A 230686-nucleotide genomic window follows, 5' to 3' on the forward strand; every position below is an offset into this window, starting at 1 on the left:
CAGGGTGTCATTCAAAATCGTGTACTGACGCGAGACCTGCTCATGCACCAGCTCAGAAATACGCGCCAATGCCTGGTGCGGCTGCAAACCATCTGCCGCCGCTTGTTCGCGAGCAAAGGTGATCTGTTTTTTCAGGCCGGCGACACGAATTTCGAAGAATTCATCCAGATTGCTGGAGAAGATCAGCAAGAACTTCAGACGTTCCAACAACGGATAAGACTCATCCAGCGCCTGCTCAAGCACGCGGATGTTGAATTGCAGCTGAGACAGCTCGCGGTGAATATAAAGGCTGCTGTCATCCAGGCTTGGCACCACCATCGGCGGCGCAGGATGCACCTCGGCGGCCACGGGTGCAGCAGGAGCGGGCTCAACAACCTCAACCAGCGCCTCGACAGCAGCCGGCTCTTCAGTTTGCAATTCGGTCAATCCTTCGGTGTTCATTCGCGGGGTTCCTGGGGGCTATTGCCCTTGTTTTAACAGTTCGGCCGCACGCACGGCAAAGTAAGTCAGAATACCGTCAGCACCTGCTCGTTTAAAGCCAGTCAGCGATTCAAGAATCACCGCCTCGCTGAGCCAGCCATTCTGAATCGCCGCCATGTGCATGGCGTACTCTCCGCTGACTTGATAGACAAAGGTAGGCACCTTGAATTCCTGCTTAACGCGCCAGAGGATGTCGATATAGGGCATGCCGGGTTTGACCATGACCATGTCCGCACCTTCAGCCAGATCAGCTGCCACTTCGTGCAGCGCTTCGTCACCGTTGGCCGGGTCCATCTGATAAGTATTCTTGCTGCCCTTGCCCAGGTTTGCCGCTGAGCCCACGGCATCACGGAATGGCCCGTAGTAGGCACTGGCGTATTTGGCGGAGTAAGCCATGATCCGCACATTGGTATGGTCAGCCAGTTCCAATGCTTCACGGATAGCCTGAATACGCCCGTCCATCATGTCCGACGGGGCAACAACCTGAGCGCCAGCATCGGCATGGGACAGCGCTTGCTTGACCAATGCATCAACGGTGATGTCGTTCTGCACATAGCCGTCGGCATCGAGAATGCCGTCCTGACCATGGGTGGTGAACGGGTCCAGCGCCACGTCGCTGATTACACCCAGCTCGGGGAAGCGCGCACGCAATGCACGAATGGCACGCTGAGCAATGCCTTCGGGGTTCCATGCCTCGCTGCCATCCAGGGATTTTTTCTCAAGTGGCGTAACCGGAAATAAAGCCAAGGCCGGAATACCCAGCTCAACCCACTGTTCAGCCGCTTGCAGCAACAAGTCGATACTCAGGCGCTCGACCCCTGGCATCGACGGGATTTGCTCACGGCGATTGTCTCCATCGAGCACGAAAACCGGCAGAATCAGGTCATCAACACTCAGTCGGTTCTCACGCACCAGACGTCTGGAAAAATCATCACGACGGTTACGGCGCAGGCGTGTGGCGGGAAACAGACGGTTGGCAGGGGTAAAACTCACGACAGACTCCATAGCCCGTAATCACGGGCGAGTGTGACAGTTATAAACGAACATTATGACCAATTAATGACAGTCCTCCGCTGGCTGCGACTGCAGGTCGCAGCTGAGCCATTCAGCTACAAGACAGCGGCGTCAAGCCAGCAGACCGGGGCTTGGGTCGGGATATTGTGACCATCCAGTCCCGCGCCGTCGAGCACAGCCGAGTACTTCCCGCGCACCGGAAGGAGTAATCTAGCCGCCTTCACGGTTGAGACACCTTAATGCTGGAAAATTTCCTTCATCAGTTCGGTTATGTAGCGCTGGTTCTGGGCACTTTTATCGAAGGCGAGGCCTCGGTACTGCTCGGCGCGTACCTAGCCCTGCAAGGCTACTTAAAGATCGAGTGGGTGGCGTTTTTTGCGTTCTGCGGCACCCTCGCGACGGATCAATGGTGGTACTTCCTGGGCCGCCGACATGGTCGCAGGTTGCTCGCGAAAAACCCTAAATGGCAAAAGGCAGGTGACAAGGCACTGCGTCACCTGCGGCGCAATACCGATTTATGGGTTCTGAGCTTTAGATTTATTTACGGCATGCGCATGGTCATGCCGATTGCAATTGGCTTATCCGGCTACTCGTGGCGCCGCTACCTGCTGCTCGACAGCATTGCCGTTGCGATATGGTCGATTGGCATTAGCTACGCGGCTTATCACCTCGGCAGCGCCTTGCAGTCAGTACTCGGCGACCTGCGGCGCTATGAGTTCTACCTGCTGGGCAGCATCGCGGTGATTGGCTTAAGCCTGTGGCTATACAAGCTGCGAGCGGCTCGCAAGCGGCGTGAGGTGCTTAGCGAGCCGCAGGCAGCCGATGGCCACGACCATTCAGCTAGCTAGGGTAAGCCGCATGCAAAGCATTACTCAGGCGGCAACCGGCTGATCACCACGGCGCTCAGCCAACAGCGCAACACAACTCAAGGCGCTGTAAACCGCCAGCAGCAACCACGCCGAACCACTCATACTGAGCACGGCTTGCTGGTCGGCCAACCACAGCAAGGGCACATTAAGCGCAAGCCGCAGCAATTCAAGGCGCGTCGCCCAATCGCGGTTTTCCAGCCACATGCCAATGCAGTACAAGCCAAAGCCTACCCAGATGCAGCCCGCCAATAGCACCGGCACACTGAGCTGCCCAGCGTTGGCCATTAGATAACTGCCGCCAAGCACATAAACGCTAAATTGTAGCGTTGCGTAAACCTTGCGATAGAGACGCAGCGGCACATCAAATTTCACAAACTGGCTCAGGTCGGGCTTGGCCTGCGGATAGGCCGCGGCAACATCTGCCGGGCGCCACCCCGTGCGCATAAACCAGATGCGCAGCTTGTCCCAAGTGGATGAGGTGCGTTTAGCGTCCTGCCACAGCGCCGCATAGACCTGCAAATTGGCCCAGAGGGGATTCCAACTGGCCAAGGGCGTGGTCACACCAAACACCACAGGGTGCTCGTCGAGCTCTTCCTGGAACGAGCCAAACAATCGATCCCAGAGGATAAATACACCGCCGTAGTTACGGTCCATATAAATCTGGTTTTGCGCATGATGCACCCGATGGTTCGACGGTGTGATAAACACCCACTCAAACCAACCCAGCTTGGGAATGTGCCGCGTGTGCACCCAGAACTGATAAAGCAGGTTCAACGACGCCACCGCCAGAAACACCAATGGCGGTACGCCGATCAGAGCCATCGGCAGGTAAAATATCCAACCAAAGAGAAACCCCGTGCTGGTCTGGCGCAAGGCCGTGGTGAGGTTGTATTCCTCACTCTGGTGGTGCACCGAATGTGCCGCCCAAAGCACGCTGCGCTCATGACCCAAACGGTGGTTCCAGTAGTAGCATAAGTCGTAGAGCACAAAGGCAAACAGCCACACCCAAACGCTGTTCGCCGCTAGCTCAAGCTGGCCAAAATGCTCCCAGACGATGGTGTAGGTGAGCAAACCAATCACTTTAGTCACCAGTCCAACCGTGGTCGACAGCACGCCCGCACTCATGCTGTTGATCGAGTCAGAAAGGTTGTAGGTGCTGACACCACGCCAGCGATCTGCCAACAGTTCAAGGGCGATCAGTAAAAAGAAAAATGGCACTGCATAGAGGATGTAATTCATAGTTCAGCCGTATCGTTAGCAACTAGCTATTATTGTTCTGACGCTATCAGCATAGTTCAGGGATGCCGCTCGTTCGCGGCTGAACAAGCCAAATACAGTGGCAGATGACGACAAGTTGCCGCCAAGATGACTTGGCGCGACCTCCTGCTCAGATGCAACAATCCGGATGAATAACAGTCGAAGGTTTATGGCGCGCATGCTTGGCGCCGCAGCACCAGCTACATAATCCTTGGGGCGCCGGCGCACAGTGAGACATCCCGTCCATAGTGCCTACCGGCCTAATGCAATTAGGGGTGACCGATTATGAATAAAAAAGTAGCTGTAATTCTGTCCGGTTGTGGCGTGTATGACGGCGCCGAGGTCCAGGAAAGCGTAATCACCTTACTGCGCTTGGACCAACGCGGTGCACAGGTGCAGTGCTTCGCCCCCGATATTGCGCAACTGCATGTGGTCGACCACCTCAGCGGCGATGAAACCAACGAGACCCGCAATGTACTGGTCGAGTCTGCTCGCATCGCCCGTGGCGAAGTCAAAAATGTCACAGAGCTCAACGCGGAGAACTTTGATGCGCTGATTATTCCGGGCGGTTTTGGTGCGGCGAAGAACCTCTCTGACTTCGCCGTCACGGGTGCCAACTGCACGGTGCAACCGGACGTACTAAAAGCAGTGCAAAGCTTTGTTGCCATGAACAAACCCATTGGCTTGATGTGCATCGCACCGGCTATGGCTGGCCGCTTCTTCGGTGAGGGTGTCAATTGCACCATCGGCAACGACCCCGATACCGCGAGTGCACTGAGTGCAATGGGCGTTGTGCATCACGACTGTGAAGTTAGCGAGATTTTTGTGGATGAGAGCCGAAAATTGGTGACAACCCCTGCGTATATGCTGGCTCAATCAATCAGCGAAGCCGCATCAGGCATCTACAAGCTGGTCGACCGCGTATTGGAAATGGCGCACAAAGAACCTGCCAAGTGAGCTGACACTGGGCCCGAAACTTGGGGTTCCAGGTTTTTTGGCAGGCTATCCGGCCAATGAGCGCGGCACTCATGCCGCGCCTCTAGTCAGCGCCGGGAGAGTGCGGCAGCGTAAGGGATACTCTGCTTAGGTGAGCCGCCAATGTCTTTACCCCCCTTCGAATTGACCGATGAGCTTCAGCAAGCGGTCAGCAGCTTTTTCCAGCGCATTCCTTTCAACAACGTGATTGGCATCGAGATCGACGGCCTCTCGTCAGAGCAGGTGCTGATGAGCTTTGCCATGAGGGATGAGCTGATCGGCAACTTTATCCAGGGCATTCTGCATGGCGGGGTCATTTCTTCGGTCTTGGATGTCGCCGGCGGTGCAATGGCGCTAATTGGCGCATTTGAACGCCATCAACACCTCTCAAGCACTGAGCGGATGGCGCGTCTTTCCAAGCTGGGAACCATCGACCTGCGGGTCGATTATTTACGCCCCGGCCGTGGCCAGCGCTTTATTGCCAGTGCGGTTTTATTGCGCTCCGGCAATAAAGTCGCGGTGGTGCGCAGCGAGCTGCACAGCGACGACGGCACGCTGGTGGCTGTGGGGACCGGCACCTATCTGTGCGGCTGATTTAAAAGCGCCATCGCTGATTCAGTTTCGGCTTAAACGGGTAAGAATGCGGTCAAGGCTGTTGGCAAATTGCTGGCGGTCTTTGTCTGAGTATGCGCCCTGCCCGCCGCCCACCTGGCCTTGCTCGCGCAGGTCCGTGAATAAATTACGCACAGCGAGGCGCTCGCCCATATTGCGCTCATCAAACTCTTTACCACGCGGATCAAGGGCTGAAACGCCCTTCTTCACCAAACGGTCCGCCAAAGGCACATCACTGCATATCACCAACTCGCCGGGCACTGCATGCTCAACCAGATAGTCGTCGGCGGCATCCGGCCCGCTCGGCACCACAATCAGGCGCACACAGGCAAAATTCGGTCGCGGCTGGGCTTGTCCAGCAACCAGCACCACCTCAAAACCACGCTTTAAGGCGAACTTCACCACTTGATCTCGCGCTGCTCGCGGGCAGGCGTCTGCATCTATCCATACCCGGGTCATGCAGGGCTTCCTGTTGAATTCTCTCGCGCATTAAAAAACCCGGCGAGCACAATGGCAAGCCGGGTTTAGTTTTTCGGTTGTCGAATTAGCCGGCGCGCGTCTGCAAACGCTGGCGCTCCTTTGACCAACTGCGGCCATAAAGCAATGCAATTGCGATCAACGCCACCGCCTGGGCACTCAGGCTATAGGCGTCCGCATGGACACCCAACCAGTCGAACTCGAAGAAGTTGACCGGGCGCGTACTCAGCACCCCGGCTTCCTGCAAGGCCGCGATACCGTGGCCGGCAAAGACCACCGAGAGCACGCACAGCAGTATCGCATTGACGGTAAAGAAGGTTGCCAATGGCAGCTTGCGCGAACCACGCAGGATCACCCAAGCAACGCCCAGCAACAGGACCAAGGCCACACCAGCGCCGGCAAATACCATGTTGTGACCCGCAGGGCCAGCTTGCAGCCACAGGGTTTCGTAGAACAGGATCACCTCGAACAGCTCGCGGTAAACCGAGAAGAACGCCAGCAGGGCAAAACCAAAACGACCACCGCCGCCAACCAAGCTACTGTTGATATAACTCTGCCAAGCTGCCGCATGCCGACGGTCATGCATCCACACGCCCAGCCACAGCACCATCACACTGGCAAACAACGCCGTTGCGCCCTCCAGCAACTCGCGCTGGGCACCACTGACATCAATCAAGTAGGCAGCCAATGCCCAAGTGCCGAAACCGGCCAGCAGGGCTACGCCCCAACCCAGGTGCACACTGCGCACAGCTTGTTCCTGACCCGTATTGCGCAGGAATGCCAGGATCGCGGCAAGCACCAGAATGGCTTCAAGGCCTTCACGCAACAGAATCAGCAGACTGGAGATAAAGGTCAGTGAGGCTGACATGCCAGCACCACTGTCGAGCAATGCGGCTGACTTATCCAGCTCGGTCTTGGCATGGGCAAGGCGCTGCGCGGCTTCATCGACCGGGAGGTTGTCCTGCAATGCCTGACGATATGCCATCAGCGATTTTTCAGTGGTCTTGCGCTGCACTGAGTCAATATTGTCTAAAGCGCTCTCAACCAGCTCGAAACCTTCAAGGTAAGCCCCAACTGAAAGATCGTAAGCCTGTTCTTTGTCGCCATCGCGATAGGCTTTGAGGCTTTTAGTCAGGGTCAGCTCAGTGTGACCAATCAACTGCGCGGCCCCGCGCTTCTCAAGCGGTGGCGCTGCACGCTGCGCACGAAACAAGGCCGCGGCCGCTTTACCTTGCGCGGCCTCAACTTCAGCAGGGGTTTGTCCAGCCAGGCTGGCAATGCCGAAGGGGTTGCCATTACGCGATGAGTCGGCGGTGAAGCTGGCAATGTAGCTGGCCAGGTCCCAGCGCTGACGCTCATCAAGCTGGTCAGCAAAGGCGGCCATCTCGGTGCCTTCAACCCCTAAACCTATGGTGTTGTAGATGTCATACAGACTCAGGTGATCGAGCCGCGCGGCATTACGCAAGTTTGCTGGTGGCGGCTCAAGCCCCACACCCGCCGGACCATCACCCGCCCCTGTCGCGCCATGACACACCGCGCAGTTTTGAGCGAACAATGGCGCACCGCGTGCAGGGTCCGGGGTGATGGAGGGTGCCTGACTCACTTCATAACTCGATACCAGCAACGCTGCCAGTTGCCGCGCTTGTAGCGATACTGCCGCGCCTTCAGCACGCTGCTCAACCTGCTTGCGCAAGCGGGCAACACCCGCCTGTAACTGGTCATGGTGCTCATTGGCGGGCAACGCCAGCACTAAACCTTGAAGCACACCCAAAAATTCCAGTTGCTCGTGGTATTCACCTGGATCGACCACTTCACCACGGGCAACTGTTGCAGGGTAATCAGCGCCCAGATACCCCAGCAAGTGTAATGCCTGAGCCGTTCCTTCGGCAGGTTCGGCCATAGCCGTCAAGCTACAAAGTGCCAGTAGCGGCACCAGTAGCCACTTAAAATTAAGGCGTCGCGATTGCATACGGGACTCAATGTCAAATACGAATGTGTGTCGTTATATTGTTAGTCCCATAGCAACTTTCCTCAACCTATGAATGCATGCAGGCGAGTGACTATTTGTCGCAAAGCATCCGCAGGCTTTGCTGGCTATAGATTGAAACCCAGAAATGACCACGCCCCTAGAGGAAGGGAACTCGACTATGCAGTGTTACGCGGTTTAGGGGGTTAATCGCCGCTATAAAAGGGCTTGCAGGATTGGCGCAGCGAATTGGAAAAGGCGTCGTCTGATAGCTCTATCAGGTCCAGTTCCATGTCTTCCGGCAGCATCTCCGAAACAGCCGCCGCTAAACGGCGCTGCACGGCAATGCCACAAGGGCTGATCGCCAGCATCAATCGCGGCGCCTGAGTATTCCCAGGCCTACGCAATGCCACGAAGTAGGCTTGGGCAATCCGCAACTCAGCACAGGTAGGCGTCAGGGCTTTTTCTAAAGGCGGCAAGCTTAATGTAACAACAGTGGAGCGCGGCTTTTCTTCCGTGAGATCAGGCGTAATCAATGTCGACGACATGCTGTTACTCAGTCAAATAAATGCAGACCAAAGTCCTTCACGAGCGGTGATGCTCATACCTTTGAGCACGATCGTACCACATCAAACAGCCGCGCGACGAACCGTTGCCAACAAGCTTGCAGCACCGACAAAAAGCACCGCAAAACTGCGGTTCATAAGCCGCTGCTGACGAGGTGTACGCAGCATACGCAAGACCCGTGACGCGAGGCCTGTATAACCCGCCATAACAATCAGATCGACACAAATCATGGTCACTCCCATCACCGCATATTGCCCAAGCAGGGGCTCATGTGGGTTCAGAAACTGCGGCAACACTGCGAGCATGAAGACAATCGCCTTGGGGTTGCTGAAGTTGACCAGAAAGCCGCGCAAGACCAAGGTGACCGGGCGTCCAATTGGACGCTCTGAAGCCTCGGCATTAAGGTCGCTGGGCAGCGCCCGCCATTGCCGGTAAGCCAGGTAAACCAAATAGACCACCCCGAACCATTTGATCAGGCTGAACGCCAAGGCTGACGTCGCGAGAATAGCGCCGACCCCGGCCGCGACAATGATGATCTGCAGGAGCAAGCCAATCTGCAAGCCCAAGGCATTCCAGTAACCACGCCAAAAGCCATATTGCAGGCCCGCCGACATTGAGGCGATAGCACCAGCACCCGGCGAAAGGCTGATAATCCAGCACGCAACAAAAAATGCCAGCCAGGTTTCCAGCGCCATTAGCATGTCTCCAACACATAAAAAAAGGGGTCGCCAATAGCCTACCCCTTTCCTGCTAAACCGCCCAGTCCGGGCGATAGTCGTATGGGCTTGAGAGCAGCGCTTAGCTGGCTTCCTCCAGCTGCTTTTGCAGAGACTCCAGCATTTCCAGAGCCTCCATCCAGCGCTCTTCCAGATCCGCCTCAAGGCTCTTCAGCCTGGCTTGTTCGGCGAGCAGCTCGCGCAGCTCATCCTTGCGCGCAGCTTCATAGATCGCCCCATCACCGAGCTTGCCTTCAACCAGCGCCAGCTTTTCGTGCAACTGACCGAGTTGCTTCTCCAGCGCATCGGACTCGCGCTTGTGCGGCGCTAACTGTTGACGCAGCGCAGCAGCGGCCTGACGTTGCGCACGCTTATCGACAGCAACATCAGTACGCGTAGAGGGTGAAGCAGACGCAGGCGCTTGGCGAGCCCGGTAATCGACCAGCCAGCGGGTGTAGTCTTCAAGGTCACCATCGAATACGCGCATACCGCCATCAGCCACCAACAAAAACTCATCAGTGGTGCTTTTCAGCAAGTGACGGTCGTGCGAAACCACAACCACGGCGCCGGAAAACTCCTGCAGGGCCATGGTCAGGGCCAGACGCATTTCCAAGTCAAGGTGGTTAGTTGGCTCATCGAGCAGCAACAAGTTCGGCTTGCCCCAAGCAATCAGCGCCAAGGCCAAGCGGGCCTTTTCGCCACCAGAGAAGTTCTTCACCGGCTCGTCGCAACGTGGACCTCTGAAATCAAAACCGCCGAGAAAATCGCGTAGAACTTGTTCGCGCTCGGTGGGCGCCAGTCGCTGGAAATGCAAAAGCGGGCTGGCCTTATCGTCCAGTGCATCCAACTGGTGTTGCGCAAAATAGCCAACAACCAGATTCTCGCCACGCTGCAGGTGACCCGAAATCGGCTGTAATTCGTTGGCCAGGTTTTTTATCAGGGTCGACTTACCCGCACCATTAGGTCCCAACAAACCAATACGCGCACCGGGAGCGAGATTGAGTTTGACCTTTTCCAGGATCACCGTTTCGCCATAGCCGAGACGTGCGTCATCAAGATCCAGTAGCGGGCTTGAAATCTTGTCGGCTTCACGGAAACTAAAGTCAAAGGGTGAGTCAACGTGGGCCGGGGCCAACTCCTCAAGACGCTCAAGGGCCTTGATCCGGCTCTGCGCCTGACGTGCCTTGGTGGCTTGTGCTTTAAAGCGCGCGATGTACTTTTCCATGTGCGCACGCTGCGCTTGTTGCTTCTCGAAGGCTTGCTGCTGTTGAGCCAGACGTTCGGCACGGGTGCGCTCGAATGCCGAGTAGCCCCCGCGATAAAGCGTGAGCTTTTGTTGATCAAGATGAGCCACGTGATCCACAACTGCATCGAGAAAATCACGGTCGTGGGAAATCAACAACATGGTTCCCGGATAACTTTTCAGCCAGCCTTCGAGCCAAAGGATCGCATCGAGGTCAAGGTGGTTGGTTGGTTCATCGAGCAGCAACAGGTCGGATGGGCACATCAACGCCTGCGCCAAGTTCAGGCGCATCCGCCAGCCACCCGAAAAGTCGCCGACTTGGCGATCCATCTGAGCGTTGTCAAAACCTAGACCAGCGAGCAACTTCCGCGCACGCGCCTCAGCGGTGTAACCGTCTAGGCTGTCGAGCGCGGTGTGCAGACGCGCAACCGCTGCACCGTCGTGGTCGGCCTCGGCCCTGGCCAATTCGGCTTGCACCTGACGCAGTTCTACGTCACCGTCGAGTACATAGTCGACCGCGATGCGTTCGAGCACATCAACCTCTTGACGCATATGGGCGATACGCCAGTCGGCAGGCAACAAACAGTCACCTGCGTCGGCGCTTAGCTCGCCACGCAGCAAGGCAAACAGGCTGGATTTACCGGCGCCATTTGCACCGATCAGACCGGCTTTGTGGCCGGCGTGCAGGGTCATCTCAGCGTCTTCTAGGAGACGTTGAGGGCCACGCTGCAATGTAAGGTTCAAGAGTCGAATCATAATGGCGGCGGAGTCTATCAGAGTCCTTCGCGACAATCCCGGAAAGCACTATGTCCTCTGATCTGTGGCGATTCGCCGAACGCTTTTATCAACGCCCCGACGTGGAGCAAGCCTGTCTGACGCTGCAAGGCTTGGGCAGCGACGTGTGCTTACTGCTTTGCGCGGCATGGCTGGGCAAGCGCGGGGTTAGCTACGACCCGGAACTGGCTGAAAAAATGCGTCTGTTCGCGCGCCCTTGGCAACATGGAGTGGTCACTGCCCTGCGTCAAGTCAGACAAGACTGGCGTGCAGCCGCTAACCACGACAGCGAGTTGGCGCTATTACGGGAACAGGTTAAACGCCTTGAGATTGAGGCAGAACGGATACAGCTTCAGCGTTTAGCCGCATTGACGGTGGGCTGTCAGGATGGCCCAGAAGAAACCCTGATGACTTGGCTGCAGGGCATGGCGCCCGTGCTCAACGAAACAGGCCGCGATGCGCTAGAACAGCTGCACATCGCGGCCCAATACCGCTAACCGCTTAGGACTCGTTAGACGTCGAGCTGTTTGCGGGCGTTGCAGTTGGTGCGTTTGTCGGAGCGACACCGTTTGATGATGCGGCTGCACCATTAGCTGATGGCGTGGCAGGCTTAGCGGCTGGCTTGCGCGCCGCTGATGGCATACGGGCGATCGGCTTTGCTGCTGGAATATCAGTAACCGGGTGTGCTGCTGGAGCCTTGGCTGCAGGTTTCGCGACAGGCGCTTTTGCCGCCGTTGGTTTAGCGGCAGGCTTCGCTGCCGGCTTGGCTGCAGATTTAGCTGCTGGCTTTACGGCGGCTTTAGCTGCTGGCTTCGCTGCAGGTTTTGCTGCGGCCTTAGCCACAGGTTTAGCAGCCGCTTTAACCGCAGGTTTGGCGGCAGGCTTAGCGGCTGCCTTGGGCGCCGGCTTCACCGCTGGCTTAGCTGCAGGTTTGGCTGCTGCCTTAGCCACAGGTTTTGCGGCCGGTTTAGCGGCTGCTTTAGTCGCAGGTTTGGCTGCTGATTTAGCCGCCGGCTTGGCTGCAGCCGCGCGAGCAGGAGCAGCTTTTGCGGCAGCTGGCGTCCGGGCTGCCGGCGTCCGGGCAGCAGGTTTACGCGCAGCAGGTTTGGCAGCGACGGCTTTAGTTGCTGGTGCCTTGGCGCCGGTTTTTGCGGCGGCTGACTTAGCTGCAACTGGCTTCTTCGCTGCAGGTTTGGCTGCAGTACTTTTAGCCGCTGGTTTGGCCGCGGCGCGGGCAGGCGCAGGCTTGGCGGCGACAGGCGTACGAGCAGCAGGTTTGCGTGCTACCGGCTTACGAGCCGCGGGTTTGGCAGTTGCCGACTTAACGACGACAGGCTTAGCGTCGCGGCTGGCAATGGCTTTACTGGCAGCCTCTTTAACTTTACCAACACCTTGGGCCAACTTCAGACTTTCCTGGGCGTCACGCTTAAGCTTTACGATGTAGCCACGGGTTTCAGTCTGGCGCTCTTTGACGGCGTCCAACAGATCTTCAAGTTCGGCGACACTGGATTTCGCTTTCTTCTGCGCTTTGCTTTTACCAGCGCTGGCAGCACTTTCTAATTTGCCACGCGCTTTGTGCAGTTTTTCTTGAGCATTGCCGCGCTGCGTCTCCAGCTTGGCGAGCAGTTTCTCTGCGTCAACCAATGCTTTGCTGCATGCATCTTCCAGGAGCTCCATTAAGCTACCGGAGAGTTGCTGGAGTAAGTGCAACGGGGTCGATACCGATTTTTTGTTTGCGCTCTTTTTCGCCGACATGGCTCGCCTCCTGGCGGTTATTGATGAGCCCATACTAGACGCCTGACTCATCAGTCGCTAGTTCTCCGCTCATTTGTTGAATTATTGGCGAAAATATTTGCACAGCCGCTCATCAATTTTGAGCACTCACGCCGCCAATAACAGTACCTAAATTTATCTGACCTGCAATTTGGCAGAATGTGCCGCATCGCGATTCAAGTCGCTGCAAACTGATGTCTCAGACAGCAAAAAGCCCAGCACGGTGAACCCATGCTGGGCCTGCAAAGCATCTGTTAAAGCGCTTGAAACTGTAGCGTGGCACGGCACAAAATGCCGGGCTTTAAAAGTGCCTCAAACCTAACGAAGTGCTCGCGTGGAACAGCCCAAACCATTGGTTAGCCACACCACTTAAACAGCAGCCGTCGATTGCTCTTGATGTGAGTTGTGCAACACTTCGATCAGGCAGTCCTCAAGTTCAAACCGTTCGTGAAGTAATTCACCGAGGCGATTCAACTCTGCAACCAATGAAGCGTTATCACGGCAGTCACCATTGTCACAACGATCGTTGAATGACAGCGCGACCTCAGTGATGGAGTCAATGCGTGGATAAATTTGCTTGGCTAACTCGAGACCGCGCTCATCACCAAAAGCCTTGGCTTCGCTGGTGAGTTGTTCATAGACCTCAAAGTGGCCCGCAGAAACGTAATCGACCAACACCTCGCAGAACTTTTGAACAGCAGGTTCATTGGTACTCACAGCAGTGGTTGGCGCGCTGGCGGCAGAATAGGCCAGAACCAACTCCTCGCGTTCCTTGAGCCAACGATCAATCAGTAGGTGAACCCCACCCCATCGTTCCTGAGCGTTCTGACAACTATCGAGCATGATGACCTCACTCCCCTTATCGGTTTCACTGTTATACGCCCGATTCGAGACATTTTTCTAACAATCGGCTTATTCAATTCGCGACTGGAACCCTAAATTACGGGTGCCAACTGTTCTTGTAAAAGCCAGAGTATGCTCCCCGCCAATTGCCAGCAAGGCACTCTGTCGAGAAAATTTCATACGAGCGTTTAATCTCTGTCCCAAGCAGAATAGGGCTTGCAGTTGCACACTGTTGATTTAACGGCCGCAAAGCCATCAAATCGCCCAGCAAACGGATCGGGGCAGATAGCGAAAAATTCAGTGGCGGCGGAATAGTTGCAGCAAGGTAAAAATGATCATGCCGATAAACGCCAGCAGGCTCCACTCCGGAATGCTCATGCCAAACAATGTCCAGTTAACCTCGGCGCAGTCGGCAGAGCCGTGTAATACCACGCGGATAATTTCCTGGAACGGCAATGCGTCCATCATGTACTCAAGGCTTGGCAAGCACGCTGGCAACTGGTCAGCCGGAACGCTTTGCAACCAGATTTGACGGGCCGCTGTGCCCGCACCGATCAAGGCACTGAGCAGGGCTAGAAATGCATATACCCGCTGCCCTGTGCGCCCTGGACCGTGGATGGCCGCAATCAGGCAAAACACACCGAAAGCAATCACCGCGATACGCTGCAAGATGCAAAGCGGACAAGGTTCCAAGCCAACAACATGCTCAAGATAAAGCGCACCGCCCATCAAGGCGACACAACCAAGAAAGGCAAACAAAAACAGGCTACGTGGGCTAGCCAAGGACATGGTGGCTCCGAAGGATCATGACAAAGGCGCCTACGGTAGTAGAAAGCACCTGAACGTTTCAAGATAAATGCGCGCTGTAGCGCAACTGGCTGTCCCTAAACTGCAACCGCACGTCGGCCTGGAGGCAGAATCTCAGTGGATTCATCACCGCCCGCACGCGCCGACGTGACAGCGCACAATCATCAATCGCAAAAGATAAGAGCCTCGCTCCCCGCTGTGTAACAACGCGAAGCTTGTCCACCGGGGCTCTCAGCAAAATGCTTGAAGATGACTCAGCCGCCCGAACCGTCACACTCAGCAAGGGCGGATGTAAAAGCGTCGTCCGTTCTACGGCAATGCGCTGAGCCGTTGATCGAGCAGACCCAAACCTTCCTGGAACAGTTGATTGCTACGCTCGACATCGCCCAATTGAGCCAGCAAGCGCGCCAGTTCGGCGCAGGTCTCTGGATGGCGCTGAAAGCGCAGGCTGGCATCAAAATACTCTTTAGCCTTACCCCATAGCTGATTGTGCTCGCAGATACGCCCCAAGGTGAGGAGCAGATCAGCATCCGTCGGATGATCCTTCAGCCAGCCCTCAGCCGTCTGTAACTGACGCGCACCGTCATTGCTTCGCAGCAAACCATAAAGACGAACTAAACGGCTGTCATAGTTGCGCTTGAGCGCCGAACGCAAGAGCGTTTCTGCGTCATCCTCACAGCCCCGGCGACGCAATTGTTCAGCATAGGTCGCCACCAGCATCGGCTCTTGCTGTTGGGCCGAAGACAGTTGCTTCCATGCGTTATTCAGATTAGCCAGCGCGGCCTCTCGGTTGTCCTCGTCACTGACCGCAGCAGCAGCCAAACGGCCACGCCAGGCTTTCAGCTCAAGCTCGGCAAGGGCCTCGCCACTGAGCAATTTCTCTTTACGCACAGACGACAGAATGCCCAGCAACGCCGACCAGTCTTGGTTGCGAACATACAGTTGCTGCAATTGCTTAAGTACCTGCTGATTGCCCGGGTGCCGCTCATGCATAACTCGCAACGTTTCCAGTGCAGAATCGACTTCGCCCCGTTCCTGCTGAAATTCAGCATGGCTCAGTGCGACAGCCAGTTCCGCTTGCGGTTGCCGCTCAAGCGCGCGCTCAAGCAGTGCATCGCACTCTTCCTTTTGGCCCAGCTCGTGCGCTGCACGGGCGGCGCCAAGGTAATACATCAGGGGCAATGGTTCAGCCTCAGCGGCTTTACGTAAATGGCGCAGCGCAGCGGACCAACGCCCCTCGACCAAGTCAACAAAGCCTTGTTCGGAAGCCAGGCGGACGCGACGCTTATGGTGCAGACCCGACCATGGGTTGACCAGGCGCCCGGAGGTAACAAGCAACCGTAACAGCAGGCGTACCAGATAGACGATCAACCAGAGCGCAACAATCAGCGCCAGGAAAATCCATAGACTGGATTCGTAACGGAAGCTCTTGTAGGCCAGTAGAACATAGCCTTTGTGCTCGGCAATCGAATAGCCGAGCAGCGCTAAAGCGCCAGCAACCAGCAGGATAAATATCAGCACAGAAGCGCGTTTCATTGAGCCGCCTCCTCCGTTGCTGGTTTGCCTTCGGCAGGTGCATTTTTCAGGCGTTCACGGGCCGACTGCTTTTGTTCGATATAGGCCTGCATGGCGTTGATCGACTGAGTCAGATCGGGCGCTTTAACTTCGATGGTCTGATCAATCAACTCAGCTACCCGAGCGCGCAACGCCCGGCTGCTTGGGTTGTCTTTATTGAAGTTACCGTCGAGGACATCGACCGCCTGGGTCAACGCCTGCTTATACACCGCCGTCTGACCATGCAAGGCTGCCCACTGCGCTTGTTCAAGGGCAAGACTCAAAGCAAGACGAACCTGCGTCAGGCTCTGACCCGCCAGTAACGGACGAATATTTTGATCGGCATTGAAATCCAGACGCACATACTGCCCTGCCGTTTCGAGGAGGCCGGACCACCAGCCTTGCCCATAATTTTCCTCAGCCAGTTGACCCAGCGCGCCGCCATCACCTTTGAAAGATGGATTCAGGGCATTGAGTTGCATGCCTTGGTCACGCAACGCACCCAACTGCAAAAACAAGCCAGTTCGGTCTGGATTAGGCGTAGTCAGCAGCGCTTCGAGGCTTTTCGCCAACTGCTCGCGAACCGCGTAGGCGGCTGGGTCATCCTGATCGCGGACGATTTCATCTGCAGTGCGGACCAAAGCCGTCGCACTGTTGATATCTTGCAAGGCAGACAGGCGCAGGCTTGCCAGGCGTAATAAATGCTCGGCCTCAGCCAAGCGCCACTCCTGACGACTCGCGCCCAGCACGGTTTCAAGACGCTTGTTAAGCAACTGCTGATCACCCTGCAACTGCAGAACCAAGCGCCGCCGCTCGTCCAGTTCCTGCGGCGGTGGCAACGACTGCAAACGGCTGTCGAGGCTCTTCGCCTGCTGAGAAAGGGCTGCAGCCTGGGCTTGAGTCTGTTCAAGCTGGCTCACTTGCTGCTGCTCATTGGCTTGCAACATGCGCAACTGCCAGACACTCCAGCCACCGACAGCGATGCCGGCTGCGCCGAGCAATATGGCGATCAACGCGAGGCCATTCGCGCTAGACGATTTGGCCTGCGTGGGGGCTTTAGGCGCTGGCTTAGGTGCATCCAGCACGGGCTGCTCTTTCGGGGAAGTCGCTTCGCTCACGTATCCATCCTTTGTATAAGAGGGCGGGGCAGACTCAGCCTGCAATGCCACCAACAGCGCCGCGGCATTCGCACCGCGACAGTTCACTACAATTTCCGCACCGGCTGCGCGCGCTTGCTCAGCGACCCGCAGGCTCGGTACAAACAAGGTTAGCTTGCTTAATGCGGGCCAGTGCTCTCCGGCCATGTGTAGCAAGTGTTTAAACCCTTGACCGCTGCTGACCACTACGCCGTTAAGCTGATTTGAGCTCAGTGTTGCGTGCAGGGTTCCCGCAGAATATTCCGGCAAATCGCGGCGGTACAACTCCAGATAATCCACCACTACACCCTGATCACGCAAACTGTCGGCGAGCAATTCACGCCCGTCTTTGCCACGAATGATCAATACACGAGGAGCAGAGGCTGTGCTCAAGGCCTGTTTAAGCCGAGGCAAGGCCAGCAGTGCTTCACTGTCATCGCCCTGCTCTGGCCAGTGCGCATCCATACCCGATTCACTCAGAACCTCGCCGGTCGCCGCACCCACACTGAACCAGGGTTGCGCAGGCGAAACCTGAACCTGATTGCGCTCAAGCAGCTTCAAGGCTAGGCGAGCAGCGGGTTTGCTCACAACAATCACCGCACTGTAGTGATCAAGCTGTGCCAACGTCTCGCGCTGACCGACAGTTTCCTCCAGGGCGGTGATGTTCAGCAGTGGCAGGCTACTGGAGTAAACCCCGTGCTCCGCCAAGGTCGCCGCCAGCGCAACGCACTCATCCTGGGGGCGAGTCAGCAGCAGGCGCCATTGACTCACTCGTGGCCAGCCTCGCCATACACCGCATTGAGAATGGCTTGAGCGCCTTGCTCGAGCAAATCTTCGGCAACGGCGACTCCCAATGCTTGCGCTGCGGCCAAGGGCGCCCGACGCTCTGCGTGCAAGAGCAAACCACCATCCGGTTGGCCAACCATGCCGCGCAGCCATAACTGCTCATTCTCAATAATTGCATAACAGGCGATGGGCACCTGACAACCACCGTTGAGACGCTTGTTCAACGCTCGCTCGGCTGTCACTCGCACCGCCGTTTCAGGGTGATTCAATGGTTCAAGCAGCGCATGAATTTCTGCATCAGCCGTGCGGCACTCGATACCGACTGCGCCCTGCCCGCCTGCAGGTAAGCTGTCTTCAACTGTAATTGAGCTGCGAATACGCTGAGCAAAGCCGAGGCGGATCAAACCGGCAGCCGCCAGAATAATTGCGTCGTATTCGCCTGCATCGAGCTTGGCCAGACGGGTGTTGACGTTACCCCGCAGAAAATTGATCGTCAGATCAGGACGGCGCGCCAGCAACTGGGCCTGACGGCGCAGGCTCGAGGTACCGACAATGCTGCCAGCCGGCAAGGCATCGAGGCTGTCAAAGGTGTTGGAAACGAACGCATCCCGCGGATCTTCTCGCTCACAGATGCAATACAGGCCGAGTCCCTCTGGAAAATCCATAGGCACGTCTTTCATTGAGTGAACCGCGATATCCGCTTGATGCTCCAGCAAGGCGGTTTCGAGCTCTTTGACGAACAAGCCCTTGCCGCCAATTTTAGCCAGCGGTGCATCCAGCAGCTTATCGCCACGACTAACCATAGGAACCAGGCTGACAAGCAGACCTGGGTGGGCCTGTTCAAGCCGAGCTTTGACGTGTTCGGCTTGCCACAAGGCAAGGGCACTTTTACGGGTCGCGATGCGAATTTCACGGGACATGGGCAATTCCAAAATACGAACTGCCCCAGATAATAACAGGCTACGGCGTTGTGAGCCTCCCGGCGCTACGGCAGCACGACTTATGACAGGGCGAAGACAAACTCCAGCCTACAGGCTGTTCATTAGCTTGCGCACACCTGCAACATGCCGGCGACTGACGACCAGTGCATCCCCATCAAGCCCCTTGAGGAACAGTTGAAAGTGGCCCAATGGCGTACGTTGCAGACGCTCTATACGATCCCGTGCAACTAACGCATTGCGATGTATCCGCACGAAGCGGTCGCCGAACTCATCCTCAAGCGCCTTTAGCGGCTCATCCAGCAATACTTCCCCTTGCTCGTGGCGCAGCGTCACGTACTTGTGGTCAGCAATGAAATAAACCACTTGTTCCAGGGGAATCAATTCAATGCCTTTTCGCGTACGCGCACTGATGTGGCTGCGCGGACCACCTCCGGTTTCACCTGCTGGACGGGTTAGCGCGGCAAGCTGCACACGGTTGGGCCGCTCAGCCTTTTTCAAGGCTTGGGCAAGGTGCTCGCTTCGCACCGGTTTGACCAAATAGCCCACCGCGCTGACTTGAAATGCCTCGATAGCAAATTCATCGTGGGCGGTGCAGAAAATCACCGCGGGCGGTGCTTCACGTTCGCACAATTTGGCTGCGACCTGGAGACCATCCATGCCAGGCATGCGGATATCCAGCAGCACAACATCAGGCTTCAGGCTTTCAATCAGGCTCAGCGCCTCCTCACCGTTGCTAGCAGCGGGTTCAAGGACACGGTAACCATCGAGTTCGCCGACCATTCGGCTTAGGCGCTCTCGAGCTAAGGGTTCGTCATCGACGATAAGAACATTCATATTGCTCTGGCTTCCTGCGTGAGTCTCGCACAAGGATAGCGTAGACGGGTGTAATGGCGGCCGTCACGGCGCTCCACGCTGAGACTGGCTTTAGACCCAAAAAGTGCCGCAAGACGTGCATCGATATTTTCCAAGGCGAGGTGCGTCCCTCGCGAAGGCGGCATGTCTTGCTCAACATAAGGATTGCTCACAGTCAGTTGAAACACTCCTTCGAGGTAATGTGCCTCGACGCAAACCAAGCCGCCCTGTACCAATGGCTGGATACCGTAAATCAGGGCGTTCTCCAAAAGTGGCTGCAGGGTCAGTTGAGGAATGGGTAAATCCTCAGGGACATCTGCAACCTCCCACTGCAACTGTAGACGCTCGCCAAGGCGATAGTGTTCAATCGATAAATATCGTTGTGCCAGCTCTAACTCATCACGCCATGCCACCAGGCTGCCAGGCTTGGCCAAACTGGCCCTGAACAAATCCGATAAATCCAGCACCGCTTGTTCGGCCTTGTGTGGGTCAATGACCACCAAACTGGCGATGCTGTTCAAGCTGTTGAACAAAAAGTGTGGCCGGATTCGCGCCTGCAAGGATTCAATACGCGCCCGCAACTCGGCCTGCTCTTGTTTGCGCCATTGGCTCTGCAGATAAAAATAGCGTAGCAGCAGTGCCGACATAATCATGCTGATTAATGCATGTCGCAGATAAAGATTTACTTCCCCTGCACGTGGCAGTTGCCCCCCAAGGTCATAAAAATCGGCGACGCCGGTGCAAATCATGGTCAGTGCCACCACAATAGTGCAGCAAAACAGCCCGGCCAGCTCAGCCCGCCAGCGCGCCATCAATGGCCGCAAACGGCACAGCAGCGCGGCCGAAAGCAAGACAATCCACTGCACGAATAGTGACGTAAGCGCCAACCGCACCCAGTTAAAACCGGGCAGCATGGGTTCAGCCAAGACCAAGACCAGCACCAACAACTCGGCGAGCAGGACAATGCTCAGCAGCGCTTCGGGCTGACAGAGCTCGGGGACGAAGAAATCATCGACCGGCGCCCGCTTATCTTTTGTGTTAAAGGGTTTATTCCGCATCAGCGCAGTTTCCGTGTGGCGCCAAGACTCAGCAAGTAGGCAAGCTCTATATGGTTGAAATAGTGCCGCGAATAACCGGGCAACCCTGCAAACTGTGACCCGCACGACATTGTCTGGCCCGACCCGACAAGGGCATCGCCCGAGCCCGACAACACCCGCACCGGCGATTTTGCGTCTAAGCCCTGTTATTATCGACCCAAGTATTCCGTCACGCCGGTCGCGACCCGCTGTTTCAAGCTGCTTGCAGAGGTTTCAAGCCGTCTGCAAATATCTTAGAGCATGCGTGGCTGTGATCTGGCCGAACCAGCGCACCAGCCGAGCGAACTCATGAGCACTGAACAGACCAACCAATCCTGGGGCGGCCGCTTCAGCGAGCCAGTCGACGCCTTCGTCGCCCGTTTCACCGCCTCTGTCGAATTCGACAAGCGCCTTTACCGTCACGACATTATGGGCTCGATTGCTCATGCGACCATGCTCGCCAAAGTCGGTGTGCTCAGTGAAGCAGAGCGCGACACCATTATCGAGGGCTTGGCCAAGGTCAAAGGTGAAATCGAAGCAGGCCAGTTCAACTGGAGCATCGAGCGCGAAGACGTGCACATGAACATTGAGGCGCGCCTGACCGACCTCATCGGCATCACCGGCAAAAAACTGCACACCGGGCGTAGCCGTAATGACCAAGTCGCGACCGACATTCGCCTGTGGCTGCGTGATGAGATCGACCTCATCCTCAGTGAGATAACCCGTTTGCAGCAAGGTTTGCTGGAGCAGGCAGAACGCGAAGCCGAGACGATCATGCCGGGCTTCACTCACTTGCAAACGGCGCAGCCAGTCACTTTTGGCCACCACTTGCTGGCCTGGTTTGAAATGCTCTCACGTGACCATGAGCGCTTGGTTGATTGCCGCAAACGCACCAACCGGATGCCGTTGGGCTCGGCTGCATTGGCCGGCACCACCTACCCAATTCAGCGCGAAGTAACGGCCGAGTTGCTAGGTTTTGACAGCGTCGGCGGCAATTCGCTGGACGGCGTTTCCGATCGCGACTTCGCCATCGAATTCTGCGCCGCAGCCAGCATTGCGATGATGCACCTGTCGCGCTTCTCGGAAGAGCTGGTGCTGTGGACCAGTGCGCAGTTTCAATTTATCGAATTGCCAGACCGCTTCTGCACCGGCAGCTCGATCATGCCGCAAAAGAAAAACCCCGACGTGCCTGAACTGGTACGGGGCAAGACCGGTCGCGTATTTGGCGCCCTGACTGGCCTGCTGACCTTGATGAAGGGCCAGCCGCTGGCTTACAACAAGGACAATCAGGAAGACAAGGAGCCCTTGTTCGACGCCGCCGATACCCTGCGAGACAGCCTGCGTGCGTTTGCCGATATGATCCCGGCGATCAAGCCCAAGCACGCGATCATGCGTGAAGCGGCCTTGCGCGGCTTCTCGACCGCGACCGACCTGGCCGATTACCTGGTACGCAAAGGCCTACCCTTCCGCGACTGCCACGAGATTGTGGGGCATGCAGTGAAGTTCGGGGTTGATAGCGGCAAGGATCTCGCCGAAATGACCCTCGAAGAGCTGCGCGGCTTCAGCGATCAAATCGATGCTGATGTGTTTGACGTGCTGACACTCGAGGGCTCAGTCAATGCTCGCGACCACATTGGCGGCACAGCACCGACGCAGGTCAGAGCAGCCGTCAAGCGTGGTGAGGCATTGCTGAGCAGCCGATAACCTGCTGCGCACTCAGGCGACTCGATAATCGCTGTCGCCTGAGCCTAGCCCGCGTTGGTCAGGCGCCCGCCTGAGCCCGCGCCTTGATCATCGCCATAAACGCAGGCATGTTGGCTTCCTTGTCCGCCGCAATCTGCTGCACATGCGCCAGCGTGCCCAACTGAGCAAGCAGCTTGCCCGCCGCTGGAAAATCAGCCAACAGATCGATCTCAAATAATTTGGCTGCCACTGCGCAGGCCAAGTCGAAGCTGTAGAGGAAATACACATCTGCCAAGGTAAGGCTGTCACCCGCCACATAGGGGGCAAACTTGCCGTGACGTTTTAGCGTGGCAACCCCTGCCAACAACTCAACTCTGCATTTCTCTTTCAGTTCCGGCGAGATCTGCATACCGAAAAAGGCCTGTGAATAGCCCAGACGCGCGGGCAGTTCGATGTACAACTCTATCTCACGCATCAGTGCACGGACTTGTGCCCGGGCAAAGGGGTCACTGGGCAGCAATGACTTGCCGCTGCCGGTCTCTTCGAGGTATTCGAGAATCACGCTGGTTTCACTCATGTAGCCCTGTTCAGTGCCCAGCGCCGGGACTTTGCCCCGCGGGCTGATCGTCAGGCTCTTCTCACTCTGATCAGGATGAAATGAAACTTCCTCGAATGCCATGCCCTTCTCCAGCAGGGCGAACTTGACCATGTTGTAATAATTACTTACGGCGAATCCATAAAGCTTCAGCATCAGGGCAGGCTCCTAGGTTTTCCAAGCCAAAGGTATAGCGTTCTCCAGCACAAGCTGCCAGCCTTATTAAAGCAGTGAATGGCGAAAGCCCCAGCAGACTGGCACACTGCAAACTCTACCGATTTAGGAGGGCAGCATGAGCGATACAGATGACAGCCAGGACGAGGTCTTTGCCGAACAACTGCTGATTGAAACAATCGAAAACCAGCTGGCGGCCGGCGAGCCGGCCGCTACCCAAGCAACCCTGAACAAACTGACCTTGGTGGGCTACGAGCGCGATGAAGCGTTACAGTTGATGGCTCGGGTGCTGGCATTTGAAATCAACAATATTCTAGAAACCCAACAGCCGTTCAATCTGCAGCGCTATGAATCGGCTTTGCGCGCACTACCCGATCTGCCTGAATAGGGCCTACCCGGCATGGTTGTTGCTGCTCCCAATGGAGCAATTCAACGGTCTTGGCCGATGGCGCTGACAAATACGCTAGATGGAGGTCGCAACGAGTGAGCTATAGGTTGCCCATTGCCACATTGTGCTTCCTGCTTTCCCTGGCCACATACAGCGCCCAGGCGCAATCCTTCCGTATAGGCGCCGAAGACGACTGGTTCCCCTATACCGCGCTGCGCGACGGTAAAATTCAGGGCATGTCGGTGGATATCGTCCGCGCCGCCTTTGCGGCCAGTAAAACCGATATTGAGTTAGTGCCCTACCCTTACTCGCGCTGCATGGAAACCGCCCAGCGCGGCGAAATAATGGCTTGCTTCAACACCTTGCCCAATAAGCGGATTGCCAACGATTACCTATTGCCGAGGTACCCGTTGTTCAAGGATGACATCCTGTTATGGGCCAACAGTGGCACAGCGAAACCCTTACTTGATCTCGCCGAACTGGCCGAGCATTCTGTTGCCGTTACCCTCGGCTATGAGTACGGCCCTGAATTCGATGGCTTAGCAGACCTGAAGCACGTGCCCGTCAGGCGTGACCTTAATGGGTTCCTGATGCTCAAGCGCGGTCGTGTTGACTATGCCGCCGCCTATCGCGGAACCGCTGCAGCATTGTTTGCCGAACGCGCTGAGCTTGCAGGTGCATTCACCCCTGTGGCCACACTGATCCACGCCAGCCTGTTCATGAGCTTTACCCGTAAAGACCCGCGTGCGTCCGAACTCATCAAGCGCTTTGATCAGGGCATGCAAATCATTCATACCAACGGCACCTATCAACAGATACTCGACCACTGGCATCATCAGACCACAGCAGACTGACCAAGCCTTGGCTACACTGGACTCACACTGACCAAGCAGTCTCTGTCACAGTAACCAACGCAAGCAGTGCAATCTTCATAGATGCGTAGGTTGCACATCTGCCGTACGCCGTAACCGCGGCCTCGAAATGTTCACGCAGTAGTTTTCAGCAGTTCCCTAAAATAATAGCTGGAGTACTTATGGCCTTTACCCCCGATCTTATTGCCGAACTCGAAATCCTCTCTATGTACAACCTGAGCAACACCAAAGAAGGGCTCAAAGTGCACCACACTGCAGCGCCAGCTGCGATAGCGGCCGCTCAACGTCTGCATGCCAAAGGCCTGATCTCACTTGATGACGGCGGTTACCTGACCAGCCTTGGGCTGGACGCGGTCGAACACACGCAAGTCCTGCTGGGGATTCTCTCCGAGCCACAGCCTGCTTAGATAACGGCGCCCCATGGGGGATGAAAACGTCATCCCCTACCCGCGCCGGGATTTAAAGCCGCCAATTTAGTGCGCCAGCAGCCTCAAAACATCCAGCATTGGACCTGAGATGCTTGTATTGCCGGTGCGTGTTTTGCCATGCGTGCGCTAGGCCGGGAGGTTTTTCAGTGCTTGGCCGAACGGCTCTGTGGCCACATTATGAGCTATCGGAAGTATGGGTTAGACTGCAAACCTGCTCCGAGACATGGCTAAATAATAACAATGTCATACTTACGCAAGCCGCTAGGTAGCAGCTTTCTGGTCTCAATTAGAGAATCGTTTATCGCACTCTTGCCATTCATTCTGGCAAAGTCGCTCATCTCATTGATGCTTGCGTTAACTGACACCCTTGACGTTACATACCCGCTGATAAACCACGCCACTCAATGGCTGTCGGTATTCAGCTATCAACTTGCGCAACTCTTTCCCCTCCTCGCACTGATTTCACTGTCTTTCCACTTTGCCAAACACCTGCACCTCTCCGCGATGGTGGTCTGTGCATTGGCCTTCAGCTGTTTACTGGCTCTGCACATACCGAGCCTAACCGCGGGGCCGGATGCAAACTATGTGGCGACCGTTCTGGGTGATCCCCGCGCCGTGATCCTGCCCATTTTGACGGCCTACTTACTGCGCTCATTAAGTGCGATAAGAGCCTGGCAACTGGTAAGGGGCAAACTCTTAAGCAGTTACCTGAAAGAGCACCTCAACAGTTTTATACCCACACTCGTTTGCTTTGTTTTGCTGTTTGCAGCGGGCACCTTGATGACACTGGCTGCGCACTCGCTGATAGGCCCACTGCTCGAGATCTTCGACGGGGCTGGTGCGGGTCTGCAATTGTTTATGCGCACCCTCTTAACGCATCTGCTCTGGGCCATCGGTGTGCATGGTGACAATACTTACTTATTGTTGACCGGCGCCAATAGCGACACCCGCCTTATCGCACCCGCCCTCACCACGGGCCAGTTCGTCAACTTGTTTGTGATCTTCGGCGGCAGTGGCGCCACGCTGTCGCTGATCATCGCAATTTTTATGGGTACGCAAGACCCTACGTCACGCCGACTTGCAAAAATTGCCACGCCCTTTGCCGTCTTCAATATTAATGAAATGCTGATTTATGGCTTGCCCATCGTTTTTAATCCGCGCCTGTTGCTGCCATTTGTTGCCGTACCGCTGATCAACGCATTCATTGCTTACGCGGCGCTTTCAACGGGTTACTTTAGCTTCAACGGCCACTCATTTCCGTGGATTACACCCCCTCTGCTCAATGCCTATCTGGCCAGCGGCAACATCGCCAGTGCATTGCTTCAGTTTGTCCTGATTGCGCTTGGCACCTGTATCTATTTACCCTTCGTCAAGCGTATTTCTCTTAGTTCCGAGCGTCACGACGTCGACAAAGGGCTGGTCAAGCGCGTGCAGCTTAATGACGACATTGGCCGTAGCATTGAACAAAGCTATACGCAAAAACAGTCTGAGTCCTTGCGCGCTGAAATAGATTTAGAAAAGACCATCAAAGATGTGCTCGCGGGTGATCTGCAACTGCACTATCAGCCCAAGCTATCGCTCGATACTGATCAAGTCGTCGGCTTCGAAGCTCTGCTGCGCATCATTGATGAAAATGGCACGCTCAAGGGACCCTACTTCGTCGATGCCTTCCAACGTGCAGGCTATTCGCACATCATCGACCGATTCGTCATCGACACTGTGGCTGAAGATATCGCCAACTGGGAGCTGGAAGGGTTTACCCCAAAAGTCAGCATCAATCTTGATCCCAACAACATGACCGACCCGCAATTGCTAAGCACACTGATTGATCGCCTCGGCAGTTATGGTCCACGTATTGAGATTGAACTGCTCGAATCTGCGTTTATGCTCGAGCTAAGCCGAATTGAAGGTTGTATGAGTAAATTGAAAACCCTTGGCTTTAGTTTTTTGCTGGACGATTTCGGCACCGGATTTTCCAGCCTGAGCTTATTAAGTCGCGTTAGTGTTGACGGCATTAAACTCGACCGCAGCATTCTGGAGAACGCCAACGAGCATAAAGGCCGTATCCTCTACCGACAGACCTGCTATCTCTGTCGCAGCCTGGGCTTTAGCCTGATTGCCGAAGGTGTAGAAACGCCGGAGCAGGCCGAGTTTGTCAAAGCGGCAGGGGTGCAATATGTCCAAGGCTGGCTGTACGCCAAGGCATTACCCGGCCCAGAAGCAAAGGCATTTGCACTAAGCCGCGCAGAATATCCGTAATTTAGAACAATCAAGGTTCCAGCCCCTTCAGAAAGGTTCAGCGCAGCCGATACCGTTCAACATACTGCTTGCGAGCTTTTGCCTGTGATCGCAACCCTAAGCGCAGATTGACAACATGCCCGCAAACCAAGAAATCCGCCCCGACCTTGACGACGGCATTGATCGCAAGGCGCTCACGCAGTTGCGCAAACGCTTTATTCGGGTCAACCAGGGCCGCTTGCTGCGCGCCAATCAAGCGCTTTCAAGCCGGCAACAGTTCGTCCTGAAGCTGCTGCCACTGCTGCTCCATGTCAATCACCCGTTGCTTCCCGGTTTTGTTTCGAGCATGACTCCGGCCGGTCTTTGCGGCTTCGAACCCGCAGATGATGTGCTGGCTGAGGCGCAGCGCCTGACTCGATCCTTCACCTACAAAGCATTGCGCGGTAAACAACAATTACCGCTTCACGGCCTGTTCTTGATGGGCAGCCTTGGCACTCTGGCTCAAGCCGATCAAAGCGACATGGATTTGTGGCTGTGCCACGCCCCTGATCTCAGCGAGCAGGCGCTGGGCGAATTGCGCAAGAAATGCACGCTATTAGAAAGCTGGGCAGCTACCCAAGGCAGCGAAGTGCATTTTTTTGTGATCAACCCCGCGCGCTTTCGCTTGGGTGAGCGCGACTCGCAACTAACCTCCGATGACTGCGGCACCACTCAGCATTTCTTGTTACTCGATGAATTTTATCGCACTGCCATCTGGCTCGGCGGGCGTACGCCCATGTGGTGGTTGGTGCCGGCGTTCGAAGAGTCACGGTACCAGAGCTACGCTCAGACCATGCTCGACAAGCGATTTGTGCGCAGCGAAGACGTGCTGGACCTTGGCAGCCTTGCCCATATTCCGCCTGGGGAATTCATTGGCGCCGGCATGTGGCAGTTATTCAAGGGCATCAAGTCACCGTACAAATCGGTTCTTAAACTGCTGCTCACTGAAATCTACGCCAGCGAACACCCCAAAGTTGAATGCTTGTCGCTACGTTTCAAGCAGTCGGTGTTCACCAACAAACTGGAACTTGATGACCTCGACCCCTACATCGTGGTCTACCGGCGAATTGAGGAGTACCTGCTGGAGCGTGGCGAGCATCAACGCCTTGAGCTGATCCGTCGTTGCGTGTATCTCAAAGCCAACAAGAAGCTCAGTCGGCCACCGCGCAACGGCGTTAAAAGCTGGCAACGGGTGCTGCTCGAGCGCTTGACGGGTGAGTGGCAGTGGGACCGACGCAAACTAGCGCTACTCGACAGTCGCAGCCAATGGAAGGTGCGTCAGGTTAAAAGCGAGCGGCACATGCTGGTCAACGAACTGACTTACAGTTACCGCTTCCTTGGACAGTTCAGCCGCAACCTGCAGGGCGCAAGCACGGTGAGCCAGCAGGACCTGGCCATTCTTGGTCGCCGTTTGTATGCCGCATTTGAGCGCAAGGCAGGCAAGGTTGAATTTATCAATCCTGGCATCGCTCCCGACCTCGGGGAAGACACCATCACCCTGGTTCATTCGCCAAGCCCTGAAGCGCCCGAGGAACAACAATGGGCGCTGTTCAGCGGCAGCCTGAATGCGCAACATTGGTCCAACTTTGCCCCGCTTAAACGCACTCGCGAATTAATCGAGCTGCTGGCGTGGAGTCATTTCAACGGAATAATCGACAGCGGCACACGGATCTCCCTGCACCCCGGCAGCAGTGACCTCACTGAGTTCGAACTGTCTAACTTGCTGCTCTGCTTGCGCCAGTCTGTGGTCCTGCCACTGGCGCCAGTGGGTGAAGCCGCACTGCGTAAAAACATGCATCCAAGCAGTGTTTTGCTGCTGATTAATGTTGGCCTCGATCCGCTCAAACACCACAGCCAAATGAACGTGCATATGACCACAGAGCGCGTTGATGCACTGGGTTACTCAGGCGTGCGGGAAAACTTGGTACAGAGCATCGATCAAGTCAGCCTCAATAGCTGGAACGAGCTGAGCGTGCAGCGCTACAGCGGGTCAAGCGCCTTGATCGATTGCCTACGCGACTATCTCAATTGTTTAACCAAGGATACACCCGCACCAGAGCTGCAAATACGTTGCTATTGCCGCAACCGGGCGATGACCATTGCCGAGCGCGTAGAGGAGTTGTTCAATCAGGTGCAACGTAGCCACGCCGCGCCGCTGCAACAGCGTTACATCCTGCAGACCAAGCAGCTCTACCACGTGCTTGAGCTGGGTCAGACCCCGGTTAGCTACAGCACGCTGGATGGCATTAGCCAACTCATTGAGCATCTGGGTACCGCGCAGGGCCAGGCCGGGGCACTGCAGGTTGACCGCAGCGCCTTGGAGCATGATGACCTCAGCCTGATTCTGCCTGCGGCAGTGGCCGACTGCATTCAGGTGTTTTACCGCATTGTTGGCAATGGCACCGAGGCCGAACTCAGCGTACTGGACGAGCGCAATGCCCTATGGCGTCAGCGCACGCCATTTACCGACGAGCACTGCCTGCTGAATCCCATGCAACGCTTTATGCAGTCGTTGCTGTATCGGCGTAATGCGCAATTGGCCATGGCTACGCAACTGCACACCTTGCGTTATTACCAATTGCTTCCAGACGCGCCGGGCAGTGCTAAATCCCTGATCGCCTGCGAGGCGCCGCAGTCGCCGATCAACCATCCGTTTTATGACGTCCAAGCGATTATCACCCCGGCCGGGGGTAAGCGCGTGCATGTCACGCTTTACTGCAATCATCAGGAGTTTTCGCAGCTTCAATATGCTGGCGATTTATACGCAGCCGTGGCGCAGCACATCCTCGCTCATCGCCGCGACGGCGAGCGCTACCCTTGCTACATCACGGATGTCGATTTGTCGGCGATTGTCGCCGAAGATAAGGTGCAGACGCTGCACTATCTGCGCTACAAGACCACCTTGGAAGCGGCATTGAACATGGCCCTGCAAAACGCCTGAAGCGCAATGCTCGCCGAGACCCTAGACATCAGCCTCGGCGCTTGTCTGACGCCTCAAGGTCAAGCCTGGCGAGTGTATTCGCCAGCGGCTTCTGGTTGATATTCAACAGCCAACAGCGTCAGCTTAAGCACTTTGCCGTTCGGACTGGTCCAGTCAATGTGCTGGCCAACGCTCAGCCCCAGCAAGGCACTGCCAACAGGTGCAAGAATCGATACCTTGCCTTCGCCGCCTGCATCTTGCGGGTACACCAAGGTCAGGTGGTAGTCCTTGCCACTGCTTTCTTCACGGCAATGCACACGTGAATTCATGGTAACCAAGCCGGCAGGCACTTCGTCGTGACCGATAACATCTGCACGGTCAAGTTCAGCCTGCAACGCAACAGCACCTGGGCCAAAGTCGTCGAGGTCGTCGAGCAAACGTTCAAGACGCTGCATGTCGAGGCGGGTAATGGTGATTGTCGGTGCGCTGCTCATGGTGAACGCAGTTCTCCTTGAAATACGGATAATGATTAATCGTTTGAGACCAAGCCTAAAAAAGCAAAAACCCCGCCAGAAAGACGGGGTTTTTAACAAGAGCTGAAGCTGAACGTAACACAGCCATTTAAATAAACAAGACCAGCAACAGACGACAGCCCGAGTTCAGCTATTTCTTTGCAGCATGCGTTGACTGGCACCCTGACAAATTAGCAAACGCTGCGACGAATCCGCCTCATTCCAGGCAAGAATCTCATCAAGCGTACGGCCACAGCCTACGCAGACATCGGCAGTGTCCAGACAGCAGCGACGCTGACAGGGCGATTCAACGCGCACCTGTGTTGGGACGACTGGCGTCTCAGAGTTCATCGAACTCGAGATCAGCGCCCGATTGCTCTTGGGTAATGCGTACGAGCATCTCGCCGAGCAGCTCATCACTGGTGTCGCAAATCCAACGCTCGCTTGGCTGGTCGTAATCGAAGTGGAATCCCCCCGATTTAGCCGCGACCCACAACTGACGGATAGGCTCCTGACGACTAAGAATCAGCTGACTACCATTCTCAAAGCGCACGGTCAGCACGCCGGCTGAGTTTTCCAGATCAATATCCAGATCGCTGTCGTCAAAAATATCTTCCACCGCTTGCTGCGTAGCGTCCACCAAGTCGTGAAAGCGGGCTTCGGTCAAACTCATTGCAAATTACCTCAGAAAATTCGGAGCGTGCAGAACGGATGAGGAAGACTACGGTGGTGAATTCGACGTTAAAACATGCGTCCTGCATGTCGAACCGGCTTCGCTGAGTCTGGCGCTGCAATCAATTAAGACATCCAAGTGTACGGTGTGTTGATGCAGTTTTGTACGCCTGTTGCTAATCCGGGTCGTTTAACCGAGAGACGCCCGGTACTCATGGGGACTCTGCCCGGTCCAGCGACGAAAGGCCCGGGCCAGCGAACCCGCTTCACTAAAACCGACCAGATAGGCTATTTCGCTCAACTCCAACGCAGGGTCGGCCAGATACTGCAGCACCATATGCTTGCGGGTCTGTTCCAGTAATTGATTGAACGAGAGCCCTGCATCACTCAGCCGACGCTGCAAGGTGCGCGGGCTCATGGCCAACTGATCGGCAATCTGCGCCAACTCGGGCGTGCCCTGGGACAACTGCTTGACCAATTGCAGGCGTGTTTGATCCAGCACGCTATTGCCCTGTTTGATTTCTGTCAGCAAGCGATCCGCGTAGGCATCAAACATGCTGCGTACCTGAACATCAGCCTGGCTCAATGGCGAGCTGAGTAAGCGTTTGGGAAATACCAGCGCGTTATCCGCCTGATCAAACAAGACCGGGCATCGGAAAATTCGCTGATGCTCCCGGGTATCAGCTGGCGCACGGTGCTGAAACCGCACCTCGGTCGGCGGAATCTGCAACCCGCTTATCCAGTGGCCAAAGGTCATCCATCCCGCCAGGGTTTCCTCACTCAACTGGCGCGACTGCTGCGCCAGCAAGGGCTGCCAGCTATGAGCAACTTGCGCCTCAATCCCGGCACGCGGCGGTTCATCGGCGAGATCAACCTGGCCCAGGTTACCCACCAGCGTGGCATAACGGGCTTGCCGGTGCAGCGCATCAGCCAAGGTCGCGCAGCTCATGATCAAATAGCCCAGGACCCCGTAGTAACCGGGCCGCACCGACTCACCGAGGTGCAAGCCAAGGCAGGTATCGCCGGTAGCTTTGACCCCGAACTCAAGTAGCTGGAGGTACAGCTGCGCATCGATCCGCTGGTCGCGTTGAGCCAGTATCTGCGCGCTCAGGCCCATCTGCTCGATCAACTTATCCACAGGCTGACCTTGGCGCTCAAGGTAGTCGAGCAGCCCTTGCAAGTAGGCGACTGAGACAGAGCTGGTAAGCGCGGCAAGGGTATCCATTACGACTCCTGTGGCTGAACGATTGACAGTCTAGGCCCAATTGCCAGGGCTTAGCGGACGCCGACAAGGCTCAGCATCCACAGTTGGCACCCTGTTCTGATGGCATTTTTAGCGCATAGGCAAGCCGCCGGGGGGTCGGTATACTCCTGTGCATTAGTGTTTTTTTACAAGGATTTCCACATGAAGCGGCTGCTTACTGCCCTTATCGCGATCGTCGCTGTCAGTTCTGTGCTCTCGGGGTGCGGCCAAAAAGGCCCTCTTTACCTGCCGGACGACACCGAAGCACCTTCAGCGCAAACTGAATAAGGACGCTCTATGAACGTCTTCAACTACCGCGACGGCGAGCTGTTTGCGGAAGGCGTGGCGCTGTCCGCCATTGCCGAACGGTTCGGCACGCCGACCTACGTTTACTCACGTGCGCACATCGAAGCCCAGTACAAGGCCTACGCCGATGCCCTGCAAGGCATGGCGCATCTGGTCTGCTTCGCAGTCAAAGCCAACTCCAACTTAGCGGTGCTGAATGTATTGGCACGCCTTGGCTCCGGCTTCGATATTGTTTCACGTGGTGAACTGGAGCGTGTTCTCGCAGCGGGCGGCAGCCCCGACAAAATCGTTTTCTCCGGCGTTGGCAAGACCCGTGACGACATGCACCGCGCCTTAAGCGTTGGCGTGCATTGCTTCAACGTTGAGTCCACCGACGAATTAGAGCGCCTGCAAGAAGTCGCTGCGCAAATGAATGTAAGCGCTCCGGTGTCCTTGCGCGTCAATCCAGACGTTGATGCGGGCACCCACCCGTACATCTCTACCGGCCTCAAGGAAAACAAGTTTGGTATCGCCATCGCTGACGCCGAGGCCGTTTACGCCCGCGCAGCCGAGCTGCCAAACCTGCAGATTATCGGTGTCGACTGCCACATCGGCTCACAGCTGACCAGCCTTCCGCCGTTCCTCGACGCGCTGGATCGCCTGCTGGTACTGGTTGATCGCCTGGCTGAGCGCGGCATCAGCCTTCAGCACCTGGATCTCGGTGGCGGCCTCGGCGTGCAATACCGTGACGAACAACCGCCACTGGCGGGCGATTACATCAAAGCTGTGCGTGAGCGCATTGCCGGCCGTGACCTGGCGCTGGTGTTTGAACCGGGCCGCTCGATTGTTGCCAACGCAGGCGTATTGCTGACCCAGGTTGAATACCTCAAGCATACTGAGCACAAAGATTTCGCCATCGTCGATGCGGCAATGAATGACCTGATCCGCCCGGCGCTTTACCAAGCCTGGATGGATGTTGTCGCGGTTAAACCCCGTGAAGGTCAAGGCCGCAACTACGACATCGTCGGGCCAATCTGCGAGACCGGTGACTTTCTCGCCAAGGATCGCCAACTGGACCTGGCTGAGGGTGATTTGCTCGCCGTTTGCTCTGCTGGCGCCTATGGCTTCGTGATGAGTTCCAACTACAACACCCGCGGCCGCGCCGCCGAGGTGATGGTGGATCATCAGCGTGCCGTTGAAGTCCGTGCCCGGGAAACGTACAGCGAACTCTATGCGGGCGAAAGCCGTCTGCCGGAGTAACCCCATGTTATTGCGCTTTACCAAAATGCACGGCCTCGGCAATGACTTCATGGTCCTCGACCTGGTCAGCCAGCACGCGCACATTCAGCCTAAAAACGCCAAGCAGTGGGGCGACCGCTTCACGGGCGTCGGTTTTGACCAGTTGCTATTGGTTGAGCCGCCGAGCAACCCTGATGTTGATTTCCGCTACCGCATCTTCAACTCGGACGGCAGCGAAGTTGAACAATGCGGCAATGGCGCACGCTGCTTTGCGCGGTTTGTGCTGGATAAACGCCTGACTGCGAAAAAGCAGATTCGGGTCGAGACTAAAGGCGGCATCATTGAGCTTAACGTGCGCAACGATGGCCAAATCACTGTCGACATGGGCCCACCGCGCTTAATCCCGGAGCAAATTCCGTTTCAGGCCGACGCGCAGGCACTTAGCTACCCCGTCGACGTTGATGGCGAAACAGTCGAACTCGCGGCCATCTCCATGGGTAACCCCCATGCAGTGCTGCGCGTGGACGACGTCGAAACCGCGCCTGTTCATGGCTTAGGCCCTAAACTTGAACATCACCCGCGCTTTCCACAACGGGTGAACGTAGGATTCCTTCAGGTCATTGACCGCCAGCGCGGTAAGTTGCGCGTGTGGGAACGTGGCGCAGGCGAAACCCAGGCTTGCGGTACAGGCGCTTGCGCAGCTGCGGTAGCGGCTATCAGCCAGGGCTGGATGGATTCGCCGGTGCAACTGGAACTTCTAGGCGGCAAGCTATTAATAGAATGGGCAGGCCCAGGCCAGCCCGTTATGATGACCGGGCCCGCTGTACGTGTATACGAAGGACAAGTTCGCTTATGAGTGACCAGCAGGATTCACCGAAAACCCTCGACTCAGCCACCGTGGCTGCTTATCTGCGCCTGCACCCGGAGTTCTTCATCGACCACGATGACTTAATTCCCGAGCTGCGCATTCCGCACCAACGTGGCGACACCGTGTCATTGGTCGAGCGTCAGGTAAATCTGCTGCGTGAGCGCAATATCGACATGCGCCATCGCCTGTCCCAGCTGATGGATGTGGCGCGAGATAACGACCGCTTGTTCGAAAAGACCCGCCGCCTGGTCCTCGACATGCTCGACGCGGCCAGCCTTGAGGAGCTTGTCAGCTGTGTTGAAGACAGCTTGCGCAGTGAGTTTCAGGTGCCTTTTGTCAGTCTGATCCTGTTCAGCGATAACCCGCTGCCGGTGGGCCGCTCGATGAGCAGCAGTGAAGCCCATCAAGCCATCGGCGGTCTGCTGGCGGGGGGCAAAACCATTTGTGGCGTATTGCGTGAGCATGAGCTGACATTTTTGTTTGGTAAAAGCGAAGCCGGAAATGTCGGCTCCGCCGCTGTGGTTTCAATCACCCATCAAGGCACCCACGGCGTTTTGGCTATTGGCAGTGCCGATCCTCAGCATTACAAAAGCTCACTGGGCACCTTGTTCCTCGGCTACATCGCCGAAGTGCTGGCGCGCGTGCTGCCACGCTTTGCCACCCCGCTACGCTCGGTTCGCTAAGGCAAACTCGGCGGCTGCACCAGCAGCTGCCTCAGGGCATGCGGCGCATCAGGAGTCACCATGCAAGTGCGCATCGACGCCTACCTCGAACACCTTCGCAGTGAGCGCCAGGTTTCAGCGCATACGCTGGACGGCTATAGCCGCGATTTGCGCAAACTGCTGACATTTTGTGAACGCGAACAACTGAGTGACTGGGGCCAACTCGACACCTCGCGCTTACGCAGACTGGTGGCGCATTTGCATATGCAGGGTCAGTCAAGTCGCAGCCTCGCCCGCCTGCTATCAGCAACCCGCGGTCTGTATCGCTACCTGATTCGCGAAGGCCATTGCCAGCATGATCCCGCCAGCGGTCTGATGCCGCCCAAAGGTGAGCGGCGCTTACCGAAAACCTTGGATGCCGACCGCACCGGACAATTGCTCGACGGCGCAGTTGAAGACGACTTTATCGCCCTGCGTGACCAAGCCATGCTCGAGCTTTTCTACTCTTCGGGCCTGCGCTTGTCCGAGCTGGTCAGCCTTGATATGGACGGCCTCGACCTGGCTGCAGGTTTGGTTCGGGTGCGGGGTAAAGGCAACAAGACCCGCGAATTGCCAGTTGGACGCATGGCCCGCCAGGCGCTGGAAAGCTGGCTGCCAATGCGCGCCTTAAGCGCGCCAGCCGATGGCGCGGTGTTTGTCAGCCAGAAGGGCAAGCGCATCGGCGCCCGCGCCGTGCAATTGCGCGTGCGTCAGGCGGGGGTCCGTGAGCTCGGCCAGAACCTGCACCCGCACATGCTCAGGCACTCGTTTGCCAGCCATATGCTGGAGTCATCGCAAGATCTGCGTGCCGTGCAAGAACTGCTTGGCCACGCCGATATCGCCACCACTCAAATCTATACCCACCTGGACTTTCAACACTTGGCCACGGTGTATGACAACGCCCATCCACGGGCCAAACGCAAAGGCGGCAGTGAATGACCATCAAGCTGATCACGTTTGACCTCGATGACACCCTTTGGGATGTCACCCCGGTGATGCAAGACGCTGAAGCCGCCCTGCGCAATTGGCTGACCATGTATGCACCAAAGTTAGGCGCAGTTCCCGTTGAACACCTGTGGGAAATCCGCAATCAGCTGTTGCAACAAGAGCCTGCGCTTAAACATCGCCTGAGCGAGCTTCGGCGGCGCATTCTGCTAAACGCCTTGCAAGGTGCTGGCTATATCGAGAAAGAAGCTTCAGCGCTGGCTGAGGCAGGATTTCAGGTATTTTTGGCCGCACGCCATCAGGTTGAATTATTTGCCGAGGTTCACCCGACCCTTGAAGCGCTGGCCACTCAGTTCCAGCTCGGTGTGATTACCAACGGCAATGCTGATGTACGGCGCCTGGGCCTTGCTGATTATTTTCAGTTCGCCCTGTGCGCCGAAGACCTGGGGATTGGCAAGCCCGACCCCAAACCCTTCCAGGAAGCACTCAGGCACGCGAATGTCAGCGCCGAGTGCGCAGTGCACATTGGCGACCACCCGAGTGACGACATCGCCGGCGCTCAAGCCGCGGGTATGCGCGCCATCTGGTTTAATCCGCTGAACCGGACATGGCCAGACCAAGCACCGCCAGATGGCGAGGTCAGTAGCTTGGCGCAATTACCCACGCTGCTGAGGAGCTGGTTAGCTGATTGAATAGGACGGGCCGATAGCCATGCAAAAAAAACCTGCACTGAAGCAGGTTTTTTTGTGTCAGCGCTCGGTCAAATAGGGCGGCTGCCGTATTTGCTGTCCGGTTTTTTCGGCGGATCAGAAACCACGTTAGGCTCGACTTCTTGCACCTTACCGCCACGCGCCAAGAAGGCTTCCATAGCTTCGGCTAGCGAGTCACGGTCCTTTTGCTTGGCTTCAACGCTCGGCAACTCTTCCGGGTCTACTGCCGCCTTGGCTTTTTTGCTTTTACTCTTGCTGGAAGGCGTGGAGATATCGTCATCGCTGTCGTCATCAACACTTGGGTCACCATCGTCAGACGCAGCAATATCATCACCATCGTCCTCGTCAGCGCCATCCAACTCTTCTTGATCGAGATCTTCGTCGCTCATGTTCAGCCTCATGAAATGCGAAAGCAGATTAGTTATAGCCTAGCTGCGTAAATTTCCTACACCGCCAGCAAAAATTCAAATGCCCTTGCCTACCCACTCGCTCGGGCCGAGCACAGTCACTGCAAAAAATACTGTGCCCAACGGCGCGCATTCTAGCGTGACTTGAGAAAAAACAAAGTAAAAGTAGCAGTTATCGCTGATTTAACAATGCAGATAAACAACTGCAATTGCGCCCACAAAAAAAAGCCCCGCTGCGCTATTTACTCAAGGTAAATCCGCTGACGGGGCTTGATTGTTAGAGGTGCAGCAAGCGCCGTTATTGTTTAATCGGCAATGGCGCTCAAATTTTCAGAGCATTAAGACTTGGTGAATTCCGGATAGGCTTCCATACCGCATTCAGCAATATCCACACCCTCGTACTCTTCTTCTTCGCTAACACGCAGGCCCATCACAGCTTTAATAATGGCCCACACGATCAGGCTGGCGATGAAGACCCAAGCGAAGATCGAAGCGATACCCAGCAGCTGAGCACCCAGAGTTGCATCAGGGTTGGTCAGGCAAACCGCCAACAACCCCCAGATGCCACACACACCGTGTACTGAGATGGCACCCACCGGATCATCAAGCTTGAGCTTGTCGAGACTGATGATGGCAAACACTACCAGCACGCCGCCAACAGCACCGATCATGGTGGCTTGCATCGCACCAGGGGTCAGCGGCTCTGCGGTGATAGCCACCAGACCCGCCAAGGCACCGTTAAGGGCCATGGTCAGGTCAGCCTTACCGAACAGGATGCGCGCAACCAATAAGGCTGCAATCAAGCCACCGGCAGCCGCCATGTTGGTGTTCACAAATACCTGGGCTACAGCGTTGGCATCTTCAATGGTGCTCATCTTCAACTGTGAGCCACCGTTGAAACCAAACCAGCCCATCCACAGGATGAATGTGCCCAGGGTTGCCATTGGCAGGTTAGCGCCAGGAATCGGGTTGATCTGGCCGTTAGCGCCATACTTGCCTTTACGTGCACCCAACAGCAGAACACCGGCCAGAGCTGCAGCAGCGCCTGCCATGTGAACCACACCCGAACCTGCGAAATCGAGGAAACCGGCCGAGTTCAGGAAGCCTGCGCCCCACTTCCAGAAACCTTGTACCGGGTAGATGAAACCGGTCATCACCACGGCGAATGCCAGGAATGCCCAGAGCTTCATGCGTTCAGCAACGGCACCGGAAACAATCGACATACAGGTTGCGGCGAACACAACCTGGAAGAAGAAGTCCGAACGCAGTGAATAGTAAGGCGCGTCATCACCACCGGCCAGAACAGCTTCTGCGGTGTGCTCGCTACCAATCAGGAAGCCAAAGCTTGGCAGGATGCCGCCTTCCGGGCTGGAATACATGATGTGGTAACCGATCACCAGATACATCACGCTTGCAACCGCGTACAAGGCGATATTCTTGGTCAGAATTTCGGTGGTGTTCTTCGCACGTACCAGACCGGATTCGAGCATGGCAAAACCCGCTGCCATCCACATTACCAGTGCGCCACATATCAAGAAGTAGAAGGTATCAAACCCGTAGGTCAATGCTGTCAATGCTGTGTTGTCCATATGTCACCTCGTGCCGTGCGCTTTATCAATAGCGCTATTCGGTTAAGGCGCCCGGGTGTTGGTTCCGGGCGCACTCTGTGTGCTTACAGGTTGTAGCCACGCTCGTTGTGCAGAGCGAGATCGAGACCCACAGCCTCTTCTTCCTCGCTGACCCGCAGGCCCATTACCAGCTCGATCACTTTGAGAATCACAAAGGTCACAACCGCGGTGTAGATCACGGTGAAGATCACGCCTTCAAACTGGATCCAGAGTTGAGCGCCGATGTTTTCCACTTCACCAAAGCCGCCCAGTGCCGGAGCAGCGAACACGCCCGTGAGCAATGCACCGACGATCCCGCCAATGCCGTGCACGCCAAAAGCGTCCAGTGAATCGTCGTAACCGAGTTTGCGTTTCAAGCTAGTGGCGCAGAAGAAACAGATCACACCTGCAGCCAGGCCAATAATTAACCCGCCCATTGGTCCTGCGGTGCCTGCTGCTGGGGTAATCGCAACCAAACCGGCAACCACACCAGAGGCAATCCCAAGTGCGCTTGGCTTGCCGTGTGTCATCCATTCGGCAAACATCCAGCCCAGAGCAGCAGCGGCGGTGGCAATTTGCGTAACCAGCATGGCCATACCCGCAGTACCGTTTGCCGCCAGGGCAGAGCCTGCGTTAAAACCAAACCAGCCGACCCAGAGCATTGCCGCACCGATCAAGGTGTAACCCAGGTTGTGCGGTGCCATTGGCGTGGTTGGGTAGCCCTTGCGCTTGCCCAGTACCAGACACGCCACCAAACCCGCCACACCCGCGTTGATGTGAACGACAGTACCGCCAGCGAAGTCGAGTACACCCCAATCCCACAGCAAGCCGCCCACACCGCCCCAGACCATGTGCGCCATAGGTGCATAGACCAAGGTGAACCAGGCAGTGATGAAGACCAGCATTGAGGAGAACTTCATACGTTCGGCGAAAGCGCCGACGATGAGTGCAGGAGTGATGATGGCAAAGGTCATTTGAAAGGTGACAAACACGCTTTCAGGAACCGCGGCTACCAGGCTGTCAGTCCCCAAGCCGCTGAGGAATGCTCTCGACAAGCCGCCCACAAAGGAATTGAAGTTAACCACTCCTTCTTCCATGCCTGTGGTGTCAAACGCCATGCTGTAGCCATAAATAACCCACAACAGACTGACCAAACAGGTGACAGCAAAGCACTGCATCATCACAGATAGCACGTTCTTGGAACGCACCATGCCGCCATAAAACAGTGCCAAGCCAGGAATGGTCATAAACAGCACGAATGCGGTGGCAACAATCATCCACGCGGTATCGCCGCTGTTCAGTACAACCTCATCCGCCATAGCGACGCTAGGCAAAACAAGGGACAAAAGGGCTCCTAGCCCTGCGATCTTTCGCAGAGTCATGGTTTAACTCCTGGGGCGGGGTTTGGTTTTTTTGGGGCTTAAATCGCGTCGGTATCGGTTTCGCCGGTACGGATACGAATAGCCTGTTCGAGATTGACTACGAAAATTTTGCCGTCACCGATCTTGCCGGTGTTGGCGGCTTTAGTGATGGCCTCGATGACGCGATCCAGTTGATCGTCAGCGATGGCCACGTCGATTTTCACTTTTGGCAAAAAGTCGACTACGTATTCAGCACCGCGGTACAACTCGGTGTGGCCCTTCTGGCGACCGAAGCCTTTGACTTCGGTAACAGTGATGCCCTGCACGCCGATCTCCGACAGTGACTCACGGACGTCATCCAACTTGAACGGCTTGATGATGGCAGTAACTAGCTTCATGTAACTCTCTCCCGTGTAAGGTGGACTTGCCCCAGGAATTGCAAACCCGGCTCAAGTCTAAGCGCAGTGTCTGGCTTTTGTAATGCATTGACTGCTCTAACTCGGCAATACCAATACCCACCAACCGCTCCTGACGAAACACTCCAGTGCTCCGACTACCGCATCAGTGCATGTCTCATCAGGAGCTAAGCAGAAAGCTTGCCAAACATGCTAAAGCCGCTTTATTTCAGGTACTTAGGTCCTAGAACGGGCCAAAAGGCTGAATTTGCATCGATTTAACGCCCAATAATGGTGCGCTGCCATGGACCATGGCGCGCAATAATCGTGCAGACCTCGGAGACAGTGCCTGCGACGCTGCGTGTTACACTTTCGGCCTACCGCTATTGGAAGCTCGTCATGTTGCCACCAAAAATTCTGCTCGACGCCCTCACCGCTGGCGCTTCACGCCTGTTCAATGGCGATACGCCGTTGCCACGCGCTGAATTCGAAGCGCAATTCAAAGCACTGATGCAAAGCGGATTCAGCAAGTTGGATTTGGTGAGTCGTGAAGAATTCGACAGCCAGATGGTGGTTTTGGCTCGTACCCGTGCACGATTAGAGGCACTCGAAGCCAAAGTGCTCGAACTCGAAGCCAGCAGTCCTTCAGCAACACCTGTCGCACCAGAGTCCGGGCAAGAATAAGCCAGAGCGGCCACCTACCTGGTCGCACAGCTGGCCGTGCTGCGCTAAGCAATCCTCTCCTGCCCACTCAATCGATGGCCAACAGCCACTCGACGCGGGTCTTTGCGTGCCTGCCATTCAATCAATAGCCCGCGGCTAAGTAGCCGGGGTACGCCCCTCTCATGAAGGCTCAAGAATCTAAACAATTCTTGCTAGCCCCCGTTGAGCATTGGTGCCCCGGATAAGATCAACCCTCAACATCAGGCCTTCCATGCAGATAGATTTCTGCGGCCCTGATGCGCCTCGAAGGTTACGACAAAGGAAGTCGATCATGAAGCGGACCACCCGAAGCAGCTTGTCTATTCCGTCATTTATCTTGCGTGCGGGGCGGCAACGCTGGCCTCTGCAAAGCGCTTCTTTCAGCGCCCTGTTAGTTCTATCGGTCAGCGGTACCAACAGTGCCCATGCAGCCTGTATTACCCGCAACGGGGTTGGCGCCACCGAAGGCTCGATCTGCACCAGTGCAGACAGCCGTTTCGCCTCCAACACTGACAATGTGCCCATTCGCAGCAGCGCCAACAGCTCGCAGATACTCACCGCGTCAGATGTCACTGCCGAAGTGTTGCCGAGCACGCCCAATGGCAATCGCGCAGTGGTGTATGCCCGTAATGCGACCTTGAGTATCGAGGGTAATCTCACCAGCATCCTGAACGGCGCAGACGGCACCGAAACCGGGCAACTTCTACGTTCAGTCAGTACCGAGCCTGAACGGATGGGCTCAATAACTGTGGGCGGAAATACCCGCCTGATCACCACCCAGGCTGACGCCCTCGGACTTGACGCCAATCGCGGTAGCATTTTGCTTAACGGTAACCTCGACGCCGCCTCGGGCAATGCTGCTGGCGCGCGAGCACTCAAACCAGCAGTGCCACTTGAGCGGGGTCTACGCGCAGCCAATGGCGCAACGATAAAGGTACAAGGCGACACCTTGCTTGAGGTGGTCCGCCGGGCGATAGAAGTCAGCGGCACGCCAGGCTCGCGCATCGAGCTGAACAACCTCAGCAGCCGATCGGAAGGCTTTGGCATTGTGGCCAACCGCGAAGGTAACGCGGTGGTTATTACCGGGGAACAGGTCGACATCAGGGTCAGCGGCGACAACAGCGAGGGCATTTATGTTGGCAATGGCGCCAATGTAATCATCGACGTCGCCGGCGGCGATACCGACAACGGTCAAAACTCGGCAATTGTATTCAATACGCCCGGCGCCTCCCTCACCACGGCGGGAGACCGGTCCGATGCCCTGCGCGTGCAAAACAACCGCGGTGACGCCTTGATCAAAATCGGCAACGGCAGTATTACCACCGGCACAGCTGACAGCGGCTATGACTCCGAAGGTGCATTTGCCCTGGTTCGCGGCGGCTCAGGTGTGGCCCAAGTCGATATGAGTGGCGGCAGCATCACCACCTTCGGCGAAGAGGCAGAAGGGATCGCGGTTCAAGCCAATAACGATGCCTCCAGCCGGATCGATAACGACAGCATCATCAATCTCAGCGGTGGTAGCGTCACCACTCAAGGTAATAGCGCCGTCGGCTTGCTCGCGCAAAGCGATCCGTTGAGCAAGGGTAATGTCACCATCAACCAGTCTGGCGGCACTGTCACCACCAGCGGCACCGGTGATTTCCAGCAGTTAAGCCACGGCATTCTGGCTGAAGCGACCGGGTCAGGGAACAGCAGCATCAACCAGACTGGCGGTACGGTCAGCACCTCCGGCAATGGTAGCCACGGCCTGTATGGCTACTCGATTAGTGGTGATGTAAGCGTTAACCAAGGACCAATGGCCAGTGTTCAGGCCAGCGGGGACGATGCATCGGCGCTGGTGGCGCAAGCCGTTTCAGCCGATCAGCGTTACACCGTTGATGTCGCAGGTGAGTTGCTGGGCGGCAGTGGCAAAGGCGCTGGCATCAAAACCAGCACCGAAGCCAGTGGCAGCGTTGACTTAGCCGCCACTGCCAAGGTGAGCGCGGCCTCCGGGGTCGCCATTTTAGACGGCAGCGGCGCAAGCACCATCACCAGCGCCGGCACGGTCAATGGCGACATCCTCACCCACGACGGCGCTGACCAAATACGGCTGCTATCCGGCAGTGTCACCCGCGGCCAGATCCTTCTGGGCATGGGCGCCGACCGCGCAAACATTGATGCCAGTGCAGATATTGCAGGCGTAAGCAGCCTCGATGGCGGCGGTGGGGTTTACGACAATCTGAAAGGTGGCGGTGACATCCTGACCTTTGCCGGTGGCGATCAACGTGTCGCGGCAAACAGCCTGCAAAACTGGGAAAAGGTGGTTCTCGACCCGGGCACTCAGATCACCTTCAGCAGCTCAGGCCTCACCGTTGGCGGGAGTGATGATGCAATGGAGCGCGGCTTGGTCATTAATCAGGGCGCCACTGTACGCACCGCTGAACCGACCTTCGTAGTCACGGGCGACCTCAACAACCACGGCCGCATTGACCTGCAAAACAACAGCGCGGGGAATCGCTTTGTTGTTGCTAGCAACCCCGATGGTGCGTCAGGCGATTACCACGGACAAAACGCCAGCCTGAAAATCGACAGCGTCCTTGGCGATGACAATTCACCCAGCGACAGCTTGGTGGTTGACGGCAACGCAACGGGCAACACCACTATCAGTATCAATAACCTTGGTGGCACGGGCTCACTGACCCGCACCGGCATCGACGTGGTGCAGGTGAACGGCAACTCTGCAGGAGCCTTCTCCCTCAATGGAGATATTCAAACCAAAGACAATCGCCAAGCGATTGTTGGCGGCGCCTACGCCTATACCCTGAACCAGGCAGCAGACGGCGACTGGTACCTCAATTCGACAATTGAGGACGCACCCCCAAGCCAACCCACGGCGCCCACAGTTCCGTCGTCGCCGCGCTACAGTCCTGCTGCTCCGCTCTACCAGCAATATGGTCAAGCCCTGCTCGACATGAACGGTTTACCAACCCTGCAGCAAAGGGTCGGTAACCGATACTGGAATGCCGCCAGCGGTGTAGCTCAAAGCAACACCACTGCAACAGTTGATGGCGAACAAAGCTACATTGAGAACGGCGCATCCTGGGCTCGCGTTGAGGGCACCTATCAACGTAGCCGTCCCAATGCGGGGACCATCGATACTGACTCGGTAACCAATCGCTGGAAAATGCAGGCCGGGCTCGATGCTCTGCTTAACGAGGATCAATACGGCAACAAGCTGATTGGCGGCGTGAATGCACACTACGGCACATCGGCATCGCAGGTTGAGTCATTCTTCGGTGACGGCACTCTCGACAGCCGCGGTTATGGCGTCGGTTTAACCCTCACCTGGCTGCAGGACAATGGCTTTTATCTTGACTCGCAAGCCTCGGCGACTTGGTACAAAACCGACATCGATTCCGATGAAACTGATCGCCAGTTAGCGGCGGACAACAAAGGCTTTGGCTACGCCTTCTCGGTGGAGAGCGGCAAGCAAGTCGAACTCAACGAAAATCTGACCCTGACGCCCCAAGCGCAGTTGATCTACTCCCATGTGGATTTCGACAGCTTTACCGATGCCTTCAACACCCAAGCCTCCCTCGACGATGCCGACAGCCTGCGCTCACGCATCGGCCTTTCCCTTGATCACGACAGCCGCTGGCTGGATGACACCAACCAAATCCGCCGCAGCCATGTCTACGCAATCAGCAACCTCTACTACGAGTTCCTCGATGGCACGCAAGTGGATGTTGCCGACGTGAAGTTCAACAATCGTCCAGAACGACTCTGGACCGGCCTCGGTGTTGGCGGCAGCTATAACTGGAACCAAGACCATATGTCGCTGTACGGCGAACTCTCGGTCGATTCAACCGTGAATAACTTCGGCGACAGCACCGCGGTAAATGGCACGGTCGGGGTGCGCGTGAAGTTTTGATTCGAACTCGGCAATAAAAAACGGAGCCTTTGGGCTCCGTTTTTTATCGTTCTCAACTCAGGAAAACCCAACTAGCCGCCTGCGTGTCGCGTCGGCCGAACCTGTTACTCTCGCTCTATCGCAGGAAGCGATGCATCGAGTTTCAAGGAGTGAAGCATGTCGCTGGCCATAGTCCACAGCCGTGCCCAAGTCGGGGTAGATGCACCCGCCGTCACCGTCGAGGCGCACTTGGCTAACGGCTTGCCCTCACTGGCCTTGGTCGGTTTACCGGAAACCGCAGTAAAAGAAAGCAAAGACCGGGTCCGCAGCGCCATCCTCAACTGTGCATTTGAATTCCCTGCGCGGCGCATCACCCTCAATCTGGCGCCGGCCGATTTACCCAAGGACGGCGGTCGCTTTGATCTGGCCATTGCCTTGGGCATCCTGGCAGCTAGCGGGCAAATCCCGGCGCCGGCATTGGATAACATCGAGTGCCTGGGAGAGCTGGCATTATCTGGAGAAATCCGCTCGGTACAGGGCGTATTGCCTGCGGCGCTGGCGGCAAGAGCCACAGGCCGAGCGCTTGTAGTACCCCACGCCAATGCTGAAGAAGCCAGCCTTGCCTCTGGTTTAAAGGTGATCGCGGTCAGCCATTTACTGCAACTGGCCGCGCACTTCAATGGCTTGGAGGTGATTGAGCCCTACCAATCACAAGGCCTGCTGCGCCAAACCTTGCCCTATCCAGACTTGTCTGAAGTCCAAGGCCAACTGGCGGCAAAACGTGCATTGATCGTCGCGGCGGCGGGCTCGCATAATTTACTCTTTAGCGGACCACCCGGCACTGGCAAGACCTTGCTTGCCAGTCGCCTGCCCGGCCTTTTACCTGCTCTGGATGAACAGGAGGCACTGGAAGTTGCCGCCATTCATTCGGTCGCCAGCCATACCCCGCTAACGGCATGGCCGCAACGACCATTTCGCACCCCGCACCATAGTGCATCTGGCCCGGCGCTGGTCGGTGGTGGCAGCCGTCCTCAACCCGGAGAAATTACGCTCGCCCATCACGGCGTGCTATTTCTTGATGAATTACCGGAATTTGACCGAAAAGTGCTCGAAGTTCTTCGCGAGCCCCTGGAAAGCGGCCATATTGTGATTGCTCGCGCCCGCGACAAGGTGCGCTTTCCGGCTCGCTTCCAACTGGTTGCAGCCATGAACCCATGCCCCTGCGGTTTTCTTGGAGACCCCAGCGGCCGCTGTCGTTGCAGCAGCGAGCAGATTCAACGCTACCGGGCAAAGCTCTCAGGGCCATTGCTCGACCGCATTGATTTACAGGTCACAGTGGCCCGCGAAGCCACGGCTTTACATGTGCCTGAAAGCACAGGGGGTGAAACCGCAATCAGCGCCACCCAGGTCGCCCGCGCGCGCAAACACCAGATGCAGCGCCAGGGCTGCGCCAATGCATTTCTTGATCTGGCGGGCCTGCGCCAGCACTGCCCGCTGCAGGCGGATGATCAACGCTGGCTGGAAAATGCCTGCGAACGCTTGGCCTTATCCCTACGCGCCGCTCACCGGGTGCTGAAAGTCGCCCGAACCCTGGCTGACCTAGAGGGCGAGCGTGGGATCAGCCGCCAGCATCTGGCCGAGGCGATGCAATACCGCGGCCATGGGCAGAGTTGAAGCCGTTACTGAAAGCGGCCCACTTCATCGCGTAACTCGCCAGCCAAACCATCGAGTTCGCGGGCGGTCTCTGCCAGGTTGGCGATCACTTGATGCTGCTCACTGTTGGCCAAGGCAATACTCTGCAGGTTGCTGCTCAGCGCCGTTGCGGTGCTGCTTTGCTCGGTGGTTGCAGTGGTGATCGAGGCGAATTGATCACCCGCCAGGCGGGTTTGTTCGGCAATCTGCGCCAGCGCGTCAACCACCCGTGTATTGAGTTGAAGGCCTGCGCTCATCAAGGATTGGCCTTGCTCCATGGTGCTGATGGCGCTGGCGGTTTCGGTTTGAATGCTGCCAATCATGCTGGAAATCTGCGTCGTTGCATCGCGGGTCCGGCCGGCCAGACTGCGAACTTCGTCGGCGACCACGGCAAAGCCACGGCCCTGTTCACCGGCGCGGGCAGCTTCAATCGCCGCATTCAATGCCAACAGATTGGTTTGTTCGGCAATCGAGGTGATCACGCTGACAATCCCGCCTATCTCCTGCGAACGTTGGCCCAAGCTGTTGATAACTGTCGAGGTGCCGTCCAGCGAGCGTGCAATCTGCTCAAGCGCCTTTGAGGCTTCATCCATCGAGCTACTGCCGATATCTGTCTGCTTGGCGTTGTCGTTGGCGAGGCGCTCGGTATGGCGCATGTTATCGGCGATATCCAAGGACGTCGCACTGAACTCCTCAACGGCACCGGCCATGCTGCTGATCTCGCCCGATTGCTGCTCGATACCTTCATAGGCACCACTGGAAAGCCCAGATAAGGCCTGAGCACGACTGCTCACAGCCTGTGCTGAACTGCGAATGCGCGCGACCATGCTTGCCAGCGCCTCACCCATATTATTGAAGCTCGCGGCGAGGTCACTGATTTCATCATTGCCCTTGATCGTCGAGCGCGCACTCAAATCACCGGCGCCCAACGCCTGCGCTTGTTTAACAAGCTGGCCAAGTGGCTGCAGTTTACGACGCAGCAGCCAGATCACCGCGGCAACTGCCAACACCAGCGCGATCAGGCTACCAATCGCCAACTGCCAGCCAAGCGACCAGGTCACGGCCTGAATCTCAGCCATTGGCATGCTTGCAACCACTTGCCAGCCGCCAGCGGTAAAAGGTGCAGTCACGCTGTAAAAGTCTTGCTGGCCGTCATTCCAGATCATGCCTTGGCTAGGCGTTGCCGCGTGTTCGATCAGTTTCGCCGGCGCTGAATCCGCGCTTTGTGCAGCGAAGGGGGCAACCAGCCACTTACCGCTCGTGTCGAAGATCGCCAAAGAACCCGCCTTGCCGATGCGGAAATCCTTAAGCGCAGAAAACTGGCTGTTTTGCGTATCGGTGTAATCAAAGCCGACAAACAACACGGCAATCACCTGACCCTGGCCATCGGTGACGGGGGTGTATTGGGTCATATAAGCGCGATCAAACAGCAATGCGCGGCCTACGTAACTTTGGTTCTGCAACAGGCGCTGGTAAGCAGGATGGTTGTGGTCAAGTACGGTGCCAATGGCCCGACTGCCATCTTGCTTGGTGAGTGAGGTGGTCACGCGCACAAACTCTGTGCCGTCACGGACGAATACCGTGGCCACCCCAGCGGTGAGGTTTTTAAACTCATCAACCCGTTCAAAGGCATTGTTCAGTCGTTCGTCGTCAGCATAAAGCGCTGGCGTTTGCATACCCACTACATCGACGCGCTCGTCGGGCTTGATGGTCATCCCCGAACTGAAGCGTTTTTCAAATAAACCCGCCAGCCGCTGGGTACTCTCCAGCAAACTGGTATTAAAGGTCGTCAGTTGATCGGCCATCAAGCGAGATTCGCTGGCCAAATGCTCCTCACGGATCGCCACATTGGCGTCACTCAGAGAGCGCAAAGCGAATACTGTGCTGAGGCTAATCAACACGGTCAGAATAATCGCCAAGGCCAACGCAAGTTGCCGAGTGATGGAGGAACGGGATGGATTCATAAAAAGCTCCGAAGCAAACCAATGCTGCCGCGCCCTCAAATCACTAAAGGCAACGCCGCGATATCGGCTTAGTCGGCGTGCAGCCGCAGAACTTAAGTACTGTTTATCCGTTTATTTAATCCACGCGACCTGCGGCAAACACATGGCCGCCACTTCGCTGACCAGATAGTCACGCAGACGCTTAAAACGCTCTTGGTTGCGCCGAGCCTTGGGCCATACCAGATAGTAGCTACAACCGCTTGGCACCGCTGCCGGCCAAGGCAAGCCGAGACGCCCTTGCTCAACGTCTTCGGCGACCATTACCAGATCGCCGATCGACACACCGTAACCGCGTGCGGCGGCCACCATGCCCAGCTCCAAGGTGTCGAACACTTGTCCACCGCGTAACGGCACTTGCTCAGCGAGGTTCATTGCTTGCAACCACTGACGCCAATCGCGCCGGTCCGGCGTGGGATGAAGCAACTCGGCATGTTGCAGTTGCGCCAGATCCCAGGCACCTTTGGCCGCCGCATCCGGTGCACAGACCGGAATGAGCCACTCGGCAAACAGCAATTCACTCTCCCAGTCGTCGGCAAAGTTGCCCGTGCTCAACAGTACGGCGCAATCAAAGGGCTCATGCAGGAAATCGACTTTGTCGACATCCATCCATGCGCTGGTCAACTGCACCTCAATGTCATCATTGTGCGCGCGAAACCGGGACAGCCGGGCCAACAGCCAACGCATGGTCAGGGTCGACGGCGCTTTTAGACGCAATATTCCATCATCCGCCTGCAAAGGTGCACATGAGCGCTCCAGTGCATCAAAGCCTTCACGCAAGCCGGGAAGTAATGTACGACCGGGCTCAGTCAGTTTGAGACTGCGCCCGTTACGCTCAAACAAGCGGCAATCGAAATACTCCTCCAGGGTGCGCACATGCCGGCTCACCGCGCTTTGGGTGATGGCCAATTCCTCACCCGCCTGAGTGAACGAACAATGACGGGCAGCGGCTTCAAAGGCACGCAGTGCATACAAGGGCGCTAGCTTACGGCTCATGGATGACTAAAACTCATACTAGGCAGAGGTATTTTCATTTTGCAGTAAGCCGCCGCCATTTCCCATACTGCATGCCTAATTACTCAGCCGGGCGCCCTTTTATGTCACATGGCAGCTACCCGCTTCATCCCGCTATCAGCCGAGCAGCGGCGTTGCCAAGCGAAGTCGATATCGTCATTGCGGGCTCAGGCATCATGGGCTGCGCGAGTGCCTATTACCTGCGCCAGCAGGGTCTGTCGGTGCTGGTCTGTGATAAAGCCGGGCTGGCCAGCCAGCAATCGACGCGGGCTTGGGGCTTTGTGCGTCAACAAGCGCGCGATCCTAGCGAGGTGCCGCTGATGATGGCATCCATTGAGCTTTGGAAGCAGCTTGAGCATGAGTTGCAGTTACCTTTGGAGTGGCGCCAGGGCGGCTGCATGTACCTCGCCGAAAATGAAGAGCACCTCCGCCAATACCATGACTGGCTGGATGTCGCCGCCAGTCATGGTCTCGACACCCAGCTACTCAGCAGCCGTGAAGTTGCCGCTAAACTGCCGGCGCTGGCCAATCCGGCCAAAGGTGGATTATTCACCGCCAGTGACGGCCAGGCAGAACCCCGCCGCGTCGCACCGGGCTATGCATTACGCGCCGCCGAGGCTGGTGTTGTATTTGCCGAAGGCTGCGGCGTCACCGCCGTGGAGCGCGCGGCCGGCGCCATAAGTGGCGTGCAAACCGAGCGCGGCTATGTAAAAACCTCACGGGTACTGATTGCTGCAGGCGCCAGCAGTTGGCGCTTGCTGGCCCCACTTGGGCTGGACATTCCCCAGCAAGCACTGCGCAGCACAGTGTCGCGCACCAGCCCGGTACCGGATATAGGCGGTTGCAGCTTTATCGGCCATGGGATTGGCATTCGCCAGCGCGCTGACGGCAGCCTCAACTTGGCGGATGAAGCGCAGGCTGACATCGACCTGAACCTCGACTTTATGCGTGGAGCCTCTTGGTACTTGCCCCTTTTGCCCGAGCACCACCGCAGTTTCCGTTTCCACCTCAATGGCGCGCTGCTGCACGACCTCAAACTCCGCCTGCGCGGCGAAAACAAGGTGCTGGGCGAGCGTGCCCCCCATGCCAGACCCGAAGCAAGCCGCGTGCTAGCCGCAGAGAAAGCCTTGGCCAGAGCTTTTCCAGCGCTGCATGAGGTTCGTGTAATTGAGAGCTGGGCCGGATTTATCGACGTCTTACCCGATGGTATTCCCATCCTCGATGCACCCAGCCAGATTCCGGGCCTGCTGATCGCAACTGGTTTTTGTGGGCATGGCTTTGCCATGGGTCCAATCGTTGGGCAATTGATCATGCAATGGGTCACGCAGGGCCAAACTTCACTGGATCTGAGCGCATTTCGCAGCAGTCGCTTTGCAGATGGCACCGCTGGCAAACCCTATTCACTTTTCTAAAGAACCCGAGAATGTCGAGCCCTAATCGTATTGAACTGCTGGCTATACTGCGCCTGTCTGGCCCGCTGATCGCGGCCCAGTTGGCGCATGTTGTGATGGTATTCACCGACACCGTGATGATGGGCTTGCTTGGCCCGGAAGAGCTGGCAGGCGGCGGGCTCGGCGCAGCATGCTACTCATTTGTTTCGATTTTCTGCGTCGGTGCCATTGGGGCGGTCGGGAACTTGGTGGCCATTCGTCACGGTTCGGCCGATGCAGCAGGTGTCACTCGCCTGACCCAGAACGGCTTATGGATGGGCTGGGGCCTGGCCTTGCTCGCAGGCCTGATACTGTGGAACCTTGAGCCAGCCTTGCAGCATGCTCAACAAACACCTGAAAACGTTGAACGTGCCATGCACTTTCTCTCGACCGTGGTATTCGCCCTGCCCGGCTATATGACGTTTATGGCGCTGCGTGGCTTTACCAGTGCGATTGGCCGCCCTGGGCCGGTCATGGCCATCAGCATTGGCGGCGCGCTGGCCAACTTCATTCTTAACTACGCGCTTATCAAGGGCTGGTTGGGTCTGCCACCGATGGGATTGGCTGGCATCGGTCTGGTCACTGCTATTGTAATGAGCGCCATGGCCATGCTCTTGGCCAGGCATGTGATGCATCACAGCGCCTACGGTGCCTATCCCTTGCAACGCGGCTTATGGCAACCCGACTGGCAAGCACTCAAAGAACTCATTCGCCTGGGCTTGCCCATTGGCGGCACTTACGCGGTTGAGTCGGGATTATTTGCCTTTGCCGCACTGTGCATGGGTGCGCTTGGCAGCACGCAGATGGCCGCGCATCAAATTGCCCTGCAATCGGTGTATGTCGCCTTTATGGTGCCGGTCGGTATTTCTTATGCGGTGACCTTTCGCATTGGCCAGCATTATGGTGCTGGCCGCCTGCTCGAAGCGCGGCGCAGTGGCCGGCTGGGGATCATGTTCGGCGCAACCTGCATGCTCGGCTTTGCCTTGTTGTTCTGGCTGGCACCGCAATGGGTGATCGGCTTGTTTCTCGACCGCGACGACCCAGCGTTTCAATCGATTATCGCACTCGCCATTAGCCTGTTGGCCATTGCCGCTTGGTTCGAACTGTTCGACGGGATTCAAACCATCGCCATGGGCGCGATTCGCGGACTCAAGGACGCCAAAACCACCTTTTACACCGGTCTCGTCTGCTATTGGCTGATTGGCGCCCCCATGGCCTGGACCCTGACATTTGTCTTCAATTGGGGAGCGGCCGGCGTATGGTGGGGCTTAGCCGGCGGCCTGGCCTGTGCAGCGATCAGCCTGAGCCTGGGTTTTGAGTGGAAGACCGCACGAATGCTTGAAAAAGACAACCTGCAAGCCTGCCGCACAGCCCCTTAGTTTTTCTGGCCAATACTCGGCAGGATATTCCGCACGCCGTAAACCAGAAACTTTGCCAGCTCGCTGAGTGGAATCGCCTTGCTGATTAGGTAGCCTTGCGCCTGATCGCAACCAAATTGACGCAACATGGCCAGCTGCTCAGTGTTTTCAACACCCTCGGCGACCACTTGCAAGTTGAGATTGTGCGCCAGGTTGATCATCGCCCGCACCAGCAAGCGATTCTCCGAGCGATCACACATGCCGCCAACAAAGCTTTTATCGATCTTAAGCAGGGTGATTGGCAGGCTATTGAGGTGAACGAACGACGAAAACCCGGTTCCGAAGTCATCCAGTGAGAAGCGCACGCCCAACTCCCCCAGCGCCAACATGGTCTGTCGCACCTGATCGCTACGGCGCATGATGGCCGTTTCGGTCAGCTCAAACTCCAGCCACTGCGCATCAATCCCGCGCTCATCGATCAAGCGCTTAAGCGTTGGCAGCAGCTGACTGTCCTGAAATTGGCGAAACGACAGGTTGACCGCCATATGCAGCGGCGCTAATCCCCGACCACGTAGCCATTGCATATCACGCAGTGCGCGGGAAATAACCCAATAACCAAGCGGCACGATAAGTCCACTTTCTTCGGCCAACGGAACAAACTCATTGGGCGCAAGCAGGCCACGGGTTGCATGACGCCAGCGCACCAACGCCTCAATTCCGACAATAGCGCCGGTCTTCAAGCATAAACGCGGCTGGTAATGCAGCTCCAGCTCATCACGGCGTAGTGCCCGACGCAGCTCACTTTCGAGGTCTGCCTGACTACGCGCATTGTGGTTGATCCGCTCATCATAGATATAGGAGGTACAGCCTTGATGATTCTTGGCCTGTTGCATTGCAATGTGCGCATGCCACATCAATGGGTCAGGCCCGGCATTGGCGCGAGCATGGGCGATCCCCAGACTACAGCCAAGCATCAAGCTCTCACCATCCACCCAATAAGGTTCTGCCAGGACTTCGGTCAGGCGCTCGGCGAAACGCTCGGCACGCTGCGCATCACGCCGGGTGTCCAGCAGCAAAGCAAATTCATCACTGCCCAGGCGCGCCAGTTGATCGCCCGACTGCAGGATCGACTTGAGCCGCGCAACCACTTGCAGGATCAAGTTATCCCCAGCCTGAAAGCCCAGGGCGTCGTTTACGTGGCGAAAGTTATCCAAATCAAGGTGGCCCAGCGCCAGCCCGCGACTCTCGGCAGCCGCCAAACGTGCGGAAAGCAAGGTCTGAAAGCCTTGGCGATTGGCAATACCGGTCAAGGCATCTTGCTCAGCCAAACGATTAAGGGTGTGTTTGAGCGAGCCCTGCTCACGCACATAACGCAGGCAACGGCGCAGCACATGCGGGGTGAGTTGAGAGCGGACCAGCCAGTCGTTGATGCCTTGCGGCTCATCGCCAGGCTCTTGCTCAAGCAACAAGATAATCGGCAGCGGACAACTGCCAATTGCTGGCTGATGACTGAGTGTGGTCAGCAAAACAGTGTTGGCGTGGTTGCCGAGCAGGCTCCGCGCAATGTCCCACGAGGGTGCGGATATAAGCGAGTATGCCCCATCCATTGGCTGAAGGCATTCATGCAACAACGCAGGCCAGGCGGAATCCTCGGCAAGCAGGATCAGCGTTAAGGGCTCGACGAACGCAGACAAACAACCTCCCCAAAAACAAAAATAATGCAGCGGTTCCTCCGCTAAATGCGCCTTTGTTGGCGTCTAGTCCGCACATCCCTGCTGCGCTGTCGCATCCTGCTCTAAAGTCGAGCTGTCGACAAGTGTCTACCCATGAGGTAGACCGGTTAAGGCGGAGCTCGATTGATTTTGATCAATTCATCCGACCGATGATGTCGTTTTGACATCAATGTACTGGCAAAACTGTGTACAACCGCGCGTCCGCAGATTACTGCAAATAGCAAAATAACCAAGCCCGCCTGCGCTAACTCCGTGCACTAACACACACTTCCAGATGGTCAAGGCATAAAGCGCTGAGCCTGCTAAAATGCGCGCCCACTCTCCACGTGATAACTGTAATGTCCCGACTGAACCCCCGGCAGCAGGAAGCCGTGAACTACGTCGGCGGCCCTCTTTTGGTGCTCGCCGGTGCAGGCTCCGGCAAGACCAGCGTCATCACCCGCAAAATTGCCCACCTGGTGCAAAACTGCGGCATTCGCGCTCAGCATATTGTCGCCATGACCTTTACCAACAAGGCGGCGCGCGAAATGAAAGAGCGGGTCGGCACCCTGCTCAAAGGTCCAGAAGCACGCGGGCTGACAGTCTCGACCTTCCACAACCTGGGCATGAACATTATCCGCAAGGAATATGCTCGTCTGGGGTACAAGCCGGGGTTCTCGATCTTCGATGAAGGCGATATCAAGGCGTTGCTCAGTGACATCATGCAAAAAGAGTACGCCGGCGATGACGGCATCGATGAGATCAAAAACTACATCGGCTCATGGAAGAACGACCTGATTCTGCCCGATCAGGCACTGGCCGAGTCGCGCAATCCCAAAGAGCAGACCGCGGCCATCGTCTACCTGCATTACCAGCGCACCTTAAAAGCCTATAACGCTGTCGACTTCGATGACCTGATCCTGATGCCGGTAAAGCTGTTTCAGGAGCATGCGGACATTCTGGAAAAGTGGCAAAACCGCATTCGCTATTTGCTGGTCGATGAATATCAAGACACCAACGCCAGCCAGTATTTGCTGGTCAAGCTGTTGGTGGGCAGCCGTAACCAGTTCACCGTGGTGGGCGACGACGACCAGTCGATCTATGCCTGGCGCGGTGCGCGCCCTGAAAACCTGATGCTGCTCAAAGAAGACTACCCGTCGCTGAAGATTGTCATGCTTGAGCAGAACTACCGCTCGACCAGCCGTATCCTTAAATGCGCCAACATCCTGATTTCCAACAACCCGCACGCCTTCGAGAAGAAACTCTGGAGTGAGATGGGCGTTGGCGATGAAATTCGCGTGATTCGCTGCCGCAATGAAGATGCCGAATGCGAGCGCGTCGCCATGGAAATTCTCACCCTACACCTGCGCACGGATCGGCCCTACAACGATTTTGCAATTCTGTATCGGGGTAACTATCAGGCCAAGCTGATGGAGCTCAAACTCCAGCACCACCAGATTCCTTACCGCCTCAGCGGCGGCACCAGCTTCTTTGCCCGTCAGGAAGTGAAGGACTTGATGTCCTACTTCCGCTTGCTGGTAAACCCGGATGACGACAACGCCTTTTTACGGGTGATTAACGTACCGCGCCGCGAAATTGGCTCGGCGACCCTGGAAAAGTTGGGCAACTACGCCACCGAGCGCAAAGTCAGCATGTATCAGGCGGCCGGTGAGCTGGGCCTTGGCGAGCACCTCGACAGCCGCTTTACCGACCGCTTGGCGCGATTTACCCGCTGGATGGATGGCGTGCGCCAGCAATGCGCGCAGAATGACCCCATCGCGGCACTGCGCAGCATGGTCATGGACATCGATTACGAGAACTGGCTGCGCCAAAATGCTTCCAACGACAAAGTAGCCGATGCACGCATGGGCAATGTCTGGTTCCTGATTGAGGCGTTGAAAAACACGCTGGAGCGCGACGAAGAAGGCGATATGACCATCGAGGATGCGATCGGCAAGTTGGTCTTGCGCGACATGCTCGAACGTCAGCAAGAGGAAGAGGAAGGCGCCGATGGTGTGCAAATGCTGACCTTGCACGCCTCCAAAGGCCTGGAATTTCCCTACGTATTCATCATCGGCATGGAAGAAGAGATCCTGCCGCATCGCTCCAGCATTGAAGCCGACACCATTGAAGAAGAGCGCCGTCTGGCCTACGTTGGAATTACCCGCGCAAGGGAAACACTGGCCTTTACCTTCGCCGCAAAGCGTAAGCAATACGGTGAGATAATCGACTGTACACCCAGCCGCTTCCTCGACGAATTGCCGCCCGAAGACTTGCAGTGGGAAGGTTTGGAAGAGGCGCCAGTTGAAGTTAAAGCGGCCCGTGGCAACGCGGCACTAGCGGACCTAAGGGCAATGCTGAAAAAATAGGCGGTTAACCATCGTCAGTTGTTGGCTTTATCCGCCAGACAACCGGCAAATATCCCAACACAGATTGGGTTTCACACTACATGAGGGCTATTGCGTGGAAGCGCTGAAACAAAAAATTCGCGAAGAAGGCATTGTCCTCTCAGAGCAAGTACTCAAGGTCGACGCCTTTTTGAACCATCAGATTGATCCCAAACTGATGCAACAGATTGGCCATGAATTCGCGGTTCGTTTTCGCGATCAGAACATCACCAAGATCGTGACCATCGAAGCCTCCGGTATTGCGCCCGCGATAATGGCCGGCCTGGAACTGGGGGTGCCGGTAATTTTTGCCCGCAAGTACCAGTCGCTGACGCTCAAAGACGATCTGCTGACCTCGAAGGTCTACTCCTTTACCAAGCAGACCGAGAGCACCATCGCGGTGTCGGCCAAGCACCTGACCGCCGATGATCACGTGCTGGTGATTGACGATTTTCTGGCCAACGGTCGCGCAGCAAAGGCGCTTATCGATGTAATCCAACAAGCGGGCGCGAGCATCGCCGGGATTGGCGTGGTGATCGAGAAGTCATTTCAGGCGGGCCGCAGCGAATTGGACGAGCAAGGTTTCCGCGTGGAATCTCTGGCCCGCATCAGTTCTCTGGCAGACGGCAAAGTCAGCTTCCTCGAGTAACCCTGCGCAACCAATGGCGCACAATTAAAGTGCGCCATTGTTTAGTCTTGCGTGGCCTGCAAGCCTGCCAGCAACAAGCGCTGGTAAAGCTCCTCACGCAGACCATCAGGCTTAGCCAGATCCATGCGCTGCAGGTGCTCGATATAGGCCTCTGGCTCAGGCGCCTCAAGGGTGGCTTTACCTAACCGCAAAATCTCAGAAAGCTTGAATTTGCGTTTAAGCCAGGTCAATGCGCGCAACAAGTCGCGCTCCTGCGCGGTGAAGTCGCAACCCAAAGCAAACTCAGCGAACAGGTTGCTGTGCTCGGCCTTCAATGCCTCAAGACGTTCGGGCAGGTTATTGCTAAAACGCTGATCAAGCTGGAACGCCTTGTCCAGTTTGCCGTTTTCTTGCGCCTGTTCAATCAACTCGGCCTGGAAGCGCGAGTCCGTGATAGTGAGCAATGCTTCAATCACCTGCGAATCGGTTTTGCCGCGTAAATCGGCAACGCCATACTCGGTCACAACGATGTCACGTAAATGCCTGGGAATTGTGCTGTGGCCATATTCCCAGACGATATTGGAGCGCACCTCACCCCCGGACTCGCGCCAACTGCGCAGCAGCAATATTGAACGTGCACCTTCAAGGGCATGAGCTTGGGCGACAAAGTTGTACTGCCCTCCAACGCCGCTCAACACGCGACCGTTCTCGAGCTGGTCAGACACTGCAGCGCCCATCAAGGTCATGGTAAAGGCTGTGTTGATAAAACGTGCATCACGGCGCTGCAAGCGTTTCAACTGCTCCTGACCGTAAAGCTCATTGATGTAGCAGATGCCAGTCATGACGTAGCGCTCACGCTGCTCCAAGCTCAATTCATTTAGGCGCTGGTAGAACGAACGCGGCCCCAGAAAGAAGCCACCGTGAACGACAGTTGCATGCTTAGCCGGACGCAAATAGGTGGCGAGGGCCTGCTGGGTTTTGGGGTCTGCCAAGTCCGCGGGCACTTCAAGGGCTGATGGCAACTCCAACTGCCCTTCATTGAGGCCGACTGCAGCGTCGAGCAAACCATAATCTTGCAGCTCAGCTAAGCGTTGTTCATCCAGCCTGGATGCCAATCCAGCATCAAGCAGCGCCTGAATGCTGTGCGGGCGGCCTTGGGTATCCAACGCACCGGCAGATGCCAGTTGCTGCACCAGCAAATCCGGATAAACCGCCCGGCGAATAATTCCGGCGTCAGCCAATACCAGCAAGCCGTTGACGAACATTTCACTGCAGCCGTACAAGCCATCGGCAAAAACGTCAGTGCCACCGACCTGATCAACCCATTGCTGCCAATCGTGACTGCAATTCAGCGCATTTAGCAGCGACTGGTACTGGCTATTATCGCTATTGCGCGCGAGCAAGGCGGCGGTTACTGCATCGCCCATCGAGCCGATCCCAATCTGCAACGTGCCACCGTCGCGCACCAGCGTGCTGGCGTGCATGCCAATGCAATGATCCTGCACGCTGATGGGCATATTGGGCGTGGAGAACAATTCGCTGGTTTCTGTGTCTTGCAAGACAATATCAAAGCGCTCACAGGCGATTTCTGCATCACCCGGCATATACGGCAACTGGCTGTGAACCTGAGCCAGATAAAGGATTTTCTCGCCATTGGCCCGGCGCTTGTCCAGCATCGGCAGAATATCGAGGGTGATGTCTGGGTTGCAGCTCAGGCTGAAGTGCTCAGGACGTTGCGGGTCACAGGCAACCAGCTGCGCAAGCACATTGAGGCCGCGGGCATTGATATCGCGGGCGGCGTGGCTGTAATTGCTGCTGACGTAGCTTTGCTGCGCCACATCGCTATGCAGCAGGCTACCGGGCTGCATAAAGAACTGCTCGACCCGTATATTCGCGGGCAGATCGCCCCGGCGCAGGTCGTCAAGAAAGTCCAGCTCGGGATAATCCGCAAATACCCGCTCCAGGAATGGCTGCAAAAACCGCTGCTGCAGACCCTGCTCAGCCTGGGGGCGACCCAAGCATAAAGCGGTGTAAATGTTCAGCTCGCGCTCAGGCAACTGCTTGCAACGCTGATACAGCGCATTGACCCATGTGTTGGGCTTGCCCAGCCCCAGCGGCAGGCCCAAGTGTATTGGCCCGTCAATTTCGTCCAGGACTCGCTCTACAGCGTCATCAATCGAACACAGTTGCGGCATCAAGCACTCCTTGCGCTTTGCTGATCACTCCCGTTCGACTATACCCGCAACAGAAATACGCCCCGAAGGATAAAAACAAAAAAACCGCCTTCAGGCGGTTCTTTTGTTTTCAGACGTTACCGGCTCAGAGGCCTGACATCTTCTCAATGGTCGCTTTCAGCTCGTCATCCGAGCAGTCGCCACAGGTGCCTTTCGGCGGCATGGCGTTGATACCGGTGATGGCTTTGGCCAAAAGACCGTCTATGCCACCCTGCTCATCTGCACGCTTTTTCCAAGCAGCAGTGTCACCAATTTTTGGAGCACCCAGTACGCCAGTCGAGTGGCAAGCACCGCAATGCCCTGCGATGATGTCATCTGGTGTCTTGGCACCGCCGCCAGCAGCGGCAGAGGCTACTTCAATACCCTTGCACTCTTCGCCCTGGACGCAAACTTCACCCACTGGCTTCAAACGTGCAGCAATTGCATCATCAGTTGCTGCATGGGCAGAGGCTGCCCAAATAGCTAATACGGCTGCAGGAGCAACCAGCATTTTTTTAATCATTTTCACGCTTACACCCTCATCGTGGCTTGGTTCGCCCGCGGCCACGGTTTCGCGAGCGGGGGCTAAGTATAACGAGAAGCCCAACAAGCGGAAACACATCAAAATGCCGCAGCTTGCGCTCACCTTGGTAATCCCTGCATTTTCGCCCGTTTTCACCGCCGAAGGGCCTGATGTTCCCTGAAAAGGTCGCGTACGTCCTTTTCAGCGATTAATTAGAAATTGGCCGGCGTTGTCGCACTGATCAGCTTGGCAGGCTCATCATACGGGTTACGAAATCGGTGCGGTTTACTGCTCTCGAAGTAGTAGCTATCACCCTTCTCCAGGGTGTAGGTCTCACTTCCGACTACCAGTTCCAGACGACCTTCAACCAAGATCCCTGCTTCCTCACCTTCGTGATTAAGCATCTCATCGCCCGTATCGGAGCCCGGCGGATAGGTTTCTGAGAGAAAGGCAATGGCACGGCTGGGGTGCGCCTTGCCGACCAGTTTCATGGTCACGGCACCGTCAGAGATATCAATCAACTCATTCGCTTTATAAACGACCTGAGTGTTGCTGTCCTGATCCACGTCGAGGGAGAAAAACTCAACCAGCGACATTGGGATACCCGCCAACACTTTTTTCAATGAACTGATCGAAGGGCTTACGCTGTTCTTCTCGATCATCGAAATAGTGCTGTTAGTGACGCCCGCTCGTTTAGCGAGTTCACGCTGGGAAAGGCCTTTTAATTTACGGATGGATTGCAGTCGTACACCGACGTCCAATGCTTGCGTCCCCCTCGGGAAGATACGGAAAATGAGGCCGTATCATGGCAATAGCGTTCAGTATTTACAACAGTTTGTGCCTAAATATTGCCCAGCTGAATGATTAGGCCAGCACAATCCCTTATCAACCCTCAAGATAGAGCAGTGGCACGCGGCGCAGATTGCAAAACAACTGGTAGGGAATGGTCTGGGCAAAGGCGGCAACATCACTGGCTAGCACCTGTTTTCCCCATAGCTCAACGCGACTGCCAAGGCCCGCACCCGGCAGATCCGTCAGGTCAATCGTCAGCATGTCCATCGAAACACGACCTATCAGACGACTCAGCTTGCCGTCGACCATCACCGGCGTGCCCGTGGGCGCGTGACGTGGATAACCGTCGGCGTAGCCCATGGCAACCACACCCACTCGGGTTGGCCGCTCGGTAATAAAGCGCGCGCCATAGCCAATCGGCTGACCGGCAGGCAGTTCGCGCACACTGATAATCTTCGATTCCAAGGTCATAACCGGCTGCAATTGTGCGGCGACGTTATGCACCCGCTCAAAAGGCGTTGCGCCATAAAGCATGATGCCCGGGCGCACCCAGTCACTGTGTAAATCTGGCCACCCCAGTATTGCCGGAGAATTGCCCATACTGACCTCGGCATCAAGCGTTTCCCGGGCATGAGTAAACACCGCAACTTGCTCGGCAACGCCCTCGCAGTCCAGTTCATCGGCACGGGCAAAGTGGCTCATCAGCACGATCTTCTCGACCTGAGCGCAGTTTACCAAGCGCTGGTAAGCCGCTTTGTATTCCTCAGGGTGCAGGCCCACCCGGTGCATGCCTGAATCCAGCTTGAGCCAAATGGTCAGCGGTCGACCGATATTCGCTTGCTCCAGCGCCTCCAGTTGCCACATGGAGTGCACCGCACACCAAAACTGATGCTGCTCGATCAACGCCAGTTCTTGCGCTTCAAAAAAGCCTTCGAGCAATAAAATTGGCTGACGGATGCCCGCCTCACGCAGTTCCAGCGCTTCCTCAATACAGGCCACTGCAAACCCATCGACCTCGTCAGCCAGCGCTTGTGCACAGCGCACAGCGCCATGCCCATACGCATTGGCCTTAACCACGGCCAATGCTTTGGCCCCAGAGATTTCGCGGGCCAGACGGTAGTTTTGGCGCAGAGCGTTTAGATCAATCAGAGCACGGGCTGGTCGCATAAATTGAGCTTCTTGTTCGAGGGCACATGGCTTAAAAAAAACCCAGCGGGGGCTGGGCTAGAAGGTGACACATGACTGTTGCAGATCAGGGGCCTGATTAAGGCAGAGCCGCAATTACGGTCATCTCAACCAGCACATCCGGGGTGTACATGTTGGCCTCGACCGCCGCGCGCGCCGGCGCAGTGCCGGGCGCGACCCATGCATCCCATACTTGGTTAAGGCCAGCGTAATCACGTGCCATGTCTTTAAGGTAAATGGTCACGGACAAAATCTGGCGCTTGTCCGTGCCCGCCTCGCCCAACATCAAATCGATATTGGCCAGGGTTTGCTTGGTTTGTTCAACCACGTCGCCGCTGTAGTCATCTGCCAACTGGCCGGCCAGATAGACCGTGCCGTTGTGGATAACTATTTCGCTGTGACGGGTTTCAGTGCGCAGGCGCTGTAGAGCCATGTTTTTCGGCTTCCTTGGAACGGCTATAACGAGAAATATCCAAACCTTCAGCACTGATCTGAGGCCGCTTGGAAGCCATGGTATCGGCGAGGAAACGCCCAGAACCACACGCCATGGTCCAGCCTAAGGTGCCGTGGCCAGTATTCAAGAACAGATTGCTAAAACGGGTGCCACCGACAATCGGCGTGCCGTCTGGTGTAGCTGGACGCAGACCGGTCCAGAAATCAGCCTGAGCCAGATCACCGCCTTGTGGATAAAGGTCACCCACGATCATTTCCAGGGTTTCACGTCGACGCGGGTTCAAACTCATGTCAAAACCGGCAATTTCGGCCATGCCACCCACCCGGATTCGCTGATCAAAACGGGTAATGGCGACTTTGTAGGTTTCATCAAGAATGGTCGACATCGGCGCCATGTCCGGATTCACAATAGGCACGGTCAGCGAGTAACCCTTGAGCGGGTAAACGGGCGCACGAATGCCCAGGGGCTTGAGCAACTGCGGGCTGAAGCTGCCAAGGGCGAGTACGTAGCGATCAGCGGTTTCCAGCTTGCCATCAATCCACACGCCGTTTATACGGTCACCCAGGGCCTCAATGCGTTGAATGTTCTGCCCAAAGCGAAACTCAACACCCATATTGCGCGCCATCTCGGCCAGCTTGGTGGTGAACATCTGACAGTCACCGGTTTGGTCATTGGGCAAACGCAATGCCCCAGCAAGTTTGTCGGTAATGCCGGCCAAGGCGGGTTCAACGCGGGCAATACCTTCGCGATCGAGCAGCTCATAGGGCACACCCGACTGCTTGAGTACGGCGATGTCTTTCGCTGCGTTATCCACCTGCGCCTGAGTACGGAACAGTTGCGTGGTGCCGAGACTACGGCCTTCGTACGCGATGCCGGTTTCAGCCCGCAACTCGTCGAGGCAATCGCGGCTGTACTCAGACAAGCGCACCATGCGTTCTTTGTTTACGGCATAACGGCTGGCCGTGCAGTTGCGCAGCATTTGCGCCATCCACAGGTACTGATCCACGTCTGCGGTGGCTTTAATGGCCAACGGCGCGTGCTTTTGCAGCAACCACTTGATAGCTTTAAGCGGTACACCCGGTGCAGCCCATGGCGATGCATAGCCAGGTGATACCTGGCCCGCGTTGGCGAAGCTGGTCTCCAGCGCAGGGCCATCTTGACGGTCAACGACGACCACTTCGAAACCCTGACGAGCCAAATAATAAGCGCTGACGGTGCCAATCACACCACTACCGAGAACCAGAACCCGCATCATTTTTCTCCTCGCCGAGACTATGCACTGGCGTTTTTTATCATGAGAGTAGATGCGGCTAGTATAGGAATCATCGAGCAGTGCAATTAACTAAACATAAGCCTATATTTAGTAATAACTCTCGTAAAAACCCGCTTGGACGGAGGAGTATTTCATATGCGCACCCAGCATCAATCCCGCCGCGATCTGGATAAGATTGACCGCAACATCCTGCGTATCCTGCAAGAGGATGGCCGCATCTCCTTTACCGAACTTGGCGAACGCGTAGGTTTATCGACCACCCCTTGCACTGAGCGGGTTCGTCGGCTTGAGCGCGAAGGCATCATCATGGGCTATCACGCCCGCCTCAACCCGCAGAACCTTAAAGCCAGCCTCCTGGTATTTGTCGAGATCAGCCTGGATTACAAGTCTGGCGATACCTTTGAAGAGTTCCGCCGTGCGGTCCTTAAACTGCCGCACGTGCTGGAATGTCATCTGGTATCGGGCGACTTCGACTACTTGGTCAAGGCACGAATTAATGAGATGGCGTCGTACCGCAAGCTGCTGGGCGATATCCTGCTCAAATTGCCCCACGTTCGCGAATCCAAGAGTTATATCGTCATGGAGGAGGTCAAAGAGAGCCTCACTTTGCCGATTCCCGAGTAAACCGGTTAAACCAGAACCTGGCGCGTGGTCGCAATCAAGTGGTGCACCTGCTGCTCAACCTGCGGATCAATCGGCTCCTGCGGACCACGCCCGTGGGGGCATGGCAGGCGTGGTGTGGTGCCAAACAACCGGCAGATTAACGGCCGCTGGTCATACACCTCACAGCCCTGGGGTCCTAGATGCACGCAGTCCAGCGCCTCCAACGCGGCCTCGTGTTCGGCATCGCTTTTATGCGGCAGTCGCGACATCTCTTCCGAGGAAGCCGTAACAGGCCCACAGCAATCGTGACAGCCGGGAATGCAGTCAAACCGCGGAATATGCAAGCGCAGGTGATCAATTTTACGGCGGGTACAGCTCATAAGGAGCCTCGACATTGGATAAGCCATGGTAACTGTTTAGCGTTGAATAACCCTGGGTTGGCAAATGAATTATCAAATTTTGCGCCACGGCACTTGGCGTTCTAGGAACCAGGCGCTTATTCTTCGTAAAATTTTCCAAACACAATAAACAGGATTTCGCACATGAACGCCCGCGTTCACCAACCGGTTCACAACAATCAGCATGCCGCCTCCTATTACGCCGCCAGCGCTAATCGCGCGATCGCGTTCGAACCATTGGGAGGTGAGCTGCGCGCTGATGTGTGCATTGTCGGCGGGGGGTTCTCGGGCCTGAACACGGCGATTGAACTGGCGCAGAAAGGCCTTTCTGTGGTGCTGCTCGAAGCGCGCAAGGTTGGCTGGGGCGCCAGTGGTCGCAACGGCGGCCAACTGATTCGCGGCGTCGGCCACGGTGTCGAGCAATTCGAGTCCGTGATTGGCGCCGACGGCGTGCGTGAGCTGAAGCTGATGGGCATGGAAGCAGTTGAGATCGTGCGCAAGCGCGTCGAACAGTTCAACATCGACTGCGACCTGACATGGGGCTACTGCGACCTGGCCAACAAGCCACGCGACCTCGAAGGTTTCGTCGAAGACGCGCAAGAGTTGAAAAGCCTGGGCTATCAGCATGAACTGCGCTTGCTGCAAGCTAACCAAATGCGCGAAGTCGTAGGTTCAGACCGTTATGTCGGCGGCATGATCGATATGGGGTCGGGTCACCTGCACCCGCTCAACCTCGCCTTGGGCGAAGCGGCTGCCGCTCAGTCGTTGGGCGTGCAGATTTTTGAAGATTCAGCCGTAACCCGCATTGAGTACGGCGCCGAGGTCAAGGTCCACACCGCTAGAGGCGTGGTATGCGCCAGCAACTTGGTGCTGGCCTGCAATGCTTATCTCGGTGAACTAAACAACACCTTGGGCGGCAAGGTACTGCCAGCGGGCAGCTATATCATCGCCACCGAGCCCTTGAGCGCAGATCAGGCGAAGGCCATCATTCCACAGAACATGGCGCTCTGTGATCAGCGAGTCGCCTTGGATTATTACCGCCTGTCTGCAGACAATCGCCTTCTGTTTGGTGGCGCCTGCCACTACTCCGGTCGCGATCCTGAAGACATCAGCGGCTATATGCGGCCAAAAATGCTGGAAGTCTTCCCCCACCTGAAAGACACTAAAATCGATTTCCAGTGGGGCGGTATGATCGGCATTGGCGCTAACCGCCTTCCGCAAATCGGGCGCCTCAACGACCAGAACAATGTGTTTTACGCGCAAGCCTATTCCGGCCATGGTGTGAACGCCACCCACTTGGCGGGAAAGCTGCTTGCTGAAGCGATTGCAGGTCAAGCCAGTACCGGTTTTGAGCTGTTCGACAAAGTCCCTCACATGACCTTCCCAGGCGGCAAATACCTGCGCTCGCCGTTGCTCGCCCTGGGCATGCTTTGGCACCGCATGAAAGAAGTGTTGTAACGCTGGACGCGGGGTTTTCGTTAAGATCAACCCCGCAACATTTAGCTTAGATGAGTGCTGGCAGCTCAATATAGGGCTGCACCACAGACAAACTGTGGGCCACAGCGGCGTCTTTCTCGCCCACCGGGGCAACGTAGTGAATGGCGGCCGCGGCCGCCTCATTGCCGGCCAGCTTGGCAATGATCCACGTCGCTAAATACTGCGAAGCCATACAGCCACCAGCCGTGGCGATATTGCCCTCGGCGTAAAAGGCTTGATTCAAGACCTCCACCCCCGCTTCAACGACCCAGGGCTTGGTGGTCAAGTCTGTACAGGCAGGAAGACCGTTCAAAACACCTAATACCGACAGCAGCAGCGTGCCTGAGCACTGCGCGCAAACCAGTTGTCTGGCCGGGTCTAAATCGAGACGCTTAAGAATTGCCCGGTCCCTGGCAATCTCTCGGGTGTAAATACCGCTGCCAACTAATACCACATCGGCAGCATTGGCAAACTCCAAGGGTTGCTGCGCCGCAACCTTGAGCCCGTTCATTGACGTCACGTACTCATCAGGGCAGGTGATCTGCACATTCCAACCCTGGCCCTTCATCCGATTCAAGATGCCGGCCGCGATAAACGAATCGAGCTCGTTAAACCCTTGGAAAGTCAAAATTGCGATATTCATGCACCGGCCTCCTGGCTGCAGTGTCAGAGTTTCCAGAACGGTAGATTCGCTTCGCGATGTGCCTGGGCGCGCGTTAAGCCGATGTCAGCCAGTTGCTGATCATTAAGCTTCAGTAACGCCCGACGTGTACTGATGCGGCGCAGAAGCAGTGTCCAGCGCGAGACAGGCGGGCCATATGCAGCAGGCGTAGACAGGCGTGGCCTCGCGTCCTGCTGCAACTCATGCTGAACGAGGGTCAACCGCACATCGCTTAAACCATTCATCTCCTTGCTCCTGGAATTTAATCATTTCGAGGAGCAATGATGGCGCGAACAGAAACCGCATGACAGATTCAAAAAATACATATTAAATCCATACAGATGATCATAAATGGCTGCTGAATGGTCAATTTTAGCAGCAACTGTATTGGTATAACTTTTATCACAGGCTGACAATCGCCTGTCAGGCCCTGAACTGTATGACCCTGTATATCGACCTCGCAACCATGCTTAGCGCTCGTATCGAGCAAGGCTTGTATCGTCCCGGCGACCGCCTGCCTTCCGTGCGCGCATTGAGCAGCGAACACGGCGTTAGCCTGAGCACCGTGCAGCAGGCTTATCGCCATCTTGAAGATCAGGGCATGGCAACACCGCGGCCGAAATCCGGCTACTTCGTACCGCCAGGTCGCAAAAAGCCTGAGCTACCCATGGTCAACCGCGCCGCGCAGCGTCCGCTGGATGTCTCGCAGTGGGATAACGTCCTCGAACTGATCAGCATCGCGCCCGGCAGTAATATCCTGCAACTGGGCCGCGGCATGCCGGACATCAGCAGCCCGACGCTCAAGCCCCTGCTGCGCTCGCTGTCACGCCTCAGCCGCCGGCAAAGCGTTAAAGAGCTCAGTTACGGCTGCATCAATGGCGACCCCACCCTGCGCGAACAGATTTCCCGCTTGATGCTCGATTCCGGCTGCCAGATCCCGGGCGAAGACATCGTCATCACCACCGGTTGCCACGAAGCGTTGTCCACCGCGATCTGCGCAACCTGCAAACCTGGTGATGTAATTGCAGTCGACTCGCCAAGTTTTCATGGCGTTATGCAAGCCCTTAAAGGCTTTGGCATGAAGGCCTTGGAGCTTCCCACCGACCCGCTCACGGGTATTAGCCTGGAAGCGCTGGAACTGGCACTTGAGCAATGGCCGATCAAAGCCATCCAGCTGACGCCAACCTGCAATAACCCACTTGGCTACATCATGCCCGACGCCAACAAGCGCGCCCTGATCGCCCTCGCCCAGCGCTATGACGTGGCAATTATCGAGGACGATGTCTACGGCGAATTGGCCTACAGCTACCCGCGCCCACGCACCATCAAATCCTATGATGAGGACGGCCGCGTGTTGCTCTGCAGTTCTTTTTCAAAGACCTTGGCCCCCGGCCTGCGCACCGGCTGGATTGCACCGGGCCGCTACCTGCAGAAAATTCTGCATTTGAAATACATCGGCACCGGTATGACCGCCCAATTACCGCAACTTGCCTTGGCCGAATACATCAGCGCAGGCCATTACGAGCCTCACCTGCGGCGCATGCGCAGCCAATACGCACGCAATCGCGACCTAATGATCGAGTGGGTAAGCCGCTATTTCCCCGCCGGTACCCGTGTCAGTCAGCCCGACGGCGGTTTCATGCTGTGGATTGAGCTTGATAGGCAATTCGACAGCCAGCGCCTGAATCGCGCCTTACTGCCCCACGCAATTCAAATCGCACCCGGCAGCATCTTTTCAGCGACGGGCAAGTACCGCAACTGCCTGCGCCTGAACTACTCCAGCAAAGCCAATACCGAGACTGAAAATGCGGTGCGCACAGTGGGTGAGACCGTCGCGCAGCTGCTTGGCAGCCCGGCCTGACGCGCGCCGGAGCGGAGAAGCCCTGCCTATCGCGGCCGCCCCAAGCACAGGCCGATACCTTGCATCAGGATGGGACAGCAAGCTCCTGCGGCTCAGGACGCCATGCCAGCACCACAAAGCCAGCAGCGCCGAGGGCCATCAGTAATGGCAAGGCGTGACCACTCACCCACTGGCTTGCCGCGCCGGTGAGCAGCGGCCCGAGCAGGCAACCAATCCCCCACAACTGCGAGACATGGGCATTGGCGCGAACCAGGGCGTCATCGCGAAAGCGTTCGCCTATCTGAATCAGCGACAGGGTAAACAAACCGCCAGCGCTGGCACCAAACAACACGAGTACCGGCCAGACCAGCGACGAATGCAAGGCCAATGGAATACTCAAGCTTGAGCACAACAGCATCAGGCCGCAGCCGCGAAACAAATTGCGCCGTGACATCTTGTCTGCCAGCCAGCCAATCGGAAGCTGCAAGGCGGCATCACCCACTACCACAACGCTGACCATAAACAGGGCCACGTCCTGGGTGAAACCCTGACGCAAGCTATAGATCGGCAGCAGCGTCAACATCATCGACTCAAAGGCGGCGAACAATGCGACCGCCCAAGCAATCGCTGGCATCCTGCTACAAAAGCCCAGCAAGCCTTTTGATGAGGCACTGTGGCCGTCGACCTTGGGGGCGCCAGTGCGCCCCAGCAAGATGAGTGAGCCGCCAATCAGCAGACCGGTACCGGTCCAGAAGGCGCGATCACCATCGGTGCCCAAGGCATGCAACAGTAAAGGCCCCGACAGCTGACTCAAGGCGTACCCGGTGCCATACAACGCAACCAGGCGACCTCGCCATTTCTCCACCGCCAGCTGATTAATCCAGCTTTCACCCAGAATAAACACCATGGTCAGCGCCACACCCAGCAGCAATCGCAGGAGGAGCCACACGCCATAGCTTTGCACCAAAGCCAACATCGCCACTGACAGCGCGCCCACCAGCAGACACGTCTGCATAAGCACCGTAGTGCCCAGACGTCCAGCTAGACGCCCGGCCAGCGAGGCACCCAGCAATACGCCGACAGCCGGGGTGGCAGCCATCACGCCAATTGCAAAGGTGCCATGGCCCCAACTCTCAAGGCGTAGCGACACCAGCGGCATGGTCACGCCTAATGCCAAGCCGATACTGATCACCGCCATGGACACGGCGAAATAGGTACCCCAACGCATTACCCGACTCCTTGTGGTTATGTTGTCGTGCCCGGCACAAAGCAAAACGGCCGGGCTCCCCAGGAGTTAATTCCCCTGAGAAACCCGGCCGCAGGCTTGGCTCATCTGAGCCGGCCCTTAGATTAAGGGCGGACCTTAGGCAGTGCGTAAACGCCCTGCTTCAGCTTACAGCTTGATCCAAGTGGCTTTCAGCTCGGTGTACTTGTCGAAAGCGTGCAACGACTTGTCGCGGCCGTTACCCGACTGCTTAAAGCCACCGAATGGCGCGGTCATGTCACCGCCATCGTACTGGTTAACCCAAACGCTGCCTGCACGCAGCGCCTTGGCCGTCAGATGGGCCTTCGACAGGTTGCTGGTCCACACTGCAGCAGCCAGACCGTAAATGGTGTCATTGGCGATGGCAATTGCTTCTTCGGCATCATCAAAGGCAATAACCGAGAGCACCGGGCCAAAAATTTCTTCTTGGGCGATGGTCATTGCATTGTTGACGCCGTCGAAGATGGTCGGCTCGACATAGGTGCCGCCCGTGTCTTCCATCACCCGCTTGCCGCCAGCAACCAGCTTGGCACCGTCTTTGTGCCCTGCATCAATATAACGCAGCACGTTATTCATCTGCTGGGTATCAACCAAGGCACCGACATTGGTTTCCGGGTCCAGCGGATTACCCGCCTTCCAGCCCTTGATAGCTTCAATAACCAGCGGCAAGAATTGGTCTTTGATCGAGCGCTCGACCAGCAAACGCGAGCCTGCGGTGCAGACTTCACCTTGGTTGAAAGCAATGGCACCGGCGGCCGATTCGGCAGCGGCTTGAAGGTCTGGTGCATCGGCGAAGACGATGTTCGGGCTCTTGCCACCAGCTTCAAGCCACACACGCTTCATATTCGATTCGCCCGCGTAAATCATAAGCTGCTTGGCGATCTTGGTCGAACCCGTGAATACCAGGGTATCGACATCCATGTGCAAGGCCAAGGCCTTGCCCACAGTGTGGCCAAAACCCGGCAGCACGTTGAATACGCCAGCAGGAATACCGGCCTCAACAGCCAACTGAGCGACACGAATACCGGTCAGCGGTGATTTTTCCGATGGCTTGAGAATAATTGAGTTACCAGTGGCCAGCGCCGGTCCGAGTTTCCAGCAGCTCATCAGCAACGGGAAGTTCCACGGCACGATAGCCGCGACCACGCCGATTGGCTCGCGAGTGACCAGGCCCAACTCGTTGTGCGCCGTGGCAGCCACTTCATCATAAATCTTGTCGATGGCTTCGCCGTTCCAACGAATGGCGCCAGCGGCAGCAGACATGTCGATATTCAGCGAGTCACTGATTGGCTTGCCCATATCGAGGGTTTCCAACAGCGCCAGCTCTTCAGCATGTTCCTGAATCAGATCAGCGAAACGAATCATGATCTTCTTGCGCTTGGCCGGCGCCATGCGCGACCACACACCCGAATTGAAGGTGGCGCGCGCATCGCGTACCGCGCGCTCAGCATCAGCCAAGTCACAGCTGGCAACATTACCCAGCAGGCGACCATCGACCGGGCTGATGCACTCAAAGGTTTCACCGGACGCTGACGAGCAGTACTCACCATGTACAAACGCACGCGTCTCAATGTTCAACGTCTTGGCGCGCTGTTCCCAGTCGGCGCGAGTCAGGCTAGTCATGCAAGCATCCTCTATCGGTAAAGAGTGGCGCACATTCAGCGCGCGCACTGTCAATAATTCTGCAAGGCCTGTAACGGCCTTATCCTGCCCGCAACACTAAACCAGAGGGCTCTACCTTTTCAATATATTTGACAAATAAGCCGCAAACGGCCTTGTCATGTTCGTTTTATTAAACATAGACTCAGGCCAATAGACCCAGCGCCAGACGCGCCAACCCCGCACAACAAGCCAATACGCAGAGATGCCACAGATGAAAATTGAGCAGATTGTCGATTTCGCCCACGCCACCACGCCGTTGGAAAACTATCGCCCTGCGCCCGAGAAAGTCCTCAAGGGCGATCCCGCGCAGAGTGTACGCAACCACTACGCAAGCCCATGCGGCCAGTTCAATACAGGCATCTGGGAAGGCGCCGTCGGCCAGTGGACGGTTAATTACAGTGAGCACGAATACTGCGAAATCCTGCAGGGCGTTTCAGTGCTGCGCGATCAGGACGGCAACGCCAAAACCCTGCGTACTGGCGATCGCTTTGTGATTCCTGCCGGTTTCTCGGGTACCTGGGAAGTGCTCGAAGCCTGCCGCAAGGTCTATGTGATCTTCGAGCAAGCGAGCGAGTAACCACACGCAACAATCAGCATAAAAAAGCCCGCTGCGTGCGGGCCTTTTTGCGGGTTAGGGCTTAGCCCGCAGGGTGCCTGGAATAAAATCCGGGCAAGAAAAAGCCCGCCAGGGTGGCGGGCTTTTTCATCAAGCCTGTGCAACAAGAATGCTTGATCAATTACTTGATCTTGCCTTCCTTGTAGATCACGTGCTTGCGCACAACCGGATCGAATTTTTTAATTTCGATTTTGTCCGGAGTAGTGCGTTTGTTCTTGTCGGTGGTGTAGAAGTGGCCAGTACCGGCGCTCGACACCAAACGGATCAATTCACGCATGATTTAGCTCCTTAAACCTTTTCGCCACGAGCACGAAGCTCGGACAACACAACATCAATGCCACGCTTGTCGATGCAGCGCATGCCTTTGGCAGATACGCGCAGACGTACGAAGCGGTTCTCAGACTCAACCCAGAAGCGGTGATGCTGCAGGTTTGGCAGGAAACGACGACGGGTTTTGTTGTGTGCGTGGGAAACATTGTTCCCGGTTACCGGACCCTTACCGGTAACTTGACAGACTCTTGACATGCCTCAGCCCTCTAAAACCACATGCCCAACCCGGCATGGGTTGGCCGCTTAAATTCAGTGTTATTGGCGCACAAGCGCCGCGTTTCTCGAGGGTCTTACCGGCCACACCTGAAAGCGCAACAACCGGGCCCCTAGAAAAGAGCGCTGCTTTATACCAGAAAGGCTAACGCACAACAACAATAAACACACTTTCCACTACAGCGCTTGACCCCGCATTCTACCGCAGCAGGCTGGCGCTGTGGGGCTTAATGACGATTTACCGCTCGTCGCCCCACAAGATTGTTTTACCCCGGCAATATGAACTAGGGTCTAGTGACTGACATTTCGCTCTGGGCTTAACCAGCGCTTGCTTTAACGTGCGACAAGGGACGCAGCACCACATTTGGTTATTCCAAATTGAGTGGCGAGAAATACTGTATCGCGTTAAAACAGGCCCGGCACGCCACCGTCAAGGAATATGCCCATGCACCGTAAGACATTATCGCTACTTTTAGTGCCGCTGCTCAGCCCCCTGCTCGCGCATGCTGCGACGCTAAGCGTATGCACTGAAGCCAGTCCGGATGGTTTTGATGTGGTGCAATACAACTCGCTGACCACCACCAACGCCTCGGCGGACGTCTTGATGAACCGCCTCGTCGACTTTGCTGCCGACAGCGGCAAAGTTGTACCCAGTTTGGCGGAGAGCTGGACAGTCAGCGACGACGGCCTTAGCTACAGCTTCAAACTACGGCCTGATGTCAGCTTTCACAGCACCGACTACTTCAAGCCCAGTCGCACGATGAATGCAGACGATGTGGTGTTCAGCTTTGAGCGCATGCTCGACCCCAAACATCCATGGCATTCGTTCGCGCAGAGCGGCTATCCGCACGCACAGTCCATGCAGCTGCCCAGCCTGATCAAGCGCATTGAGGCACCTGACGCCCATACAGTTCGCTTCACCCTCAATCATCCCGATGCAACCTTCCTGGCGACCCTGAGCATGGGCTTTGCCTCCATTTATTCGGCGGAATATGCCGATCAGCTGCTTAAGGCCGGCAAACAGAACAACCTCAACAGCCAGCCGATCGGAACCGGTCCCTTCGTATTTAAGCGCTTCCAGAAGGATGCGGTGATTCGTTACAGCGCCAACCCGGACTACTTCGCAGGCAAACCAGCGGTCGACAAATTAATCTTCGCCATCACCCCTGACGCCAACGTGCGCCTGCAAAAACTACGCAATAACGAGTGCCAAATTACCTTGTCTCCGAAACCGGCTGACGTTACGGTCGCGGCCAAAGATCCGGCATTAAAAGTGGTCAAGACCAACGCCTTTATGACCGCCTTTGTTGGCATCAACAACCAGCACCCACCGCTGGACAAGCCTGAAGTTCGCCAGGCCATAAACCTGGCCTTCGATAAAGCCACCTACCTCAAGGCGGTATTCGAAGGCAGTGCGGAAGCGGCCAACGGGGTGTATCCCCCTAACACCTGGAGCTATGCCAAGGACCTGCCCGGCTATGCCTATGACCCACAACAAGCCAAGGCCAAACTCAAGGCGGCCGGGCTTGCTGAGGGCTTCAAAACCACCATCTGGACTCGCCCAAGCGGCAGCCTGCTCAACCCAAACCCAAAACTGGGCGCGCAGTTGCTACAAGCCGATCTGGCCAAAATTGGCATTACCGCCGAAATCAAAGTGATTGAGTGGGGCGAACTGATTCGCCGCGCCAAAGCAGGCGAGCACGACCTGCTGTTTATGGGCTGGGCGGGCGATAATGGCGATCCGGATAACTTTCTCACCCCGCAATTTTCCTGCGCCTCGGTTAAGTCTGGGCTGAACTTTGCACGTTACTGCGACCCGCAACTGGACAAGCTGATCAGCCAAGGCAAAACCGTCAGCGACCAAGCGGCGCGCAGCGATATCTACGAAAAAGCTCAAGCCATTATTCAACAGCAGGCCCTCTGGGTACCGTTGGCGCACCCAACCGCAACCGCACTTACGCGCAGCACGGTCAGCGGTTACCAAGTCAGCCCTTTTGGTCGGCAGGACTTCGCCACGGTCAAGGTCAGCCGGTAAGCGCGCACCACTGCGCCTCGCTTGAGGGCTCAGTGGTGTGACTAGATCCAGCCGTGCTCGGCCATTGAAAGAGGCTCACCCTCCCCGACAATAAAGTGATCAAGCACGCGCACCTCAATCAACTCCAGCGCCGCCTTCAAACGCTGAGTCAGCACCTTGTCGGCCTGACTCGGCTCGGCCACACCAGAGGGGTGGTTGTGCGCCAAAATCAGCGCCGCCGCGTTATGCGCCAGCGCGCGCTTGACCACTTGCCGCGGATACACGCTGGCACTGTCGATTGACCCGCTAAACAGCGACTCATAAGCCAGCACGCGGTGTTTTGCGTCCAAAAACAAACACCCGAATACTTCGTGGGGTTCATGGCGCAATAGCGCTTTAAGGTAGTCACGCACCGCTTTTGGGCTTTCCAGCGCGCTGTCGCGCCGCAGTTCTTCAGCCAGATGGCGGCGGCCCATCTCCAGCACTGCTTGCAGTTGCGCGTACTTTGCCGGCCCCAACCCGAGGCTCTGGGAAAACGTCGCAAGATCAGCCTGCAATAAACTGCGCAGACCGCCAAACGCAGCCAACAGGTGACGCGCCAGATCAACTGCGCTATGCCCGGCCACCCCGGTTCGCAGAAATATCGCCAATAATTCGGCGTCCGTCAGGGCGCCAGCGCCCTGCGCCAATAGCTTTTCCCGCGGGCGTTCTGCTGCGGGCCAGTCACGAATACTCATATAAAAACCTCCCTGTCATACCCAAGCATGCCGAAAGCTGGCTGTGTAAAACGTCCCTGGCGAAGACAAGGTTTTAACAAACGGAAAGGCACCGGGGTCGCGTTCGACTTCAGGTGTTCTAAATGAGCATTTTCCGCCTGCTTTTAACGCCGTATTGCCGAGTGCAGTAGTTTTTTACACAGTCTGCCAAGGCCGCTGTTCCGTTACGGCCTCTGTGCTATCGTAGCCTACCTTTTTCGTGGTGACCGGCCTGGGGAGGCGTCATCACCGCGTCGTACTTTCACCTTGAGCAAGGCAGGCCTATGCAGCGTCTTTATCGGAAACGCATCATTCTCGGCGTGGGCGGCGGCATTGCTGCCTATAAAAGCGCAGAACTGGTACGCCGACTGAAGGATCAAGGCGCCGAAGTCCGTGTGGTTATGACCCACGGCGGCCGCGAATTTATTACCCCGCTGACCTTACAGGCGTTATCCGGCAATCCGGTTCACCAGGAACTGCTCGACCCGGCTGCCGAGGCCGCCATGGGTCATATCGAGCTCGCGCGCTGGGCAGATCTGGTACTGATCGCCCCGGCCACCGCAGACCTCATGGCGCGCCTCGCCCAAGGTGTTGCCAACGACCTGCTGACCACTTTGGTATTGGCCACTGATGCCCCTGTCGCCTTGGCACCGGCCATGAACCAAGCCATGTGGCGCGACCCGGCCACCCAAGCCAACACGCAGCTCCTCAGCCAACGCGGCTTGCATATATTTGGCCCGGCTTCCGGCAGCCAAGCGTGCGGCGACGTAGGTTTGGGCCGTATGCTTGAAGCCGACGATCTCGCGCAACTGGCCGCCGACTGCTTTGAGCGCAAAAGCCTCAGCGGCGTCCATGTGCTGATTACCGCAGGCCCGACCCAGGAAAACATCGATCCGGTGCGCTACATCACCAACCATAGCTCGGGAAAGATGGGCTTCGCACTTGCCGAAGCGGCTGCCGAGGCTGGCGCCAAGGTCACCTTGATCAGCGGCCCGGTGCACCTGCCCACGCCCGAGCGCGTCACCCGCATCGATGTAGTCAGCGCCCGCGACATGCTCGCGGCTTGTGAAGCGGCAATGCCCTGCGACCTACTGATTGCCGCCGCCGCAGTGGCCGATTACCGTCCAGAAGTCGTGGCTCAGCACAAGCTGAAAAAAGACCCGACCAGTGGCGAGGGCATGCTCCTGCAGATGGTCCGCAACCCGGACATCCTTGCCACGCTGGCCACCCGTGAAGACCGGCCGTTCAGCGTCGGGTTTGCGGCAGAAACCGAAAATCTGCTGGAGTACGCGTCGCGCAAGCTCAAAGATAAAAACCTCGACCTTATCGTCGCCAACGATGTGGCCAACCCCACTATCGGCTTCAATAGTGAAGAGAACGCAATCACCATCATTGATCGTGAATTGCAGCAAAGCAGCTTCGCCCAAACCAGCAAGGGTAAAATTGCCCGCCAATTGGTCGACGTCATTGCTCAACGCATGAATCGCACCTGAACTTTATTGATGGATATCAAAACCTGACATGCACGCCTTACAAGCCAAGATCCTCGACCCACGCCTGGGCAACGAATTTCCCTTGCCGCAGTACGCCACGCCAGGCTCCGCGGGCCTCGACCTGCGCGCAATGCTCAAACAAGAGCTGATCCTTGAACCCGGCCAGACGGTACTGATCCCAACGGGATTGTCGATCTACATTGGCGACCCAGGCTTGGCTGCAATGATTTTGCCGCGCTCAGGGCTCGGCCATAAGCACGGTATCGTGCTCGGCAACCTGGTTGGCTTGATCGACTCGGACTACCAGGGCGAGCTGATGGTGTCTTGCTGGAACCGTGGTCAAAGCGCCTTTAACATCAGCATTGGTGAGCGCATTGCACAGTTGGTTCTGGTGCCAGTTGTTCAGGCCCATTTCGAGATGGTCGAAACGTTTGATGAGAGCCAGCGTGGGGCTGGCGGTTTCGGCCACTCAGGAACCAACTAAGCTGCACTGATGCAGTTTTTTTGCACTACCTTGAACCTGGCCGCGTGATTCTGTAACGCGGCTGGGCGCTAATACTAAGAATAATCGGTCAGGGAGATGTTCGATGAAGTTGTTCAAACGCGCCGCCAAGGACGAGTTGTCCAATGAGATGATCAAACAGGCGGCGGCCAAGGCATCGAGCAATAAGCAAAACACACTGGAAGCACTAAAACCCGGTCTACTGGCCGCCCTCATCGGCCTGGTACTGGCGGGGTGCGTGCTCTGGTTTGGCATGCTCAGCAGCGCCCAGCAACAGCAGCATCAAGCGTTGAGCAAAGCGTGGGGGGAGAGTCAGGCAACCGCGCTGCAGCAAGCTTTGAAACAACTCGCTGCGGACACTCAAGCGGCTGCGCAAAACCCAGCACTGGTCAGCGCGCTGCAAAGCGCTGATACCACCCAGGTTCGGGCGGTTGAACGCACGCTGGTCTACTGGAATGGCGTGGTCGATGCGCAAGTCAACTTGCGTGGCCAGGCCGTACAGGACATGGGCCGCACCGCACCGATGAACTTTGCGGCCCTGGATTTACTGCGCAGAGTGGAGAACGGCCAGACTCCGGCGGTCGAAGCCTACAAGGTTGGTCAACAGTGGCTGGTTTATAGCGTTGCGCCACTTCGCGCAGGCAAGGATCAACCTGTGCAAGGTACGTTGCTACTGGCGTTTGACCTCAACCGCCTGTTAACCAGCCTGCCTCCCCTGCCAGCTGAGGTCGGAGCCATCCAGCTTAGCCAGCAATTTGGCAGCGCGGCCGCGCAGGTACTGGCTCAACATGGCGCTGCGCAGGGCAGCCCACAACAGTTCAAAAGCGGCAATCCTAACTGGAAGCTCAGCTTTACCCCAGGTTCAGCGCTATCTGGCGCAGCGTTTTCACCCCTGTTATTGGCGCTGGCTGGGTTGTTAGCCGCACTGGGCGCAGTCATTGGTTTTTATCTGGTGCATCGCAGCTTCAATAATCACCTTGACGGCGATATCAACCAGCTTGAGCAAATGGTTAAAGAACTCTCCGCGGGGAAAAGCGTCAAACCTTTCAGCCTGAGCCTGCCAGCACTGAACAATCTGGCGAAAGCATTGGCCAGAATGCCGCGCCGTGCAGATAACAGCGCAGCTGAAAAGTCTGCGGTTGCAACGCCCGGCAAGCCTGAGAAGGCGACCACGCGTGCAGTAGAACCACCGACAACCATTGTCGACCCGCTATTTCAAGATACCGATATTCTCGATATCGACATTCTCGATGAAGACCAGGATCTCCTGGGATTGGAGCAGTCACCCTTTATGAGCACTTCGCAAGTCGCACCTAAACTCCCTGCTGATATCTTCCGCGCCTATGACATTCGTGGCGTTGTTGGCCGTACCCTCACAGCAGAAACCGCCTACTGGGTTGGCCGTGCGGTTGGCTCTGAAAGCCTCGCCAAAGGCGAACCCGATGTCGCCGTTGGGCGTGACGGTCGCCTGTCGGGACCGGAACTGGTCGAGCAGCTGATTCAAGGTCTGGTCGACAGCGGCTGCACGGTCAGTGACGTCGGCATGGTGCCGACGCCGGTGGTGTATTACGCCGCCAACATTCTGCGCGGCAAATCGGCCGTGATGCTCACCGGCAGCCATAATCCGCCTGATTACAACGGTTTCAAGATTGTTATCGCCGGCGATACCCTCGCCAACGAGCAGATTCTGGCGCTGAAAACCCGCATCGACACCAACAACCTAACCAGCGGTGTTGGCAGCGTTGAACAAGTGGATGTGCTGGATCGCTACTTCAAGCAGATTCGCGACGACATTGCCCTCGCCAAACCGTTAAAGGTGGTGGTTGACTGCGGTAACGGTGCGGCAGGTGTTATCGCCCCACAACTGATCGAAGCCTTGGGTTGCACCGTTATCCCATTGTTTTGTGACGTCGACGGCACCTTCCCGAACCATCACCCAGATCCAGGCAAGCCAGAGAACTTGGTTGACCTGATCGCCAAGGTTAAATCTGAGAAGGCTGACCTGGGCCTGGCCTTCGATGGAGACGGCGACCGCGTTGGAGTAGTAACCAACACCGGGACCATGGTCTATCCAGATCGCCTGCTGATGCTGTTTGCCAAAGACGTTGTGTCGCGCAATCCAGGCGCAGATATCATCTTCGACGTTAAGTGCACCCGGCGTTTGACCCCACTGATTAGCGGCTACGGCGGCCGGCCAGTGATGTGGAAAACCGGCCACTCGCTGATCAAGAAAAAGATGAAGGAAACCGGTGCTCTTCTGGCAGGTGAAATGAGCGGCCACATCTTCTTCAAAGAGCGTTGGTTCGGTTTCGACGACGGTATCTACAGCGCCGCGCGCTTGCTGGAAATCCTCAGCCAAGACAAACGCGATGCCGAACATGTGTTCTCTGCGTTCCCAAGCGACGTCTCAACCCCGGAAATCAATATCCAGGTAACCGAAGAGAACAAGTTCGGGATCATTGATCGCCTGCAACGTGAAGGATCATGGGGTGATGCCAACATCACCACGCTTGACGGTGTGCGGGTTGATTATCCAAAAGGCTGGGGCTTGGTGCGTGCATCCAACACCACGCCGGTTCTGGTGCTGCGTTTCGAAGCAGAAACCGAAGCCGAACTGGAACGCATCAAAGTGATTTTCCGCGAGCAAATGACTGCACTCGCACCCGACATCAAATTGCCGTTTTAACCTGCAGGATTAGCTATGGAGTCCCGCATGACTTTTGAGCGTGATGCCGCTACCCAAGTGGCCAAAGTACTGTCTGAAGCACTGCCTTATATTCGCCGTTTCGTCGGCAAAACGCTGGTGGTCAAATATGGCGGCAACGCCATGGAAAGCGACGAGTTGAAAACCAATTTCGCACGCGACATCGTGCTGATGAAAGCCGTGGGGATTAACCCGGTCGTCGTGCATGGTGGCGGTCCGCAGATTGGCGACTTGCTCAAGCGCCTGTCGATTGAAAGCCACTTCGTCGATGGCATGCGGGTAACCGACGCCGAAACCATGGACGTGGTGGAAATGGTGCTCGGCGGCCAGGTTAACAAAGACATCGTCAACCTGATCAACCGCCATGGCGGCAGCGCCATCGGTCTGACCGGTAAAGATGCGGAGCTGATCCGGGCAAAGAAACTCACCGTTTCGCGCAAAACACCAGAAATGACCACGCCTGAAATCATCGATATTGGCCACGTTGGCGAAGTGACCGGGATCAACACTGACTTGATCAACATGCTGGTCAGAGGCGACTTTATTCCAGTGATCGCACCGATCGGTGTAGGCCCTGATGGTGAGTCATACAACATCAACGCGGATCTGGTCGCCGGCAAAGTGGCCGAAGCCCTCAAGGCTGAAAAGCTGATGCTGCTGACCAACATCGCCGGTTTGATGAACAAGCAAGGCGAAGTACTGACCGGCCTGACAACCGAACAGGTTGATGAACTGATCGCCGATGGCACTATCTACGGCGGCATGCTGCCGAAGATCCGCTGCGCACTGGAGGCCGTGCAAGGCGGCGTGACCAGCGCGCACATCATTGATGGTCGTGTACCAAATGCCGTGTTGCTGGAAATCTTCACCGACAGCGGCGTCGGCACCCAGATCTGCAACCGTAAACGTCATTAATGACAGACCAGCCGACCCGCACAGACCGTGCGGGCCGGGGGCGCCACTGACATTTTAGGGCGATAAACGACGTTTTTTGCCAGGTCTGACTGATCCGCAGGGTGCGACAACGCGAAGCTTGGCAGCGCTCTAGATGCTCATTGCCAACAAGGATGGATGAAAAGAGCGTTCTCCACCCTGCCCAGCGCTGTATGTCAGCGGGACATAATCTCAGCGAAGCGTGCACGGTCGGCATTGAAGCTGGCTTCAGACTGCTTGCGCACCTCTTCATAACGCTTGATATCGCTAATCAACCGCTTCTGCTCGACCTTCTGGTTATCGATCTGCACCAGCAAACTCTCAGGAACGTCACGACCACTGCGTTCAAAGTCAGCCGCCTGAGCCTGATAGTTAGCCTGTTGGGTGCGTACCGACTGCAGGTTAGAGCGCGCCACGCTGATGACTCCGTCCAGCTCAGCAAGCTTGCGATCACGGGCCCGGTCAATATCCTCGGGCGTGCTATAGAGCCTTTTAAGCTGGGCGTCGGAACTGGCCCGCGCCTTTTCCTTGAGCAGGCGCTGGCGCTCTTCAAGGGTGGGTGCAGGCGCAACCACTTGCACCACACGACCTTGATCATTAAGCACTTCATACCCACGCCCAATGGAGTCCGGTGGCACGCCCTGTCGGCTAATAACCACGCCACCCTGGCTGTCGGTGTAGCGATAGAGTAAATCGCCTGCATTGGCCGCAACCGATAGCAGTAAGCATAGAAATAGCGAACAGCAACGCAAAACCGGTTTCAGCACAATCAAGTCCTTAACGCTTAGTATTAAATTCCATATTGAGCGCGGTAAGCCTCTACCGCGGGCAGGTGCTGTTTAAGTTCAGCATCTTCTGCCAGATACTCAAGTACTTGTTCGAGCGAAACAATACTCACCACTGGCATTGCGAAGTCTCGTTCAACTTCTTGAATAGCCGAAAGCTCACCTTGACCGCGCTCCTGACGATTCAATGCAATCAATACGCCAGCACAGTGTGCACTCTGCGATTTAATGATTTGCATCACCTCACGAATCGCCGTGCCCGCTGTAATCACGTCATCAATAATCAATGCTTTGCCAGCCAGCGGAGCGCCAACCAAGGTGCCCCCTTCGCCGTGGGTTTTTGCCTCTTTACGGTTAAAACACCAAGGCACATCACGCTGATGATGCTCGGCCAACGCCACTGCCGTGGTGGCCGCCAACGGAATTCCCTTGTAAGCGGGGCCAAAAAGCACGTCAAAATCGATTCCGCTCTCAACCACAGCTGCGGCATAAAAGCGCCCCAACTGAGCCAGCGCCAAACCGCTGTCAAACAAGCCCGCATTAAAGAAATAAGGGCTTACACGCCCGGATTTAAGGGTGAACGAGCCAAAGCGCAGAACACCGCGCTCAATGGCAAAACGAATGAAATCGCGTTGGTACGCTTGCATGAATTGTCCTGAGATACACAGATAAGGCTAGTAATTTAGCTAAAAATGACGACCTCGGGTATCATACACCCACGTGTTTTTGGGGGCCATTTATGCGGATCATCAGTGTGAACGTGAATGGTATTCATGCTGCAGTCGAGCGCGGTTTGCTCAGTTGGCTGCAAGCACAGAATGCCGACGTGATTTGCCTGCAGGACACCCGTGCCTCCGCCTTTGAGCTGGACGACCAAGCCTTCCAATTGGATGGCTATTTCCTCTATGCATGTGATGCAGAAGTTCCAGACCAAGGTGGTGTGGCGCTGTATTCGCGATTACAACCCAAGGCGGTGATTAGCGGTTTAGGCTTTGAAGCAGCCGATCGTTATGGGCGCTACTTGCAAGCAGATTTCGACAAAGTAAGTATCGCCACTTTGCTGTTGCCATCGGGGCTCAGCGGGGACGAGAGCTTGAATCAAAAATTCAAGTTCATGGACGAATTTACCAGTTACCTGGACAAACAGCGCCGCAAGCGCCGCGAGTACATTTATTGTGGTTCGCTGTATGTGGCGCACCAGAAGCTCGATGCCAAGAACTGGCGCGACTGCCAACAGTCGCCAGGCTTTATGGCACCGGAGCGGGCGTGGATGGACGAAATCACCAACACCATGGGCTATGTGGATGCCTTGCGTGAGGTGAGTCGCGAAGGTGAACAGTTCAGTTGGTGGCCAGACAGCGAGCAAGCTGAAATGCTCAACCTGGGCTACCGCTTCGACTACCAACTGCTCACATCGGGCATGCGTCGTACCGTTCGCAGCGCGCGGCTGCCGCGTCAGCCGCGCTTCTCGCAGCACGCACCACTGATGGTGGATTACGACTGGATCCTCAGCGTGTGAAACCATCAGCACAAAAAAACCGGCTTAATGCCGGTTTTTTGTGCCTGACTGGCGCCTATTTGATGATGCGCCAGCAGAATGGGTAGCGGTATGACTGACCTTCATTAGCCTTGATCCCTGCGATGATCGCCAGCACTACGCCAACGATTGCCACCAGTGTGGTCAAGACAAAGCCAATCACTACCAGCATCAACAGCATGCTGATCATAAACGCGATGCTGATGCTGATCTGAAAATTCAGCGCTTCCTTGCCCTGTTCATCAACAAAAGGATCGAGGTCCTTCTTGATCTGCCAGACCACCAACGGCCCAATCAGATTGCCGAACGGGAAAACGAAACCCAGAAAGGCAGCGAAGTGACAAAACATAGCCCACTGTCGTGCGTCCTGGCTTGGCGTCGGTACAGGTGCTTGCTCTTCCATCATTGCCTCCGCGGTGAAATTAGTCAGCCAATGCCGCTTGCTGGATGGCAAACAACTCGTTCATGCCCTTTTGCGCCAGTTCCAGCATGGCGTTAAGTTCTTGCGGCTGAAAGGGTGCGCCTTCAGCGGTGCCCTGCACTTCGATAAAGCCGCCGGCGCTGGTCATCACCACGTTCAGATCAGTCTCTGCAGCCGAATCTTCAGGATAATCGAGGTCGAGTACTGGCTCACCCTGATACATGCCCACCGACACTGCAGCAATCATCTGCTTGAGTGGATCGCCATTTTTAAGGCCGCCACGTTTCTTGATCATCTTAAGGGCATCAATCAAGGCAACCATCGAACCGGTAATAGAGGCCGTGCGGGTACCGCCATCGGCCTGAATTACGTCGCAATCGACATACAGAGTGAACTCGCCCAGCTTCGACATATCCAGCGCCGCACGCAATGAACGGCCAATCAGACGCTGAATCTCAAGAGTACGGCCGCCTTGCTTGCCACGGCTGGCCTCACGCTGGTTACGGTCGCCGGTAGCGCGCGGCAGCATGCCGTACTCGGCCGTCAACCAACCCTGGCCCTGACCTTTGAGGAAGCGCGGTACGCCGGACTCGACGCTGACCGTACAAATCACTTTGGTATCACCAAACTCAACCAGCACAGAACCCTCGGCATGCTTGGTGTAGTTACGGGTGATACGGACTGGACGGAGTTGATCAGCGGCGCGGCCACTAGGACGTTTCATCAAGGAATTCCTGCTCTGAATTGAAAACTGTCCCTCATTATAAGACGCCATGCGCTACGACGACATGACCAATTGGGTCGGATCGACGCACTGCGCTACAATCTCGGTCTTTCCAGCCTATTTATGCTTGAGGCCCGCGCATGATCCACAGCATGACTGCCTTCGCCCGCACCGAACAGGTGACGGCCCACGGAACCTTGAGCTGGGAGCTGCGCTCGGTCAACCATCGCTACCTCGAGCCTCACCTGCGGCTCCCAGAAGCCTTTCGCGACCTTGAAGGCGCCGTGCGCGATGCATTGCGCCAGGGCCTTTCACGCGGCAAGCTGGAGTGCACATTGCGCTTCACCGAAGAAAGCACCGGCAAACCCCTGCAACTGGATCAAGAACGCGCCGCACAATTGATTGCCGCTGCCGAAACCGTTGCCGGCCTGATCAAACAGCCCGCCCCTCTCAACCCGCTTGAAGTATTGGGCTGGCCGGGGGTGTTGGTTGCCGACTCAGCAGACCCACAGGCACTCAACAAAGCGGCACTGACGAGCTTCAAGCAGGCGCTTGATGAGCTCAAACAGGGCCGCGCCCGCGAAGGCGAAGAATTGGCCAAGCTACTGACTGATCGCCTCGACGGTATTAGCAGCGAAGTCTCATCCATGCGCGAATTGGTACCGCTGATGCTCAGCACCCAGCGGCAGAAAATCCTTGATCGCTGCAAAGACATGCAAGTCGAACTGGACCCCCAGCGCCTGGAGCAGGAAATGGTCCTGCTTGCGCAAAAGAGCGATGTGGCCGAAGAACTCGACCGGCTCACTACCCACGTTATTGAAGTGCGCCGCGTACTGAAAACCCCAGGCGCTGCGGGCCGCCGCCTCGATTTTTTGATGCAAGAGCTTAATCGCGAAGCCAATACCCTAGGCTCCAAAGCCTTCGATGCACGCAGCACGCAGGCGGCGGTCAATCTCAAGGTGTTGATCGAACAGATGCGTGAGCAAGTACAGAATATCGAGTAAGCCCGCTACACCGACCTTTGTTGCATGAGGCCAAGCGGAAAGCAGCGCTTGGCCGAGCAACCGCCTTACAATGTGTCGCAAGACGCTGCTACGCTTGAAAAACCGCTTTTTTAGGATGCAATCATGAGCCTTACCACCGGCACCCTTTACATCATTTCCGCACCCTCCGGCGCCGGCAAGACCAGCTTGGTCAAGGCGTTGATCGACAGCGAGGCGATGATTCGCGTCTCGGTTTCGCACACCACCCGCGCCATGCGCCCAGGCGAAATCCACGGCGAGAATTACCACTTCGTCGATCGCGAGCAGTTCCACGGCATGCTAGACAAAGCTGAGTTCCTTGAGCACGCCGAAGTGTTTGGCAATCTCTATGGCACCTCACAGACCTGGGTTGAGAAAACCCTGGCTGAAGGTTACGACCTGATTCTTGAGATCGACTGGCAAGGCGCGCAACAAGTGCGCAAGCTGATGCCGGAATCGCGTTCAATCTTCATTCTGCCACCGACTCAAGAAGCCTTGCGTCATCGCCTGACCAATCGCGGACAAGACAGTGGCGAGATCATTGAACAGCGCATGCGCGAAGCGGTCAGTGAAATGAGCCACTATGTTGAATATGACTTTTTGATCATCAACGACGACTTTGCCCACGCACTGAGCGACCTGAAAGCGATTTTCCGCGCCAATCAGCTCCAGCAAAACTCGCAACAGCAGCGCCATGCCGGCTTGCTCAGCGAACTGCTGGCCTGAGCCGTACGGCGCTCAAGCAAAACTAAAGCTTCCCTTAATGCTGGTGATTTTTTAGACTATCGAGTCCGCTTGCCCATTTTCGGGCCCAGCTTTAATTGCATTTGTTACGAGGAACACCATGGCCCGCGTTACCGTTGAAGATTGCCTGGACAACGTTGATAACCGCTTTGAGCTGGTCATGCTGGCCACCAAGCGCTCGCGTCAACTCGCCACTGGCGGCAAAGAGCCAAAACTGGCTTGGGAAAACGACAAGCCAACCGTGGTTGCGCTGCGTGAAATCGCTGCTGGCCTGGTTGATTACGACGTTATTGCCCAAGACGAGATCGTCGAAGAAGAGCCGCTGTTTGCCGCCTTCGATGACGAGGCTAACGAGTCTCAGTAAGCCTATGCCGGGTCGACGTCGCAAGGCGCAGGGTCACAACGCTCAGCAGGAGAAAATCTCATGCCGAGCCTAGACGCCCTCGCCGAACGACTTTCGACCTATCTCGGTCCCGACCAGGTCAACTTGGTCCGCCGAGCCTATTACTACGCTGAACAAGCCCACGACGGCCAACGCCGCCGCAGCGGCGAGGCCTACGTCACGCACCCGCTGGCAGTCGCCTGCATCCTTGCTGAAATGCACATGGACCATCAAAGCTTGATGGCCGCGATGCTGCATGACGTAATCGAAGACACTGGTATCGCCAAGGAAGCCCTGCAAGCGCAGTTTGGCGAGTCCGTGGCGGAATTGGTCGACGGGGTCAGCAAATTGACCCAGATGAACTTCGAAACCAAGGCCGAAGCACAAGCCGAAAACTTCCAGAAAATGGCCATGGCCATGGCCCGCGATATTCGCGTGATCCTGGTCAAGCTTGCCGATCGCCTGCACAACATGCGCACGCTTGAGGTGCTGTCCGGCGAAAAACGCCGACGCATTGCCAAAGAAACCCTGGAAATTTACGCCCCTATTGCTAACCGTCTCGGCATGCACAGCATGCGCGTAGAGTTCGAGGATCTTGGCTTTAAAGCCATGCACCCGATGCGCTCCGAGCTGATTCGCGCCTCGGTCCGACGCGCGCGCGGCAACCGCAAAGAGATCGTTAACAAGATCGAAGAATCGCTGGTCCACTGCCTTGAGCGCGAAGGCCTCGAAGGCGGCGTACTTGGCCGCGAGAAGCACCTGTACGGCATTTATCAGAAGATGCGCGGCAAACGCCGGGCCTTCAACGAGATCATGGACGTCTACGCGTTCCGCATCGTGGTCGATAAGGTCGACACCTGCTACCGCGTACTTGGCGCTGTGCATAACTTGTATAAGCCGCTGCCCGGTCGCTTCAAAGATTACATCGCGATTCCCAAAGCCAACGGCTACCAGTCACTGCACACCACCTTGTTCGGCATGCACGGCGTGCCCATCGAAATCCAGATTCGCACCCGCGAAATGGAAGAGATGGCCAACAACGGTATCGCGGCCCATTGGCTGTACAAATCCAACGACGACGAACAGCCTAAGGGCACCCATGCGCGTGCTCGCCAATGGGTCAAAGGCGTGTTGGAGATGCAGCAAAGAGCGGGCAACTCGCTGGAGTTTATCGAGAGTGTAAAGATCGACCTGTTCCCGGACGAGGTTTACGTCTTTACCCCGAAAGGTCGCATCATGGAGCTGCCAAAAGGCTCCACCGCCGTCGACTTCGCCTACGCGGTGCACACCGACGTCGGCAATACCTGTATTGCCTGTCGTATTAATCGTCGCCTCGCGCCCTTGTCTCAGGCGCTTGAAAGTGGCTCCACGGTGGAAATTGTCAGCGCCCCGGGCGCACGCCCGAACCCGGCATGGCTTAATTTTGTGGTCACGGGTAAAGCCCGCACCCATATCCGCCATGCGCTTAAACAGCAGCGCCGCTCCGAATCGATCAGCCTTGGTGAGCGACTGCTCAATAAAGTCCTCGCCAGCTTTGAATACAACCTCGAGAAAATACCCGCAGAGCGCATTCAGCATGCCCTCGCAGAATACAAGCTGGACGTCATCGAGGACCTGCTCGAAGACATCGGCCTGGGCAACCGCATGGCCTACGTGGTCGCACGCCGCTTACTTGCCTCCGAAGGCGAGGAGCTGCCAAACACCGAAAGTCCGCTGGCAATTCGCGGCACCGAAGGCTTGGTGCTGAGCTACGCCAAGTGCTGCACACCGATTCCAGGCGATCCAATCGTCGGTCACCTCTCGGCCGGAAAAGGCATGGTTGTGCACCTCGAAACCTGCCGCAATATCGGCGATGTGCGCAACAACCCGGAAAAATGTATTCAGTTGTCGTGGGCGAAAGATGTCACCGGCGAATTCAATGTTGAATTGCGCGTTGAGCTTGAACATCAGCGCGGCTTGATTGCCTTGCTGGCGAGCAGTGTTAACGGCGCTGACGGTAACATCGAGAAGATCAGCATGGATGAGCGCGACGGACGTATTAGCGTGGTGCAGCTTGTGGTCAGCGTACATGACCGTGTGCACCTGGCCCGCGTGATCAAGAAGCTGCGCGCACTCAAAGGCGTCATGCGCATCACCCGCGTCAAGGCCTAAGCGCCGCTCACCTATTGCCTAAAACAGGCGCTCGTCTGTTTTCCATTAACCAAGGAGCATTCCATGAGCAAAAGCGTAATCACCAGCGACAAAGCACCCGCAGCCATCGGCACCTACTCTCAGGCGATCAAAGCTGGCAACACTGTGTATATGTCTGGTCAGATTCCACTTGATCCGAACACCATGGAGCTGGTTGAGGGTTTCGAAGCGCAAACCGTTCAGGTATTCGAGAATCTGAAATCTGTTGCTGAAGCAGCTGGCGGCACCTTCAAAGATATCGTCAAACTCAATATCTTCCTCACCGACCTGTCGCACTTCGCCACCGTTAACGAAGTAATGGGCCGTTATTTCCAACAGCCTTACCCGGCTCGTGCAGCGATTGGTGTTGCTGCTCTGCCAAAAGGCGCACAAGTAGAAATGGACGCCATTCTGGTTATCGAATAAGTCCAAACGGCTTATGGCCAGCGACTCGGCTGGCCATAAGTGTCGACTGCGCTTAACCCCGCTTATTTTTCCTGATCCAAACCCTGCAAAATCGCCCCGTAGCCTTGTTGATAACTGGCGTATTTTGGTGTCCAGCCCAGTGCCTTGGCCCGAGCATTACTGCAGCGCTTACTCCCCGCTCGGCGCACTGTCGATTCTTCAGCCCAATGGCTAACTCCTAACTGCTCACGCAACCAGATCACCACTTCGTGCAAGGGTGCAGGCGCATCATCCACACCGATATAACAATCGTCCAGGGCCACACCGCTTGCATCCGCTTGCAGCAGAAACGCCAGCAGTCCGGCAGCATCATCAACATGAATACGATTGCCATAGAGCGGAGGCTCGCTGGCCACGCGATAGCCTTGGCGTACCTGATTGAGCAGCCACTCGCGCCCGGGGCCGTAGATTCCGGTCAGGCGCAGCACCGTCGCGGCAATACCAGAATCCAATGCCAGTTGCTCGGCCTCACGCATGACCTTGCCGGAGAAGCCCGTGGCCTCGGTAGCTGAGGTTTCATCAACCCATCCACCGTCTTGCTGGCCGTACACCCCACTGCTCGAAACAAAGATCAGGCGTTTCGGGGTTTGCCCATGTTTAGCCAACCAGGCAAGGACATGGCGCAAACCATCAATATAGGCAGTGCGATAACCGGCTTCATCGTGCACAGTGGCCGCAGCGCTGTATACCAGATAATCCAGCGACCCTGCAGGCCAGTCAGCGGGGCATTGGGCACCACTTAAATCACCTGCAACCGGAATGATAGGTGCCGGCAACCGCTGCACCGAACGGCGCAGGCCGTAGACGGTCCAACCCTCGGCGGCCAGCTGCAAACCCAAGCGCGTGCCTACATCACCGCAGCCAGCAATCAATACTTGCGATACTGTCATCACAATAATCCCCACTATTTATTCGTCTTACAGTTTAGCGCTGTTGGTTCCACGCATTGCAAAGGCTATGCTTAGCCGCAACTTAATGGATAAATACTATGACTCTGACTGAACTGCGCTACATCGTCACCCTGGCTCATGAACAGCATTTCGGCCGTGCGGCTGAGCGTTGCCATGTCAGCCAGCCAACGCTGTCGGTTGGAGTGAAGAAACTGGAAGATGAGCTGGGTGTGCTGATCTTCGAGCGCAGTAAAAGTGCTGTCCGCCTGACGCCTGTTGGCGAAGGCATTGTCACTCAGGCGCAAAAGGTGCTTGAGCAAGCGCAAGGCATCCGAGAGTTAGCCCAAGCCGGTAAAAACCAGTTGGCGGCGCCGTTGAAAATCGGCGCGATCTATACCGTCGGCCCCTACCTGTTCCCCCATTTGATCCCGCAACTGCACCGCGTTGCACCGCAGATGCCGTTGTACATCGAAGAAAACTTCACCCACGTGCTGCGCGACAAACTGCGCACCGGGGAACTGGATGCGGTGATTATCGCGTTGCCCTTCCAGGAAGCCGATGTACTGACCTTGCCGCTCTACGATGAACCCTTTTATGCCCTGCTGCCGGCCGGACACCCATGGACCGAGCTGAAAAGCATCGACAGCAAGCTGCTCAACGACAAAAGCTTGCTGCTGCTTGGCGAAGGCCATTGTTTCCGCGATCAGGTGCTAGAAGCCTGCCCGGCGCTGCGCAAGGGTGGCGACAACAATGCCAAGCACACCACGGTTGAGTCCAGTTCACTGGAAACCATCCGGCACATGGTCGCATCCGGCCTTGGTGTATCGATTTTGCCGCTCTCGGCAGTCAACAGTCATCACTACGCGCCCGGGGTGATTGAAGTGCGTCCGCTGGCAGCACCTGCACCATTTCGAACCGTTGCAATTGCCTGGCGCGCCAGCTTCCCACGGCCCAAGGCAATTGAGATCCTGGCTGATTCGATTCGCCTTTGCTCGGTGGTCAAACCACAGACGCCAAACGAGTAAGGATTGGCATGACGGAGTTAGCAACGGTTTCAGTCACCGCGCTGAAAGGCGTTGGCGCGGCGCTGGCTGAAAAGCTGGCCAAGGTCGGACTGGAAACGCTTCAGGACGTGCTGTTCCACCTGCCGCTGCGCTACCAAGACCGTACGCGCATCGTGCCGATTGGTGCCCTGCGGCCGGGTCAGGACGCTGTAGTTGAAGGCGTGGTTGCAGGCGCCGATATCGTCATGGGTCGTCGCCGCAGCCTGCTGGTGCGCCTACAAGACGGCAGCGGCACCCTGAGCCTGCGCTTTTACCATTTCAGCCAGGCGCAGAAAGAAGGGCTGAAACGCGGCACCCATGTGCGCTGCTACGGCGAAGTCCGCCCAGGCTCATCAGGGCTGGAAATCTACCACCCGGAATACCGTGCCACCTCCGGCACAGAGCCTATTGCTGTCGAGCAAACCCTGACTCCGATCTACCCGACGACCGAAGGCCTGACCCAGCAACGCCTACGCCAACTCAGTGAGCAAACCCTTGCCCGACTTGGCCCGCACAGCCTACCTGACTGGTTACCCGCAGCGCTCGCCGATGAATATCAGCTACAGCCGCTGGACCAAGCGATCCGCTACCTGCACCGACCACCGCCCGATGCCGACCTTGAAGAGCTTGCTGAAGGCCGACACTGGGCGCAACACCGTCTGGCATTTGAAGAGCTGCTGACTCATCAACTGTCGCTGCAGCGACTGCGGGAAAGTTTACGCGCCCAACATGCCCCCGAACTGCCAGTCGCGACCCGCCTACCGGCGCTGTTTCTCGATCATCTGGGCTTTCAACCCACAGGTGCGCAACGGCGCGTAGGTGCAGAGATCGCCTATGATCTGGCCCAGCCAGAACCGATGCTACGACTGGTTCAGGGCGATGTTGGCGCGGGTAAAACCGTGGTTGCCGCCTTTGCTGCGCTGCAAGCGTTAGAGGCGGGCTACCAAGTCGCACTCATGGCCCCGACCGAGATTCTCGCCGAGCAGCACTTTATCAACTTCAGTAAATGGCTCGCACCGCTGGGGCTTGATGTGGCATGGCTGGCCGGTAAGCTCAAGGGCAAAACGCGGGCGGCTGCACTGGAGAAGATAGCCAGTGGCGTGCCGATGGTGGTCGGCACCCATGCCTTGTTTCAAGAAGAGGTAAAGTTTGCTCGCCTGGCTTTGGTGATCATCGATGAACAACACCGCTTTGGCGTGCAGCAGCGCTTGGCCCTGCGCCAGAAAGGCGTCGGCGGACGCCTGTGTCCGCACCAGTTGATCATGACTGCAACCCCCATTCCGCGCACGCTGGCAATGAGCGCCTACGCTGACCTCGATACCTCGATCCTCGATGAGCTGCCGCCGGGCAGAACGCCGGTCAATACCGTGCTGGTGGCTGACAGTCGCCGTTTCGAAGTGGTCGACCGGGTCCGCTCAGCCTGTAATGAGGGGCGTCAGGCCTATTGGGTCTGCACCTTGATCGAGGAATCTGAGGAGCTGACCTGCCAAGCCGCAGAAACCACCTTTGAAGACCTCACTGCAGCACTCGGCGGCCTGCATGTTGGCTTGATCCACGGCCGCATGAAGCCTGCCGAAAAAGCCGCGGTGATGGACAAATTCAAACAGGGCCAATTGCAGTTGCTGGTCGCGACCACGGTAATTGAAGTCGGTGTGGATGTGCCTAACGCGAGCTTGATGATTATCGAAAACCCCGAGCGTTTGGGCCTCGCTCAACTGCACCAGCTGCGTGGCCGGGTCGGTCGCGGCAGCGCAGCCAGCCATTGCGTACTGCTTTACCATCCCCCGTTGTCGCAGATCGGGCGCCAGCGCTTGGGCATCATGCGTGAAACCAGCGACGGCTTTATCATCGCCGAAAAAGACTTGGAATTACGCGGCCCAGGTGAAATGCTCGGCACTCGCCAGACCGGCCTGCTGCAGTTCAAAGTTGCCGACCTGATGCGAGATGCCGATTTACTGCCCGCAGTCAGAGACGCCGCCCAGCAATTACTGCAGGATTGGCCCAATCACGTCAGCCCGCTCCTCCATCGCTGGCTGCGCCATGGTCAGCAATACGGCCAAGTTTGACGACCAGCGGTATAGCTTGTTGCAACACGCCCGATACAATGGACGTAGACGCCTCCAGCAACCCCGCGTAGCACTGCTTTTGAACTGAATTTGTTGTTTTTACTCGCGCATTAACGTCGGATTTTCTAATGAATGAAGCCAACACCGCACTCGACAACTCACTGCAGCCGCCTTTGGTTATCGTGCAATTTCTGCAAAAGCTTGGGGTGACATTCAGCGTTCGCCGTAAACACAACAATTTGCCTGCAGCGCAATGCGTTCAGGCGGTCATGCTTGAGGATGCCGTCGGACCGCTGCTGGTGTTGTTCAGCCAAGACCAACTGCTCGACCTGAACCGCCTTGCCGACCTGACGGGGCGCAAACTGGTGACGGTCACAGCAGAGCGCCAGCAACGCATGCTCAGCAAGCACGGGCTGTCTGAGCTGCCCGCGCTGCCGCCGCTACTGAATTCGCCCTGCCTTTATGATGACCGCCTACTTAAAGCACCCTCGGTGTTTATCGAGTCAGGGCAAAGCGGCCTGCTGCTAGAAATCCCCAGCGCCGACCTCCAGTTATTGTTGAGCAAGTCCAGCGCGGCCTTGCTCGGTGAGCCGCTGAAAAACATCAAGCTCAATCTCGACCGCCCCGACGATGATCGCCGCGAAATCACCCACGCCGTACAAGCCTTTACGGCAAGGCGTATTCAGCAACGTCTCGAGGAAACTATCGAGATTCCACCGTTGCCTGAGTCCGCGCAGAAAATCATCAAACTGCGCGTCGATCCCAACGCTACTATCGATGACATCACCGGTGTCGTCGAAACGGACCCCGCCCTCGCCGCACAGGTTATCAGTTGGGCGGCATCCCCTTATTACGCTGCACCGGGCAAGATTCGCTCCGTTGAGGATGCCATCGTCCGCGTGCTGGGCTTTGATCTGGTGATCAACCTGGCGCTCGGCCTGGCCTTGGGTAAAACCTTGAGCCCACCGAAGGACCAGCCGCAGCAATCAACCCCCTATTGGCACCAAGCGATTTATACCGCAGCGGTAATCGAAGGTCTGACGCGGAGCATGCCGCGCGCAGAGCGCCCAGAGTCTGGCCTGACCTACCTTGCAGGCTTGCTGCATAACTTCGGTTACCTGGTCTTGGCCCATGTGTTCCCGCCGCACCTGTCGTTGATTTGCCGGCACATTGAGGTCAACCCGCACCTGACTCACAACTACATCGAGCATCACCTGCTGGGCATTAGCAGTGATCAGATTGGCGCATGGCTGATGCGCTCCTGGGATATGCCAGAAGAACTGGCCAATGCCCTGCGCTTTCAGAACGATCCCGATTACAACGATGTCAATGCGGTTTACCCACGGTTGGTCAACCTGGCCGTCCACTTGCTGCGCAACCGAGGAATAGGCTCCGGTCCAAGCTCCGATGTGCCGCAAAGCCTGCTCGACTCACTGCAAATTAACCGTGAGAAAGCTGAGGCAGTGGTCAGTGAAGTGCTCGCCGCCGAAGTGGCATTGCGTGAGCTGGCGTCATTGATCCACCCCACGCATTAAGCTACTTGATCCAAGGTCTCGGGTGGCTGAGGCTTTTTTTTCAGCCACCATTAATGGCAACGTAGGCTGGCCTACGAACCAACCCTTGAGCCCATCGCTATCTGATCCATGGGGCCCACGCTGCGCGTTGTCCGCCCTGAGATTCGCGAGCCAAACACCGTTTCAGGGCAACTGTGCCCTGCGCTCAGCGAATAATTGCGGCAATGCCTGCAAGCTAAGGTCGAGCAGTTGCTTGACTGGCGCCTGCTCGTACAACGCCGCGTATTCGCTGAGCCGGTCACTGGGAATACGCCGATAGGCAAACAGCATATAGCTCTCGACGGCTTTCTGACTTGAATCCTGCAGCGCTTGCTGATGCTCAATTGTCTTGGCAGTCAGACCCTGCTCGTCCAAGCTCTCACCCCGCGCTTTAAGCGCCATAAGGGCTTGGGTTTTACCGGATTCGTAGCGCAGCAGGGTCGCCATTTGTGTCGTGCGGGCGGCCCTATCAAGGCGCTGCACCAACTCCAGCCGGCTGGCTCTTGGTGGACGCTCCGCCAGCTGTTTGCGGTAATCGCCCAGTTGCTCTGCACCCTCGCTGGCAACCGCGCGTTCGGCCAGCGTGAAACGCTCTGCCAGCGGGCTGCTGAGCAACTGCCGGGCCTGCTCCAACTGCACCTGATCCATCTGGGGCGCGAGTTTCTTGGCCAAATCGCCGCAGAGCGGGTCACCCGCAAACAGCTTGTCGACTTGAGCACGCTGGGTGTCATCCAAACCACGCTGCATCAAAGGCAAAGTTTGATCACAGAGCAGCCGCACACCAGACAGCTCAAATATGGCAGCGAAGTCCTCGACCTTTGCCGGTGCGGCCTGAGTCAAAGGAGCTATGGCCAAGCACAGCAGGGTCAGCAAAATACGCATTGGTCAGCTTCCGGGGCATAGGTTTAAAGCGCAAGCAGTGGCTTGTTGAGTTAAACAGGTTTGCCCGCACACTAGCATGTTGTCAGTGCCCGCTGACAGGTGTCACTCAGGCGGCTTTTTTGGCGCTGCCTGGTTTTTTTGGCACCAAGTATTTGGTCAGACCCTGAAACCAGATAACCAAGGCTGGATTGCCCTGAATCTGAATATCCTTATTCTGGATACCCTGCATAAAGGCCAGCTGCTTGTTCTTGGCATTCATGGTCGCAAAACCGTAGGCGCCATCTTTAAAACCGAGCGCAAATGCCGGCTCGACCGCGGGGCCACGCTTGCTGCTGATGCGCTGGTCTTTAACAATAAAGTGACGAGCAATTTTGCCGTCAAGGGTATGCAACTGAAAGACCATATCGCGATCAACAAGCTGCTCTTGAAACTTGGGATTCTCACGACTCGCCTTAGCCATCAGGCGGCCCAACATCCACAGGAGAAAACGGAACTTCATGTGCACAGTCTCGACATTAGAATGATTCGGCCGGCGCATTGTAGCGGTTTGACGCAAGGACTACATCCCGCCTAAAGCGTTGTGCGAACGGGTGCATGGTGCAGGCAGGAAAACCGCTCTGAGGGCAGAAAAAATTGATCAAACCAGCGTACCGAAGGCTGTTTTCTTCTTAGCCAGACAACCGCTAAACGTGGTCTTTCCCCTAAGAAACCAAAAAGCCCCGCAGTACGGGGCTTTTCAGAATCGATCAGCAAAAGCGAAACGATTACAACTCAGTTGACCGCATCTTTCAGGGACTTGCCCGGTTTGAACGCTACTGTGTTGCTGGCTTTGATTTTTACGGGTTCACCAGTTTGTGGGTTTTTACCGGTACGAGCACCGCGATGGCGCTGTATGAAAGTACCAAAGCCGACCAAGGTCACACTGTCTTTACGATTCAGTGCACCGGTGATTTCTTCCAGTACGGCGTTAAGTACACGATTTGCCTGATCTTTACTCAGATCAGCTTTTTCCGCAATTGCGGCGGCGAGTTCTGGTTTACGCATGGTTGCCCCTTTGACGGTTTGTTTTTGTTGTGTCCGTGCTGCCCCAAGAGCAGCGCCCATGGCGCCGCAACAGCTCTGCGCTGCGGCAGACTGAAGGAGAATGGCATGCGTTTAAGAGCAGCGCCAGTACTGATCGGCAGTTAAACCGAGCAATTTTGTGGCGTAACCGACAGATCGACTGCTATTTACGCCAACAGGGCTGGAAGCACCTTATTTAGAGCCAGTTTTTCTTGCACGGCCGTACCTGTAAGCGCGTAACCCAAGAGTGCACCAGCGCTGTCATGGCAAAGCGCCTTGATGTCAGATCCGCTGCCTTCGACTGTCCATTCGCCGTGCTGACCAAGCGGTGGCGGTGAGACCACCAGTGGGCATGCCGGGGTTTTAACCGTCACTGGCATGGCGCCGTAGCTCACGCTGGTTGGGTTACCTGCCAGCGTCTGCGCCAAGGCCCTTGCACAGGTCATAAGGGGCATTACATACAGCAGATTCAGGCCGTCCACTTCAGCACAATCGCCCAAAGCGTAGATATTGGCGTGGGAGGTGGCTAACTGGCGGTCAACCATGACCCCGCGATTAATCTGCAACCCTGCCGCTGCTGCAAGCTCGGTACGCGGACGCAAGCCGATGGCGGAAAGTACCAAATCACACTCAATGACAGTACCGTCGGATAAATGCGCCTCAAGCGCAGTTCCCTTGTGATTGAGGCTCGCCAGTACCGGACCAAGGTGAAAGCGTGCACCGAGACCTTCAAGGGCAGTTTGCACCGCTTTAGCGGCAGCAGGATGCAACAGCGCGGGCATCACTTGCTCACAGGGTGCGACCAGCTCGACCTGATAACCGCCTAGCGTCATGTCGTTGGCAAACTCACAGCCGATCAAGCCGACGCCCATCACCAGCACCCGTTTTTTGCTGGTCGAGGCGCTGCGGAATTTGGCGTAATCCTCAAGATCGTTGATCGAGAAGATGGCACCTTGCGCATCACCCTCGACCGGAACCTGCATGACCTGCGCGCCGCACGCCAGAACCAAGTCGCGGTACGGAATGGCTTCTTCACCCACCCACAGTTGCTTGTGGCCGGCATCAATACCGGTAATACGGGTATGAGTGCGCACCTCCGCCTTAAGCTGCTCGGCCATCGCCCCTGGCTCGGCCATGCTCAAGCCATCGGCATCTTTGTTCTTGGCAAAACCGGTTGAGAGCATCGGCTTTGAATAGGAGCGACCGTCATCGGTAGTGATCAGCAAGAGTGCCGTTTCGCTGTCGAGCTTACGAAACTCACGGGCCAGGTTATAACCCGCCAGACCAGTACCAACGATAACTACAGGTGCGCTCATGCGATGTTCCTTTGAGTGAATGCCTGCGCACCACAGCGGGTTGCGGCTTGATAATAAAAAGACAATAAACTACGGCTTGCCCTATACGCTGGAAAGGGCCGCACAGGGTTAATGCCGAACGACCTTAACCAATTATCCTTGGCGCGCCAAATCAATCCCTGTGGCATCCAGTTGTTGCCATAAAAAACGGCGACCGAATGGGTCACCGTTTTAGGTGTATCCCTGGTCGGTGAAGCACCAACCAGGTTATCCAGCCTTGGCCGTGGATTAACCGATTTCGATCATCTCGAAATCCATCTTGCCGACGCCGCAGTCCGGGCACAGCCAATCTTCTGGCACATCTTGCCACAGCGTTCCCGGTTCTATGCCGTCATCCGGCCAGCCCAGGCGCTCATCGTAAATCAGACCACATACCACGCACTGCCACTTCTTCATATCAACCTCAGGTGAATCTCACGGGGGCAAACTACCGTAAATGCGTCAGTGCGCCAAGCTGTTGGCCGATGATTATCCGCAAGGATTCGGCCAACTTTAGTTTGGATTTGCCCGGCAAAAGCCGGGCAGTAACTGTCAGCCCGCAGCTAAAAGCGGGTCGCTGATGCCGATACCGTACATCGCAATCATAGTCAGGCTACCGGCTGCCAAGAGGTAATACAGGGTTGGCAGCATGGTTTTGCGCAATGTAATACCTTCACGACCCAACAAGCCCACAGTGGCAGAGGCCGCCACCACGTTGTGAATCGCAATCATGTTACCGGCCGCCGCACCCACCGACTGTGCAGCCACCATCATCGCTCCAGACACCCCAAGCAAATGCGCAGCGTTGAACTGGAATTCCGACAGCATCAGGTTGGACACAGTATTTGAACCCGCGATAAATGCACCCAAGCCACCGACAGCAGGCGCAAACAGTGGATAGATACTGCCCACACTGTCAGCGACAAGCTGTGCCATCGCCACAGGCATCGACACCAGATCAGAACCGTTCACTCCTGAGTTGATCAGGATACGCACCATCGGAATGGTGAAGATCAACACGAAGCCAGCGCCCAGCAATGTGCGGCTCGACTCACTCAGTGCTGCTTTCATTTCACTGAAACGCATGCGATGCAGGAAGAAGGTTACCAACACCACAATGCACAGTATGCCGCCAGGTAAGTACAGCGGCTCCAGCGTACCAGAGACCCCTGTTTCACCCAGAATGTCCTTCCAGCCAAAACTGAACGAGAGCATGGCGGCTTTAAGCTCCGGGAACACCCGTGATGCCACGAGGAACACTGCCAGCAACAAGTAAGGCGCCCAAGCCATAGGTACCGAGATCGGGGTTTTCCCGGCCAGGTCGTCGATTTTCATCTCCAACTTGCCCATCCACTCTGCTGGCCAGTCTTTAGCCTCAGCAAAGTCCCAGGTCTCTTTAGGCAGCAAGAAACCGGCTTTTGCCGCCGGTACAACGATGGCCAAGCCAACCATTGCGCCGATCATGGATGGGAACTCTGGACCGAGGAACACGCCAGCCGCCATGTACGGAATGACAAAGCACAGCCCACAGAAAATGGCGAATGGCGCCATCACCAAACCTTCTTTCCATGACTGATTCTTGCCGAAGAAACGGGTCATGATCGAGATCATGATCAGCGGCATGAAAATACCAATCAGGCCGTGGGTGATCACCACACGCGAGACGATCATCTGGAAGAAGACGTCCCAGTTGCTGCCCAGGGTGATTAACTGCTCGCTCAGCCCGGCCTTATCCAAACCGCCCGCAACCCCCACCAGCATCGGCGTACCCACTGCACCGAAGGATACCGGTGTCGACTGCACCATCATCCCCAATACCACTGCAGCCAGCGCAGGGAAACCCAAGGCCACCAACAACGGCGCAGCAACAGCCGCCGGCGTACCAAAGCCCGAAGCGCCTTCAATAAAGCAACCAAACAGCCAAGCAACAATCAGCGCTTGCACGCGACGGTCCGGGCTAATGCCCGAGAAGCCACGGCGAATCGCACTGATACCACCCGAATGCTTGAGGGTGTTCAGCAGCAGAATCGCGCCGAAGATAATCCACAAAATTGCAGCAGTCAGAATCAACCCCTGCAAGCTTGATGCGACCACCCGGACCATGGACATATCCCACGCCGAGAGGCCGATAATTGCGGTGAGGATGAAGACCACGGGCATTGCGTATTTAGCTGGCCAACGAAAGCCAATCAGTAATACGCCCGCGAGTATCAATGGCACAAAGGCCAATATGGACAACAGTGTTTGACTCATTTGGTTGGTTCCTTGTTCTTTTTGTGAACCACATATTTTCCGGGTCTTACCCGGCGCCACGCACTCAGTCCTGGGTGGTCTACCCCAGGACTAGCTGACGCCAACTCCAGCGTATAACCGGAGGCGACGCCAATGCTCAAAAGCCCCGACAGCTAAAAGCGGTCGGGGCCAGATATTACAGTTGCTGCTCAGGCATGCTTCAGCTTGAAACGCTGACGCCATGCATGAAGCAAAGGTTCGGTGTAACCGCTTGGCTGCTCACGGCCTTTGAACACGAGATCACTGGCCGCTAAATACGCGGCCGACTGGGCAAAATCAGGCGCCATCGGCCGGTACAACGAGTCACCCGCATTCTGTTGATCAACCACGGCGGCCATGCGCTGCAAGCTCGCTTCAACCTGTTGCGCACTGACAATACCGTGATGTAGCCAGTTGGCGATGTGTTGACTGGAAATACGCAAGGTGGCGCGGTCTTCCATCAAGCCCACGTTATGAATATCCGGGACTTTCGAGCAGCCAACACCCTGTTCAACCCAGCGTACAACGTAGCCCAGAATGCCTTGGCAGTTATTGTCCAATTCTTGCTGGATGTCACTTTCACTCCAGCTTGGCTCAACCGCCACCGGCACACTGAGCAAGTCTTTAAGCAGGCTGTCGCGCTGCGCATTAAGATCAATCAGCTCCAGCTCTCGCTGCACCGCTTGTACATCAATCTGGTGGTAATGCAGGGCGTGCAGCACTGCTGCGGTTGGCGAAGGCACCCACGCAGTATTGGCGCCGGCTTTTGGATGACCGACTTTCTGCACCAGCATATCGGCCATCAAATCCGGCATGGCCCACATGCCCTTGCCGATTTGCGCTTTACCACGCAGACCACAGGCCAAGCCGACCAGCACGTTGTTACGCTCGTAGGCTTGAATCCATGGTGTCGATTTCATATCGCCTTTACGCAACATAGGCCCGGCTTCCATCGCCGTGTGCATCTCATCGCCGGTGCGATCAAGGAAACCGGTATTGATGAAGGCCACGCGCCCAGAAGCAGCAGCAATACACGCCTTGAGGTTAACGCTGGTGCGCCGTTCCTCATCCATAATGCCCATTTTCAAGGTGTTCTTGGCCATGCCCAGCAAGGCTTCGATACGGCCAAACAACTGGTCGGCAAAGGCAACTTCTGCCGGGCCATGCATTTTCGGTTTAACGATGTAGACGCTGCCAGTGCGCGAGTTACCCTTGCGCTGCAGATCATGCAAGGCAATCAGGCTGGTCATCACGCCGTCGAGAATACCTTCGGGAATCTCATTGCCATGACCGTCGAGAATCGCCGGATTGCTCATCAAGTGGCCGACGTTACGCACGAACATCAGTGAGCGACCATGCAATGTCAGCTCATCGCCCGCACCTGTCTGGTACTGACGATCGGGATTGAGACGACGAACGATCTGCTTACCGCCCTTCTCCAGCGTTTCCGTCAGATCACCTTTCATTAATCCGAGCCAGTTGCGATAAATCACCACTTTGTCGTCGGCATCAACAGCCGCAACTGAGTCTTCGCAATCGAGAATGGTCGACAGGGCCGCCTCGATCAGCAAATCTTTTACACCCGCAGCATCAGTCCGGCCGATTTCGCTGCTCGGATCAATTTGAATCTCAATGTGCAGGCCGTGATTCTTCAGCAAGATGGCGCTCGGCGCCGCCGCCGAACCTTGCAAACCGACAAACTGCTCAGGGGCTTGCAAGCCAACCGATGAACCGTCCGCCAAGCCGACCTGCAACTGGCCCCCGACCACGCTGTAGCGCACCGCATTAACATGGGAGCCGTTGGCTAAAGGTGCAGCTTGATCCAGCACATTACGGGCAAAAGCGATAACTTTGGCGCCCCGCACCTGGTTATAGCCCGGCCCCTTCGTGGCGCCGTCAGCCTCGGAGATCGCATCAGTACCGTAGAGCGCGTCGTAGAGCGAACCCCAACGCGCGTTGGCGGCGTTCAATGCGTAACGCGCATTCATCACCGGTACCACCAACTGCGGGCCGGCTTGATTGCTGATCTCAGTATCAACATCGCGGGTGCTGACACTGACCGATTCAGGTTGCGGTAACAAATAACCAATCGACTCTAAATACTTGCGATAGCCCGGCATATTGGTAACTGGACCCGGATTAGCACGATGCCAATCATCCAGCTCAAGCTGCAGCCGGTCACGCTCAGCCAACAGCTCGCGATTAAGCGGCGCCAGGTCGTGCACCAACTGATCGAAACCGGCCCAGAACGCCTCGGACTCCAGCCCAGTGCCCGGCAGCACTTCTTCATCAACAAAGCGCTTTAGATTGGTGGCTACTTGCAAGCGGTTGGTCATGTTCATCACTCCATAAATTGTCACTGGGCCGACACTCGGGGCAGGCGCTCAAATCGATTTAAATCAGGCTTTTTACGCCGGCTTTGGCTACTTGCGCGTCCTGATCGGCTTTGACCCCCGAGACACCAATTGCACCGACCACCTGGCCATCAACCACCAGCGGCACCCCGCCTTCCAATGAGGTCAGCAGTGGCGCCGACAGAAATGCGTTGCGCCCGCCATTGACCATGTCTTCGTAGCCCTTCGACTCGCGTCGCCCCAAGGCCGAAGTACGGGCCTTTTCAGTGGCGATGTAGGCACCAATAGGTGCGCAGCCATCAAGACGTTCCAGCGCCAGCGGGTGACCGCCGTCATCGACTACGGCAATGCTCACCGCCCACTGGTTTTGCTGAGCCTCGTTACGCGCTGCAGCGATAACCCGGGTTACTTCTTGCTGGCTCAAAATAGCTTTGGTTTGCATGACAGGGGTCCTAATTAATTAAGGGCTTCTTCAACCAGCTCGATCCAGTGTCTAACTGGCGTGCGTCCTGCACCATCCAAGTGGGTCTGACAGCCAATATTGGCGGTGACGATGACCTCGGGTTTACCGCTCTCGAGGGCATTCATTTTGTTGTCTCGCAGCTGTTTCGACAGCTGAGGTTGCGTCAGTGAATAGGTGCCAGCAGAACCACAACACAAGTGGCTGTCAGGCACAGCGGTAAGGTTAAAACCAATGCGGCTCAGCACGGCCTCAACGGCGCCGCCGAGCTTCTGCGCATGCTGCAAGGTGCAGGGGCAATGAAAGGCCAGGCGTGTGTCTGAAGCGGCACCCAGGTTTTCGACTGGCTCATCACGCAGCACCTCGACCAAGTCTTTGGTCAGCGCGCTAACCCGTTGCGCTTTGGCGGCATACGCCGGATCGTGCTTGAGCATATGCCCGTAATCTTTAACGAAAGCGCCGCAGCCGCTAGCGGTTTGTACAATTGCCTCGGCGCCAGACTCTATCGCCGGTAACCAGGCATCAATGTTGCGCCGGGCACGGTCGAGACCGGCTTCCTGGGCGTTCAAGTGATAGTCCACCGCGCCGCAACAGCCCGCTTGTTGAATAGGTGTCACGCTGATGCCCAGCTTATCCATCACCCGTGCCGCTGCCGCATTGGTGTTCGGTGACAACCCCGGCTGCACGCAGCCTTCGAGCATTAATACCCGGCGGGCATGGTTCACGGCTGGTCGAGCCTTGGCTGGACGCACTTCACGGGGCAATTTGTTTTTGAGGGTTTCCGGCAATAGCGGGCGAAACACCTGGCCCACCTGAGTCAACGCTTTAAACAGGCTCGGCCGTGGTGTTATCAAGCGCAGGCTTTCGCGCAGCATGCGATCACCGGTTGAGCGCGGCACCGCTGCATCCACTACAGCGCGACCGATATCCAGCAGGTTGTGATAGTCGACACCGGAAGGACAAGTGGTCTCGCAGTTACGACAGGTCAAACAGCGGTCCAGGTGTTGCTGGGTTTTCGCCGTGACCTGATTGCCTTCAAGCACTTGCTTGATCAGGTAAATGCGCCCACGGGGGCCATCCAACTCATCGCCCAGCAATTGGTAGGTCGGGCAGGTCGCATTGCAAAACCCGCAATGCACACATGAGCGCAAAATGCTTTCAGCTTCTTCAGCACGGGGCAGACGCTTGGCTTGTTCGCTTAGATTGGTCTGCACGGCTTAAACCTCGGGGTACATGTGGCCGGGGTTGAAGATCCCTTGCGGGTCCAACTGGGCCTTAAGCTGACGGTGATAACGCGCCAGCGGTGCACTTAACGGCGGCATCGGCTGCTCGCACGCCCCCGCAGTAAAACAGGTCACATGACCGCCGACTTCATCGACAATCCGGCGAATCGACTGAGCGTCGCTGTCTGACTTCAACCAGCGCTGCGCGCCGCCCCAATCAATCAGTTGTTCACCCTGCAGCGCCAACACTCCGGTGTTGTTCGGCACAGAAATGCGCCACAGCGGCTTGTCGCTGCCAAAAAACGGCAACTGATGTTCATTGAGTTGTTGCCAGTAATCAGCGTCGAGCAGTTCACAACTCAGGCGTTCACGTGCCGAGGCAACGGAGCCCTCCCCGCCTTCAAGGCGCAGGTGCAAGGCGTTATCGTGATAACTGGCGGCGCTGATCGGAATCGGCTGCTGGCCCCATTCGGCCAAGTTCTTCAAGGCAGTCTCGACATCGACCTCAAAGCGCAGGCTGACGCACTCACGCGGTTTGGGCAGGACCTTCAGCGAGACTTCGGTCAGCAAGCCGAGACAGCCGAGGCTGCCGGCCATCAAGCGCGAAACGTCATAACCAGCAACATTCTTCATGACTTCACCGCCAAACCGCAGGTGCTTGCCGAACCCGGTGATAACCCGGGTGCCCAGCACCAGATCACGCACTGCACCCGACCAAGGCCTGCGCGGCCCCGACAAACCTGCCGCAACCATACCGCCAACTGTGGCCCCCTCGGCAAAGTGCGGCGGCTCGCAGGTGAGCATTTGACCGGCCTCTTCGAGCGCCGCCTGCAGATCAATCAATGGCGTACCGGCGCGGGCGGTAATCACCAACTCAGTAGGGTCGTAGCTGACAATGCCGCAGTGGGCGCGGGTATCGAGCACTTCGCCGTCAACCTTGCAGCCCAGAAATGCTTTGCTGTTAGCCCCTTGAATACGCAGCTTGGTGCCGCTGTTGAGGGCCTGGTTCACTTGCTCCAGCAGCGCTGTGCTGGCGTCTGCATCGTGGCGCACAACCATTAAAAACGCTCCAGTTCAGGAAATGGCAATTGACCGTGATGCACATGCATGGAGCCAAACTCGGCGCAGCGGTGCAAGGTGGGAATGTTCTTGCCCGGATTGAGCAAGCCACTCGGGTCAAACGCCGCTTTCACGGCATGGAACAAGGTCAATTCATCGCTGTTGAACTGTGAGCACATTTGATTGATTTTCTCGCGGCCGACGCCGTGTTCACCGGTGATACTGCCACCGACTTTCACGCACAGCTCCAAGATCTTGCCGCCCAGCGTTTCGGCGCGCTCAAGTTCACCCGGTTGGTTGGCATCAAACAGAATCAGCGGGTGCATGTTGCCGTCACCGGCATGAAATACGTTGGCGACGCGCAGACCATACTCGTCGGAAAAATCGGCAATGCCTTTGAGTACACCGGGCAATTCGCGACGCGGAATAGTGCCATCCATGCAGTAGTAATCCGGGGAAATACGCCCAACCGCCGGGAATGCATTCTTACGCCCGGCCCAAAACCTAACGCGCTCGGCTTCATCACGGGCGAGGCGAACCTCAGTCGCACCGGCAGCCTCAAGTACGTGTTTGACCCGGTCGCAGTCCGCATGAACATCCGCCTCAACGCCGTCTAGTTCGCAGAGCAAAATGGCTTCGGCATCCACCGGGTAACCGGCATGAATAAAATCTTCTGCTGCGCGGATCGCCAGATTGTCCATCATCTCCAGGCCACCTGGAATAATCCCCGCAGCGATGATGTCACCCACTGCGCGACCGGCCTTCTCAACCGAGTCGAAACTGGCCAGCAAGACTTTGGCGACTTGCGGCTTGGGCAGCAGCTTGACGGTGACTTCGGTGACAATCCCCAGCATGCCTTCGGAACCGGTAAACAGCGCCAGCAAATCGAAGCCAGGCGAGTCCAGCGCATCACTGCCCAGGGTCATGCGCTCACCTTCGACGGTGAGAATCTCGACTTTGAGCAGGTTGTGTACAGTTAAGCCATATTTCAGGCAGTGCACGCCACCGGCATTCTCGGCCACATTGCCGCCAATCGAGCAGGCAATTTGCGAAGACGGGTCGGGCGCGTAATACAGTTCATAAGGTGCAGCGGCTTGAGAGATGGCCAGATTACGCACACCCGGCTGGACGCGGGCGAAGCGCGCTGCTGGATCGATTTCGAGAATTTTGTTGAAGCGCGCCATCACCAGCAAAATGCCTTGTTCCAACGGCAACGCGCCGCCAGACAAGCCGGTACCTGCGCCTCGCGCAACCACCGCGACCTGGCGCTGATGGCAAATCTTCAACAGGGTTTCGACCTGTTCAATGTGCTCGGGCAACGCCACCATCATTGGCGTGGTGCGATACATCGACAAACCATCGCACTCGTAGGGTTTGAGGTCTTCTTCAGTGTGCAGCACGTCGAGATCAGGCAAACGTGTTTGCAGCTCACTTAGGAGCGCCGCCTTATCGACCTTAGGCAGCACGCCATCGACTCGCTCGTCGTAAACAATGCTCATAGCAGGCTCATTTCAACCGCAACATTCTTGTTATTGACGGGGCGCACCTTAGAAAAAGCTCGCACCGACTCGTTATGGGCTCTATGTGTAAGCCTCTCCCGGCCACGCGTCTAGCGTCACAGCCACTGGTACGACCAGTTTGTTAGCTGTAGGTCTTATTGATTACCGGCTATAAAGCCCACAATCATTGAGTGTTAGGTTTATATTGATTGAACCTTAAACAACAATTAAAAACTGGTCCTACCAGTGAACAAGGATGCACATGCCTATAGAAACCAGCACAGCCAGACGTCAGGTTTGCGATGTGGTTGCCGAGCGCATTGAGCGGCTTATTGTCGACGGGGTTCTTAAGGTTGGCCAACCACTGCCATCGGAAAGACGGCTGTGCGAGAAACTTGGCATATCCCGCTCAGCCCTGCGTGAAGGGCTGAAAGTGCTGCGCGGGCGCGGCATCATCGACACGGCCCAAGGCCGTGATTCGCGGGTGGCGCAACTTACCGGGACGCGTGATGCCAGCCCATTGATGCACCTGTTCAGCTCACAACCGCGCACCTTGTTTGACCTGCTCGAAGTACGCGGCCTGCTTGAAGCTGAATCGGCACGTCTGGCCGCCCTGCGCGGGACCGATGCAGACTTTGTTCTGCTGACCCGGCGCTATGAAGAAATGCTCGCCGCACACAGCGACACCCGCGAGATTGATGCTCGCGAGCATGCGCGGCTTGACCATGCGTTTCATCTGGCCATCTGCGAGGCGTCACACAACCCGGTGCTGCTGCATACGCTGCAATCTTTGACTGATTTGATGCTTAACTCGGTGTTTGCCTCGGTCAACAACCTTTACCACCGCCCACTGCAAAAGCGTCAGATCGACCGCCAGCATTCGCGCTTGTATCACGCGGTGATCGAACGCCTGCCAGAACAAGCGCAACGTGCCGCACGCGAACATATCCACAGTATCCGTGACAACCTGCAAGACATTGAGCTTGAAGAACAACGCCTAGTGCGCGCAACCATGCGCCTAGAGGGCTGGGCATAAGTCAGAAACCCCTACAAAACTACTGCACTAGATATTACTGGGGCAGCCCATACTGCGTTAAAAAACCACTCACAGCCTTCAGGCTGAACGTACTTTAGTACGGCCCCGAAGGCGTGAGCAGAGCGAATCAAATGCTCATTTAGGCCAACTAAAGTCGAACGCGACCCCGGTCGTTTCTCGCATTTTTTTGCCTTGTACTACCTTCGCTCGCGACATTTTTCAGAGGTTCCTTAGTGCGTGATAAACTCGCGCCCCTCAAAAACACCCGTGAATTGAGCCCGTGCCCCATACCGAGCTAGTCCATCTGCCACGCTGGTTTACCGCCAGCCAATTGCAACCGTCGCCGACTGCCGAGGTGCATGACTGGTTGTTTATCAATCAAGACTCGCTGACTCAGCGCCTGATGAGCCTGTCGGCCGATAATTTCAGCGTAACGCCCCTATTCGAAGGCTGGCAGCAGTTGCGCCAAGATGAGTGCGCGGCACTAAATGTTGCCGAAGGCAGCGAGGGCTGGGTACGCGAAGTGTATTTGCGCGGTCACGGTGAACCCTGGGTATTTGCCCGCAGCGTCAGCGCACGCAGTGCGTTGGAAGGTTCAGGGCTGGAATTGGCGCAACTGGGTACACGTTCACTCGGCGAACTCTTGTTCAGTGATCAAGCCTTCGATCGCGGCGAGTTACAAGCTTGCCATTACCCGGCAGCGTGTTTGCCCGCTGCGGTGCAAGCAGAACGATTGTGGGCACGGCGCTCATGTTTTAGTCGCGGCACGCTGGCAATTTTGGTCGCCGAGGTATTTTTACCTGCGTTCTGGACAGCGACACAAATCGAGCGTTAACAACCAAGAAGTTCTGCGCACTGCCCGTATAATTCGCGCAACTGCTACGGAGAAGCCGCCCGATGTACACCCACCTGTTGCAATCACTCAACCGCCTGCACCCGCGTTGCTGGGACTTTATTCAGCTGACCCGGATGGATAAGCCAATCGGCATCTATTTGCTGCTCTGGCCAACGCTGTGGGCGTTGTGGGTCGCGGCCGAAGGCATGCCGAGCCTGAAAAACCTGTTTATCTTCGTTTTTGGCGTCATCTTGATGCGCGCTGCGGGCTGCGTGATTAATGACTATGCCGACCGCAACTTCGACGGCCACGTTAAACGCACCAAACAACGCCCGCTCGCCAGCGGCACCATTAAGCCGCGGGAGGCGCTGATCTTCTTTGCCGTGCTGGTCGCGCTGAGTTTTATCCTGGTGCTGTTCACCAATCCAGCCACCATCTGGCTGTCATTCGGCGGCGTCGCGCTCGCGGCGTGCTACCCCTTTATGAAGCGTTACACCTTTTACCCACAGGTGGTGCTTGGCGCTGCATTTTCCTGGGGCATGCCGATGGCCTTCACAGCTGAAACCGGTAGCGTGCCAGCCGAGGCATGGCTGCTGTATATCGCCAACCTGCTGTGGACAGTGGCGTACGATACGTATTACGCCATGGCCGACCGCGAGGATGATTTGAAGATCGGGGTTAAATCCACCGCCATTTTATTTGGGGACGCCGATCGCATCATTATTGTGACGCTGCAAGGCTTGGCCTTGTTGTGCCTGGTAATGGCGGCGGCACGCTTCCATTTGGGCGTGTATTTCCACTTGGGTCTATGGGTTGCCGCTGGCTGCTTCGCCTGGCAGTTCTGGAGCACCCGTGAGCGTGAGCCTATGGCCTGCTTCAAAGCGTTTCTGCATAACCACTGGGCCGGACTGGCGATTTTTATCGGCCTGGTTGCAGATTACGCTTTGCGCACGGCCCCCGTAGCGGCTTAAGTAAACGCGGGACAAGCACCTGATTTATAGCCATCTTGCGTATATCTGTCATATGACTGCAATAATTCCGTTATCTAATGCAGCGCATGACAGTTGAACCTACCGAGGCAGGAACCATGGTTGGCAAGAATATCCTGATCGTCGATGACGAAGCTCCGATCCGCGAAATGATTGCGGTCGCACTGGAAATGGCCGGCTATGAATGCCTGGAAGCTGAAAATACTCAGCAGGCCCACAGCATCATCGTTGACCGTAAACCCGATTTGATTTTGCTTGACTGGATGCTGCCTGGCACATCAGGCATCGAGTTGGCGCGGCGCCTCAAGCGTGATGAGATGACTGGGGATATCCCGATCATCATGCTTACCGCCAAAGGCGAAGAAGACAACAAGATCCAGGGCCTTGAAGTAGGCGCTGATGACTACATCACCAAACCGTTTTCGCCGCGTGAACTGGTTGCACGCCTTAAAGCCGTGCTACGCCGTGCCGGACCAAGTGACAATGAAGGTCCAATCGAAATTGGCGGCCTGCTGCTTGATCCGGTCAGCCATCGCGTGACAATCGACGGCAAACCCGCCGAAATGGGCCCGACCGAATACCGCTTGCTGCAGTTCTTTATGACCCACCAAGAGCGCGCTTACACCCGCGGCCAGTTGCTCGACCAGGTCTGGGGCGGCAACGTCTACGTGGAAGAGCGCACAGTCGATGTGCATATCCGCCGCCTGCGCAAAGCCTTGGGCGAGGTCTACGAAAATCTAGTACAAACCGTACGTGGCACCGGGTATCGTTTCTCCACCAAAAGCTGAACCCAGCTGGCTGGAATAAGAGAATCGCTGACAACTACTTGCTGGCGATAAGCGAAAGGATTGCTTGGCGGATGAGCACTAGGTGAATAGAAATTGGCAAGGCGCTGTAGTGCGCCGTCTGCTGTTGCTGGTCAGCGCCTGCTTGCTGGTCGGCCTGGTGACTGGCGAATACGCATGGGCACTGGTCATCGGCCTTGCCGGCCACCTCGGCTGGACCTTAAGCCAACTGTTGCGTTTGCACAAATGGCTGCAAGAACACAAACCCGATGAGCCGCCGCCGGATGGCTACGGCATGTGGGGTGAAGTCTTCGACAGTATTTATCACCTGCAACGCCGTGATCAAAAAGTGCGTGGCCGCCTGCAAGCGGTGATCGACCGCGTTCAGGAATCCACCGGCGCCTTGAAAGACGCAGTGATCATGCTCGATAGCCAGGGTAATCTGGATTGGTGGAACATCGCCGCCGAAACCTTGCTGGGGCTTAAAACGCCGCAAGACAGCGGCCAACCGATTACCAATCTGGTGCGTGACCCGCGCTTCAAAGAGTATTTCGAGGGCAATAATTTCCATGACCCTCTCGAATTGCCTTCACCGCTGACGGATCGTCGTCGGCTGCAATTTCAGATCACCCGTTATGGCAACCACGAACACCTGCTGCTGGTGCGTGATGTCACCCGCTTGCATCAACTTGAGCAGATGCGCAAAGACTTCGTCGCCAACGTATCCCATGAACTGCGCACACCGCTGACAGTGATCGCTGGCTACCTAGAAACCCTGCTCGACAACGTTGAGGCGGTAAACCCACGATGGGTGCGAGCCTTGCAACAGATGCAAGAGCAAGGTGGGCGTATGCAAAGCCTGCTTAATGACCTGCTGCTGCTGGCCAAGCTTGAAGCCACCGACTACCCATCCGACAACCACCCGGTAGCCGTTGATGTGATGCTGCAATCGATCCAGAGTGATGCTCAGGCGCTGTCCGGCGAACGAAAGCATCGGATAACCTTGGAAGCAGACCCGCAGTTGAAACTCAAAGGCAGCGAGGCCGAACTACGCAGCGCCTTCTCCAACCTGGTGTTCAATGCGGTGAAATACACCCCTGACCAGGGTGAGATTCATATTCGTTGGTGGGGCGATGTCAGCGGTGCGCATTTATCGGTGAAAGACACCGGCAATGGCATTGAGGCTAAGCATATACCGCGCCTGACGGAGCGCTTTTATCGCGTGGACTCCAGTCGCGCCAGCAATACCGGAGGCACGGGCCTGGGCTTGGCCATCGTCAAACATGTGTTGCTGCGCCACCGGGCACTGCTGGATATCAGCAGTGTGATGGGCAAAGGCAGTAATTTCACCTGCAATTTCCCGCCGATGCAGGTGGTACGCAGTACCCCTTAGATTGATGCATGTGAAGCCTGCCAATGCGCCGGCAACGCAATTAGCTTATTGGCAGGCTTGCAAAGCTGAGCGTCTGCCCCCAACCTTTAGCGGTCATTAGTTACTTGAACCCTGTATGGACCCCTCGACTGGTTATTCTGCTGCAAGCTACTTCGCCGACTTCGGCCTCATTCTGTTTGCTCTGTTTCTGGTTCTGCTCAACGGCTTTTTCGTTGCTGCAGAATTCGCCATGGTCAAACTGCGCTCGACCAAAGTTGAAACGCTCGCCGCCAAAAATGGCTGGCGTGGGCATATCCTGCGCACCGTACACAACCAACTCGACGCCTATTTATCAGCCTGTCAGTTGGGGATCACCCTCGCCTCACTCGGCTTAGGCTGGGTCGGTGAACCGGCATTTGCACAGGTGCTCGAACCCTTGCTGGCCAATGTCGGCATTGAGTCGCCCAAGCTCATCAGTGGCATCGCCTTTTTCAGCGCCTTCTTCATCATCTCTTATTTGCATATTGTGATTGGCGAGCTGGCCCCAAAATCCTGGGCAATCCGCAAACCGGAACTGTTGTCGTTGTGGACAGCTGGCCCGCTGTACCTGTTTTACTGGGCGATGTACCCGGCTATATTTTTGCTTAACGCCAGTGCCAACGCCATTTTGCGCATTGCAGGCCAAGGTGAGCCCGGTTCTCACCATGAACACCACTACAGTCGCGATGAGCTCAAGCTGATCCTCCACTCAAGCCGCGCCCGTGACCCGAATGATCAAGATATGCGCGTGTTGGCCTCAGCCGTCGAGCTGGGTGAGCTGGAAGTGGTCGACTGGGCCAACTCTCGCGAAGACTTGGTCTACATCGACCTGAACGCCCCGCTGGACGAAGTGTTCAGCGTGTTCCGCCGCCACAAGTACAGCCGCTATCCAGTGTTTGACGAAACCTTGGGTGAATTTGTCGGCGTACTGCACATCAAAGACTTGCTGCTGCATTTGTCGCTACTGGAAATGCTGCCTTCGGCGCTGAATATTAGCGAACTGATGCACCCCCTGGAGCGGGTCAGCCGCCATATGCCCCTGTCGGATCTGCTGGAGCAATTCCGCAAGGGCGGCTCGCACTTCGCCCTGGTGGAAGAAGCAGACGCCAAGGTGATCGGTTACCTGACCATGGAAGACGTACTCGAAGCCTTGGTCGGTGACATTCAAGACGAACACCGCAAGACTGAGCGCGGCATCCTCGCCTATCAGCCCGGTAAGCTACTGGTGCGCGGCGATACACCGCTGTTCAAAGTCGAGCGCTTGCTCGGCATCGACCTTGACCATATCGAAGCCGAAACCCTCGCGGGACTGATCTACGAAACGCTCAAGCGCATGCCAGAAGAGGAAGAAGTACTCGAAGTGGAAGGCCTGCGCATCATCGTCAAGAAGATGAAAGGCCCCAAGATCGTTCTGGCTAAAGTCATCCAACTGGACTGACCAGTTGGCGTGCCCCTCCGAAGCGAATGCCACCAGCGCACCATTGGCCAGCGCCCCTCTTTGCATAACTGCCTGAATCTGAAATCCCGTTGAAGCGCCTGGTACGGCGCTTCAACCCCTTCTGATCGGCGCACCATTCGTCGCGATTGAAACGCCTCGCCGCGACAGGGCTTGTCAAAGCAGATTACAGAGCATAAATTGCACTGGTCTTACCGGTAATACCAGAACAATAACAGCGACTCCGATCCCCATAGGGACGGCTGCGCAAACGGAGACCACTGCAATGCTCATTAAAAGCTGTTCTCGCTCGATCTTCCTGCAAGTCGTGATAGGCCTGATTATTGGTGTATGTGTTGGCATCAGCTTTCCCGACTTTTCCTCGCACCTCAAGCCTCTGGGCGATGGCTTTATCAAGCTGATCAAGATGCTCATCGCCCTGATCGTATTCTGCGTAGTGGTCAATGGCATCTCAGGGGCCGGCGACCTGAAAAAGGTCGGCAGAATTGGCCTCAAGTCAGTGATCTACTTTGAAGTCCTGACCACCATCGCGCTAGTCCTTGGCCTGTTAGTGGCCTATGGCAGTGGATTGGGCACAGGCGCCAATATCGACCTCAACAGCCTTGCTACCGGCGACGCCTCTGCGTATGCCGGGAGCTCTGAAGCGATGCACGGACCAGTGGCCTTCTTTATGGCCTTGATCCCATCCTCGGTCATCAGTGCCTTCGCCGGTAACGATATTCTGCAAGTGCTTTTGTTCTCGGTGCTGTTCGGCAGTGCCTTGAACTTGGTGGGTGAGCAGGCGAGTAGCGTGGCGCGATTAATCAACGAGTTCAGCCTCGTACTGTTTCGCATCATGGGCATGATTGTGCGACTGGCCCCCATCGGTGTCTTCGGCGCAGTGGCCTTTACCATCAGCCGTTATGGCGTCAGTTCACTCAGCCATTTAGGCGCCCTGGTCCTGGTGTTCTATATAACCTGTGTGCTTTTCGTCACCTTGGTTCTCGGGACTGTGTTGCGCCTGTGTGGCATACGCCTGCTGCCGTTTCTGCGCTATTTCCGCGAAGAACTTTTGATCGTTTTAGGCACTGCGTCCTCCGATGCCGTGTTGCCGCAAATCATGCGCAAGCTGGAAAAAATGGGCATACGCAGCTCGACTGTTGGACTGGTGATTCCTACGGGCTATTCATTCAACCTCGATGGCTTCTCGATCTACCTGACCCTAGCGGTGGTCTTCATTGCTCACGCAACCGGAACACCCCTTGCATTCAGTGACCTGATGACCGTGTTGTTGGTGTCACTGATCACCTCCAAAGGTGCGCACGGTATCCCCGGCTCCGCACTGGTAATCCTTGCCGCGACCCTTAGCGCTGTCCCGGCTATCCCCGCTGCGGGTTTGGTGCTGGTATTGTCAGTGGATTGGTTCATGGGCATCGGTCGGGCGCTGACCAACATGATCGGCAATTGCATCGCGACTGTAGTTATCGCCCGCTGGGAAAACGACATAGATATGCACAACGCCAATGCCGTGCTCGATGGCTATCATGGAGCAGCCAAGAACATGCCCATTGCACCGACACCACACAAAAGTGAAATGCAAGGTTAACCAGCACCCTACGCCGCTCAGCTTACCGACATCAGGGGCCAAGCCGGCCCCGATTTTGAGCCTCAGGAGCACTCATGTTTTCTTCATCCAAACTGATAAATTCGGTGGTGCAAAAGCTGCTGGAAACCATCGAGCAGGGTCGCTGGGCGACGGGCGAGATGCTGCCAGGCCAGCGCGAGCTTGCTGAGCAGTTAGAGATCAGTCGCCCCAGCCTGCGCGAAGCCATTATCGTTCTCGAAACTCTGGGTGTACTGCGCGCACTGCCGGGCAAAGGTGTGATGGTACTTGAGCGCGACACGCCCGCTCTGCGCGACCTGCGCACCCCTGCAGTCACCACAGCCTCGCTGGAAAACGTCCTTCAGTTGCGTTATGCCTTAGAGCCCTTCATTGCAGGGCTGGTTGCGCAAAGCATCAACAGCGATGAACTCGGCCAATTACGCCTGCTATTGCTGGACCTGCGTGAAGCCGTCGAGGATGGGAGCACCGATGCCTTGGTTGAGGCCTATAACGCGTTTCATCGCAAATTGGTGGCGCTGAGTTCCAACCCGATCTTCCTCAGTGTGTCGCAACAGATCAGCGGAGCACTTGAGCAAAGCGACCATCTTGTTCAACGCCACGAAGCCCATGCCGAAGATATTCTCAAGGAGCATGAAAATATCGTCCGCGCTATTCGCCAGCACAACAGCGAAGCCGCTAGCCTGGCGATGCGTCAACATATTTTAAATGAAGGGTTACGCCTCAATATTGGTTTGCGCGTACCTGAAGGAGACTTGCTCACATGAGCAGGCGCGCCAGTTTGCGAGCGCCTTGCCAAACGTCTGCGCAGTTCATATACGAGAGCATTCTTAGCGCAATCCTGGCAAGGCGGCTCGCACCTGCTGCAAGGCTCAGCCAAGTGACCCTGATACAGATATTCCGCGTGGGAGCCCATAGCGTCCGCCATGCTCTGGAGCGCTTGGCATCTGAAGGCGCAGTCGAATTCTCGGAGTGCCAGATAGCCTACGTGGCACAGCCGGATCCACTCCAGGTACGCCAGGTGCTCGAAGCGCGGCTGTTAGTCGAGTCAGCCGTAGCACGTCAGTTAGCGGGGCAACTTAGTCACCAACAGCTTGAAGACCTACGTGCAATTGTCGCCGCCGAGCGCGCCTGCATCAATGCCGCCGACCACGCTGGCCTGATCGAATGCGCAGGCCGCTTGCACCTGCAATTGGCTGAATTGACCGGCAATCCGTTGCTGCACAAATTCCTCGATCAGCTGCTTCGCCAGACTGCTTTGCACCTTGCTCTGAGCAGGAATCATGCTTATGTCGAGTCGAGTTGCTGCCAACAATTAGCGTTGCTCGATGCGTTGGAAACAGGTGATTGCGAACTCGCCAGCAAACGCCTTGAACATTACCTGTCAAGCATCGGCCAGCGCCTGCGTTATGCACCACCACCGACCACTGACCTGCATGCGGCATTCGCCGGGCGCCTCTAGTTAATCTCCACCTACAGCAAAGTTCGGCAGGGTATTGACTGGCTGTGAGAAATCGAAGGGAATCGACTCCAGCGCCAGGCCGACATTACGCTGGATAACAAAGTGCAAATGCGGACCGGTGCTGTTGCCGGTATTGCCCGACAGCGCCAGTGGCGTACCCACTTTAACGTGAGTGCCTTCGGCCACCTTGACCGAGCCTTTCATCAAATGCAGGTACACACCCATGGTGCCGTCCTTGTGCAAAATGCGCACAAAGTTACCGGCTGGGTTGTTGCCGCGCCCGCTCTGCTGGTTCTCAATCTTGACCACAACGCCTGACCGCGCAGCGACAATAGGGGTGCCTTCAGGCATGGCAATGTCCAGGGCATAGCGGCCTTTAGGACCAAAGTGGCTGTACTTGCCGTTAGCGCCCTGACTCAGACTGAATGGGCCACCGCGCCATGGCAGCGGATAGGCTTTTTGCGTCGGGATCAACCGTGGATCGCCCATGGCGTAGCGCAATTTTGGGGTGTAGCGCAGCGGCTTGCCGGCATCCAAGGGTGCCAGGGTGGCCAAGCGGATCTTACTGCGCGGCGCGAGAATCCAGCTGATCGGCTTGTCAGGCGCACCGATGGCATTCTCGGCATTATTGATGCTCAACTCGATCTGCACAGGGGCATACAAGTCATTACGCACCACCAGGGTCTCACCGGCGGCATGCTTGATGGTTTCCAGCTTGACCTCACTGTCAAGGCTCTCAACCATGCGGTCACGGAACACAAACACCTGCGCACCGGCTGCTTTTTGGTCGGTGTAAGTCACCACACCATTGGCATCGGTGTACTTGTAGATTGTTACGGCCGCAGCATTAAAGGCCACAGTCATAAAACTGAAGAGAAGGAGTAAACGCCCTAGCATATCGATTCGGATCTTATGTTTTTCTAAATGTCCGGAATCTGCAGACTAGCAGCGAAGTGACCGGGCGACGAGATCCTTTGCCCTAAGTTGTGCACTGTTTCTCGGCCTTTGCCGACGGCCGGTCTGCCTGGGTCCAAGCGTAATTTCATGCCTGACGCTGCCCGACGTTTTAGCCTGAATAGCCCGCGGGCCTAGCCACCGGGAGTGAAGTGTTTTTGCGCGGTGCCACGGGCAATCAAGCGCGACAGGTAATCCATTTTTTGCGGGTCACTGTCGACAAAGCGAAACGTCAGCTGCAGCCATTCGCTGTCGGGCTTGGGCTCAAAGGCTGCAACCGCATGCAAATAGCCGTTAAGCCGGGCGACCTCAGAACTCTCGCCCTGCTCCAGATCAAGTACCGCGCTTTCCAGCACCTGAGGCAATGGCTGGCCACGCTTGACCAGCAACTGTGCGTCTTTGAGGCTCAGCGCTTTAATCACGCAAGCCATGCTGCCAGCTGCTAAGCGCAAGCTGCCCTGACCGCGACCAGAGGGAGAAGCCGTAGGTTTGGCGGGTGCCGCTGGGGCAACAAAACCGGGAGCAGGTGTCGGCGCAGCGGCAGGTTTGATTACTTCCGCCTTGCCGCCGGTTAAGGCCGACAGAGAGTCATTGGCGAATGCATTGGTGGCAGGTTTTTGGCTCGGGGCGAAGGCCTCAAGCTTGCCTGCGCGATGCAGGGCTTTTTTGACTTTGGTGACGAGTTGCTCATTGGTGAAGGGTTTGCCGATAAAATCGGACACCCCCGCTTGAATCGCCTGCACCACGTTTTCTTTATCACCACGGCTGGTGACCATGATGAATGGCGTGGTTTTCAGGTTATCTTGCTGGCGGCACCAGGTGAGTAATTCAAGCCCGGACATTTCCGGCATTTCCCAGTCGCAGAGAATCAAATCGATGCTTTGCTTGACCAGTAACTGCTGAGCTTTACGCCCGTTCACAGCCTCTTCGATCTGCACACCGGGAAAGTGATCGCGCAGACCTTTCTTGACCAAATCACGAATGAAGCTTGCATCATCAACAATCAAAACGCGGACTTTACTCATCTACCACTCCCCCTCTATGGCAACTAGCATAGTCCGGGTGGGCGGCTAAAGGCCAACAGACAATAGTTCTGTGGCCTTTAATGCGAACAAAGTGGCTTATTTGCTTTTGCCTGTACCTTCTACTTCCTCCTGCATGCGCTTCAGGCCGATGTGCTTAACGTCAGTGCCGCGCACCAAGTAGATAACCAACTCGGCGATGTTACGGGCGTGGTCACCAATACGCTCCAGCGAACGCAAGGCCCAGATTATATTCATCACGCGAGCGATTGAACGCGGGTCTTCCATCATGAAAGTGACCAGCTCACGCATGGCGGTCTTGTATTCACGGTCGACGGTTTTGTCGTACTGCGCTACAGACAGGGCGAGGTCAGCGTCGAAACGGGCAAAGGCATCCAGCGCCTCCTGCACCATCTTGCGCACCTGGCCGCCAATGTGACGCACCTCAACATAGCCTCGCGGCGCTTCACCTTCTTCACAGAGGGAGATGGCGCGCTTGGCAATTTTGGTCGCCTCGTCACCGATGCGCTCAAGGTCAATCACCGACTTAGAGATGCTGATGATCAGGCGCAAGTCAGAAGCAGCGGGCTGGCGACGAGCCAGAATGCGTACGCACTCTTCGTCGATATTGCGCTCCATCTGGTTGATCTGATCGTCAATTTCGCGCACTTGCTGGGCCAGACCCGAGTCAGCCTCAATCAGCGAGTTGACCGCATCATTGACTTGCTTCTCAACCAAACCACCCATGGCCAAAAGATGGCTACGCACCTCTTCCAGCTCGGCATTGAACTGCTGAGAAATGTGATGAGTAAGACTGTCTTTATTAATCATGCTCAAGCCCTTGCGACGCGAAATTAGTGAAATACAAAAACCGGTTAACTGTTGCTAAGCATCAAAACTGATTCTTAGCCGAAAAATTATCCTGAGTGCCCATGGATCCGCTCTTTACCCAAATGATCTTGGGGTTCCGGGCTTTGCATGGGGGTGCTGAGCAAGAAGGCGAACCGCAGACAGTACTAGAAGTACGGCAAGGGTTCGCCGCCGCTGCTCAGCGCCGTCAGGCATGGCCGGAGCGATCAACCGTAGCGACCGGTGATGTAGTCCTCGGTCTGCTTTTTGTCTGGGTTGGTGAACAGCGTATCAGTGTCGCCATACTCAATCAGTTTGCCCATGTACATAAACGCGGTGTAATCAGACACACGCGCCGCCTGCTGCATGTTGTGCGTCACGATGACAATGGTGTACTTGGATTTCAGTTCGTAGATCAGCTCTTCGACTTTCAGGGTCGAGATTGGATCGAGCGCTGAACACGGCTCATCCAGCAGCAGCACTTCTGGCTGAACCGCAACGGTACGGGCAATCACCAGACGTTGCTGCTGACCACCGGACATCCCCAGTGCGGACTCGTGCAGACGGTCCTTAACCTCATCCCACAAGGCAGCGCTTTTCAGCGCCCACTCGACGGTTTCATCAAGGACGCGTTTCTGGTTCACGCCTTGTATGCGCAGGCCGTAGACCACGTTCTCGTAGATGCTTTTCGGGAAGGGGTTAGGCTTCTGGAACACCATGCCGACACGACGACGCAGGTCAGCCACATCTTCGCCCTTACGGTAGATGTTGGTGCCATCGAGGTTTACTTCGCCTTCTACACGGCAACCATCAACTAGATCATTCATCCGGTTGAAGGTGCGCAGCAGGGTCGATTTACCGCAACCCGACGGGCCGATAAACGCAGTTACGCGCTGCTTGGGAATGTTCATCTGGACATCGAACAGCGCTTGTTTTTCACCGTAGTACAGGTTCAGGCCCGGCACTTGGATGGCGGTGGTTTCTTTGCTCAAATCAAGGCTCTGCTTCTCACGGCCAAGGGCGGAGATGTCGATGCCATGTGTCGGTGTGCTGTGCTGCATGGGATGCTCCCTACGCTACGAAACCACTGAAAACTACTGCGCTCGGTATTGCTGTGTTGAAAAGCGACTCAAATGCTCATTTAGGACCACTAAACTGCGCGTTCTCGTATCTTTTCGCCTTGCACTCCCTTTGCTCGCTATGTTTCAGAAGGTTCCTGATAGTTGTTTGATCAGGCGCTGCACAGAGGTGTGCAGCGCACCCAAAAGTCTTAATGATCCAGCGCTTTGTACTTCTCGCGCAGGTGATTTCGGATAAATACTGCACTGAGGTTAAGCAAGGCGATTACCAGTACCAGCAGCAACGCAGTGGCGTAGACCAACGGCCGCGCAGCTTCAACGTTGGGGCTCTGGAAACCGACGTCGTAGATGTGGAACCCCAGGTGCATGATCTTCTGGTCCAAATGCAAGTAGGGGTAGTTGCCATCCAGTGGCAGAGCTGGCGCCAACTTAACCACACCCACCAGCATCAGCGGTGCAACTTCACCCGCCGCGCGTGCGACGGCCAGAATCAGACCGGTCATCATCGCCGGGCTGGCCATGGGCAGCACCACTTTCCAGAGTGTTTCAGCCTTGGTTGCGCCGAGGGCCAGTGAGCCTTCACGCAAGGCACGTGGAATACGCGCCAAGCCTTCCTCGGTGGCGACAATTACCACCGGTACCGCGAGGATAGCCAGGGTCAAGGATGCCCAGAGTAACCCTGGCGTACCAAAGGTTGGGGCAGGCGCCGCTTCCGGGAAGAATATTCTGTCGAGTGAGCCGCCCAATACGTAGACGAAGAAGCCCAGACCAAACACCCCGTAAACAATCGCCGGTACCCCTGCAAGGTTGTTCACTGCGATACGGATAATACGTGTCATCGGGCCTTGTTTAGCGTACTCACGCAGGTAGATAGCCGCCAGGACACCGAACGGGGTAACAATTACCGCCATGATCAAGGTCATCATCACGGTACCGAAGATAGCCGGGAAGATCCCCCCTTCGGTGTTGGCTTCGCGGGGCTCGTCGCTGACGAACTCCCACATTTTTGCGAAGTAGAAACCGAGCTTTTCTGTGTTGCCCATGGCATTCGGCATATAGGCACGAACCACAGTACCCAAACTCAGTACCTTCTCGGTGCCATCTACCGACTTGAGCGTTACGCTGTCACGATTGAACTGGCTGTGCAGATCCGTCAGCTGCGCTTCCAGCACCTTGTATTCAGCATCCCACTGCGCCCGCTCCGAATCTAAATCGGCTTGTGCGGTGGCATCGAGTTCTTTATTCAACTCCAGTTTGCGTTTCTTCAGACGCAAGCCTTCCAGGCCGTAGTTAATCCGGCCGATGTCCTTTTTCTCAAGCTTGGCAATTTGCGAATGCAGATCATCCACACGGGCAATGCGCTTTTGCAGCTCATCCCAAGCCGCGTCACCCTCGGCCACAAGCTTGCCATTCTCTTTGACGTTAACCAAGAAGCCATAGAAGTTACCCCACTCACGGCGCTCCATGGCGACCAGGTCTGCCGGGATCTTCTGGTCTTTCATCCACTCATCGACCACCCAACTAAAGTCAGCGCCGTAAAGGTCGCGGTTACCGACCTTAAACAGTTCGCGCGTCATAAACTCGCCACCTTCGACATCCACTGGCAAGCCGGCAGCCGCGAGACGAGCACGGGGGACTTGTTCAGCCTGCACCAACTCGCCAGCCATCAAGCGTGGTGCTTCACCTGGCACTTGATACGTGGCCTGGATCACATCAGCCGGCCAAAAATGGGCCAGGCCGCGGGTAGCGATTACAGCGAGCAGACCAACAGTCATGATCACTGCGATCGAAACGCCACTGGCGGTCAACCAGACCCAGGGTGAACCACTCTGGAACCAGGATTTGAGGTTTTGCTTTTTCACCGTCACGGATGTCTACCTTCCTGAGTCTTAGAGCGAGGCGTATTTCTTACGCAGTCGGGTTCGAATGACTTCTGCCAGCGTGTTCATCACGAAGGTGAAGCTCAGCAGCACCAGCGCAGAGAGGAACAAGATTCGGTAGTGGCTACTGCCGACTTCCGATTCCGGCATCTCTACTGCGACGTTGGCGGCCAATGTGCGCAGGCCTTCGAAGATGTTCATGTCCATGATCGGGGTATTACCGGTGGCCATCAGCACGATCATGGTTTCACCCACTGCACGGCCCATACCAATCATCAGCGACGAGAAGATGCCCGGGCTTGCCGTCAAAATCACTACACGAGTCAGGGTCTGCCACGGTGTTGCGCCCAGCGCCAGCGAACCAAAGGTCAGGCTTTTAGGCACGCTGAATACGGCATCTTCGGCAATCGAGTAGATATTCGGAATGACCGCAAAGCCCATGGCCAAGCCGACCACCAATGCGTTGCGCTGATCGAAGGCGATACCCAGATCATTGCTCAACCACAGACGCATATCGCCGCCGAAAAACCAGTTCTCCATATGTCCACTCATCGACAGCGACAGGGAACCGATCAGCAGGATTACCGGGATCAACAGAGCCGCTTCCCAACCGTCCGGTACCACCAGACGCACGCGCTCTGGTAAACGGCTCCAAAGGTATGCGGCAAGCAGCACGCCTATAGGTGTGAGCAGCAGCAGACTAAATATTCCGGGGAGATGCCCCTCGACATAAGGCGCGAGGAACAAACCAGCGAAGAAACCCAGGATTACCGTCGGCAATGCTTCCATCAATTCAATAACGGGCTTGACTTTGCCGCGCATGGTCGGCGCCATGAAGTAAGCGGTGTAGATCGCCGCACAAATAGCCAATGGCGCTGCCAGCAGCATGGCGTAGAACGCTGCTTTAAGCGTGCCGAAGGTCAAAGGTGCCAGGCTCAGCTTGGGTTCAAAATCGCCGTTGGCTGAGGTCGACTGCCAAATATACTTAGGCTCGTCGTAGCTCTCGTACCAGACTTTGCCCCACAAAGAACTCCAGGAAACTTCTGGGTGCGGGTTATCAACGCTGTAGGTTTGCAGTTGGCCGTTGGATTCAACCAGCATGCGGTTGGCGCGAGGCGACAACGCCGCGACACTGGCACCTTTAGCCACTGGCTCGACGAGCAGAGTGCGGTGAGCAGTGCTGTGGAATATGCCCAAGTTGCCCTGGGTATCCAGCGCCATAAAGCCCTTGCGCCGCTCTTCAGGCATAAACTGAGTAACCGGGCTGTCTTTCATCTTGAAGCCGCGGATATTGGTCAACACCGACTTACCGTCAGCGTCGCGCACCATAAACCATTGGGCAATGCCGCCTTTGCTGTCACCAATCAACAGCGAAATACCCCCCAGCAGCGGGCTCACTGCTGTGACTTCGGCGCCACCGTTAAGCACTGTGTAGTGACCGTTGAGGCTTTTGCTGCGCAGGTCAATCACATCAGCGGTGGCCTTGCCGTTGAAAACGTACAGCCACTGCTGGCGTGGATCGATCACCATCGCCTTGATGGTTTCGTTGACCTTTGGAAGATCAAGTGCCTGCTGCTCTTGGCTGGACTCGCCAGTGAACTGGTTCTCTTCCTTGACGATCGATACAGCAAACAACTCAGCACCTACCGAGCCCGTCAGCAGCACATTATCGCCGTTGACGTTAACTGCAACTTGATCAAGTGGACGACCTTGCGGGTCCAGTTTGATCGGGGTCTCACCAAATGGGTACTGAATGACTGGCGTAATGGTTTTAACGTTATTCGGGTATGTAACGTTGTAGTTTTGCTTGAAAACCAGGGCGCTGCCGTCAGTCAGGCCGACGATGGTGCGGCGGCTGCCAGGCTGGTCTTCACTGAAGGAAGAGATGGCGACGCCTGCTGGAATGGGCAGATCAAGGCTGGTCAAGGCCGTGCCATCTTTTAACGTAAAGAACTGCACATGGCCGTTATGATTCACGCGCATCGCGACCTTGTTCTGCTCTTCAACGGCGAGCATCAACGCATCGCCTTGATCAGCCAACCAAGCGGGTTGCTGAGCTTTGTGCGCAGAGATATCTGCGCCTGAGAAAATCGGCATTACCACGTAGGCAAGGTAAAAGAAAATCAGGGTGATGGTTGCCAGCACCGCCAAGCCGCCAATCGACACGTACCAACGCGCCATGCGGTCTTTGAGCGCTCGGGTACGACGCTTACGCATTAGCGCCGGCGTATTAAAGTCAATTCGTTGGCTGTTATCGGTAGATGCGGTCATGGTTTCATTAGCCAAGTCGTTCATTCGAGGATCTCTGGGCGGTTATGCACGCGCGCCTTGAGTCAGCGGAGGCACAAATCTAACGGTCTTATATGACAGAAAGGTTACAGCTCAGTGACGTGACAACGCCCACGCTCAATTCTGAGGGCGGGCGCCGATTACTTCACGATACCGGGGTCAGTTACAGACCCAGTTCCTTCATGGCTTTTTCAGACACTTTGGCTGGCAGCGGGATGTAACCGTCTTTCACGACAACTTCTTGGCCTTGCTTAGACAGAACCATTTTCAGGAACTGCGCGTCGAGCGGGCTCAGCGGCTTGTTCGGCGCTTTGTTTACATAAACGTAGAGGAAGCGCGACAGTGGGTACTTACCCGACAGCGCGTTAGCTTCGGTGGCTTCTTCAGCGTTACCTTGCTTGTCGACCAGCGCTACAGCGCGAACGCTGGAGGTTTTGTAGCCAATGCCTGAGTAACCGATGGCATTAACAGTGCTGGAGATCGACTGAACTACCGAGGCAGAGCCTGGCTGTTCGTTTACGTTTGAACGGAAGTCACCTTTGCACAGGGCTTCTTCTTTGAAGTAGCCATAAGTGCCGGACACCGAGTTACGACCGAACAATTGAATTGGCTTACCCGCCCACTCACCGGTCATACCTGCGTCGCCCCAGGTTTTGATATCTTTGGCTTCGCCGCACAGACGAGTAGCCGAGAAGATTGCATCAACCTGAGCCATGGTCAGGCTTTTGATTGGGTTATCTTTGTGTACGAATACAGCCAAGGCATCGATAGCCACTGGAACTGCAGTCGGCTTGTAGCCGTATTTTTCTTCGAATGCTTGCAGCTCGGCATCTTTCATCTTACGGCTCATTGGGCCGAGGTTAGCAGTGCCTTCAGTGAGAGCAGGTGGCGCAGTAGAAGAACCAGCGGCCTGAATCTGGATGTTCACGTTCGGGTAGAACTTTTTGTAGTTCTCAGCCCAAAGGGTCATCAGGTTAGCCAAAGTGTCAGAGCCGACGCTCGACAGGTTGCCGGATACACCGGAAGTTTTTTCATAGGTCGGCAGAGCCGGGTCGATAGCGGCAACCGCGGTGGCGGCTGTAACGCCAGCGGCGACAAAAGTCATGGCCGCCATCAAACGCTTGAGTTTCATGCCTTGCTCCTAGCTGAAGTAGTGTTGGATGGAACGGGCCCAAGTATCTGCAGGCCGTGTGACCAATCTATGAAAACAATGTGACAGTTAGATGACCGATGCCATTAATTTGCCTTTACTGCAAAATTCGCCTCGATATGTGGCTTAATTAATGGCCAGAGTCGCTCAGCGACCACTCAGTCGGTATACTCGCCCTGCGCTGATCTTCTGCGCTCCATAACAACAACCGCGCCGCGAGCTGTTACGTCTATGAATGACCTCGAACAGGATGACCCGATTCCGCAAGGTGATTTAGCGCTGCAAATCACTGCACTGCCCCGTGAAACCAATGGCTTTGGTGATATTTACGGTGGCTGGCTGGTATCGCAAATGGATCTAGCAGGCACTGCCATGGCGAGTAAAGTCGCTGGCGGGCGTGTGGCAACCGTTGCGGTCGACCGCATGGCCTTTATGGTCCCAGTTGCAGTAGGCGCTCAATTGTCGTTTTACACCCAAGAACTCGAGATCGGCCGCAGTTCGATTCAGATGTTGGTCGAAGTCTGGAGCGATGATCCGCTCTCCAGCGAATGGCGCAAGGTGACCGAGGCAGTATTCGTCTTCGTTGCAATCGATGGCAGTGGGCGCACCCGCCCGGTCCCGCCTCGGCGCTAGCGCACCGCACAGACAAAAACGCCGGCTCAGTTGCCGGCGTTTTTATAAGCACTACAAACAGCGTCGGGTTTAACCGCGAATGTTGTAGATGTCCTTCTCGTTGGCCTCAGCGTATTCGTAAAGACGCTCGAGATAGGCTTTCTGCTGCGCCCAGACCTTGGTCGCGGCCGGGTCGGCTGCGGCACTGGCATCAACCACTTCAGCGGCGATGCCTTTGAGCTTGGCCAACACATCATCTGGCAGACGACGTACATCAACGCCTTCTTTCTTCAGTTGCTCCATGGCTTCCATGTTGCGGGCGTTGTAGTCATCAAGCATATCGCCGTTGATATCACGCGCGGCAGCACGCACGATGGCTTGCAGGTCCGCTGGCAAGGTTTCCCACGCCTTGATGTTGATGTCGAGCTCGAACGTTACGTTCGGCTCCTGCCAACCTGGGGTGTAGTAGTACTTAGCGGCTTTTTGTAAACCCAGCGCCTGATCGTTGTAGGGACCAATCCACTCGGTGGCATCAATGGCACCCGTTTGCAGCGCAGTGAAAATTTCCCCCGCCGGCATGTTGACTACGGTACCGCCCATTTTGGTCAGCACTTCCCCGCCAAGACCCGGAGTACGCATTTTCAGGCCTTTAAAGTCATCAACCGAGTTGATTTCCTTATTGAACCAGCCAGCCGTCTGCACGCCTGTTGCGCCGCACGCCATTGGCAATACGCCAAACGGCTTGTAAACCTCTTCCCACAACTGCAGACCGCCGCCTCTGTGCAGCCAGGCGTTCATTTCCTGCGCGTTAGGGCCAAATGGCAGTGCGCAGAAGAACTGTGCAGCCGGCACTTTGCCTTTCCAGTAGTAAGGCGCACCGTGGCCCATTTCGGCAGTACCGCGCGAAACAGCGTCGAATACTTCCAAAGCAGGAACCAGTTCACCGGCCGCGTAGACTTTTACAGTCAGACGGCCTTTACTCATTTCATTAACCAGCTTGGCAAAATTTTCCGCGCCTACGCCAACACCGGGAAAGTTTTTTGGCCAGGAGGTGACCATTTTCCAATGGAACGTTTCCCCACCAGCGCCTTCTTGAGGCTTGGCAGCGCTGCCCGCAGCGACATCTTTGCTGCAATCAGCTTCTTTGTTACAGCCCGCCAACGCAGTGGCGGCAAGGCCTACACCCGCTGCAGCGAGAATTTGACGACGTTTCATGCAATGCTCCTTCTTGTTGTATTGGTCTTACCACAGGATCACTGTCAGTAGACCGCGCCTGAGTAACATAGGGCGAAGTGACTCACAAGCCTAGTAGATGCGACTAAAGTTGTAGTGCCATTGCTGCTTTGACTCGAGCTGCCTAGAATCACCGGCCTGCCCGAATACTCACCCATAACGATAAGGACTCACCATGTCCGACAAGCCCCCCCTTTTGCTTAACCTTGCGCGCATTATCGATGCGCTGAACAAACGCTTTGGCCAAGCCTGCGCCTGGCTCACCGTGTTTCTGGTCTTTGGAACCGCCATTGTAGTCATCCTACGCTACGGTTTCGGGATCGGTGCCACAGCTCTGCAAGAAGCCGTCTTATATGCCCACGCCCTGGTGTTTCTGGGTGCATCCGCCTGGACCCTGCAACGCAACGCACACGTGCGTGTGGATATCTTTTATCAGAAGTTCAGCGCCAAGCGCCAAGCGCTGGTGGATATTCTCGGTACGCTGCTGTTCCTGTTGCCGCTTTGCCTGTTTCTGGGCTGGAGCAGCTGGGACTACGTGGCCAACTCCTGGGCGACCAAAGAGGCGTCCAGTGAAACGGGCGGCCTGCACTTCGTCTACCTACAAAAAAGCATCATCCTGATTTTGGTGGTCTGCCTGGTTCTGCAAGGAATCTCCGACATCATTAAAGCTGTTTACATGCTCGCCGGTCATCTGCCCGAGCCGGAGGTGAAGCATGGTTGAGTTAATGCCGATTCTGCTGTTTATTTGTATCTGCGCGGCCTTGATGGCCGGTTATCCGGTCGCATTTACCCTGGGTGGTGTATCCTTGCTGTTCGCCGGGATTGGTATCGTCACCGGCACCTTCGACCCCACCTACCTCAGCGCGCTGCCCAACCGTCTATTCGGCATCATGAATAACCAGACGATGCTGGCGGTGCCGCTCTTCGTGTTTATGGGGGTGATGCTGGAGAAATCCCGCGTTGCCGAAGACCTGCTCGAATCCATGTCGCGACTGTTCGGCACCCTGCGCGGTGGCTTGGCGATCTCAGTCTGTGTAGTGGGTGCATTGCTCGCTGCCAGTACCGGCATTGTCGGCGCGACAGTGGTCACCATGGGTTTGCTTGCGCTGCCAACCATGCTGCGCCGTGGCTATGATCCCGCCATCGCGACCGGCACCTTGGCTGCGACCGGTACTTTGGGGCAGATCATTCCGCCTTCAATCGTGTTGGTTTTGCTCGGTGACGTAATGTCCAGCGCCTACCAGCAAGCGCAATTGAAGATGGGCATCTTCTCACCCAAAACGGTTTCGGTCGGTGACTTGTTCGTCGGTGCATTCCTGCCAGGCATGGTGCTGGTGGGGATGTATATCCTCTACATCATCGGTGTAGCGATTTTCCAGCCGAAGAAACTTCCCGCACTGCCACAAGAAGAGCTTGGCCCGATTGAGTGGGGCAAGCTGGCCAATGCGCTGATTCCACCGCTAATCCTCATTGCTGCCGTACTCGGTTCGATTCTCGCCGGTTACGCCACGCCGACTGAAGCGGCGGCGCTTGGCGCCCTGGGTGCGATGATTCTGGCAACGCTGAAAGGCAAGCTGAACTTCACCAAGGTCAAGGAAGTGGCGTACGGCACCACTGAAATCAGTGCCATGGTGTTTATGATCCTGATTGGTGCCTCGCTGTTCTCCTTGGTTTTCCGCGGCTTTGGTGGCGAGATATTGATTGAGGAAGTCTTCGCTCAGTTGCCGGGCGGCGTACTCGGTGCGTTCTTCCTGGTGATGGTGGTGATCTTCTTCCTCGGCTTCATTCTCGACTTCATTGAGATCACCTTCGTGGTGGTGCCGATTGTAGGTCCGGTCTTGATGGCCATGGGACTTGACCCAATCTGGCTGGGGGTAATGATTGCACTCAACCTGCAGACCTCATTCCTCACACCGCCGTTCGGGTTTGCCCTGTTCTACCTACGCGGGGTAACACCGGCGTCCGTGCCAACCAGTACCATCTACAAAGGTGTGCTGCCGTTTATTCTGATCCAGATTATTCTGCTGGTTATCGCTTACATCTTCCCGGGGCTGATCACGTGGCTGCCGGAGCAGGTGTACGGCAACTAACGCCGCAGCGCTTGGTCAAAACGCCCGTACTTGTTACGGGCGTTTTGCATTCAAACTGCACAACCAACCGACTCCCCCTTCAACTCGTTACCAAGGGAAAACCAATGACCACGGCAAGCGTTGACCGTATCGAAATGGGCGACCTGACCTGCTGGAGCCTGAGCTTCAACAACAGCAAACTGCTAATTGCTGAACAAGGCGCGCAGATCCTCCGCTATGAAAACAATGGCGAGCCACCGATCATCTGGCTCAGTGAGCACGCCGAGATGAAGCCCGGCAATAGCCAGCGCGGTGGCGTACCAGTGTGCTGGCCGTGGTTCGGTGACTTGTTGCGCAACCCAGACTCTGTTCAAGCCATGCACCAGCAACCGCAGCAAGCAGGCGCGCACGGCCTTGTACGCAGCATTGATTGGGCACTGGAAGGCGTGGAACAGCGAGAAGAGTGCGCCAGTATCACTTTTAGCTACAACAGCCTTGAGCAGCCTCTGGCGCACTGGCCCCACGCAGCAGAGCTGATCCTGAGCGTGCGCCTGGGTGAACGCCTGAGCATCAGCCTGGTGTGCCGCAACCTGGGCGATCAACCGCTGGCCTTCAGCCAAGCCTTGCACAGCTACTTTGCGGTAAGTGACATCAACCAAGTGAGCGTCGAGGGCCTGCAAGACTGCAGCTACATCGAGACCTTGGAAGATTGGCAAGCGCGCAGCCAAACAGGCGCCTTGCACTTCAGCGGTGAAACCGACCGCATCTACCTGAATCCCCCCGCCAAGCTGCAGATTATCGATCCGCTATGGCAACGCACAATCAACCTGCTCAGCACGGGCTCACACTCCGCCGTGGTCTGGAATCCATGGATAGACAAGGCCCAGCGCCTCTCCCAGTTCGATGATGCAGCCTGGCAACAGATGCTCTGTATCGAGCATGCGAACGTGCTCGATGATGCCGTCACGCTAGCGCCTGCAACTGAACATGAGTTGGCGCTGGATATCTGGGTGGAACACACTTTAACCAGTCACCCCTTGGTCTGAAAATATCAGCCCAAGGATTCTCTGAATAACAGCGTCCCTGCTTGGCCGGCCAACTCCGTTACAATCGGTCCTTTAAGACGCTGAAAGCCACTGACCATGCAAAACATCCTTGTTATCGGCTACGTATGGCCAGAACCACGCTCATCCGCTGCGGGCAGCAGAATGATGGAGTTGCTCGAGTTGTTCCGCGCCCAAGGTTGGCAGGTCACCTTCGCCAGTGCCGCCGCCCTCTCGCCCCATAGGGCTGATTTAGCGGCACTGGATATCGCCGAGATTCAAGTTGCGCTTAATTGCGACAGCTTTGACCAGTGGGTAAATGAGCTGCAGCCCGACATGGTGCTGTTCGACCGATTCTTTACTGAAGAGCAGTTCGCCTGGCGTGTTGAGCGGGCCTGCCCGACTGCCTTGCGCGTGCTCGACACCAGCGACTTGCACAGCTTGCGTGAAGCGCGTCAGCAGTTGCTAAAAACCGCACAAAACGCCTGCGCCAATGAAACAGAAAAACAACAGGTCGGCGCTGTCACCGCGCACGCCGACCAGCTGTTTAGCGTCATGGCTGCTTCAGATACAGCCAAGCGCGAAGTCGCAGCCATCTTTCGCAGCGACTTGACCCTGATGATCTCGGAATTCGAGATGCAATTGCTGCAACAGGCTTTTGCGGTGCCAGCGGCGCTACTCCACCACTGCGCCCTGATGTTAATTCCCGGCGCAATCGAGCCTGCCGCCTTTGCTGAGCGCGCGCACTTTATCAGCATCGGCAATTTCCGCCACGCGCCCAATTGGGACGCTGTGCTCTGGCTTAAACACGCACTCTGGCCATTGGTTCGCCAACGCCTGCCGCAGGCGCAATTGCATGTCTATGGTGCCTATCCACCGCCCAAAGCCACAGCCCTGCATAACCCCAAGCAAGGGTTCCATGTACTCGGCTGGGCGGACGATGCCCATCAGGTCATGAGTCAGGCGCGGGTGTGCCTGGCACCGCTACGATTTGGTGCGGGCATCAAAGGCAAACTGGCGGATGCCATGGCCTGCGGTACTCCCAGCGTGACCACCGCAATGGGCAGCGAAGGCATGCATGGCCACATGCCTTGGGGAGGAGCGATCGTCGACTCAGCCACCGCCTTTGCCGATGCCGCTGTGGCCCTGCATGAAGACCAAAGCCTGTGGCTGCAAGCTCAGGCGCACGGCCATGCGATTTTACAGCAACGCTTCGATCGGCCACGCCTGGGCCGCGAGTTGATTACCCGACTGCAGCAGCTCAGCGATAATCTCGCTGCGCACCGGCAGGATAATTTTATCGGCCAGATGCTTCGTCACCACAGCCTCAAGAGCACGCAGTACATGTCCCAGTGGATTGCCGCGAAGAATAAAATCGCGGATTAACTTACCCACTGACAGAGGCTTTTGCCGAGTGCGCGCTGCAGGATCTACAGATCCGCTTCCTCTACGGCGCGCACCTGACTGGCATCCAGCGCGTAGGCGGCATCGGCAAGATCGTTACTGACGCTCTCGATTTTGATTGTCCCACTGACCCACAACGGCGCGTAAATGTCCTCCAGGGCAATGCCCTTCGGGTAACGCACCAATACCAGTTGATTCGGCGGCGGTGGCGGCACATGAATGCAGGCCCCCGGATACGGCACTAGGAAAAACAGGGTGCTGCGCCCTTTGGCATCGCTTTCCAGCGGCACGGGATAGCCACCCAGACGGATCTGCTTGCCATTAAATGCGGCCACGGTTTTTGCCGAGTACATCACTGCAGGGAGTTTTTTATCCTGTTGCTTGAGACCACCGGGTTGATAGAAGCTGCTGTCATCCTCAGGGGTATCGTGGGTGATCTCCGGCATGTCTTCCAGGGCTTGTTGGTCCTCGGCAGGCATTAGCGCCAGCCAATCAGTTTCAGGCAGCTCAGCAAAGGCCAGGCTACTAGCCAGCAACAGGGGCAGTACTAACAATCGCAACATCAACACATTCTCGACAAAGTGCAGGCTTGCAGTCTTATGCAGCGAGCAATCACATGCAAGCCGGGAAACCTGCAGGCATAAAAAAGCCGTCGGGCGACGGCTTCTTGTAAAACGACAGTGCGTTTAAATTATTTCTTTTTAATCATCGCGTAGATAAACAGCAGCACTACTGCACCCACCACTGCACCGATAAAACCGGCGCCTTGGCCGGCCTGGTAAATACCCAAGGCCTGACCACCGTAGGTCGCGGCCAATGAACCGCCGATACCGAGCAGGATAGTCATGATCCAACCCATGCTGTCATCGCCCGGCTTCAGAAAGCGTGCAATTAAACCAACAATCAGACCGATTAAGATTGTGCCGATAATTCCCATGGCTTGCTCTCCATTCAAAGTGATTGCGCCTTGTGTTCGAGCAGTGGGCATCGCGTGACGATGCTGGCGCTCAAACCACAGTCTAGAACAACTGTGGCGCTCAGCCATGAGACGGCTGATCTCTATGGAGGTTCCCCTGACGCTGCGTTGCGCAGCGCCAGCTTTTCTATTAGGCGTCGATCAGGGCCTGTACCGCTGCAACCTGTTGGTCCAGCGTGGCGCGATCTCTACTGCGCACTGTGGCGTGACCCACTTTACGACCGACCTTGAAGGCTTTGCCGTAGTGATGCAGGTGGCAGTCAGCAATGGCGCTGACTTTATCCACAGGCGGAACTTCGCCAATGAAGTTGAGCATGGCGCTCTCGCCGACTTTCGCGGTAGAACCCAGCGGTAACCCGGCAATGGCACGCAGGTGGTTTTCAAACTGGCTGCACTCAGCGCCTTCAATCGTCCAGTGCCCGGAATTATGCACACGAGGAGCGATTTCGTTGGCTTTGAGGCCGCCGTCTACTTCGAAAAATTCAAACGCCAGCACGCCAACATAGCTGAGTTTATCCAGCACACGGCTGGCGTAATCTTCGGCCAGCGCCTGCAGCGGGTGATTGCTGCTGGCAATCGACAAACCGAGGATGCCACTGTTGTGGGTGTTGTGTACCAGCGGGTAAAACTGAGTCTCGCCGTCGCGGCCACGCACAGCGATCAACGAAACTTCACCGGTGAAGGGCACAAACCCTTCAAGCAGGCAGGCGACGCTGCCCAGCTCAGCAAATGCACCGACAACATCTTCGGCGCTGCGCAGCACCTTTTGCCCCTTGCCGTCGTAGCCCAAGGTGCGGGTCTTCATCACGGCAGGCAAACCAATGCTGGCAACGGCGGTGTCGAGATCAGCTTGTGACTGAATATCGGCGAAATCCGGTGTCGGGATGCCAAGATCCTTGAACATCGACTTTTCAAACCAGCGATCGCGGGCAATACGCAGCGCATCAGCACCAGGATAGACCGGGACGAACTGCGACAGAAAGGCCACGGTTTCAGCCGGGACGCTTTCAAATTCGAAGGTCACCAGATCAACTTCATCCGCCAATTGACGTAAATGGTCCTGATCACCGTAGTCGGCGCGAATATGCTCGCCCAGCGCTTGCGCGCAGGCATCAGGCGCCGGGTCGAGAAAGGCGAAGTTCATGCCCAGCGGAGTGCCCGCCAGCGCCAACATGCGGCCCAACTGGCCGCCACCGATTACACCGATTTTCATAGCACAGCCCTTATTGATCGACTCAAGCGTGGCGCGGGTCTGGGTTTTCCAACACCGTTTCAGTTTGCTCTGCACGGAATTGCTTCAGCGCCTCATGAAACTGCGGGTGTTGATGACCCAGGATACTCGCCGCCAGCAATGCAGCATTCACTGCACCCGCCTTGCCAATCGCCAAAGTTGCAACTGGCACACCAGCTGGCATCTGAACGATAGACAGCAGCGAATCAACACCGGAGAGCATCGACGACTGCACCGGCACACCCAGTACCGGAAGGTGGGTTTTGGCCGCGCACATGCCCGGCAAGTGTGCAGCGCCACCGGCTCCGGCAATAATCACCTGGATACCACGAGACTCGGCCTGCTCGGCGTACTGGAAGAGCAAGTCAGGGGTGCGGTGAGCTGAAACAACTTTCACCTCATAACCGATTCCCAGCTTGTCCAGCATCTCGGTGGTGTGGCTAAGGGTGCTCCAGTCGGACTTGGAGCCCATGATCACGCCTACCAGTGTGCTCATCGTTGTGCCTCTATATTTGGCGCCAGTTGGCGCATCAAAAACTAACAAGCCACGCGGTTAAACCAGCGTGGCTTGTATGCGATATATAGCCGGGTGCCGCCGGCCGAAGGCCGCGCAGTATACCGCAAAGGCCGGGCCAGTGAGCAATGCTGACTACCGTTTATCCAGCGCTTGGGGTTGGGATTAAAAAAACAGCTGATTTTTGATCTCAATCAACTGTACCAACCGGCAACAGCGCACATTAGTGACTCACACTACCATGGGAGAATTATCATGCCTAAAACCATGAAAGCTGCCGTCGTACACGCCTTCGGCGAACCCCTGCGCATTGAAGAAGTAAAAGTCCCGCTGCCAGGCCCCGGCCAGATCCTGGTCAAGATTGAAGCCAGCGGAGTCTGCCACACCGATTTACACGCCGCCGAAGGGGATTGGCCCGTGAAGCCAAGCCTGCCATTCATTCCAGGCCACGAAGGTGTAGGTTTTGTCGCCGCCGTCGGCAGTGGGGTCAACCGCATAAAAGAAGGCGACCGTGTCGGCGTGCCGTGGCTATACACCGCCTGCGGCTGTTGTGAACACTGCCTGACGGGCTGGGAAACCCTGTGTGAAAGCCAACAAAACACCGGCTATTCAGTTAATGGCAGCTATGCCGAGTATGTACTGGCGGATCCAAATTTCGTCGGGGTGCTGCCGAAAAACATCGGGTTTGTAGAGATCGCACCTATCCTTTGCGCAGGCGTGACGGTCTACAAAGGGCTCAAGGTTACGCGCGCACGGCCGGGCCAGTGGGTTGCCATTTCCGGGATTGGCGGCCTTGGGCACATTGCCGTGCAATATGCGCGAGCCATGGGCCTGCATGTGGCGGCCATTGATGTCGATGACAGCAAGCTGGAACTGGCGCGCAAGCTGGGTGCAGAACTCACCGTCAATGCACGCAATCAAGACCCCGCCACCGTGATTCAACGCGACATAGGTGGTGCCCACGGCGTGCTCGTAACCGCGGTATCCAACAGTGCATTTGGCCAAGCCATCGGCGCTGCACGGCGAGGTGGTACTGTCGCGCTAGTGGGGCTGCCACCTGGCGACTTCCCTGCACCCATTTTTGATGTGGTGCTTAAGGCGATCAGCATCACCGGTTCGATAGTGGGCACCCGCGCCGACTTGCAAGAAGCAATGGACTTCGCTGGCGAAGGCCTGGTCAGCGCAACGTGCAACACCGATCAACTGGATAACATCAACCTCATTCTCGACCAGATGCGCGCCGGAAAAATTGAAGGTCGAACAGTGCTCACTTTTTAAACAGCTGATAGGCATAAGTCGCTGGCCGTACTGAGCGGCCAGCGGCATATATCTTGCTGCGCAATGGTTAACTCCTGCCAGTGAGCGCGGCCAACGATGCATGCCCAATTGACCACCCTGCATGTGGTTTCCATGACCCTTGCCTATTTCGCCGACACCTCAGTTTCGGTCTCACGCCTGCTCGACGCCAGCGGCATCCGGCTGGAGGACCTGAACGGCAATGACTCGCGCATCACCCCGCACCAAGAGCTGCAAGTCTGTGCCAACGGTTTGGCGGCGCAAGAGGATTTGGGGCTGGAGCTGGGCCGGCGCATGCACATCTCCGCCTACGGCATACTCGGTTACGCCGCGCTATCGAGTGCCACTTTTGGTGACGCATGGCAGCTGTTGCTGGAGTATCCGGCGCTGCTGGGCACCTATTTCAAACTGGATCTGCAAATTGAAGGCGAATTGGCCTGGGTCAGCGCCAGCGGTTACCAGCAACGGCCTGAACTTGAAGTATTCAATGTCGAGATGTGTTTGGCTTCATTGAAAACCGTTTGCGCTGACCTGCTCGGCCATCCACTGCCGGTCAGTGCTGCGCAATTTCAGTATGCCGAGCCCGTTTACTCAGCCCGCTACGCCAACAGCTTCGACTGCTCGTTAAGTTTCAATGCGCGCAGCAATGCCTTCGCTTTTCCTGCCAGTTGGCTGAGCCGCCGCCTCCCGTTGGCGGATGCCATTACCCACCAGGAAATGCTGATGCGCTGCCGCAAGCTCAATAGTGAGTTTTCGGCCCGGCAACTGTGGCTAGCACGCATTCGCGAGCTGCTCACGGAGCAGCTGACACACTCCCCTGGTCTTGAGCAACTGGCGCAGCAGATGCACTGCTCGCCGCGCACCTTGCGCCGACATTTACAGGCACTGGGCACCCATTATCAAGAGCTGCTAGATGACTTGCGCTTCGAGCGCGCCAAAGCCTTGTTGTGCCAAGAAGGTTGGCCCGTCGGACGGATTGCCGAGGAGCTGGGCTTCAGTGAAAGTGCCAGCTTCCGCCATGCCTTTCAGCGCTGGAGTGGCGTTGCACCGAGCCATTTTCGCCTCTGAAGAAAACAGTCTGACCAGTCCCACGGACAAGCATGGCCGATAAATTTGGCCAGATTAATCCCCTTTTGGCCATCTGTAGCGTTTTCGCAGACGGCGCTTTAGGCAAACAATGGAGCCATAACAAATAACCGCAGGGCTCCTGATCATGCTCACCATTTACAGCGACGACCATCACCTCCATCACGGCAGTTGCGAGTTGATCGACGGCAAATTGATGCCCTGCTTCGAGATGCCCAAGCGTGCTGATCACATTCTGCAGCGGGTCAAAGACCGCAGTATTGGTGAGGTTCGCGAGCCGCAGGACTTTGGCCGCGAGCCAATTAAGCGCATTCACACTGCCGAATACCTGGATTTTTTCGAGGGCGCCTGGGCACGCTGGCAAGAACAAGACGGAACCGGCGATTTGCTGCCCTACACTTGGCCTGCACGTACCTTGAGTCACCGTTTACCCACCAGCCTGCATGGCCAATTGGGTTACTACAGCTTTGATGCCGGGGCCCCCATCACTGCGGGGACATGGCAAGCCGCCTACAGCGCCGCGCAAGTTGCCCTCACCGCGCAACAGGAAATTGCCAAGGGTGCGAACTGCGTATTCGCCCTGTGCCGACCACCTGGCCATCATGCCGCAAGCGATGTCATGGGCGGCTATTGCTACCTGAACAACGCCGCTATTGCTGCGCAAGCCTTTATCGACCAAGGCTACAAGCGCGTGGCGATTCTCGATGTCGATTACCACCATGGTAATGGCACCCAGTCGATTTTCTATTCACGCAATGACGTGCTGTTCACCTCGATTCATGGTGACCCGGTCGCAGAGTTTCCGTTCTTCCTCGGCCATGCCGATGAACAGGGCGAAGGCGCTGGCGAAGGCTGCAACCTCAACTATCCACTGCCCGCTGGCAGTGCGTGGGACAGCTGGGGCGCAGCGCTGGATGATGCCTGCCAGCGAATAAATCAGTTCGACGCCGAGGTGGTAATCGTCTCGCTCGGCGTCGACACCTACAAAGAAGACCCAATCTCGCAATTCAAACTCGACAGCCCGGACTACCTGAGCATGGGCGAGCGTATTGCAGCAATGGGCTTGCCAACGCTGTTCGTCATGGAAGGCGGCTATGCCGTCGAAGCCATCGGTGTGAACGCAGTCAATGTGTTGGAAGGTTTTGAAAATGTCTGCCGACCTAATAATTCGAAGAAGGACGCATGATCATGAGAAAACTCCGCACTCTGATAGGCGCCGCGCTCTGCGGCACTGCGTTAATGGCCAGTGCAGCCCATGCTGCTGAACGCGAGCTCCGCGTTTACAACTGGGCCGACTATATTTTGCCCTCGGTGCCAAAAGACTTCGCGAAAAAAACCGGGATCAAACTGACCTGGGACGTGTTCGACACCAATGAATCACTGGAAGCAAAGTTGCTCACCGGCAACTCTGGCTATGATCTGGTAGTACCGTCCAACACCTTCCTCGACACCCAAATCAAAGCCGGGGTGTTCCAAAAGCTCGACAAGAGCAAATTGCCCAACTGGAAGAACCTCGACCCAGAGCTGTTAAAGCTGATGGCGACTAACGATCCGGGCAACGAACACGCCGTGCCTTACATGTACGGAACGGTGATCATCGGCTTCAATCCGGCCAAGGTGAAAGAAGCGCTCGGCGCCGATGCCCCCGTCGACAGCTGGGACCTGATTTTCAAGACGGAAAACATCTCCAAGCTCAAGCAATGTGGCGTCGCGATGCTTGATTCCCCCGGGGACATCCTGCCTATCGCCCTGCACTACCTCGGGCTGGACCCCAATAGCACCAAGAAGGCCGACTACGACAAAGCCACCGAGCTGATGATGAAAATCCGCCCGAACATTGCCTATTTTCACTCAGCCAAATACATGACGGATATTGCTAATGGCAATATCTGCGTAGCAGTCGGCTACTCGGGCAGCTTCTACCAGTTTGCCAACCGCGCCAAAGAGGCGGGTAATGGCGTGGTCGTCGATTGGCGTTTGCCGAAAGAGGGCGCGCCACTGTGGTTCGACTCCTTCGCCATCCCAACCAGCGCGAAAAACGTTGAAGAGGCGCACGAATTCCTCAATAACTTGCTCGACCCACAAGTAATTGCCTCAACCAGCAATTTTCTCGGTTACCCAAACCCGAACAAAGCGGCACTGCCGATGATGAATGCCGAGATCCGTGACAACGCCGGGCTGACACCAACTGCTGAGGGGCAAAAAACCCTGTATGTACTCAAGCCGCTGCCGCAAAAAGCTGAGCGGATGCGCACCAGGGCCTGGACCAAGATCAAGTCAGGCACCTGAGGAAACACTGAGAACTACTGCGCTAGGGATTGCGGTGTTAAAAACAGGCTCGGAATGCTCATTTACACTTGTAAACTCCGCTTCCTCGCCTGTTTTTGCCTTGCACTCCCGTCGCTCGCTACGTTCTCAGCGCTTCCTGAAATAAATTGCAGGCGGGTAAGATCAACAGCTGAAACCCAATGACTTGGGGAACTAGCCCATCTATTCGGTGCTTCACCATTTTCCAGCTTGCACCAGTGCAGGCGCTAGGGATTGCGGTGTTAAAAACAGGATCAGACTGCTCATTTACACTTGTAAACTCCGCTTCCTCGCCTGGTTTTGCCTTGCACTCCCGTCGCTCGCTACGTTCTCAGCGCTTCCTGAAATAAATTGCAGGCGGGTAAGATCAACAGCTAGAGCCAAAGGACTTGAACCGCTAGCCTGGCCATTTCCGCACTATCCGCAACCGCAAATGGTGGACGGAAAAACGTCGTCCTCCCTACTCGGTGCGACCTACTTCGCCGCTTTCGAGCTTGCGCCAGAGCAGGCGAATGGCGGCTTTGCGCACCAGTGCGCAGCGGTATAAGCGAATTTCCAGAGGCGATTGCCATGCCTCTGAGCCGCACACCACCAACTCGCCTCGCGCCAACTCGGCCGTCACGCTTAAACGCGGCACCCACGCCACACCCATGCCTTGTAACGCCATGCTTTTCAAGCTGTCTGCCATGGCCGTTTCATACACAGTGGTCGAACGTAGCGCGCGTTGGCGCAGCAGCAGATTAACCGAGCGCCCGAGAAAGGCCCCGGCGCTGTATGCCAGCAACGGCAGGGTTTGGCCACTGTCGAGATCAAACAGTGGTTGGCCGCTGGCGTCGACTGCGCAGACCGGCAGCATCACCGTGCTACCCAAAAACAACGACGGGAATATCTCCGGGTCCATCTGCAAGGCTGCGTCAGGGTCGTAATAGGCGAGAATCAAATCGCAGCTGCCTTCACGCAACGAATGCACCGCCTCGCCGACGTTGGTCGCCACTAAACGGGTATTGAGCGGTAGACCTTCACGCCGCAGACGGGCGATCCATTCAGGGAAAAAGCCCAGGGTTAATGAGTGCGCCGCCGCAATTTGCAGCACTTCCCCCTGCTTGCCTTCAAGGTTATGCAAATGCCGCACGACTTCGCTCAATTGCTCAACCATGCTCCGCGCCGTCACCAGAAATAGCTGCCCCGCCTCGGTCAATTCGATGGGCGTGCAGGAACGGTTTATCAATGTCAGTCCGAGCATCGACTCAAGACTACGAATCCGCCGACTAAACGCTGGCTGCGTGACAAAACGCTTCTCAGCCGCGCGGGAAAAACTCCGCGTGCCGGCCAAGGCGACAAAGTCTTCCAGCCATTTGGTTTCCAGATTCATCGATCCCCCAACACTTGATTAATGCCCGAAAAGTTATCCACAGGCATGGGCTACGCGGTTGAACATTAGCGGCCAAACACTCGATCAACGCTTATCTGCATCAAGGAGTCACATCTTCATTATGCCGATTGTGCATAGCATAGCGTTTAACAGCATTGGCTTGAATATCGGTGAACTCCTTACCCTAGGCGGCATGGCGATAAATCTCGCCGAATCCAGAGATCACCTCAATCATGTCCGCTGCTGCATCATTCCGCGTCGAAAAAGATCTGTTGGGCTCCCTCGAAGTCCCAAGCGAAGCCTACTACGGGATTCAAACCCTGCGCGCCGTGCACAACTTCCGCCTTTCTGGCGTCCCTTTGGCCCACTACCCAAAGCTGGTGACAGCCTTGGCGATGGTCAAGCAAGCAGCAGCCGACGCCAACAGCCAGTTGGGCCACCTCAGCGGTGACAAGCACGCCGCCATTAGTGAAGCCTGCGCGCGGATTATCCGCGGTGATTTCCACGACGAATTCGTGGTCGACATGATTCAGGGTGGGGCGGGTACATCGACCAACATGAATGCCAACGAGGTGATTGCCAACATCGCGCTTGAAGCCATGGGCAAGCAAAAAGGCGAGTACAGCTTCCTCCATCCAAACAACGATGTGAACATGGCGCAATCAACCAACGATGCGTACCCAACCGCGATTCGCCTGGGCTTGCTTCTTGGTCACGACACCTTGCTCGCCAGTCTGGACAGCTTGATTCATGCATTCGCCGCCAAAGGCGAAGAGTTTGCGCACGTATTGAAAATGGGCCGTACCCAGTTGCAAGATGCTGTGCCGATGACGCTCGGCCAGGAGTTCCGTGCCTTCGCCAACACCCTCGGTGAAGACCTCGCCCGCCTGCGCAGCCTGGCCCCGGAACTGCTGACCGAGATCAACCTCGGCGGCACGGCTATCGGCACGGGCATCAACGCCGATCCGGGTTACCAGATGCTCGCCGTCGAGCGCTTGGCTGCGATCAGCGGGCAACCCCTGGTGCCCGCGGCTGACTTGATCGAAGCCACTTCGGACATGGGCGCATTTGTGCTGTTCTCCGGCATGCTCAAGCGCACTGCGGTGAAACTGTCGAAGATTTGTAATGACCTGCGCTTGCTGTCGAGTGGGCCGCGTACCGGGATCAATGAAATCAACTTGCCACCGCGTCAGCCGGGTAGCTCGATTATGCCGGGCAAGGTTAATCCGGTGATTCCGGAAGCGGTCAACCAAGTGGCATTTGAAGTGATCGGCAACGACTTGGCGCTGACCCTGGCCGCTGAAGGTGGCCAATTGCAACTCAACGTTATGGAGCCGCTGATTGCTTACAAAATCTTCGACTCGATCCGCCTGCTGCAACGCGCCATGGATATGCTGCGTGAGCATTGCATCGTCGGCATCACCGCCAATGAAGCGCATTGCCGGCAGTTGATGGAAAACTCCATCGGCCTGATTACCGCACTGAACCCATACATCGGTTACGAGAACGCCACGCGAATTGCCAAGCTTGCCCTGGAAAGCGGTCGCGGTGTTCTGGAACTGGTGCGCGAAGAAAAGCTGCTGGATGACGACACCCTGAATGACATCCTGCGCCCTGAAAACATGATTGCCCCACGCCTTGTTCCGCTTAAAGCCTAGCAAAAAGCCAGTACGACTTTCCGACGAAAGCGCTTAAAAATGCTCGATCAGGGGAAAAATGGGGGAGAAATTGCAGCGAACGCTAAGTAAACTGCGCGCCCTTCACGTTCCCCTGCCGACATCACCCGCTGCATTTACCTGCCCTCATTTACCGCCTTCGGTTGAACCCCGAGCGGCCGGTGAGCAAACACAGGTTAACCATGCGCTCGCGGTCTGCAGGTGAACAGCCAGGGGTTTATCAACATAAGCCCCAAGCCTAAGCAATGCAGGTTACGAGCAGCTTTCAAGACCGCATAGACGGTCTGCTCAACAACAGTTACTGGAATGGTGAAATGCATGACTCAGAGTTCTAATACCGCGACATCGCTGGGCCTTTGGAAGCGTCTACAACTGTGGCACAAGATCCTGATCGGCCTGGTCCTCGGTGTTGCCACCGGTGCAATCTTCAAACAAGACGCGCTGGTTCTGGCCCCCATTGGCACCCTGTTTCTCAATGCCATCAAGATGTTGATCGTGCCGCTGGTGTTTGTCTCGCTGGTAGCTGGTATCACCTCCATGCAGGACTCCGCCAAGCTTGGGCGGATCAGCATCAAAACCATCGCCATTTATATGGTCACCACCGCCTTCGCCGTGAGTATCGGCCTGCTGTTTGGCGCAGTCTTCACCCCAGGTGAAGGGCTCAATATGGTTGCCAGCGGCCAGGAAGCGGCCAAAGAAGCACCCTCGCTGGTCTCGATTCTGGTGGGTTTGGTCCCGAGCAATCCCGTGACGGCCTTTGCTGAAGGCAACGTGCTGCAGATCATCGTGTTCGCCATTGCACTTGGCGTGAGCATGAACGTGGTCGGTGAAAAAGCAGCGCCCGCAATCAAGTTGTTCGACAGTTTGGCGGAAACGCTCTACAAGCTCACCGACCTGATCATGGGGTTCGCACCTTATGGGGTGTTTGCCTTGATCGCCGGCGTAGTCGGCAGCCACGGCGCCGAAGTATTGCTGCCACTGGCTCAGGTAATCGGGGTGATCTACCTCGCCAGCATCGCTCACGTGTTGTTGGTTTACGGCGGCTTGATTGGTTTGCTTGCGCGCCTCAGCCCAATGCGTTTTTTACGGGGTATTGCACCGGCACTGGCCGTGGCGTTCAGTACCTCTAGCAGCTCCGGTACCTTGCCGGTTTCCATCGAATGCGCGCGCAAAAACCTTGGCGTCTCTCAGGGTGTGGCGGGCTTCGTATTGCCGGTTGGCGCGACCATCAACATGGATGGCACAGCGATCTACCAAGGCGTATTGGCCTTGTTTATCGCCCAGGCGTTCGGGGTTGACCTCAGCGCAGGCCAGTACATGATGATTATCCTCACCGCCACGCTGGCGTCTATCGGCACGGCCGGTATTCCGGGCGCAGGTTTGATCATGCTTGGGTTGGTCCTGACCGCTGCCGGCTTGCCGCTTGAAGGCGTTGCCCTGATTGCCGGTATCGACCGTATCCTCGATATGGCGCGCACCACCGTTAACGTCGCGGGGGATTTGATGACCACAACCCTGGTTGGCCGCAGCGAAAACGAACTCGATGTCGAGATTTACAACAGCCCCAACCACGACGGCAACGATTAAAAGCCGCCGTTGGCCTATTCGATCTCGAATAGGCCATTGCGAATACGTGCACCGGCCAAGCGCTGGCGCACGTCATCATCGATACGCGGATCCTCTGGCGCATAGAGCATCACCTGACGGTAAGTGTTTACCCGATTGATATCAGTGCCGAGAAACTCCCACACCACCCGGGTACAGGCAGGCGTGCGCTGATCGCCACTGGATACACCGGTTTTCAAGCCATTCAAACGGGTGATTCGACTTTTAAAGCTGGGAATCAATATGGTTTGACTCATCTCGTTGCCGGTGAGGCTTTCGTAGTCGATCAAGAACACCCGATCTTGCAGATAGAACGCAGCCCCTAAATAACGACAGCGCACCCAATCCTCCGCTCCACCGCCGCGCGCCCGCTCCTGGCGTTCCTGGCGCTCAAATACAAAGCTGCCGCGCTCCTCACGCAGGTGCACCAACGACAACAGAATCTGCCCCGGCACCGACATGCAATTGGAATACTCAAAGTAGTAGCCGCAGTAGCGCGACAAGTCATTTGAATGCTCGCTAAGGGATTCAAACAACTCAAGCAGTGGCGCGCCCGCTGATGCGCTTGCCATGCTGTTATCGCGGGCGCCAATCAGCCTGGCAAATTGTTCTTGAGGAAGCGCTAACTCGTAATCCTCAACGCCAAAAAAGTCGCAAATTCGCTTCAGGTTATGGGCGGTCGGCCGGCTCTGGCTGGCGAGGTAGCGATTGAACTGCGCGCGGTTGATCGAGAGCTTGCGACAGACCTCGGCAATTGAGCGGTAATGACTGCACAGCAGCTTGAGGTTAGCGCCAAAAGAATCCGACATGCGGGTATTCCAGCCGAGTTAGGTGACGCGATATTAGCATCAAATAGCGTCACTTAACTGCAAACCGCGAAATTGTTTGAAACATTAACATCTACAATCATTGAAGAAGGCCCGCAGAGGCCAACTTATTTCAGTACAACAAGAGTGACCTCCCCTATGCTCGATTTACTCAATGACCTCATCTGGAGCAAGCTGCTGATCGTGATGCTGATCGGTCTCGGTTTGTTCTTCACCATCGCCTCGCGCTTCGTTCAATTCCGCTACTTCGGCAATATGTTCAGCATCTTTGGCGAGGCCTTTAAGCGCCAGCCGGGTCAACTCAGCTCGTTTCAGGCACTGATGCTCTCGGTTGCCGGGCGTGTCGGCGCAGGCAATATTGCCGGGGTATCGGTGGCAATTATCCTCGGCGGGCCTGGGGCCATTTTCTGGATGTGGATCGTGGCATTGGTTGGCATGGCCACCAGCTACTTCGAATGCTCGATTGCTCAGCTCTACAAGCGCCGCGAACCCGATGGCGCCTACCGTGGCGGCCCGGCGTTCTATATCGAGCATGGTTTGGGTCAACGCTGGTTAGGCATTGTGGTTTCGATCCTGCTGCTGATGACGTTCGGCTTCGGCTTTAACGCCGTGCAATCATTCACCGTTGCCAGCTCGATGCACGATACTTTCGGCGTACCGACCTATGTCAGCGGCGTCGTACTCACCGTCGTGATCGGCATGATCATCTTTGGCGGCATCAAGCGTATCGCCAAGTTTGCCGACATTCTGGTGCCGGTCATGGCGTTCTCGTACATCGCCATGGCCGTATTCGTTATCGGCAGCAATGCTGATCGCATCCCGGATGTATTCAGCCTGATTTTCCGCAGTGCATTTGGCCTCGAGCCAGCTTTTGCAGGCGGTATTGGCGCGGCGATTATCATGGGCGTTAAGCGCGGCCTGTTCTCCAACGAAGCCGGCTTGGGCAGCGCACCCAACGTCGCCGCTGTGGCTGAAGTGCCACACCCGGTTGCGCAAGGTATCGTGCAGTCTCTCAGCGTCTTTATCGACACCATCATTCTGTGCAGCTGCACCGCGCTGATCATATTGCTCTCGGGCGTTTATCAGCCAGGCAGCGAAATGGCTGGTGTCTTGTTGACGCAAAGTGCAGTCGCCAGTGTGGTCGGGGAATGGGGCCGGGTATTTATCAGTATCGCCTTGCTGCTGTTCGTCTTCACCACGCTTATCTACAACTACTACCTCGGCGAAAACGCACTGGGCTTCTTCACCCAGAAACGTATGCCCGTAATGGTTTACCGAGTCTTGGTTGCGGTGTTGGTGTTCTGGGGTTCGGTACAAGACCTCGGCACCGTATTCGCCTTCGCCGATGTGACCATGGGCCTGTTGGCGATCTGTAACCTGGTTGCCTTGGCGCTGCTGTTCAAGGTGGGTCTGCGCTTGATGCGCGACTACGATAGGCAGATGAAAGCAGGTATAAAGTCTCCGGTATTCGACCCTAAGGAATTCAGTGACCTGGACCTCGACCCAGCCGTTTGGGCCCAACTGAAGGCCCAACGAGACAACACTGCAGGCCTTGCCTCAACCAAAGCTGTTTAACCCTGAGTGAACCCAGCCAGGCGCCTGCCTGTTAAGGTTAAACCGGTGATCACAAAGAGGGCTTGAATGCCCTCTTTTGTTATTCAGTATTAATTGAGGAGCGACCATGGCCGCTTGCAAAAGACTTCTGCTGCTCTACACCGGCGGAACCATTGGCATGCAACCCAGTGCCGACGGCTTGGCCCCAGCTTCCGGATTTGAAGCGCGGGTACGCGAGCAACAAATTGAAGAAGGCGCAGACCACTTGCCTGATTGGGTCTTCGGTGAATTGCTGCCGCCCATCGACAGCGCCAACATGAGCCAGGCCAACTGGTTGGCAATGGTGAGCGCAATCCGCACCGGTATCGAGCAAGACGGCTGTGATGCTGTGCTGGTGCTGCAAGGCACTGATACCCTGGCCTACAGCGCCGCCGCTTTGAGCTTCTTGTTGTTGGGCTTACCTGTGCCAGTGGTGTTAACCGGCGCCATGCTACCCGCTGGAGTAGAAGGCAGTGATGCTTGGCGTAATTTGTTCGGTGCCATGCGTGCCCTGCATCAAGGCGAAGCGACAGGCGTACAGGTGTATTTCAATGACGCATTGATGCATGGCGCACGCGTCAGCAAATTACGCAGTGATGCCTTTGATGCATTCACCGTATTGCCGCGCCAGCGCGACAGTCAACGCGCCGGGCAGATTCCAAAGGCCATTGATTATCGGCAACCTCGCCAGCCGGTCAGCATTGCAGTATTGCCTTTCTACCCCGGAATTCAGGCGGAGCACATCGGTGCCTTGCTGAGCAGCGGTGTCCAAGCGTTATTGCTGGAATGTTACGGCAGCGGCACCGGCCCCTCGGATAACGCTGCGCTGTTGGCAGCATTGAAGCATGCGCATGAACGTGGTGTGGTGCTCGCGGCAATCAGCCAGTGCCCCCAAGGCCATGTGGAGTTTGGTGTGTATGCAGCCGGCAGCCAATTGCAAAGTGCCGGTCTGGTCTCGGCTGGCGGCATGACTCGCGAAGCGGCACTGGGCAAGTTATTCTCCTTGCTAGGTGCAGGCTTAAGCCAAACTGAGGTTGAACATTGGTTCAGCCTAGATCTGTGCGGCGAGCGCGCCGATTAAGCATCCATTCATCGAACAACAATAATCAACTGGAGGAGTGCAAATGGCCGCCCGCATTGAAGTCGAAGTTCGCCCAGTCAGCGCAGAAGATCACGCGGTCTGGTTGCCGCTGTGGCAAGGCTACCAACGTTTCTATATGACCGACATTCCGGCCGAGGCCAGCGAGGTTAACTGGCAGCGCTTTCTCGACCCCGATGAACCGGTCAATGCCGCACTGGCCTGGCACGAAGGCAAGGCTATTGGTCTGGTCCACTGGATCTATCACCGCTCAACCTGGACAGTCGGTGACTACTGCTACTTGCAGGACCTGTTTATCGACAAGAATGTGCGCAGCAATGGTGGCGGACGCCAACTGATTGAGTTTGTTTACGCCCAAGCGCAACAGGCCAATTGCGCACGGGCTTACTGGCTCACCCACGAGAGCAACAGCAAAGCCATGCTGCTCTATGAGCGCATCGCCGAACGCTCCGGATTTATCCAGTACCGCAAGCAGCTCACATAAAGCCGAACCTCAATGAATCAATGCCTCAGGGCACAAGTTTCATTCGAAAGGCGGCAGTTGTGGATAGCGCGGCAAGACGTCGGCAAACTCGGCCCAGGCCACATGTTGTGAATGCCAGTAGTGCAAAGTAGGTGTGAGCAACGCCGGGTTGTCGAGGCTGCCGATGGTGATATCAATCAAGCCCGGCAAAAAACTCGCAGAAAATGAAATCTGGGTGCCACAGTGTTCGCAAAAACCGCGCTGGGCATCCGCTGAAGATGCATATTGCTTCGGCTGCGACTGGGTAAACTCAACGTACTCCTGCTGATACATCGCCCACGCCACCGCTGGCGCGGCATGGGCTCGCCGGCACATTGTGCAGTGGCAAACTGCAGCCATCGTAGGCTCACCCGTCAGCACATACCGCACTGCACCGCACTGGCAGCCACCTTCAATTTTCGCTTCACTCATCGCCTTATCCTGCCGACTGAAACCCAAAACTCTAGTCGATTGCCAGACTCCAATTATTCCAATTTCGCAGCTGTTATAAAACTGTAAGACAACCTCGTTATAAAAAGCGGCTCTAACTAATAATCAGGACTGCAAGCAGCCATGCTTTTTAAACCGACATACCTTGCCCGCTGTATCACCCTCAGCTTATTCGCAGGTGTGACCTCGCATGCGTTTGCAGCCAACCCCAACCCAATCATTAATAACGCTGTTACCGACAGCCAGGAACTCGGTGATCAGAGCCTGCTGACCATCACTGACAGCGGCAGTATCATCACCAAAAAAGATCCCGCTGTATTGCTTAAGGGCGATACCAGCGGTGCTGGGGTAATCATTGATAACAGCGGTATTGTGCAATCCAGCAAGGACCGTGGCATCGACAGCGATGACGGCGATGGGCCGGCGCGTCACTACCAAATCATCAACCGTGAAGGCGCGTTGATTGATGCTGAAAAGCAAGGCATCCGCATTGATGGCGACTTCGCGGGCAGTACGGTGAGCATCGACAACGCAGGCACCATCACCTCGCAAACTGACCGGGCAATCATGCTCAAGGCCCTGCAAACCGATGTGAAGATTGACATCATCAACCGCGAAACCGGTGTCATCCATGGCGTTGTTGAAGACGCCATGCGCCTCGGGGCTAACGCCACCGTGATCAACTACGGCGAGATCAGCAGCGGCGACATGACCGACGACGACGCCAAATTCGATGGTATCGACTTTGACGAATCAAGCGGCGGCAAGGTAGAAAACCACGGTTTGATCAGTGGCGGCCGCCATGGCATTACCACCGACAAAGGGGCCGAATTAATCAATTACGCCGATGGCGTAATCATTGGCCGTAATGGTTCTGGCTTCGGCTCTGACGGCGATGGCAAGGTCACCAACTACGGCCGCATCACTGGCAGCTACAACGGCATTGCACCGAATGGCGACGGCGATGGCGTTGATATCGACGGTCAGGGTTATATCGACAACTACGGCACCATTGAAGGCACCGGCGCGGGTGGCGAAAAAGACGGCGCAGCCAATACTGGTGAAGGAATCGCCATGGGCGGCGGCACCATCATCAACCACGAAGACGCGACCATCAGCGGCGCGGCCAATGCCATTCTGATTGATGACAGTGCAACAGGCGGCGCGCCTTTCGCCACCTTCCTCGAAAACCACGGCAGTATTCTCGGCCTAGATGGCGACGGTGTGCGGATCATTGGTGACCAAGACGACACTGTGATCAACAATGGCTTGATCAGCGGCGCCAGCGGATTGGCCCTTGACCTTGGCGGCGGGAGTGACAACCTGACATTAGGGGCAGGCAGTCAATTTGTCGGCCTGGTCGACGGGGGCGAAGGCCGCGATACAGTGACCTTCGACGACGCCAAAGGCGGTAGTTTCGGCAACAGCCAGAATTTTGAATGGTTGGATGTCAAACAAGGCACCTGGACCCTCACCAGCAATGATTTTAGCGAAGGGGGTGAAATTCAAAGCGGCGCCGAGTTGATCAACCAGGGCCAGATTGGCGGCACCTTGAGCGTCAAGTCCGGCGCGACCTACAGCGGTGCAGGCCAGGTGCAGAACCTTAATCTGCAAGCAGGTTCAACCTTGGGTTTCGCCGTTGCGGCTGACGGCAGCCACAACCCGGTACAGGTCAATGGCAGCGCAGACATCGAAGGTGCCAAATTGGATATTCGCGCGGGCAGCGGCGAGTATCCCAAACAAAGTAATTACACAGTGATTAACGCAACTGAAGGTGTCAGCGGCCAGTTTGCCAGTGTCAGCAGCAACTTCGCTTTCTTGACGCCCACTGTTGCCTACAACGCCAATAGCGTTGAACTTGAACTGCAGCGCAACGATGTCGCCTTCAGTGACATGGCCAAGGGATTGAATGCTGCAAACGCCGCCAATCGCATAAGCGCCAGCAGCAACCCAGCGCTGTACAACGCCTTAATCAGCAGCGATGCAACCAGTGCCAGCCGGGGTTTAGAGCAACTTTCCGCCTCCAGCAACGCCAGTTTGGCCAACGCGACACTGGCGGGCAGCAGTCAGGTCGGTGGTGCCATGCTGGGTGCGATGCAGCAACTCGGCGGCGGCATGAGCGGCAACCTGCAAAGCTCGCTCAGCCTACAAGACGGGCCGCTGCTTGCCGCCAACGGCTTACCCAACGAAGCACGCAACCTTAACGACCCGAATGCTCAAGGACGCCTGTGGGTTCAGGCGTTGGGCAGCAATGGCACGCTTGATGGCAATGCTGGCAGTCATGATATTGATCAGAACACAGCTGGCGCAGTGGTTGGCGCTGACTGGGCGCTCGATGCACAATGGCGTTTAGGGGTACTGGGTGGCTATTCAAGCACCGATGTCGATGCTGGCAATGACGCCGACGGTAATATCGACAGCTACCACATTGGTGCCTACGCATTGCGTCAGAGCGGTGCCTACAACCTGCGCCTCGGTGCGGCGTACAGCAGCCACGACGGCGAAAGCAAGCGCGAAGTCAACTTCAACGGCTTTAGTGACCACGTACGCGGTGATTACGACGCCGACAGCCTGCAAGCCTTCGCTGAACTCGGTTACGCCATTAACAGCGGTAAGCTGCAAGCTGAACCTTATGCAAACCTCGGCTACCAGCGCTATGAACGTGACAGCTACAACGAGAAAGGCGGTCCGGCAGCCCTGCACGTTGAGTCACAAGACCAAGACAACGTGACCAGCACCTTTGGTGTACGCATCGCGCGCTTCGATACCTTGGATAACGGCATGAGCTTTACCCCACGCCTGGGCGTCGGCTGGCGACATGTCTATGGTGATGTGGATAGCAATACGCGTCAGTCATTTCTCAGCGGCGGCACAGCATTCAGCGTCGAAGGCAGCGCCCTGGATCGCAACAGCCTGCTGCTCGAAGCAGGCTTTGATGTCGGCATCAGCGCCAAGCAAAACATCGGCTTGGCCTACACCGGCCAACTGGGTGAAGACTCACGCAACCATGCACTGATCCTGCAATGGCAGCTGGGTTTTTAACAGCGTCATAAAAAGGGGTAGGTTTTTAATACCTACCCCTTTTGATTTTACTTCATGATTAGAATTCGCGTTACTTCAGCGCTTTAATTGCCGCCGCAATAAAGTCGTAGGTTTCCATTTCCTGCTTGTCCATTTCCGGTTCTGGCCAAGCGCTCCACACCACGGCCACCAGGTTTTCCTTACGGTTTACATAAACAAACTGACCAAAGATGCCCTGCGCCTCAAAGGCGCCATCATGCTGCGGGCGAGCGTTCTTTCCGGTCGGGAATAACCACCACTGGTAGCCGTAACCAAGGATGTACTCACCGCCATAAAGTTTGCCGGGTGCCAAGTAGGACGCCGGGTCGACTTCAGTGGCTTTATCCAGCCAGCCCTTGGGCAAGATGCGTTCGCCATCGATCACGCCGTCATTGAGAATAAACTGACCAAAGCGCCCGTAATCCTTTAGCGTTGCGGAAAAACCGCTGCTGCCGATTTCCTGACCTGCTTGTCCATCGAGCTGCCAGAAGGCTGGTTTTTCCATGCCCATGCGTGCCCAGATGCGATCAGACAGGTAATCACTGGTGGTCATGCCCGTTGCGGCGTGAACCAACTCACTCTGCAAATGGGATTCACCGGTGCTGTATTTGAAGACCGTGCCCGGCTTCGACTTGCGCTTGAGTTGGCTCAGCTGTTTGACCAGCGAACCCGGGTTATTCGATAGCTGCAACTCGAACATCTTGCGGCGATCCGAGGTCGGGTCACGGTAGGTTTCGTTCCAGTCGGCGCCCGAACTCATGCGCAAAACCTGTTCTACGGTAACGCCGTCATAAGCACCGCCCTTAAGCGCTGGGAGGTATTGAGTGATTGGCGCCTTTACATTGATACGGCCTTGCTGCACAGCCGCGCCAACCAGCGTCGATGAGATCGACTTGACCACACTAAATGACGTCCAGCGGGTGTCGGCATCGTTACCCAAACCGTATTTTTCCAGCACCACCTTGCCGTCCTTGATGATCAATACGCCGCCAACCCGGTTGCGCCGCATAAAGTCATCAGTGGTCTGCTCAGCCCCGTCTGCTTGATAGGTGACGTCGATATTCGGCTGCTGCGGTAATGGATAAACCTGCGGGCCTCGGGCTACATCGCGGGTGAAATACACCTTATCCATATTGCGATAAGTACCGGGCTGATACAGCGGCGGCAAATCGTATAAATCTTGCGCACGCCCTATGTACGGGTGTTTTTCAGGCTTTGATGAGGCGTTGGCAACCTCGGCTTCCGTACTCGCAGTCTGCGCGCAGCCACTCATAATCAGGCCGACAGTCAGGGTTAGCAAACCACCTGCCGCTCGCATTTTTATCGACATTTGCAGTCCTTGTTTTTAGCTTCTGAAGAAAACGGCTCAGTTATTGATGCCTAAACCATAGCTAGAAACAACCCACCTGTCGCCCTCAAAGGCCAGACCAGAGGCGTCTGCGTTCACCTAGCAACGATAGCTAAACCATCTGCTGGTTAGCGGCGCTGTCCAGTAGCGGCACAATCAATCACTCATGGCGCTGCTGCCTTTACAGCCCTTGGGAGCAGGATTGGTTTGTCCGAATTGCTAAACCTTAAGCAAAATATTCTGGTTGCTCACCCTAGCGGAAAACTTAGCTATGGCACGATTCCAGACATGCCGATATTTAACCTGCGAGGTGGGGAGATCTACCTGCGCGTAGGGGCACACTGGGGGCCAAATAAAGGCTTTGGCATTCGGCATATATGGCAAGCTCATTGGCGGGACTTACAGATATTTGGCTGCCCCGGCGTTGAAGATGTAGCGGGGCATATTGCGAAGATGATCGTCCCGGGAGCCGCCATCTACTGTGAGTTCGCGAGCCCGGGCCAGAATCATCGAGTTGCTGTGCTGAAAAACCCAACTGGCTTAGTGATTTTAGAACCGCGAAATGAGCGTCGGGGTTTCGGCTACTACGTAGTCACATGGTATCCAAAGCGGCGTGCAGAGGGCACCTTAGTAGGAAGAGTAACCCGGCGCTAATATCACTGAAGCTGGAATCAAAAAGGCGTCCTAAGGACGCCTTTTTATGTCTGTTGAGGAGTAGTCGCAGCAATCCTTTAGCTCCCAGCTTCACAGCCTTGGGTTCAGGATCCGATGGGCAGGCCCACCGTCACTACTTCAGAGAAACCAGCTTTCTCTGCTGCCGAATTGCGGGGGGACGAAACACTGGTGCCCAAGCCCGACATATGCGCAGTTGCAGTCCTCAGCACCCATTTTGATTAAAAAGACGACTGTGTCAATAGCCTCACGGAGCTTTAAAACCACCATGAGCGCCAACCAACATAGCGATCGGCTCCAGCTTATAAACTCACTTAAGCACAGGCCGAAAGAAGCTGCGTTCGTAACTCAGGATGCACTGAGTTTGTTCGGCGTAGTGAAAGGCTGCCTGGCAGTCTGAATCAGTGGCAGAGTCGATGCGGTACTGCTCGTAAGCGGCAAGGCTGGGGAAGGAAAATAACGCCAACGCAACATTGTTCGCCCCCTCACCCGGCAAGAAATAACCGTGATGTTGGCCGCCAAACTTCTCTACCAGCGGTATCCACAGCTTGGCGTAGTGCTCGAACTCGGTTTGTTTATAAGCATCAATAACGTAGCGCAGGTAGCAGGTAACCATGGGGTGTCCTTATACTGAATAACCGATTAGTAAACCGACCAGCCGATCTTATCGCTTAACATCTCCAGCGCCTGCAGACCCACCAGCGAGTTACCGGCAGGGTTTAACTCAGGCGACCAGACACAGATCGAATAACGGTCCGGAACGATGGCAATGATACCGCCGCCCACACCGCTCTTACCCGGCAAACCAACCCGATAAGCAAAGGTACCGGCCTCGTTATACAGGCCACTGGTTGCCATGATCGCGTTGATTTGGGTCACTTGGCGCAAGCTCATCACCCGCTCACCGGTGAGTCGGTTGACGCCTTGATTGGCCAGAAAACTGAAAGCATGGGCCAGGTCCACGCAGCTCATGCGTAGGGCACAGTGGTTGAAGTAGCTGCGCAGCACCAGGTCGACATCGTTATGAAAGTTGCCGAACGACTGCATCAAATAAGCCGCTGCTGCGTTGCGCGCACGGTGTTCATATTCCGATGCCGCCACCACGCTGTCGATCACCACGCCACTATTGCCTGACAAGCGCCGCGCCATATCGCGCATGGCAAGCGAGGGGGCGGCGTAGCACGATTGGTTGATATCGCAGATAACCAGCGCGCCGGTATTGATAAAGGGGTTTCGCGGAATGCCGCGCTCCAGTTCAAGCTGCACCAGCGAGTTAAATGGCTGCCCGGAAGGCTCGTAACCCAGCCGATCCCAAATCGCCTCGCCCGAATGGCTAACCGCCTGAACCAGGCTGAACACCTTGGAAATACTCTGGATCGAGAAGGGTGTATTGGCATCACCCGAGGTGAATAACTCACCCTCGTTGCTGTACACCGCAATGCCCAATTGATTGGGCTCAACGCTGCCCAATGCCGGAATATAATTGGCGACTTTGCCCTGGCCAATCAACGGCCGGGTTTGCTCAATGATTTCGTCTAACAGCGCTTGCATCAGCCCACTCATGATAATTCTCAACGGTGCCCAGCCTACAGTTGCCAGACCGGTCCCGGCTAGACGCAAACACGGCAACCGACAAAATCAGAATAAAAAAAGGGAGCCCGAAGGCTCCCACAGAGAAACGTGTTACGTCGGCTGACGCGAGTTACTCGATCTCAACCAGCACTTCGCCCGGGTTGACTCGGTCACCCTTGGCCACATGGACGGCTTTAACCGTTCCGGCGATAGGCGCCTGCACTTCGGTCTCCATCTTCATCGCTTCGGTGATCAGCAACGACTGACCCGCTGTTACTGTGTCGCCCTCTTTGACCAATACATCGACGATGTTGCCCGGCATGCTGGTGCTGACATCCCCCGGCCCGCTGGCTTGTTTGCGCTTGCCACCGGCACCCGCGACAAAGTCGTTAAGTGGCTCGAACACCACCTCTTCGGGCATGCCATCGATCGACAGGTAGAAGTGACGCTTGCCGTCGCCTTTAACGCCGACACCGGTGATATCCACGCGATAGCTTTCACCATGCACATCGACCACAAACTCAGTCGGCACGCCTTCACCGCCCGCGGCGGCAACGCCAGTGCCATCAGGGATTGGCAGCAGAACTTCAGGCACCAGAGTGCCTGCTTCGCGCTCCTCCAGGAATTTGCGCCCGATGTCCGGGAACATGGCGTAGGTCAGCACATCTTCTTCAGATTTTGCGACAGTGCCGATCTCTGCGCGTAGCTTGGCCAACTCAGGTTTGAGCAGATCGGCCGGACGAATGTCGATGACTTCTTCACTGCCGATTGCCTGCTTGCGCAGCTTCTCGTTGACCTTGCCCGGCGCTTTGCCGTAACGACCTTGCAGGTATAGTTTGACCTCATTGGTGATGGTCTTGTAGCGCTCGCCTGCGAGCACGTTGAACACTGCCTGAGTGCCGACGATTTGCGAGGTTGGTGTCACCAACGGCGGGAAGCCGAGGTCTTCACGGACCCGTGGAATCTCCGCGAATACTTCGTTAATGCGGTTCAGTGCGCCCTGCTCTTTGAGCTGATTGGCGAGGTTGGACATCATCCCGCCCGGCACCTGATTGACCTGCACGCGGGTGTCGACGGCAGTGAACTCGCTTTCGAACTGATGGTACTTCTTGCGTACCGCGTGGAAGTACAAACCGATTTCCTGAATCAGCGCCAGATCGAGACCGGTGTCGTATTCGCTTCCGCGCAGCGCTGCAACCATCGACTCAGTACCCGGATGGCTGGTGCCCCAGGCGAAGCTTGAGATGGCCGTGTCGATATGATCTGCACCCGCTTCAATCGCCTTGAGCTGGCACATCGAGCCCATACCGGCGGTGTCGTGGCTGTGGATAAAGATCGGCAGGTCGATTTCGTCTTTCAACGCTTTGACCAAATCGGCCGCGGCGTATGGGGTCAACAGACCGGCCATGTCCTTGATCGCAATCGAATCGATGCCCATCGCCTGCATGGCTTTGGCCTGATCAACAAATGCCTGGGTGGTGTGTACCGGGCTGACGGTGTAGCTCAGGGTGCCCTGAGCGTGCTTGCCCGCGGCTTTGACTGCTTCGATCGACACGCGCAGATTACGCACATCGTTCATCGCATCGAAAATACGGAATACGTCGATGCCATTGACCGCCGCCTTGGCGACAAATGCTCTGACCACGTCATCGCTGTAGTGGCGATAGCCGAGCAGGTTTTGGCCGCGTAGCAACATCTGCAGCCGCGTGTTTGGCAGCGCCGCCTTGAGTTGACGCAGACGCTCCCACGGATCTTCCTTGAGGAAACGTACGCAGGCATCAAAGGTTGCGCCGCCCCAGACTTCCAGCGACCAGTAACCCACCTGATCAAGCTTGGCGCAAATTGGCAGCATGTCATCGAGGCGCATGCGCGTGGCGAGCAACGACTGGTGAGCGTCGCGCAGGATGGTGTCGGTAACAGTAATCTTCTTAACCATTTCTCAATTCCTCACAGGCCAGCGTGGGCAGCAATTGCAGTGGCGATGGCGATGGCCAGGTGCGACGGGTTACGTTTGATCGAGTACTCGGTGAGTTCCGGGTGACTCTCGACGAAGCTGGTATTGAACTGACCGCTACGGAATTCCGGGTTGCGCAGAATTTCCTGATAATAGGCAGCAGTGGTTTTAACGCCCTGCACGCGCATGTCATCCAGGGCGCGCAAGCCACGATCCATCGCCTCCTCCCAGGTCAGTGCCCAGACAATCAGCTTGAGGCACATTGAGTCGTAGTACGGCGGAATGGTGTAGCCGGTGTAGATTGCCGTGTCGGTGCGCACGCCGGGGCCCCCGGGTGCGTAATAACGGGTGATCTTGCCAAACGAAGGCAGGAAGTTGTTCTTCGGATCTTCGGCATTGATCCGAAACTGCAGGGCAAAACCACGGTGGATAATGTCTTCCTGCTTAACCGATAGCGGCAGGCCCGAGGCAATGCGAATCTGCTCGCGAACGATGTCGATCCCTGTGATCTCTTCGGTGATGGTGTGCTCCACCTGCACCCGCGTATTCATCTCCATGAAGTAAACCTCGCCGTCGGCGAGCAGGAACTCCACGGTACCCGCGTTCTCATAGCCAACAGCCTGCGCAGCTCGCACCGACATGTCACCGATGTACGCGCGCTGCTCGGGGGTCAGCTGAGGACTCGGGGCGATCTCGATCAATTTCTGATTGCGCCGCTGGATCGAGCAATCACGCTCAAACAGATGCACCACATTACCGTGACTGTCCGCCAGAATCTGCGCTTCGATATGCTTGGGATTAACAATGCATTTTTCGAGGAAAACTTCTGCGCTGCCAAAGGCTTTGGTCGCCTCCGATATCACCCGCGGAAACGCCTGCTCCAACTCTGCCTTGCTGTTGCAGCGACGAATGCCGCGACCGCCGCCACCGGAAGTGGCCTTGAGCATCACCGGGTAACCAATGCGCTCGGCCTCAGTCAGTGCCTCGGCAATATCAGCGACGTTGCCTTCAGTACCGGGGGTAACCGGCACGCCCGCCTTGATCATGCTGCGTCGGGCTTCAGTCTTGTCGCCCATGCGCCGAATCACTTCAGCACTGGGGCCTATGAACTTGATCCCACGTTCGGCACAAATGTCGGCCAGCTCGGCGTTTTCAGACAGAAAGCCATAACCGGGGTGCAGCGCATCACAACCCGTCTCAACCGCCAGATTCACCAACTTGCGCGGATTGAGGTAGCCTGCCAACGGGTCATCACCCAGGCTATGCGCTTCATCGGCACGCTTGACGTGCAGCGCCATGCGGTCAGCGTCGGAGTAGACTGCCACCGAGCGAATGCCCATCTCGGCGCAAGCACGCACGATACGAACGGCAATCTCACCACGGTTAGCAATCAGGATTTTCTTGATCACAAGTGTTGTCCTCGAGCATGGGCCAAACAAACCCCGCTCCATCCAGTTCTTGTAAGCGGTTGTGTCCTAACCCTACGCCGCTTAAGCAATTACCAAAAATCAATAATAATTTGCTTACCCATAAGTAAAAACTTATACATAGGGCTTAAAGCCTACGCGCCCCCCTGCCACAGCCACAAGAATGTTTAGATCGAGAAGGTAAAACGTGCGTAAATCATTGATGCGTATGACACTTCGCCAGTTGCAGGTGTTTCGCTCCGTCTGTGAGCAACAGTCTTACAGCCGCGCCGCCGAAGAAATGTCGCTGACCCAACCTGCGGTGAGCTTGCAAATTCGCCAGCTTGAAGCGCTTATTGGCCAGCCGTTATTTGATTACGTCGCGAAAAGATTGCATCGCACCGAGGCAGCCGACGCATTATTGCGCGCCAGCGAGGATATTTTCGGCCGCCTTGAAAGCTTGGATATGCAGTTGACCAACCTGCAGGGCTCACTTCAAGGCCAACTGAGCTTGGCGATAGAATCCAGTGCGAAATACTTCACTCCCCACCTTTTCGCTGCATTTCGCCGCCTATACCCCGAAATTAACCTGCACTTAACCGTTGTAAACCACGCTCAAGCCGTCAAGCGACTCAGTGCAAACCGTGACGACATGCTGATTCTGTCGCAGGTGCCAACTGATATGGCGCTGGAATTTTTACCCTTTTTGAACAACCCGATAATTGCGGTGGTGCCGCCCGATCATCCTCTGTGCGCCGAGCAGACAGTGGATTTGCAGGCGCTGACGCGCTATCCACTGCTCACCCGCGAACTGGGCTCTGGCACACGCAAAGCCTGTGAAGAGTATTGCCACCAAAAGCGGGCGCACTTTGCGAATACACTGGAGTTTGGTTCTTTTGAGGGGCAAATCGAAGGGGTTATAGCGGGGCTGGGCATCGCTCTGCTGCCAAGGCACGCCGTGCGCCGGGAGCTGGATTGCGCGGCGCTAATACAACTGAACGTCAGCGAATTACCCCTGTTGCGCAGCTGGTGCGTGGTTCACCCACGTGGGAAATACCTGTCGCCAGTAGCCCAGGCGTTTTTCGCGTTCGTGCGCAACCAGCGCAGCCAAATTACCTTGCTGGCTGAACAGTTCAGCGCGCCGCAGACAAAGCCAGAAGCAAAAGCCCCTGACTTCGCCTTGAACCGCTAAGGGGTGACTCGCCCCAATTCACGCCCAAGCTCACGCGAGGCCGCAATATAGTTGGCCGCAATCAATTCGGGGTAGTCAGACAACTCCTGTTGCAGCAAGCGCTGCTCAGAGTAGCTCTCAATGGCGCGGCGGTATTCCATACGTCGTTGATCAACCAACTTACGCCGAGCTTTGGCTTGGCTGTTAACGTACGGCTGCGATTCATCAACATAGTGCGACATGATCAGACTCCCAGACTGGATATCAGGAGTGTCAGGGTCGACCTTAAAGATGACAGCTTGACTGCAAAGCCATGAAGCTGAGGTGAATCGCGATCAGCGTGGCGACACGTCTGACGGCGACCCGAGGCTGTCCGCAGGCAGGCTTAGTGCTCTTCGCTAGGTTTGATGCTTTTCGGCGACAAACGCAGGCTGCGCAGACTGCGCTTGACGCTCTTGAGGTGATTGACCAGACCCGGACCACGGGCCATGGCAACACCCATGGCGAGCACATCAATCACAACCAAATGGGCAATACGCGAGGTCAACGGCGTGTAGATCTCGGTGTCTTCGTGAACATCCACCGCCAGATTGACGCTGGCCAGGTCCGCCAGCGGGGTCTGGCTCGGGCACAGCGTTATCAGGGTTGCACCGGCCTCACGAACCAGGTTCGCCGTGACCAGCAGGTCCTTGGAGCGTCCTGATTGGGAAATACAGATAGCCACGTCGTTAGGCTTGAGGGTGACCGCTGACATCGCTTGCATGTGCGGATCAGAATAGGCTGCGGCAGTCAGCAACAGTCGGAAAAACTTATGCTGAGCATCTGCTGCTACAGCACCCGAGGCCCCAAACCCGTAAAACTCTACGCGCTGCGCATTTGCACAAGCGGCAATCGCTAGCTGCAATGCGTGTGGATCAAGGTTCTCCCGCACTTCCATCAAGGTGTGCAAGGTGGTGTCGAAGATCTTCAGGCTGAAATCTGAGACCGAGTCATCTTCATGGATCGCAAACTGGCCAAAACTGGCGCCGGCAGCCAGACTTTGCGCCAGTTTCAACTTCAGGTCTTGAAACCCGGTACAGCCAATCGCCCGACAAAAGCGCACGATGGTTGGCTCGCTGATGCCGACACTGTGCGCCAGTTCCGCCATGGAGCTGTGCATTACCACGGCAGGATCCAGAAGCACGTGATCAGCCACTTTAAGCTCTGACTTACGGAGCAAGTGGCGCGACTGAGTGATGTGCTGCAACAAATTCACAAGATTAGACTCGGTATTAAACAGGCATATAAATGGTCAGAGACCCAACCCGGGTTAACCTGGAAAAACAGGCAGGGTTGTGATCTACCGACACGGCGATGTAAGCATTGGTGTAGTGGTTTTGTAGTTATACTACATGAGTGCGTGCATCGCACGGTTTAACCGAGCAGGAGTTGTGATTTTGAGTATTGCGTGTGACATATTGGTCTTTGGCGGCACCGGCGATCTGGCTCTGCATAAATTGCTTCCCGCGCTTTATCACCTGCACCGCGACGGCCGTTTACACGCCGATACGCGGATCATTGCCCTGGCGCGCAGCAAGCACAACAAAGCCGACTACAGAACCCTTGCCGAGCGCCACTGCCGAGTGCAGATCGCTAAAGCAGACTTTGACCTGCAGTGCTGGCAAGCCTTCAGCGACCGCCTCGATTACTTCGCAATGGACGCCTCGCAAAGTGCCGACTTTGCTCGATTGGCGCGGTATCTGGGCAGCAGCGAGCAACGCGTGCGCGTTTACTACCTGGCGACCGCACCCGACCTTTTTCAAGGTATAGCCGCGCACTTGAAAACCGCGGGCTTGGCCAACGCCCGCGCACGCATCGTGCTGGAAAAACCCATTGGCCACTCGTTGCAGTCGGCACAGGCAATCAATGCATCGCTGGGCGGCGTCTTTGATGAGCCACAGGTGTTCCGCATTGACCATTATCTGGGCAAAGAAACCGTACAGAACCTCATGGCATTGCGCTTTGCCAATATGCTATTCGAACCCATCTGGCGTGCGGCACACATCGACCATGTACAAATCAGCGTCTGCGAAACCCTCGGCGTAGAAAACCGTGGCAGCTATTACGAGCAGGCCGGCGCAATGCGCGACATGGTGCAGAACCACTTGCTGCAATTGCTTTGCCTGGTTGCCATGGAGCCACCCGTGCGTTTCGACGCCGAGTCAGTCCGTAATGAGAAGGTCAAAGTGCTAGAGGCCCTGCGGCCCATTACCGGTCAGGATGTTCGTGACAAAACGGTACGCGGCCAATACACCGCCGGTGAGATTAACGGCCATCCGATGGCGGCGTATTACTTCGAGAAAAATGTCGATAATGACAGCGACACCGAAACCTTCGTCGCGATTGAGGCCCAAGTCGAAAACTGGCGCTGGGCTGGCGTACCATTTTATCTGCGCACCGGCAAACGCCTGGCCGAAAAGACCTCGGAAATACTGATTCAGTTCAAGGCTGTCCCCCATGCGTTATTTGCCAAGGGTGAGGCCAATCAGTTGCTGATTCGCCTTCAGCCCGAAGAACGCATCAGCCTGCACTTGATGGCGAAGAACCCAGGCAAGGGCATGCAACTCGAACCCGTTGCCCTGGATCTGAACCTGGCCACGGCATTCAAACAACAACGTCGCTGGGATGCCTACGAACGCTTGCTGCTGGATGTCATTGATGGTGATTCAACGCTGTTTATGCGCCGCGATGAGGTTGAGGCCGCATGGCGCTGGATAGACCCGATCATCAAAGGCTGGCAACAACATTACCAACGCCCGCGACCGTATCCCGCTGGCAGCAATGGGCCTGAGCAACTGCGGCATTTACTGGAGCGCCACGGCCGCCAGTGGATGGAGCCGCAGACTTAACGGGCTCGAGTCGCGATAACCTGCAACAGTTTCGGAGGTAAATACCGACTCAACTGATTGTTGCTCAGCGGCAATAGCTGCGGCACCAATTGCATCAAGGTGGCCGGGGTCAAACTTGCGCATACATCGGCTTGGCGCTGCATTGACAGCATCCCGATGACCCGCGCCACGGCTTGTATTTGCTGACGCTGCCCGGCCTCCTCCGCCAAGCGTGACAAATAATCGGTCGAACAACCGCGCAACCCCTGACCGGCAATTGGCAGGTTTTCCATGTGCTCCAGAATCGACACCACATAGGCCTCACTATTGAGCGCAAAAAAGAGTACTTTCAATTGCGCCGCCGAAAGAAAGTTGGCGAAGTCGGCCGCTGTCGAAAATGCAGAGATGCCACATAACTCTTGAGTCAGCTCGATGTGGAATTCTTCCGGCAGGTCCATGTAGTCATCCCGTATAGCCTGAGGTTTCAGGTATTTGACCACCTGCGCAATCAGCGGCATGGGCATACTGTGGGCAAGACTGGAAAATTGCTCAGCCGAAAGCTGGGTAATCAAATTTGCGGCCTGCTTGGGACGGATCCGCTCGACGATTGCCCGCTTAAACGGCAACGGGACTCTACCTTTACACACCATTAAGAGACGCACAGCTATGTTGATCGGCGCAGATCTGGACATGGCAATCTTCCTTAAAAGCCAAGAGTGGTGTTACGAATGGCTGGGGTCGCGCGCTAGGCGCCATCTCCAGTTCCACAGCGGGTCAATTAACATCATATGTTCGCAGCCTCTGTAACCAGCCAATCGATAGCAAATGGCAGATCTGCAGATTGCCCACTCTTTGGCTAAAATCAGGGGGTAACAGGCCCGCTTTTCAGCCAATAGAGCAAAAGCCTAAACAGTGGTTTGCCCTACGTGCGCCAGCCCCCTAGAATGCTGCGATGCATGATGATCTCTCGCTTCTCCTCAACTCCCTTAATGACGCCCAACGCCAGGCTGTAGCAGCCGGACTTGGCCGCCAATTGGTCCTGGCCGGTGCCGGCTCGGGTAAAACTCGCGTGCTGGTGCACCGTATCGCTTGGTTGATCCAGGTTGAGAACGCCTCACCCCACAGCATTTTATCGGTGACCTTTACCAACAAAGCCGCCGCCGAGATGCGTGCGCGTATCGAACAGATGCTCGGCGCCAGCCCGACGGGCATGTGGGTCGGCACCTTCCACGGCCTGGCCCATCGTTTATTACGCGCCCACTGGCAAGAAGCCGGCCTGAGCGAGAACTTTCAGATTCTCGATTCCGACGACCAGCAACGTATAGTCAAACGGGTGATTCGCGAACTGGGCCTGGATGAGCAGCGCTGGCCACCACGCCAGGCGCAATGGTTTATCAACGGCCAGAAAGACGAGGGCCTGCGCCCGCAACATACTCAGCCCGGCGGCGATATGTTCCTCGCCACCATGCTGAAAATCTACGAAGCTTATGAAGCGGCCTGCGCACGCGCCGGGGTCATCGACTTCTCCGAACTCTTGCTCCGCGCACTGGATTTGTGGCGCGACAAGCCGGGCCTGCTGGAGCATTACCAACGGCGCTTCCGGCATATTCTGGTCGACGAATTTCAGGATACCAATGCCGTGCAATACGCTTGGCTGCGGATACTTGCCAAAGGCGGCGACAGCTTTATGGTGGTGGGCGACGACGATCAGTCGATTTACGGCTGGCGCGGCGCCAAGATCGAGAATATCCAGCAGTTCTCCAGCGATTTTGCTGACGCACAAATGATCCGCCTTGAGCAAAACTACCGCTCCACAGCAGGCATTCTTAAAGCCGCCAACGCCCTGATCGCAAATAATCAGGGACGTTTGGGTAAAGAACTCTGGACCGAAGACGCAGATGGCGAGCCCATCAGCCTCTACGCCGCTTTCAACGAGCACGACGAAGCACGTTATGTGGTCGAGTCAATTGAAGATGCGCTGCGCAAAGACGGGCTCAAACGCAGCGAAATTGCCATTCTGTATCGTTCCAACGCCCAGTCACGGGTGCTTGAAGAAGCCTTGCTGCGCGAGAAAATCCCTTACCGGATTTATGGCGGCCAACGCTTCTTCGAACGCGCTGAAATCAAGAATGCCATGGCCTACCTGCGCATGCTCGATGGCCGCGGCAACGATGCGGCACTGGAACGGATCATCAATGTTCCGGCACGGGGCATCGGCGAAAAAACCGTCGAAACCATTCGCGAGTTTGCCCGCGCCAATGAAGTGGCGATGTGGGAAGCCATCCAGCTTATGGTCGCTGGCAAATTGCTGCCAGGGCGCGCTTCAGGGGCATTGGCCGGGTTTATCGAACTGATTGAAAACCTCGCTGCAAAAGTGCAGGAGATGTCGCTGCACTTGATGACCCAGACCGTCATTGAGCAGAGCGGTTTGATTGCCTATCACCAAGCTGAAAAAGGTGAGAAAGCCCAAGCCCGCATCGAAAACCTTGAGGAACTGGTCAGCGCCGCGCGCACCTTTGAAAACGACGAAGATGACGAACAAACCCCGCTGCAAGCCTTCCTCGGCCACGCCTCGCTAGAGGCGGGCGACACCCAAGCGGCCGAGCATGAAGACAGCATCCAGCTGATGACCCTGCACAGCGCCAAAGGCCTGGAGTTTGCACAGGTGTTTTTGGTCGGTGTTGAAGAGGGTCTGTTCCCGCACAAGATGAGCCTCGAAGAGCCCGGACGCCTCGAAGAAGAGCGGCGCCTGGCCTATGTCGGCATTACCCGCGCCATGCAAAAGCTGGTGATCAGCTACGCCGAAACCCGGCGCCTGTACGGCAGTGAGACCTATAACAAGGTCTCGCGCTTTGTCCGCGAAATCCCCCCGGCGCTGATTCAGGAAGTGCGCCTGTCCAACAGTGTCAGCCGCCCTTACGGCAGTAGCACGCAAGGCACTAGCAGCAGCTCGATGTTCGCCGGCAGTGAGATCCCGCAAACTGCTTTCAGCCTCGGCCAACGCGTGCGCCATGCGCTATTCGGCGAAGGCACCATCCTCAACTTCGAGGGGTCAGGCGCGCAGGCACGGGTACAAGTAAACTTTGAAGATGAAGGCAGTAAGTGGCTGATGCTGAGCTATGCCAAATTAGACGCGTTATAAAAAAATAACTGCACACAGAGGAAATAATTGATGAACCGCCGCAATTTGCTCGGCGCTGCCGTCGCCTTATTCGCCGCCATGGGTTTGGCGGGCTGCAAAGAAGAAACCAAGGCCACTGCCGCAGAAACCAAAGCTCCCGCTGAAAGCTTCCACTGGAAGATGGTCACCGCCTGGCCCAAGAACTACCCAGGTTTGGGCACCGCGGCAGAGCGCCTGGCAGAACGCGTTTCGACCATGAGCAACGGTCGCCTGACTATCAAGGTTTATGCCGCAGGCGAGTTGGTGCCAGCCCTGGAAGTGTTTGATGCAGTCTCGCGCGGAACGGCTGAACTGGGCCACGGCGCGGCGTATTACTGGAAAGGCAAAGTACCGGCTGCGCAGTTCTTCACTGCCGTACCTTTTGGCTTATCGGCCAGTGAAATGAATGCCTGGCTGAGCAAGGGCGACGGTCAAAAACTGTGGGACGAAGCCTACGCGCCTTACGGTGTAAAACCCCTGGTTGTGGGCAATACCGGTATGCAAATGGGCGGCTGGTACAACAAGGAAATCAATTCACTGGACGACCTTAAAGGCCTGAAGATCCGCATGCCGGGCTTGGGTGGTGAAGTGCTCAGCCGCTTGGGTGCAACCACGGTCAACCTTCCGGGCGGCGAAGTATTCACCGCATTGGAAACCGGCGCGATTGATGCGACCGACTGGGTCAGCCCCTATAACGACCTGGCATTTGGCTTGAATAAATCAGCCAAATACTACTATTTCCCAGGCTGGCAAGAACCCCAAGCCGTGCTCGAGCTGCTGATTAATCAGAAGGCCCTCGACAGCCTGCCTGAAGACCTGCGTGCGATCCTCACCGAAGCCACGCTGGCGGCCAATCAGGACATGATGGACGACTACGTTTATCACAATGCCACGGCCTTGGTAGAGCTGAAGAAACAAGGCGTACAACTCAAGCGTTTCCCCGATGAAGTCCTCGCCGCCATGAAGCAGGAATCGGGCAAAGTACTGGACGAACTGGCCGCGCAAAGCGATCTGAATGGCCGCATCTGGACATCGATGAAAACCTTCCAGGAGCAAGTCACGCCGATGCACGAAGTCTCTGAAAAAGAGCTGTACAACTGGCGTTAAGGTCCAGGATTTTGAGTCCCTGCTCTGTTCACGCATGTGTTGAGAGCAGGGTCAACTCAGAGGCGAGTTTCAATCCATGGCAGCCTGCCAGATAAACTGCGTACAGAAAAAATCCGAAACATACTCACGCTAGTCATCCAAAACCAGCTGGCGCAGTATCCCGTGAATAGCCTCATTACTTTTTTCATCAAGAGACACAGCCTAATGCAACGTTTTCTTAGCATCGCCATGGTGCTTTGTATGGCCATGACATTCAGCCTTCACGCCGACGCCAAGCGTTTTGGCGGTGGCAAGTCGTTTGGCTCGGCGCCAAGCCATCAAACCCGACAAGCAGCACCACAGTCGCAACCGAATGCTGGCGCAGCGGCTGCCGGTCGCCCTGGCGCTACTGCAAGCGGAGCATCGCGTTGGCTTGGCCCATTGGCCGGCTTGGCAGCAGGCGGTTTGTTAGCCTCGATGTTTATGGGCGATGGCTTTCAGGGCATGCAAATCTTTGATTTTCTGATCATCGGTTTGATCGCCTTTATGATATTTCGCTTTCTCGCTGCACGCCGTCAGGCCGCCCAGCCGCATACCGCGAATGGCGCACCAATGCAGCGTGAAATGCCACAAGCCCAATCGCCTGCGGCTTCGATTTTCGGTAACAGGGCTGCAGCCACAGCGCCGGTGATCAATGCGCCTGCCTGGTTCAATGAGCAGAGCTTTATCGCCGCGGGCCGTGAGCATTTCATGAGCCTGCAACAGCATTGGGAAGCCAATGAAATGGAGCAGATCAGCGAGTTCGTGACGCCACAGCTGCTTGATTTTCTCAAGCGCGAGCGTGCTGATCTGGGCGACGGATTCCAGGCCACCTACATTGACGATCTGAACGTGCAGCTTGATGGCGTTGATGACCAGAGCGATAAAACTATCGCCACCCTGACCTTCAGCGGCATCGCCAAAACCTCGCGCTTTGATCAGGGTGAAGCCTTCAGTGAAAGCTGGCGCCTTGAGCGTGCCACGGGCGATAACCAACCGTGGATTGTTGCCGGCATTCGTCAGAACGCCTAAATCCAACCTTAACTGTTACAGCCCATTGAACAATTGCTGATCAATGGGCTGTCTGCCTGCGCCTGGCTACTGTATAAAGCGCGCATAAGGCGAGATTGCTGCAGCCATCTGTGCCCATCAATTTCCCGCTCGCTATTTACCGTCCAGGAGCCCGCCCGTGGAAGAAGTCATCGATCAACTACGCGAACTCAACGAACCGGTGCCAGTGCCGCTTGAACTGCCGGAAGAAGAGGTGCTGGTAGAGATCCAGGAGCAAATCCTGATTCACTTGCCGTTTGAGCTGCGTGAATTTCTGCTTAAAGTCAGTGATGTGGTGTATGGCCGCCTTGAGCCGGTCACTGCCACTGACCCGCAATCCCACACCTACCTGCCCGAAGTGGCCTCGGTTGCCTGGTCGCTTGGTGTACCTCGCGAACTTGTGCCGATCTGCGAAGATCGCGGCAATTACTACTGTGTAGAAGAAGATGGCACCGTAGTGCTCTGGGAGCAGGACACTGAAGAACTCAGCGAAGAGAACTGGGAGTCGGTGTGGCACTGGGTCAGGGATGTCTGGCTGGAAAGCTGATCGGACTGAACCTGCGACTGCTGGCGCACTGCGGTACCTGCAGCGATTGACATCAGCGCCATTAGCCGTCGATCATGTGTGAAATAACGAACGATATGTTCTAAATAGCGCTCGCGACCAATAGGTCCGTATGCATACTGAACAATCGAACAGAATTCACCGTCTCAACTCAGTACAGCCTCGCTCGAGCAGTCGTTGCTAAATATTCCCGTACTCGCAACGCACATCTACGCTTGATGGAAGCCTTACCTCACCACTGGAGTTAGCCTTATGAGCACACCTGTCGTCTTGATCACTGGCGCCGCTGGCGGACTCGGCCGGGCCATCGCCAAGCGCTTCTCGCAAAGCCATTGGCGGGTGACAGCCACTGATGTCGACAAAAGTGGTTTGCATTCGCTTAACACCCTGGTGCCGCTGGATTACAGTGCCACAGCCGATCTGCGTAACGCGAAGAACTGTCATGAGCTGATCGCGGCCGTGCTCGCCAGCACAGGGCGTATCGATGCGGTAATCAACGCAGCAGGTGTTTGGCGCGAAGGGCCGGTTGAAACATTCAGTGAAGAAGACTTCGATCTGGTGATGGGGGTTAATCTCAAAGCGGCCTTTTATCTCGGCCAAGCCGCAACCCCGCATTTGAAAGAAAGCCGGGGCTGCATCGTCAATATTGCCAGCGATGCCGGTCGCCAGGCCTATCGCGGCTCAGCCGCCTACTGTGCGAGCAAAGCAGGTCTGGTAATGCTGAGCAAGACCATGGCCCTTGAGCTCGCAGAATTTGGCGTGCGGGTTAACGTCGTCTCACCTGGCGATATCGCCACGCCCATGCTCGATTACCAGGCGGAGCGCTACGGCAACGGCAATCCCAAGGCCTACAAGCGCGAAATGCTGAGCCAATACCCACAGGGCCGTGAGGCGCGTTTCTTGCGCCCGGAAGAAGTCGCTGAAATGGTTTGGTTTCTCTGCCAACCCGCAGCCGAAGCTATTACCGGTGCCGACATGGCCATCGACTTCGGCATTTCTGCCGGTCGCTAAGCGCCGCCCGACTTCCGCGTGCGTCGCCTTGAACACGCGGTTCTCCCTCCTTCTGTATTGCTCACACCGCGCTGATTGCTGCTGACTATTGCGGCGAATCTGCAATATGCTTGAATCATCTCTCCCCAACGGACTCTCAGCTAATGGTTCCCGGAAACGCGCAATTGACGATGACCGTGCTGATGACCCCAGATATGGCTAACTTCTCTGGCAAAGTCCACGGTGGCACCCTGCTCAAGTATCTGGATGAAGTGGCTTACGCCTGCGCCAGCCGCTACGCGGGCTGCTACGTAGTAACCCTCTCTGTTGATCAAGTGACCTTCCGCGAACCTATTCACGTTGGCGAGTTGGTGACCTTCCTGGCCTCAGTCAACTTTACCGGCACCACCTCAATGGAGGTGGGCATCAAGGTGGTGACTGAGAACATTCGCGAACGCTCTGTACGCCATACCAACAGCTGCTTTTTCACCATGGTTGCCGTTGATGACCAAGGCCGCTCGATGAGAGTACCCCCGCGCCAACCCGAAACCAGCGAAGCGCAGCGACGCTTTACCAAGGGCCAGCAACGCCGTGCAATACGCCAGGAAATGGAGCAGCGTTACAAACAACTCAAAGATGAAGGCTAGCCCAAGCAGACAACACCCTCCCTGACTGGCAAGATGCAAGGCTGTTTGCCTGCACTGCGTAATTGGAGTTTCACCATGCTAACCCTTGGCAATATCTTCGTGCTGATGCTGCTCGCCACCGCTGGCGCCTGGCTTTGGCATGCCCACGGGTTGCGTGAGCGCACGCTGATAAAGGTCAAGCAATACTGCGAGAAAGCAGACATAGAACTGCTCGATGAAAATGTCGCGTTTCGTAAGTTCGCCCTGCTTAAAGATGGCAAGGGACGCAAACGTATCGCCCGGGTTTATGGCTTCGAGTTCACGGTTACGGGCGAACAACGCCATGCCGGCAAGGTGATTATGTTCGGTCCTAACCTGGGCAGCATCGAGCTGGCTCCGCACCCCTTCCGCGAGCCACAGAGGGAAAGCCCCGAGGTTGTACGCCAGCCTCCTCAGGTGATCGAACTGGACCAATGGCGCCGCGAGCACCGCCCACCTCCGCAATAAACCTAGGCGTGCTGCGCAAGCAAAAACCGGCTGACACGCTCGGCGCTGGCCTGGGGATGCTCCTGCATAAAGCAATGCCCACCCTCAACCACCTGCCCCTGTATTTGCGAATTGCTGGCACAACAGCGCGCCACTGATTTGGCCACAAATGGATAACTGCGCTGACCGTATATGATTTCAGTCGGCGTCTGTATTTTTGCCAGTGACGACCACAAGCGGCGTGGATAGGAGCTGAAGATATCAGCCTCGCGACTCGGCCGACATTTGAGCTCGACGCCAGCATCGGTGTCTTTCAGGGCATGCTCGATATAGGCGCTGAATGCGTCCTCGGTCCAGCCACGAAACATACCTCGGCCCTGCAACAGCGTCTGTGCAGTAGCACGATCTGGCCAGACTTTACGCCGTTTAACCGCTTTAGCAGCCATCCCTGTACGCCGACTCAGGCCAACCACATCGGATAGCGCCATGACGCCAATCATTGGCGCCGAAAACAGCACGGGGTCGAGCAATACTGCGCGCTTAAACAGTTGGGGATGTTGCGCCAGAATCAGGCTGGTGAGGACGCCGCCAAAGCTGTGGCCCACGGCATACAGCGGCGCATCTGCAAAACATTCGCGGCCAACGGTACTCCACGCCTCGACAGCTAATTCAGCGTTGCGGTTCCAGCCATGGAAGCGTCCGCCGTGATCACTTTCGCCATGGCCCTGAGCATCACACAGCCACAGGTCAAAATGCTCAGCCAGTGCCTCAAGCATTGGTTCATAGACACGCCCACAGTAGCCATTGCCATGGAGAAAATGCAGCACGGGTTTAGCCGATGGTTTGCTGTGCCAGCCGCCCGAAGTGAAACCGGCGGAGTTTGCGTGGGACCAAGGAAACAACTGCATGGGGTACTGCCTCACAAATTCGAGCAGGCAGTTTAGCGATTCGGTTCAAATGGGTGAACTGCAGGAGTCAAGCAATGGCGAAGACCAAGGTCGAGCGCATCTACGTCCTGCGCTTGAGTAAAGATCAACTCAATGCGCGAATCTCTGCGCCATGCGGATTGTTGCCAGTGCAGAGGTTGATTGTTGAGCGCATTGGCAGACAACCATCCGGCATTAGTGTGCATGATCATCTTGGCGCGCTGCGAAGGGAGTCCCAACAGCCATTGCTGTAACCGCGACAGTTCAAACTGCTGACTCGGGTGCCAGCGCCAACCAATGCTCCAGCCCTCAGGTTGATCATGAATCTGGCGGATCGGGGCGTCCGGTTCACGCCATATTTCAAGCAACGGCGCCGCGCCTTGCGGCAACTCAGCCTCACTGATCGAGGTTGTCGCCTGAGTGGTTATGCCCGGTAACTGTTGCAATTGCAGCTGTGCCTGCTCGGTCCAAATTGATGGTCGCTCAGGCAACTGACGCTGGACACGCACCTTATCAGCGGCGGTCAATGACTCTGCCTTATTCAACAGCAAAAGCCCGGCGCTGCTCAAGGCCGCCTGCTGGCTTTCAGGCAACGCAACGCCCTGCGCCAAAGCCTGGGCATCCAACACCACCACTGGCGCTTGTACGGTCAACACACCCAGCCAAGGCGCGAGCTGTAACTGCTCAAGCAGCTGCAGTGGATGACCAAGGCCCGACGGCTCGATAAACAGCCGGTGAGGCTTGGCCTTGCGTAACAAACGCGCCAGGCCTACTTGGAATGGCACGCCGTTTACGCAACACAAACAGCCGCCCGCGACCTCACCGAGCTCAACGCCGTCATCATCAGCGGTTAACAAGGCTGCATCCAGACCGATCTGACCAAACTCGTTGATCAGCACTGCCCAACGTTCCGCTTCTGGGCGTTGGTTAAGCAAGTGACGAATCAAACTGGTCTTGCCTGCACCTAGTGGACCGGCAATCAGGTGAGTTGGAATATTTTTAAGCATAATTTGGTCAAGTCCAAACCCGGCGTGAACACCTAAGCATTATGCGTACGCAGACGCATAAAAGGCAGCGTGATAAAGTCGCCAGCATATCTATCCGGAGGTTTCTGATGCGTTGCCTAACAGCCGTTTTGTTGTGCGCAATATCCAGTGTGGCGTGGGGTGAAGCGTGTGTGGTGCACAGCCAGGCCGAACGTCTGGATGTCAAAGTGTGCCAGCAAAACCGGAGCATTCCGAAAAACCTGTTTCGCACCGGCTTTTGCAAACCAGAGTTGAAAGGCCAGAAAGTCGCTGTGGCATTCGTTGAGCAATGCCCCGCCGGGGCTTACGGGATCTGCCGCAACTCAACCACCGGCGGCACCCCGTACAAGCAAGATATCTACTATTACGGCGTGGCCAGTGACAGCGCATTCCTCAAGCCGTTTTGCGAGAACCAGAACAAAGGCGTGTGGATGGCCCGGTAAATCACAAGCCTGTAATCAATTGGTCATGTGCTACCTGTTTAATAATCACAGGTACCCACACTCCCTGTGTCAGATCACGCGCTGACACTTTTAAGGTGCTCAAGGCTGCTCATAAAGCAGCCTATTTTTTTGCCTGCGGTTAAGCGACCTCCTCAAACCATGGGCCAAATGGGTCGGGTAATTGCAGCCATGCCTCACTGCCCAGTGCCATTTCGGAATCCGTCAGCAAACACGTATCCAAATCGGCGTTGAGCTTTTTCATATCAATGTTTTGCCCTATAAACACCAACTCCTGCCGGCAATCACCGCAGCTTGCATCCCATGTTTTTAGGATAGCCTGAGTCGACTCGTCATCACTCGGCCACTGATCTTTCGCCACGAAACGCCACCAGCGCCCGGCAAAACCATGGCGCAACATCCCGCCGGCTTGCGACCAACTACCCGCCTCTTGAAACTTGCTGGCTAGCCAGAAATACCCCTTGGAGCGCAGCAGTCGGCCATTCGTCCACTCGCCGCTGACAAACTCAAAAAAACGTTCCGGATTAAACGGCCTGCGAGCCCGGTAAACCGTTGATGCTATACCGTACTCCTCCGTTTCCGGGCTGTGCTGACCGCGCATCTCTTTCAGCCATCCTGGCGCCTGAGCGGCACGCTCAAAGTCGAAACGCTCGGTATGCAGAATCTTGTGCAGTGATATATCGCCCATACTCATTGGCAAAATTTCAGCTTGAGTATTGAGGCCCCTCAAGATGGCTGTCAGCTCTTCACGCGCGGCCTGGCTGATGAGGTCAGTCTTGCTGATCAGAATCACATCGGCGAACTCAACTTGCTCCACAAGCAAATCGGTGATCGCTCGTTCATCATCCTCACCCAGCGATTCGCCTCGACTTGCGAGGCTTTCAGCCCGATGAAAATCGCCGAGAAAATTAACCCCATCAACCACAGTAACTAAGGTATCGAGCCGCGCAAGGTCTGCGAGACTTTGACCCTGCTCATCACGAAAGGTAAAGGTTTCAGCAATAGGCAAGGGCTCGGAAATACCGGTGGACTCAATCAGCAGATAGTCAAAGCGACCGTCGCGGGCCAGACGAGCGACCTCTTCCAGCAGATCCTCACGCAGGGTGCAGCAGATACAACCATTGCTCATCTCGACCAGCTTTTCATCGGCTCGATTGAGACTGACATCGCGTTGTACTTCGCCTCCATCGATATTGATTTCACTCATATCATTAACGATCACCGCAACGCGCAGATTTTCGCGGTTCTTCAACACATGGTTAAGCAAGGTGCTTTTGCCGGCCCCTAAAAATCCAGATAGCACAGTCACGGGTAGACGATTTGGCATGTGGCGGTTCCTCATATTTTAAGCCAGTCAGGCACGCACCTTTTTCTGTGCAACCTGAGAATTTTGTTTAACCCAGCCACACGTTATAACATAACATTTACTATAAAGAACCTGTCACGCAAGACCGTCTGCACCCAGATCACTACACCACCCAGACAGCCTTATGGGCCTATAACCTTCGCCCTATAGGGGTTCCACGTGGAACCCTTGGCAAGGACTGGAAACCCATCAAGCGGCTAAGAAAGAAGTAGGACGCTTGCGCCCCACCCACAGGCAGGTAAGACAGTCCAAGAAACAAGTTAATTGCGGGTTGAACAGGTGCTTGTTCTAGAATGTCTAGATCCAGGTACGATGTTGTACCCCACTCACCCGAAGCAAAAGGGACAATGCCGAGGTCTGCATGCAGGTTGAATTATTGGAAATTCGTGACCACCTGAGCCGCTTTCCGCCGTTTGAAGGGCTGCCGGATGAAAGCCTTGACGAGCTGGCGCAGAACACCGAGGTTGGTTACTACAAAGCTGGAACAGACATCTTCACGTTTGGCTCAGAAATCAAAGACTTACACTATGTTCGCAGTGGCGCTGTAGAGGTCTATCGACGCAGTGGAGAGCTGTATAACCGCCTGACCGAAGGCGACATATTTGGTCAATTCGGCCTCCTGCGTAATCACAAAGTGCGCTTTCCAGCACGGGCGATTGAAGACAGTCTGATCTATTTTATATCGGGTCAAATCTTCGAAAAGCTCTGTGAAAACAACGACAGCTTTGCCGACTTTGTCGAAGCGGAAGGTCAGTCACGCCTGAAAGCGGCGGTGAGCTCGCAAGGCAAAACCAACAACTTGATGAAGCTCAAGGTGCGTAAGCTAGTTGACCACCCTGCCGCGACCGTCACCACCAGTGCTACCGTGCGAGAAGCTGCGCAAGTGATGGACGCGCACAATGTTTCGTCGGTGCTGATTGTCGACCCTAATGTTGAATGGCCCAACTCACGCCTGACGTCAGAAGCCAATCAAGCCATGCACGTCATGGTCGGCATTATTACCGACCGCGACTTTCGCACCCGCGTTGTCGCTCAGGGTTTGTCAGCCGATACCCCGGTCACGGAGGTGATGACTAACAATCCAATCACCTTGCAGTCAGATGACACGGTATTCGAGGCCATTTTGTGCATGCTGCGCAACAACATTCAGCATCTGCCGTTGGTTCACCGGCGACGTCCTGTTGGTGTAGTCACCCTGGCTGACATCATTAAATTCGAGTCGCAAAGCAGCTTGTACCTGGTCAACAACATCTTCAACAAGCAATCGGTTGATGAGCTTGAAAAGCTGCTGCCCGATCTGCGGGCCACCTTTATCCGCATGGCCAACGAGGATGCCAGCGCGCACATGATCGGCAGCGCTATGTCAGGCGTTGGCCGCAGTATTACCCAGCGCCTGCTGGAGTTGGCTGAGCAGCAACTGGGCCCGGCACCGGTGCCCTACAGCTTTATGGCCTTGGGCTCGATGGCGCGCGATGAGCAACTGATTGTCACCGATCAGGATAACGCCTTGGTTCTCGACGACAGCTTCGACGACAAGTTGCACGACGCGTACTTCCTCAAGCTCGCAACCTTCGTCAGCGATGGCTTGGCCGCATGCGGCTACACCTACTGCAAAGGTGGGATCATGGCCACCAACAGCAAGTGGCGCCAACCGTTGAGCGCCTGGAAAGACTACTTCAACGACTGGATCGATAATCCAAATCCAGAAAAGCTGCTAAACAGCAGTATCTTCTTTGACCTCGACAGCGTTTACGGCGAAGCCGAGCTGGTTGAAACCCTCAAGGACCTGCTCGCTGAGCGCGCCAGCGACAGCCCAAGATTTCTCGCGGCACTGGCGCGTAATGCCTTGAACCGGACGCCACCACTGGGGTTTTTCCGCCAGTTTGTGATGGAAACCGATGGACAGCAAAAACACATCATCAATCTCAAGGGGCGCGGAACAGCGCCATTGACCGACCTGATCCGCGTGCATGCGTTGGCCTGTGGTTCGAAAACCCAGAACTCGCTGGACCGGTTGGACGCCATCGCCGCCACCAAATTGATGACCCCGGAAGCCATCAGCCATCTGCGCTATGCCCTGGAATTCTTGTCCCTGGTGCGCATCCGCCATCAAGCCTTGGCACTGACTGAAGGCAAAGACGCAGACAACTACATCGAGCCCGAAAAGTTCTCGTCGACCGAGCGGCATAATCTGAAAGAGGCCTTTCAGGTTCTGAGCCAAGCACAGAACTTTATGCGTTTTCGCTACCCCTTCAATGCACCGCAAAAACCGAAACCTTCGGCATCTGATGGAAAGCCACGATGAGTGTCTTTGTCCCGCGTCACGCACCGCTCAAGACGCCAACAGCGCATTGGCGAGAGCAATATCAGGCACTGGCCGAGAGTGCCCGGGACCCACGCTTGGCACGGTTTTATCAAGCGGGTGCCGTCGATGCTGATACACCACTGGAACAGGTTCGATTACTGGCGCTTGATGTCGAAACCACAGGCCTTGATGCGCAGAACCACTGCATTGTCAGCCTGGGTTTAATGCCGTTCAATCTGAAACGAATTGAATGTCGTAAAGCGCAGTATTGGGTGGTGAAGCCCAAATCGGAACTGAGCAGTGAATCCATCACCTTCCACCATATCACTCACTCAGATATCCGTTATGCGCCGCGCCTGGAGCAAGTACTGGGTGAACTGCTGGAGGCCATGGCAGGCTCGGTGATGGTCGTGCATTACCGCAATATCGAACGCTCTTTCCTCAATCAGGCCCTGCAACAAGCCGCTGGGGAAGGTTTGCAGTTTCCGGTGATTGATACCATGGAACTGGAGGCCAGAATTCACGGCAGCCAACGCAAGCCAAGTTGGTGGGATCGCCTGCGCGGGCGCCAACCCACCTCGATTCGCCTGGCTGATAGCCGTCTGCGCTACCACCTGCCTCACTACCAGGCCCACCACGCATTGACCGACGCATTGGCCACCGCCGAGCTCCTGCAAGCCCAGATCGCGACGCATTATTCTGCGCAAACCCCTATCGGCGATTTGTGGAGTTAGGCTTGCACAGCAGTTGCGGCCAATCAAAGGCCAGCCATTAAAAAGGCGCCACCGTTGCCGGGGCGCCTTTGCTTGAAGCCTGAATCGCCTTAGCGCGGTTCGGACATCAAGCCTTTGACAATGGCAATACAGCCCACCAATAACACTACAGTGAACGGCAGTCCCGTTGACACCGCCATGGCTTGCAGCGCTCCCAGCCCACCGCCGAGTAGCAGCGCGATGGCCACTACACCCTCGGTGATCACCCAGAATACCCGCTGCGGAACCGGTGCATTGACCTTGCCGCCTGCCGTAATGGTGTCGATCACCAACGAACCTGAATCCGATGAGGTGACAAAGAACACGATGACCAAGATGATGCCGATAAACGAGGTAATCTCAGCCAAAGGCAAATGCGCCAGCATGGCAAACAGCTTGAGTTCAAGCGCAGCGTCTTTAACCCCGGCAAAACCCTCGGTCACGAACTGACCGATCGCCGTGCCACCAAATGCAGTCATCCACAGGACCGAGACCAACGACGGCACCAGCAGCACCGAGATCAGGAACTCTCGCACGGTACGACCACGGCTTACGCGGGCGATAAACATACCCACAAATGGTGACCAGCTGATCCACCACGCCCAGTAGAACGCCGTCCAGCCCTGAGTGAAGTTTGCGTCAGCACGGCCGAACGGATTCGACAGCTGCGGCAGGTAGGTGGCGTAGGCAGCCAGGTTGGTAAAGAAGCCGGTGAAGATCGCCAGCGTGGGCCCAACCACGATGATAAAGCCAAGCAACAGCAGCGCCAGGCCCATGTTGATTTCAGACAGAACTTTCACGCCCTTATCCAAGCCGGCCAGGACAGACAGCAAGGCAATGCCGGTAATACCGACGATCAGCAGTACTTTACTGGTGTCAGTCAGGGGCATGCCAAACAAGTGATTAAGCCCCGCCAGCGCCTGCTCTGCTCCCACACCCAAGGATGTTGCCAGACCAAACAACGTGGCAAATACTGCAAGGATATCCACCAAGTGACCCGGCCAGCCCCAAACGCGCTCACCCAGCAGCGGGTAGAAAATCGAACGGATGCTCAGGGGCAAGCCTTTGTTGAAGGAAAACAATGCCAGGGCCAGTGCCACGATCGCGTAAATCGCCCATGGGTGCAGGCCCCAGTGGAAGATAGTTGCCGCCATACCCAGCTTCGCAGCCGCTTGCGCATCACCCACAGCACCGCCCAAAGGCGCCCAGTCGGTACGCACACCATCGGCGCCGACGGTCACACCCGCCATTGACGTATCGAAGTGAGTCATCGGCTCGGCCACACCATAGAACATCAAACCGATGCCCATGCCTGCAGCAAACAGCATGGAGAACCAGCCGATATAGGTGTAATCCGGCTTGGCATCTTTACCACCCAAGCGAACTCTGCCCAGCGGCGAGACGATCAGCACCAGACAGAGCACAACGAAGATATTAGCGGCGCTAAGGAAGAACCACGCCAGGTTGTGTGTCAGCCAGTCACGTAGCGCGCTGAACAGCGGAGCTACCTGGTCTTGAAGGGCTAATGTGAGGACTACGAACAGCACAACTGCCAGGGCAGAGATACTGAAGACTTTACCGTGGATATCCAGATTAAAAAAATATTTGCCGGTGATGTTGTCTTGGCCAATCACATAATCAGTGTCGATCAGATTGGATTCACCAGATGGCGCAGGAATGCTGTCTAAGCGCTCTTCCTGCGGTGGCGTGTCATGCGAAGGGTCTTTCCCCATATTGAAATACTCCTTTTGCTACAGCTCGCTGACTAGTGATAAGGCTCCAATGCCTTCTTTCCCGATATAACAGTGCACCTGAACATCATTGAGGCACAAACTGTGCGCCGAACTTGCCGATGCAATAAGCCTCAAACGCAACAGGCGACCCGGGAGAACCGTCAATTGTAACAGGTCATGGCCACCCCTGCAGACGCTACTGGCACAACGCCATTAAAGCGGATCTATTATTACGCCTTTAAAGCCCCCCATAATGACTGTAGTCGTGCTTTATTAATGCAGGGATATTTCGATAGGAATAAGCATGGACATGGATATTGTTATTCACCCCTTCACCACATATTTACTCGCCGCTATCCACCTCTGCGGGCTTATAGCAGCCTTGCATGCCGTACTTACAGTCAGAACCTCTCAAGGCGCACTGGCCTGGGCAACATCCCTGTTTTTTATGCCGTATTTAACCCTGCTGCCCTACCTGGTATTCGGTCGCAGCCGTTTTGACGCCTATGTAACGGCACGGCGTGAGGCCGATACAGAAATGCACGCGGCCATGTCTAAGCTGAACTGGCGACCTTGGGTCGAAGAGGCTGTGTCCGCCAGTGAACTGCCTGTTTATCAACAGCTAAGAGCCCTGCCACGCCTCAGTGATATGCCCTGTTTGGCCAACAACCATGTTGATCTCTTGATCAACGGCGAGGCGACCTTCGCCGCGATTTTGAGCGCGCTAGCCTCGGCCCGGCAGGTTATTTTGATCCAGTTCTTTATCGTCAAAGACGATGATCTCGGCCGACGCCTGCGCGATGTATTACTTGAGCGGGCCGCTGCGGGCGTCAGCATTTACTTCCTCTATGACGGCATCGGCAGCCACGCCCTGCCCCGCCGCTACATCAACAGCTTGCGCAACGGCGGGGTACAGATCCATGCCTTCCCTACCGGTGGCGGTATTCTTAACCGCTTCCAACTTAATTTTCGCAACCACCGCAAGATTGTGGTGATTGATGGCGAACGCGGCTTTATTGGCGGGCACAATGTCGGCGATGAGTACCTTGGCAAGAAGCCACCGCTCTCACCGTGGCGCGATACCCACATAGCGATTAGCGGCCCGGTAGTCGCCTGCTTGCAGGAGTCCTTTGCAGAGGACTGGTTCTGGTCGACTCGCCAACTGCCACAGCTACTGCTGGCGGATGTATTCAGCAGCGACGGTGTCATGTGCAAGCTGATCACCAGTGGCCCGGCAGACGCCCAAGAAACCTGCTCATTGATGTTTGCTGAGGCTGTGCACTCGGCGAACGAGCGAATCTGGATCACCTCGCCTTATTTCGTGCCTGATGAGTCGCTGGTTACTGCGCTGCGCCTGGCGGTTATTCGCGGCGTCGATGTACGGATTTTGATTCCCTCGAGACGTGACCACCGTACGGTGTTCGCCGCGAGCAACCTGTATGCCTTCGACGCTGTTCGCGCCGGCGTACGCGTTTTCCGCTATCAGCCTGGGTTTGTCCACCAAAAGGTCATGTTGATTGATGATTTCGCCAGTGCGGTGGGTAGCGCCAACCTGGATAACCGCTCATTCCGGCTGAACTTCGAAATCACCCTGCTGACCATCGACGAGGACTTCGCTCTGGAGGTCGAAAAAATGTTGCTTGAGGACTTTAGCCACAGCATCGAGATCCGCAACGAAGACCGCAAACACGTACACCGTCTGCAAAAGCTCGGCATGCGTATTGCGCGTCTGCTTTCACCGATCCTTTAGTCGAGTTCGAGCACGGTCTTCATCCATGCATCGCACGGCCTTAGAGCATCCAGTCAATCGGCAAGAGCGATAACAAAGCAACAGACATACGCACCCACAAGCTGCTGCCCGGCTCGGTGTCATAAGTCATCTGCTCTGAGCCTCTTTGTTCTGTCCACTTCAGGTTATCGTTTTCATCGAGGGTAACGCGATAAGCGCTCGCCGGCAGGTCACGGTCAAAGGCCAGCTCAATTCTCTGTGCCAGTTGTGGGCTGTCGATGACAAACCCTAGCTCGGTGTTGAGCTTGGCTGAGCGCGGATCGAAGTTAAATGAACCGACAAATGCCCGTTGACCGTCCACCGCAAAGGTTTTGGCATGCAGGCTGGAGCCGCTGCTGCCAAACATTTTGTACTTGTCGGGCTCGTCATTCACGCCTGCTTGGCGGCGCATTTCAAACAGTTCAATACCCGCCTTGAGCAAGGCTTTGCGCGACTTGGCGTAGCCTGCATGCACAGCGGCAACGTCTGTGGCTTCAAGTGCGTTGGTCAATATACGCACTTTTACCCCGCGTTTAGACATCTCGCTAAAGGCCGCAACGCCGGTTTTAGTGGGCACAAAATAGGGCGACACCAATTCAACATGACTGCTTGGTTTATCAATAATCCTACCCACTTTGTAGGTCAGCAACTGTGCAGGAGAAGCCTTGCCCAAAACTTTTGCCGGGTCGTCGCTAACCATCCGCGTATTAGCCCAGATCAGCTTGAGCTGGCCGTTTAGCAATTGGCGGATGAACTGCAATTGCTGCAGCGCTGCGACGTATTCTTTCGCCTTAGGGCTTTGCTTCAAGGCAGTGGCGGCAGCTGCCACCGCTCTGCGTTCAGAAGCACTGGCAACGGCGATCAAACGGTTAACTGGATAGGCCGAATCGCTGCCCCAATAGAGGTCAAAATCTTTAGAGACTTGGTCAACCACCGGCCCAACTGAAAGCACATCGAGGTCCGTAAACAACACGCCATCGGTTGCGCCAAAGTATTCATCGCCCACATTACGACCACCGACAATGCTCGCCGTATTGTCGGCCGTGAATGATTTGTTGTGCATTCTGCGGTTTACGCGGCCGAAATCAGTCAGAAACCCTAACCACTTGGCGCTGCGCGAAGGAAACGGGTTGAACAGCCGCACTTCAATATTCTGATGACTGTCTAGCGCAGCGAGTTGCGAATCGATACCCGAGGTACCGTTGTCATCAAGTAGCAAACGCACCCTCACGCCACGGTCTGCAGCATCCAGTAGCGCTTGCAGGAGCAGGGTGCCCGTGGTGTCGCCATGCCAAATATAATACTGCACATCCAAGGTTCGTTGCGCCGCCTGAGCAAGCAATGCACGGGCCGCAAATGCGTCTGCCGGACCGGCCAGTGGGTAGATACCCGATATCCCGGGATGGCCTTGTATCAACGGGTTTATCGCTTTGCCCAGCTGGGTTTCTGCCGCTTCGTCATGCGGTAATGCACTGGACGGAACTCGCCCCTCTAGCGAGGGTAAACCGCTGCAGCCGGCAAGTATCGAAGCACACAGAAAAAGACTCATAAAACGCATTAGCCGCCTTTGGGTTTGGCTGAGATTGAATAGCTGCTCAAGTGAAAAAATAGATTCATCGTGCAGGTACAAAGGGTTTCAAAGGAGATACGCAGACGCAGACTAGCAGCTTTATTCCGCTATAAACAAAAGGCCCGCCACTAGGCGAGCCTTTTCAGAAAAGGATCAATCACTGGGTTTTATTGCTGAGGCGTCAAACCACCGCAGTCGGCGCCGACCCAGCGCGCATTGGTTTGCATAGTGCCCTGCTGCTGCTTGCCCTGATTGTTAAAGGTGCTGGTCACAATGCTGGTGAATTGCTTGTCGTTGATAAATCGCGTCTCACCCTGGCCCTTGGCTTGTGGGCAGTCAAAGTGAAACTTCCACAGGGTGTCGGAGCGCTCGGTGACCTCTTGCTTGCAGCCCGACTGCTCTTGCAACGGCAGCTCATCAGACTTCACCTGTGCCTCGCTCAGACACACCTGTACGCCTTTATCCCCCAACTGCACGCCTTGCTTGGCGAGCATCTGCTCCATCATCTCGCGCTGCTCTGGCGGCAGGGTTTTAAGCTTATCGATCATCACATCCATGGCCGGCATCTGCTGACCATCCACCGCCATATTGCTGGTGCTGATTTCCCACAAGCCCGGCAAAATAGGCGCTGCAGTCGCCAGCACCGGAGTGATGCTAAGGCCTAGCACCAAGGTTTTGATAAGTCGCGTGCCCATGGTCTGCTCCAGAAATCAGTCAATAGTGATTGGCCCAGTTTAGTCGGCCTGAATCAATTCAGCCGACTCAGTTGTGACTTCTTGTTGATATATCTCAAACCCTCGCGCCTGGTAGTTGTTTAGCGCACTGGGGTGGTCAAGGGTACAGGTATGGACCCAAACCCGCTTAACGCCAGGCCAAGACCATGCAGACTGCACAGCCTGGCTTAGCAAAGGGCCGCCAAGGCCTTGACCAAAGAAGTCTTCGGCCAGACCAAAATAAAGAATCTCCACTTCACCTGCACCGCTCATTTGCAGCTCGTAATAACCTGCGATTGCACCTTGGAAATACGCCACCCAAGTGCGGTGATGTTCACTGTTGATCTGCGCTCGCCACTGCTCATCCGACCAGGTCAGTTTATCTGTCCACTGCCACGGCCCGCCCACCAACTGATAGAGAAAGCGGTTGAGCTGGAACTGCTTGTGCTCACATTCGACGATATTCAACCCGGCAGGCAATGGTTTGGCGCGCAATTGCTCAGGGCTGAGCATCTGCAGGTAATAGGTGGTGTTCACAATCATAGGCTCTCAAGGACGATTAGACGGCGGCCATACTGCAGACGAACAAAACCCCCACCGGCAAAACCAAATGGGGGTTCTCTCCATCATACAACCAGCGCTTGTGGCACTGGGAGCAGGTTAACCAGTTAACCCTTGCCGGCACCTTTCGCTGCCGGGGAGTCGAGCTCACAACTCCAAAGTTCCAACGCGGGCTGGGACGCTTTTGGCGGGCCGAGCCATTCACTCGCAGAGTGACAACGCTGGTCGAAACACAGTTGATAATCCCCTGCCTCGGGGGTTCGCCCCAAGCGCAGAGGTTGCAGGGGCGCCATCTGGCGATGGTAATGCCAGCTGCCCTCACGCAGTACGGCGTCATCCGGTATTTCCATACCGGCACCAGTACCCTTGACGCGTGCCTCACCGAGAACCAAGCCCTCGGCCGTTACGCGGTAATCTTCTTCCCAGCGAATGTGCTCAATCGTGTGCTTCCAGGCCAGGGTGAAGTCGCTCACGGGCAACTGCGCCCACACCGCTCCAGCCAACCCCATGCACAAACCAATCAAAGCGCAGTCACCGGCTTGTGGCGCGCACGCCACAAGTGTTGACCGAGGAACACCGCGGCCAATGCAAAGCCAATTTCATCACTGATTGGGGTGGCTAGAATCAGGCTGGCACCCGCCGCAAAGCCGAGCATGCGTTCCCACCACGACAGCTTAAAGCTGAGAAAGCCGGTAAACACCGCGCCCCACAAACCAATCGCCACAGCCGCTTTAAGCAGCGCATAAATAATCGCCAGCCAGTTGTCGCTTTGCATCATCAGCGCAGGGTCATAGACCGCCATAAACGGCACGATGAAACCGGCAATAGCAATACGGATAGCCCAAAGGCTGATCTTCAAGCCCTTCTCTTTGGCGATCGGCGCAGCGGCAAAGCAGGCCAGCGCGACCGGTGGCGTCAGGTCAGCCATGATTCCGAAGTAGAAAACGAACATGTGCGAAACCACCAACGGCACGCCCAGTTCGAGCAAAGCAGGTGCGGCGATCGAGCTGGTGATGATGTAGTTGGGGATAGTCGGAATACCCATGCCCAAGACCAAGCAGGTGAGCATAGTCAGCACCAGCGACAGGAACAGATTGTCCTGCCCGATCGCCAGAATGTAACCGGCAAATGTCGAGGCAATACCGGTCAGCGAAACCACACCGATGATGACCCCAACCAACGCACAAGCGATACCCACTGGCACCGCATGCCGCGCACCCTCAACCAGTGCGTGCAAGCACACAACCAGCGTGTCGCGCCCACCTTTGATGAACCAGCACACCGCGACTAACAGCGCGACAACGGCAAACACTACGGCAATGCCCATCTGGAAGAAGCCGGCGCAAAGCACGCCCAAGGCGACCCAAAAGGCAATACGCATCCCCACCGAAGACACCCGCAGGATGATCGCGGACCCAAGAATTACAATGGCCGTCAGAGCCAGTCCCACCATGCCCGAGTACAACGGTGTACGGCCGGAGAACAGCAAGTAAACCAGAATGAACAATGGAATCAGCAGGTACCAACGCTCTTTAACCGCTGCCCATGGGTTCGGGCATTGATCCTTCGGCAAGCCATGCAAATTTGCGCGGCGTGCTTCAAGGTGAACCATCCAGAACACCGAACCGAAGTACAGGATCGCCGGAATCAGCGCCGCTTTGGCCACCTCAAAGAATGGCACGTTGATGGTTTCAGCCATGATAAAGGCCACGGCACCCATCACTGGCGGCATGATTTGGCTGCCCATGCTCGATGTCGCCTCGACCCCGCCGGCAAAGGCCGAGCGATAACCGAAACGCTTCATCAGCGGAATGGTGAACTGGCCGGTGGTTACCACGTTTGCCACACCGGAACCGGTAATGGTGCCCATCAGCGCAGATGACACCACAGAGACTTTAGCCGGGCCGCCGACCTTGTGGCCAAACAGGCCCATGGCGAAGTCAGTGAACAATTTGATCATCCCGGCCTGTTCAAGAAACGAACCAAACAGGATAAACAGGAAGATATAGGTCGCCGACACGTATGTCGGGGTGCCGTAAAGGCCTTCGGTGCCGTAGGCGAGTTGGTTCACCAACTGGTCAATGTCGTAACCGCGGTGCATCAAATCGCCCGGCAGGTACTGACCTAAAAGCCCGTAAGCCAAAAACAGCGCGCAGATGATCGGCAAAGCAATGCCCATCACCCGGCGAGCCGCTTCAAACACCAATGCAATCAATACCAGACCGACAATCATGTCCATCTGCGTCAGGTCGCCGGAGCGATAGATCAGATCCGCTTCGAACACCCACTGATAAACCGCTGTGCCCATGCCTGCCAAACCCAGAATCCAGGCAGCGGGTTGCCATGGGCGGCCTTTGCCCGTCAGCGAAAAACTTAGAAAAACCACAAGCAGCAAAAAACCAACGTGGACTGCACGCAGCACTTGGCTCGACACAGGGTGGAAAGCCGCCGTGGTGATCTGAAAGATGGAAAACAGCAGCGCGACAACAAATAGCGCTTTTGGCCACTCACTCGGATTATCCGAAAGGCCTTGGTTGTTCTCACTCATGGCGATAACGCCCTCATTACGTAGCGGTTGCGCAGAACCGCTAACAAAACCTACCGCTCTTGTGAGCACTGGTTTTATTAGCACCTCTGGTGCGCGAAGATCAGATCAAAAACCAACCGGGGTGGACACCTGCCCACCCCGGTTCAACAGAATTACAGCGCGCCGACTTCTTTGTAGTAGCGCTCTGCACCTGGATGCAGCGGGATTGGCAGGTTCTTGGCTGCAGTTTCCAACTTGATGTCCTTGGCCGCCGAGTGAGCATTGCTCAGGCGCTTAAGGTTCTCAAACATCAGTTTGGTCATTTGATAAGCGGTCTCTTCAGAGACATCTTCATGGGTCACCAGGATATTGGTGATGGCAACCGTTGGCACGTCAGCTTCTTGGCCATCGTAGGTGCCGGCTGGAATGCTGGCTGGCTGATAGGCATCGTTGCCAATCTTGGCAACCACATCAGCAGGCACTGCTACGAAGTTGATTGGCAAGGTGGCAGCGAGATCGCGTATAGCAGCCATGCCCAGGCCCGAAGACTGCAGCGTGGCATCAAGCTGTCGGTTCTTGATCAGTTCAACCGACTCGGCGTATGGCAAGAACTCAACTTTGCTCATGTCTTCATAGGTCAGACCGGCAGCTTTCAAGATTGCCCGGGCATTGAGTTCAGTACCTGATTTCGGTGCACCCACCGAGATGCTTTTGCCTTTCAAATCAGCCAGGGTTTTGATGCCCGACTCTTTGCTGGCAACAATCTGAATGTAATTCGGGTATGTACCGGCTATTGCACGCAGCTTTTTCAGGGGCTTTTTAAAGCCTGCTTCTTCGACACCATTCCAGGCATCGGCAACCGAGTCACCCAGCGCCAGCGCCAGCTCACCGCGCCCCGCTTGCAGCAAGTTCAGGTTTTCAACTGACGCTTTGGTCGCCTGGACTGAAGTTTTCGAGCCTTCGATGCCGTTGCTGTAGATCTGCGACAGGCCCACACCAATCGGGTAATACACACCACTGGTGCCACCGGTGAGGATATTGATAAAGGTTGGAGCTGCCAGAACTGCAGTACTTGCAGTGAGAGTTGCGGCAGCTGCGAACAGGCTTAAACGCTTGGTCAATCGCATGGATAAATCTCCGTCGTTGTTATGGCTTTATGCAGAGTTTTTCACTGTAGACGATGCCCACCGCAGTGCGGTTGGCACGCGTCGGGTCTTATTGGGTCGTCAGAAAGAAGCTTAGGCTTACACAGGACGTATTGCCCGGCGTACTGGAGGATGCGCGCGATGGGCTCGCGAAACAGACAAGTTGATTCATGGCAAACCTCTAGTCTTTCTTATTGGATGACCCATGTGCGGGTTAAAGCAAACGTAGCAGATGCCGTGCCAATGCGTAAAAACGCCGTTCTAGAGGGGTTTCGCAATAATACCAATGAATTATCGGCAATAATCCGCCGAAAACTGAACAGCTACAGGCGGTAATCCGCCTATTCTTCGTCTTGGCTGCCAGCCGTCCGGTAACTACTGCGCTGCAATCCATGGCGCTGCATTTTTTCGTTCAGCGTGCGCCGGGGTAACTGCAACAGTTCCATGACCTGAGCAATATTGCCCTGACAGTGAAGCAAGGCGTTATGCAGGCATTGCGCTTCAAAACTTTCCATCTGCTCAGCCAGAGACTGGCTGGCAAACGCCTCCACGGGTGCGCTCAAGCCCAGCGCATGCCGCTCAGCGGCGTTTATCAACTCACGTACATTGCCTGGCCAGTCATGTCCCAGTAGTCGCGCAAGCTCGTTCGCCGGTAGTGGTGACACCTCTCGGTTATGGCGTTGCGCAGCCTCTTGAGCAAAATGCTCAAACAGTAGCGGGATATCTTCACGTCGATCACAGAGTGCAGGTATCTGCAGGGTTGCCACATTCAACCGGTAGTACAAGTCTTCACGAAAGCGCCCTTTACGCACTTCATCAAGCAAGTCTGGCTTTACCGCACTGATGACCCGCAAATCCACTTGAATACTGCGATTTGAACCGAGTCGCTCAAGGGTTTTCTCTTGCAGGACCCGCAGCAATTTAACCTGCTGCGCCAACGGCAGACTCTCAATTTCATCGAGAAACAAGGTGCCACCGTCAGCATGCTCAATGCGGCCAATCCGCTTGCCTTGTGCGCCAGTAAAAGCGCCGCTTTCGTGACCGAACAACTCACTCTCAAATAAATTTTCGGGGATCGCCGCGCAGTTCAAGGCCACAAAGGGTTTACCGGCCCGCGCGCTGAAGTCATGCAGGCAACGCGCAACGCGCTCTTTGCCGCTGCCGGTTTCGCCGCGAATCAGAATATTCACCGAGGTGCCGGCCAGCTCCAGAATCTGCCGACGCAGATTTTCCATGGGCCGTGAAACACCAAGCAACTGGCTTTCAATCCGGTCTTTATTAGCGAACTGTTGGCGCAGCTCGCGGTTTTCACAGACCAGACGGCGCTTTTCCAGCGCTCGACGCACGCTGTCGAGCAGCCGTTCAGGGGTAAAGGGTTTCTCGATGAAATCATAAGCCCCTTGATGCAAGGCTTGCACGGCCATTGGCACGTCGCCATGGCCAGTGACCATAATCACTGGAAGATCGCGATCAAGTTCGATCAGTTTTTCCAGCAGTTGCAGGCCGTCAGTGCCGGGCATTCGCACATCACTGATGACGACACCTGGGAAGTCGCGATCAACCACCGCCAAGGCTTGGGCAGCACTTGAGCATGTTTGCACGCTGAAACCTGACAGCTCCAGCCACTGTTGCACAGCTTCGCGGATCGCCACTTCATCATCAACAACCAACACCTGACTGCTCATACGACCTCCAACTTGAACGCGCGCAGTGTATCGTCATGAGCCTGACTTGGTAGTCTCGATTTGAACAAAGCTGCAAAACTGTGAGCCGCTAGCCTAGCTTTGCGACTCGGGCGCAATCGGCAATTTTAGGGTAAACACTGCACCAATCAGGCTGTTAGACGCCTCTAGCGTGCCGCCCAATTCACGCACAATCCCGTATGACACCGCCAGACCCAGCCCCAAACCCTGGCCGACGGGCTTGGTGGTAAAGAACGGATCGAACACATGGCTAAGATTCTCCACGGCAATACCGCCGCCGTTATCGGCTACCGTCAAGACGCAAAGCTCAGCGCAACGCTGGATAACCACCTCAAGCTGGGCGTTTTCGGCCGACATCATGGCGTCCAAGGCGTTGTTGAGTAAGTTGAGCAACACTTGCTCAAGGCGAATCGCATCACCTAAAACGTGTACGTTGTAATCAACTTGATTGGTAAGTTGCACATTTTCGCTACGCATTCGCGGTGCCAACAGCTGCAATGCCTGGTCCAGAACTTCGCCAATCTGCAACCGCTCACTGAGCCCCGCAGGACTCTTGCGAGCGAAGGTTTTCAAATGACTGGTCAGCGAAGCCATGCGTTCAAGCAAGCCGTCGATTCTTAGCAAGCCGGCATACACATCATCCTTGCGCCCACTGTCGAGCAGCAAGCGCAAACTCCCCAGTTGCATGCGCATGGCGGTCAGTGGTTGATTGACTTCATGGGCCATCGCCGCAGACATTTGCCCGAGGGCCGCCATTTTCGCCGCATGAACCAAGCCGTCCTGTGCCTCGCGCAACTCGGCCGTGCGCAGGCTTACTTCTCGTTCAAGGCGCTCGCGTATGTTGGCTTGCAGTCGATGATTCTTGCGCCGCTGAAGCAAGAACAACAGCAAGAACGCCAAGGTCATCCATACCCCCGCGGCGGCCAGCCGGTAACTGCGCACACTGTCGACCACTGTTTGTGGCTCAACCAGCAAGAACAGGTTCCAGCCTTCATCCGGCAACTGCTGGCTCTGCCAGAGATAATCCTGGGTGCCGTCCGGGCCATCCACAGTCCGCCACTGCGATTCTGAGTTAATTTGCAAGCGCAGCCTACTTGGCAGTGGCTTTAACGCTTGTTCGGCGTATTTTCGCACCTCAATCAACTCATTTCGCGCCTGATCACTCAGCTCACTCAGTGTTCGAAAACGCCAGGCCGGACGGTTACTCAAAATCACGACGTTGTAGGTATCGGCCACCAGCAGAACGCCCGACTGCTCAACCCACTCCCGCTGTAACTCCTCAAGCTCCAACTTGACCACCAATACGCCAATCACTTGACCTTGGTTATCCAGCACCACATGGGAAAGGAAGTAGCCAGGGATTCCAGTGGTAACCCCAACTGCAAAATAGCGCCCAGAGGATTGCTTCAATGCATCGCGGAAGTAGGGACGGAATGCATAGTTATTACCAACAAAGCTGCTCCACTCACGCCAGTTGCTGGCCGCAAGCGTGTCGCCTTGTGCATTGAGCAGATACAGCACATTGGCCCCGGAGGCTCGGTTCAACTGTTCCAAGCGATGATTAAGCGCTGCCCGCAACAACAGGTCATCTGGCGAGCTGAGCACGGCTTTGATGTCACTGTCGAGTGAGAGCACCTCGGGCACCGAGCTAAAACGCTCAACCAGGGTATGGATCGATTGCGCATAGAGTTTTAACTGACCGCGCGCCTCAACACTGCGCTCCTGCCAAGCATGTTGTTGCGCATAGCGCCCAGCCAACCACATGCTCGCCAGCAAGCCGATGGCAATCAGCAGAACGGTAAATCCAACGCGGTATCGAAGTAAAAAAGCTGGCATGCGCCGATCATCTCAACAAGATTGGCGCATGTTAAGACAAACTGACCGCCAGCGCTGTATTAGCGCCAGCAGCCACGTTCAGCGAAGGCTTTGCACCCTGGCGTTATTGATAGATATCCGCACGCGACCAAGGCAAGTCGTGACCACCGCTGGGCAGTGGCTTTACCGCCAATATCTGGTGCAGGTTCATCCAGCCTTGAGCAAATCCATACGCGCATCCGGCCAGATACAACCGCCAAATTCGCAGCGCTTGATCAGGAACCATTTGCGCGGCTTTATCCAGTTGCGACTCAAGCCGTTGACTCCAGAAATTCAGGGTACGCGCGTAATGCAGGCGCAGGCTTTCCACATCAACCACCTCCAGCCCGGCATCACTCAGAGCCGCCGTCATGGTCGACAGATGGGGCAGTTCACCATTGGGAAACACATACTTACCGATAAAGTCGCCAGCACCGTGGCCAACCGCCCGGCCGTCTGTGTGGCGCGCGGTGATACCGTGATTCATCACCAGTCCACCGGGTTTGACTGCGCCGAACAAACACTCGCAGTACTGCGCCAGATTGGCCAGGCCCACGTGTTCAAACATACCGACACTGACAATTTTATCGAAGCGGCCATCCTGTGGCAGGTCGCGGTAATCCACCAGTTGCAGCTCCACCTGTTTTTCCAGGCCTTGTTCTGCCACACGCTCGCGGGCTAAGTTAAGTTGCTCTGCGCTCAGGGTAATGCCATACACCTGCGCGCCAAACTCCCGCGCCGCAAGGCGAGAAAGTCCACCCCAGCCGCAGCCTACATCAAGCAGCTTGTCCCCAGGTTGCAGACGCAGTTTGCGGCACAGCAGGCGAAGCTTGGCCAATTGAGCTTGCTCCAGCGTCTCGTCGGCGGTGGCAAAATAGCCACAGGAATAGACCATTTCCGGATCAAGCCAGAGCGCATAAAAGGCGTTGGATAAGTCGTAGTGATAGCTGATAGCCGCCGCGTCGGTGGCTTTGTCGTGCAGCTCATGTTCAACCGCAGTTGAGCAGTCGTCAGGCATCAGCGCTTCACTGAGATCTACACCGACTTTGATGATGTCACTCATCTGACCTTCCAGCTCAACACGGCCTTCAACATAAGCGCTGCCCAGTACATCGAGGCTTGGGTTGGCCAGTTGCATGATCAAGCTGGGATCTTTGATCACCAAGGTCACCCGCGGCTGAGGGCCGAGATCAAGTTGTTTGCCGTCCCAAAGCTTCAAACGCAGCGGCAATTGCAGGCTGCGTAATACCGGCGGTATAAACTGAATCATGTGAACCTCCGCTTTTTGCTAACAACAAAAAGCGTAGTTCAGCTTAGTGATTGATGACGCTATCAACCTGATAGATTGCAGGCTCACCGATGTGGCGCTGCAGGGTGCCATCGGCCAGCCACTGGCGAATCCAGGTAATTGCCTGGCCCATGGCGTTATCGCCCATGGGCGCAAGGTCCGCACAAAGTTCGGCAAAGCTGCCACCTTGTACGGCCATTTTGTACAGCGCGCCGGCTTCATCTGGGGTAAGGGTTCGGAAGCGGCTGATCAGGCCATCACGCCAGATCAAACAGACCGATGCTTGCTCAAGTGCATGGCTGCCGGGAAACTCAGTGTCGTCTTTTAGCGCGCGCCACAATGCCAGTGTGTTGTAACGCAAGGTTTGCCACTGCACGCTTGGCAAAAAGCGCGCTTGCAAATTGGGCCACTCATCCGCCTGTAGGCTGGCCAGCAGTGATTCGGTAAGCGGCAGTCCGTCTGCGGCATCAAACGACAGGGTGAATGCCCATTCGAAGCGTGCAAGCTCGGCTAATGGTTCGGCTTGCTCAGGAATAAGGTGGGCGTCGATAAAGTCGGCAAATCGAGCGCCCAGCCACCGCAGGCTGAAATGGTCAGGCGGGTACGCATTGATATAGGCCAGGGCCAGAGCATCAAACTCTTCATCGCCCATCCAGCCATGCACAGCGCTGTAATCGCCTCTCAGGGTTTCGATCAAGCGTGCACGGTAAGCATTGTGGTATATCGCCAAGCCGAGTTCGACATCGAGGTTGGGGCTGCCGACCAAGGTGGCGCGCAATTCAGGCTTGGCCTGCGAATCAGCGCCGAGCAAATAAGCTTCAATCTCTCGCTGCCACTGATTCAACCGCATACTGATTCCGCCCGAAGCGCCTTAGCGCCTAGCGCCCGGGCTTTTTGCAACTCAGCCATCAACTCAGCAAAAGGTGGGTAATGGTCATCCCGCTCGATCATGGTTGCAACCGCCCCCAAGTGTCGGATGGTCTGTTCGTAGAGCTGCCAAACCGGGTCACACACCGGATGGTCATGGGTATCGACCACATAATGACCGTAATCGGTGTGCCCGGCCAAATGCAGCTGACGAATCTTATCCACAGGCAGACTGCTGATGTAGGTCCAGGCATCGAAACCATGGTTACGCGCGCTGACATACACATTATTCACATCAAGCAGTAACTCACAGCCTGTGATTTCAGTCAGGTGCGAAAGAAACTCCCACTCGGTGTACTTATCCCCAGCGCTGCGGATATAGGTTGACGCATTTTCCAGCACCAGCGGACGCTCTATAACGTCCTGCACTTGGCGAACTCGCGCGGCTACATGCTGCAAGCTTTCGTCCGTGAACGGCAGGGGTAACAAGTCGTGCAGATGGTGGGCATTACCACGGCTCCAGCAGAGGTGGTCAGAAACCCATTGAGGCTTGACCCGCTCGGCCAGTTTCTTGAGTCGCTTGAGGTAATCGCGATCCATCTCGTGCGGGCCACCAATCGATAAGGAAACGCCATGCATCACTATTGGATAGTGCTCGGCAACCGCATCTAGGTGATAAAGGGCTTTACCGCCCTCAACCATGAAATTCTCGGAAATGACCTCGAACCAATCGACATCAGGCCGTTGCTCAAGGATTTCTTGATAGTAAGGAATGCGCAATCCCAAGCCGAAGCCAAGAGAGTCTGAACGAGCTGACACGCCATGCTCCTTAGGTTGAAATAGAACGCGTTGATCTGGAAAGGCTCGAACTGAAGCGCCCGGACCCAGGGTTGGATCCCGACACTAAAACAGGAGCATCCATCAGCAGATGGATGCTCCCTGTTGTAAGCGGCTTGTTACTCGCCAACTTTGCCTTTGGCAGCGTTGCACTCAGCCAGCGACATTGCTTTAAAACCATGACCTTTGCAAATACCCTGGCCCTTACAGGCGTTTTCTGCAGTTTTGCAGTCATTCTGACCTTTGCAGGCGTTAACGCCGTAGCAATGAACAGGCGATTCTTCAGCAACAACAACAGTGCTCGCCATGGTTGCAAACATGGTTGCCGCAGTAAATGCAATAGCAGCGCCGGTTGCAGCAAGTGTGGTTTTGTTAGTCATGTGCACATCCTCGGATTATTTGTAATATGCCCATCGCACAACATTTGTTGGATACGACATATCACTAGAGAGGGATAGACCATATTCGTTACAACGTCATTTAAATAATCTACAAAAGCCACTTTCCGCTTCGCTCAAACCTTTAGTTAGGCAGCACTGGCGCTTCACCCTCAACCTATGGCATTGCCTGATTCATCGCCTCAAGTACAACGGCGCTGAACTTACCGAATGATCCAGGTTCAAACCTATACGACGCCTCCACAGGCGAGCCTGCCTGTATCAGCAATGAAACACATCAATCAAATCTCGCCCACTGTTTACGCAGCTTTACAGCTTTCTTCGCGTAACTGTTTCATCTGTGTAACACCCAGATAAGCGCGGCCTGGCTTAGCCAGACACGGACAATCTCAGTAAATATGATCTGCCAGTGTCTCATCAGTGAAACACTGGACACAGCCCTGCCTGCAGCAAAAACACCTAACCCACTGAAACGGCGATACAAATCGATTCCGGCACGACTCCTGCGAACCCTTGATCACAAGCAACCGAAGTGTTGCCACTGCACAGCACGCAACAAGGGATGTAGAGGAATTGATGCCATGGAACCTAGAAACCCTTCAGGATCATTGTCGTCGTCACTACTGGCGCTATCGCTGGTGATGCTCTCCAGTGTCTGCCCTACTCCTGTGCTCGCCCAAGATGGAATTATCGTATTGGGTCGCCAAGTTCAGCCGCGCCTCGCCACACACCCCACGGATATTCCCGACCCCAATCCAACGGTGGTCAATACCAATATCTCCCGCCAGGTCGTCGGCGCAGTTAATGGCAGCCTGAGCGGTGCGCACATGGGCGGTGAGCTTGCCGATTCCGACTTTGCCAACATCACAACCGGCTCCGGGATTAACTCGATGGTGATGCCCAACGGTAGCCTGCCTGGTTTCAACGCCTTGGGCACCGATCAAGCCAACCATCAAGGCGCAACAAATACCGGATCTGCCGGGCATGCAGGGGGTAACGCAGGCAGCGGTTTGGGCAGCACCATTAACAGTACTGTTCAACGCGGGCTCGCGCCTTTAAACATGCTCACGGGAGGCCAGTGAGATGAAAGTCCTGTCTTTAGTAATGGCCTTGGCCCTCTCTAGCACAGCCCTAGCCGATGGCGCACCGGCCCCTGTAAGCCAGGCCACTATTTCCAACAGCGCCAGTCACTTTCAAGGTGTTGTTTCAGTTAACCAAGCAGCTGGCGAGTCGCAACAACAAAGTAATGCGAGAGCGCTCGCAGTTGGCAACGGCGCCAGCGCTTCAACCACGCAAGTCCAACGCCTGAACATCAATAACATTGACTCCTCGCAAGCGGCTGGCGTGGCGATAGGCGCGGGGGCATTTAGCGCGGGCAATGGCGTCCTCGGTATTAACCAATCCGCGGGGGCAGGAACTCAACAGGCCAATGCAATGAGTATCAGCGTCAGCTCCGGGCCAATCAGCCTGGATGACTCGGTGCTGTCGCAGAGCGTGGCCATTACACCAATCTCAGGAACAGTTGCACCCGCCACTGGGGAGCGACGCGTAGCAACCGATGACACTGCGTTTGTCGGAAGCCGTGGGGTCGTGCAACTGAACCAGAGTGCTGGGGTCGGGAACCGCATGGGGAACAACCTCAGTATCAGGGTGACAGATTAGCCCTGAGCGCAACACAAAGTGAGTAAGTCCTAAGTCCAACACAGCAAGGCAAGGAGATACACCATGAAAACTAAAATGGTAGTAACGCCGCTGGCAATCGCTTTGGCAGTAGCCATGGCAGCGACCGCAGTACAAGCTGATCAGAAAAAGTCCTGGATTCCTGAAACAGGTGCATCCGCAACTGTCGACGATACCCAGATCATTAAAAATAACAGCGTACGCAACGAAGGCACTGAAAACGCAGCAGGGGTTGATGATGTTGGCGCAGGCGCCTCGGGTAACATCGGCGTCAACGTTGTGGCCGGTACCAACAACCAACAGGCCAACGCTGCCGCACTGGCCAGTGCGGATGCAAGCTTTGTCTTTGGCACTGCCGAAGCGTCAACCACTGTTAACCAGAAGTTGACCAACAACGACGTGAAAAACTTCTCCAACCCAAGCACTGCCGCGCTTACCAACTCGCTTAACGGCGCCAGCGGTAACGTCGGTGCCAACGTTGCATCTGGTACTTATAACCAACAGAAAAACGACATGGCTGCTGCCGTCTCTGCGGGCGCGTTCTCTACCGCCAGCAGCACAGCCACACAGTCGATTTCTGGCAACACCACCAACAACAATGCCACGCTTGATTATGGCTCTAAAAAAGTCACTCTGGGCATGGCCGCTATTGGTGGTTACAAAGGCAAATCCGACCAGATCGGCGATGTCTACCTCGACTCTTGGGAAGGGGAAAACCATCCTGGTGGCACCAACACAGGCCACGTAGATCTGGATAGCGATGCACAAGGCGCTCAAGACCTGAACGATGACGGCGGTGCATTGGCCTTCAACGAAGAAGGTGTGATCGGCCTGCTTGGCGTGGTCTCCGGCAACATCCCGATTGTGGCTGGCTTCAACACTCCAGTGGTTAACACTGCTGTGCTGAGCGGCTCGCTAAACCGCGTATCGGGTAACGTCGGCGTCAACGTGGCTGCAGGTGCTGGCAACCAGCAAAGCAACTCTCTGTCGATTGCGGCAGGTTGCACCTCGTGCCCAGCTGGCGGTACTGGCGGCGGCGAATCACTTCGCTACTAAGCTAGTCCTGGAGGCTCCGAAGTTTCGGAGCCTCTTTCTTTTCCAAGGACTGATTTATGCGCGCCCTTCTCGTTGTCCTGATCATGCTGATTTGCCCTGCGGCTTACGCGTCTCAGCTGGGCTTTCCGGTTCTGCCGGGCGGTGCCCTGGCCTTCAAAAAGGTCGAGAGTATCCGCGAGCGACGCTTCAGCAATCTGATCGAGCAAAAAACTGATTTCAGCTGTGGCGCTGCATCGCTGGCGACCATTCTGTATCAGGGGTATCGCTTTGATATTGACGAACAAACCGTGATTGAAGGAATGCTCCAACAAGCAGACCTCGACATGGTTCGCAGCCAAGGTTTCTCAATGCTCGACATGAAACGCTATGTCGAGGCCATTGGCTTACGCGCTCGCGGTTATCGCATTCCAGCGGAACAACTCGAACAGATAAAAGTCCCGGTGGTGGTGCTGCTGGACGTACGCGGCTACAAGCACTTTGTAGTGCTGCAAAAAACCGAAGGCAACTGGGCCTATATCGGCGACCCGGTATTGGGCCATAAGCGCTACAAACTGGATGATTTCAAAGAAGGCTGGAACGGCATTGTTTTCGCAGTCATTGGCGCCGGTTACGACCGCAGCAATCCTTTAACAGAACCGCCGCAGCCACTCACTGCGCGCAACCGTCTAGACCGTTTCAAGCCGGTAAATGATGCCGAGTTGATGGAGTTCGGTTTTATACAAAGTGACTTCTTTTAATGGAGCACGACATGAAGACTCAACTGTGTATGGCAACCTTCTGCTTAGTTGCCAGCCTGCCACTCCACGCCACAGGTCTCTTTGTACCTGCAGAGCTGAGTGACCAGGAATTATCTCAACTGCGTGGCCGTTATGTGCTGCCAGGACGAATTGTTAATTTCGGTGTGACCATGGCCAGCACCTGGCAAAACGCTAACGGCCAGGTGCTGGGTGCCAAGGTCAATATGCAAATCCAGCAGAACATGCCCAAGCCGGTGTTCAACATCACCACTTTCAAGCAAAACAACAGTGATGCTGCTGCCGCGACAATCGCCTCTGGCATTGAAAATTCGCCAGCCACCAACACACCCACCCAAGGGACAGGTCAGATAAGTGGCGGCAACAGCCTCAATAATGTTCAGGGGGTGGTTCAAACGACACGGTCTGCTGGCGATCTAAACACCAGCTACAACAATCTGAACATTGATGTCACCCATGGCAACAAGGCACCTGCAGTCATGTCTGGTTCGCAGATGGTCAGCAGCGTCCAGCAAACCAGTGACCTCGGAACGGTTAAGGTCAGCCCAATGGGTGGTGGTTTACAACTGGCAATTAACACCAACGGCCAAGGAGCCAGCCTGCAGCAGCTCGGTGCAGGTGGTGCGGTTCAACGTACCGACATTATTGGCTCAAGTAACACTGTCACCAATTTCGCCGCGCTAAACGTCATGCTGAAGGAAAATATGCCGACGGCGAATGGTTTGAATTGCAATTGGAACCAACTTAACAATTTGCGTCCAACAGGGCTGTAAATATGGTCTAGGCTGGATTTGTTACCGATCTGAAATGGATGTCTTACCATGCCGAAGCACGTATCTATCTGCTTGGTTATGTGTGCGACTAGCGCGCTTGTCGCCCCTTCATTGATGGCTGCAACAGACGCTGAAGTAGACGCATTAAAACAACAACTTGAACTACTGAAGCAACACTACGACGCTCAACAAAAAGCACTTATGGTACTCGAGCAACGGCTCAAGCAAGTTGAGTCCCAGCCCATACAGAAACCACTGGTGCGCCCTATTCCTGCAACAGGACGCAGTGAGGCTGTGGCCAAGACAGGTGGCTCCGCCGGTGAAACGGGCTACGGCACCAGCCTGCAAGATGATGCTGCACCAGCGCGCAGCGTTGAAAATATCTACAATGAGGCCAGCGGTTTCTTCGGCACCGGCTCCTTCAGCTTTGAAACGGGCCTGACTTACAGCCACTATGACAGCAGGCAACTGTTCCTTAACGGCTTCCTGGCCCTCGACACCATCTTTCTTGGCAACATTGGTGTCGATCAGATTAACTCGGACTCCTTAACCCTTGATCTGACTGGCCGGTATAATTGGCGTGACCGCTGGCAATTCGATCTGAGCGTGCCTGTGGTGTACCGCGAGACCACCTTTGAATCAGCAGGCGCAGGCGGTTCGAGCACGGCGATCTCCGAAGAAACCGTTACCCGAGACCCTGAAATCGGTGATGTCAGCGCGGGTATTGCCTATAAATTCCTAACGGAAACCGAGAGCCGGCCAGATGCAGTACTGAGCCTGCGGGTCAAAGCACCAACGGGCAAAGACCCTTATGGCATCAAACTGCAAGCTGTGCCCGGTAACGACAATCTGACCGTTCCCGAAGAGCTGCCAACCGGCAACGGCGTGTGGTCAGTCACCCCAGGCATATCGCTGGTCAAAACCGTCGACCCCGCAGTGCTCTTCGGCAACCTGTCTTACACCTACAACCTGGAAGAAGACTACAGCGACATCAGCTCTACCCGCGGGGTTAAACAACCCGGCACCGTGCAACTGGGTAACTGGTTCCAATTTGGCTTGGGCATGGCCTTTGCGCTTAACGAACGTATGAGCCTGTCGATGTCTTACTCACAACTACTCTCGCAAAAAAGCAAAGTCAAAGCTGAGGGTCAAAGCTTTCAATCAGTGCCCAGTAGTGACGCCAACGCCGCGTACTACAACATCGGCATGACCTACGCAGTCGATCAAAACCTGAGTATTGTGCCCAACCTGTCAATCGGTCTGACACCGGATGCGCCGGACTTCACCTTCAGCGTTCGATTCCCTTATTACTTCTAACTAAACTTATCCACAGGCCTGTCCGGAATCTATTCCGGTCGGGCTTGCGGGCGTCTAGTATGCAGAGCATCAGACACAAACCAGACGAGGCAGTTGTGGATACTCAAGGGATGCTTTGGGGATTGTTGTTTGGCTCGATCGGGTTGGGCTTTTTTATCTACGGACGCAAGAATGCTCGCACCATGCCGTTTGTTTGCGGCCTGGGGTTGATGGTGTTCCCTTACTTTATTAGCACGACCCTGCCGATGGTTGCGATTGGGTGTGCGCTGATGGCCCTGCCCTACTTTGTCAGGCTTTAAACCCCGTCGGCCTCAGCGAATCTGGTGCTTATGCAGGAGCCGGTAAAATGTTGGCCGTGAAATACCGAGGCCACGCGCCGCCTGACTGCAGTTTTCCGGATACTTTGCCATGGCATCATTGAGCGCCTGAATTTCAGCCTTGCGCTTGTAATCTTCCAGCGTGCCAAGCTGTTCAAGCAGTATGCTGCGTTGTTCAAGGCCAAGGTCCTTGGCTTCTATCTGTCGTCCCTCTGCCAGCACCAGGCCTCGTCGTACCCGGTTGGCCAGTTCACGCACATTACCCGGCCATTTATGTTCCGTCAGCTGTCTCAATGCATCGTCGCTGAATCGCTTGGCCCGGCGCCCGGTCTCGGCGCTGTACAAGCTGGCGAAGTAGCTTGCCAACATCGGAATGTCTGCCATGCGCTCATGCAAAGCAGCGGTCTGCACCTGCAGTACATTAAGGCGGTAATAAAGGTCCTCGCGAAAACTGCCATTATCAATGGCGGCTTCAAGATCAATATGAGTGGCGGCCAGCACCCGAACATCAACCGATATTGGCTGATTGCCCCCCACACGCTCTATCTGCTTTTCTTGCAGAAAACGCAGCAGGTTCGCCTGCAGCTCAAGGGGTAGGTCACCAATTTCGTCGAGAAACAATGTGCCGCCATCTGCCGACTCTATCCGTCCGATTTTGCGTTGATGCGCGCCGGTAAATGCGCCCTTCTCGTGACCAAATAACTCGGACTGAATCAGGTGCTCGGGAATGGCTCCGCAGTTGATCGCAATAAACGGCTTGCTTGCGCGATTGGAACGGCGATGCAGGGTTCTTGCGACTAGTTCTTTACCTGTACCGCTTTCACCACGAATCAATACCGGCGAATGCGTTGGCGCAAGTTTGGCAAGCAGCTTTCGTAAATCACGGATTGGTTTGCTCTGCCCCATTAACTCATTTTCATGATCAACAATGATGCCGCTTTTACGCCCGCGCAATCTGGCCATACCGTAGGCACGGCCCAAGGTCACATGCACGCGAGACACGTCAAAGGGCAAGGTGTGATAGTCAAAAAACCATTCACCCACAAACTCGCCAAGGGCTGTAACCGAGGACAGCAGATCGGGGCTAAGCACTGCAATCCACTCAGTACCGCTGCGGCTCAACAGCTGCTTGACTGCAGCGGGCCGCCGAAGGTGCGCTTCATTCAACCTGATTAAACCGACATCACAGTTACGCTCCTCCGCTTGCTCAAGCAAGCAGCCTTCCACCGTCCATCCTGCCTCACGAAGACCCGGCAACAATGAGCGACAATCATCACAAGGGTCTACAACTAAAAGGCGCCGTGGTGTAAGCGTGTCATTAAGCATACCTTTCCTTGGCGCCAAAAATTTAACGTTTTTAATCAAAGGCTTAGGCGCGATTACAGTTACCCTAGCAACGCTTTTGATAGTGCCTTGGAACAATTCACACTAAGGCGCTAGCGCTAAATAACTAGCAGATCAAAAACAGGGGGTTTAGCCCTTAACCCACTGAAAAAACTTATTATTTATGTGACGCAGTTCCGTTGAAGCTAACCCTTCATTCCCAAGTTTCAATCGCTGCAAAACTTTAGCTAGGTGACAAACTGGTCGCACTAAAGCTTGCCGATGTCGTTTCAAGGCTCAAGCGGCTTATTTAGTCGCCGATAACTCAGTATCGCTACTGCTTTGGCCACGGGCTGCCCAGAGCAATTTCTATTGAGGGGCACTATGACCATCCGCGCAAAGCTTATTGCAGCGTTTATCTGCGTCACGCTGATTCCTACTCTGATCATCACCGTGTTTGTGACCCGCCAGGCCATCACTCATGAGCGTGAACAATTTAATCAAAGCAGCGTTAAACAAATTCAAGAAGTGGATAACGCCTTCAATTTGTTTCTAACCAGTGTCGCCGAGAACGTGACCCTGCTGACCCAGACGGCGCTGCTCAAATCTGCCGATGACAGCCTCAACAGCTATCTCGATGCGCCTTCAGAAACCAAAATGAGTGCGCCAGCAGCAGGGATCGGTGCAGAGATCTACACGCTGTTTGATGCCATGGGCAAAGCGCACCCCAGCTATGCCTATGTATATGTGGGCACCAGTGAAGGACGCTATTTACAGTGGCCCGACTCCAACATTTCGGCCAAATACGACCCACGCACCCGCCCATGGTTCAAGACGGGCTTAAGTGGCAACGGCAAACCAACCCGGACCGCGGCTTATTTATTTGCCGAAGACAACTCAACAATTATCTCCACTGTTTCAACATTTACCGACAATGACGGTGGTACCGGAGTTATCGGCCTGGATGTCTCGCTTGATCAGCTGACCCAAGCGGTGAAACGCGTTCAATTCGGCACAACCGGCTACCTGATGCTGGTCGAAAATAACGGTAACGTGCTCGCTGACCCTAAGCACCCCGATAACAACTTCAAGCCGATGAACAGCCTGGGCGAAGGTTATGCACAGCTTGCAGACAAACCTGCGGGTTTCTATGACGTGACGATCGGCGACACCGATTACAGCGCCAGCGTTTACAAATCAGCAAGCCTTGGCTGGACGTATGTCGGGCTCATCGAAAGTCGTGAAATCAGCGCAGGCGCTTGGCAACTCGTCACCATTATCAGCTTGCTAAGTGCGGGCTTGGTGGTGGTGTTCGCGTTGTGTGGCATCGCGTTATCCAAGGTGCTGATCTCCCCCATCAATAACGCATCCCTACGCCTCAGAGACATCGCCAGTGGCCAAGGTGATTTAACCGGTCGCTTGGAAGTTAAAGGCCGTGATGAGATGTCTGAAATGGCACTCGGCTTCAATGGTTTCGTCAGCAGCATACAAGGGCTGATTCAAGACATACGCGCCTCGAGCCTGCGTGTCGAAAAAGATGCCAGCACCATCGACAGCCAAGCCAGTCAACTCGACGACAGCGCGCAACGCCAATCTATTGCGGTCGATATGGTTTCAACTGCTTTCCACGAAATGGTCGCCACAGCCAACGAAGTTGCAGCCAGTTGTAATCGTGCCGCCGACGCGGCACAGCACGGTGAAGATCAAGCGCATAAAGGTCAGAAAGTAATAGGTCTGATGATTGAGCAAGTCGGTAGCCTCGGCGATAAGATCAAAAGCGCCGCTGACTCGATCAGCCACCTGCAAAACGATACGCAAAGCATTACAGCAATTCTCAACACCATCCGCGGGATTGCTGAGCAAACCAACTTGCTGGCGCTAAACGCCGCTATCGAGGCAGCACGTGCCGGTGATCAAGGCCGTGGCTTTGCTGTAGTTGCCGATGAAGTCCGGGCACTCGCAAAACGTACATCTGAATCGACTGAGCAAATTAATACCCTGTTGGAAAAGCTGGTAAACAGCACCCACAGTGTGGCCAGTGAGATGCAAAAAAGTCTGTCTCAGTCTAACGAGTCAGTGGCATTTACTGTGCAGGTTGAAGAAGCATTCAGCGGTGTGCATGAGGCGGTTATTACGATCAAGGACATGAATACCCAAATCGCCACGGCGGCGGAAGAACAGCATGCAGTCGCCGAAGAAATTAACCGGCATATTGTCGATATTCACGCCGACGCGGAACGCATAAATCAGGTTTCACACCACTCAAAAGCTACGACTGAATCCTTATCCCAAGTATCCAACGAGCTTAATCGTTTAGTGGGTAGATTCCGAACTGAGTAACCGCTGCGGTAAACAGCGACTCAGGTTCCAACCTCAGCGCTAGCACCTCACCAGCCCTGACCAAAACATTGAGTCGACAGTGCTCAGGGTTGGATTACCCTTGTCGGTTTCTAACTGATACAGCGCTCGGGTGGACGAATCAGGTCCCAAACTTAGTGCAGCAGCACCATCCTGATCTGGAGGCGGCTGTTTAACTGATGCTCGCCGCCGCAAGCTTGCTGCGTTGTTTAATCAATAAACCTGAACGCCGAAAATATCCACCAGACCTCAGCTATCAACGCCACAATTGCAAAACACAGGTGAAACATCCTGTGCTTGACGCATGCGGCGACGATGCATAACCCGCAGAGACCGATCTGACGAAAAGGGTAAATAACCCCAAGTGCCCGGAAGTGCTCCATGCCTTTCATCATGGAGTCGAGCACATCCATGATGAAAATGGTGCCAAGCAGGGCGTAAAACCAGCGTTGGCGTGAATGGAAATAATCAGCAAAGCCCAGGTACTCGCCCATGTGGTCTGGAAATAGCAGTGCAGAGGTAAAAAATATCAGTGCGGCATAACCCAACACGAAGAAGTATTCCTCGAACTCCCAGTGTTCAACACGGAACAGCGCGAATTCGAACCACCAGAAATGGATAACGAACAGTATAAGAAAAGCTGTCCAGACAAGGTGCGGCAGATAAATTTGATTGAGTTCAGGGTGTTGGACGAATCGAGAAAGCCCGCTTAACAAGCGGGTGACGCTAAGACCCGTGACGACGCCAACCACTATCCGCACATGGACAAATGCCTGAGGATCGATAGCTGTCATTTCGCTGAGAGGCATTGCGCTCTCCGGTCGCTGCGCTACTGTGAACGCCGAACACAGCATCAACGATAAACCAAGTGGGTGTTATCGCAGCGTAGTTCAAAACCGACAGGTCGCCATGAAGCCTGTTGAGCTCGGTTGCGTTTTGAGGAAAGGAGCCCTATCTCACCCAAAATGCCTTGCTGCTTGGCTCAATACTCGAAACGAGGGACATGTGGATAAGTTAAGTTACCCACAGGACAAATTTCTAATTTAGCTGGAAAACCAGTGAGGGTTTTCCAGCTCGTATCCGCCGGTCTCTACTCAACAGTCACAGACTTGGCCAGGTTACGCGGCTGGTCCACGTCGGTGCCTTTGAGCACGGCAACGTAGTACGACAGCAGTTGCAGGGGGATGGTGTAGAGGATCGGCGCAAGGGCATCGTGGATATGCGGCATGTTAACCACGTGAGTGCCTTCGCCATTGCTCATGCCGGCTTTTTCATCGGCAAATACAATCAGCTCGCCGCCACGGGCACGAACTTCCTGCAGGTTGGATTTAAGCTTCTCCAGCAGTTCGTTGTTAGGCGCAACGGTGACCACCGGCATGTCGGCATCAACCAAGGCCAACGGGCCGTGCTTGAGTTCACCGGCCGGATAGGCTTCAGCGTGGATGTACGAGATCTCCTTGAGCTTCAAGGCGCCCTCCATTGCCACTGGGTATTGCGCACCGCGACCCAAAAACAACGTGTGATGCTTCTCAGCGAAGTGCTCGGACACCTTCTCAACCACAGTGTCCATTGCCAATGCCTCACCCAAGCGGGTTGGCAGGCGGCGCAGTTCAGCAACCAGCTCCGCTTCTAGCTTAGGATCAAGCGTGCCGCGCACGCGGCCCATGGCCAAGGTCAGCAGCATCAGCGCGACCAATTGGGTGGTGAAGGCTTTGGTGGAGGCAACGCCAATTTCCGGGCCAGCCAGGGTCAGCAAGGTCAAATCAGATTCGCGCACCAGTGAGCTGATGCCGACGTTACAGATCGCCAGGCTAGCCAGGTAACCACCTTGCTCGGGCGACAGGTCTTTGGCATTGCGCAGTGCTGCCAAGGTGTCAGCGGTTTCACCCGACTGAGAAATGCTGACAAACAGGGTATCAGGCTGAACCACAACCTTGCGATAGCGGAACTCGCTGGCCACTTCGATCTGGCACGGAATACCGGCCAACTCTTCGAGCCAATAACGCGCCACCATACCGGCGTGATAGCTGGTCCCGCAGGCGACGATCTGGATGTTTTTAACCTTGGCGAAAATGTCCGCGGCTTGCGGACCAAAGGCTTGAACCAGAACATGATCTTCAGCCAAACGGCCTTCCAGCGTACGTTGCACAACGGCTGGCTGCTCATGGATTTCCTTGAGCATAAAGTGGCGATATTCGCCTTTATCGGCCGCCTCGGCACCTTCGTGGTACTGCACCTGTTCGCGTTTTACCGCTTGGCCATCAACGCTCCAGATTTTCACTTCATCACGTTGAATCTCTGCGATGTCGCCTTCTTCCAAGTACATAAAGCGGTCAGTCACCTGGCGCAAGGCCAGTTGGTCTGAGGCGAGAAAGTTTTCGCCAATACCCAGACCAATAACCAGCGGGCTGCCACTACGGGCGGCAACAATGCGATCTGGTTGTTTGGCACTGATGACCGCCAAGCCATAAGCGCCGTGCAGCTGCTTAACAGCCAGTTTCAGCGCAGCCGTGAGGTCAGGTTCGGTCTTCAGGGTGTGATCAAGCAAATGCACAATCACTTCGGTGTCGGTGTCCGAACTGAAGCTGTAACCCAAGCCCTTGAGTTGATCACGCAGGGCATCGTGATTTTCAATGATGCCGTTGTGCACCACTGCAAGATGATGGCCAGAGAAGTGTGGATGCGCGTTGCGCTCGCTCGGCGCTCCGTGAGTTGCCCAGCGAGTGTGGGCGATGCCAACGCGACCCGGCAGAGGCTCAGCCTTCAATGCCGCTTCAAGTTCACTGACCTTGCCCACACGGCGGCGGCGATTCAGCTCACCGGCCTCGTTAAGCAGTGCTACGCCGGCGCTGTCGTAACCGCGATACTCAAGGCGCTTGAGCCCCTCAACCAACACAGCGGTGATATTACGTTCAGCTACGGCACCGACGATTCCACACATAATTGTCTCCTTACGGCTCTATGCTCGCGCAGATCAATTTGATTCCGCACGACAGCAATTGGTCTCGAGCATCCTGGTTCAGACGCTCATCAGTAATCAGGGTATGCACACGTGCCCATGGCAATTCGAGGTTGGGGATCTTGCGACCTATCTTGTCGCTCTCAACCATCACAATCACTTCGCGGGCAACCTCGGCCATGACTTGGCTGAGGCCGAGTAATTCGTTAAAGGTTGTTGTGCCACGGGCCACGTCAATGCCATCGGCACCAATAAACAGCTGGTCAAAATCGTATGAGCGAAGCACCTGTTCGGCAACCTGCCCCTGGAAAGACTCAGAGTGCGGGTCCCAGGTTCCGCCAGTCATCAACAACACCGGCTCGTGCTCTAAATCACGCAGCGCATTGGCAACAATCAGCGAGTTGGTCATCACCACCAGACCGGGCTTGCGCCCCAGTTCCGGAATCATCGCCGCGGTGGTGGTGCCGCTGTCGATAATGATGCGCGCATGCTCACGTATGCACTTAACCCCGGCACGAGCAATGGCCAGCTTATAGCTCGATATGGGTTGGCTGACATCGACCATCAACTCTTGCGGCAATTGCACCGCACCGCCATACCGGCGCAGCAACAAGCCGTTCTTCTCCAGCGCAGCTAAGTCTTTACGCACCGTCACTTCTGAAGTCGAAAAGCGTTTTGCCAGTTCATCCACGCTCACTTCACCCTGCTCGGTGAGCAAGGCAAGAATGGAATGACGACGCTGCGGAGTGTTGCGTTTGGACATGCCTAAGTTTCGATTCGAAAGATAACGAAGGCAATCAAAACCTAATGAAGCTTTTAGGTCAAGCAAAACCACAAAAGACCGCCAAATGGCAGCCTAAATAGAGTTATCCACAGCCGAAACGAAATATGGTCGGTCACCCGCTATTAAGAAGGAGAGTTATTCTCGATCCCGGTTCAGCTTGTAGATCAACTGGACGTGCGGATCATTCAAGCTCTCGTAACTGATACCTTCTTTATCAAGCCCATCAAGTCCCTCAATACCGCCAATGATTAAGGGCCACTCATCACGTCTCGTAATGCTAACGACATAAGGTGTCAGGTAATTATCAAGGTGGCCTTTACTTGGCTCGCGAATTTCGTCGCTAAGCGCCTGCAGATAGTCGCGTTTGTGAGTCCTCGACCAATCGATTGCGAATCCGGCTCGGTAACATAACTCCATGAATACCAGCAGAAGAGTTCGACCGTTGCCGTCTAAAAAAGGATGTGCAAACGCCAGTTGGCCCATCACTTCGCCAAGCTTAATCTTGAACCTGTTCTTGTCTTTCGCGAGGTCGAAAGCATAATCGATAGCATGCTTGATGAGCGCGGGGCATTCGAAGACGATGCTGTAAGGATCATTATCTAAGCCCTTAAACACAGCTAGATGCGGAACTAGCTCATTTCTGTCTTTTCCCGCCCAAGGGTAAAACCCACTAAACAGGATCTTGTGAACCTCGAGCACGGCGTTGTAATTGAGGGATTTGCTTTTGGCTAGGTATGCCAAGGCCTCATCGATACTCAGCTCGAAGGCGAAGTGCTCAGACTGTTTAACATCAGACGGACTTTTAAGCCCTTGAAGATTTTGCAAGTAGCCGGCAATTTCGAAATCGCCAAAAGGATCGAAACTCATGCGCTGAGCTTCTTGTTCAAGCTCCTCTTTTCTAGGAGGTAGCGTCCTTGAAGCGAAAGCGTTTCCCGTTTAGTCAAAACGCCTTTCCTGCTCAAGTTAATGAGCAGCTGCTCTATGCAATCAAGCTCAACATCATCACCCGCAAGGCGAGTAATGTTCGAAGCGATGCGGCTCATTCCATCACGCTCGGCGGTGACCTGGTGAACCTGAGCAAGCATGCGGACCTGTTCTGCGACACTAACAGTGGTGGTCTTGGTCATTAAAAGCCCTCCATTCGCACCTCAATATAGCATCGAAGCCTGTCCAGTGGTGCCAGAGCCTGATCTGCCAATGTAGCGGCAGAATTCAGGCCGGTGAATAGTCTGTTGCCCCTATAACAGACCATTTCAAGCAGACCGCTTGCTAGACAGTGTTGGCCAGCGAAGCAGCTCGATTCACTTCTTGGTGGGTCGCTTCCAGCCTTCAATATTGCGCTGCTTAGCGCGGCCGACGGCTAAGTTATCCACAGGCACGTCGCTGGTGATAACTGAACCGGCACCCGTGGTCACCAAATCGCCGAGGGTAACCGGTGCAACCAGCGAGCTGTTTGAGCCGATAAACACATCAGCACCCATCACGGTGCGATGCTTATTCACACCGTCGTAGTTGCAAGTAATGGTGCCAGCGCCGATGTTAGTACGTGCGCCAATTTCAGCATCGCCAAGGTAGCTCAAGTGACCGGCTTTAGCGCCTTCACCCAGCACCGCGTTTTTCAATTCGACAAAGTTACCCACATGGGCCTTTTTGCCCAATACAGTCCCCGGACGTAAACGCGCGAATGGGCCGCAATCTGCGCCCTCACCCACTTCTGCGCCGTCCAGATGGCTGTTGGCTTTGATGATCGCGCCTTTGCGCAGCACGCTGTTTTTGATGATGCAATTGGCGCCGATTTCGACGTTGTCTTCAATCAGCACGTTGCCTTCAAGGATGACGTTGATGTCGATCATCACATCACGGCCAACGGAGACTTCACCGCGCTGATCAAAACGTGCGGGGTCACGCAGGGTCACGCCTTGGGTCATCAACGCCCGCGCAGCGCGCTGCTGATAATGGCGCTCCAACTCAGCCAGTTGACGGCGATCGTTGGCGCCCTGTACTTCCATGGCGTCCAGCGGCTGCTCTGTAGCCACCACCAAACCATCGGAAACCGCCATGGCAATTACGTCAGTCAGGTAGTACTCGCCTTGGGCATTGCTGTTCGACAGACGCCCCAGCCAGTCACTCAATTTGCTCGCCGGTACCGCGAGAATCCCGGTGTTGCCTTCGCTGATTAGGCGCTGCACTTCGCTGGCATCTTTGTGTTCAACAATGGCTTCAACCTGGCCAGCAGCATTGCGCACAATACGGCCATAACCAGTTGGATCGTCGAGATTCACCGTAAGCAAACCCAGCTGCTGATCATTAACCTGCAGTAGCAGGCGCTCAAGCGTGCTCTTTTCGATCAGTGGCACATCGCCGTAAAGAATCAACACGCGATCGCTGGTCAGTGCAGGCAGTGCTTGAGCGACTGCATGGCCTGTACCCAGTTGCTCGGTCTGCATGACAAAGTTCAGATCATCAGCGGCGAGGCGTTCACGCACAGTATCAGCGCCATGGCCAATGACCACATGAATGCCCTGGGGCTTAAGCTCACGGGCGATATCGATGACATGACCCAGCATCGACTTACCAGCAACCGGATGCAGAACCTTAGGCAAGGCCGAACGCATGCGCGTGCCCTGACCTGCTGCGAGAATGACGATATCAAGTGACATAACGGTAGTTACCAATGGTTAAAGACGGAAATCCTTTCCAGACACCGCGCTGCGCAGTGAATTGGCGCAGCAAAGAAAAAGGGTAGCCTAGGCTACCCTTTTACTTAACTGCAAAAAAGTCTGACTGCTGCGATTAGCCGCCGAACTTCTTGCGCAATTGCTGGACGGTGCGCAGCTGAGCTGCAGCCTCGGCCAGACGAGCAGCAGCTGAGCCGTAATCGAACTCAGCACCTTGCTCGTGCAACGCTTTCTCAGCTGCCTTAACGGCTTCCTGAGCAGACGCTTCATCAAGATCGGCAGCACGCTGCACGGTGTCGGCCAAAACCTTCACCATGTTTGGCTGCACTTCAAGGAAGCCGCCGGAGATGTAGAACACCTCAGCTTCGCCGCCTTGCTTGATCAAACGGATTGGACCCGGCTTCAGGTCAGTCAGCAACGGCGCGTGGCCTGGAGTGATACCGATATCACCCAAGTTACCGTGCGCAATTACCATCTCGACCAGTCCGGAAAACATCTCCGCTTCTGCGCTGACGATATCGCAATGGACTGTCATAGCCATAACCTTGCCTCACATTGCAGGTTGTGGATAAGACTTATCCACAACCTGATGCGCCTGTTACCAGGCGCATACGGTGATTACAGTTTCTTCGCTTTCTCTACGGCTTCTTCAATGCTGCCGACCATGTAGAACGCTTGCTCTGGCAAGTGATCGTAGTCGCCTTTGAGGATGCCGCTGAAGCCTGCGATGGTGTCTTTCAGGGAAACGTATTTGCCTGGAGAACCGGTGAAGACTTCGGCCACGAAGAATGGCTGAGACAGGAAGCGCTGAATCTTACGAGCACGGGATACCAACTGCTTATCGGCTTCGGACAGTTCGTCCATACCCAGAATAGCAATGATGTCCTTCAGCTCTTTGTAACGCTGCAATACGTACTGAACGCCACGCGCAGTGTCGTAGTGCTCCTGACCAATCACCTGCGGATCGAGCTGGCGAGAGGTGGAGTCCAACGGGTCAACTGCTGGGTAGATACCCAACGAAGCGATGTCACGGGACAATACGACCGTTGCGTCCAAGTGGGCGAAGGTGGTCGCCGGGGACGGGTCAGTCAAGTCATCCGCTGGTACGTATACGGCTTGGATCGAAGTAATCGAACCGGTCTTGGTCGAAGTGATACGTTCTTGCAGAACGCCCATCTCTTCGGCCAGGGTCGGCTGATAACCTACTGCCGACGGCATACGGCCGAGCAGTGCGGATACTTCAGTACCGGCCAAGGTATAACGGTAGATGTTGTCCACGAAGAACAGAACATCACGGCCTTCATCACGGAACTTCTCCGCCATGGTCAAGCCAGTCAACGCTACGCGCAGACGGTTGCCCGGTGGCTCGTTCATCTGACCGTAGACCAAGGCTACTTTGTCGAGAACGTTGGAATCCTTCATCTCGTGGTAGAAGTCGTTACCCTCACGAGTACGCTCCCCCACACCGGCGAACACGGAATAACCGCTGTGCTCGATGGCGATGTTACGGATCAGTTCCATCATGTTTACGGTTTTACCAACACCGGCACCACCGAACAGACCAACCTTACCGCCTTTGGCAAACGGGCAGATCAAGTCAATAACCTTGATGCCTGTTTCCAGCAGTTCGTTGCTGCCCGCTTGTTCAGCGTAAGTTGGCGCAGGACGGTGAATGCCCCAACGCTCTTCTTCGCCAATCGGGCCAGCTTCGTCGATTGGGTTGCCCAGTACGTCCATGATACGGCCCAGGGTCTTAACCCCGACCGGTACCTGGATGTTTGTACCTGTGCTGGTGACGTCTAGACCACGTTTCAGGCCTTCGGTCGAACCCATTGCAATTGTACGGACCACACCGTCGCCCAGCTGCTGCTGAACTTCGAGGGTGGTTTCAGCGCCGACTACTTTCAACGCTTCATAAACACTCGGCACATGATCACGCGGGAATTCCACGTCGATAACGGCGCCGATGATTTGAACGATACGTCCGCTACTCATCTTTGGTTCCTCTGACTTTTTTCAACCGTTCTTGACAGTTGAACCGTTCTTAAACCGCGGCAGCGCCGCCGACGATTTCCGAAATCTCTTGGGTAATTGCTGCCTGACGCGCCTTGTTATAGATCAGTTGTAAATCACCAATCAAATCACCGGCGTTGTCGGTGGCGTTCTTCATTGCAATCATCCGCGCAGCTTGTTCAGCCGCGTTGTTCTCAACCACTGCCTGGTACACCTGCGACTCCACATAACGCACCATCAAGCCTTCCAGCAGCTCTTTGGCGTCGGGTTCGTACAGGTAGTCCCAGTGATGCTTGAGCTCTTGATCCGGAGTCGCCACCAATGGAATCAACTGCTCCACTGTCGGCTGTTGCGTCATGGTGTTGATGAACTTGTTCGAGACCACGGACAAACGATCGATACGACCTTCTAAGTACGCATCGAGCATTACCTTGACGCTACCAATCAGATCATTGATCGATGGTTCTTCGCCCAGGTGGCTGATCGCAGCAACAACATTGCCACCAAAGTTACGGAAAAACGCCGCACCTTTGCTGCCAATCACGCAGAGATCAATCTCTACGCCTTGCTCGCGATTGCTCGCCATGTCTTTGACCAGAGCCTTGAACAGGTTGGTGTTCAGACCACCACACAGACCACGGTCACTGCTTACCACGACATAACCTACACGCTTTACTTCGCGCTCGATCATGAACGGGTGGCGGTATTCCGGGTTGGCGTTGGCCAGATGACCAATTACCTGGCGGATACGCTCCGCGTAGGGACGGCTAGACGCCATGCGCATTTGTGCCCTGCGCATTTTGCTTACCGCCACCTTTTCCATGGCGCTGGTGATCTTCTGCGTGCTTTTGATGCTCGCAATCTTGCTGCGAATCTCTTTTGCGCCTGCCATTTGACACCTATCAGGTTAGCAAGCGAGGGCCGTAAAGCCCTCGCTGCGGCTTACCAGGTTTGGGTGGCTTTGAACTTCTCGATACCGGCTTTAAGGCCAGCGTCGATTTCGTCGTTGAAGTCACCCTTCACGTTAATCTGCGCCAACAAGTCAGCGTGATCACGGTTGAAGTAAGCAATCAGGGCCTGCTCGAATGCGCCAACTTTGGCGACTTCGATATCCCGTAGGAAACCACGTTCAGCTGCGTACAGCGACAGCGCCATGTCTGCAATAGACATCGGAGCATATTGCTTCTGCTTCATCAGCTCGGTAACGCGCTCACCGTGCTCAAGTTGCTTACGAGTGGCTTCGTCCAGGTCAGATGCGAACTGGGCGAATGCCGCCAATTCACGGTACTGAGCCAGAGCGGTACGGATACCACCGGAAAGCTTCTTGATGATCTTGGTTTGAGCCGCACCACCTACACGGGATACCGAAATACCAGCGTTGACCGCTGGACGGATACCGGAGTTGAACATCGAGGTCTCAAGGAAGATCTGACCGTCAGTGATCGAAATCACGTTGGTTGGTACGAACGCAGAAACGTCGCCAGCCTGGGTTTCAATGATTGGCAGAGCGGTCAAAGAACCGGTTTTGCCAGTCACAGCACCATTGGTGAACTTCTCAACGTACTCTTCGGATACGCGCGATGCACGCTCCAACAGACGGCTGTGGAGGTAGAACACGTCGCCTGGGTAAGCTTCACGGCCTGGTGGACGGCGCAGCAACAGGGAAATCTGACGATAAGCCACTGCTTGCTTGGACAGATCGTCATAAACGATCAGCGCGTCTTCACCACGGTCACGGAAGTATTCACCCATGGTGCAACCGGAGTAGGCAGAAATGTACTGCAGCGCTGGCGATTCAGAAGCCGAAGCTGCCACCACGATGGTGTTAGCCAGGGCGCCGTTCTCTTCCAGCTTGCGCACTACGTTGGCGATGGTCGATTGCTTCTGACCGATGGCTACGTAAACGCACTTAATGCCGCTGTTTTTCTGATTGATGATGGCGTCAACTGCCAAAGCAGTTTTACCGATCTGACGGTCACCAATGATCAGCTCACGCTGGCCACGGCCTACCGGGATCATGGCATCGACTGACTTGTAGCCAGTCTGTACCGGCTGATCAACCGACTTACGCCAGATCACGCCCGGTGCAACCTTTTCAACAGCGTCGGTTGCGACGTTGTTCAGCGGGCCTTTACCGTCGATTGGATTACCCAAGGCGTCAACAACACGACCCAGCAGTTCCGGACCAACCGGAACTTCGAGGATACGGCCGGTGCACTTCGCGCTCATGCCTTCTGCGAGCGTGGTGTATGCACCCAGTACGACTGCACCCACGGAGTCTTGCTCCAGGTTCAGTGCCATACCGTAGACGCCACCCGGGAACTCGATCATTTCGCCATACATAGCATCGGCGAGACCGTGAATACGCACAATACCGTCAGATACGCTGACGATAGTGCCTTCGTTTCGGGCTTGGGAAGAGACGTCGAGTTTCTCGATACGTCCCTTGATGATTTCACTTATTTCGGAAGGATTGAGTTGCTGCATAGCTCTGCTGCCCCTTCAAACTCAAGATTTCAATGCTTCGGCCAGTTTCGCGATTTTACCGCGAACTGAGCCATCGATAACCAGGTCGCCGGCGCGAATGATGACACCCCCGATAAGGGCGGCATCCTCCGCAGCGTGCAGACGCACTTCTCGACCGAGCCGTGCACTGAGAACCTTGGCGAGTTTGTCTTGCTGTTCATCGTTCAACGCAAAAGCACTGGTCACATCAACGTCTATCGACTTTTCCTGCTCGGCTTTATACAGCTCGAACAGTTCAACGATTTCCGGCAACAAAGCCAGACGATCGTTTTCAGCCAATACGTGGATGAAATTGCCTACTTGTGCGTCAAACTTGTCACCACACACTTCAATAAAAGTGGTGGCCTTGTCTTTACTCGTCAAACGCGGGGCCTTGAGCACGCGCTGGATGGTATCGTCTTCCGATACCGCAGCAGCCAGGCCGAGCATGGCTGACCAATTGGCCAGTTGCTGATGGGCCTGGGCGTACTCGAAGGCAGCCTTAGCGTAAGGTCGGGCCAACGTGGTCAATTCTGCCATGATCGCGCCCTCGCTTAAATTTCCGCTGCCAGTTTAGAAACCAGCTCCGCGTGCGCGTTTTGGTCGATTGAAACGCCCAAGATCTTCTCAGCGCCATTGACAGCCAGAGCACCCACTTGGGCACGCAGCGCGTCTTTAGCACCGTTCAGTTCTTGTTCGATCTCAGCCTGAGCCTGAGCCTTCACACGGTCAGCTTCGACATGAGCCTGTTCACGGGCCTCGTCGACAATCTGGGTACCGCGTTTCTTGGCTTGCTCAATAATTTCTGCTGCCTGTGTTTTAGCTTCGCGCAGTTGTTGACCCGCTTTCTCTTGGGCCAACTCCAAATCACGAGCTGCACGGTTGGCAGCGTCCAGACCTTCTGCGATCTTCTTTTGACGTTCTTGCAGAGCAGCGATGACCGGAGGCCATACGTACTTCATGCAGAACATCACGAAGATGAAGAAGGCAACGGCCTGGCCAATCAGGGTTGCATTAATGTTCACGCCAACACCTCGCTCGTTCGTTGTCTATCAAACCAAATCACTCGAATAATCGAGTGATTACAGGATTTGACCAACGAAAGGATTCGCGAAGGTGAAGAACAGTGCGATACCAACACCGATCATGGTCACGGCGTCGAGCAAGCCCGCGACGATGAACATTTTCACTTGCAGCATTGGAACCATTTCTGGCTGACGCGCAGCGCCTTCCAGGAACTTGCCGCCCAGCAGGCCGAAACCAATGGCAGTACCAAGGGCGCCCAGGCCGATTAGCAGAGCAACAGCGATCGCAGTTAAACCAACTACAGTTTCCATTTTTCCTCCCGACTTTTATGTCGTATTGGTTAAGTGTTTCTAAGGTTAAGCGGTAAAGCTAAATCGTTTGTCCAGCATGCCCTCACGGGCGTCCACCAATTACCCGCGCACCGTAGTGATACGGTGCGCAAAGCCAATTAGTGGTTGTCTTCGTGAGCCATCGACAGGTAGACGATGGTCAGCATCATGAAGATGAACGCTTGCAGCGTGATGATCAGGATGTGGAACACTGCCCACGCCCAGCTCAGGGCAACGCCCAGGGTGCTGAGCAGGAACATGCCACTGCCAAACATCACGGCAATCAGAATAAAGATCAGTTCGCCGGCATACATGTTACCGAACAGTCGCAGTGCCAGAGAGATTGGCTTAGCGATCAGGGTCACGAACTCAAGCAAGAAGTTAACCGGGATCAACAGCGCCTGAAGCAGAATGTTCTTGCTGCCGAACGGGTGCAGGGTCAATTCGCCAATAAAGCCGCCGATGCCCTTAACCTTGATGCTGTAGAAAATGATCAAGGCAAACACCGACAGGGCCATGCCCAGAGTCGCGTTTGGATCGGTGGTTGGCACCACGCGGAAGAACATATGCTCGTCGCCTGCGATTTTCTGCGCCAGAACGGGCAGGAAATCCACCGGAACCAAGTCCATCAAGTTCATCAGGAAGATCCAGACGAAGATGGTCAAAGCCAAGGGTGCGATCAGCATGTTACGGCCATGGAACGTGTCTTTGACACTGCCATCAACGAACTCGATCAGCACTTCAACGAAGTTCTGCAAGCCGCCAGGCTGGCCGCTGGTAGCGCGTTTTGCTGCCATGCGGAAAATAAGAATAAAAACCAGACCAAGAACCACGGACCAACCCAGGGTATCCACGTGGAATGCCCAGAAGCCCATTTCTTTAGCTTGTTCTGCTGTGTGAGCGAATCCCCAATCACCTGTAGGCAGTTTCCCAAACGTCAGGTTCTGCAGGTGATGCTGGATGTAGCCCGAAGCGGTTTGCTCTGCCATGTTTGCCTCAAACGCCCTAAGGTCTCAAAAGTCTTGTTCTCGTTAGCAGGGGTGAAAACCAATTGACCAACTGGGTCAGAAGGAAAACGCTGAAGACCGCCAGCGCATCCAATGGCTTCACACCTGCGAACGTCAGTGCAAACAGCACTGCCGTTAGAATTAATTTGCCCGCTTCACCGGCATAAAAAGACCGGACTATGGCTTGAGCAGCCCTGGCACCGGAAAACCGGAACGCCTTATGGGCAAAATAAACATTGGGTAGCCACGCAATAAGGCCACCGCACAATCCGGAATATCCGGAGACGCTACCGCGCCACTGCCAACATACAGCAGCCGCGATCAGTACAACCATCAGTTGGACTACAAGCACCGGAAACACCGGTAGACGATGGAACGGCAGGCGATTCGGCGTGCGAACTTCCATCATTGCTTTCCTGAAATCTGACGTTTTGCGTCAACAGCCAATCCAATAAAACTTGGCATAGTTTGTGCCGTCGAAATGCGCGCAGAGTATAGGGGCGCAAGCGCCCCCATTCAACTGTCAGGTAGTGATTTCCGACTAGTGCTACATTTTCAATTGTTTCAGCGAATGTGGGCGAGCACACCTTGCAGCTCATCGAGCGAGCTGTAACGGATAACTAACTGGCCTTTGCCCTTGTGCCCATGCTTGATTTGCACCGGGGAGCCCAGCCGCTCAGCGAGGCGTTGCTCAAGGCGGCTGATATCCGGGTCAACTTTGGCGACTGCTTTGGGTTGTTCTTTGCTGCTCAGCCACTGACGTACCAATGCTTCAGTTTGGCGCACAGTGAGACCACGTGCGACAACATGTCGCGCCCCTTCAACCTGTTGCTCAGCGGGTAAACCGAGCAGTGCACGGGCATGGCCCATTTCCAGGTCGCCATGGGAAAGCAGGGTTTTGATCTCTTCCGGCAAGGCAATTAAGCGCAGCAGGTTGGTGATGGTCACCCGCGACTTACCCACAGCCTCCGCCACTTGTTGCTGAGTCAGTTGGAATTCTTGCTGCAGGCGTTGCAGGGCCATGGCCTCTTCAATTGGATTGAGGTCTTCACGCTGAATGTTTTCGATCAGCGCCATGGCAATGGCCGCTTCATCGGCCAGTTCACGCACCATAGCCGGAATGGTGTCGAGGCCAGCTTGCTGACTGGCACGCCAACGCCGCTCACCGGCAACAATTTCAAACTTACCCTTGGCAACCGGACGCACCACAATGGGTTGCATCACCCCGTGGGATTTAATCGACTGGGCAAGTTCTTCAAGTGCAGTAGGGTCCATATCCCGGCGCGGCTGGTATTTACCGCGCTGAATCAGATCCAGAGGCAAATACTGCAATTCGCGGCTATCGACCTTGGTCGCTTCTTCCTGCAATGCGTCGACACTGGTGCCACCCAGCAGTGCATCCAAGCCTCGTCCTAGCCCTCGTTTCTTGGCGGCCATGCAGAAATTCCTTATGCAGTAACTGTTCGGGCGCGTGAACGCTGACGGCGAACCAATTCACCGGCCAGTGCCAAGTAAGCGATGGCACCCCGCGATTGCTTGTCATAGACCAACGCAGGCATGCCATAACTTGGAGCTTCGGCTAAACGCACATTGCGTGGGATCACAGTTTGGTAAAGCAGGTCGCCAAAATGTTCCTTTAGTTGCGCAGAAACATCATTGGTCAGGCTGATGCGCGGGTCATACATGGTGCGCAGCAGGCCTTCAATTTTCAGTGCAGGGTTGAGTAACTTGGCGATCCGCTGAATGCTGTTAACCAGATCACTCAGGCCCTCTAGCGCATAGTACTCACACTGCATCGGAATGATTACACCATCTGAGGCGACCAGGGCGTTAACCGTGAGCATCGACAGCGATGGCGGGCAATCAATCAGAATGTAATCGTAATTCTCGCGGATCGGCGCCAGTGCATTTAGCAGGCGGCTCTCCTTCATTTGCATTTCCAACAAGCCAACTTCGGCGGCGGTGAGGTCGCGGTTGGCCGGCAGCAGTTGGTAACCGCCATGCTCGGAGAACTGCATGGCCTCGCCTAAATTGCTCTCGCCGATCAACACATCGTATATCGAGTGTTCCAAGCCGTGTTTATCCACACCGCTACCCATGGTTGCGTTGCCCTGCGGATCCAAGTCGATCAACAGCACCCGGCGCTTGGTTGCAACCAGTGAGGCCGCCAGATTCACGCAGGTGGTGGTCTTGCCCACGCCGCCTTTCTGGTTAGCTATCGCGAATACTTTTGCCATGCTGCGTTCCCCTTAGACCGAGCGACGCAGTATCAACAGATGCCGCTGGCCTTGGCAACCGGGAACCTTGAGAACATGCGTTTTAACCAGCGTAAAATCTGCTGGCAATTGTTGCAGCTCATCATCCGGATGGACACCTTTCATGGCCAACCACTGGGTTTCGGTATCACCAAGGTGACGAGTCCAGTCAGAAAAATCTTTCAGCGAGCTAAAGGCCCGCGAGCAAATTCCGCTGAACGGTTGCTCCGGGGTAAAGCCTTCAACCCGGCTGTGGATAACTTGCAGGTTAGGCAACTTGAGCTCAAGTTTTACCTGGGTCAGAAAACGGGTTTTCTTACCGTTCGAATCGAGCAGGGTAAATTGCTTGCCGGGGAACAGTATGGCCAAGGGTATACCCGGCATACCACCGCCACTGCCCACATCCAGCCAGTTATCCCCAGATTCGGCGACGTAAGCAGCCACGCTCAAGCTGTCAAGCAGGTGCCGCGACACCATTTCATCCGGGTTACGCACTGCAGTCAGGTTGTAGGCCTTGTTCCACTTGATCAACAAAGCCAAGTACGCCATGAGTTGCGCTTGCTGTTCGCTTGATACTTCTACACCGAGCTCACGGGCGCCCCGGGCCAATTCTGCGGCGTGACCCTCGGTCACCAACGACGATCCACCTGACATCAAGCGCTCTGCTCCAACTGCTTACCGGCTCCGCGTTTTTTAAGGTTAATCATCAACAGCGAAATGGCCGCTGGCGTGACACCTGGAATTCGTGATGCCTGACCCAGGGTTTCGGGCCGTGAATCACCCAGCTTGTGCTGGATCTCTTTGGACAGGCCGGAAATCGTCGAATAGTCGATATCCGCAGGCAATTTGACGTCTTCGCTGGCACGCAGGCGAGCGATTTCATCTTGCTGGCGGTCTATGTAACCGGCGTATTTGGTTTTGATCTCAACTTGCTCAGCAACCTGTGGATCTAGCGCGCCACCACCGGTGACTTCGACCAACCCGAGATAATCAATCTCCGGGCGCGAGAGCAAGTTGAGCAAATTGTATTCGTGGTTCAGAGGCGTTCCAAAACGTGTGGCAATAGCCTCGCCTTGCGCAGTGTTTGGCCGTACCCAAGTGCTTTTCAAGCGTTGTTCTTCTTGAGCAATGGCCTCGCGCTTGGTTTCAAACGCTGCCCAGCGTTGATCATTGACCAAGCCCAGTTCGCGGCCTTTTTCAGTCAGACGCAGGTCGGCGTTGTCTTCACGCAGAATCAAGCGGTACTCCGCTCGCGAAGTAAACATGCGATAAGGCTCTTGAGTACCCAGGGTAATCAGGTCGTCGACTAACACACCGATGTACGCCTCGTCCCGGCGTGGGCACCAGGCGTCTTTGCCTTGAGCACGCAGCGCTGCGTTCGCACCGGCAAGCAGACCTTGCGCAGCCGCCTCTTCGTAACCGGTGGTGCCGTTGATCTGCCCTGCAAAAAACAGCCCGGCAATCACTTTGGTTTCAAGGCTGTATTTCAAATCACGCGGATCGAAGTAGTCATATTCGATGGCGTAGCCCGGCCGCACGATGTGAGCGTTTTCCATGCCGACAATTGAGCGGACAATCTGAATTTGCACATCGAATGGCAAGGATGTGGAAATCCCATTGGGATACAACTCGTGGGTATTGAGACCTTCAGGTTCGATAAATATCTGATGGCTTTGCTTGTCGGCGAAGCGATGAATCTTGTCTTCGATAGATGGGCAGTAACGCGGGCCTACCCCTTCGATCACACCCGAGTACATGGGCGAGCGATCAAGGTTGGCGGCGATGATTTCGTGAGTGCGTGCATTGGTATGGGTGATCCAGCAGCTCACTTGCTGCGGATGCTGATCTTTCGAGCCCATAAACGACATCACTGGAATCGGGGTGTCGCCCGGTTGCTCAGTCATCACCGAGAAATCAACCGAGCGACCATCGATGCGTGGTGGTGTGCCGGTTTTAAGCCGACCCACACGCAAGGGCAACTCACGCAAGCGTTGAGCCAAGGCGATCGAAGGTGGATCGCCAGCTCGGCCACCGGAATAATTCTGCAGGCCGATGTGGATAAGTCCACCCAGGAAGGTGCCAGTGGTAAGTACCACTGAGTCTGCGAGTATGCGCAAACCCATTTGTGTCACTACACCTTTGACTTCATCGTTCTCGACGATCAGGTCATCTGCGGCTTGTTGAAATATCCACAGATTTTCTTGGTTTTCCAAGGTTTCGCGAATAGCGGCTTTGTACAACACGCGATCTGCTTGTGCCCTTGTCGCCCGCACTGCCGGGCCTTTACGCCCGTTAAGCACACGAAATTGAATACCACCTTTGTCCGTGGCTTCAGCCATGGCGCCGCCGAGTGCGTCGATTTCCTTAACCAGATGGCTCTTACCAATCCCACCGATGGCGGGGTTGCAACTCATCTGACCGAGTGTTTCCACGTTGTGGGTCAGCAGCAGAGTTTTTACACCCATGCGTGCAGCTGCGAGCGCAGCTTCGGTGCCGGCATGACCACCGCCGATAACGATCACCTGAAAACGGGAAGGGAAATCCACCACGCACCTCATGTTTGTTTGCAAATGTGGGGCTTTTGATACCAGCACCAAGGGTGTGTCGGGCACAGAAAAGCTAGCTAGCCGATAAGTATAGGCAGTTAGCCTTGGGTAAAGAAGTCTTTTGCACAAAAAATAGCCAATTGGTTCGTTCTTTACCTGTGCTCTGTGGGGCTCCTGTGCGAAGGGAAAGAGAGAGGTCGGTTAATAAAGATAAAAAAGAAAGAATTTTTAAAGATCTTTATTTTTATGTTTATAAAGTAAGGAGCCATTATCTGTGGATAGATCTATGCAGGCCAATAATCACGTGCTGTACAGCGATGTACACTTCTGTGAAAAGCCTGCTTTGAAACTGTCAGATAGCCGTCATTAAACTGTGGATGAAACAGGGTGTTATCCACAGGGCGGTTTATGCTCAGGTTTATCACCGGGTTATAGACTGGGCTCAGGTATGGTTTTCCACAGGGTTTATGCACAGCCGATCATTCTGTGGATGGAACTCTACAAGCCCCGCCAGATGCACCTTCTATTGCGGGATGATCAATCCATTCAGGTAAAAACCACCGAGAATCAAAACGATAAACAAGCTGGCGGCTAATAACATTGGTTTGAAGCCCGCCTGCTTGATAACGCGCCATTGGGTCTGGCTACCAAGCGCAGCCATGGCCATGGCGAGCGTCAATTGGCTGAGGAGTTGCAGGCTGTGAATAACCTGGCTTGGCAATGCAGCCCAGCTGTTGATGCAGGCAGCCGCGATAAAACCGAAGACAAACCAAGGCACGGTGATTTTGGCTTTGCTTTGGCCTAGGGCCTGCTCATCGCGAAATAGCAGGCTGCTGAGAATAAGGATGAAAGGTGCCAGCAGCATTACCCTGATCAGCTTAACGACCACTGCCGACTGCAACGCCTCACCACCCACTGAGTCGCCTGCCGCAACGGCCTGAGCCACCTCATGCACGGTACTGCCGATATAGATGCCGAAGTTGTGTTCAGTCATGCCGCTGAAGTGAAATATCAGTGGATACATAAACATGGCCAGGGTGCCGAACAGCACCACAGTCGCAACGGCAATGGTCACGTATTGTTGTTTAGCCTTAAGTACTGGTTCACTGGCCAATACAGCTGCTGCACCGCAAATAGCGCTGCCGGCTGAAATCAATACCGCCAGATCGCGAGGCAGGCCAAACAGTTTTATCCCCAACCATGTGCCTAGCAGCAAGATACTGCTGGTGACCATGATATCGAGCACAACGGCTTGCCAGCCCACCTGGACTATCTGTTGAAAACTCAAACTGAAGCCAAACAGGATGATGCCGGTGCGCAGCAATCGTTGCTGGCAGAACCTTGTGAATAACTTTTCCCGCTGGCTCGGCTCAGCGAGATTGAAATGTCCATAAACAGCGCCGAGAACGATAGCCAGTGGCAAAGCACTCAGGCCCAATTGGCTGACCGCTGGGATCTGCGCAAGTAGCAAGGCGCTTACGGCTATAACGGGGAGAACGATAATTGTGCGCATGGGATTTACATCTATCCATAACGGTGGCTATGGACGACATACTCAGGCACGGGTAATGTTAATAAAAACGCATTATTCTTATCCTGTGTATAAGTAAAACCGAACAATGAGCATAAGTTTAAGGCAACTCAAAATCTTCGAAGCCACCGCGCGCCTCGGCCGTTTAACGGCGGCCGCCGATGATCAAGCCATTAGCCAGTCGGCGGCGAGCCAGGCATTGCGCGAGCTTGAGTCCGGACTTGGCTATCCGTTGTTCCATCGCATTGGCCGTGATTTACTGATTACCGATGCAGGCCGTGCTGCTTTACCTAAAGTCGGACTGATCCTGCAGACCGTCGATAATCTTATCCACAGCCCCGGTGGCGCGATTAGCGGTACCTTGCGGGTTGCTGCCAGCCTGACAATCGCCAGCTATCTACTGCCGAAACTGCTCAGCAGTTTTATCCACACGCACGATCAGGTCGACCCCGATGTTCGCATCAGTAATACCGAAGCGGTGATAAGCGCGGTTGAGAAGGGCCAAGTGCATTTAGGCTTGATAGAAGGCCCGGCTTTACACAGCCAGTTGTGCATAACGCCTTGGTGCGAAGATCAACTGCAGGTGTTTTGCCGGCCTGATCATCCCCTGGCGGCTGTGGGTAAGTTGTCTGCCGAACAAATCTGTGAGCAACGCTGGGTGCTGCGCGAACCTGGATCGGGAACCCGGGCCGTATTTGACGCGGCGGTGCAGCAGGTCTCAGGCCAGGTAAAACTGGCGCTGGCGTTGAATCGCCAAGAGGCAATCAAGCAATCGGTTAAAGCGGGTCTCGGAATTGGTTGCTTGTCAGGTTTATCCATTGCCGATCAGGTCGCCGCAGGGGATTTGGTTATCCTGCAAACGCCTCTTGAATTACGCCGCCGATTCTCGTTGATTACCCAGCCTTTGCATGAGGGCGATACGTTGGCCCAAGCCTTTATCGCTCACCTGCAGCAAAGTACTTCATCTGTGGATAACTAAACTTTGATGGGGTCTATTTACCAATACAAAAGCTGGAGAAAATTCGCCCGAGCAAATCATCAGAACTGAATGCCCCGGTAATTTCACCCAAAGCCTGCTGGGCGTGGCGTAAGTCTTCTGCCAATAGCTCACCTGCGCCTGCTAGGGTCAGCTGTGCATAACCATGATCGAGATGCACTTGGGCTTGATGAAGTGCATCCAGATGCCTGCGCCGAGCACTAAAGCTGCTTTCGGAGGTTTGTTCATAGCCCATGCAGGCTTTTAGATGCTCGCGCAGTAGATCCAGACCTTCTGTCGACTTCGCAGACAGGCTGATGGTTACATGGCCATCGTTGCTCACTTCAAGCACTACCTGCTCGTTACTCAGGTCAGCTTTGTTGCGGATCAAGGTGACGTTGGCCGGGTCTGGACGCATGTCGAGAAACTCAGGCCATAACAAAAACGGATCAGTTGCTTCTGGGGCTGTTGCATCCACAACCAATAAGATCCGGTCAGCTTCTGAGATGGCCTTTAGTGCCCGTTCCACCCCGATTTTTTCAACATGGTCGTCGGTGTCGCGAAGTCCTGCTGTGTCGACGACATGCAGCGGCATGCCATCTATGTGGATATGTTCGCGCAGTACGTCACGTGTGGTGCCGGCAATTTCGGTGACGATAGCCGCTTCGCGGCCGGCTAACGCATTGAGCAAACTCGATTTACCAGCATTTGGACGACCGGCAATCACCACCGTCATGCCGTCGCGCAACAATGCGCCTTGCCCGGCTTCTCGAACCACACTGAGCAAATCGTCGCGAACCTCTTCAAGCAGACGCAGAACGTGGCCATCAGCAAGGAAGTCTATTTCTTCTTCGGGAAAGTCGATCGCCGCTTCAACGTAAATACGCAGGCTGATTAAGCGCTCGGTCAACCCATGGACCCGGCGTGAAAACTCACCCTGCAGCGAGCGCAAGGCATTGCGTGCCGCTTGTTCAGAGCTGGCTTCAATCAGGTCGGCAATGGCTTCAGCCTGGGCCAAATCGAGCTTATCGTTGAGGAATGCGCGCTCGCTGAACTCGCCTGGCCTGGCTAATCGAGCACCTAACTGCACACAACGGCGTAGCAACAGATCAAGCACCACAGGGCCACCGTGCCCTTGTAGTTCGAGCACATCTTCGCCTGTGAAGGAGTTTGGCCCCGGAAAGTACAACGCTAAGCCTTCATCAAGCACCTCATCACCGTCGCTGAAGAATGGACCGTAATGGGCATAGCGCGGCTTTAACTCACGTTGGCAGAATGCTTGCGCCATGGCCGCGGCCAATGGACCGGATACCCGCACTATGCCGACGCCACCACGGCCTTGGGCGGTGGCGACTGCAGCAATGGTTTCACCGGCTACGAGCATTTTATTCTCCGAAATTTTGTTCACAGGCAACATAGCAAAACGCCCCTAAAGAGGGGCGTTTTGTTTACAGCCGAGTCAAAAGCGCTTGGCTATTTGGCTTCAGCCGCTTTGGTTGCAGCTTCAATCTTACGTGTAATGTACCACTGCTGCGCGATCGACAAGCAGTTGTTCACAACCCAGTACATAACCAGACCTGCAGGGAACCACAGGAAGAAGAAGGTGAAGATGATTGGCATCATTTTCATCACTTTCGCTTGCATCGGGTCCGGCGGCGTTGGGTTCAACTGCTGCTGAATGAACATCGAGGCGCCCATGATGATCGGTAGAATAAAGAACGGGTCTTTAATCGACAGGTCAGTAATCCAGAACATCCACGGGGCCTGGCGCATTTCCACGCTTTCCAGCAATACCCAGTAGAGCGCCAGAAAAACAGGCATCTGAACCAGGATTGGTAAGCAACCACCCAAGGGGTTGATCTTCTCTTTCTTGTACAGCTCCATCATGCCCTGGGACATTTTTTGACGGTCGTCGCCAAACTGCTCTTTTAAAAGAGCCATTTTCGGCGCCACTGCACGCATGCGTGCCATCGACTTGTAGCTGGCAGCTGACAGCGGGAAGAACAAGGCCTTGATGCAGCAGGTCAGAATAATAATTGACCAGCCCCAGTTACCCAGGATGCTGTGGATATGTTGCAACAACCAGAAGATAGGTTGAGCGATAAACCACAGAATGCCGTAGTCGACGGTCAATTCCAGACCTGGTGAGAGGGTGCCCAAGTATTTCTGGATCTTCGGGCCTGCGTACAAGGTGGCGCCGATTTCACCTGTGCTACCCGCAGCTACGCTTACGGCGGGGCTGGTGTAACCGATGATGTAGTTACCCTGGCTGTCTTTACGTGTCTGAATAACGTTGCTTTCGCTCTGATCCGGCACCCAAGCAGTGACGAAGTAGTGCTGCAGCCATGCAATCCAGCCACCGTTTACAGTTTCTTTAACGGGCTTCTTGTCGATGTCTTTCATCGACACTTTTTGATAGGTTGAATCAGGCGTCGACATTGCAGCGCCTAGATAGGTCGCAGTGCTAGTCGCTGTTGTCTTCGACGGATCATCGCTGTTATCGCGCTTGAGCTGGGCAAACATGTTGCCGCTCCACGCTGCACCGCTCTGGTTGTCGATCAGGTATTTAACATCAACCTTATACGACGACGGATCGATACAGCCTGGCTTCTTGAGCATTTGCTCTTTAGCGGAGCACTCAGGATTCAAGCCGCGCTTGAAGGTGTAACGCTTGATGTAATTGACGCCGCCTTGGCTAAGCGTGAGGTCAACCACCAATTGGTCCTGGCCATCAGCCAATTCGTAGTTCTTCTGGGCACTGCTCCACAATGCACGACCACCGGAAGAATCGGGTGCATTGCTGCCGATCAGGCCGCTTTGCGCCAAATAAGTCCGCTCATTGCCGTTATCGAACAATTGGAACGGCACATCAGGACGATCTTGCCGACGTGGATACTGGGGCAACGTCAGTTGCACCACATCACCGCCACTTGGATCAATCGCCAGATTCAGAACATCAGTCTTTACCCGAATCAGATCCTTGCCTTTGGCAATCTGAGTGGTGTCAGGCTTGAGTTGTTCATTATTGGCGGCAGATGGGATATCACTGGCACTGGTATTTTCAGCGACAGGAGTATCGGGCAGATCAGCGGAGCTGTTGGAAGTTACTGTCGTATTCTGAGTCGGGTAGTCAGCTTGGCCATAGTCTTGGTTCCACTTAAGAACCATCGTATAGGACACGACTGCCAGGGCGACGATCAGGATCGAGCGTTTGATATCCATGATTATTCGGCCATCGAAGAGGTACGGGATTTATTCGCAGGAGGAACCGGATCGTAGCCGCCGGGATTCCATGGGTGGCAGCGACCTAGCCGACGCATGGTCAGCCAGCCGCCACGTATGACGCCATGTTGTTCAATGGCCTCATACGCGTAGCAAGAGCAGCTTGGATAAAAGCGACAATGACTCGCCATCAGTGGGCTGATGGCATAACGGTAAAACTGGATTGGAGCTAGAGCCAGCTTACGCATTCGGTTTGTCACTCACCCCAGAAGGGACGGCTACTTCAGGGCTGGGTTTGCTGCGAGCAAGACGTTTCCAGAGTTTGTTGAATTGCTGAGCAAGTTCAACATTCTCTAGATCGCCCAGACCTTTACGCGCCACAACCACGATATCCCAACCGGTCAGGTTGTCCTGACTCTGGCGGAATGTTTCGCGGATCTGGCGTTTAAGGCGATTGCGCTCAACCGAGAGCTTTACGCTCTTTTTACCGATCACCAAGCCCAAACGGGGATGATCAAGGTCGTTGTTGCGCGCAAGCAGCAGGACATTTCTACCCGGAACTTTACCGCTAGGGGAGTCGAAGACTGCCTTGAATTGCCGGGGGGTTAGCAAACGCTTATCCCGGCTGAAGCCTCGACTCACCACAAGACAGAAAAATTAAACGGCGAGACGAGCACGGCCCTTGGCGCGGCGACGCGACAGGACAGCACGGCCGTTCTTGGTAGCCATGCGAGCACGGAAGCCATGGGTGCGAGCGCGTTTGATGGTGCTTGGTTGGAAAGTGCGTTTCATGGTGTGTTACCTGGTTGATCGACAACGGGCCGGAATGGCCCCCGTTTTAAGAGACCGGCGATTGTAGAGAAACCCGAGGGATAGGTCAATTTCCAACCAGCAAGTCTTTCACTTCTTTTGCTTAGAGATAAATAAAGAGAAGAGATTATTTAAAGATCTTTAGTTATGTCTGTAATGATTAGGCAGCCATTTGTCTGTGGATAACTGCTTCAAGGGCCATTGTCCTGTGGTTCTCGGCGGATGACAAGCTTGTCGAGAAACGGTGCTCCAACTGTGTGGAGGCGGGGCATAAGCTGAGGATGAAAGGTGGTTTTATCCACAAGCAAGGTTGTCTAGCGGTTATGCTCAGGTTTATCCCAAGAGCTGACAAGTAGTTATCCACAGGTTTTTTGTTTTGCGGCTCTTCGGTTATTTTCCTCATTAAGACATTGATTTTATATAGCCACTGGCATTTTTACGTGTGGATAACTCAGCTGCTGACGGCTACAATAGCGGCTGATTTTGCCTCACCGCCTTTTGATCTTAGGGGATGTCAGTGTCTGTGGAACTTTGGCAGCAATGTGTAGAACTTCTACGCGATGAGCTGCCTGCTCAACAATTCAACACCTGGATTCGTCCATTGCAGGTCGAAGCCGAGGGCGACGAGCTTCGTGTCTACGCGCCCAACCGTTTTGTGCTCGATTGGGTCAACGATAAATACGTCACCCGCCTGCTTGAATTGCTTTCTGAGCGTTCCGAGGGGTTAGTGCCTGCGCTTTCCTTATTAATAGGCAGTAAGCGCAGCTCTAAACCCCGTGCGGTCACTACACCGACGCAGGCAGCTGTTGCACCGGCCCCTGTGGCGCCTGCGCAGTTGAACTCAGCACCGCCGGTTGAGCCACAGGTTAACCCTGAGCGTTCTCGCTTTGATGGTTCGGCGAACACTACGCCTGCTGCACAACCACCGCGCACTGAACGTGCAGTGCAGGTCGAGGGTGCGCTCAAGCACACCAGCTACCTTAACCGCACCTTTACCTTTGATAACTTCGTCGAAGGTAAATCCAACCAGTTAGCCCGTGCTGCAGCCTGGCAAGTGGCAGACAACCCTAAGCACGGGTACAACCCTTTGTTTTTGTATGGCGGTGTTGGTTTGGGTAAAACCCACCTTATGCACGCTGTGGGTAACCATCTTCTGCAAAAGAATCCCAACGCCAAGGTTGTGTACCTGCATTCCGAGCGATTTGTTGCTGACATGGTCAAAGCCCTGCAGCTCAATGCAATCAATGAGTTCAAGCGCTTCT

General features: G+C 55.7%; 210 protein-coding genes and 3 pseudogenes (2 of these 213 only partly in view). 89 read left to right on the forward strand and 124 right to left on the reverse strand.

All coding sequences use genetic code 11. From position 1 onward, the window contains the following. Nucleotides 1-441, reverse strand: partial view of a polyphosphate kinase 1 gene (gene ppk1 / locus AACY09_RS13995; protein WP_339488879.1) — the beginning only. 1770 nt of this gene lie to the left of the window's left edge; the window shows 441 of its 2211 coding nt (coding positions 1-441); it begins with the start codon at nt 439-441; its stop codon lies off the left edge, out of view. Between the two features lie 18 nt (nt 442-459). After that, nucleotides 460-1473, reverse strand: a complete 1014-nt coding sequence (gene hemB / locus AACY09_RS14000) for a porphobilinogen synthase (protein WP_339488881.1) — start codon at nt 1471-1473, stop codon at nt 460-462. A gap of 260 nt (nt 1474-1733) precedes the next feature. Between hemB and AACY09_RS14005 the strand changes: the two genes are divergently transcribed. Next, nucleotides 1734-2342 (forward strand): DedA family protein, encoded by a 609-nt coding sequence (locus tag AACY09_RS14005; protein WP_339488882.1) that lies wholly within the window; start codon nt 1734-1736, stop codon nt 2340-2342. A 24-nt stretch (nt 2343-2366) separates the two neighbouring features. On the opposite strand, the gene AACY09_RS14010 is transcribed toward AACY09_RS14005, so the two are convergent. Continuing rightward, a complete protein-coding gene (locus tag AACY09_RS14010; RefSeq protein ID WP_339488884.1) occupies nt 2367-3602 on the reverse strand; it encodes a sterol desaturase family protein in 1236 nt (411 codons plus the stop codon). Nucleotides 3603-3905: 303 nt separating this feature from the next. On the opposite strand from AACY09_RS14010, the gene elbB reads away from it, so the two are divergent. Together elbB and AACY09_RS14020 are read left to right on the forward strand one after the other, a co-directional pair. Continuing rightward, the gene (gene elbB, locus AACY09_RS14015) at nt 3906-4577 is read left to right on the forward strand and encodes an isoprenoid biosynthesis glyoxalase ElbB (RefSeq protein ID WP_339488886.1); all 672 of its coding nucleotides are present in this window, start codon (nt 3906-3908) and stop codon (nt 4575-4577) included. Between the two features lie 141 nt (nt 4578-4718). After that, nucleotides 4719-5189, forward strand: a complete 471-nt coding sequence (locus AACY09_RS14020) for a thioesterase family protein (RefSeq protein ID WP_339488887.1) — start codon at nt 4719-4721, stop codon at nt 5187-5189. A 21-nt stretch (nt 5190-5210) separates the two neighbouring features. Here AACY09_RS14020 and AACY09_RS14025 read toward each other — a convergent pair whose 3' ends face one another. From AACY09_RS14025 to AACY09_RS14045, 5 genes are all read right to left on the reverse strand, one after another. After that, nucleotides 5211-5666, reverse strand: coding sequence for a YaiI/YqxD family protein (locus AACY09_RS14025; protein WP_339488889.1), 456 nt, complete (start codon nt 5664-5666; stop codon nt 5211-5213). A gap of 85 nt (nt 5667-5751) precedes the next feature. Next, complete coding sequence (locus AACY09_RS14030; protein ID WP_339488890.1) at nt 5752-7653, reverse strand: cytochrome c/FTR1 family iron permease; 1902 nt, start codon at nt 7651-7653, stop codon at nt 5752-5754. A gap of 203 nt (nt 7654-7856) precedes the next feature. Continuing rightward, nucleotides 7857-8198: an enhanced serine sensitivity protein SseB C-terminal domain-containing protein gene (locus AACY09_RS14035; protein WP_339488892.1), complete on the reverse strand. Its 342-nt coding sequence runs from the start codon at nt 8196-8198 to the stop codon at nt 7857-7859. Between the two features lie 81 nt (nt 8199-8279). Continuing rightward, nucleotides 8280-8912: a LysE family transporter gene (locus tag AACY09_RS14040; protein ID WP_339488894.1), complete on the reverse strand. Its 633-nt coding sequence runs from the start codon at nt 8910-8912 to the stop codon at nt 8280-8282. 103 nt (nt 8913-9015) lie between these two features. Beyond that, entirely contained in the window at nt 9016-10932 is a 1917-nt protein-coding gene (locus AACY09_RS14045; protein ID WP_339488896.1) for an ATP-binding cassette domain-containing protein, read from the reverse strand. 50 nt (nt 10933-10982) lie between these two features. On the opposite strand from AACY09_RS14045, the gene AACY09_RS14050 reads away from it, so the two are divergent. Then, a complete protein-coding gene (locus AACY09_RS14050) occupies nt 10983-11447 on the forward strand; it encodes a TIGR02444 family protein (RefSeq protein ID WP_339488897.1) in 465 nt (154 codons plus the stop codon). A gap of 4 nt (nt 11448-11451) precedes the next feature. Here AACY09_RS14050 and AACY09_RS14055 read toward each other — a convergent pair whose 3' ends face one another. From AACY09_RS14055 to AACY09_RS14095, 9 genes and pseudogenes are all read right to left on the reverse strand, one after another. Continuing rightward, the gene (locus tag AACY09_RS14055; RefSeq protein ID WP_339488898.1) at nt 11452-12705 is read right to left on the reverse strand and encodes an AlgP family protein; all 1254 of its coding nucleotides are present in this window, start codon (nt 12703-12705) and stop codon (nt 11452-11454) included. Nucleotides 12706-13092: 387 nt separating this feature from the next. Beyond that, nucleotides 13093-13566, reverse strand: coding sequence for a sigma D regulator (rsd, locus tag AACY09_RS14060; RefSeq protein WP_339488900.1), 474 nt, complete (start codon nt 13564-13566; stop codon nt 13093-13095). A gap of 297 nt (nt 13567-13863) precedes the next feature. Then, complete coding sequence (locus AACY09_RS14065; protein ID WP_339488901.1) at nt 13864-14355, reverse strand: disulfide bond formation protein B; 492 nt, start codon at nt 14353-14355, stop codon at nt 13864-13866. Nucleotides 14356-14682: 327 nt separating this feature from the next. Next, nucleotides 14683-15909 carry a heme biosynthesis HemY N-terminal domain-containing protein gene (locus AACY09_RS14070; RefSeq protein WP_339488902.1) on the reverse strand — a complete coding sequence of 409 codons (1227 nt, stop codon included), beginning with the start codon at nt 15907-15909 and terminating at the stop codon, nt 14683-14685. After that, nucleotides 15906-17045 carry a uroporphyrinogen-III C-methyltransferase gene (locus tag AACY09_RS14075; RefSeq protein ID WP_339489372.1) on the reverse strand — a complete coding sequence of 380 codons (1140 nt, stop codon included), beginning with the start codon at nt 17043-17045 and terminating at the stop codon, nt 15906-15908. The genes AACY09_RS14070 and AACY09_RS14075 overlap by 4 nt, the downstream gene beginning before the upstream one ends. A 66-nt stretch (nt 17046-17111) precedes the next feature. Then, nucleotides 17112-17834: pseudogene (locus AACY09_RS14080) on the reverse strand (uroporphyrinogen-III synthase); the annotation flags it as partial. Continuing rightward, complete coding sequence (hemC, locus tag AACY09_RS14085; protein ID WP_339488903.1) at nt 17831-18769, reverse strand: hydroxymethylbilane synthase; 939 nt, start codon at nt 18767-18769, stop codon at nt 17831-17833. The gene hemC and the pseudogene AACY09_RS14080, both read right to left, overlap by 4 nt. A gap of 108 nt (nt 18770-18877) precedes the next feature. Further along, entirely contained in the window at nt 18878-19624 is a 747-nt protein-coding gene (locus tag AACY09_RS14090) for a LytR/AlgR family response regulator transcription factor (RefSeq protein ID WP_339488904.1), read from the reverse strand. Continuing rightward, on the reverse strand, nt 19621-20700 hold the full coding sequence (locus AACY09_RS14095; RefSeq protein ID WP_339488905.1) for a sensor histidine kinase: 1080 nt from the start codon (nt 20698-20700) through the stop codon (nt 19621-19623). The genes AACY09_RS14090 and AACY09_RS14095 overlap by 4 nt, the downstream gene beginning before the upstream one ends. A gap of 327 nt (nt 20701-21027) precedes the next feature. Between AACY09_RS14095 and argH the strand changes: the two genes are divergently transcribed. Then, nucleotides 21028-22422, forward strand: a complete 1395-nt coding sequence (gene argH / locus AACY09_RS14100; protein WP_339488906.1) for an argininosuccinate lyase — start codon at nt 21028-21030, stop codon at nt 22420-22422. Between the two features lie 58 nt (nt 22423-22480). Here the strand turns inward: argH and AACY09_RS14105 are convergent, their stop codons facing one another. After that, nucleotides 22481-23152, reverse strand: coding sequence for a glutathione S-transferase family protein (locus AACY09_RS14105; RefSeq protein ID WP_339488907.1), 672 nt, complete (start codon nt 23150-23152; stop codon nt 22481-22483). 136 nt (nt 23153-23288) lie between these two features. On the opposite strand from AACY09_RS14105, the gene AACY09_RS14110 reads away from it, so the two are divergent. From AACY09_RS14110 to AACY09_RS14130, 5 genes are all read left to right on the forward strand, one after another. Further along, entirely contained in the window at nt 23289-23558 is a 270-nt protein-coding gene (locus AACY09_RS14110; protein ID WP_339488908.1) for a hypothetical protein, read from the forward strand. 95 nt (nt 23559-23653) lie between these two features. Beyond that, complete coding sequence (locus AACY09_RS14115) at nt 23654-24412, forward strand: substrate-binding periplasmic protein (protein WP_339488909.1); 759 nt, start codon at nt 23654-23656, stop codon at nt 24410-24412. 179 nt (nt 24413-24591) lie between these two features. Continuing rightward, nucleotides 24592-24837, forward strand: a complete 246-nt coding sequence (locus AACY09_RS14120) for a TIGR02647 family protein (protein ID WP_339488910.1) — start codon at nt 24592-24594, stop codon at nt 24835-24837. A 261-nt stretch (nt 24838-25098) separates the two neighbouring features. Next, nucleotides 25099-27117, forward strand: coding sequence for an EAL domain-containing protein (locus AACY09_RS14125; RefSeq protein WP_339488911.1), 2019 nt, complete (start codon nt 25099-25101; stop codon nt 27115-27117). 115 nt (nt 27118-27232) lie between these two features. Continuing rightward, nucleotides 27233-30076 carry a class I adenylate cyclase gene (locus AACY09_RS14130; RefSeq protein ID WP_339488912.1) on the forward strand — a complete coding sequence of 948 codons (2844 nt, stop codon included), beginning with the start codon at nt 27233-27235 and terminating at the stop codon, nt 30074-30076. A 59-nt stretch (nt 30077-30135) separates the two neighbouring features. Here the strand turns inward: AACY09_RS14130 and rnk are convergent, their stop codons facing one another. The 4 genes from rnk to AACY09_RS14150 form a co-directional block, all read right to left on the reverse strand. Then, complete coding sequence (gene rnk, locus AACY09_RS14135) at nt 30136-30549, reverse strand: nucleoside diphosphate kinase regulator (RefSeq protein ID WP_339488913.1); 414 nt, start codon at nt 30547-30549, stop codon at nt 30136-30138. 165 nt (nt 30550-30714) lie between these two features. After that, entirely contained in the window at nt 30715-30984 is a 270-nt protein-coding gene (locus tag AACY09_RS14140; protein WP_445323850.1) for a DUF1289 domain-containing protein, read from the reverse strand. Beyond that, the gene (gene cyaY, locus AACY09_RS14145; protein WP_339488917.1) at nt 30908-31240 is read right to left on the reverse strand and encodes an iron donor protein CyaY; all 333 of its coding nucleotides are present in this window, start codon (nt 31238-31240) and stop codon (nt 30908-30910) included. The genes AACY09_RS14140 and cyaY overlap by 77 nt, the downstream gene beginning before the upstream one ends. Nucleotides 31241-31429: 189 nt before the next feature. Continuing rightward, the gene (locus AACY09_RS14150) at nt 31430-32464 is read right to left on the reverse strand and encodes an AraC family transcriptional regulator (protein ID WP_339488919.1); all 1035 of its coding nucleotides are present in this window, start codon (nt 32462-32464) and stop codon (nt 31430-31432) included. A gap of 180 nt (nt 32465-32644) precedes the next feature. Between AACY09_RS14150 and lptM the strand changes: the two genes are divergently transcribed. The 6 genes from lptM to AACY09_RS14180 are packed head-to-tail and all read left to right on the forward strand — an operon-like array spanning nt 32645 to nt 37212. Beyond that, nucleotides 32645-32770, forward strand: a complete 126-nt coding sequence (gene lptM, locus AACY09_RS14155) for an LPS translocon maturation chaperone LptM (protein ID WP_339488920.1) — start codon at nt 32645-32647, stop codon at nt 32768-32770. A 9-nt stretch (nt 32771-32779) separates the two neighbouring features. Continuing rightward, nucleotides 32780-34027 (forward strand): diaminopimelate decarboxylase, encoded by a 1248-nt coding sequence (gene lysA / locus AACY09_RS14160; protein WP_339488922.1) that lies wholly within the window; start codon nt 32780-32782, stop codon nt 34025-34027. Nucleotides 34028-34031: 4 nt separating this feature from the next. Next, entirely contained in the window at nt 34032-34862 is an 831-nt protein-coding gene (gene dapF, locus AACY09_RS14165; protein ID WP_339488923.1) for a diaminopimelate epimerase, read from the forward strand. After that, the gene (locus tag AACY09_RS14170; RefSeq protein WP_339488925.1) at nt 34859-35557 is read left to right on the forward strand and encodes a DUF484 family protein; all 699 of its coding nucleotides are present in this window, start codon (nt 34859-34861) and stop codon (nt 35555-35557) included. The genes dapF and AACY09_RS14170 overlap by 4 nt, the downstream gene beginning before the upstream one ends. A gap of 60 nt (nt 35558-35617) precedes the next feature. Continuing rightward, complete coding sequence (gene xerC, locus AACY09_RS14175; RefSeq protein WP_339488926.1) at nt 35618-36514, forward strand: tyrosine recombinase XerC; 897 nt, start codon at nt 35618-35620, stop codon at nt 36512-36514. Beyond that, nucleotides 36511-37212, forward strand: a complete 702-nt coding sequence (locus AACY09_RS14180; RefSeq protein WP_339488928.1) for an HAD family hydrolase — start codon at nt 36511-36513, stop codon at nt 37210-37212. The genes xerC and AACY09_RS14180 overlap by 4 nt, the downstream gene beginning before the upstream one ends. A 68-nt stretch (nt 37213-37280) precedes the next feature. On the opposite strand, the gene sutA is transcribed toward AACY09_RS14180, so the two are convergent. The 4 genes from sutA to glnK all read right to left on the reverse strand — a co-directional run bounded on the left by sutA (nt 37281) and on the right by glnK (nt 41003). After that, nucleotides 37281-37619 carry a transcriptional regulator SutA gene (sutA, locus tag AACY09_RS14185; RefSeq protein WP_339488930.1) on the reverse strand — a complete coding sequence of 113 codons (339 nt, stop codon included), beginning with the start codon at nt 37617-37619 and terminating at the stop codon, nt 37281-37283. 356 nt (nt 37620-37975) lie between these two features. Next, nucleotides 37976-39226, reverse strand: a complete 1251-nt coding sequence (locus tag AACY09_RS14190) for an ammonium transporter (RefSeq protein WP_339488933.1) — start codon at nt 39224-39226, stop codon at nt 37976-37978. Nucleotides 39227-39309: 83 nt separating this feature from the next. Beyond that, the gene (locus AACY09_RS14195; RefSeq protein ID WP_339488935.1) at nt 39310-40626 is read right to left on the reverse strand and encodes an ammonium transporter; all 1317 of its coding nucleotides are present in this window, start codon (nt 40624-40626) and stop codon (nt 39310-39312) included. 38 nt (nt 40627-40664) lie between these two features. Then, nucleotides 40665-41003, reverse strand: coding sequence for a P-II family nitrogen regulator (glnK, locus tag AACY09_RS14200; protein WP_003096476.1), 339 nt, complete (start codon nt 41001-41003; stop codon nt 40665-40667). Between the two features lie 396 nt (nt 41004-41399). On the opposite strand from glnK, the gene AACY09_RS14205 reads away from it, so the two are divergent. The 3 genes from AACY09_RS14205 (at nt 41400) to AACY09_RS14215 (ending at nt 47265) form a co-directional block, all read left to right on the forward strand. Next, nucleotides 41400-41684, forward strand: a complete 285-nt coding sequence (locus AACY09_RS14205; protein ID WP_339488937.1) for an accessory factor UbiK family protein — start codon at nt 41400-41402, stop codon at nt 41682-41684. A 310-nt stretch (nt 41685-41994) separates the two neighbouring features. After that, nucleotides 41995-45612 carry an autotransporter family protein gene (locus AACY09_RS14210; protein ID WP_339488938.1) on the forward strand — a complete coding sequence of 1206 codons (3618 nt, stop codon included), beginning with the start codon at nt 41995-41997 and terminating at the stop codon, nt 45610-45612. Between the two features lie 156 nt (nt 45613-45768). Continuing rightward, the gene (locus AACY09_RS14215) at nt 45769-47265 is read left to right on the forward strand and encodes a YifB family Mg chelatase-like AAA ATPase (RefSeq protein ID WP_339488939.1); all 1497 of its coding nucleotides are present in this window, start codon (nt 45769-45771) and stop codon (nt 47263-47265) included. Between the two features lie 5 nt (nt 47266-47270). Here the strand turns inward: AACY09_RS14215 and AACY09_RS14220 are convergent, their stop codons facing one another. Together AACY09_RS14220 and AACY09_RS14225 are read right to left on the reverse strand one after the other, a co-directional pair. After that, nucleotides 47271-49247, reverse strand: a complete 1977-nt coding sequence (locus AACY09_RS14220; RefSeq protein WP_339488940.1) for a methyl-accepting chemotaxis protein — start codon at nt 49245-49247, stop codon at nt 47271-47273. A gap of 111 nt (nt 49248-49358) precedes the next feature. After that, nucleotides 49359-50279, reverse strand: a complete 921-nt coding sequence (locus tag AACY09_RS14225; RefSeq protein WP_339488942.1) for a LysR substrate-binding domain-containing protein — start codon at nt 50277-50279, stop codon at nt 49359-49361. A gap of 101 nt (nt 50280-50380) precedes the next feature. Between AACY09_RS14225 and AACY09_RS14230 the strand changes: the two genes are divergently transcribed. Both AACY09_RS14230 and AACY09_RS14235 read left to right on the forward strand, forming a co-directional pair. Beyond that, entirely contained in the window at nt 50381-51709 is a 1329-nt protein-coding gene (locus tag AACY09_RS14230) for an NAD(P)/FAD-dependent oxidoreductase (RefSeq protein ID WP_339488943.1), read from the forward strand. 11 nt (nt 51710-51720) lie between these two features. Continuing rightward, nucleotides 51721-53106 (forward strand): NorM family multidrug efflux MATE transporter, encoded by a 1386-nt coding sequence (locus tag AACY09_RS14235; RefSeq protein ID WP_339488945.1) that lies wholly within the window; start codon nt 51721-51723, stop codon nt 53104-53106. Here AACY09_RS14235 and AACY09_RS14240 read toward each other — a convergent pair. Beyond that, nucleotides 53103-54779: a putative bifunctional diguanylate cyclase/phosphodiesterase gene (locus AACY09_RS14240; RefSeq protein WP_339488947.1), complete on the reverse strand. Its 1677-nt coding sequence runs from the start codon at nt 54777-54779 to the stop codon at nt 53103-53105. The two genes, AACY09_RS14235 and AACY09_RS14240, sit on opposite strands and share 4 nt — an antisense overlap. A 377-nt stretch (nt 54780-55156) precedes the next feature. Between AACY09_RS14240 and rep the strand changes: the two genes are divergently transcribed. Continuing rightward, a complete protein-coding gene (gene rep / locus AACY09_RS14245) occupies nt 55157-57166 on the forward strand; it encodes a DNA helicase Rep (RefSeq protein WP_339488949.1) in 2010 nt (669 codons plus the stop codon). Between the two features lie 94 nt (nt 57167-57260). After that, complete coding sequence (locus AACY09_RS14250; RefSeq protein WP_339488951.1) at nt 57261-57833, forward strand: xanthine phosphoribosyltransferase; 573 nt, start codon at nt 57261-57263, stop codon at nt 57831-57833. A gap of 41 nt (nt 57834-57874) precedes the next feature. Here the strand turns inward: AACY09_RS14250 and AACY09_RS14255 are convergent, their stop codons facing one another. From AACY09_RS14255 to dadA, 6 genes are all read right to left on the reverse strand, one after another. Then, a complete protein-coding gene (locus AACY09_RS14255; protein ID WP_339488953.1) occupies nt 57875-60007 on the reverse strand; it encodes an acetyl-CoA hydrolase/transferase C-terminal domain-containing protein in 2133 nt (710 codons plus the stop codon). Nucleotides 60008-60131: 124 nt separating this feature from the next. Next, nucleotides 60132-60554, reverse strand: a complete 423-nt coding sequence (locus AACY09_RS14260) for a c-type cytochrome (RefSeq protein WP_339488954.1) — start codon at nt 60552-60554, stop codon at nt 60132-60134. Nucleotides 60555-60760: 206 nt separating this feature from the next. Continuing rightward, on the reverse strand, nt 60761-61309 hold the full coding sequence (locus tag AACY09_RS14265) for a cupin domain-containing protein (RefSeq protein WP_339488955.1): 549 nt from the start codon (nt 61307-61309) through the stop codon (nt 60761-60763). 124 nt (nt 61310-61433) lie between these two features. After that, on the reverse strand, nt 61434-62507 hold the full coding sequence (gene alr / locus AACY09_RS14270; protein ID WP_339488956.1) for an alanine racemase: 1074 nt from the start codon (nt 62505-62507) through the stop codon (nt 61434-61436). A 97-nt stretch (nt 62508-62604) separates the two neighbouring features. Then, the gene (locus AACY09_RS14275; protein ID WP_339488957.1) at nt 62605-62958 is read right to left on the reverse strand and encodes a RidA family protein; all 354 of its coding nucleotides are present in this window, start codon (nt 62956-62958) and stop codon (nt 62605-62607) included. Further along, nucleotides 62933-64231, reverse strand: coding sequence for a D-amino acid dehydrogenase (dadA, locus tag AACY09_RS14280; RefSeq protein ID WP_339488958.1), 1299 nt, complete (start codon nt 64229-64231; stop codon nt 62933-62935). The genes AACY09_RS14275 and dadA overlap by 26 nt, the downstream gene beginning before the upstream one ends. Before the next feature lie 156 nt (nt 64232-64387). Here dadA and AACY09_RS14285 point away from each other — a divergent pair, with 156 nt between their 5' ends. Next, nucleotides 64388-64876: an Lrp/AsnC ligand binding domain-containing protein gene (locus tag AACY09_RS14285; RefSeq protein WP_339488959.1), complete on the forward strand. Its 489-nt coding sequence runs from the start codon at nt 64388-64390 to the stop codon at nt 64874-64876. Between the two features lie 5 nt (nt 64877-64881). Here the strand turns inward: AACY09_RS14285 and AACY09_RS14290 are convergent, their stop codons facing one another. Next, nucleotides 64882-65235, reverse strand: coding sequence for a YkgJ family cysteine cluster protein (locus AACY09_RS14290; protein ID WP_339488961.1), 354 nt, complete (start codon nt 65233-65235; stop codon nt 64882-64884). A gap of 162 nt (nt 65236-65397) precedes the next feature. Between AACY09_RS14290 and AACY09_RS14295 the strand changes: the two genes are divergently transcribed. Then, a complete protein-coding gene (locus AACY09_RS14295) occupies nt 65398-66711 on the forward strand; it encodes an NAD(P)/FAD-dependent oxidoreductase (protein ID WP_339488962.1) in 1314 nt (437 codons plus the stop codon). A 46-nt stretch (nt 66712-66757) separates the two neighbouring features. Here AACY09_RS14295 and AACY09_RS14300 read toward each other — a convergent pair whose 3' ends face one another. After that, the gene (locus AACY09_RS14300) at nt 66758-67372 is read right to left on the reverse strand and encodes a DJ-1/PfpI family protein (protein ID WP_339488963.1); all 615 of its coding nucleotides are present in this window, start codon (nt 67370-67372) and stop codon (nt 66758-66760) included. Nucleotides 67373-67395: 23 nt separating this feature from the next. Next, nucleotides 67396-67635 carry a DUF1127 domain-containing protein gene (locus tag AACY09_RS14305; protein ID WP_339488964.1) on the reverse strand — a complete coding sequence of 80 codons (240 nt, stop codon included), beginning with the start codon at nt 67633-67635 and terminating at the stop codon, nt 67396-67398. A gap of 194 nt (nt 67636-67829) precedes the next feature. On the opposite strand from AACY09_RS14305, the gene AACY09_RS14310 reads away from it, so the two are divergent. After that, nucleotides 67830-69251 carry an aminotransferase-like domain-containing protein gene (locus AACY09_RS14310; RefSeq protein ID WP_339488965.1) on the forward strand — a complete coding sequence of 474 codons (1422 nt, stop codon included), beginning with the start codon at nt 67830-67832 and terminating at the stop codon, nt 69249-69251. A gap of 64 nt (nt 69252-69315) precedes the next feature. Here the strand turns inward: AACY09_RS14310 and AACY09_RS14315 are convergent, their stop codons facing one another. Continuing rightward, nucleotides 69316-70458 (reverse strand): MFS transporter, encoded by a 1143-nt coding sequence (locus tag AACY09_RS14315; RefSeq protein WP_339488966.1) that lies wholly within the window; start codon nt 70456-70458, stop codon nt 69316-69318. A 165-nt stretch (nt 70459-70623) separates the two neighbouring features. Further along, nucleotides 70624-72117 carry an aldehyde dehydrogenase gene (locus AACY09_RS14320; RefSeq protein WP_339488968.1) on the reverse strand — a complete coding sequence of 498 codons (1494 nt, stop codon included), beginning with the start codon at nt 72115-72117 and terminating at the stop codon, nt 70624-70626. Nucleotides 72118-72367: 250 nt separating this feature from the next. Between AACY09_RS14320 and AACY09_RS14325 the strand changes: the two genes are divergently transcribed. Continuing rightward, the gene (locus tag AACY09_RS14325; RefSeq protein WP_339488969.1) at nt 72368-72733 is read left to right on the forward strand and encodes a cupin domain-containing protein; all 366 of its coding nucleotides are present in this window, start codon (nt 72368-72370) and stop codon (nt 72731-72733) included. Nucleotides 72734-72893: 160 nt separating this feature from the next. On the opposite strand, the gene rpmG is transcribed toward AACY09_RS14325, so the two are convergent. Next, a complete protein-coding gene (gene rpmG / locus AACY09_RS14330; RefSeq protein WP_002551515.1) occupies nt 72894-73049 on the reverse strand; it encodes a 50S ribosomal protein L33 in 156 nt (51 codons plus the stop codon). 11 nt (nt 73050-73060) lie between these two features. Next, nucleotides 73061-73297 (reverse strand): 50S ribosomal protein L28, encoded by a 237-nt coding sequence (rpmB, locus tag AACY09_RS14335; protein WP_010489195.1) that lies wholly within the window; start codon nt 73295-73297, stop codon nt 73061-73063. 463 nt (nt 73298-73760) lie between these two features. Here rpmB and AACY09_RS14340 point away from each other — a divergent pair, with 463 nt between their 5' ends. After that, nucleotides 73761-75350, forward strand: coding sequence for an ABC transporter substrate-binding protein (locus AACY09_RS14340; protein WP_339488971.1), 1590 nt, complete (start codon nt 73761-73763; stop codon nt 75348-75350). A gap of 41 nt (nt 75351-75391) precedes the next feature. Here the strand turns inward: AACY09_RS14340 and radC are convergent, their stop codons facing one another. Further along, complete coding sequence (gene radC / locus AACY09_RS14345; RefSeq protein WP_339488972.1) at nt 75392-76066, reverse strand: RadC family protein; 675 nt, start codon at nt 76064-76066, stop codon at nt 75392-75394. 302 nt (nt 76067-76368) lie between these two features. Between radC and coaBC the strand changes: the two genes are divergently transcribed. The 4 genes from coaBC to argB all read left to right on the forward strand — a co-directional run bounded on the left by coaBC (nt 76369) and on the right by argB (nt 81698). Next, nucleotides 76369-77577 (forward strand): bifunctional phosphopantothenoylcysteine decarboxylase/phosphopantothenate--cysteine ligase CoaBC, encoded by a 1209-nt coding sequence (gene coaBC, locus AACY09_RS14350; protein WP_339488973.1) that lies wholly within the window; start codon nt 76369-76371, stop codon nt 77575-77577. Between the two features lie 28 nt (nt 77578-77605). After that, nucleotides 77606-78061: a dUTP diphosphatase gene (gene dut / locus AACY09_RS14355; RefSeq protein ID WP_339488974.1), complete on the forward strand. Its 456-nt coding sequence runs from the start codon at nt 77606-77608 to the stop codon at nt 78059-78061. Between the two features lie 103 nt (nt 78062-78164). Further along, a complete protein-coding gene (locus tag AACY09_RS22065) occupies nt 78165-80765 on the forward strand; it encodes a phosphomannomutase/phosphoglucomutase (protein ID WP_445323851.1) in 2601 nt (866 codons plus the stop codon). A 27-nt stretch (nt 80766-80792) separates the two neighbouring features. After that, complete coding sequence (gene argB, locus AACY09_RS14365) at nt 80793-81698, forward strand: acetylglutamate kinase (protein ID WP_339488975.1); 906 nt, start codon at nt 80793-80795, stop codon at nt 81696-81698. 194 nt (nt 81699-81892) lie between these two features. On the opposite strand, the gene AACY09_RS14370 is transcribed toward argB, so the two are convergent. Both AACY09_RS14370 and pyrE read right to left on the reverse strand, forming a co-directional pair. Next, complete coding sequence (locus AACY09_RS14370) at nt 81893-82483, reverse strand: DUF4124 domain-containing protein (protein WP_339488976.1); 591 nt, start codon at nt 82481-82483, stop codon at nt 81893-81895. A gap of 23 nt (nt 82484-82506) precedes the next feature. Further along, the gene (gene pyrE / locus AACY09_RS14375; protein WP_339488977.1) at nt 82507-83148 is read right to left on the reverse strand and encodes an orotate phosphoribosyltransferase; all 642 of its coding nucleotides are present in this window, start codon (nt 83146-83148) and stop codon (nt 82507-82509) included. A 92-nt stretch (nt 83149-83240) separates the two neighbouring features. Between pyrE and AACY09_RS14380 the strand changes: the two genes are divergently transcribed. Further along, complete coding sequence (locus tag AACY09_RS14380) at nt 83241-84020, forward strand: exodeoxyribonuclease III (RefSeq protein ID WP_010489186.1); 780 nt, start codon at nt 83241-83243, stop codon at nt 84018-84020. 55 nt (nt 84021-84075) lie between these two features. On the opposite strand, the gene AACY09_RS14385 is transcribed toward AACY09_RS14380, so the two are convergent. Both AACY09_RS14385 and rph read right to left on the reverse strand, forming a co-directional pair. Then, the gene (locus AACY09_RS14385; protein WP_445323852.1) at nt 84076-84441 is read right to left on the reverse strand and encodes a DUF4870 domain-containing protein; all 366 of its coding nucleotides are present in this window, start codon (nt 84439-84441) and stop codon (nt 84076-84078) included. A 19-nt stretch (nt 84442-84460) separates the two neighbouring features. Then, complete coding sequence (gene rph, locus AACY09_RS14390; protein WP_339488980.1) at nt 84461-85183, reverse strand: ribonuclease PH; 723 nt, start codon at nt 85181-85183, stop codon at nt 84461-84463. Nucleotides 85184-85323: 140 nt separating this feature from the next. On the opposite strand from rph, the gene AACY09_RS14395 reads away from it, so the two are divergent. The 5 genes from AACY09_RS14395 (at nt 85324) to AACY09_RS14415 (ending at nt 89926) form a co-directional block, all read left to right on the forward strand. Beyond that, on the forward strand, nt 85324-86187 hold the full coding sequence (locus tag AACY09_RS14395) for a YicC/YloC family endoribonuclease (RefSeq protein ID WP_339488982.1): 864 nt from the start codon (nt 85324-85326) through the stop codon (nt 86185-86187). Between the two features lie 123 nt (nt 86188-86310). Next, the gene (gmk, locus tag AACY09_RS14400; protein WP_339488983.1) at nt 86311-86931 is read left to right on the forward strand and encodes a guanylate kinase; all 621 of its coding nucleotides are present in this window, start codon (nt 86311-86313) and stop codon (nt 86929-86931) included. 118 nt (nt 86932-87049) lie between these two features. Next, complete coding sequence (gene rpoZ / locus AACY09_RS14405; RefSeq protein ID WP_339488984.1) at nt 87050-87313, forward strand: DNA-directed RNA polymerase subunit omega; 264 nt, start codon at nt 87050-87052, stop codon at nt 87311-87313. Nucleotides 87314-87373: 60 nt separating this feature from the next. After that, the gene (spoT, locus tag AACY09_RS14410; protein ID WP_339488985.1) at nt 87374-89482 is read left to right on the forward strand and encodes a bifunctional GTP diphosphokinase/guanosine-3',5'-bis pyrophosphate 3'-pyrophosphohydrolase; all 2109 of its coding nucleotides are present in this window, start codon (nt 87374-87376) and stop codon (nt 89480-89482) included. 63 nt (nt 89483-89545) lie between these two features. After that, nucleotides 89546-89926 (forward strand): RidA family protein, encoded by a 381-nt coding sequence (locus AACY09_RS14415; protein WP_339488986.1) that lies wholly within the window; start codon nt 89546-89548, stop codon nt 89924-89926. A gap of 62 nt (nt 89927-89988) precedes the next feature. Here AACY09_RS14415 and AACY09_RS14420 read toward each other — a convergent pair whose 3' ends face one another. Then, nucleotides 89989-90855 carry an SDR family oxidoreductase gene (locus tag AACY09_RS14420; RefSeq protein WP_339488987.1) on the reverse strand — a complete coding sequence of 289 codons (867 nt, stop codon included), beginning with the start codon at nt 90853-90855 and terminating at the stop codon, nt 89989-89991. A gap of 98 nt (nt 90856-90953) precedes the next feature. On the opposite strand from AACY09_RS14420, the gene AACY09_RS14425 reads away from it, so the two are divergent. The 3 genes from AACY09_RS14425 (at nt 90954) to AACY09_RS14435 (ending at nt 95499) form a co-directional block, all read left to right on the forward strand. Continuing rightward, complete coding sequence (locus AACY09_RS14425) at nt 90954-91880, forward strand: hydrogen peroxide-inducible genes activator (RefSeq protein WP_339488989.1); 927 nt, start codon at nt 90954-90956, stop codon at nt 91878-91880. A gap of 8 nt (nt 91881-91888) precedes the next feature. Next, nucleotides 91889-93964, forward strand: a complete 2076-nt coding sequence (recG, locus tag AACY09_RS14430; protein WP_339488990.1) for an ATP-dependent DNA helicase RecG — start codon at nt 91889-91891, stop codon at nt 93962-93964. A 128-nt stretch (nt 93965-94092) separates the two neighbouring features. Continuing rightward, nucleotides 94093-95499 carry an aminoacyl-tRNA deacylase and HDOD domain-containing protein gene (locus AACY09_RS14435; RefSeq protein WP_339488992.1) on the forward strand — a complete coding sequence of 469 codons (1407 nt, stop codon included), beginning with the start codon at nt 94093-94095 and terminating at the stop codon, nt 95497-95499. Between the two features lie 162 nt (nt 95500-95661). Here the strand turns inward: AACY09_RS14435 and AACY09_RS14440 are convergent, their stop codons facing one another. The 11 genes from AACY09_RS14440 to glcD all read right to left on the reverse strand — a co-directional run bounded on the left by AACY09_RS14440 (nt 95662) and on the right by glcD (nt 107661). Further along, a complete protein-coding gene (locus AACY09_RS14440) occupies nt 95662-96399 on the reverse strand; it encodes a hypothetical protein (RefSeq protein ID WP_339488994.1) in 738 nt (245 codons plus the stop codon). Nucleotides 96400-96505: 106 nt separating this feature from the next. Further along, complete coding sequence (locus tag AACY09_RS14445) at nt 96506-96898, reverse strand: helicase (protein ID WP_339488995.1); 393 nt, start codon at nt 96896-96898, stop codon at nt 96506-96508. A 272-nt stretch (nt 96899-97170) separates the two neighbouring features. Beyond that, entirely contained in the window at nt 97171-97443 is a 273-nt protein-coding gene (locus AACY09_RS14450; RefSeq protein ID WP_010487690.1) for an HU family DNA-binding protein, read from the reverse strand. 185 nt (nt 97444-97628) lie between these two features. Next, complete coding sequence (locus AACY09_RS14455; protein WP_339488996.1) at nt 97629-98777, reverse strand: NAD(P)/FAD-dependent oxidoreductase; 1149 nt, start codon at nt 98775-98777, stop codon at nt 97629-97631. Between the two features lie 267 nt (nt 98778-99044). After that, a complete protein-coding gene (locus AACY09_RS14460) occupies nt 99045-99212 on the reverse strand; it encodes a rubredoxin (protein ID WP_339488998.1) in 168 nt (55 codons plus the stop codon). A 135-nt stretch (nt 99213-99347) separates the two neighbouring features. Next, nucleotides 99348-101048 carry an L-lactate permease gene (locus tag AACY09_RS14465; RefSeq protein ID WP_339488999.1) on the reverse strand — a complete coding sequence of 567 codons (1701 nt, stop codon included), beginning with the start codon at nt 101046-101048 and terminating at the stop codon, nt 99348-99350. Nucleotides 101049-101236: 188 nt separating this feature from the next. Further along, nucleotides 101237-103402, reverse strand: a complete 2166-nt coding sequence (locus AACY09_RS14470) for a malate synthase G (RefSeq protein WP_339489000.1) — start codon at nt 103400-103402, stop codon at nt 101237-101239. Between the two features lie 58 nt (nt 103403-103460). After that, complete coding sequence (locus AACY09_RS14475; RefSeq protein WP_339489001.1) at nt 103461-103862, reverse strand: heme-binding protein; 402 nt, start codon at nt 103860-103862, stop codon at nt 103461-103463. A 14-nt stretch (nt 103863-103876) separates the two neighbouring features. Next, nucleotides 103877-105094, reverse strand: a complete 1218-nt coding sequence (gene glcF, locus AACY09_RS14480; RefSeq protein WP_339489002.1) for a glycolate oxidase subunit GlcF — start codon at nt 105092-105094, stop codon at nt 103877-103879. Between the two features lie 3 nt (nt 105095-105097). Next, the gene (gene glcE, locus AACY09_RS14485) at nt 105098-106162 is read right to left on the reverse strand and encodes a glycolate oxidase subunit GlcE (RefSeq protein WP_339489004.1); all 1065 of its coding nucleotides are present in this window, start codon (nt 106160-106162) and stop codon (nt 105098-105100) included. After that, a complete protein-coding gene (gene glcD, locus AACY09_RS14490; RefSeq protein ID WP_339489005.1) occupies nt 106162-107661 on the reverse strand; it encodes a glycolate oxidase subunit GlcD in 1500 nt (499 codons plus the stop codon). Before glcD ends, glcE begins: the two co-directional genes overlap by 1 nt. Before the next feature lie 262 nt (nt 107662-107923). Here glcD and glcC point away from each other — a divergent pair, with 262 nt between their 5' ends. The 9 genes from glcC (at nt 107924) to AACY09_RS14535 (ending at nt 117235) form a co-directional block, all read left to right on the forward strand. Next, nucleotides 107924-108697 (forward strand): transcriptional regulator GlcC, encoded by a 774-nt coding sequence (glcC, locus tag AACY09_RS14495; protein ID WP_339489006.1) that lies wholly within the window; start codon nt 107924-107926, stop codon nt 108695-108697. 280 nt (nt 108698-108977) lie between these two features. Next, the gene (locus AACY09_RS14500) at nt 108978-109532 is read left to right on the forward strand and encodes a chorismate--pyruvate lyase family protein (RefSeq protein ID WP_339489007.1); all 555 of its coding nucleotides are present in this window, start codon (nt 108978-108980) and stop codon (nt 109530-109532) included. Nucleotides 109533-109594: 62 nt separating this feature from the next. Next, nucleotides 109595-110503: a 4-hydroxybenzoate octaprenyltransferase gene (gene ubiA, locus AACY09_RS14505; RefSeq protein WP_339489008.1), complete on the forward strand. Its 909-nt coding sequence runs from the start codon at nt 109595-109597 to the stop codon at nt 110501-110503. A gap of 116 nt (nt 110504-110619) precedes the next feature. Further along, a complete protein-coding gene (phoB, locus tag AACY09_RS14510; protein ID WP_087519238.1) occupies nt 110620-111309 on the forward strand; it encodes a phosphate regulon transcriptional regulator PhoB in 690 nt (229 codons plus the stop codon). 82 nt (nt 111310-111391) lie between these two features. Further along, nucleotides 111392-112699, forward strand: coding sequence for a phosphate regulon sensor histidine kinase PhoR (gene phoR / locus AACY09_RS14515; RefSeq protein ID WP_339489009.1), 1308 nt, complete (start codon nt 111392-111394; stop codon nt 112697-112699). 115 nt (nt 112700-112814) lie between these two features. Then, the gene (locus tag AACY09_RS14520) at nt 112815-114155 is read left to right on the forward strand and encodes a hemolysin family protein (RefSeq protein ID WP_339489010.1); all 1341 of its coding nucleotides are present in this window, start codon (nt 112815-112817) and stop codon (nt 114153-114155) included. 283 nt (nt 114156-114438) lie between these two features. After that, the gene (locus AACY09_RS14525; protein WP_339489012.1) at nt 114439-115758 is read left to right on the forward strand and encodes a C4-dicarboxylate transporter DctA; all 1320 of its coding nucleotides are present in this window, start codon (nt 114439-114441) and stop codon (nt 115756-115758) included. A 74-nt stretch (nt 115759-115832) separates the two neighbouring features. Then, complete coding sequence (locus AACY09_RS14530) at nt 115833-116540, forward strand: FadR/GntR family transcriptional regulator (protein WP_339489013.1); 708 nt, start codon at nt 115833-115835, stop codon at nt 116538-116540. Further along, nucleotides 116537-117235 carry a GntR family transcriptional regulator gene (locus tag AACY09_RS14535; protein WP_339489015.1) on the forward strand — a complete coding sequence of 233 codons (699 nt, stop codon included), beginning with the start codon at nt 116537-116539 and terminating at the stop codon, nt 117233-117235. The genes AACY09_RS14530 and AACY09_RS14535 overlap by 4 nt, the downstream gene beginning before the upstream one ends. On the opposite strand, the gene AACY09_RS14540 is transcribed toward AACY09_RS14535, so the two are convergent. From AACY09_RS14540 to AACY09_RS14570, 7 genes are all read right to left on the reverse strand, one after another. Then, nucleotides 117236-118132 (reverse strand): peptidoglycan DD-metalloendopeptidase family protein, encoded by an 897-nt coding sequence (locus AACY09_RS14540; RefSeq protein WP_339489016.1) that lies wholly within the window; start codon nt 118130-118132, stop codon nt 117236-117238. Between the two features lie 191 nt (nt 118133-118323). Next, nucleotides 118324-119214 carry a response regulator gene (locus AACY09_RS14545; RefSeq protein ID WP_339489017.1) on the reverse strand — a complete coding sequence of 297 codons (891 nt, stop codon included), beginning with the start codon at nt 119212-119214 and terminating at the stop codon, nt 118324-118326. 96 nt (nt 119215-119310) lie between these two features. Further along, the gene (gene phoU / locus AACY09_RS14550; RefSeq protein ID WP_339489018.1) at nt 119311-120042 is read right to left on the reverse strand and encodes a phosphate signaling complex protein PhoU; all 732 of its coding nucleotides are present in this window, start codon (nt 120040-120042) and stop codon (nt 119311-119313) included. 245 nt (nt 120043-120287) lie between these two features. Next, nucleotides 120288-121121 (reverse strand): phosphate ABC transporter ATP-binding protein PstB, encoded by an 834-nt coding sequence (pstB, locus tag AACY09_RS14555; protein WP_339489020.1) that lies wholly within the window; start codon nt 121119-121121, stop codon nt 120288-120290. 209 nt (nt 121122-121330) lie between these two features. Continuing rightward, on the reverse strand, nt 121331-123001 hold the full coding sequence (gene pstA, locus AACY09_RS14560; protein WP_445323857.1) for a phosphate ABC transporter permease PstA: 1671 nt from the start codon (nt 122999-123001) through the stop codon (nt 121331-121333). Between the two features lie 27 nt (nt 123002-123028). Then, nucleotides 123029-125314, reverse strand: a complete 2286-nt coding sequence (locus AACY09_RS14565) for a phosphate ABC transporter permease (RefSeq protein WP_339489023.1) — start codon at nt 125312-125314, stop codon at nt 123029-123031. Between the two features lie 157 nt (nt 125315-125471). Then, nucleotides 125472-126440: a PstS family phosphate ABC transporter substrate-binding protein gene (locus AACY09_RS14570; protein ID WP_339489024.1), complete on the reverse strand. Its 969-nt coding sequence runs from the start codon at nt 126438-126440 to the stop codon at nt 125472-125474. Between the two features lie 249 nt (nt 126441-126689). Here AACY09_RS14570 and AACY09_RS14575 point away from each other — a divergent pair, with 249 nt between their 5' ends. Further along, entirely contained in the window at nt 126690-127091 is a 402-nt protein-coding gene (locus AACY09_RS14575; protein ID WP_339489025.1) for an acyl-CoA thioesterase, read from the forward strand. 69 nt (nt 127092-127160) lie between these two features. Here the strand turns inward: AACY09_RS14575 and AACY09_RS14580 are convergent, their stop codons facing one another. Beyond that, the gene (locus tag AACY09_RS14580; protein ID WP_339489026.1) at nt 127161-128285 is read right to left on the reverse strand and encodes a TRAP transporter substrate-binding protein; all 1125 of its coding nucleotides are present in this window, start codon (nt 128283-128285) and stop codon (nt 127161-127163) included. 193 nt (nt 128286-128478) lie between these two features. On the opposite strand from AACY09_RS14580, the gene AACY09_RS14585 reads away from it, so the two are divergent. The 4 genes from AACY09_RS14585 to AACY09_RS14600 all read left to right on the forward strand — a co-directional run bounded on the left by AACY09_RS14585 (nt 128479) and on the right by AACY09_RS14600 (nt 132801). After that, nucleotides 128479-129024: a TRAP transporter small permease subunit gene (locus tag AACY09_RS14585; RefSeq protein ID WP_339489028.1), complete on the forward strand. Its 546-nt coding sequence runs from the start codon at nt 128479-128481 to the stop codon at nt 129022-129024. Then, nucleotides 129017-130393 (forward strand): TRAP transporter large permease, encoded by a 1377-nt coding sequence (locus tag AACY09_RS14590; RefSeq protein WP_339489030.1) that lies wholly within the window; start codon nt 129017-129019, stop codon nt 130391-130393. Before AACY09_RS14585 ends, AACY09_RS14590 begins: the two co-directional genes overlap by 8 nt. 104 nt (nt 130394-130497) lie before the next feature. Then, nucleotides 130498-131418 (forward strand): D-hexose-6-phosphate mutarotase, encoded by a 921-nt coding sequence (locus AACY09_RS14595; protein WP_339489031.1) that lies wholly within the window; start codon nt 130498-130500, stop codon nt 131416-131418. A gap of 96 nt (nt 131419-131514) precedes the next feature. Beyond that, nucleotides 131515-132801 carry a glycosyltransferase gene (locus AACY09_RS14600; protein ID WP_339489032.1) on the forward strand — a complete coding sequence of 429 codons (1287 nt, stop codon included), beginning with the start codon at nt 131515-131517 and terminating at the stop codon, nt 132799-132801. A gap of 44 nt (nt 132802-132845) precedes the next feature. Here the strand turns inward: AACY09_RS14600 and AACY09_RS14605 are convergent, their stop codons facing one another. From AACY09_RS14605 to purE, 4 genes are all read right to left on the reverse strand, one after another. Continuing rightward, nucleotides 132846-133382, reverse strand: coding sequence for a DUF3299 domain-containing protein (locus AACY09_RS14605; RefSeq protein ID WP_339489033.1), 537 nt, complete (start codon nt 133380-133382; stop codon nt 132846-132848). Between the two features lie 128 nt (nt 133383-133510). Then, nucleotides 133511-133756 carry a GlsB/YeaQ/YmgE family stress response membrane protein gene (locus AACY09_RS14610; protein WP_339489034.1) on the reverse strand — a complete coding sequence of 82 codons (246 nt, stop codon included), beginning with the start codon at nt 133754-133756 and terminating at the stop codon, nt 133511-133513. Between the two features lie 169 nt (nt 133757-133925). Beyond that, entirely contained in the window at nt 133926-135008 is a 1083-nt protein-coding gene (locus tag AACY09_RS14615; protein ID WP_339489035.1) for a 5-(carboxyamino)imidazole ribonucleotide synthase, read from the reverse strand. Nucleotides 135009-135030: 22 nt separating this feature from the next. Then, nucleotides 135031-135522 carry a 5-(carboxyamino)imidazole ribonucleotide mutase gene (gene purE, locus AACY09_RS14620; RefSeq protein ID WP_339489036.1) on the reverse strand — a complete coding sequence of 164 codons (492 nt, stop codon included), beginning with the start codon at nt 135520-135522 and terminating at the stop codon, nt 135031-135033. A gap of 267 nt (nt 135523-135789) precedes the next feature. Here purE and adhP point away from each other — a divergent pair, with 267 nt between their 5' ends. From adhP to AACY09_RS14640, 4 genes are all read left to right on the forward strand, one after another. Further along, entirely contained in the window at nt 135790-136818 is a 1029-nt protein-coding gene (gene adhP / locus AACY09_RS14625; RefSeq protein ID WP_339489375.1) for an alcohol dehydrogenase AdhP, read from the forward strand. Between the two features lie 96 nt (nt 136819-136914). Then, nucleotides 136915-137904, forward strand: a complete 990-nt coding sequence (locus tag AACY09_RS14630) for an AraC family transcriptional regulator (protein ID WP_339489037.1) — start codon at nt 136915-136917, stop codon at nt 137902-137904. Nucleotides 137905-138049: 145 nt separating this feature from the next. Then, nucleotides 138050-139108 (forward strand): histone deacetylase family protein, encoded by a 1059-nt coding sequence (locus AACY09_RS14635; RefSeq protein ID WP_339489038.1) that lies wholly within the window; start codon nt 138050-138052, stop codon nt 139106-139108. 2 nt (nt 139109-139110) lie between these two features. Then, the gene (locus tag AACY09_RS14640; protein ID WP_339489039.1) at nt 139111-140211 is read left to right on the forward strand and encodes a polyamine ABC transporter substrate-binding protein; all 1101 of its coding nucleotides are present in this window, start codon (nt 139111-139113) and stop codon (nt 140209-140211) included. A gap of 478 nt (nt 140212-140689) precedes the next feature. Here AACY09_RS14640 and AACY09_RS14645 read toward each other — a convergent pair whose 3' ends face one another. Next, the gene (locus tag AACY09_RS14645) at nt 140690-141601 is read right to left on the reverse strand and encodes a LysR substrate-binding domain-containing protein (protein WP_339489040.1); all 912 of its coding nucleotides are present in this window, start codon (nt 141599-141601) and stop codon (nt 140690-140692) included. Nucleotides 141602-141834: 233 nt separating this feature from the next. On the opposite strand from AACY09_RS14645, the gene AACY09_RS14650 reads away from it, so the two are divergent. Beyond that, nucleotides 141835-143259, forward strand: coding sequence for an aspartate ammonia-lyase (locus AACY09_RS14650; protein ID WP_339489041.1), 1425 nt, complete (start codon nt 141835-141837; stop codon nt 143257-143259). Nucleotides 143260-143595: 336 nt separating this feature from the next. After that, nucleotides 143596-144864 carry a dicarboxylate/amino acid:cation symporter gene (locus AACY09_RS14655; RefSeq protein ID WP_339489043.1) on the forward strand — a complete coding sequence of 423 codons (1269 nt, stop codon included), beginning with the start codon at nt 143596-143598 and terminating at the stop codon, nt 144862-144864. 14 nt (nt 144865-144878) lie between these two features. Here the strand turns inward: AACY09_RS14655 and AACY09_RS14660 are convergent, their stop codons facing one another. Beyond that, nucleotides 144879-145691 (reverse strand): helix-turn-helix domain-containing protein, encoded by an 813-nt coding sequence (locus AACY09_RS14660; protein ID WP_339489044.1) that lies wholly within the window; start codon nt 145689-145691, stop codon nt 144879-144881. Nucleotides 145692-145847: 156 nt separating this feature from the next. On the opposite strand from AACY09_RS14660, the gene AACY09_RS14665 reads away from it, so the two are divergent. The 3 genes from AACY09_RS14665 (at nt 145848) to AACY09_RS14675 (ending at nt 148885) form a co-directional block, all read left to right on the forward strand. Further along, nucleotides 145848-147284, forward strand: coding sequence for an alanine/glycine:cation symporter family protein (locus AACY09_RS14665; protein ID WP_339489047.1), 1437 nt, complete (start codon nt 145848-145850; stop codon nt 147282-147284). Between the two features lie 106 nt (nt 147285-147390). Further along, nucleotides 147391-148383, forward strand: a complete 993-nt coding sequence (locus AACY09_RS14670) for an asparaginase (protein WP_339489048.1) — start codon at nt 147391-147393, stop codon at nt 148381-148383. Between the two features lie 43 nt (nt 148384-148426). Then, nucleotides 148427-148885, forward strand: a complete 459-nt coding sequence (locus AACY09_RS14675; protein WP_339489049.1) for a GNAT family N-acetyltransferase — start codon at nt 148427-148429, stop codon at nt 148883-148885. A 39-nt stretch (nt 148886-148924) separates the two neighbouring features. Here AACY09_RS14675 and AACY09_RS14680 read toward each other — a convergent pair whose 3' ends face one another. Then, a complete protein-coding gene (locus AACY09_RS14680) occupies nt 148925-149335 on the reverse strand; it encodes a GFA family protein (RefSeq protein ID WP_339489051.1) in 411 nt (136 codons plus the stop codon). 141 nt (nt 149336-149476) lie between these two features. Here AACY09_RS14680 and AACY09_RS14685 point away from each other — a divergent pair, with 141 nt between their 5' ends. Next, complete coding sequence (locus AACY09_RS14685) at nt 149477-152395, forward strand: autotransporter family protein (protein ID WP_339489052.1); 2919 nt, start codon at nt 149477-149479, stop codon at nt 152393-152395. A gap of 70 nt (nt 152396-152465) precedes the next feature. Here the strand turns inward: AACY09_RS14685 and AACY09_RS14690 are convergent, their stop codons facing one another. The 5 genes from AACY09_RS14690 to AACY09_RS14710 form a co-directional block, all read right to left on the reverse strand. After that, a complete protein-coding gene (locus tag AACY09_RS14690; RefSeq protein ID WP_339489378.1) occupies nt 152466-153737 on the reverse strand; it encodes a serine hydrolase domain-containing protein in 1272 nt (423 codons plus the stop codon). 1006 nt (nt 153738-154743) lie between these two features. Further along, entirely contained in the window at nt 154744-155049 is a 306-nt protein-coding gene (locus AACY09_RS14695) for an NIPSNAP family protein (protein WP_339489054.1), read from the reverse strand. 26 nt (nt 155050-155075) lie between these two features. Next, on the reverse strand, nt 155076-155984 hold the full coding sequence (glsB, locus tag AACY09_RS14700) for a glutaminase B (protein WP_339489055.1): 909 nt from the start codon (nt 155982-155984) through the stop codon (nt 155076-155078). A 151-nt stretch (nt 155985-156135) separates the two neighbouring features. Further along, nucleotides 156136-157941 carry a sodium-extruding oxaloacetate decarboxylase subunit alpha gene (oadA, locus tag AACY09_RS14705; protein WP_339489056.1) on the reverse strand — a complete coding sequence of 602 codons (1806 nt, stop codon included), beginning with the start codon at nt 157939-157941 and terminating at the stop codon, nt 156136-156138. 11 nt (nt 157942-157952) lie between these two features. Then, nucleotides 157953-159368, reverse strand: coding sequence for an acetyl-CoA carboxylase biotin carboxylase subunit (locus tag AACY09_RS14710; protein ID WP_339489058.1), 1416 nt, complete (start codon nt 159366-159368; stop codon nt 157953-157955). 205 nt (nt 159369-159573) lie between these two features. Between AACY09_RS14710 and AACY09_RS14715 the strand changes: the two genes are divergently transcribed. After that, entirely contained in the window at nt 159574-160557 is a 984-nt protein-coding gene (locus tag AACY09_RS14715; RefSeq protein WP_339489059.1) for a LysR family transcriptional regulator, read from the forward strand. Here AACY09_RS14715 and AACY09_RS14720 read toward each other — a convergent pair. Together AACY09_RS14720 and hexR are read right to left on the reverse strand one after the other, a co-directional pair. Continuing rightward, complete coding sequence (locus AACY09_RS14720; protein WP_339489060.1) at nt 160554-160778, reverse strand: PA3496 family putative envelope integrity protein; 225 nt, start codon at nt 160776-160778, stop codon at nt 160554-160556. The genes AACY09_RS14715 and AACY09_RS14720 overlap by 4 nt on opposite strands. A gap of 143 nt (nt 160779-160921) precedes the next feature. Continuing rightward, complete coding sequence (gene hexR / locus AACY09_RS14725) at nt 160922-161791, reverse strand: transcriptional regulator HexR (protein WP_339489061.1); 870 nt, start codon at nt 161789-161791, stop codon at nt 160922-160924. 181 nt (nt 161792-161972) lie between these two features. Between hexR and zwf the strand changes: the two genes are divergently transcribed. Beyond that, nucleotides 161973-163424, forward strand: coding sequence for a glucose-6-phosphate dehydrogenase (gene zwf, locus AACY09_RS14730; protein WP_445323853.1), 1452 nt, complete (start codon nt 161973-161975; stop codon nt 163422-163424). Here zwf and AACY09_RS14735 read toward each other — a convergent pair. Next, nucleotides 163421-164095, reverse strand: a complete 675-nt coding sequence (locus AACY09_RS14735) for a hypothetical protein (protein ID WP_339489063.1) — start codon at nt 164093-164095, stop codon at nt 163421-163423. The two genes, zwf and AACY09_RS14735, sit on opposite strands and share 4 nt — an antisense overlap. A gap of 260 nt (nt 164096-164355) precedes the next feature. Here AACY09_RS14735 and uvrD point away from each other — a divergent pair, with 260 nt between their 5' ends. From uvrD to AACY09_RS14770, 7 genes are all read left to right on the forward strand, one after another. Next, on the forward strand, nt 164356-166545 hold the full coding sequence (gene uvrD / locus AACY09_RS14740) for a DNA helicase II (protein WP_339489064.1): 2190 nt from the start codon (nt 164356-164358) through the stop codon (nt 166543-166545). Nucleotides 166546-166575: 30 nt separating this feature from the next. Continuing rightward, on the forward strand, nt 166576-167670 hold the full coding sequence (locus tag AACY09_RS14745) for a TRAP transporter substrate-binding protein (RefSeq protein ID WP_339489066.1): 1095 nt from the start codon (nt 166576-166578) through the stop codon (nt 167668-167670). A 204-nt stretch (nt 167671-167874) separates the two neighbouring features. After that, nucleotides 167875-168720, forward strand: a complete 846-nt coding sequence (locus AACY09_RS14750; protein ID WP_339489068.1) for a Tim44 domain-containing protein — start codon at nt 167875-167877, stop codon at nt 168718-168720. A gap of 157 nt (nt 168721-168877) precedes the next feature. Then, on the forward strand, nt 168878-169285 hold the full coding sequence (locus AACY09_RS14755) for an SMI1/KNR4 family protein (protein ID WP_339489070.1): 408 nt from the start codon (nt 168878-168880) through the stop codon (nt 169283-169285). Between the two features lie 270 nt (nt 169286-169555). Next, the gene (locus AACY09_RS14760) at nt 169556-170314 is read left to right on the forward strand and encodes an SDR family NAD(P)-dependent oxidoreductase (RefSeq protein ID WP_339489071.1); all 759 of its coding nucleotides are present in this window, start codon (nt 169556-169558) and stop codon (nt 170312-170314) included. Nucleotides 170315-170457: 143 nt separating this feature from the next. Next, complete coding sequence (locus AACY09_RS14765; protein WP_339489072.1) at nt 170458-170940, forward strand: acyl-CoA thioesterase; 483 nt, start codon at nt 170458-170460, stop codon at nt 170938-170940. A 75-nt stretch (nt 170941-171015) separates the two neighbouring features. Further along, on the forward strand, nt 171016-171426 hold the full coding sequence (locus AACY09_RS14770) for a DUF3301 domain-containing protein (protein ID WP_339489073.1): 411 nt from the start codon (nt 171016-171018) through the stop codon (nt 171424-171426). Nucleotides 171427-171428: 2 nt separating this feature from the next. On the opposite strand, the gene AACY09_RS14775 is transcribed toward AACY09_RS14770, so the two are convergent. Together AACY09_RS14775 and AACY09_RS14780 are read right to left on the reverse strand one after the other, a co-directional pair. Next, nucleotides 171429-172313 carry an alpha/beta fold hydrolase gene (locus AACY09_RS14775; protein WP_339489074.1) on the reverse strand — a complete coding sequence of 295 codons (885 nt, stop codon included), beginning with the start codon at nt 172311-172313 and terminating at the stop codon, nt 171429-171431. Between the two features lie 32 nt (nt 172314-172345). Further along, entirely contained in the window at nt 172346-173338 is a 993-nt protein-coding gene (locus AACY09_RS14780) for a CobW family GTP-binding protein (RefSeq protein ID WP_339489076.1), read from the reverse strand. A 107-nt stretch (nt 173339-173445) separates the two neighbouring features. Between AACY09_RS14780 and AACY09_RS14785 the strand changes: the two genes are divergently transcribed. Continuing rightward, nucleotides 173446-173799: an NADH:ubiquinone oxidoreductase gene (locus tag AACY09_RS14785; protein WP_339489077.1), complete on the forward strand. Its 354-nt coding sequence runs from the start codon at nt 173446-173448 to the stop codon at nt 173797-173799. A gap of 139 nt (nt 173800-173938) precedes the next feature. Here the strand turns inward: AACY09_RS14785 and zigA are convergent, their stop codons facing one another. Beyond that, the gene (zigA, locus tag AACY09_RS14790; protein WP_339489079.1) at nt 173939-175144 is read right to left on the reverse strand and encodes a zinc metallochaperone GTPase ZigA; all 1206 of its coding nucleotides are present in this window, start codon (nt 175142-175144) and stop codon (nt 173939-173941) included. 400 nt (nt 175145-175544) lie between these two features. On the opposite strand from zigA, the gene AACY09_RS14795 reads away from it, so the two are divergent. After that, entirely contained in the window at nt 175545-177488 is a 1944-nt protein-coding gene (locus tag AACY09_RS14795; RefSeq protein WP_339489080.1) for a DUF294 nucleotidyltransferase-like domain-containing protein, read from the forward strand. Continuing rightward, nucleotides 177485-178222 (forward strand): 3'-5' exonuclease, encoded by a 738-nt coding sequence (locus AACY09_RS14800; RefSeq protein WP_339489081.1) that lies wholly within the window; start codon nt 177485-177487, stop codon nt 178220-178222. The genes AACY09_RS14795 and AACY09_RS14800 overlap by 4 nt, the downstream gene beginning before the upstream one ends. An 89-nt stretch (nt 178223-178311) precedes the next feature. On the opposite strand, the gene AACY09_RS14805 is transcribed toward AACY09_RS14800, so the two are convergent. Further along, a complete protein-coding gene (locus tag AACY09_RS14805) occupies nt 178312-179973 on the reverse strand; it encodes a BCCT family transporter (protein ID WP_339489082.1) in 1662 nt (553 codons plus the stop codon). Between the two features lie 310 nt (nt 179974-180283). Between AACY09_RS14805 and cls the strand changes: the two genes are divergently transcribed. Then, entirely contained in the window at nt 180284-181723 is a 1440-nt protein-coding gene (cls, locus tag AACY09_RS14810; RefSeq protein ID WP_339489379.1) for a cardiolipin synthase, read from the forward strand. Between the two features lie 40 nt (nt 181724-181763). Here cls and AACY09_RS14815 read toward each other — a convergent pair whose 3' ends face one another. From AACY09_RS14815 to bufA2, 12 genes are all read right to left on the reverse strand, one after another. Next, on the reverse strand, nt 181764-183290 hold the full coding sequence (locus tag AACY09_RS14815; protein ID WP_339489083.1) for a phospholipase D family protein: 1527 nt from the start codon (nt 183288-183290) through the stop codon (nt 181764-181766). Between the two features lie 188 nt (nt 183291-183478). Next, a complete protein-coding gene (locus AACY09_RS14820; protein WP_339489084.1) occupies nt 183479-184006 on the reverse strand; it encodes a DUF3617 domain-containing protein in 528 nt (175 codons plus the stop codon). Nucleotides 184007-184045: 39 nt separating this feature from the next. Then, the gene (locus tag AACY09_RS14825; RefSeq protein ID WP_339489085.1) at nt 184046-184567 is read right to left on the reverse strand and encodes a GNAT family N-acetyltransferase; all 522 of its coding nucleotides are present in this window, start codon (nt 184565-184567) and stop codon (nt 184046-184048) included. Between the two features lie 125 nt (nt 184568-184692). Further along, on the reverse strand, nt 184693-185109 hold the full coding sequence (locus AACY09_RS14830) for a DUF1850 domain-containing protein (protein WP_339489086.1): 417 nt from the start codon (nt 185107-185109) through the stop codon (nt 184693-184695). Then, nucleotides 185106-187133: a TRAP transporter permease gene (locus tag AACY09_RS14835; protein ID WP_339489087.1), complete on the reverse strand. Its 2028-nt coding sequence runs from the start codon at nt 187131-187133 to the stop codon at nt 185106-185108. Before AACY09_RS14835 ends, AACY09_RS14830 begins: the two co-directional genes overlap by 4 nt. A gap of 152 nt (nt 187134-187285) precedes the next feature. Next, a complete protein-coding gene (locus AACY09_RS14840) occupies nt 187286-188239 on the reverse strand; it encodes a TAXI family TRAP transporter solute-binding subunit (RefSeq protein WP_339489088.1) in 954 nt (317 codons plus the stop codon). A gap of 359 nt (nt 188240-188598) precedes the next feature. Then, on the reverse strand, nt 188599-189942 hold the full coding sequence (locus AACY09_RS14845) for a sigma-54-dependent transcriptional regulator (RefSeq protein ID WP_339489089.1): 1344 nt from the start codon (nt 189940-189942) through the stop codon (nt 188599-188601). 93 nt (nt 189943-190035) lie between these two features. Next, nucleotides 190036-191796, reverse strand: a complete 1761-nt coding sequence (locus AACY09_RS14850) for a sensor histidine kinase (protein ID WP_339489090.1) — start codon at nt 191794-191796, stop codon at nt 190036-190038. 103 nt (nt 191797-191899) lie between these two features. Further along, a complete protein-coding gene (gene cfaB, locus AACY09_RS14855) occupies nt 191900-193084 on the reverse strand; it encodes a C17 cyclopropane fatty acid synthase CfaB (protein WP_339489091.1) in 1185 nt (394 codons plus the stop codon). A 43-nt stretch (nt 193085-193127) separates the two neighbouring features. Continuing rightward, the gene (locus AACY09_RS14860) at nt 193128-193952 is read right to left on the reverse strand and encodes a DNA-binding domain-containing protein (RefSeq protein WP_339489092.1); all 825 of its coding nucleotides are present in this window, start codon (nt 193950-193952) and stop codon (nt 193128-193130) included. Beyond that, nucleotides 193943-194788, reverse strand: coding sequence for an MNIO family bufferin maturase (gene bufB, locus AACY09_RS14865; RefSeq protein ID WP_339489094.1), 846 nt, complete (start codon nt 194786-194788; stop codon nt 193943-193945). The genes AACY09_RS14860 and bufB overlap by 10 nt, the downstream gene beginning before the upstream one ends. Nucleotides 194789-194925: 137 nt before the next feature. After that, nucleotides 194926-195186: a BufA2 family periplasmic bufferin-type metallophore gene (gene bufA2 / locus AACY09_RS14870; protein WP_339489095.1), complete on the reverse strand. Its 261-nt coding sequence runs from the start codon at nt 195184-195186 to the stop codon at nt 194926-194928. A gap of 599 nt (nt 195187-195785) precedes the next feature. Between bufA2 and AACY09_RS14875 the strand changes: the two genes are divergently transcribed. The 7 genes from AACY09_RS14875 to AACY09_RS14905 all read left to right on the forward strand — a co-directional run bounded on the left by AACY09_RS14875 (nt 195786) and on the right by AACY09_RS14905 (nt 201084). Then, a complete protein-coding gene (locus AACY09_RS14875) occupies nt 195786-196286 on the forward strand; it encodes a hypothetical protein (RefSeq protein WP_339489096.1) in 501 nt (166 codons plus the stop codon). Nucleotide 196287: 1 nt separating this feature from the next. Then, nucleotides 196288-196866 carry an adhesin gene (locus AACY09_RS14880; protein ID WP_339489097.1) on the forward strand — a complete coding sequence of 193 codons (579 nt, stop codon included), beginning with the start codon at nt 196288-196290 and terminating at the stop codon, nt 196864-196866. A gap of 63 nt (nt 196867-196929) precedes the next feature. Beyond that, nucleotides 196930-197940 (forward strand): hypothetical protein, encoded by a 1011-nt coding sequence (locus AACY09_RS14885; protein ID WP_339489099.1) that lies wholly within the window; start codon nt 196930-196932, stop codon nt 197938-197940. A gap of 56 nt (nt 197941-197996) precedes the next feature. Continuing rightward, nucleotides 197997-198677: a C39 family peptidase gene (locus AACY09_RS14890; RefSeq protein WP_339489100.1), complete on the forward strand. Its 681-nt coding sequence runs from the start codon at nt 197997-197999 to the stop codon at nt 198675-198677. 11 nt (nt 198678-198688) lie between these two features. Beyond that, nucleotides 198689-199468 (forward strand): hypothetical protein, encoded by a 780-nt coding sequence (locus AACY09_RS14895; protein WP_339489102.1) that lies wholly within the window; start codon nt 198689-198691, stop codon nt 199466-199468. Nucleotides 199469-199516: 48 nt separating this feature from the next. Continuing rightward, the gene (locus AACY09_RS14900) at nt 199517-200785 is read left to right on the forward strand and encodes a transporter (RefSeq protein ID WP_339489103.1); all 1269 of its coding nucleotides are present in this window, start codon (nt 199517-199519) and stop codon (nt 200783-200785) included. A 59-nt stretch (nt 200786-200844) separates the two neighbouring features. Beyond that, on the forward strand, nt 200845-201084 hold the full coding sequence (locus AACY09_RS14905) for a hypothetical protein (protein ID WP_339489105.1): 240 nt from the start codon (nt 200845-200847) through the stop codon (nt 201082-201084). A 12-nt stretch (nt 201085-201096) separates the two neighbouring features. Here AACY09_RS14905 and AACY09_RS14910 read toward each other — a convergent pair whose 3' ends face one another. Beyond that, nucleotides 201097-202428, reverse strand: coding sequence for a sigma-54 dependent transcriptional regulator (locus AACY09_RS14910; protein ID WP_339489106.1), 1332 nt, complete (start codon nt 202426-202428; stop codon nt 201097-201099). Nucleotides 202429-202809: 381 nt separating this feature from the next. Between AACY09_RS14910 and AACY09_RS22070 the strand changes: the two are divergent. Both AACY09_RS22070 and AACY09_RS22075 read left to right on the forward strand, forming a co-directional pair. Continuing rightward, nucleotides 202810-203640: pseudogene (locus AACY09_RS22070) on the forward strand (cache domain-containing protein); the annotation flags it as partial. Between the two features lie 159 nt (nt 203641-203799). Then, nucleotides 203800-204640, forward strand: a pseudogene (locus AACY09_RS22075) (methyl-accepting chemotaxis protein); the annotation flags it as partial. A 352-nt stretch (nt 204641-204992) separates the two neighbouring features. Here AACY09_RS22075 and AACY09_RS14920 read toward each other — a convergent pair. From AACY09_RS14920 to AACY09_RS15015, 20 genes are all read right to left on the reverse strand, one after another. Continuing rightward, nucleotides 204993-205592: a hypothetical protein gene (locus AACY09_RS14920; RefSeq protein ID WP_339489109.1), complete on the reverse strand. Its 600-nt coding sequence runs from the start codon at nt 205590-205592 to the stop codon at nt 204993-204995. Nucleotides 205593-205873: 281 nt separating this feature from the next. Then, complete coding sequence (gene glmS / locus AACY09_RS14925) at nt 205874-207724, reverse strand: glutamine--fructose-6-phosphate transaminase (isomerizing) (protein ID WP_339489110.1); 1851 nt, start codon at nt 207722-207724, stop codon at nt 205874-205876. Nucleotides 207725-207734: 10 nt separating this feature from the next. Beyond that, nucleotides 207735-208505 carry a DeoR/GlpR family DNA-binding transcription regulator gene (locus tag AACY09_RS14930; protein ID WP_339489111.1) on the reverse strand — a complete coding sequence of 257 codons (771 nt, stop codon included), beginning with the start codon at nt 208503-208505 and terminating at the stop codon, nt 207735-207737. Nucleotides 208506-208661: 156 nt separating this feature from the next. Continuing rightward, nucleotides 208662-209393, reverse strand: coding sequence for a Fic family protein (locus tag AACY09_RS14935; protein ID WP_339489112.1), 732 nt, complete (start codon nt 209391-209393; stop codon nt 208662-208664). Then, complete coding sequence (locus AACY09_RS14940) at nt 209390-209653, reverse strand: hypothetical protein (protein ID WP_339489113.1); 264 nt, start codon at nt 209651-209653, stop codon at nt 209390-209392. The genes AACY09_RS14935 and AACY09_RS14940 overlap by 4 nt, the downstream gene beginning before the upstream one ends. A gap of 174 nt (nt 209654-209827) precedes the next feature. Then, on the reverse strand, nt 209828-211186 hold the full coding sequence (glmU, locus tag AACY09_RS14945) for a bifunctional UDP-N-acetylglucosamine diphosphorylase/glucosamine-1-phosphate N-acetyltransferase GlmU (protein WP_339489114.1): 1359 nt from the start codon (nt 211184-211186) through the stop codon (nt 209828-209830). A 133-nt stretch (nt 211187-211319) separates the two neighbouring features. After that, a complete protein-coding gene (locus AACY09_RS14950; RefSeq protein ID WP_339489115.1) occupies nt 211320-211745 on the reverse strand; it encodes a F0F1 ATP synthase subunit epsilon in 426 nt (141 codons plus the stop codon). Nucleotides 211746-211822: 77 nt separating this feature from the next. Next, on the reverse strand, nt 211823-213199 hold the full coding sequence (gene atpD, locus AACY09_RS14955) for a F0F1 ATP synthase subunit beta (RefSeq protein ID WP_339489116.1): 1377 nt from the start codon (nt 213197-213199) through the stop codon (nt 211823-211825). Nucleotides 213200-213248: 49 nt separating this feature from the next. Next, nucleotides 213249-214109 carry a F0F1 ATP synthase subunit gamma gene (gene atpG / locus AACY09_RS14960; RefSeq protein ID WP_087518896.1) on the reverse strand — a complete coding sequence of 287 codons (861 nt, stop codon included), beginning with the start codon at nt 214107-214109 and terminating at the stop codon, nt 213249-213251. Between the two features lie 50 nt (nt 214110-214159). Further along, nucleotides 214160-215704: a F0F1 ATP synthase subunit alpha gene (gene atpA / locus AACY09_RS14965; protein WP_339489117.1), complete on the reverse strand. Its 1545-nt coding sequence runs from the start codon at nt 215702-215704 to the stop codon at nt 214160-214162. A 21-nt stretch (nt 215705-215725) separates the two neighbouring features. Beyond that, nucleotides 215726-216262, reverse strand: a complete 537-nt coding sequence (locus AACY09_RS14970) for a F0F1 ATP synthase subunit delta (protein ID WP_339489119.1) — start codon at nt 216260-216262, stop codon at nt 215726-215728. Nucleotides 216263-216276: 14 nt separating this feature from the next. Beyond that, nucleotides 216277-216747: a F0F1 ATP synthase subunit B gene (locus AACY09_RS14975; protein ID WP_339489120.1), complete on the reverse strand. Its 471-nt coding sequence runs from the start codon at nt 216745-216747 to the stop codon at nt 216277-216279. A gap of 57 nt (nt 216748-216804) precedes the next feature. After that, entirely contained in the window at nt 216805-217059 is a 255-nt protein-coding gene (atpE, locus tag AACY09_RS14980) for a F0F1 ATP synthase subunit C (RefSeq protein ID WP_087518900.1), read from the reverse strand. 137 nt (nt 217060-217196) lie between these two features. Beyond that, on the reverse strand, nt 217197-218066 hold the full coding sequence (atpB, locus tag AACY09_RS14985) for a F0F1 ATP synthase subunit A (RefSeq protein WP_339489121.1): 870 nt from the start codon (nt 218064-218066) through the stop codon (nt 217197-217199). 16 nt (nt 218067-218082) lie between these two features. Next, complete coding sequence (locus AACY09_RS14990; RefSeq protein WP_339489122.1) at nt 218083-218490, reverse strand: F0F1 ATP synthase subunit I; 408 nt, start codon at nt 218488-218490, stop codon at nt 218083-218085. A 158-nt stretch (nt 218491-218648) separates the two neighbouring features. Next, a complete protein-coding gene (locus tag AACY09_RS14995) occupies nt 218649-219521 on the reverse strand; it encodes a ParB/RepB/Spo0J family partition protein (protein WP_339489123.1) in 873 nt (290 codons plus the stop codon). 11 nt (nt 219522-219532) lie between these two features. Then, nucleotides 219533-220321: a ParA family protein gene (locus tag AACY09_RS15000; RefSeq protein ID WP_339489125.1), complete on the reverse strand. Its 789-nt coding sequence runs from the start codon at nt 220319-220321 to the stop codon at nt 219533-219535. Between the two features lie 12 nt (nt 220322-220333). Next, nucleotides 220334-220993: a 16S rRNA (guanine(527)-N(7))-methyltransferase RsmG gene (gene rsmG / locus AACY09_RS15005; RefSeq protein ID WP_339489127.1), complete on the reverse strand. Its 660-nt coding sequence runs from the start codon at nt 220991-220993 to the stop codon at nt 220334-220336. Further along, nucleotides 220993-222885: a tRNA uridine-5-carboxymethylaminomethyl(34) synthesis enzyme MnmG gene (gene mnmG / locus AACY09_RS15010; protein ID WP_339489128.1), complete on the reverse strand. Its 1893-nt coding sequence runs from the start codon at nt 222883-222885 to the stop codon at nt 220993-220995. The genes rsmG and mnmG overlap by 1 nt, the downstream gene beginning before the upstream one ends. A 523-nt stretch (nt 222886-223408) precedes the next feature. Further along, the gene (locus AACY09_RS15015) at nt 223409-224398 is read right to left on the reverse strand and encodes a YeiH family protein (protein WP_339489130.1); all 990 of its coding nucleotides are present in this window, start codon (nt 224396-224398) and stop codon (nt 223409-223411) included. Between the two features lie 106 nt (nt 224399-224504). On the opposite strand from AACY09_RS15015, the gene AACY09_RS15020 reads away from it, so the two are divergent. Then, nucleotides 224505-225395, forward strand: coding sequence for a LysR family transcriptional regulator (locus AACY09_RS15020; protein WP_339489132.1), 891 nt, complete (start codon nt 224505-224507; stop codon nt 225393-225395). Between the two features lie 13 nt (nt 225396-225408). On the opposite strand, the gene mnmE is transcribed toward AACY09_RS15020, so the two are convergent. The 5 genes from mnmE to rpmH all read right to left on the reverse strand — a co-directional run bounded on the left by mnmE (nt 225409) and on the right by rpmH (nt 229406). Continuing rightward, nucleotides 225409-226776 carry a tRNA uridine-5-carboxymethylaminomethyl(34) synthesis GTPase MnmE gene (gene mnmE, locus AACY09_RS15025; RefSeq protein WP_339489133.1) on the reverse strand — a complete coding sequence of 456 codons (1368 nt, stop codon included), beginning with the start codon at nt 226774-226776 and terminating at the stop codon, nt 225409-225411. Nucleotides 226777-226865: 89 nt separating this feature from the next. Next, nucleotides 226866-228614: a membrane protein insertase YidC gene (gene yidC / locus AACY09_RS15030; protein WP_339489135.1), complete on the reverse strand. Its 1749-nt coding sequence runs from the start codon at nt 228612-228614 to the stop codon at nt 226866-226868. 2 nt (nt 228615-228616) lie between these two features. Then, nucleotides 228617-228862 (reverse strand): membrane protein insertion efficiency factor YidD, encoded by a 246-nt coding sequence (gene yidD, locus AACY09_RS15035; RefSeq protein ID WP_339489137.1) that lies wholly within the window; start codon nt 228860-228862, stop codon nt 228617-228619. After that, nucleotides 228855-229256 carry a ribonuclease P protein component gene (gene rnpA, locus AACY09_RS15040; RefSeq protein ID WP_339489139.1) on the reverse strand — a complete coding sequence of 134 codons (402 nt, stop codon included), beginning with the start codon at nt 229254-229256 and terminating at the stop codon, nt 228855-228857. Before rnpA ends, yidD begins: the two co-directional genes overlap by 8 nt. A 15-nt stretch (nt 229257-229271) precedes the next feature. Beyond that, the gene (rpmH, locus tag AACY09_RS15045; RefSeq protein WP_003213577.1) at nt 229272-229406 is read right to left on the reverse strand and encodes a 50S ribosomal protein L34; all 135 of its coding nucleotides are present in this window, start codon (nt 229404-229406) and stop codon (nt 229272-229274) included. 535 nt (nt 229407-229941) lie between these two features. Here rpmH and dnaA point away from each other — a divergent pair. Then, nucleotides 229942-230686, forward strand: the 5' portion of a protein-coding gene (gene dnaA, locus AACY09_RS15050; RefSeq protein ID WP_339489141.1) for a chromosomal replication initiator protein DnaA. The gene runs 728 nt beyond the window's last position; the window shows 745 of its 1473 coding nt (coding positions 1-745); the start codon lies at nt 229942-229944; the stop codon falls past the right edge of the window.

Origin of the sequence: Pseudomonas sp. EL_65y_Pfl2_R95, from assembly GCF_963971045.1 — a bacterium.
Taxonomy (GTDB): Bacteria; Pseudomonadota; Gammaproteobacteria; order Pseudomonadales; family Pseudomonadaceae; genus Aquipseudomonas.

Excerpts from the sequence above, each read along its gene's own strand:
- AACY09_RS14995 (WP_339489123.1), bottom strand. The coding sequence starts at position 219,521 with ATGGCCGCCAAGAAACGAGGGCTAGGACGAGGCTTGGATGCACTGCTG.
- glmS (WP_339489110.1), bottom strand. The coding sequence starts at position 207,724 with ATGTGTGGAATCGTCGGTGCCGTAGCTGAACGTAATATCACCGCTGTG.
- AACY09_RS14235 (WP_339488945.1), top strand. The coding sequence starts at position 51,721 with ATGTCGAGCCCTAATCGTATTGAACTGCTGGCTATACTGCGCCTGTCT.
- AACY09_RS14540 (WP_339489016.1), bottom strand. The coding sequence starts at position 118,132 with ATGCTAGGGCGTTTACTCCTTCTCTTCAGTTTTATGACTGTGGCCTTT.
- AACY09_RS15000 (WP_339489125.1), bottom strand. The coding sequence starts at position 220,321 with ATGGCAAAAGTATTCGCGATAGCTAACCAGAAAGGCGGCGTGGGCAAG.
- AACY09_RS14035 (WP_339488892.1), bottom strand. The coding sequence starts at position 8,198 with ATGTCGTCGACATTGATTACGCCTGATCTCACGGAAGAAAAGCCGCGC.
- AACY09_RS14120 (WP_339488910.1), top strand. The coding sequence starts at position 24,592 with ATGGCCTTTACCCCCGATCTTATTGCCGAACTCGAAATCCTCTCTATG.
- AACY09_RS14990 (WP_339489122.1), bottom strand. The coding sequence starts at position 218,490 with ATGGAAGTTCGCACGCCGAATCGCCTGCCGTTCCATCGTCTACCGGTG.
- dadA (WP_339488958.1), bottom strand. The coding sequence starts at position 64,231 with ATGCGGGTTCTGGTTCTCGGTAGTGGTGTGATTGGCACCGTCAGCGCT.
- hemC (WP_339488903.1), bottom strand. The coding sequence starts at position 18,769 with ATGTCCCGTGAAATTCGCATCGCGACCCGTAAAAGTGCCCTTGCCTTG.
- atpB (WP_339489121.1), bottom strand. The coding sequence starts at position 218,066 with ATGGCAGAGCAAACCGCTTCGGGCTACATCCAGCATCACCTGCAGAAC.
- AACY09_RS14610 (WP_339489034.1), bottom strand. The coding sequence starts at position 133,756 with ATGGGAATTATCGGCACAATCTTAATCGGTCTGATTGTTGGTTTAATT.
- AACY09_RS14010 (WP_339488884.1), bottom strand. The coding sequence starts at position 3,602 with ATGAATTACATCCTCTATGCAGTGCCATTTTTCTTTTTACTGATCGCC.
- AACY09_RS14665 (WP_339489047.1), top strand. The coding sequence starts at position 145,848 with ATGCTCGATTTACTCAATGACCTCATCTGGAGCAAGCTGCTGATCGTG.
- lysA (WP_339488922.1), top strand. The coding sequence starts at position 32,780 with ATGAACGTCTTCAACTACCGCGACGGCGAGCTGTTTGCGGAAGGCGTG.
- rpmG (WP_002551515.1), bottom strand. The coding sequence starts at position 73,049 with ATGCGTGAATTGATCCGTTTGGTGTCGAGCGCCGGTACTGGCCACTTC.
- AACY09_RS14775 (WP_339489074.1), bottom strand. The coding sequence starts at position 172,313 with ATGCAGTTGTTTCCTTGGTCCCACGCAAACTCCGCCGGTTTCACTTCG.
- rpoZ (WP_339488984.1), top strand. The coding sequence starts at position 87,050 with ATGGCCCGCGTTACCGTTGAAGATTGCCTGGACAACGTTGATAACCGC.
- AACY09_RS14660 (WP_339489044.1), bottom strand. The coding sequence starts at position 145,691 with ATGTCGGATTCTTTTGGCGCTAACCTCAAGCTGCTGTGCAGTCATTAC.
- AACY09_RS14585 (WP_339489028.1), top strand. The coding sequence starts at position 128,479 with ATGTCCGACAAGCCCCCCCTTTTGCTTAACCTTGCGCGCATTATCGAT.
- AACY09_RS14570 (WP_339489024.1), bottom strand. The coding sequence starts at position 126,440 with ATGAAACTCAAGCGTTTGATGGCGGCCATGACTTTTGTCGCCGCTGGC.
- AACY09_RS14895 (WP_339489102.1), top strand. The coding sequence starts at position 198,689 with ATGAAGACTCAACTGTGTATGGCAACCTTCTGCTTAGTTGCCAGCCTG.
- AACY09_RS14225 (WP_339488942.1), bottom strand. The coding sequence starts at position 50,279 with ATGAGCCGTAAGCTAGCGCCCTTGTATGCACTGCGTGCCTTTGAAGCC.
- ubiA (WP_339489008.1), top strand. The coding sequence starts at position 109,595 with ATGTACACCCACCTGTTGCAATCACTCAACCGCCTGCACCCGCGTTGC.
- atpD (WP_339489116.1), bottom strand. The coding sequence starts at position 213,199 with ATGAGTAGCGGACGTATCGTTCAAATCATCGGCGCCGTTATCGACGTG.
- phoU (WP_339489018.1), bottom strand. The coding sequence starts at position 120,042 with ATGATTAATAAAGACAGTCTTACTCATCACATTTCTCAGCAGTTCAAT.
- AACY09_RS15015 (WP_339489130.1), bottom strand. The coding sequence starts at position 224,398 with ATGCGCACAATTATCGTTCTCCCCGTTATAGCCGTAAGCGCCTTGCTA.
- AACY09_RS14220 (WP_339488940.1), bottom strand. The coding sequence starts at position 49,247 with ATGAATCCATCCCGTTCCTCCATCACTCGGCAACTTGCGTTGGCCTTG.
- AACY09_RS14645 (WP_339489040.1), bottom strand. The coding sequence starts at position 141,601 with ATGAATCTGGAAACCAAATGGCTGGAAGACTTTGTCGCCTTGGCCGGC.
- AACY09_RS22065 (WP_445323851.1), top strand. The coding sequence starts at position 78,165 with ATGAAGTTGTTCAAACGCGCCGCCAAGGACGAGTTGTCCAATGAGATG.
- glcC (WP_339489006.1), top strand. The coding sequence starts at position 107,924 with ATGCCTATAGAAACCAGCACAGCCAGACGTCAGGTTTGCGATGTGGTT.
- AACY09_RS14630 (WP_339489037.1), top strand. The coding sequence starts at position 136,915 with ATGCATGCCCAATTGACCACCCTGCATGTGGTTTCCATGACCCTTGCC.
- radC (WP_339488972.1), bottom strand. The coding sequence starts at position 76,066 with ATGAGTATTCGTGACTGGCCCGCAGCAGAACGCCCGCGGGAAAAGCTA.
- AACY09_RS14230 (WP_339488943.1), top strand. The coding sequence starts at position 50,381 with ATGTCACATGGCAGCTACCCGCTTCATCCCGCTATCAGCCGAGCAGCG.
- AACY09_RS14380 (WP_010489186.1), top strand. The coding sequence starts at position 83,241 with ATGCGGATCATCAGTGTGAACGTGAATGGTATTCATGCTGCAGTCGAG.
- mnmE (WP_339489133.1), bottom strand. The coding sequence starts at position 226,776 with ATGCTCGTAGCCGGTGAAACCATTGCTGCAGTCGCCACCGCCCAAGGC.
- AACY09_RS14930 (WP_339489111.1), bottom strand. The coding sequence starts at position 208,505 with ATGTCCAAACGCAACACTCCGCAGCGTCGTCATTCCATTCTTGCCTTG.
- cls (WP_339489379.1), top strand. The coding sequence starts at position 180,284 with ATGGATATTGTTATTCACCCCTTCACCACATATTTACTCGCCGCTATC.
- AACY09_RS14940 (WP_339489113.1), bottom strand. The coding sequence starts at position 209,653 with ATGACCAAGACCACCACTGTTAGTGTCGCAGAACAGGTCCGCATGCTT.
- purE (WP_339489036.1), bottom strand. The coding sequence starts at position 135,522 with ATGAGCACACTGGTAGGCGTGATCATGGGCTCCAAGTCCGACTGGAGC.
- AACY09_RS14255 (WP_339488953.1), bottom strand. The coding sequence starts at position 60,007 with ATGCCGCAACTGTGTTCGATTGATGACGCTGTAGAGCGAGTCCTGGAC.
- AACY09_RS14130 (WP_339488912.1), top strand. The coding sequence starts at position 27,233 with ATGCCCGCAAACCAAGAAATCCGCCCCGACCTTGACGACGGCATTGAT.
- dut (WP_339488974.1), top strand. The coding sequence starts at position 77,606 with ATGCACGCCTTACAAGCCAAGATCCTCGACCCACGCCTGGGCAACGAA.
- atpE (WP_087518900.1), bottom strand. The coding sequence starts at position 217,059 with ATGGAAACTGTAGTTGGTTTAACTGCGATCGCTGTTGCTCTGCTAATC.
- AACY09_RS14970 (WP_339489119.1), bottom strand. The coding sequence starts at position 216,262 with ATGGCAGAATTGACCACGTTGGCCCGACCTTACGCTAAGGCTGCCTTC.
- recG (WP_339488990.1), top strand. The coding sequence starts at position 91,889 with ATGACGGAGTTAGCAACGGTTTCAGTCACCGCGCTGAAAGGCGTTGGC.
- glnK (WP_003096476.1), bottom strand. The coding sequence starts at position 41,003 with ATGAAGCTAGTTACTGCCATCATCAAGCCGTTCAAGTTGGATGACGTC.
- AACY09_RS14215 (WP_339488939.1), top strand. The coding sequence starts at position 45,769 with ATGTCGCTGGCCATAGTCCACAGCCGTGCCCAAGTCGGGGTAGATGCA.
- AACY09_RS14315 (WP_339488966.1), bottom strand. The coding sequence starts at position 70,458 with ATGCGTTGGGGTACCTATTTCGCCGTGTCCATGGCGGTGATCAGTATC.
- AACY09_RS14805 (WP_339489082.1), bottom strand. The coding sequence starts at position 179,973 with ATGGGGAAAGACCCTTCGCATGACACGCCACCGCAGGAAGAGCGCTTA.
- AACY09_RS14750 (WP_339489068.1), top strand. The coding sequence starts at position 167,875 with ATGCAACGTTTTCTTAGCATCGCCATGGTGCTTTGTATGGCCATGACA.
- AACY09_RS14850 (WP_339489090.1), bottom strand. The coding sequence starts at position 191,796 with ATGCCAGCTTTTTTACTTCGATACCGCGTTGGATTTACCGTTCTGCTG.
- AACY09_RS14310 (WP_339488965.1), top strand. The coding sequence starts at position 67,830 with ATGACCCTGTATATCGACCTCGCAACCATGCTTAGCGCTCGTATCGAG.
- AACY09_RS14070 (WP_339488902.1), bottom strand. The coding sequence starts at position 15,909 with ATGAAACGCGCTTCTGTGCTGATATTTATCCTGCTGGTTGCTGGCGCT.
- AACY09_RS14650 (WP_339489041.1), top strand. The coding sequence starts at position 141,835 with ATGTCCGCTGCTGCATCATTCCGCGTCGAAAAAGATCTGTTGGGCTCC.
- rpmH (WP_003213577.1), bottom strand. The coding sequence starts at position 229,406 with ATGAAACGCACTTTCCAACCAAGCACCATCAAACGCGCTCGCACCCAT.
- AACY09_RS14415 (WP_339488986.1), top strand. The coding sequence starts at position 89,546 with ATGAGCAAAAGCGTAATCACCAGCGACAAAGCACCCGCAGCCATCGGC.
- lptM (WP_339488920.1), top strand. The coding sequence starts at position 32,645 with ATGAAGCGGCTGCTTACTGCCCTTATCGCGATCGTCGCTGTCAGTTCT.
- AACY09_RS14440 (WP_339488994.1), bottom strand. The coding sequence starts at position 96,399 with ATGCGTATTTTGCTGACCCTGCTGTGCTTGGCCATAGCTCCTTTGACT.
- AACY09_RS14445 (WP_339488995.1), bottom strand. The coding sequence starts at position 96,898 with ATGAAGTTCCGTTTTCTCCTGTGGATGTTGGGCCGCCTGATGGCTAAG.
- AACY09_RS14295 (WP_339488962.1), top strand. The coding sequence starts at position 65,398 with ATGAACGCCCGCGTTCACCAACCGGTTCACAACAATCAGCATGCCGCC.
- AACY09_RS14420 (WP_339488987.1), bottom strand. The coding sequence starts at position 90,855 with ATGACAGTATCGCAAGTATTGATTGCTGGCTGCGGTGATGTAGGCACG.
- AACY09_RS14900 (WP_339489103.1), top strand. The coding sequence starts at position 199,517 with ATGCCGAAGCACGTATCTATCTGCTTGGTTATGTGTGCGACTAGCGCG.
- coaBC (WP_339488973.1), top strand. The coding sequence starts at position 76,369 with ATGCAGCGTCTTTATCGGAAACGCATCATTCTCGGCGTGGGCGGCGGC.
- AACY09_RS14460 (WP_339488998.1), bottom strand. The coding sequence starts at position 99,212 with ATGAAGAAGTGGCAGTGCGTGGTATGTGGTCTGATTTACGATGAGCGC.
- AACY09_RS14065 (WP_339488901.1), bottom strand. The coding sequence starts at position 14,355 with ATGTCCTTGGCTAGCCCACGTAGCCTGTTTTTGTTTGCCTTTCTTGGT.
- yidC (WP_339489135.1), bottom strand. The coding sequence starts at position 228,614 with ATGGATATCAAACGCTCGATCCTGATCGTCGCCCTGGCAGTCGTGTCC.
- AACY09_RS14125 (WP_339488911.1), top strand. The coding sequence starts at position 25,099 with ATGTCATACTTACGCAAGCCGCTAGGTAGCAGCTTTCTGGTCTCAATT.
- AACY09_RS14545 (WP_339489017.1), bottom strand. The coding sequence starts at position 119,214 with ATGAGTAAAGTCCGCGTTTTGATTGTTGATGATGCAAGCTTCATTCGT.
- AACY09_RS14325 (WP_339488969.1), top strand. The coding sequence starts at position 72,368 with ATGAAAATTGAGCAGATTGTCGATTTCGCCCACGCCACCACGCCGTTG.
- AACY09_RS14765 (WP_339489072.1), top strand. The coding sequence starts at position 170,458 with ATGGTTCCCGGAAACGCGCAATTGACGATGACCGTGCTGATGACCCCA.
- AACY09_RS14030 (WP_339488890.1), bottom strand. The coding sequence starts at position 7,653 with ATGCAATCGCGACGCCTTAATTTTAAGTGGCTACTGGTGCCGCTACTG.
- AACY09_RS14150 (WP_339488919.1), bottom strand. The coding sequence starts at position 32,464 with ATGGATACCCTTGCCGCGCTTACCAGCTCTGTCTCAGTCGCCTACTTG.
- yidD (WP_339489137.1), bottom strand. The coding sequence starts at position 228,862 with ATGCGTAAGCTGGCTCTAGCTCCAATCCAGTTTTACCGTTATGCCATC.
- AACY09_RS14605 (WP_339489033.1), bottom strand. The coding sequence starts at position 133,382 with ATGTTGCGATTGTTAGTACTGCCCCTGTTGCTGGCTAGTAGCCTGGCC.
- argB (WP_339488975.1), top strand. The coding sequence starts at position 80,793 with ATGACTTTTGAGCGTGATGCCGCTACCCAAGTGGCCAAAGTACTGTCT.
- AACY09_RS14800 (WP_339489081.1), top strand. The coding sequence starts at position 177,485 with ATGAGTGTCTTTGTCCCGCGTCACGCACCGCTCAAGACGCCAACAGCG.
- AACY09_RS14635 (WP_339489038.1), top strand. The coding sequence starts at position 138,050 with ATGCTCACCATTTACAGCGACGACCATCACCTCCATCACGGCAGTTGC.
- AACY09_RS15020 (WP_339489132.1), top strand. The coding sequence starts at position 224,505 with ATGAGCATAAGTTTAAGGCAACTCAAAATCTTCGAAGCCACCGCGCGC.
- rsd (WP_339488900.1), bottom strand. The coding sequence starts at position 13,566 with ATGCTCGATAGTTGTCAGAACGCTCAGGAACGATGGGGTGGGGTTCAC.
- AACY09_RS14210 (WP_339488938.1), top strand. The coding sequence starts at position 41,995 with ATGAAGCGGACCACCCGAAGCAGCTTGTCTATTCCGTCATTTATCTTG.
- AACY09_RS14825 (WP_339489085.1), bottom strand. The coding sequence starts at position 184,567 with ATGATTGTGAACACCACCTATTACCTGCAGATGCTCAGCCCTGAGCAA.
- AACY09_RS14640 (WP_339489039.1), top strand. The coding sequence starts at position 139,111 with ATGAGAAAACTCCGCACTCTGATAGGCGCCGCGCTCTGCGGCACTGCG.
- AACY09_RS14815 (WP_339489083.1), bottom strand. The coding sequence starts at position 183,290 with ATGAGTCTTTTTCTGTGTGCTTCGATACTTGCCGGCTGCAGCGGTTTA.
- uvrD (WP_339489064.1), top strand. The coding sequence starts at position 164,356 with ATGCATGATGATCTCTCGCTTCTCCTCAACTCCCTTAATGACGCCCAA.
- AACY09_RS14595 (WP_339489031.1), top strand. The coding sequence starts at position 130,498 with ATGACCACGGCAAGCGTTGACCGTATCGAAATGGGCGACCTGACCTGC.
- glsB (WP_339489055.1), bottom strand. The coding sequence starts at position 155,984 with ATGCAAGCGCTGTTAGACGAAATCATTGAGCAAACCCGGCCGTTGATT.
- zigA (WP_339489079.1), bottom strand. The coding sequence starts at position 175,144 with ATGCCAAATCGTCTACCCGTGACTGTGCTATCTGGATTTTTAGGGGCC.
- AACY09_RS14140 (WP_445323850.1), bottom strand. The coding sequence starts at position 30,984 with ATGAGCTGCTCGGCGAGATGCTCGTACGCATTACCCAAGAGCAATCGG.
- AACY09_RS14525 (WP_339489012.1), top strand. The coding sequence starts at position 114,439 with ATGCTCATTAAAAGCTGTTCTCGCTCGATCTTCCTGCAAGTCGTGATA.
- AACY09_RS14720 (WP_339489060.1), bottom strand. The coding sequence starts at position 160,778 with ATGTCGCACTATGTTGATGAATCGCAGCCGTACGTTAACAGCCAAGCC.
- AACY09_RS14450 (WP_010487690.1), bottom strand. The coding sequence starts at position 97,443 with ATGCGTAAACCAGAACTCGCCGCCGCAATTGCGGAAAAAGCTGATCTG.
- AACY09_RS14890 (WP_339489100.1), top strand. The coding sequence starts at position 197,997 with ATGCGCGCCCTTCTCGTTGTCCTGATCATGCTGATTTGCCCTGCGGCT.
- AACY09_RS14860 (WP_339489092.1), bottom strand. The coding sequence starts at position 193,952 with ATGCGGTTGAATCAGTGGCAGCGAGAGATTGAAGCTTATTTGCTCGGC.
- AACY09_RS14180 (WP_339488928.1), top strand. The coding sequence starts at position 36,511 with ATGACCATCAAGCTGATCACGTTTGACCTCGATGACACCCTTTGGGAT.
- AACY09_RS14600 (WP_339489032.1), top strand. The coding sequence starts at position 131,515 with ATGCAAAACATCCTTGTTATCGGCTACGTATGGCCAGAACCACGCTCA.
- AACY09_RS14875 (WP_339489096.1), top strand. The coding sequence starts at position 195,786 with ATGGAACCTAGAAACCCTTCAGGATCATTGTCGTCGTCACTACTGGCG.
- AACY09_RS14340 (WP_339488971.1), top strand. The coding sequence starts at position 73,761 with ATGCACCGTAAGACATTATCGCTACTTTTAGTGCCGCTGCTCAGCCCC.
- AACY09_RS14920 (WP_339489109.1), bottom strand. The coding sequence starts at position 205,592 with ATGCCTCTCAGCGAAATGACAGCTATCGATCCTCAGGCATTTGTCCAT.
- AACY09_RS14760 (WP_339489071.1), top strand. The coding sequence starts at position 169,556 with ATGAGCACACCTGTCGTCTTGATCACTGGCGCCGCTGGCGGACTCGGC.
- AACY09_RS14675 (WP_339489049.1), top strand. The coding sequence starts at position 148,427 with ATGGCCGCCCGCATTGAAGTCGAAGTTCGCCCAGTCAGCGCAGAAGAT.
- AACY09_RS14910 (WP_339489106.1), bottom strand. The coding sequence starts at position 202,428 with ATGCTTAATGACACGCTTACACCACGGCGCCTTTTAGTTGTAGACCCT.
- pstB (WP_339489020.1), bottom strand. The coding sequence starts at position 121,121 with ATGCAGCACAGCACACCGACACATGGCATCGACATCTCCGCCCTTGGC.
- AACY09_RS14190 (WP_339488933.1), bottom strand. The coding sequence starts at position 39,226 with ATGGACAACACAGCATTGACAGCATTGACCTACGGGTTTGATACCTTC.
- AACY09_RS14320 (WP_339488968.1), bottom strand. The coding sequence starts at position 72,117 with ATGACTAGCCTGACTCGCGCCGACTGGGAACAGCGCGCCAAGACGTTG.
- elbB (WP_339488886.1), top strand. The coding sequence starts at position 3,906 with ATGAATAAAAAAGTAGCTGTAATTCTGTCCGGTTGTGGCGTGTATGAC.
- AACY09_RS14055 (WP_339488898.1), bottom strand. The coding sequence starts at position 12,705 with ATGTCGGCGAAAAAGAGCGCAAACAAAAAATCGGTATCGACCCCGTTG.
- AACY09_RS14695 (WP_339489054.1), bottom strand. The coding sequence starts at position 155,049 with ATGGTTACCTGCTACCTGCGCTACGTTATTGATGCTTATAAACAAACC.
- AACY09_RS14935 (WP_339489112.1), bottom strand. The coding sequence starts at position 209,393 with ATGAGTTTCGATCCTTTTGGCGATTTCGAAATTGCCGGCTACTTGCAA.
- AACY09_RS14005 (WP_339488882.1), top strand. The coding sequence starts at position 1,734 with ATGCTGGAAAATTTCCTTCATCAGTTCGGTTATGTAGCGCTGGTTCTG.
- cfaB (WP_339489091.1), bottom strand. The coding sequence starts at position 193,084 with ATGATTCAGTTTATACCGCCGGTATTACGCAGCCTGCAATTGCCGCTG.
- AACY09_RS14470 (WP_339489000.1), bottom strand. The coding sequence starts at position 103,402 with ATGACCAACCGCTTGCAAGTAGCCACCAATCTAAAGCGCTTTGTTGAT.
- AACY09_RS14565 (WP_339489023.1), bottom strand. The coding sequence starts at position 125,314 with ATGAACGACTTGGCTAATGAAACCATGACCGCATCTACCGATAACAGC.
- oadA (WP_339489056.1), bottom strand. The coding sequence starts at position 157,941 with ATGGTTAAGAAGATTACTGTTACCGACACCATCCTGCGCGACGCTCAC.
- AACY09_RS14025 (WP_339488889.1), bottom strand. The coding sequence starts at position 5,666 with ATGACCCGGGTATGGATAGATGCAGACGCCTGCCCGCGAGCAGCGCGA.
- AACY09_RS14670 (WP_339489048.1), top strand. The coding sequence starts at position 147,391 with ATGGCCGCTTGCAAAAGACTTCTGCTGCTCTACACCGGCGGAACCATT.
- AACY09_RS14435 (WP_339488992.1), top strand. The coding sequence starts at position 94,093 with ATGAATGAAGCCAACACCGCACTCGACAACTCACTGCAGCCGCCTTTG.
- AACY09_RS14040 (WP_339488894.1), bottom strand. The coding sequence starts at position 8,912 with ATGGCGCTGGAAACCTGGCTGGCATTTTTTGTTGCGTGCTGGATTATC.
- rsmG (WP_339489127.1), bottom strand. The coding sequence starts at position 220,993 with ATGTCAGGTGGATCGTCGTTGGTGACCGAGGGTCACGCCGCAGAATTG.
- xerC (WP_339488926.1), top strand. The coding sequence starts at position 35,618 with ATGCAAGTGCGCATCGACGCCTACCTCGAACACCTTCGCAGTGAGCGC.
- AACY09_RS14090 (WP_339488904.1), bottom strand. The coding sequence starts at position 19,624 with ATGAATGTTCTTATCGTCGATGACGAACCCTTAGCTCGAGAGCGCCTA.
- glcD (WP_339489005.1), bottom strand. The coding sequence starts at position 107,661 with ATGAGCATTGTTTACGACGAGCGAGTCGATGGCGTGCTGCCTAAGGTC.
- AACY09_RS14905 (WP_339489105.1), top strand. The coding sequence starts at position 200,845 with ATGCAGAGCATCAGACACAAACCAGACGAGGCAGTTGTGGATACTCAA.
- AACY09_RS14770 (WP_339489073.1), top strand. The coding sequence starts at position 171,016 with ATGCTAACCCTTGGCAATATCTTCGTGCTGATGCTGCTCGCCACCGCT.
- AACY09_RS14455 (WP_339488996.1), bottom strand. The coding sequence starts at position 98,777 with ATGAGCGCACCTGTAGTTATCGTTGGTACTGGTCTGGCGGGTTATAAC.
- AACY09_RS14535 (WP_339489015.1), top strand. The coding sequence starts at position 116,537 with ATGAGCAGGCGCGCCAGTTTGCGAGCGCCTTGCCAAACGTCTGCGCAG.
- glcE (WP_339489004.1), bottom strand. The coding sequence starts at position 106,162 with ATGGTTGTGCGCCACGATGCAGACGCCAGCACAGCGCTGCTGGAGCAA.
- argH (WP_339488906.1), top strand. The coding sequence starts at position 21,028 with ATGAGCACTGAACAGACCAACCAATCCTGGGGCGGCCGCTTCAGCGAG.
- AACY09_RS14300 (WP_339488963.1), bottom strand. The coding sequence starts at position 67,372 with ATGAATATCGCAATTTTGACTTTCCAAGGGTTTAACGAGCTCGATTCG.
- AACY09_RS14615 (WP_339489035.1), bottom strand. The coding sequence starts at position 135,008 with ATGAAAATCGGTGTAATCGGTGGCGGCCAGTTGGGCCGCATGTTGGCG.
- AACY09_RS14735 (WP_339489063.1), bottom strand. The coding sequence starts at position 164,095 with ATGTCCAGATCTGCGCCGATCAACATAGCTGTGCGTCTCTTAATGGTG.
- AACY09_RS14820 (WP_339489084.1), bottom strand. The coding sequence starts at position 184,006 with ATGGGCACGCGACTTATCAAAACCTTGGTGCTAGGCCTTAGCATCACT.
- alr (WP_339488956.1), bottom strand. The coding sequence starts at position 62,507 with ATGCGACCAGCCCGTGCTCTGATTGATCTAAACGCTCTGCGCCAAAAC.
- AACY09_RS14580 (WP_339489026.1), bottom strand. The coding sequence starts at position 128,285 with ATGAAACGTCGTCAAATTCTCGCTGCAGCGGGTGTAGGCCTTGCCGCC.
- spoT (WP_339488985.1), top strand. The coding sequence starts at position 87,374 with ATGCCGAGCCTAGACGCCCTCGCCGAACGACTTTCGACCTATCTCGGT.
- gmk (WP_339488983.1), top strand. The coding sequence starts at position 86,311 with ATGAGCCTTACCACCGGCACCCTTTACATCATTTCCGCACCCTCCGGC.
- AACY09_RS14275 (WP_339488957.1), bottom strand. The coding sequence starts at position 62,958 with ATGGCTCTACAGCGCCTGCGCACTGAAACCCGTCACAGCGAAATAGTT.
- atpG (WP_087518896.1), bottom strand. The coding sequence starts at position 214,109 with ATGGCAGGCGCAAAAGAGATTCGCAGCAAGATTGCGAGCATCAAAAGC.
- AACY09_RS14045 (WP_339488896.1), bottom strand. The coding sequence starts at position 10,932 with ATGATTCGACTCTTGAACCTTACATTGCAGCGTGGCCCTCAACGTCTC.
- phoB (WP_087519238.1), top strand. The coding sequence starts at position 110,620 with ATGGTTGGCAAGAATATCCTGATCGTCGATGACGAAGCTCCGATCCGC.
- AACY09_RS14205 (WP_339488937.1), top strand. The coding sequence starts at position 41,400 with ATGTTGCCACCAAAAATTCTGCTCGACGCCCTCACCGCTGGCGCTTCA.
- AACY09_RS14950 (WP_339489115.1), bottom strand. The coding sequence starts at position 211,745 with ATGGCTATGACAGTCCATTGCGATATCGTCAGCGCAGAAGCGGAGATG.
- AACY09_RS14290 (WP_339488961.1), bottom strand. The coding sequence starts at position 65,235 with ATGAGCTGTACCCGCCGTAAAATTGATCACCTGCGCTTGCATATTCCG.
- AACY09_RS14195 (WP_339488935.1), bottom strand. The coding sequence starts at position 40,626 with ATGACTCTGCGAAAGATCGCAGGGCTAGGAGCCCTTTTGTCCCTTGTT.
- AACY09_RS14795 (WP_339489080.1), top strand. The coding sequence starts at position 175,545 with ATGCAGGTTGAATTATTGGAAATTCGTGACCACCTGAGCCGCTTTCCG.
- atpA (WP_339489117.1), bottom strand. The coding sequence starts at position 215,704 with ATGCAGCAACTCAATCCTTCCGAAATAAGTGAAATCATCAAGGGACGT.
- AACY09_RS14885 (WP_339489099.1), top strand. The coding sequence starts at position 196,930 with ATGAAAACTAAAATGGTAGTAACGCCGCTGGCAATCGCTTTGGCAGTA.
- AACY09_RS14285 (WP_339488959.1), top strand. The coding sequence starts at position 64,388 with ATGCGCACCCAGCATCAATCCCGCCGCGATCTGGATAAGATTGACCGC.
- cyaY (WP_339488917.1), bottom strand. The coding sequence starts at position 31,240 with ATGAGTTTGACCGAAGCCCGCTTTCACGACTTGGTGGACGCTACGCAG.
- AACY09_RS14110 (WP_339488908.1), top strand. The coding sequence starts at position 23,289 with ATGAGCGATACAGATGACAGCCAGGACGAGGTCTTTGCCGAACAACTG.
- AACY09_RS14845 (WP_339489089.1), bottom strand. The coding sequence starts at position 189,942 with ATGAGCAGTCAGGTGTTGGTTGTTGATGATGAAGTGGCGATCCGCGAA.
- AACY09_RS14785 (WP_339489077.1), top strand. The coding sequence starts at position 173,446 with ATGCGTTGCCTAACAGCCGTTTTGTTGTGCGCAATATCCAGTGTGGCG.
- AACY09_RS14680 (WP_339489051.1), bottom strand. The coding sequence starts at position 149,335 with ATGAGTGAAGCGAAAATTGAAGGTGGCTGCCAGTGCGGTGCAGTGCGG.
- AACY09_RS14840 (WP_339489088.1), bottom strand. The coding sequence starts at position 188,239 with ATGCGATTGACCAAGCGTTTAAGCCTGTTCGCAGCTGCCGCAACTCTC.
- rep (WP_339488949.1), top strand. The coding sequence starts at position 55,157 with ATGTCCCGACTGAACCCCCGGCAGCAGGAAGCCGTGAACTACGTCGGC.
- AACY09_RS14655 (WP_339489043.1), top strand. The coding sequence starts at position 143,596 with ATGACTCAGAGTTCTAATACCGCGACATCGCTGGGCCTTTGGAAGCGT.
- rpmB (WP_010489195.1), bottom strand. The coding sequence starts at position 73,297 with ATGTCAAGAGTCTGTCAAGTTACCGGTAAGGGTCCGGTAACCGGGAAC.
- dapF (WP_339488923.1), top strand. The coding sequence starts at position 34,032 with ATGTTATTGCGCTTTACCAAAATGCACGGCCTCGGCAATGACTTCATG.
- AACY09_RS14425 (WP_339488989.1), top strand. The coding sequence starts at position 90,954 with ATGACTCTGACTGAACTGCGCTACATCGTCACCCTGGCTCATGAACAG.
- AACY09_RS14745 (WP_339489066.1), top strand. The coding sequence starts at position 166,576 with ATGAACCGCCGCAATTTGCTCGGCGCTGCCGTCGCCTTATTCGCCGCC.
- AACY09_RS14590 (WP_339489030.1), top strand. The coding sequence starts at position 129,017 with ATGGTTGAGTTAATGCCGATTCTGCTGTTTATTTGTATCTGCGCGGCC.
- sutA (WP_339488930.1), bottom strand. The coding sequence starts at position 37,619 with ATGAGCGACGAAGATCTCGATCAAGAAGAGTTGGATGGCGCTGACGAG.
- rnk (WP_339488913.1), bottom strand. The coding sequence starts at position 30,549 with ATGAGCAGCGCACCGACAATCACCATTACCCGCCTCGACATGCAGCGT.
- AACY09_RS14780 (WP_339489076.1), bottom strand. The coding sequence starts at position 173,338 with ATGCTTAAAAATATTCCAACTCACCTGATTGCCGGTCCACTAGGTGCA.
- AACY09_RS14170 (WP_339488925.1), top strand. The coding sequence starts at position 34,859 with ATGAGTGACCAGCAGGATTCACCGAAAACCCTCGACTCAGCCACCGTG.
- AACY09_RS14020 (WP_339488887.1), top strand. The coding sequence starts at position 4,719 with ATGTCTTTACCCCCCTTCGAATTGACCGATGAGCTTCAGCAAGCGGTC.
- AACY09_RS14835 (WP_339489087.1), bottom strand. The coding sequence starts at position 187,133 with ATGAGTGAGAACAACCAAGGCCTTTCGGATAATCCGAGTGAGTGGCCA.
- AACY09_RS14395 (WP_339488982.1), top strand. The coding sequence starts at position 85,324 with ATGATCCACAGCATGACTGCCTTCGCCCGCACCGAACAGGTGACGGCC.
- AACY09_RS14050 (WP_339488897.1), top strand. The coding sequence starts at position 10,983 with ATGTCCTCTGATCTGTGGCGATTCGCCGAACGCTTTTATCAACGCCCC.
- AACY09_RS14685 (WP_339489052.1), top strand. The coding sequence starts at position 149,477 with ATGCTTTTTAAACCGACATACCTTGCCCGCTGTATCACCCTCAGCTTA.
- AACY09_RS14880 (WP_339489097.1), top strand. The coding sequence starts at position 196,288 with ATGAAAGTCCTGTCTTTAGTAATGGCCTTGGCCCTCTCTAGCACAGCC.
- pyrE (WP_339488977.1), bottom strand. The coding sequence starts at position 83,148 with ATGCAAGCGTACCAACGCGATTTCATTCGTTTTGCCATTGAGCGCGGT.
- AACY09_RS14530 (WP_339489013.1), top strand. The coding sequence starts at position 115,833 with ATGTTTTCTTCATCCAAACTGATAAATTCGGTGGTGCAAAAGCTGCTG.
- AACY09_RS14305 (WP_339488964.1), bottom strand. The coding sequence starts at position 67,635 with ATGAATGGTTTAAGCGATGTGCGGTTGACCCTCGTTCAGCATGAGTTG.
- glmU (WP_339489114.1), bottom strand. The coding sequence starts at position 211,186 with ATGTCACTTGATATCGTCATTCTCGCAGCAGGTCAGGGCACGCGCATG.
- rph (WP_339488980.1), bottom strand. The coding sequence starts at position 85,183 with ATGAAACGTCCTAGTGGCCGCGCCGCTGATCAACTCCGTCCAGTCCGT.
- AACY09_RS14385 (WP_445323852.1), bottom strand. The coding sequence starts at position 84,441 with ATGGAAGAGCAAGCACCTGTACCGACGCCAAGCCAGGACGCACGACAG.
- AACY09_RS14520 (WP_339489010.1), top strand. The coding sequence starts at position 112,815 with ATGGACCCCTCGACTGGTTATTCTGCTGCAAGCTACTTCGCCGACTTC.
- bufA2 (WP_339489095.1), bottom strand. The coding sequence starts at position 195,186 with ATGACTAACAAAACCACACTTGCTGCAACCGGCGCTGCTATTGCATTT.
- AACY09_RS14105 (WP_339488907.1), bottom strand. The coding sequence starts at position 23,152 with ATGCTGAAGCTTTATGGATTCGCCGTAAGTAATTATTACAACATGGTC.
- AACY09_RS14465 (WP_339488999.1), bottom strand. The coding sequence starts at position 101,048 with ATGAGTCAAACACTGTTGTCCATATTGGCCTTTGTGCCATTGATACTC.
- AACY09_RS14095 (WP_339488905.1), bottom strand. The coding sequence starts at position 20,700 with ATGCGGAATAAACCCTTTAACACAAAAGATAAGCGGGCGCCGGTCGAT.
- AACY09_RS14475 (WP_339489001.1), bottom strand. The coding sequence starts at position 103,862 with ATGCAAACCAAAGCTATTTTGAGCCAGCAAGAAGTAACCCGGGTTATC.
- AACY09_RS14575 (WP_339489025.1), top strand. The coding sequence starts at position 126,690 with ATGAATGACCTCGAACAGGATGACCCGATTCCGCAAGGTGATTTAGCG.